Raw genomic sequence first — 226,830 nt, forward strand, 5'->3', positions numbered from 1 at the left:
GGCGATGGCGGCGGTGGAGGGCGGCACGCGCGGGCTGGCGTTCGCGTCGGGGCTGGCCGCCGAGGACACCCTGCTGCGCACGGTGTGCAAGCCGCAGGATCACGTCATCATCCCGAACGACGCGTACGGCGGGACGTACCGGCTGTTCGCCAAGGTCCAGCAGCGCTGGGACCTGCACTACGACCCGGTCCCGCTGCACGACCTCGACGCCGTCGCCGCGGCGATGACGCAGAAGACCAAGATCGTCTGGGTCGAGACGCCCACCAACCCGCTGCTCGGCATCGCCGACATCGCCGGGCTGGCGCAGCTGGCCCACGACAACGGCGCGCTGCTGGTGGTGGACAACACGTTCGCGTCACCGTACCTGCAGCAGCCGCTCCTGCTGGGGGCGGACGTCGTCGTGCACTCGACCACCAAGTACGTGGGCGGGCACTCCGACGTCGTCGGCGGGGCGCTGGTGACGGTCGACCGCGGGCTCGGGGAGGAGCTGACCTACCACCAGAACGCCATGGGCGCGGTGGCCGGGCCGTTCGACGCGTGGCTGACGCTGCGCGGGCTCAAGACCCTGGGCGTACGCATGGACCGCCACTGCGACAACGCCGAACGCGTCGTCGACCTGCTGCTCGCGCACCCGAAGGTGACCCAGGTCCTCTACCCGGGGCTGCCCGATCACACGGGGCACGAGGTGGCGGCCAAGCAGATGCGGCGGTTCGGGGGCATGGTGTCGTTCCGCGTCGCCGGGGGCGAGGCGGAGGCCGTCGAGGTGTGCAACCGGGCGAAGCTCTTCACGCTGGGGGAGTCCCTGGGCGGGGTGGAGTCCCTGATCGAGCACCCGGGCAGGATGACGCACGCCTCGGTGGCCGGGTCGCCGCTGGAGGTGCCCGGCGACCTGGTGCGGCTGTCGGTCGGCATCGAGACCGTCGACGACCTGCTCGCGGACCTCACGCAGGCGCTCGCGTAGGCGGGACCCTGGCTGTTCTCAGCCAGGGACCACCATCAGGAAGAGGATCACCAGCCAGATCACGGACACGAGCCCGCTGATCGCGGCGATCCTCCCGATCTGCGCCTTCGCGTCGTCCTCGGCGCTCTCGCTGGAGAGCACCTTGAGGGCGGTGCGCAGGTCGCGGTCGATGATGACGAGCAGCACGGCGGCCACGATGAACAGCGTCATCGAGGCCGTCATGTACCACTTGCCGAGCAGCCCGCCGCCGATCACCGCGCCGAGCGCCAGCCCGAACACGAACACGCCCAAGGTGGCGAGGCTGTAGATCCTCGTCATGCGCTGGATGATCTGCAGCGCGGGCACGTTCTTGTTGCGGATGACGCGCGGCGCGGCCATCGTTGCGGCGGTGACCGGGCCGATGGTGAAGATCGCGAAGGCGATGTGCAGCCAGAGAAGCAGGGACGACATGCCGGAGAGACTAGTCCCCGGTGATCTCGCTGGGGGACTCGACACTCTCTTTGCTCTTCGCGGAGCACCGCATGATCATTTCCGTGGTCGCGATGGCGACGACCATCAGAACGATGAGCAGGACCGTGGCTATCATGGGGCACCCCTCCTTCCCCGTGCCGGACTCCAATATCGTCCGTAATGACTAGACGGCTGCGCAACGGAATAAGTTCGCCCCGGGTATGGTTGGTCACTGTCATTTTTTCTAACTGTTAGGGCACAAGGGGGTGCCGTCCGTGGCCATCAGGCACGTCAAGCCGTACTCCGACGAGTGGCTGCAGCAGCCGGCCAGCTATCTGCGGCAGGTCATCGGCGTACTCGGACCTGAGGTGGCTGACTGGTGGGAAGGCCCCTGCGATCCGCGTGACGCGACGCTGAAGCTCGCGGACGGGGCGGCCCTGGTCTGGGACGAGGAGAGCGGCTGGCGGCTGGGCACGTTCGTCTCAGGCGCGCGCGGGGCCCATACCGAGCTGACCGGCGTCCGCTACCTGGGCCACGGCCTCCTCCCCAAGCCGGAACGCGTCCCTTCGGCCCTCAACGACGCGAGGGCGGGAGTCGGCGCCAGCTCGGCCTGGCGGCCCTGCTACCGCTCCCACCGCAACTGCCACGACGGCTTCGACGTGGCACTCAACTTCTACGTCAACGCCTGACCCAACCGCATGGCCCTCCGCGCCGCACGTGGATCGGGCGCGGACTGGTGGTCTCCCGACCCCGGGCTCCCGGTGGTCGGCCGGCGAATCGCCGCTGAAACCTCAGCCTTGGACTGCCGCCGACGCGAAACTCCTGGAGGACATCCAGCGACTGCTCGACCGATGACAGCGAGCCGTGGCCCACGTCATCTCCGCCGCTGCGATCGCGGTCACGGCGGAGATCGACTTCGGGCAAGGCTGAGCTCATCCCCGTGCCATGGGGACCCACACCCTTGTCTGTCGTAGGATCAGGCGACTTCGTGAGAGTGGTAGGGCTGTGGACATCCGGGTGCTGGGCCCGCTGGAGGTCGTCGGTGACGACGGGCGGCCGTGTCAGATCGGCTCGCTGAAGCAGCGGGCGCTGGTGAGCGCGCTGGTGCTGGCGGAGGGCCGGCCGGTGGCCCCGGCCGCGTTGATCGACCGGTTGTGGGGCGAGGAGCCGCCGGCCGAGGCGATGGCGTCGCTGCACTCGTACGTGTCCAACCTGCGCCGCCTGCTGGAGCCCGGACGCCGGGCCAGGGCGCAGAGCAGGTTGCTGACGTTCGGGCCGGTGGGCTACACGCTGGCGATCGATCCGGAGCTGGTGGACTCGACGCGGTTTCTGCGCCTGGTCGGGCAGGCCGAGCAGGCGGCCGAGCCCGCCGAGGCTGAGCGGCTGGCGGGCGAGGCGCTGGCGCTGTGGCGCGGCGAGCCGTACCAGGAGCTGGACGATCAGGCGTATGTGACCGCCGTCAGGGTGCGGCTCACCGAGGCCAGGGAACGGGCCCGCGAGCTGCGGGTGGGCGCGGTCATCCAACAGGACCGCCACGGCGAGTTGCTGGGCGAGCTGGAGGCCCTGACCTACGAGCACCCGCTGCGCGAACGGCTGTGGGCGCTGCGGGCGCTGGCGCTCTACCGGAGCGGCCGCCAGGGCGAGGCCCTGGAGACGCTGCGCACGGCCCGCCGGATCCTGGCCGAGGAGCTCGGCATCGACCCGGGCGAGGAGTTGCGCGCGCTGGAACGCGACATTCTCCAGCAATCCCCCGCGCTGTTCCCCCAACGGCCGCCGCAGCCGCCCGAGCCGCAGGTGGCCGAGCGGGGGATCACGGGCCGGCAGGAGGAGTTGGCCGCGCTGGACGGGCTGCTGGACGCGGCGGAGGCGGGCCGGACGGGGTTCTCGCTGATCACCGGGGAGCCGGGGATCGGCAAGACGCGGCTGGCCGAGGAGCTGGTGAGCCGGGCCCGGGCCAGGGGTTTCACGGTCGCGGTGGGGCGGTGCGCGGCCACGGAGGGCGCGCCGGCGTTCTGGCCGTGGGTCACGGTGCTGGAGCGGCTGGCCGACACGCTGCCGCGACTGCCCGCCGACGTGCGCGCGAACCTGCCCGGAGTCGGCTCCGCGACCGGCGCCGACCCCGAGGGCGCGAGGTTCCGCACCTACGAGGCGGCGGCACGGGCGCTGACCGCGGGCCGGCTGCCGGTGCTGGTGGTGCTGGACGACCTGCACTGGGCCGACCGGTCCTCGCTGCGGCTGCTGAACTACCTGGCCGACTATGTGCTGGACGGCAGGCTGGCCGTGGTGGGCACGGCACGCGACTGGCCGCCGCGGGAGGACGCGCTGGCCGAGGCGTTCGAGGCGCTGTCGCGACGGCAGGCGGTGCGGCTGCCGCTGTCCGGCCTTTCGGCATCCGACCTGGCCGAGCTGACCCCGGCGGGCACGGACGTGCGGGCGCTCAGGGACCGCACCGACGGCAATCCGTTCTTCGTCACGGAGCTGATGCGTTACCCGGAAGCCGGATCGCCGGGCGGTGGCACGCTGCCGCTGGGCGTGCGGGACGTCGTGCTCGGCCGGGTGAACCGGCTGCCGGAGCCCTCCGCCGAGCTGTTGCGGGTGGCGGCGGTGGCCGGGCGGGAGTTCGACCTGACGATCGTGGCCGAGGCCGCCGGGCTCGACCTCGACGCGGCGCTGGACCGGCTGGAGCCGGCCATGGCCGGTGCCCTGGTCGCGGAGGGGCGGCCCGGCCGGTTCCGGTTCGTGCACGCGCTGGTGCAGGAGGCGCTCACCGAGGTGGTGCCGGTGCTGCGGCGGGCCCGGTTGCACGCCGCCGTGGCCGCCGCGATCGAGTCACGGACCGGCGGCTCGGCCTCCGACCGGCTGGCCGCCGCCGCCCACCACTGGTTCCAGGCGATTCCCGCGGGCCACACCGCGCGTGCCTGGCGGGCGGCGTGGCGGGCGGCCGAGGAGGCCAAGCGGCTGCGCGCGTACGACGTGGCCGTCGAGCTGCTGGAACGGGCCGGCCGGGTGGCCGAGGACGACCTTGAGCTTGGCCCGGCCGAGCGGATGGACCTGCTGTTCGCGCTGGCCGAGGCCAGGTTCGGGGCGGGGGACTCGGTGGGGCAGGAGGCCGAGCTGACGCGGATCCGCCGGCTGGCCAAGCAGGAGGGCGACCGGCGGCGCTGGATCGAGGCCGCGACCGGGTACGGCGGCCGCATCCTGCAACCCTGGAAGGTCTACGGCGACTACGACGCCGATCTGCTGGCGGACCTGATGGAGCTGGCGGCCGACGAAGGGCTGGAGCCGTCGGCCAGGGCCCGGGTGCTGGCCTGCCTGGCGCTCCAGGCGTATTACCAGCCGGGGTGCGGCCCCGAGCGGCGGGACCGGTGGAGCGCCGAGGCGGCGCGGCTGGCCCGCCAGGAGAACGACGCGACGCTGCTCGGCCGGGTGCTGTTCGCCCGCTACTACGCGCTGCTCGACCCGGACTCGGTGCGCGGGCGGCTGGAGGCGGGGGAGGAGATGGCCAGCGCCGGGCTGGAGGCGGGCGACGACGAGCTGCGCACGATCGGGCTCACCTGCCAGGGCGGCACGCTGCTGGAGCTGTGCCGGGTGCGGGAGGCCCTGGACGTGCTGGCCGAGGCGGAGCGGCTGATCGGCCGTACGCACATGCCGTACCTGCGCATCATCCTGGCCTGGCTGCGGCTCGGCGTCCTCGTCCACCGCGGCGACCTGGAGGCGGCCGAGTCGCTGCTCGCGGCCACCGCCGCCGAGCAGCGCGCCACCTCGATGTGGGGTGAGGAGACCACCACGGCCGGCGCCACGTACCAGGTGGCGCTCATGCGCCTGCGCCGCGGGGCGGCGGATGCGGCGCAGCCGCCGCAGAACGTCTCACACGACCAGCTCGACCAGTTCAACCTGGACGGGTACGCCCACTACCTGATGGTCAGCGGCCGCCTGGAGGAGGCGCGGCAGGTGCTCGGGCCGTGGGAGCGGCAACCGCCGATCCCGCGCACGTTCGTCTACCTGTTCTGGCTGGTCGTCCGCTGCGAGATCTGGGCGGGGCTGGGCGACCGGCAGGCCTGTGCCGACCTGTACGAGGAGGCGTCCCCGTACGCGGACCGCATGGGGATCGCCGGACTGAGCATGCTGATGTGGCCGGTCAGCCGGTCGCTGGCGCAGCTGGCCGAGGCCCTGGGGGACGCCGGGGCGGCGCGGCGGCACGCCGAGCACGCCGAGGGCGTGGAGCGGGAGCTGGCTCACCCCCACAGGTAGGCCATGCGCCGCCGGTAGCGACCGCCGGCCAGGGTGCTGAGCAGCAGCAGCGGCCTGGGCGAGGTCCTGCGCAGGTGGGCCTCGACGTCGGGCGGCAGCTCGGAGGTGATCCAGCCGAGCAGCGTGATCAGCTCGCGGAGAGCGTACTGCTTCATGATCGCCTTGTGCCCCTCCGCGTCCTCCTCCGGCGTGATGTGGGCCATCATCAGCGGGATCCCGTCGGTCTCCTCGTGCGCCAGGTGCGCGCCGAGGGTGTCGGCCAGCGCGCGCAGGGCGGCCATGAGCCGCTCGCGCCGCTGCTCGGACGGGCCGGCGTCGAACGCCCGGAAGGCGTCGGTGCTCTCGCGGATCCAGTGGTCGCAGCCCTCGTGCTCGGCCTCCAGCGCGTCGATGGTGCCGATCGCCTGCGGCGCCCGCTCCCGCAGCCGCGGCCAGACCGTCTCGTCCTCGGCGGTGTGGTGGTGGTGCAGCACGAACAGCACCCACGCGTGGTGCTCGCGCAGGGCGGTGATGCGCCGGCGGTCGCCGAGGCGGACCCGGCCGATCGCGGTGAGCAGGTGGCCGAGGTCGCGGCGGAAGCCGTAGTGCGCCAGGTACATGTTGGTCATGTCGAGCGGCCCCGGCGCGGCGGCGGCCTGGCCGGGCAGCGTGATCTGCGGGACGTTCGGGTGGGCGGCGGTGCGCATGGTGGTACTCCTTCTGGTTTGTCAGGGTGCGGCCATCGTGGCCTCCGGGTCTTGGAGGGTTCTGGAAGATCGGCTCCAAGTACGGCCCAAGACACCGTCATTAGCGTGCGCGGTCATGACACTCACGCTCCCCACCACGACGTTCCGGAGCTCCGTGGTGTGCGCCTACACCTCGCTCACCCGCGACGAGCGGCCCATCACCTGGCCCGTCACCCCGTACACCGGGCTCGGCGGCACCATCGACGTCAGCACCGGCCTGACCTATCCCGGCAAGGCCGAGCGGGCGCGCCGCGATCCGCGCGTCGCCCTGCTGTTCGACGGCGATCCGGTGGTGCTGGTGCAGGGCCGCGCCACCGTCCGCGACGCCGACCTGCAGGCCAACACGGACCGGTACGTCCGCGACTCCCAGGCCAAGATCCCGGACGCCTTCGCGGGGCTGCCGTGGTTCCTGGTCAAGCGCTTGACCTGGTACTTCGCGCGGATCTACATCGAGGTGACCCCCGAGCGGATCACCTGGTGGCCCGGCGGCGACCTGACCCGCGACGCGCTGACCTGGACCTGCCCGCCCGGCACCACGGCCCCCGCCTCCGACCCGGCCCCGTCGGGTCCCCGCCTGCCCGATCGCTCCGCGCCGCCCGCCGACTGGCGCCCGTACGCCCTCAGGGCCCGCGACCTGGGCCGGCCGATCGTGTCGACGGTGGTGGACGGCCGGCCCGTGACCGTGCCCACGCGTGCCTTCTCCTCCACCACGACCGGGTACGAGCTGGACCTGCCCGCCGGTGTGGCCGCCGGGCCCGGGCCGGTCTGCCTGACCTTCCACCGGCACGATCCCGGCATGCGGTGGCAGGAGAACGTCGTGCTGCTCGGCACCGCCACCGCCCACGGCGACGACCGGCTCACCGTCGTGATCGACCGCGCGCTGCCCGACTGGAGCCTGCCCGAGGACCGCCGCCTGCGGACCCGTTCCTTTCTCGGCCACGGCAGGCAGCTGAGGCGCCGGCTTCAGGCCGAGGCGGCCCGCCGCGCTCAGCCGGTGCCGAAGGTCCGCCTCGCGGCTCGCTGACGCGGGAGCGTCATCCGGGCGAGCTCAAGCCGGGTGCTCCGACGGCGGCTGAGTGAGGATCAGCATGATGTGCTGGTCCTCGCCGTGCCGGACCGTGCCGGAGCGCTGGAATCCGACCTTCTCCAGGAGCCGGACCGAGCCGGTGTTGCCTTCGTACGGGTCGGCGTGGAGGGGGCGGGCCTTCTCCTGCTGGAGGAAGAGCGTCAGGGCCCGGGTGCCGATGCCGCGACCCCAGAACTCGCGGCCGAACCAGTAGCCGATGAAGCGCCGCTCCTCCTCCCACCAGGCCACGATGTTCCCGGCCAGCTCATCGTTGACGATGACCGCCTGCACGAAGACGGTGGGGTCGGCCAGGATCCGGGTGGTCCAGTGGTGGAGGAAGCGCTCCCGGGGCCGAGGGGGGAACCTGGACCGCCGGGACGCCTCCGGGTCGTGCTCCTGCGCCAGGAAGACCTCCAGATCGGCCTCCACGACGTCTCGCAACCGCACCTCATCGCTGTGTTCGAGTGGTCGCTCGCTCATGCCGGGCGAGTCTGGCAGACGCCACCGACAAAAGCCGTCCGGCTCAGCGGGCGCGGCGGAGGCGGAGGAAGTCGCTGACCACGTACTCGCCCAGGCGCTCGGCGCTCGGTGAGAAGACGCGGCCGCCGTTCCTGCGGGCCACCTCGTCCACGAACTCCTTCAGCCGCTCGTCCGCCGCCAGCATGAAGACGTTGATCGTCGCCCGCCGCCGGGTCATCTTGTCGACCTCGGCCAGCGTGAGCTCCAGCGTCTCGTGCGACGGCGGCCACTCGAACGCCGACCTGCCGTTGCGCATGAGGTGGGCCGTGGGCTCGCCGTCCGTGACCACCAGCACCACCGGCTCGAAGTCGGGGTGGCGGTCGAGGTGGCGGCCGGCGATCAGGAGGGCGTGGTGCAGGTTGGTGCCCTGGACCATGTCCCAGTCGAGGCCCGCCAGCTCGTCGGGCTGCAGCACCCTGGCGTAGTTGGAGAAGCCGATGATCTGGACGGCGTCCTGCGGGAACTTGGAGGCCACCAGGGCCTGGAGCGCCAGCGCCGTCTGCTTGGCGGCGGCCCAGGTGCCGCGCAGGGCCATCGAGTACGACAGGTCCACCAGAAGGCAGACGGCCGCGGCGGTGCGGCGCTCGGTCTCGGCCACCTCGAAGTCGTCCACCGAGAGGCGGAGCCTGACGCGCCCGCCGGAACGGGCCGGCCCCGCGTCGCGAACGGCGACGCCGCCGCTGCGTACGCCGTTCACCAGGGTGCGGACCACGTCGATGGGCTGCTCGTCGCCGAAGCGCCAGGGCCGGGACGACCCCGTCAGCTCCCCGGCCGAGCCGGCGTCGTGCTGGTCGTGGTCGCCGCGGCGGCCGGAGTCGAGGGAGGAGAACACGCGGCGCAGCGCCGTCTCGCCCAGGCGGCGGACCGCCTTGGGGGTGAGCTCCAGCTTGCCGCGGCGGCGCAGGAGGTAGCCCTGCTCCTCCAGCTCGCGCTCGATGCGCTTGAGCGCCTCCAGGTCGTCGACGGCCGAGCGGCCGAGCGCGCGGCGTACGGCGGACTCGTCGATGTCGTCCAGCCTGGCGCCCGGGTAGTCCTGCCGCAGGGCGGTCTCCAGCTGGGTCAGGTCGGCCAGCTCCTCCAGGGCCGTGACGGCGTCGCCCATGCCCAGGGGCTCCTCGCCGGTGAGGCGTTCCGGGGCGTTCCAGGCCAGGTCGGGCCGGCGGGCGTAGAGGGCCTCGCCGAGGCGGCGCATCTCGTCGGAGAGCCCGGCCTGGTCGAGGGTCTGGTTGATCAGGCCGGCGAGCTCCTCGCGCTGGCGGGGGGTCATCGAGGCCAGCATGCGCTGCGTGGCGGCGGCGCGGCGGGCCAGGATGTCGACGAGCTCCTCCAGGTTGCGCGGCTTTTCGGGGAACAAATCGCCATATTTCCCCATAAAGGCGTCAAAATCGGCCTGGGTGTGCTGGCCTCGGGAGTCCTTGTCCAGCATGTCGTTCAGGTCCGCCATCATCTGGCGGACGCGTTCCATCGCCTCGGGGTCGGGGTTAGCCAGGGCGTCCCGCAGGCCCCTGAACTGGCTGTCCAGGACCTCGCGCCGCAGCAGGTCGCGCAGCTCCTCGAACGTCTGCCGCGCCGCCGACGAGCGCCACTCGTACGTGTTCAGCTCCTGGATCGCGCTGGCCGTGTCCTCGGGCAGCGCGTCGAGCTCGGACTCCCGCAGCCGCGCGTCGTCGGACGGGTCGGGGAACAGCTCGGCCCGCTCCTGCCCGATGGCCTTGTCGAGCAGCGCCCGCGCCTTCTCCAGCGTGCCGTCGAGCCGCCCGCGCTCACGCAGGTCGCGCCGGCGCCGGCGCACCTCCCTGAGCATGTCGTCCAGCCCGCGGCGGTCCTGCGCGCCGGGCAGCCCGCGCTTGAGCAGGTCGCGCAGGGCGTGGACCGGGGTCGAACCGGACAGGATCGCGTCGCCCATCTCGTCGAGGGCCGCCCGCACGTCGTAGGGCGGGGCGAGGGGGTCGGGGCCGTCGTGGTACTCACCATAGCGAAAGGCCATCACGCACCCACGCTAACCCGATCCGCCCGATTACGCGTCCCCGAAGAGCTCCCACACCTCGTTGACGCCCCCGGCCTCGGGCGTGTAGTCGATCTTCACGAGCACGGGGTGCCTGGCCGCCTTGAGCGCCTTGGTGAGGTCCGCGGCGGTGCACGACTTCTTGCCCAGCCCCTGCTTGTCGGCGTTGACCGGCTTGCCCGCCAGCCACCCGTCCCGGCAGCGCGCGGTGGTGCGGTAGAAGCTCGTGGCGTGCGTGTAGCCGAGCTTGACGGTCTTTCCGCCGGTGGTGAACAGGGCCGTGGTGTCGTTGACGCGCTTGAGGGTGCCGCGGGCGGTACGTGAGCCGGGCCATTCGGTGACCAGGAACTCGTTGATCTTCACGGCGGCCGTGCCCTGGTACTCGACGCGGAGCGGCACGGGGCCGCGGGCCAGCGCGTCGGCCAGGTCCTCCGGCTCGCAGGCCGTCCGGCCCAGCCCCCTGGCGTCGACGGCCACCTGGCCCTCGGTCTCCTTCAGATCGCACGCCACCGTGACCCGGCCGAAGGACGCGTCGGTGTAGTCGAGCCGCACCTCCTTGGCCCCCGCCGCCGGCTTGAGCCGGTAGCTCAGGAACTTGCCCTTGCGCACGAACGTGGCCGACTTGGGGACGATCCGCAGGTGCCCCTTCCCGTCGGCCCAGGCGTACCCGTGCACGACCTTGGCGGCAGTGGCCTCAGCAGAGGCGGGCACGGCGATGAATCCCATGGCAAGAGCAGTGGCACAGGCAAGCAGGCGCATGGGCGGTCCCCCAGTCGGCGTGATCAGTTATCCACTATGACGCGGGAGACCGCCGATATGTTCATGTGCGGTAGACGGTCACCCCGTCAAGGTCTTCCTTGGACAGGCGCCGCATGAGGTAAAGACCCTCCAGCGCGAACTCCAGGGCGGCCGCCGCGTGCCCCGGCGACTCCTCGCCCGCGCCCATGCCCAGCCTGGACATGACCTTCGCCAGGCCCGTGACCGGGCCGATCCGGTGGAGCAGCTCGCCGGCGGGGACCAGCTCGCCCGACTCCACCTGGTTGCCCTCGGAGAACTTGTCGGTGATCGCGGACAGGTCCATGCCGCCCAGCCGGGTCCTGAACGTCTCCGCCGTGGCCCGGCGCAGCAGGTGGGCGAGGATCTCGGTCTCCCTGCCCTCCTCGCTCACCTCGAACTCCACCTTGCCGCGCAGGCTGTGGACCACCGAGGCCAGGTCGATCACGCGTGCGACGGCCTGCTCCTCGCCCGTCAGCGCCGCCCTGCGCACGGCCGAGGCCGAGGCGGTCTCGGCGGCGGCGATCGAGAAGCGCGCCGACACGCCGGAGCGGGCGTCCACGGCCGTGGACTCGCGTACGAGCCGGGTGAACCGGGCGATGACCTCGATCAGGTGTTCGGGGATGTCGGCCCCGATGTCCGGCACGGACTCCTGGCGGATGAGCGTCAGCTCGTCCTCGACGGTCAGCGGGTAGTGAGTGCGGATCTCGGCGCCGAAGCGGTCCTTCAGCGGGGTGATGATCCGGCCCCGGTTGGTGTAGTCCTCGGGGTTGGCGCTGGCGATGAGCAGGATGTCGAGCGGGAGCCGCAGGTTGTAGCCGCGCACCTGGATGTCGCGCTCCTCCAGCACGTTGAGCAGCGACACCTGGATGCGTTCGGCCAGGTCGGGCAGCTCGTTGACGGAGAAGACGCCGCGGTTGGTGCGGGGGACGAGGCCGTAGTGGACGGTCTCGGGGTCGCCGAGGGTGCGCCCTTCGGCGATCTTGATCGGGTCGACGTCGCCGATCAGGTCGCCCACGGAGGTGTCGGGCGTGGCGAGCTTCTCGCCGTAACGCTCGTCGCGGTGCTTCCACGCGACCGGCAGATCGTCCCCCAGCTCCCGCGCGAGGGCCTGGCAGCGCGTGCAGGCCGGCGCGTACGGGTGGTCGTTGATCTCGCAACCTTCGACGACTGGGGTCCATTCGTCCAGCAGACCCGTGACGGTGCGGATGAGCCGGGTCTTGCCCTGGCCGCGCTCACCGAGGAGGACCAGGTCGTGCCCGGCGAGCAGGGCCCGCTCCAGGTGCGGCAGGACGGAGTCGTCGAAGCCCACGATGCCGGGGAATCGTGGCTCGCCTGCCCGCAGCTTGGCCAGCAGGTTTTCCCGGACTTCGGCTTTGACGGTGCGATGAACGTGGCCGCTCTCTCGCAACTCGCGGAGAATACGTGGCTGATGCACGGGATCGAGACTACGTCCCCTGCGGGCATTGCGGCAGAGAGTTTCGCGTCTGGCGCAGATTTCGGATCTCGACCATTGCGTGACGTTTCGTGCGCGTGCTTGTCCTTTTAGTGGGGAGAATCGGGCCTAGGGAACTTTGACATGTCGAGGGAGGCGAGACTCGTGGCCGTTATGACTAGCCGCTTCGCCGACGGCCTCGCCGTGGGTTCCGACCTGGTGGGGGCCGCGGAGACCGCTGTCGGCCAGGCCCTGTCGAGGCTCAGTGGCCGGGCCGACCTGGTCTGTTTCTTCATCTGCGGCGATGATCCAGAGGACGTCGCGCGGGCCGGTCAGGCCGCTATGAGGCTCGCACCCGACGCGCACGTGGTCGGATGCAGTGCCACGGGGGTGATCGGCGACGGACAGGGGGTCGAGCTGATACCCGCGGTGAGCGCGTGGGCGGCGACCTTGGACGGTGCCAGGTTGACGACCTTCGCGCTGGAGACCCTGGCGGCCGAGGACAGGTTCGTGGTGGTCGGGCTGCCCGAGCGGGGCGCCGATGACCATGTGGCGATCCTGCTGGCCGATCCGTACACGTTTCCGACCGACGCCTTCGTCGAGCGCTCCGTCGATGTGCTCGGCGACCTGCCGTTGATCGGCGGGCTGGCCAACGGATTGCAGGGACGGGGCTCGGTACGGCTGTTCGCCGACGGCGAGGTCTACATCGAGGGCGCGATCGGCGTGCTGATCAGCGGCCCGGTCAGGATCAGCACGGTCGTCAGCCAGGGCTGCCGCCCGATCGGCCCCAGCATGGTCGTCACCGCGTCGGAGGACAACCTGCTGCTGGAGCTGGCCGGACAGCCCGCGCTGGCCCGACTGGAGGACATCGTCAGCGAGCTGGACGAGGACGACCGCGAGCTGGTCGCCTCCGGCCTGCAGATCGGCGTGGCAATGGACGAGTACGCCGAGCGCCACGAACGCGGCGACTTCCTCATCAGGGGGGTCATCGGCATCGACCCCGAACGCGAGGCCGTGGCCATCGGCGACATCGTGGAGATCGGCAGGACCGTGCGCTTCCAGGTGCGCGACGCGGCCACCGCCGACGAGGACCTGTACGACCTGCTGGACGCCCACCGGGAGCAGCTCGGCAAGGTCGACGGGGCGCTGCTGTTCTCGTGCAACGGACGGGGCTCGGCGATGTTCGGCACGGCCGACCACGATCCGGTCGCCCTGCGCGACACGCTGGGGCCCATCGGCATGGCCGGGTTCTTCGCCGCCGGCGAGGTCGGGCCGGTGGGCGGCCACAACCATGTGCACGGGTTCACGGCGTCCGTCCTGGTGTTCTCCAGCCCCGGCCCGTGAATCGTCGCCCGTAGGACCGGCTGAAGGGCCGCAGGACCGGCTGAAGGCCCGGCGGCCCCGTCTGCTCGGGAGGGCCGCCGGGCCTTGTCCTGGTCCAGGCCGCCTGGCCTGCCGGTCCAGGGCGCCGGTCTGGTTCAGGGCCGCCGGGCCTGGTCCGGCCTGGTTACCCGGGCGTCGAGTCGTGGCTGGGGCCCTGGCCCTCGCCCTCGGTCTCGGTGTGGAAGCCGGCCCCGCCGTCGTCCGTGAAGCCGGATCCGGCTTTGCCGTCCTGGCCGCCGGGCCCGGGCATCGCGGTCGGCTCACAGGGCGCGACCGCGCCCTTCACCAGGGTGAGCGACATCCCGAACGGCGGCTTGTCGGCGCCGTCCCTGCTCTTCGAGACCGCCAGCACCAGCGTCGAACCCGCGGGCACCTCCCCTTCCTCGATCTTGAACACGATCCCCTGGCCCGAGTTGCCGATGCTCCCCCCGAACTTCCCGGAGCCCGCCCCGCGCTCCCCACGCGGCTCCTTGCAGGTCTGCCCTTCGGGCAGGTAGTCGACGACCGCCTTGACCCCCGCCCTGCCCAGCTCCGCCTCCAGGCCCTTGGGGTCGTCGAACTCGTTGATCTGCACGCTGACCGCCCCGTCGGCCCCCTTGGTCACCGCGTACGCCGGGCTGCCGGTGAGCCCGGTCAGCACCACCACCGCGGTGGCGGCCGCCGCGACCCCCGCCACCGCGGCGGACAGCCCCACGTAGCGCCGCCGGGAACCGCCGCGCCGATCCGGTGTCACAGTCGTCGTCACGTCATGCTCCGCCGTTCTCGTCGTGATCTCTTCCTTGAGTGCACTGAGAAGGCGATCTTCGAAATTGCTCATGCCTGTCCCTCCACGTACACAGTTACCGGCGAAGCGACGTGTTCAAGGGCCCGTCTTGCCCGGTGCAATCTGACTCGTACGGTCACCTGCCTGATGCCCAGGGCCGCGGCGACCTCGGCGACGGTGAGCTGGTCGATCGCGACGAGCTCCAGCACCTCGCGCTCGCCCTCCGGCAGGCCGCGCATGGCCTCCAGGGCGCCGCGCATCCGGCGCTCGGCGTCGATCCGCTCCTCCATCCGCACGAGATCGTCGTCGTCCATCAGCCGGCGGCCGGCGAGGCGGCCGGTCGCCCGCGCCTCCCGGGCGGCCTGCCGATGCCGGGCCGACACGACGTTGCGCGCGACGCCGTACAGCCAGCCGACCTCGCTGCCCCGGCCGGGCACGTAGGTGTGCGCCGAGTCAAGGACCGCCAGGAAGATGTCCGCCGTCAGGTCGGCGGCGAGGTGAGGGTCGCTCACCCGCCGGACCACGAAACGCATGACGGCATCGACGTGGCGGCGATAGAAGGCCTCAAAGGCCGCAGGGTCTTCGTTGAGGCGCACTGGCCTCGCTCCCTTCGTCGTTCGCCTTACATCCGTACTTGGGCCGAGCGACGAGAAGCGTTTCCCCGCAGGTCAGGCGGGGCGGTGCGGCTGGAAGAGCCAGGCGTCGAAGAGCGTGCGGAGGTTTTTGCCCGACAACTGCTCGGCGAGGTCGATGAACTCCTCCGTCGTGACGTGACCGTAGCGATGCTCGGCCGTCCACGTCTTGAGCAGCCTGAAGAAGGTCTCGTCGCCGATCTCCTTGCGCAGGGCGTGCAGCGTCATGCCGCCGCGCGTGTAGACCGACGCGTTGAACAGGTCGGTGGGCTTGGCCCGCCCCGGAGGATAGGCCCAGATCGGGTCACTGGCCGGGCGGGCGTGGAACTCGTTGAAGATGGCGTCGGCGGTCTTGGTGCCCTTGTGCTCCTGCCACAGCCACTCCGCGTACGTGGCGAAGCCCTCGTTGAGCCAGAGGTCCTTCCAGCGCTTGATGGTCAGGCTGTCGCCGAACCACTGGTGGGCCAGCTCGTGGGCCATGATGACCTCGTCGGGCTCGAAGCCCCCGTAGAGCGGCTTGGTCTGGTTTTCCAGCGCGTAGCCGGCGGCATAGTCGTCGACGATGCCGCCGGTCGAGGAGAACGGGTAGGGGCCGAAGACCGTCGACCAGTAGTCGGTGACCTCGCCGGAGACCTTGTAGAGCTTGTCGAGCCCGTTCTTGAACTTGGGATCGACGGCGGCGACCTCTGGGATGCCGCCGGGGGTCTGACCCTGGCGCAGGTCGAACTTGCCCAGCGTGGCGGTCGCCAGATAGGTCGCCATCGGGTGGAGCTCGCGCCACCGGTAGGTGGTCTTGCCCTCGGCGGTCGTCGGCTGCCCCTGGAGCTCCCCGTTGGCCAGGGCGGTCAGCCCGGCGGGCACGGTGATCGCGAAGTCGAACGTGGCCTTGTCGGCCGGGTGGTCGTTGTTGGGGAACCAGGTCTTGGAGCCGTTGGGCTCGGAGGCCACGAACGCGCCGTCCGGGGTCGGGATGAACCCGTACGTGCCCAGGTTCTCGTTGTCCTGGGCCGCCTCGGGCTGCCCCGCGTAGTCGACCTTGACGGTGAAGCGGGAGCGGTCGCCGAGCGGCTTGGCGGGGGTCACGGTGAGCTCGTCGCCGGCGCGCTTGAACGTCGCCTCCGCGTTGTTCACGGTGACCTGGCGCACGGTGTAGCCGGCCAGGTCGAGGTTGAAGCTCGACAGATCCTGGGTGGCGGCGGCCTCGATGGTGGTCTGCCCCGCCAGTTGCTTGGTCTTCGGCGTGTAGTCGACGGCGAGGTCGTAATGGGAGACGTCGTAGCCCCCGTTGCCATCCTTGGGGAAGTCGGGGTCGCCGATGCCGGCCGCCCCCGGCCGGTAGTCGGCGACGCCGGGCGGGTTGTCGGCGTGCGCCGGCCGGTCGTCGGCGGGCGCGCAGGCCAGCAAGCTCAGCGTCGCCAGCAGTGCGACCCCGCGTCTGTCGAAACGCATAGGCAACGCGCCCCCTTCGAATCGTGACCAAAATCTTACGCTGAGTCAGGCATTCACCACGACCGTCCTGGCTGCCTTGTCGTGAACTGCCTGTTTGCGAGGGTCGAAGAGAATCCAGCCGAGGTCCACGAGCGAGCCTATGCAACAGACCCACGCGAGCCCGGTCTCCACGATCTGCCTCACCGCGGCCTGCGCCACGGTGATCCGCGCGCCGTTCTCCTGTACGACCCGCATGCCGAACAGCTTCTTGCCCAGGGTCTGGCCGTTCCAGAAGGCGTGCAGCAACCAGAAGTATAGGAAAGCCACGAGACCGGCCAGGAAGGCGTGCTCCACCGGGTAGCGTTCCCAGGCGCCCCTGCTGGGGTCCCAGACGTAGTCCCAGCTCGACCAGGTGAAGGGAGTGGTGGCGATGCTGACGATGAGCCAGTCGAGGACGCCGGCGAACAACCGTCGCCAGCGTCCCGCCAGCCCCGGTGGTGATCCCATGATGTCCTGATGACCACCACTAAGTCGGGACAAACTAAAGGTTGCCCCTGCGTTCCTGCTCGCGCTCGATCGCCTCGAAGAGCGCCTTGAAGTTGCCCTTGCCGAACCCGAGCGAGCCGTGCCGCTCGATCAGCTCGAAGAAGACCGTGGGCCGGTCCTGCACCGGCTTGGTGAAGATCTGCAGCAGGTAGCCGTCCTCGTCGCGGTCCACGAGGATCTTGCGCTTCTTCAGCTCCTCGATCGGCGCGCGCACGTTCCCGATGCGCGACCGCAGCTCGGGATCGTCGTAGTACGAGTCGGGCGTGTCCAGGAACTGCACGCCGGCTGCCCGCATGTGGTCGACCGTGGTCAGGATGTCGTTGGTGGCCAGGGCGATGTGCTGCACCCCCGGGCCGCCGTAGAACTCCAGGAACTCGTCGATCTGCGACTTCCTGCGGCTGACGGCCGGCTCGTTCAGCGGGAACTTGACCTTGCGCGTGCCGTCGGCGACCACCTTGGACATGAGCGCCGAGTATTCGGTGGCGATGTCGTCGCCGACGAACTCCGCCATGTTCGTGAAGCCCATCACCTTGCGGTAGAACTCCACCCACTCGTCCATCTTGCCCAGCTCGACGTTGCCGACGCAGTGGTCGATCGCCTGGAAGAACCGCCCGCCCTTCGTCGCCGGCGGCGCCACCAGCGGCTCGGCGGCCACGTAACCGGGCAGGTAGGGGCCGCCGTAGTTGGACCTGTCGACCAGCGTGTGCCGCGTCTCGCCGTAGGTGGCGATGGCCGCGACCTGCACCTTGCCGTGCTCGTCCTCCATCGTGTACGGCTCCGCCAGCCCCTTGGCCCCGTGGGCGACCGCGTACGCGTACGCCGCCTCCACGTCGGGCACCTGGATCGCCAGGTCGATCACGCCGTCGCCGTGCTCCGCGACGTGCCTGGCCAGGTCCGTGCCCGGGCGCGCCGCGGCCCGGAACTCGAACGTGGCGCCGCCCGAGACCAGCACGTACGCGACCTCGTCCCGGCTGCCGTTCTCGGGCCCGCGGTAGGCCGTCAACCTCATGCCGAACGCGGTCGAGTAGTAGTGGGCGGCCTGCTTGGCGTTGCCGACGGCGAACACGACGGCGTCCATGCCGTTTACCGGAAAGACATCATTCATACTGGCAACTCTCGATATTCCTGGTCTTAATGCGCAAGAGTTACTTCAATCAGTGGACAACCTGCCTAGCGTATCTCCGCGAGGTCGGGTAAATCTGTACAGTATGACGATCGATGAGCTGGACGCGCGGTTGATCACTCTCATGAAGGAGGAGCCCCGGCTGGGGGTGCTCGAGTGCTCACGACGGCTCGGCGTGGCCCGCGGCACCGTGCAGGCCAGGCTCGACCGGCTGGTCGCCAGAGGCGTGATCACGGGGTTCGGGCCCGACGTGTCGCCGGAGGCGCTCGGCTATGGCGTCACCGCGTTTGTCAGCATGGAGATTAGGCAGGTCGCCGGGCACGACCCGGTGGCCGACCGGCTGGCCGCCATTCCGGAGGTGCTGGAGGTGCACACGATCACCGGCGGCAGTGATCTGCTCTGCCGCGTGGTGGCGCGTACGAATGCCGATTTGCAGCGGGTTATCGACGGAATCGTCGATGTACAGGGCGTGCTGCGGACTAATTCGATCATCGCCCTGGACACCCCGGTTCCATACCGGGTGCTGCCTTTGGTCGCCGATGTTCCGCGCCGCGGCGGCCGCTAGCCCGTACTATCGCTAGGGGACGAGGCACCGTTATCGATCGTCTAGCCTTGACATTCGCCCAGCGCATAGGGGCTGATGAGGGGGGTCGAGGGTGCGGAGCGGTGGTGGCAACGGGATGCGAAAGCGACGAGTTCTCCGACTTCTACTGATTTCATTTGGCGCGGGAATCCTCGTACTTGTCGGGCTTTTCGCGGTCGCATGGGCGCTGACTCCGATCCCCGATTCCACGCAGAAGCAGGCCACCGCGCAGGGTTCGGTGATCTATTACCGCGACGGGAAGAGCGTGCTCGCCCGCCGGGGGATCGACCGCAAGATCGTCGAGCTGGCCAAGGTGCCCAAGCACGTGCGCGACGCGGTCATCGCGGCCGAGAACCGCTCTTTCTACGAGGACGGCGGCGTCTCGGTCAAGGGCACCGGGCGGGCCGTCTGGTCCACCGTCACCGGGCAGCAGCTCCAGGGCGGCTCGACGATCACCCAGCAGCTCGTCCGCAACTACTACAGCGGCCTCAGCCAGGAACGTTCCGTCACCCGGAAGTTCAAAGAGATCCTCATCGCGATGAAGGTCGACCAGTCCAAGTCGAAAGACTGGGTGCTGGAGCAGTACCTCAACACGATCTACTTCGGCCGCGGCGCCAACGGCGTCCAGTCGGCCGCCCGCGCCTACTTCAACAAGGACGTCGGCCAGCTCAGCGTGGCCGAGGGCGCCTACCTCGCGGCGGTGATCCAGCAGCCCAGCCGCTTCGCCGACCCCAAGGGCCCCGACCTGGCCGCGGCGCAGGAGCGCTGGAAGTCGGTGATCGACGCGATGGGCCAGACCGGCACGCTGACGCCCGCCCAGGTCGCCACCCAGACCTTCCCCAAGCTCGCGACGCCGAAGAAGCCGTTCGAGCTCAAGGGCCAGGCCCAGTACATGCTGGAGCAGGTGACGGCCGAGCTCAACCGGCGCGGCTACTCCGACGAGGACATCAACGGCGGCGGGCTGAAGGTCGTCACGACGTTCGACAAGAAGCTCATGCAGGCCGCCCAGCGGGCCGTCCAGGACGTCCTGCCCGACTCCACGCCCAAGAAGGTCCGCACGGGGCTCGCGGCCGTCGACCCCGCCACCGGCGAGGTCCTCGCGTTCTACGGGGGGCGCCCCGCGCAGTCGCAGTACGACAGCGCGTTCTCGGCCAAGGTCATGGCCGGCTCGACGTTCAAGCCGTACACGCTGGCGGCGGCGCTCGACAACGGCTTCGACCTGTCCACCAGGGTCAACGGCAACTCGCCGATGCGCGTGGCGTCGGACCCGAAGCCGATCCCCAACGACAGCGACCGCTCCTACGGCGAGATCAACCTGGTGCGGGCCACCCAGAACTCGGTCAACACCGCGTTCGTGGACCTCGGCCAGAAGGTCGGCCTGGACAAGGTCGCCACCGTCGCCGAGAAGGCGGGCATCCCCAAGGCGCAGATCGAGAAGCAGCAGAGCTACGCCTCCTTCCCGCTCGGCGTCTCCTCCGTCAGCGCCGTCCAGAACGCCTCGGGCTTCTCCACGTTCGCCAACAAGGGCGTCCACATGGAGTCCCACGTGGTGATGTCGGTCACCGGCACCGACGGCAAGAAGCAGACCGTCGAGCCGGTCTCGACGCGGGTGGTCGGCGAGCAGGCCGCCGCGGACACCACGTACGCGATGCAGCAGGTCGTCAAGTACGGCACCGGCACCGCCGCCCGGCTCTACGACCGCCCGGTGGCCGGCAAGACGGGCACCACGGACAAGTCGAAGAGCGTCTGGTTCAACGGGTTCACGCCGCAGCTCGCCGTCGCCGTCGACATGTTCAGGGACGACAACGCCACCGTCACGATCCCCGGGTACGGCACGCAGTTCGGCGGCCAGCTCCCGGCGCAGATCTGGCGGGCGTTCATGACCGAGGCCATGGCGGGCAAGCCGGTCGAGGAGTTCCCCGAGCCGTCCGACTACGGCTGGGGCCCCGACTACTCGTCGCCCGACCAGAACCAGGACGTCCCCCAGCAGGGCAACACCCCGCCGCCGAACCCGAACGACTGGTTCGACAACACGCCCGAGCCCGACATCACCGCGCCCCCGTCCACGGATCCGCCGGCGACGGATCAGCCGAACAACGACGGGCAGGAGCAGGACCAGCAGCAGCAGCCGACGGAGCAGACCGGCCCGACGTCCACGGAGCAGGCGCCGGACCAGCCCACGACGGGCGGCGACACGGTGAACGACGGCAACACGGGCCGCCCGCAGTCGGGCTAGCCCGCCGCGCCCAGCTCCGCCCGTAGGTCATCGACCGTCGTCACGGGCATGCGGCAGGTGAACCCCTTGCACACGTACGCGGCAGGCGCCCCGCCGACCAGCCCGCGCCCCTCCAGCAGCTCGGGGAAGTCGCCGGGGCCGCGGGCGACCACCAGCCCCGGCACGTCGGCCAGCAGCGCCTCCCTGTGCAGCTCCGCCGTACGGGGGTCGTCGGCCGGGCCGACCACGGCCACCTCCACGGGCCCCTCCAGCGCCGCCCGCGCCACGGCCAGCCCCCAGCCGGCGAACCTGGCGTGCGCCGTGGCCAGCACGGACACGGTGCCGAGCGCGGCGTAGGCGGCCTCCCGGTGCCGCGCCGAGCCGGTCAGGGCGCCGTAGGAGAGCAGCGCGCCCGCGGCCGCGTACTGGCCGGACGGGGTGGCGTTGTCGGTGGGGTCCTGCGGGCGCTGGAAGAGCCGTTCGGCGTCGTCGGCCGTGTCGTAGAAGCCGCCCGTGCCGTCGGCGAACCTGTCGAGCACGGCGTCCAGCAGCGATCCCGCCAGCCGGAGCCACCTGGCCTCGCCGGTCACGCCGTACAGGGAGATCAGGCCCTCGGCCAGGTCGGCGTAGTCCTCCAGCACCCCGGCGTTGGTGCCCGCCCTGCCGTCCTTGGACGTACGCAGCAGCCTGCCGTCCACCACGTGCGTGCTCGCGAGCAGCTCGGCCGCGGCCGTGGCCGCCGCGACGAGGTCGGGCCGCCCGAACACCACGCCGGTCTCCGCCAGGGCGGCGATGGCCAGGCCGTTCCACGAGGCCACGACCTTGTCGTCGCGCCCCGGGCGGACGCGCTGCTCCCTGGCGGCGAGCAGCCGCTCGCGGACGCCCGCGTAGCGCACCGCGTCGTCGGGATCGCGCGGGAGCTGCAGCACGGACGTGCCGTGCTCGAATGTGCCGGTCACGTCGAACAGCTCCTGCGCCCAGCGCCCGTCGACCTCGCCGAGCACGGCGCGGAGCTCCTCGGGAGTCCAGACGTAGAACTTGCCCTCCACGCCCTCGCTGTCGGCGTCGAGCGCGGAGGCGAACCCGCCCTGCTCGGTGCGCAGCTCCCGCAGCAGCCAGTCGGCCGTCTCCAGCGCCACCCGCCGCGCCAGCTCGCCGCCGCCCGCCTTCCACCAGTGGGTGAGGACGCGCAGCAGCAGCGCGTTGTCGTAGAGCATCTTCTCGAAGTGCGGCACGACCCATTCCGCGTCGACGCTGTAGCGGGCGAACCCGCCGCCGAGCTGGTCGTACATGCCGCCGCGGGCCATCGACTCGAGCGTCTTGCCGCTCATCTCGCGCTCGCCGGAACGCAGCAGGAACTCCAGCACCATGGACGGCGGGAACTTCGGCGCCCCGCCGAACCCGCCGTTCACGGGGTCGAACTCCTGGCGCAGATTCCGCACGGCCAGCGCCAGCGTCTCCTCCTTGGGCATGGCCCCGCTGGGCAGCGCGGTGTTCGAGTTGAGCGCCTCCACCACCTTGGCGCCCTGCTGCAGCACGGCCACCCTGTCGCCGACCCACACGTTGTGCACCTCGGTGAGCAGGCGCTGGAAGTGGGGGCGGGGGAAGTAGGTGCCGCAGTAGAACGGGTGGCCCTCGGGGGTCGCGAACACCGTCATCGGCCACCCGCCCTGGCGCGTCATGGCCTGGGTGGCGCCCATGTAGACGGCGTCCACGTCGGGCCGCTCCTCGCGGTCGACCTTGATGTTGACGAAGTGCTCGTTCATGAGACGCGCGGTGCCGGGGTCCTCGAAGCTCTCGTGCGCCATAACGTGACACCAGTGACACGCCGAGTAACCGACGCTGATCAGCAGCGGCACGTCGCGCCGCCTGGCCTCCGCGAACGCCTCCTCACCCCACGGGTGCCAGTCCACGGGGTTGTCCGCGTGCTGCAGCAGGTAGGGGCTCGTGGCGTCTTTCAAGCGGTTCATCAGGACCTCCCCCGCTCAGCCTAGTCCGCCCCCATCCCGCCCCTCACCTCCACGCCGGAGGGGCGTCAGGGGGTACGGCGGCTGACTTGGGTGGCTGGGACAGCGTAGGTTACGGGGCGTGGATATGGACTTCGTCTGCGCGCACGCCGACCGCCCCGTCGGCGCCATCACCCGCAGGGACGTGGCACGCGCACTGCTCGCCGTGCCGTCAGGGGTGGCGCTGGTGGCGCTGCCCGACCTGCGGCGCGCGATGATGGCGGCGGGCAACCCCCTCTCCCGCCAGTTCTGGGAGTCCGCCAAGGCCACGCTCAGCTCGATCGAGTCGGGTGTCGCCACGGTCGGCGACGTGCAGCGCTGGGTCGAGTCCACCGGCACCGAGCCGATCCTCATGACGCCCAGCTACTTCGTCTGGCCGGAGGAGGACGAGCGCGGGCCCGTGGCGACGGAGATGTTCGCGCGGATGGTGGCGTACCTGGAGGAACGGGTCGAGTCCGGCGAGATCGACCCCGACGCGCTGGCTGCGGGCGACCATGAGGCCCGCCGCGCGTACGAGGAGCTGCAGGAGCACTGGCTCAGCACGCCGCTGCCCGACGGCAGGGTGCCCGGGTTCGCGGTGAACGACGAGCAGGACGAGGAGTCGTTCGCGGCCTGGGACGAGGAGGAGGCGTTCGCGCTGTCGGAGCTGCGGCGGATCGTCGGCGGCCTGCCCAAGCAGCCCGAGCTGCCCGCCGGCGAGCTGGAGACGGCGGCCGCGCGACTGCGCGCGCTGCTCGCACTGCCCGGCTACCCCGCCAACGTGCTGCGGGCCTGCGCCGGGTTCGACGACGGCCCGATGCCGGACGACGACGGCGAGCTGTGGCTGGCGGTGGTGGCGGGCATCGCGGGGCCGATCTCGGACCTGTCGGAGAGCGGGGACGTGCTGGAGGAGTTCGTCGATCTGGACGGGGAGCTCAGCCTGGAGGACGCGACGCTGGCCAACCTCTGCGCGATCCAGCACGCCGACTGGCTGGCCGGGGTGGCGGCGCTGGCCAGGCTGGGCCCGGGGGTGCTGGCCTCGCCCGAGCGGATGGCCCGGCTGATCGCCGAGTCGGAGGACATCGACGTCGACGAGCACGCCGTCGACGACCTCAACGCGACCGAGGCGCTGTTCGGGTCGGTGGTGAGCCTGTGGGGCCATCTCGGCATCGTGGACCGGGACGAGGTGCTCACGCCGCTGGGCTGGTGGGGCCTGCCGAAGGCGCTGGAACGCGCCTGGTCACCCGCTGCCGAATGAGCCGTCGACCAGGCCCTGGAACTCGGGGTGGCGCTCGATGTACTTCGCCACGTAGGGGCAGAGCGGCACGACGCGCAGGCCGGTGTCGGCGCTCGCCTGGAGCGCGAACGCGACCAGCTTGCCCGCCAGCCCCTGCCCCTCGTACGCGGGCAGCACCTCGGTGTGCGTGAAGACGATCTTGGTGGGCAGCAGCCGGTAGTCGGCGAACCCGGCCACCTTGCCGTCCACCAGCACCTCGAACCGGTTTTCCGTCGAGTTGTCGACAACTTCGATCGGCATCTACTCGGCCTTCTTGTCGTCCACGTCGCCCTCATGGGGAACCTGGATCTTCGACATCTGCTTGTTCATCGACTTGACCAGAAAATACAGAGCGAAGCCGAGGAAAGCCACGACGAGGAAGCCGAGCAGGCCCGGACTCACATCACCTGCTGCTAGAACGTTCACAGTTCCAGTCTGCCACTGGGGGAGCGTGGTCCCGTCAGTGGCAGGCGGGGGAGACGTCGTCGGCGTGGATGCCCGCGAACAGGTCGTCCTCCGGCAGCTCCGTGTCCACCAGCGAGCGCGCCAGGTGGTAGTCCTCGGTCGGCCAGATCTCCTGCTGCAGCTCGCGCGGGCAGACGAACCACCAGCTGTCGGGGTCGATCTGGGTGGCGTGGGCGATCAGGGCCTGGTCGCGGATCTCGAAGTAGTCGCCGCACGGCACCCGGGTGGTCACCGGCCACTTGGCCGGGCGGTCCTCCCAGCGGGAGATCCAGTCGGCGTACGGCGAGCCGAGGCCGCGCTCGGTCATCGCCTCGTGCAGCGCCTCGAAGCGCTCCTTGGTGAAGCCCATCTGGTAGTAGAGCTTCAGCGGCTGCCACGGGTCGCCCGTGCCCGGGTAGCGGTCGGGGTCGCCGGCCGCCTCGAAGGCCTCCACCGAGACCTTGTTGGTCATGATGTGGTCGGGGTGCGGGTAGCCGCCGTCGTCGTCGTACGTGATGATCACGTGCGGCCTGAACTCGCGCACGGCCGCCACCAGCGGCTCCGAGGCGTCCTCCAGCTTCTGCAAGGCGAAGCAACCGTCGGGCAGCGCCTCGTCCTCGTTCTCCGGCAGCCCGGAGTCGACGAAGCCCATGAAACGCTGCTGGACGCCAAGGATCTCGCGGGCCCGGTCCATCTCGGCCTTGCGCACCGCGGCGATGTTCGCCACGATCTCGGGCCGGTCCATCTTGGGGTTGAGCACGGAGCCCCGCTCACCGCCGGTGAGCGTACAGACCAGCACTTCCACGCCTTCGCGCACGTAACGCGCCATCGTGGCGGCGCCCTTGCTCGACTCGTCATCGGGGTGGGCGTGGACGGCCATCAGCCTCAGCGGTGCACTCACGGGCTCGATGTCTCCTCAGTAGGGACCGGTCACTCGCCCAGAGAGGCTAGTTTCTGCTGGGCGGTCGCGAGGGCACACCCCCCGCGGGCGACAATTGTCTCGGATAACGCTCAGGGAGTGCAGGGAGATTCCGCCATGGCGACCAGAGATGTCGAGAACCAACCAGTTCTCGGCACACCCGATGACTTTCCCGATCGCCCCAGACGAGGCGGCCGGTTGGTCGTCCACGTCGTGATCGGCGTGCTGGTGGCCATCATCGCGGGTGGCTGGGGCTACGTGATGTGGTCGATGACGCCGGGCGGCTCGGAGGCGCCGTCGCAGGTGGTGACGTTCAACGTCGTGAGCGCGAATCGCGCGGAGATCACCTTTGAGGTGTACAAGCCAGACGATAGGGTGGCCGTCTGCCGGATCAGGGCGCTGGACGTCTATCACGCGGAAGTGGGCAGCAAGGAAGTAAGAATCTCGGCTGGCGGGGGTAGTAAGCAGATCAAGGAAAGCCTCGACACCAGTGGTCAGGCCACTTCCGTCCACATCCAGTACTGCAATCTCGTATAGTGAGACATTTGGGGAAGCGTTGGAGCTGTTGACTTGTTAGCCTTTCGCAATTCAACCACACGTAACCTCAAGTGACCTCAGGGCCCCCTAGGCAAGCAAGGAGAACCCGTGGCCGACTCTCGCGATGAGAACGTCACATGGCTGACGCAGGAGGCGTACGACCGCCTGAAGGCGGAGTACGAATATCTCTCTGGCCCCGGGCGCGTCGACATCGCCAAGAAGATCGAAGCCGCCCGCGAAGAGGGCGACCTGCGTGAGAACGGTGGCTACCACGCCGCCAAGGACGAGCAGGGCAAGATGGAGGCCCGGATCTTCCACCTCCGGCAGATCCTCGACAACGCCCAGGTGGGAGAGGCCCCCAAGGCCGAGGGCGTGGTGGGCCCCGGCATGACCGTGACCATCAGGTTCGTCGGCGACGACGACGAGGTCACTTTCCTGCTCGCCTCCCGCGAAGAGAGTGGAGCCCCGATCGACGTCTACTCGCCGAAGTCCCCGCTGGGCGCGGCGATCAACGGCAAGAAGATCGGGGAGAAGGCGACATATTCCATGCCCAACGGCCGCCAGAACACGGTCGAGATCCTTGAGGCAGTGCCGTACATCGGCAACTGACACCCCCGCACGACGACCGCCGGGCCCACGTCGGCCCGGCGGATTTTTCGCATGGCTCCGGGATCCGGCAGGATCTCAGCTTCCTGGTCAACTCTCGTAAGCGGCGTAACACCTACAAGCTGGTGCCGTTCATCGTGGTGGCGCTGGTCGCGGTGCTGACCGCCGACGTGCTGCTGCTCGCTCGATCGGGGCAGGAGGTCGGGCTCGTACGCGCCCAGGACACGCCCGAGCAGACGCCGCTGGCGCAGCGCCGGCCGCAACAGCAGCAGGGACAGCAGCAGGGACAGCAGCAGGGGCAGCAGCAGGGGCAGCCGCAACAGCCGCCCGCCACCACGATCCAGCCCGTGGAGCCGCTGAAGAAGCTGCACAAGCCCAACCTGTTCGTGCTGACCCGCAAGCCGTTCACCAACGAGTTGTTACAGAAGGTGGCCAAGCTGCGCGGGGTGCGGGGGCTGGAGCTGGCCGACGCGGCGTCGGTCATGCTCGACGGCAAGCGGGTGCAGACGCTGGCGGTCAACCCATCCACATTCCGCTCGTACACCCCCAAAGTGACCGCTTCGTCCGACGCGCTGTGGCAGAACGTCGCGGCGGGTGACGTGGCGGTGTCGTTCGTGCTCGGCAACGACGGTGGGCTCGCGCTGCACCGGCGGGTGGCCAGCCCGGCCGGGACGCTGCGGATCGGCGCGTACGCCACCACCGGGTTCGGCGCGGTGGACGCCGTCGTGTCCAAGAACGTGGGGCGGGTCCTGGGGCTGCCGCACGACAACGCGCTCATCGTGAGCGCCCCCGACATCAACTCCGACACGCTGCGCAAGGCCATCCTCAGGCGGCTGCCCAAGGGCACGCAGGTGGCCATGGTCAACCCGGTGCTGCCCCAACCGCAGACCCCGACCCGCACCTGGACCACGGGGTCGTTCATGACGGGCGAGCAGGTCACCGTGGCGCTCAAGGCCGCCGCCTCCAAGCTCGGCCGGCCGTACGTGTGGGGGGCCGAGGGACCGGACACCTTCGACTGCTCGGGCCTGGTCCAGTGGGCCTTCGCCCAGGCGGGGGTGCGGATGCCCAGGGTGACGCACCAGCAGTGGGTGACCGGGCAGCAGGTTCCCTTCTCGCAGGCGCAGCCGGGGGATCTGATCTTCTGGCGCCTCGACCCGACCAACCCCGACTACATCTCCCATGTGGCGATCTATTGGGGTGACGGGAAGATGATCCAGGCGCCGCGCACGGGTGACGTGGTCAAGATCTCGCCGGTGCACACCCGCAATCTGGCGGGCGTCATCCGCGTGAGCCCAACCGTAGCCTCCAAGGTCCGCTAACCCACCCACCCCGGCCTTCCCACCCCACGTAGCGCGCCCCTGTGCCGATCGCCCTTGCGCCGTCGGCTCGCCACCGGGCGCGCGTCCCCCGTCGCTCGGTATCGCGCGTCACCGACGCCGCACCCGGCTGGGCACCGGCGTCGTATCGCAGGGCCCCGTGTCGCGATGCGCGCCGTGCTGCAAGCGGATGGCGGCGATGGTGGCACGCCGGGCAGCGGCCGGCGCGCACCCGGAAGGTCCCGGGGCACGACCCGCCGCGCCCATGCGCCGTGCGCTGCGCCCATGCGCCAGACCCTCGTCGCCAGTGCGCCGCCACCGCGCCGTCGCACCTTCGAGGCACGCTGCTGTGCCTCCGCAACGCACCACGGGGCCGTCGCAGGGTGGCGACGCGCTCTGCGGCGGTCCCTCCGCCACCGCGAGGCACCGCCCACGGAAGGGGTGACGGGACGGGGTGCGCAACGAACGATCGCGGAGCCGGGGCGGCGATACGCGGCGGGATAAGGCACAAGCACGCCGCCCGCACGGCACGGGCGCGCCGACCCGGCACGAGGGCACAGAGGCGCGTGTGGCGGAAGGAAGGGCGTGAGGTCAGAGGGGGTGGAGGGGAGCATAAACGCGACCTCCAACACGTGCATTAAGCCTGCAACTATGTAATGGTGATTACATGACAACAGAAGACGACACCGCGCAGATCCACGGCTGGTTCACCGGGCGGCTGCCCGAAGGCTGGTTCACCGGCGCGCCCGAGATCGTCAGGGACCGCGAGGAGATCGCGGTGCTGGGCACGCTCCCCGACCTCCCGGACGACGTGCCCGAGGCCGAGCGGGCCGCCTTGATCGAGGGGCTGGCCAGAAGGTTCAGGGAGGAGACGCGCGAGCGGCGGATCGAGATCGCCCGGGAGGCCGAGCGGAAGTTCCGGCAGAAGGTGTCCTGGGGCGTGGTCTGCGGCGGCGAGACTGTGATGTTCACCACACTGTCCGTGCCCGTGATGACCCGGCTGCGCCAGACGGAGCGGCAGGTTCTGGACACGCTCGTGGCCGCCGGGGTGGCCAGGAGCCGCAGTGACGCGCTCGCCTGGTGCGTGCGTCTGGTCGGGAAGCACACCGACACGTGGCTGGCCGACCTGCGCGACGCGCTCCAGCATGTCGACCGCGTTCGCTCCGCTGGGCCGGATGTCAATTCCTGAGACCACGCAGCGGAAACGGGCGCGGAAATGGACTAAACCACTTGGGAAATTGGTTTAGACCAGCTGAATTGGACTGGACCACTGCATGTTAATTCTCTTTTAAATCTGCTCGGGCTGGGTAGGCTCCACCAATCGTCAGGGCCCCTGCCTGCGACGACGGGCAAGGCCAACAGGTCTATGCCAATTGGCTTTCATGCCGCTTCGTCGTTAATGATGACTGGGCCCTGAGAGAGTGGAGGAGTCGCAGTCGTGTCCGTTTCCGTGGAAGTGCCCGCACCGACCAGCAATAGCGAATTGGCCGCGTGGGTCAACGAGATCGCCGCCCTGACCCAGCCAGACCGGATCGAGTGGTGCGACGGGTCCGAGGAGGAGTGGACGCGCCTGACCAACCTTCTCGTGGATCAGGGGACGTTCACGCGACTCGCCGCCCGGCCCAACAGCTTCTACGCCAAGTCCGACCCCAGCGACGTGGCCCGGGTGGAGGACCGCACCTTCATCTGCTCCGAGCGCGAGGAGGACGCGGGGCCGACCAACAACTGGATCGCCCCCGACGAGATGCGCCGGACGTTCGGGCAGCTCTTCAAGGGCTGCATGCGCGGCCGCACGATGTACGTCGTGCCGTTCTGCATGGGCCCGCTCGGCGGCGAGATCTCGCAGCTCGGCGTCGAGATCACCGACTCCCCGTACGTCGCCGTCTCCATGCGGATCATGACCAGGATGGGGGAGAGGGCTCTTCGCCTGATCGAGAAGCGCGGAGCGGCGCGAAAGGCCGGAGAGAGCGAGGGACGAGCCAACGGAGGCCGCAGCAAGCGCGACCATCAACACAGCGAGTTCGTCAAGGCGGTTCACTCCGTCGGGGCGCCGCTGGCCCACGGTCAGCAGGACGTGCCGTGGCCGTGCAGCTCGACCAAGTACATCAGCCACTTCCCGGAGACCCGCGAGATCTGGTCGTACGGCTCCGGCTACGGCGGCAACGCCCTGCTCGGCAAGAAGTGCTACGCGCTGCGCATCGCCAGCGCCATGGCCCGTGACGAGGGCTGGATGGCCGAGCACATGCTGATCCTCAAGCTCACGCCGCCGTCCGGCGAGACCCGCTACATCGCGGCCGCCTTCCCGAGCGCCTGCGGCAAGACCAACCTCGCCATGCTCCAGCCCACGATCCCAGGCTGGAAGGTCGAGACGATCGGCGACGACATCGCCTGGATGCGCTTCGGCGACGACGGCCGCCTGTACGCGATCAACCCGGAGGCCGGCTTCTTCGGCGTCGCGCCCGGCACCGGCCAGGTGACCAACGCCAACGCGATCAGGACGCTCTGGGGCAACAGCATCTTCACCAACGTCGCGCTCACCGACGACGGCGACGTGTGGTGGGAGGGGCTGACGGAGGAGCCGCCGGCGCACCTGACCGACTGGAAGGGGCGTTCCTGGACGCCCGAGAGCGGCGAGCCCGCCGCCCACCCGAACGCCCGCTTCACCACTCCCGCCGCGCAGTGCCCGACCATCGCACCCGAGTGGCAGGATCCCAAGGGCGTGCCCATCTCGGCGATCCTGTTCGGCGGTCGCCGCGCCACCGCGGTGCCGCTGGTCACCGAGTCGCTGAGCTGGGAGCACGGCGTCTTTCTCGGAGCCAACGTCGCCTCCGAGAAGACCGCCGCGGCCGAGGGCAAGGTGGGCGAGCTGCGCCACGACCCGTTCGCCATGCTGCCGTTCTGCGGCTACAACATGGGCGACTACTTCGACCACTGGCTGGAGATCGGCCGCCGCAAGGGCGCCGAGCTCCCGCGGATCTACTACGTCAACTGGTTCCGCAAGAACGCCGAGGGCAAGTTCGTCTGGCCGGGCTTCGGCGAGAACAGCCGCGTGCTCAAGTGGATCGTCGACCGGCTCAACGGCGAGGCCAAGGCCGTGCCGACGGCGATCGGCCTGCTGCCGGCCGACCTCGACACCGAGGGCCTGGACCTGTCCGAGGAGGACCTGCGCACGCTCCTGTCCGTCGACAAGGAAGTGTGGCGCGAGGAGGCGTCGCTGATCCCGGCCCACTTCGACAAGTTCGGCTCGCATCTGCCGAAGGAACTGTGGGACGAGTACAACGCCCTGCTGGATCGGCTCGGCTGACCCCCTTGTGCGGTACGGCGGCTGCGTCTAACTTGACGGACTGCCGTACCGCTAGGAGGGGCCGCCGTGGACTACTTCCTGCTCTTCGCCGCGCTGGGCGTGGTCTTCCTGGTCAACGTGGCGGAACAGAGCGTCGAGCGCGAGCGCAGACGCGTCAGCGAGCCGGAGCCCACGGGCGCCGGGCATGATCTGTCCCACTACGAGCTGGCCTACCTGTCCGGCGGGCCTCGGCGGGCCATCAACACGGCGCTGGCCGTCCTCGCGAGGGCCGGCGCCGTTCGCGTGTCACGGGGGTCGCAGGTCACCGCCGTGTACGGCGCGCGGCCCTCGCCGGTGCCGATCGAGCAGGCCGTGCTGGACGCGCTGGCCGCCAGGCCGGGCGGCTACCGGGCCGGCGAGCTGCGGCGGGCGCTGGAGGCGCATCCGGCGCCGGCCGGGCTGGCCGGCGGCCTCCGGGCACGCGGCCTGATCGTGCCGGAGGAGGCGTTCGGGACGGCGTGGCGGCGCAGGAAGCTGCAGAAGGCGGCCGTGGCTGTGGCGGGCGGGTTCGCGCTGCTGGTGGTCGCGCTGGCCGCCGCCCGGCTGGCGGCCAAGGAGCCGGTCTTCCTTGGGGTGCTGTTCTTCACCGTGATCGCGGTCGTCTCGGGGCTCGCCGCGCTCGCCCGGCAGCGTCGCAGGCTGCGGAACGTCCTCACCAAGGAGGGGCGCGCGGTCCTGCTGTCGGCGCGCGGGCATCACCCGAGAGGCGTGCACGACCAGAGCTCCCTGGCCCTGGCGGTCGGGATACCCGTCGCGCTGTACGGGCTGCAGGACGCCGGGGACCAGAGCCTGTGCGACGAACTCTCGGCCGGCGACCCGGGAGGCGACTGCGCCGGCGCCTGCGGGACGTACGGCGGCGGCGACGGCACGACGTTCGGCAGCGACTCCTCGGGCGGCTTCGGCGGAATGGACTTCGGCGGCGGATCGTCGAGTTGCGGCGGGAGCTCGTCGAGTTGCGGCAGCGGTTCCAGTTGCGGAGGCGGCGGTTCGAGCTGCGGCGGCGGGAGCAGCTGACAGAATTCGAATAATCTAAATGAGCAGAACGAAACCTTTACCTTTGCCTTACGCGTCCTTCCGATAACAGCCTGATCCGGCTGCACGGAGGGAGGCCTAAATGGACCTGTTCCTGCTGATCCTTTCGGTGGCTCTGGCGGCGATAGCCCTCACCACCGCCTCCGCATTCAAACGCGAGAAAGCCGTCCCGACGACGTCCCGTACTCGCGCCATGGGCCAGAAACTGGGCCATTACGAGCTCGCCTATCTGGCGGGCGGCCCCGAGCAGGTGGCCGGCACGGCCATCGCGCTCCTTACCGGCTCGGGAGATCTGCGCGTGTCACGCGGGGGACACGTGCACACCGTCCACGCGCCGTCGGTGTCGCGGGACCCCATCGAGCAGGCGACGCTGGCCACCGTCGCCGACCGTTCCGGACTCCCGGCGTCCGCGCTCAAGATCGAGGTACGCAGGAGCCTGGCCATGGACGCGCTCAAGCGCCACCTCATGGACACCGGCCTGGTCCTGCCCGGCGACCGCGCCAGGCGGCTCCGACGGCTGGCCGCCGGGCTCCAGGTGGTGTCGGCGCTGGCCTTCGCGGGAGTCGTGGCGGCCGTGGTCACCGTGGTCACCGAGGGCACGAAGCCGCTGCTGATGATCTCGCTGATCGCCCTGGCGCTCACCGGCGCGGGCGCGGCCGGCGTGATCCGCAACCGCAGGAGGTCCCGCCGCGACGCGCTCACCGCCCACGGGGTGGAGCGGCTGGGCAACGCCAGGAAGAGGTACCCGCTGGGCTCGGGGGACGAGCGGGTGCGCACCGCGCTGTACGGCCCGAGCGCGCGGCTGAAGGCCGACCTGCGGGTGGCCAAGGCAGCCGGCCGGCCGAGGCGGCGGCCGACGTACGGTGGCGGATACAGCAGCGGAGGCGGCTGCGGCGGGGCGTCCCACCACGGCTGCGGCAGCGGCTCGTCGGGCTGTGGCGGCGGCAGCGGGTGCGGCGGCGGTGGCTGCGGAGGAGGAGGAAGCTGACATGGCCGAGCCGGGAGCCGGGCAGCGCACCGGGGGCGAGCTGGGGGTGGGGATCGGCTGGCGGGCCGAGCTGGACCTGTCCATCGAGCGGATGCCCGGCGTCGACTTCCTGGAGGTCGTCGCCGAGAACATCAAGCCCGCCGACCTCCCCGAGTCGTTACGCGTGCTGCGGGCCAGGGGCCTGCCGGTCATCCCGCACGGGGTGTCGCTCGGCGTCGGCGGCGCCGAGCCGCCCTCCCCGGCCCGGCTCGCCCACCTGGCCGCCTGCGCGGAGGTGCTGGACGCGCCGCTGGTCAGCGAGCACCTGGCGTTCGTAAGGGGCGGCGGCATCGAGGTCGGGCACCTGCTGCCCGTCCCGCGCACTCGCGAGTCTCTGCGGGTCATCGCCGAGAACGTGCGCAGGGCGCAGGACGCGCTGCCGGTGCCGCTCGCCCTGGAGAACGTCGCGGCCATCTTCGGCTGGCCGGACGACGAGCTGACCGAGGCCCAGTTCCTCGCCGAGCTGGTCGAGCGGACCGGGGTCGGGCTGCTGATAGACGTGGCCAACCTCTACACCAACCAGTACAACCTGGGGCTGTCGGCCACGGACGCGCTCGACGCGCTGCCGCTCGAACACCTCGCGTACGTCCACGTCGCCGGCGGGGAGGAGCACCACGGCATCTGGCACGACACGCACACCGCCTCCGCGCCTGGGCCGGTGCTCGACCTGCTCACGGAGCTGTGCGCCCGCGCCACCCCGCCGGGCGCGCTGCTGGAGTGGGACGACGACTACCCGAGCGACGCCGCCCTGGAGAGCGAGCTGGCCAGGATCCGCACGGCGATGTCCGTGGCCCGGGAGCCCGGATGACCGACCAGCGGGGGGAGGCGGACGCCGAGGGGCTGGAGGCGGTCCGGCGGCGGCTGGCCCAGGCGCAGGGGCACGTGGTGGCCGCGCTCGTCGCCGGGGCCGAGGTGCCCCAGGGGTTCGACCCGGAGCGGATGCGGGTGCAGGCGTCGAGCCTGGTCGCCAAGCGGCGCGGCATCGTGGCCAGGATCCGGCCCGACGCCGCCGCCGCGGCCGGCTCCGACCTGGCCGCGGAGTTCGCCGCCTACGCGCGCTCCCGCGGCGAGCCCCCGCCCAACTACCGCACCGACGCGAACGACTTCGCCGACTGGCTGCGCGAGCGCGGCCGCATGCCCGGCCCGCCGCGCAAACCCCGTTGGTGGTCGCGTTTTCTCCCGTGATTCCCTCTGGCCACATCTGGCCAGGGGCGGATCCGGCATAGCCGGTTTAACCGACATTCGGCCGGAAACCGTCAGAGAATGGGGGGATTGCGTTGCGTCGACGGGTCTTATCTGACCGTCACACCAGTGGCATGCAGGGACAGCGTCGGCACGCCGTACGAGGTCACCCTTGAGCTGCGCCGCGACGGCACGCCGTACGGGAGCGTCGGGGAGCGGTGCGGCTGGCTGCTCGCGCGCCTGGCGCGCGGCGTGGACGAGGCCCGCCGGGGACGGGGAGCGGCCAAGCGGTGGGCGGACCCCGACGACAGGTTCCCCGAGGAGGAGCCGGACAGCGAGCTGTTCTCCTTCCGCTACCGCACCAGGGCGGGCCTGGTGGGCGGCGGGGAGCTGCGCTGCCAGCTCAGGACCATCCCCGTGTGGCAGGCCGCCGAGGGCGAGTGGCGGCTGACCAGAAGGGCGTACGTGGAGGCGTGGGGCTCGACGGGCGTGGGCATGCGGGCGGTGCTGACGTCGTCGGAGCTGTCGGTGTTCGTCCGGAGTCTTGTGGATGAGGCGGAAGGATGTCTAGAAGGTAGAGATCTGGCGAGGAATCCCCTAGAGGGAGCAGGCACGGGCGATTCGCGGTGATAATTGCCTGTTGGGTCATGCGACCGAAGGCAACCGCTGGGGAGGCACTCCGTGGGCCTGCGCGATCTGGTCTACCGGCTGTATGAGCACCGGCTGGAGTCCAAGCTGTCGAAGGACATCATCCCCAGGCACGTCGGGGTGATCATCGACGGCAACCGCCGCTGGGCACGTGCGATGGGCATGCGTGATGTCGCCACCGGCCATCGCAAGGGCGCGGACAAGATCTCGGAGCTGCTCAGCTGGTGCCGCGAGACGGGCGTCGAGGTCGTCACCGTCTGGATGTTGTCCAACGACAACCTCAACCGGCCGAAGGAGGAGCTGGAGCCCCTGCTGCGCATCATCGAGGACGTGACGCAGGAGCTGGTGGACGAGGGCTGGCGGATCAGCCCGGTCGGCGCGCTGGATCTGCTGCCAGCCCGAACGGCGAATGTCCTAAAAAACGCAAAGGAAGCATCATCACACCGTCCAGGCCTGATTGTGAACGTTGCAGTTGGGTATGGAGGAAGGCGTGAGATTGCCGATGCGGTGCGCTCACTGCTCCAGGAGCAAGCGAGCAAAGGGGCGAGCATCGAGGACCTCGTCGAGGTGCTCGATGTGGAGCACATCGCGGAGCATCTCTACACTCGCGGCCAACCCGACCCGGATCTCCTCATCCGGACCTCGGGCGAGCAGCGCCTGTCCGGCTTCATGCTCTGGCAGAGCGCTCACTCAGAGTTCTACTTCCACGAGGCCTACTGGCCTGACTTCCGCAGGGTTGACTTCCTGCGGGCGCTGCGCGATTACGCTGCGAGACACCGACGTTACGGTTCATGACGCGACAACGGGGCATTCAGAACGTAACGTAGTAAATGTCCGACCGCAGGCCGGACATTTCGGAGAGGGCCCGCCTTTGCACCAAGATCTGCCGAGGGGGGCCGGTACCCGGCGCCGACGGCAGCTCGCGGTCGGGGATGAGGGACCGGTCCGAATCCCGCCTCGTCTGCAGGGCGCTCGCGCTTATGGGCGCCCGGGGGAGAACGTGTGGCAGTGTCCTCGAGCAACCCTACTCACCAGTCGGCCAAGCGCACGTACGTGCTGGACACGTCGGTCCTGCTAGCCGACCCGGCGGCCATGACCCGCTTCGCCGAGCACGACGTGGTTCTTCCGATCGTGGTCATCACCGAGCTGGAGGGGAAGCGGCACCATCCCGAGCTTGGCTACTTCGCCAGGAAGGCCCTGCGCTACCTCGACGACCTGCGGATCCAGTACGGCAGGCTCGACGAGGCGATGCCGACAGGTGACGGCACCATCAGGGTTGAGCTCAATCACAGCGATCCGTCGATCCTGCCAGTCGGGTTCCGCCTGGGTGACAACGACACCCGCATCCTCACCGTGGCCCGCTCGCTGGCCGCGGAGGGTTGCGACGTGGTCCTGGTGTCCAAGGACCTGCCGCTGCGGGTCAAGGCGGCCTCGATCGGCCTGGCGGCCGAGGAATACCGCGCCGAGCTCGTACACGAGTCGGGCTGGACGGGTATGGCCGAGGTCCAGGTGACCGCGGAGGACGTCGAGACACTCTTCGACCAGGGCAGCGCCGACCTGGAGGAGGTCAGGGACCTGCCGGCGCACACCGGCCTGCGGCTGCTGTCGGCCAAGGGCTCGGCGCTCGGCCGGGTGCAGCCGGACAAGTCGGTGAAGCTCGTCCGCGGCGACCGCGAGGTGTTCGGCCTGCACGGCCGCTCCGCCGAGCAGCGCATCGCGCTCGACCTGCTGATGGACCCGGAGATCGGCATCGTCTCGCTGGGCGGCCGGGCCGGCACCGGCAAGTCGGCGCTCGCGCTCTGCGCGGGCCTGGAGGCGGTCCTGGAGCGCCGCCAGCACCGCAAGGTGGTCGTCTTCCGCCCCCTGTACGCCGTGGGCGGCCAGGAGCTCGGCTACCTGCCGGGCACCGAGGGCGAGAAGATGGGCCCGTGGGCGCAGGCGGTCTACGACACGCTGGGCGCGATCACCTCGCCCGAGGTGATCGAGGAGGTGCTCGACAGGGGCATGCTGGAGGTGCTCCCGCTGACGCACATCCGGGGCCGGTCGCTGCACGACGCGTTCGTGATCGTGGACGAGGCCCAGTCGCTGGAGCGCGGGGTGCTGCTGACCGTGCTGAGCCGGATCGGCGCCAACTCGCGGGTCGTGCTCACCCACGACGTGGCCCAGCGCGACAACCTCCGCGTCGGCCGGCACGACGGCGTGGTGGCGGTGGTGGAGAAGCTCAAGGGCCACCCGCTCTTCGCGCACGTCACGCTGACCAGGTCGGAGCGTTCGCCGATCGCGGCGCTGGTGACGGAGATGCTCGAGGACATCACGATGTGATCGTGGGCCGCCGGAGGGCGGCCCACCATGATCACTTGAGTTCGCCGCAGGTGTGCTGCCCCTCCGACTCGGAGGGGCGGTTCACGTTGTCCCGGACGACCTTCACCATCTCGTACGCCGCGTCCTGCTGGGCCGTGCAGACGATCTGCGCCAGGCCGAGTTTGGTGAGCGTGCCGTCGCCCCTGATGTAGACGGTCAGCGTCGAGGTGCGCGGCAACTGGACCTCGTCCCGCTGCACGGGGTTCAGCGAGTCCTTGATCCCCAGGTACGTGAACCCGCGCAGCGCGGTGTCCCGCCCGCCGTCGAGGGGCTGCGAGGAGGCCGCGAACAGCGCGCTGAGCAGGCTGGCGACGGTGTCGTTCTCGACGTCGGCCGCTTCCAGGGCGAGCTTGCCGCTCCTGATCAGGAAGATCGTCTTGGAGGGCGGCGGGATCTTGATGGTGGGCGCGTTGCCCCGGTCCTGGACGTCCGTGGGCGAGATGCCGCAGGCCGTCAGGGCGAGCAGGAGGACGAGCGCGAGAGCGCGGACAGCGGTCATGAGTGTGGTAGCCAGACCGTGAAGAGCGTGCCGGGATTCTGCAGGCGTACGGAGATCGTGCCGCCGTGGAGGTGGACGTTGGCGCGGGCGATCGCGAGGCCGAGGCCGCTGCCCTGGCTGCGGGCCCGGCCCGCGCCGGCCTTGAAGAAACGGTCGAAGACGTGCGGCAGCGCCTCGCGCGGTATGCCCTTGCCGTGGTCGCGCACCTTCACCTCCAGGCCGTTCTCGGTGCCTCTGGCGCTCACCGTGATCGGGGGCTGCCCGTGCTTGAGCGCGTTGCCGACCAGGTTGGCCACGATGACGTCGAACCTCCTCGGGTCGAGGTTCACCGTCAAGCCCTGGGACGCCTTCACCTGCACCTGGTCGCTCCAGCCGCGCACCTCCAGGCAGTCCGCGATGGCGTCGGCCACGTTCACCGGCTCGACGTTGAGCGTGGCCGTGCCCGCGTCGAAGCGGCTGATCTCGATGAGGTGCTCGACCAGCTCGCGCAGGCGTTCGATCTCCCTGAGCACCAGCCGGACGGCCTCGGCCGGCGCCTCGGGCAGCCGGCCCGCCTCCTCGGAGAGCATGTCGGCCACGGCCGTCATGGCGGTCAGGGGCGTGCGCAGCTCGTGCGAGACGTCCGCCACGAACCTGCGTGACATGGCCTCCAGCGAGCGCAGCTCGGACACGCTCAGCTCCAGCGCCGCGGCCGCGTCGTTGAAGCGGGCGGTCAGCTCGGCCAGCTCGTCCTGCCCGTGGACGGGCAGGCGCGTGTCCAGCCGCCCCTGGCCGAGCGCCTGCGCGGCCGCGCTGAGCCGCCGGACCGGCAGCAGCACCTGCCTGGCCGACAGCAGCGCCACGACCAGCGCGATCAGCACGATGGCGGCGCCGGCCTGGGCGAGCGTGGCCCTGAGCGCGTTGAGCTGGTTCTCGTCGCCCCGCATCGGGAAGAACACGAACGCGCGCAGCCCCGTGGCCTGGGGCGTGCCGTTGAAGTCGCGATAGACCTCGGCGCCGACGATGAGCCAGAGCTCGTTGCGGATGACCTTGCGCTGGGTGACCACGCTCTGCTTGGCCCGGCCGTAGAGCTCGTTGGGCACGTCGCTCATGGTCATGGGGCCTTCGAGGGAGACCAGGCCGCCGTACTCGACGATCACGCTGCGGCCCGGCCCGCTGAGCCCGGCGGCGACGCGGTCCAGCTCCTTGATGGTCGGCGCGGCTTCGCCGGGCGCGAGCTTGCCGACGGGGAAGGTGATGCCGCCCAGCTCTCTGATCACGAGGTCGAGTGAGGTGTTCTCCTCGCGGGTCACGAGCGCGGTCTTGGCCAGCTCGAAGCCGATGGTGGCGACCAGCAGCGAGGCGGTGACCGCGACCAGCGTGAACGTGATGACGAGGCGGGCGCGCAGCCCCGTGGGAAGGGGGATCACGGAGGGCTGAAGCGGTAGCCGAACCCGCGCACCGTGTGGATGAACACGGGCTCGGCCGGCTTCGGCTCGATCTTGGCCCGGATCCGCTGCACGCAGGCGTCCACCAGCCGGGAGTCGGCGATGTGCGTGTGGTCCCACACCTCGCGCAGCAGGTAGCGGCGGTTGAGCACCTGGCCGGGGTGGCGTACGAGCTCCAGCAGCAGCCGCAGCTCGGTCGGCGTCAGATGGATCTCCTTGTTGGCCAGCATGACCTTGAGCGCGCCCCGGTCGATCACGAGGTCGCCGAAGGTGATGCGATCGGAGGCGGCGGACTCGGCCCTGCGCAGGATGGCGCGGATGCGAGCGTCCAGGACCCGGGGCTCGACCGGCTTGACCACGTAGTCGTCCGCGCCGGCCTCCAGCCCGACCACCACGTCCAGGTCGTCGCCGCGGGCCGTGAGCAGGATGACGGGGAGCTGGTCGAGCTTGCGTACGCGGCGGCACACCTCGATCCCGTCGATCCCCGGGAGCATCACGTCGAGGATCGCGATCTCCGGGCGGCGGGCCCTGATGTGGTCGAGCGCCTCCTCGCCCGTCGCGTACGACGTGACGGAGTGTCCCTGCCGGGTCAGCGCCAGCTCTAGAGCCATGCGGACCGAGGGGTCGTCTTCAACCAGAAGGATGCCAGCCACGCACAAATTATTATTCCATGTCCCGAATGCCCGAACTAAGTCACCAAACTGTGACGTGTCCCTGATGGGACATCAAAGTAGGCAAGGCAGCCTGGAAGCGGCTTCCCTTCGGTTCACGGGCGCCCGAGGGGGAGCCGTCCTTTGTGTGAGCAATATCACACTATTTCGGAAACGCCACGCTTACCAGCAAGTTAGCCAACGGGGTCCCAAGCGATTCTCGCGTTTCGGTTGCGGACCACCCCCCATGACAAGGCAAGCTCATGGTTCGTGAGCCCCGGTCCGCAGTTGAGTGAGCGCCCGTCGAAGGAAGACCTCCCCCCGACGCGCCGGCCCAAGAAGCGCGTGAGCGTGAAAGCGGTGGTCATCACCACCGTTTCGCTGGTGGTGGTGGTCGGTGGAGGCACTTTCGTGGCCCTCCGCGCCATCGAGAACGCCAACAGGCCAGCCGTCACGCCCTTCACGCCCGAGCAGTTGGGCGCCATCGCCGGCGGCAGCTTCTACACGCCCGACCCGCAGAACGACGCGCTCAAGAACGCGGCCGAGCAGGCGTACAAGGCGGACAAGCTGAAGGACGGCCGGTCCGCCGCGGGCAAGGACCCCGAGATCGACTGGGTGGTGCCGAAGAAGGCGCCGGGCGGCGACGGGTTCCCCACCGCGAACTTCCCGCCGGGCAGCAACCCCTCGCCGGGCAGCAACAAGGCCACCGCCAAGACCATGCTCTCCTCCATGGGCTGGGGCGACGACCAGTGGGGTTGCCTGGAGCGGCTCTGGATGAAGGAGAGCGGCTGGAACGAGCGGGCGATGAACCGCTACTCCGGCGCGTACGGCATCCCGCAGTCCCTTCCGGGCAGCAAGATGGCCAGCGCGGGCTCCGACTGGCAGACCAACGCCGCGACCCAGATCAAGTGGGGCCTCGGCTACATCAAGGGCCGCTACGGCACGCCCTGCGGCGCATGGGGACACTCACAGTCGGTCGGTTGGTATTAGAGGGTCAACTTTCCCTCTCTAATCGGCAAGCCGCCGCGCCCGAAGGTGCATACGGGCCCACTCTGGCCGCATGGGTGTGAAGGTCAGTGTGATCGTCAATGTCCACAACCCGGGGGCCACCGCCGACGCGTGCATCCGCTCCGCCCTGGAGCAGACGATGCCCCCGGACGAGTACGAAGTGATCTTCGTGGACGACGGCTCCACGGACGGAATCGGCGAGCGCCTGGACACCATCGCCGCGACCCGTGACAACGTGAGCGTGCTGCACCTGCCGCACACGGGCACGCCCATGCGCGGCCGCAACGTGGGCCTGGCCACCGCCACCGGCGACTACGTCTACTTCCTCGACCAGGGCGACCGCCTGGAGAAGGACGCCGCCGCCCGCATGCACGAGCGTGCCGTGGAGACCGACGCCGACGTGCTGATCGGCCGCCTGATCCGCGACTTCGGCCCGCCGATGGTCGCCTTCGAGCGCGGCACGGCCCGCGCCGACATCCTGCGCGACCGCCTGCTCCACCTGCTGCTGCCCCAGCAGCTCTACCGCCGCGGCTTCCTGGAGGAGAACGAGCTGGGCTTCACCGTGCCCGGCGGCAGGATGGCCGAGCAGGCGTTCGTGATGCGGGCCTACCTGCACGCCAAGGTCATCGCCGTGCTGGCCGAGCACGTCTGCTGCCACCTCGGCGACCGGCCGTGGGCCGAGGACGAGCCGCGGTCGATGGTGAAGGAGCTGAGCGAGCTGCTCACCGACATCGACGCCTGCGTGGGCGAGGGCCGCCAGCGCGACCGCATGTACGCCCACTGGTTCCGGTACGCCGTGCTGCGCCCGCTGCTGACCGCCAGGTTCGCCGACTCGTCGGTGGACCGGGGCCTGCACTTCCGGGTGGTGCAGGAGCTGGTCGAGGAGCGCTTCCCGGATCGGCTGGACCGCTACCTGCCCGTCCAACTGCGCGTGGTGGCCGCCTACGTGCGCGCGGGCCGCCTGGACCAGATCGTGCTCCTGTCGAACTCCTCCAAGCGCGCCGGGCTCCGCGCCGACCTGACCGAGATGCGCTGGGACGCCCACGTGCTCGTGCTCGCGCTGACCGTGGAGGTCCTGTCGGGCGACGGCACGCCCGACAGGTACCGGGAGGACGGCGAGCGCCTGCTCTGGACCCCGCCGCGCTCGCTGGACACCAAGTCCCTGGACGGGAGCGTCACCGACGTCACCGAAGCGGTCGAGCGGGCCCGCGTCGAGCTGTACGTGCGCCACACCGAGACGGGCGTGATCCACTTCCTGCCGATGACCCAGCACGTGGAGCGCATCCAGGACGGCCGCCGCCGGATCAGGGTGCAGATCAGGGGCGAGGCCAAGCTGGACGTGACCAGCGCCGCGGTCGGCGAGCCGCTCAAGCCGGGCCAGTGGGAGGTGCACGTCCGCATGTTCGGCGGCGCCAACCAGGCCAGGAGCCGGGTCGGCAGCTCGACGGGCCCGCTCAACTGCCTGGGCGTGCTGGCCCAGCGTCCCAGGATGCGGCTGGTGGTGCCGTGCTGGACCGACCACGGCGAGCTGGGCCTGGCCGTGGAGCCGCGCTCGTTCCCCGAGTCGATCGCCCTGGTGTCGCGCGGGGCGGAGGTCAAGCAGCTCGACGGGCACGTGTACGTCGTGCTGCCGGTGCCGTACGTGCCGCCGAGCGGCGGGCCGCCGCTGGAGCTGGTGCTGCGCAGCACCCGGCGGCGCGGCCGTGAGGTGTGCGCGCCCGCGCTGGCCGAGGCCGGGGTGCCCGGCCGGCTCGCGGGGCAGCTCGTGGCCAAGGTGCCGGTCAAGCGGCTGATGCCGCCGCCCGACCAGCTCGGCCCCGGCGGCTGGCTGACGTCGCTGCGCACGTCGGAGGAGGAGATCGGGCTCAGGTTCGCGCTGGAGATGCGCAGGGGCAAGATCAAGGTACGGCCCGCCGCCGCGGTCGACCCGGGGAGGCGCTCGCCCATGGGCCGGGACACCATCCTGTACCGGATCGGCAGGCGGCTGCCCGGCGCGCGCCACATGGTGCGCCTGGCGCGCGCGGGCAGGCACCGCTACCTCAAGGACTGACCCAGCCCTCTAGCTCCTCGAAGGCGCTCCTGAAGGCCGGGAGCATGGGCTTGAGCTTGTCGGGGTAGGCGTCCACGAGGCTGTCCAGGTGGTTGCCGCCCTCGACGCGGTGGTAGCGGAACGGCCGGTGCGGGCCGACCATCTTCGCGTAGACGTCGGAGTCGCGGGAGATCGGCAGCAGCGTGTCGAGCGTCCCGTGGATCGTGATCAGCGGCTTGGTGATCCGGCCGGTCAGCGCGATCTTCGCCACGGCCGCGTACGGCTTGCGCCGGTCGTAGTCGTAGTCGGCCGCCGCGCCCTGGTAGGACGGGTCCAGCTCCTTCTGGTAGAGCTGCTGGGTGAGCTCCCAGTAGTACTGCCGGTGGAACGGCCACAGGAACTCCGAGCCCGCCGCGAACCCGGCCGCCCGCACCCCCGCCTCGTCCGGGTACGCCTCCAGCGCGGGCGGCAGGAAGTTCAGCAGGTTGTCGCCCTTGACCCGCCAGAGCGTGCCCTCCCAGTCGACGCCGCCGTCGTAGAGCCCGCCGCGGTTCTCCAGCTGCCATCTGACCAGGTAGCCGCCGTTGGAGATGCCCGCCACGAACGTGCGCCGGGGCTTCTTGCCGTACCGCTGCCTGACGACGGCCTTGGCGGCCACCGTGAGCTGGGTGACCCGCTCGTTCCACTCGGCGATGGCGTCGCCGGGCTCGCGGCCGTCCTCGTGGAAGTTCACGCCGACGTTGCCCTTGTCGGTCGAGGCGAACGCGTAGCCCTTGGCCAGCACCCAGTCGGAGATCGTGTAGTCGTTGGCGTACTGCTCCCTGTTGCCGGGGGTGCCGCTGACGACCAGGCCGCCGTTCCAGCGTTCGGGGAGCCTGATCACGAACTGGGAGTCGTGGTTCCAGCCGTGCGTGGCGTTGGTGGTGGAGGTGTCGGGGAAGTAGCCGTCGATCTGGATGCCGGGCACGCCCGTCGGGTTGACCGTGGCGGCCGAGTGCAGCCCGGCCCAGTCGGCCGGGTCGGTGTGGCCGGTCTTCGTCGTGCCCGCCGTGGTCAGGTCGTCGAGGGTGGCCACCAGGGTCCGCTCCGCGCCCGGCACCGTGAGCTGCGGGACCGGGGTGAGCAGGCTCGCGACCAAGGTGAGCGTGACCAGCATCACGACCCCCCGAGATGGGCGGTCAGCAGGCGCTGGAACTCCGCGGGGTGCTCCAGGTGCGGGCTGTGCCCGCAGTCGTCGACGACGGCCTCGCGGTACGGGCCGTAGCGCTCCAGCACGGCCCTGGTCTGGGTCACCATGGGCTGGGCCGGGGTGCCGGGGGAGCCGGGCACGACGCCGAGCGCGCCCAGGTGGGCCAGGTCGAAGAGCGACGTGTCGGAGACGATCACGTCGTCGGCGCCCCTGATCCACAGGACGGGCGGCTTCGGGTCGATCTCGTGGAGGTCGTCCAGGCGGAAGTTGGTGGGGGCGAGGGCGTTGAGCACGCCGTGCTTGCCGGGGGCCAGGCCGGGCCAGGCGGCCGAGCCGGCGGCGTCGCCCGGGTAGTTGGCCTCGCCCACCTGGGTAGTGAGCATCGAGCGTACGTAGAAGTCCTCGTCGGGGAGGCCCGGGTGCTTGACGTACGAGGAGCGGAGGACGCTGCGCGGCGACGTGGGGGACTCGTCCGACATGTCGCCCGCCTTGAGCCGGGCCACGAAGTCGGGATTGGCCGCGCCGGCGCCCGCTCCCGCGCCGTCGGGGTGCGTGAGGCGCCCGTCGGGGCCCTCGGTGCCGCCGAAGCCGTACGGGGAGACCGGGTTGACCAGGGTGACGCTCCGGACGGCGGCCGGCCGGTCGCGCAGGACCTGCAGCACGATGCCGCCGCCCAGGCTCCAGCCGACCAGGTGCACGCCGTCCAGGTCCAGCGCCTCGACCAGCTCGATCACGTCGTCGGACCAGTCGCGCAGGCCCCTCGTGGCGTCCACGGGCGCGGGGTCGCTCTCGCCGAACCCGCGCAGGTCGACCGCGAGCGGGCGGTAGCGGCCGGGCAGCGCCGCCATGCTGTCGCGCCAGAAGGCGGCGGAGGAGACGTTGCCGTGCACGAACAGCACGGGCTCGCCGGTGTGCCTGCCCTCGACGGTCAGGACGTTCTGGGTGAGCCTGGGCGTGGTGACCTTCATCGCGCGTGGATCCTCTCGGCAAGGTCGCTGCCCTGGGTCTCGCGGGCCGCGTAGACCGCGCCCAGGGTGAGCAGGGCGGCCAGACCAAGGTAGACGGAGATGGGCAGGCTGCTCGAGTAGGACTTCAGCAGCGCGACCGCGATGATCGGGGCCAGCGCGCCGGCCACGATCGCCGAGAGCTGCGCGCCGATCGAGACGCCGGTGTAGCGCATCCTCGTGCCGAAGAGCTCGGAGAAGAAGGCCGCCTGCGGTCCGTACATCATGCCGTGGAAGAGCAGGCCGACGGTGATGGCGAGGGTGATCACCCAGAAGTTGCCGGTGTCCACGAGCGGGAAGAACGCGAAGATCCACACTCCGATGCCGGCGGCGCCCGCCAGGTAGATCGGGCGGCGGCCGATCCGGTCGGACAGCGCGCCCCACATCGGGATCGTGATGAAGTGGATGGCCGAGGCGATCAGCACCGCGTTCAGCACGGTGGAGTTTTCGATCTTGACTGACTTGGCGTACGTGATGACGAAGACGGTGAGCAGGTAGAAGGAGATGTTCTCCGCGAGGCGCGCGCCGATCGCGGTGAGCACGTCCTTCCAGTGGTGCCGCAGCACGCCCACGATGGGCGCCGCCTTCTCCGGCGGCGCCTCCTGGAACACCGGCGACTCGGTGATCGTCAGGCGGATCCACAGGCCGATCAGCACCAGCACGCCCGACAGCAGGAACGGCACCCGCCAGCCCCACGCCAGGAACGCCTCCTCCGACTGCCAGGCGGCCAGGGCCGCCAGCACGCCGGTGGCCAGCAGGTTCCCGCCGGGGGCGCCGGCCTGCGGCCAGGAGGCCCAGAAGCCGCGGCGGGCCGTGTCGCCGTGCTCGGAGACGATCAGCACCGCGCCGCCCCACTCGCCGCCGAGGGCGAAGCCCTGCACGAGCCGCAGCGCGGTCAGCAGCAGCGCCGCGGACGGGCCCAGGGTCTCGTACGTCGGCAGGCAGCCGATCAGGAACGTGGCCGCGCCCATCGTCAGCAAGCTGACGACCAGCAGCGTCTTGCGGCCGATCCGGTCGCCGAAGTGGCCGAAGACCAGGCCGCCGAGCGGGCGGGCGACGAATCCGACGGCATAGGTGAGGAACGCCAACAGCGTGCCGGTGAGCGGGTCGGACTCGGGGAAGAAGAGCTTGTTGAACACGAGGGCGGCTGCCGAGCCGTACAGGAAGAAGTCGTACCACTCGATGGTGGTGCCGATCAGGCTGGCGGCGACGATCTTCTTGATGGAAGTGGCCATGCCGGTCACGGTAAGGAGTGACCGGCGTCACTTATATGGGGGCGGGGCCCACAGTCTATGGGGTGGATGTGTGGCCGAGCCGGTGCAGGCGGAGCGCGAGCTGGATCTCCAGGGCGCGCTCGGGCTCCAGCCAGCCGTCGCCGAGCAGCTTGCCGATCCGGTCGAGCCGCTGCGTGACGGTGTTGACGTGGATGTGCATGACCTCGGCCGTACGGGAGGGCGAGCCGCCCGAGCCGAAGTAGGCGGCCATCGTGTCGGACAGCGCGGTGCCCCTGCGGGCGTCGTAGTCGATCACGGCGCCGAGCACCCGGCCGACGAAGCCGCGCACGTCGCGGCCGTCGCCGACGAGCAGCCCGACGAACCCCAGCTCGGCCGCGCTCGCGCCGTCACCCGCCCGCCCGAGCGCGATCAGCGCCTCGGCGCACCTGCGCGCCTCCTGGTAGGCCGCCGCCACGTCACCCGCCCCGGGGACGTCGCCCCCCGGCGGCCGGGCCGCCGCGCCAGGGAGACAGACCTTCGACGCGCCCGCCGTGGCCGGCACGTGCAGCGACGCGCTCAGCTCGGCGGCGACGCGCTGCGCGACGCCGCCCGCGTTGTGGCCCGGCAGCAGCAGCACCACCTCGCCCGCCCGCCCGGCCGCGAGCCCGTGCCGCAGCGTGGCCTGCGACGAGGCCCAGAACGCGGCCCGTTCCCGCTGGCCCTCGTGCCGCACCACGACCACGACGTGCGGCGCCGACAGATCGACGCCCAGCCGCCGGGCCCGGTCGGCCAGGCCGGGGGAGCCGGGCCGGGAGATCAGGTCGTCGAGCAGCTCGCCCCTGACCCGCCCCTCGGCCTCCGCCACGCTCCTGCGGAACAGCAGCAGCAGCGCGCACACCAGCGCCGCCCGCTCCAGGATGCGCTCGTCGGCGTCGTCGCTGCGCAGGATCAGCGTGCACAGCGGCTCCCCGCCGACGTCCACCGACGCGATCCGCAGGTCACCCCTGCGCACGGTACGCCCCAGCGCCCTGGACGCCTGCGCCGACTCGAACACCCCGGAGTCGAGCTCGCCCACGTCACCCGTGAGCGGCCGCCCCAGGTCGTCGAGCACGGCCAGCGAGCCGCCGAGCACGTCGGTCACCACGGCCGCCACGTCCTCGATCCCGCCGCCGCGCAGCACCAGCGAGGTCATCCTGTCGTGGGCCAGCGCGGCCCGCTCCACGGCCTCGCCGTGCGCCCTGGCGGTCCTGTGGGCCTGGGAGAGCTCCTCCAGCGCGTTCCTGGTCTCCTGCAGCAGCCTGGCGTTGTCGATCGCGACGGCGGCGTGCGCGGCCAGGCTGGCCAGCAGCGACACCTCTTCCTGGTGGAACGGCCGGGCGCTGCGGTTGGCCGCCATCAGCACGCCGATCACCCGCTGGCCCAGCCGCAGCGGCACGCCCAGGATCGCGACCAGGCCCTCCTCCTTGACGGCCTCGTCGATGTGGTTCTTGTGCCGGAACCTGGAGTCGGCGAAGTAGTCGGCCGTCGAGTACGGCGTGGCCGTCTGCGCGACCAGGCCGCCCAGCCCCGCCCCCATCGCCAGCCGCAACGCCCTGAACTTGGCCGAGATCGACCCGTCGGTGACCCGCATGTACGTGTCGCCCTGCTCGGGGTCGTGCAGCGTCATGTACGCGACGTCAGTGGCCAGCAGCTGCCTGGCCCGGTGCACGATGGCCTCCAGCACGGCGTCGAGGTCGCGCAGCGCGGCCAGGTCGCCGGCCGTGTCGTACAGGGCCGACAGCTCGGCCTCGCGCCTGGCCCGCCGCTTGAGCAGGTCACGCACCTTGAGCGCCTCGACCTTGGCCTGCTCCAGCTCCTCGATCGTGGCCGGGTCGGCACCCCGGGCCCTGGCCTCGATGATCGGCCTCTCGAACTCGACCGCCGACGCCTCCCTGGCCAGCAACTCGAGGAAGTGCGTGCTCATGGCCTCACTCCGTCCGGCGGGCTCGGTCGCCTTGAAGCCACTAGTGCGCCGTCCAGCCGCCGTCCATCGGGAGGGAGACGCCGGTGATGAACCCCCCGGCGGGGCCGCACAGATAGGAGACCAGCTCGGCCACCTCCTCGGGCTCGATCAGCCGCTTGATCGCGGCGGGCTGCAGCATGATGTTCTCGACGACCTCGTCCGGCTCTATGCCGTGCACTTTAGCCTGGTCTGCGATCTGCGCCTCGACCAGGCCCGTCCGCACGTAGGCGGGGCAGACGCAGGTGGAGGTGACCCCGTGCGGCGCCCCTTCGAGCGCGACCACCTTGGAGAAGCCCTCCAGCCCGTGCTTGGCCGTCGTGTACGCCGACTTGAACGGCGAGGCGCGCAGCCCGTGCACGGACGAGATGTTCACGAACCGCCCCCAGCCCCTGGCGTACATGCCGGGCAGCACCTTCCGCGCGATCAGGAACGGGGCCTCGACCATCACCCGCAGCATCGCCGAGAACACCTCGGGCGGGAACTCCTCGATCGGGGAGACGTGCTGGAACCCGGCGTTGTTCACCACGATGTCGACCGGCTCGTCGGGCAGCGCCGCCACGAACCCGGGATCGCTCAGATCGGCCACCACGGCCACGCCGCCGAGCTCGGCGGCCACCTTCTCGGCCGGCTCGGCCCGCAGGTCGACGACCAGCACCTTCGCCCCATCGGCGGCCAGGCGCCGGGCGCAGGCCGCCCCGATGCCGCCCCCCGCCCCCGTCACAAGCGCGGTCCGCCCCGTCAGCTCCTTCGCCATACCCCGAACCCTAGGCGGTCGCCGCGCTCCGACGCATGGGTGCCGACGACATAGATCCGTGCTGCCCTATGTAGATCACGCGTGTCTGCTATGTTGAGCCCATGACCGCGTATTCGTCCCAGTGGTGGCCCGCCTCCTAGGCGGACCTCCCAGCGCATACGCACCGGCCGCCTCGACGAGGCGGCCGCTCGCATGTCGTACGCGCCCCCGTCGAGCACTGACGAAAAGGGGCGCTCACCATGACCACCACCTGGCCAGTACTGCTCACCACGCTGCTCGGCGGCCGCTCGCTCACCTCCCTCCAGGCCAAGTGGGCCATGGAGCAGATCATTGGCGACGCGGCCACGGACGCGCAGATCGCCGCGTTCGCGATCGCGCTCCGGGCCAAGGGCGAGAGCGTGGCCGAGGTGTCCGGGCTCGCCGACGGCATGCTCATGAGATCGGCCGCGATCAGGGTCTCCGGCGACCCCGTGGACCTCGTCGGTACCGGCGGCGACCGCGCCAACACCGTGAACATCTCCACCATGGCCGCCGTCGTCGCCGCCGCGGCGGGCGTCAAGGTCGTCAAGCACGGCGGGCGGGCCGCCTCTTCGCTGGCGGGCGCGGCGGACGTGCTGGAAGAGCTCGGCGTGGTCATCGACCTGCCGCCGGCCAAGGTGGTCAGGGTCGCGGACGAGGTCGGGATCACGTTCTGCTTCGCGCCCGCGTTCAACTCCGGGCTGAGACGCACCGCGGGGCCGCGCCGCGAGCTGGGCGTGCCCACGGTCTTCAACTTCCTGGGCCCGCTCACCAACCCGGCCCTGCCGCCCGCCCAGGCGGTCGGCGTCTTCCATCAGGGCATGGCGCCGGTCATCGCGGGCGTGCTGGCCCAGCGCGGCTGCTCCTCGCTGGTCTTCAGGGGTGACGACGGGCTCGACGAGCTCAGCACCACGGGCCCCTCCACGATCTGGGTCGTACGCCGGGGCAAGGTGACGCCCACCGCCTTCGACCCGGCCGACCTGTCGATCCCGCGGGCGCGCCCGGACGACCTTCGCGGCGGCGACGCCCGGCACAACGCGGGCGTGGCGCGGGCCGTGCTCGCGGGCGAGCGGGGCCCGGTGCGGGACATCGTGCTGCTCAACGCGGCCGCCGCCGTGGTGGCCGCCGAAGGCGCCCCGCCCGCGCCCGAGCTCACGCCCGCCCTGAGCGTCGCCTACAAGCGGGCCGCCGAGGCGGTCGACTCCGGCGCCGCGCTGTCCCTGCTCACCCTGTGGGCGCATGCCACACAGGCCCAGGCGTCAGCGGATCATTAGGGCCGGGTCATCGACAGGACGTCGAGCGCGGCGTCGAGCTGGTCCTCGGTCAGGGTGCCGTTGGCCACGTGGCCGCGCTCGACGACCACCTCGCGGATGGTCTTGCGTTCGGCCAGGGCCTGCTTGGCGATCTTCGCGGCCTCCTCGTAGCCGACGTACCTGTTCAGCGGGGTGACGATCGACGGGGACGACTCGGCGTACTCGCGCAGGCGCTCCACGTTCGCCGTGATGCCGGAGACGCAGCGGTCGGCGAGCAGCCGTGACACGTTCGCCAGCAGCCTGATCGACTCCAGGATGTTGCGCGCGATGACCGGCAGCTGCACGTTCAGCTCGAAGCTGCCGGACGCGCCGGCGAACGTGATCGCCGCGTCGTTCCCGATGACCTGGGCCGCGACCATGGTCGTGGCCTCGGGGATCACCGGGTTGACCTTGCCGGGCATGATGGACGAGCCTGGCTGCAGGTCGGGCAGGTTGATCTCGCCCAGCCCTGCGCGCGGGCCCGAGCCCATCCAGCGGAGGTCGTTGGAGATCTTGGTGAGCGCGACGGCCACCACCTTGAGCTGGCCCGACAGCTCGACGATCGAGTCTTGTGCGCCCTGGGCCTCGAAGTGGTCCCTGGCCTCGACGAACGGGATGCCGGTGGCCTCGATGAGCTTGGCGATGGCGGCCTGCGCGAAGCCCGGCGGGGTGTTGATGCCGGTGCCCACGGCCGTGCCGCCCAGGGGCAGCTCCAGTACGCGCTCAAGGGCCGCCGCGACGCGCAGGGCGCCGTTCTCGACCTGGGTGGCGTACCCGCCGAACTCCTGGCCGAGCGTCACCGGGGTCGCGTCCATCAGGTGGGTGCGCCCCGACTTCACCACCCCGTCGAACTCGATCGCCTTCTCCCGCAGCGCCGCCGCCAGGTGCCTGAGCGAGGGCAGCAGGTGGAACGTCACCTCCGTCGCCGCCGCCACATGGATCGAGGTCGGGAAGACGTCGTTGGACGACTGGGAGGCGTTCACGTGGTCGTTCGGATGCACGGGGCGGCCGAGGCGCTCCTCGGCCAGCGTCGCGATCACCTCGTTGGCGTTCATGTTGGACGAGGTGCCCGAGCCGGTCTGGAAGACGTCGATCGGGAAATGGGCGTCGTGCTCGTTCTCGGCGACGTCGGCCGCCGCCTGGGCGATGGCCTCCGCCATGTCCTTGTCGATCACGCCCAGCTCGCCGTTCACCTCGGCGGCCACCGCCTTGACCAGGCCGAGCGCGGCGATGTGGGACGGCTCGAGAGGGCGTCCCGAAACCGGGAAATTCTCCACAGCCCGCTGGGTCTGCGCGCGCCACTTGGCGCCTGATGGCACGCGTACCTCGCCCATCGAGTCATGCTCGATTCTGAACTCGCTCATGACTTCCAGTCTGACCCACGACCGCCCGGCGGCCGCGGCGCGGGTCAGCTGGACAAGAGCGCCACGATGAGCACGGCGATCACCACGGCGGCCGCGGCGGCCACCGCCATGAGCACCAGCATGCCGTTGCGGTTGCCCGTGGGCTGCTCCGGCTGCCCGGCGATGGCGAACAGGTCGGTGCCCAGGCCCTTGCCCTGCTGCGGGACCTGCTGAGCCCCTGACGGGGGCTGCTGCTGCGCGGCCGGCGGCTGCTGGGGGCCGGGCTGCCGGCCCGCGGGCGGCGTGGTGGGCGGGTAGACCTGCTGGCCCGGCGCGGGCGGGAGCTGGATGCGCGTGGTGACCACCGCGCCCTCGTCGCCGGGGCCCTGCGGCGGCCTGCTCTGCTCGGGAGCCGGGGGGAACGGGCCCTTGGGGCGCTGGACGCTGACCGTCCGCTCGGGGTCGAACCCCTGGTCGGGGAAGGCCCCGGGCGCTTGGGGGCCGCTCTGCGGCTGGCGCTGGGGCCCGGCGTTCTGGGGTCCGGCGTTCTGGGGTGCGGCGTTGCGGGGCACGGTGGGCGAGCCCGGAGCCCTCATCGGGCCCTGCGGCCCCGACGCGGGACCCTGGCCCGGGCCGCCGGGTGCGCCGGGCGGCGGGCCCACGGGCCCTCTGGGCGCCTGGGCGCCCGGCCCCTGGCCCGGTCCGGCGGGGCCCCAGGGTGCCTGACCGCGGGGGGCGCCCGCGCCTCCGGCTCCGTACGGCGCGGGGCCGGCGGGCGCGGCCTGAGGCGCCGGGGTCTTCCGCGCAGGATTCGTCTGGGCCGGATTCGTCTGGGCCGGGTTCCGCTGAGCCGGGCCCTGCTGTGCTGGGCTCTGCTGTGCTGGGCTCTGCTGTGCTGGGTTCTGCTGGGCTGAGTTCTTCTGTGCTGAGTTCTTCTGGGCGGCGAACGGGTCGGACAATGCGGCCTCCTGCGCCATGAGAGCCTCAGCCGTGATCGCCGGCATGTCGCTCGTCGGGGTGTCGGCGACCATGCGCAGCAGGGTCTCCGCCTTGGCAGCGTTGAGCCGCTGCCGGTAGTCCTTGTTCAGCAGCCCGTTCAGCACGGGCCGCAGCTGCCCCGCCTGCGTCGGCGGGTCGGCGCTCTCGGTGAGCAGCGCCGCCAGCGTCTCCGCGATCGTAGCCCGTTCGTACGCCGGGCGCCCCTCGACGGCGAAGTAGAGGGTCGCGCCGAGCGACCAGACGTCCGACTCGGGGCCGGTGTACTCGCCCCTGGCACGTTCCGGGGCCGTGTAGCCGGGTGACCCGATCACCATGCCCGTTTTCGTCAGCCGCGAGTCGCCCTCGGCCTTGGCGATGCCGAAGTCCGTCAGCACCACCCGCCCGCTCTCCGTGATGAGCACGTTGCCCGGCTTGACGTCGCGGTGGGTGATCCCCTGGGCGTGCGCGGCGCGCAGCGCCCCGAGCAGGTCCACGCCGATCTCCGCCACGAGCCGTGGCGGCAGCGGGCCCTCCTCTTCGATCACCTGCTCCAGCGATCGGGCCTCGATGAGCTCCATGATGATCCACGGGCTGTCGTCGTGGATCAGCACGTCGTGGATGGACGCCACCGACGGGTGGTTGATCCGCGCGGCGATACGGCCCTCGCGCACCATCCGTTCGCGCAGCTCGGCCCGTTGTTCCTCGGTGAGCCCCGGGTCCTGGCGGATTTCCTTGACCGCCACCTCGCGCCCGAGCGCGCGGTCACGGGCGCGCCACACCGTGCCCATCGTGCCCCGGCCGAGCGGGGCTATGAGCTCGTAGCGCTCCGCGAGCAGGCGTGTCTGCTGTTCCGGCATGAGAAGAAGATATCGATTCTCGCTTGGGAAGTGCTTTACCCTCGCTTGCGAAGTTCTCTTGGCCAGAACCGCCGAGGAAGGCACAACTTTATCACCGTCGCTTTGAAACGGGCATAAGCGGACGGCGTCGGCCGCGACTCGACGCGCTTCCTGTGCACGCCCTCGCCGGGCTTGCGCTCTTGCCGTGGCACCGGGACAGACAGCGCTGTCGTGGAGACGTCCGCCCTGTGGAGCCCGCGATGCGCGGGCCTGCGTGTGAAAGACGGCGGGTTGATGGCCGGCGCGGTGCGTACGGGCTTGCGCGGGGCAAGCGGCTCCTCGGCCGAGCCTCCGGCGGCGACCCTGGCCAGCATGAGCGAGGCGCGGACGGAGTCGAGCCTGGTCGCGGGGTCGATCCTGAGCAGCGCGTCAAGCACGGGGGCCAGCGGCCCGGCCTTGGTCATCGGGATCGGCTCGCCACTGGTGAGCGCCGCGAGCGCGGCGGCGGCCGTACGGCGCCCGTGCAGGCCCCTGCCCTCGACGGCGGTGTAGAGGGTCGCGCCGAGCGACCACAGATCGCCCGCGGGGCTGGCCTTCGAGCCCAGCACCCGCTCTGGAGCGATGTATCCCGCGGACCCCAGGACGATGCCCGCCTGGGTGATGGAAACGTCACCTTCGAGTGCGGCCAGACCGAAGTCGGTGAGCACCGCGCGGTCCTCGGTCACCAGCACGTTGCTCGGCTTGACGTCGCGGTGGAGGATCCCCTTGGCGTGCACGGCGCGCAGCGCCCCGAGGATCTGCCGGCCGATCTCGGCGGCCCTGCGCGGGTGGAGCGGTCCCTGCTCCTGGATGAGCTGCTCCAGGGACTTGGCCCGCAGCAGCTCCATCACGATCCACGGCCGGTCGTCCTCGGTGACCACGTCGAAGACGGTGATGACCGACGGGTGCGCGACCATCGCGGTCGCCCGGCCCTCGCGCTCGGTGCGCGCGCACAACTCGGCGCGCAGCTCCTCGTCGAGCACGTTCGGCAGGCGCACTTCCTTGACCGCCACGTCGCGGTCGAGCAACTCGTCATGTGCCCGCCAAACGGTGCCCATGCCGCCGCGTCCGACTGGTTCCACAAGCCGGTAGCGCGCGGCGAGTAGGTAACCGGAGGGCGCACGCATGGCAGGCAGCTTACCTATTTGTGTAAACCGACCAGTAGAGGCGCGGCCGATAAATTGTTGCGAACTTAAGTCAACCCGCCTGACTCGTCACGTCAGCAAACGTCCTGGCCACATCGGTCCAGTTGATGAGGACTCTCGGTTTCTCGACGCGGTCGCGGGCGCGTGTTCCGCCACCGAGAGTAGCGGTCGCGCTGTCGGACCGGAACCCTCCACCGCCGAGGCGCCGGCCGCCCCGCGATGCCCGGCCGGCTAGGGCTTCTCTTGGCGGAGTCGCGGGAGTCAGATTGGTCCCGTCTCGCCGACGGCCTTACCCGCGGCCCGCACGGGCCTCCCGTACTGGCTTTCTTGAACGTGTTTGCGCAGCTAGACAGCCAAGTGTGTCGTGCGGCACACTCGCGTCCACGATAAATGTGCATGATGCAAGGCAGGGGACTTTCAGGTGTACGGCAGGCTGACGGACGGGAACTGAGCGGCCCCGTCAGTGAGTTGTAAGGGTGCCGTAAGGGGGCGGGGGCATGGTACAGGCATGAGAGACGGAGTTCCCCCGCAGGCCCGCAAAGTGTCGGTGCCGAGCGTCAGAATGAGGGCGAACACCGAGGTCCCCCACCACTAACGACAGGCAGTTGAAGGACGTGATGAAGTTGCGCCAGACCCAGGTTCGCACCAGGCCCAAGAAACCGAGCGAGTCCCCTCTGGACCTTCGCACGCCGTCGGGGCGCAAGCTGCCCTTTTGAAGCCATGAATCAGGAGCGCAATCTGAGAGGTGCGCGATGTGCAGTCACTACCCCGCTTGCCCGAGTGCCGATTCACCCGACCGTGAGGCGTCGCACGTGATCGCCGCCCACCCTGACCAGGGCTGGAGCCTGCTCTGCAACGGCGTCGTGCTGTTCGAGGACACCGGTCTGCTGCTGCCCGACGGCACCGTCGTGGCGCCGCACCGAGCCCCGGTGGCCGCCTGAGCCGGCATGCCCGAGGAGACGTCCGCGCCGTCCCTCCCGGCCTGCCGGCACCGGGTCCGCCGCGATCCATGGCAGCCGAGGCCATGATGACGCTCGCGCCGGACCCGCCCCGCCGGACCCCCGGCAACGCCGTCACCCACCCGTCCCCGGCGCCCTCCGGCACGAGGCCGCCCGCCTGATCATCCTTCCGCCCCTGGCGCACATCGTCCCTGCGCCCGGCCCGTGGAGTGGCCCGGCCCGCACCGCGCCGGCCCGTAGCCGTCCTGAGCCCCGCGCCGCGGCCGTTCCCGGCCCTGGATGGCGCCTCGCCCGATCTCGGCTCGCCGGCCGCCATGCTGAGCGGCGCAGCCCCGCCCCACCGGCGGTCGGCCGTGCCGGTGGGGTGCGCCTCAGCGGGGTCGGGCGGTCAGCGGCGGCCGATCGTCAGGACGGGGCCGGTGCGGTCGGTGAAGAAGTCGTCGCCCTTGTCGTCCACCACGATGAACGCCGGGAAGTCCACGACCTCGATCTTCCACACCGCCTCCATCCCCAGCTCCGAATACTCCAGCACCTCGACCTTCTTGATGCAGTCCAGCGCCAGCCGCGCCGCCGGCCCGCCGATGGAGCCGAGGTAGAAGCCACCGTGCTGCTGGCAGGCCTCCGTGACCTGCTTCGACCGGTTGCCCTTGGCCAGCATGACCATGGAGCCGCCCGCGGCCTGGAAGCGCTCCACGTAGGAGTCCATCCGCCCGGCGGTCGTCGGCCCGAAGGAGCCGGAGGCGTACCCGGACGGGGTCTTGGCCGGTCCGGCGTAGTAGACGGCGTGGTCCTTCAGGTATTGGGGCATCTCGCCGCCGTTGTCCAGCAGCTCGGCGATCTTGGCGTGGGCGATGTCGCGGGCGACCACGAGGGGGCCGGTGAGGGAGAGGCGGGTCTTGACGGGATATTTGGTGAGCTCGGCGAGGATCTCGGGCATGGGGCGGTTGAGGTTGATCTGGACGACGTCGTCGGAGAGGTGCTCGTCCGTCGTCTCCGGGAGGAACCGCGCCGGGTCCGTCTCCAGCTTCTCCAGGAAGACGCCCTCAGGGGTGATCTTGGCCAGCGCCTGGCGGTCGGCCGAGCAGGAGACCGCGATGGCCACCGGGCAGGAGGCCCCGTGCCGGGGCAGGCGGATGACGCGTACGTCGTGGCAGAAGTACTTGCCGCCGAACTGCGCCCCGATCCCCAGCTTCTGCGTCAGCTCGAAGACCTTGGCCTCCATCTCCAGGTCGCGGAAGCCGTGCCCGGACGCCGACCCCTCCGTGGGGATCGAGTCGAGGTAGCGCGCGCTGGCGTACTTGGCGGTCTTCAGTGCGTACTCGGCGGAGGTGCCGCCCACCACCACGGCCAGGTGGTACGGCGGGCAGGCCGCCGTGCCGAGCGAGCGGATCTTCTCCTCCAGGAAGGCCATCATGCGCTTCTCGTTGAGCACGGCCTTGGTCTCCTGGTACAGGAACGACTTGTTCGCCGAGCCGCCGCCCTTGGCCATGAAGAGCAGTTTGTACTCGTCCGGGTGGCCGTGCGGGTCCTCGGCGTACAGCTCGACCTGGGCGGGGAGGTTGTTGCCTGTGTTCTTCTCGTCCCACATGTTCAGGGGGGCCATCTGCGAGTAACGCAGGTTGAGCTTGGTGTACGCGTCGTACACGCCCCGGGAGACGTGCTCCGCGTCGAGCCCGTCGGTCAGCACGTGACGCCCGCGCTTGCCCATGACGATCGCGGTGCCGGTGTCCTGGCACATGGGCAGGACGCCGCCGGCGGAGATGGAGGCGTTCTTGAGCAGGTCGAGCGCGACGAAGCGGTCGTTGCCGCTCGACTCGGGGTCGTCGACGATCTTCCGGAGCTGGGCGAGGTGCGAGGCGCGCAGGAAGTGGGAGATGTCGTGGATGGCCGTCTCGGTCAGCAGCCGCAGCGCCTCCGGCTCGACCTCGAGGAACGTACGCCCGGCCGCTTCGACCTTCCGCACCCCCTCCGAGGTGATCAGCCGATATTCGGTCTCATCGGCTCCCAGCGGCAGCAGGTCGGTGTAGTCGAACTCGCCCATGTCCATCCTTTCGGTCCCCCAAGAGATTACGCGCCTCCGGGAGATCCCACTTCGGCGACCGCCCGCGACCGTCCGGCGGTCAGGCCGATCAGGATGCCGGCGATCACCAGCCCCGCGCCCAGCAGGTCGTACGTGGACGGCATCGCCACCCCGAGCACCGCCCCCGTCACGATCGCGCCCACCGGGATGATCCCCGCGAAGAGCCCGGCCCGGCCGGGGCCCAGCTTGGGCAGCGAGCTGTACCAGAGGAAGAACGCCACCACGGTGACCACGATCGCCAGGTAGGCGAACCCGAGCGCCTCCGGCCACGTCGGCGGCCGGAACATCCCGGTGCCCTCGTAGGCGAACCCGACCACGCCCAGCAGCGGCACGGCCAGCGCCGTCGAGTACGCCGACACCCGGATCGGCCCCAGCCGCGGCAGCAGCGGGATGGCCAGCATGGAGAAGCACACCTCGCCCACGAGCGCGCCCAGCGCCCACAGCAGGCCGGTCAGGTTGCCGCTGCCGAGCCCCGTGGCCAGCGTCGCCCCGGCCACCACCACGCAGGCCCCGGCCAGCAGCCGCGGCGCGGGCCGCCCGCCGGCCAGCGCGAGGGCCAGCGGCACGGTGCCGAGCACGGTCCCGACCAGGGCCGGTCCGGCGGCGCTGGTCGACTCGATCACGCAGACGTTGAAGATGACCAGGCCGAACAAGGTGAGCCCGGCGAGGCAGAGCAGCTCACGCGGCGTGAGACGGACGAACCGCAGGCCGAGCGCTCGCGTTATGACAAGCAGGATGACCGACGCCACGAGATACCGGACGGCCTGTCCGCCGTATATGGGATAACCGTCCACCAGTCCCGACACTCCGGCCAGCGTCCCGACGAGGAACATGGCCGCGGTCGCACCCACGATGCCGTTTCTCATGCGAAGGATGCTAGGGAGACAATGGTTCGCGTAAACAGTCCAATGTCCCGCCAGAAGACAGGACCAATATGGCTGACCTCCATATCCAGATAAATCGCGATAAGGGGGGAATCGCCGGGCAGATCGCCTCCGAGCTGCGCGACTCCATCAGGGGCGGCCGGCTGACCCCCGGCACCCGCCTTCCCGCCACCCGCGACCTCGCCACCGACCTCCAGGTCTCCAGGGGCGTGGTGGTGGAGGCGTACGAGCAGCTCGTCGCCGAGGGCTTCCTGGTGTCCCGGGTGGGCGTCGGCACCCAGGTCACCCCCAAGGCCCCGCCGCCGGCCGCCCCGCGGCAGAAGCCATCTCCCCGGCCCAGGCCGGTGCGCCGCGCGTCGAGCGCTCCCGTGTGCGCCCCGCCGTACTACGGTCATCGCCCCACCTCTCCTGACCTCAGCCACTTCCCCCGCGAGCGCTGGCTCGCCGCCGTCAGGCACGTCCTGACCACCGTACCCTCGGAAGCCTTCGATTACGGGGACCCTGGCGGGGTGCCTGAGCTGCGAGAAGAGCTGGCCGGCTATCTCCGGCGGGTCAGGGCGGCGGACGTCCGCCCCGAGAACCTCGTCATCGTCGGCGGCGTGGCACAGGGCCTCAGCCTGGTGCTGCACGTGCTGAGCCGGCAGCGCCCGCTCCGGCTCGCCGTGGAGGACCCGACGAGCCAGCGCCAGGTCCCGCTGCTGAGGCGCGCGGGCGCGCACCTGGTGCCGGTGCCCGTGGACGAGGAGGGCCTGGACGTGCGGAAGCTGAGCGGCGACGCCGTCCTGGTCACCCCGGCGCACCAGTACCCGACCGGCGTGGTGCTCTCGCCGCCGCGCCGGGCCGCCCTCATGGAGTGGGCGTACGCGGGCAACCGGGTGATCCTGGAGGACGACTACGACGCCGAGTTCCGCTTCGACCGCGACCCCGTCGGCTGCCTCCAGGGCCTGGCCCCCGGCCGCGTGGTCCTCTCGGGCAGCGTCAGCAAGGCCCTGGCGCCGGGGCTGCGGCTCGGCTGGGTGGCGGCGCCCCCCGATCTGGCGGAGGCCGTCCGGCGGGCGCGGGGCGAGCTGGACCTGGGCTCGCCGGTCATCGAGCAGTACGCGCTGGCGCACTTCCTGCGTACCGGCGGCTACGACAAGCACCTGCGCAGGATGCGCCGCGAATACCGCCGCCGCAGGGACGCCCTGGTCAGGGCGCTGGCCGAGGAGCTGCCGGCGGCGCGGGTCAGGGGCATCGAGGCGGGCCTGCACGTGTACCTGGAGCTGCCGGACGGCTGGGACGAGCTCAAGGCCGCACACGTCGCGCAGGAGGCCGGCCTGTCCGCCGAGTCCGTGGCGCCGATGCGCGAGTCGGCGGGGGCGGCGGCCGTGGTGCTGGGGTTCGCGCGGCTGCCGGCGCACAAGGCGCTGGACGCCATACGAAGCTTGAAGGTCAGAATGTCAGGACAAAATGTTGACTGAGGGAGAAGGGCTCGCTTAGAAAGAAAGCCTGATCCGGATCGGAGGATGTCATGCGCGTGGGACTGCTGGGTCTGGGCAGGATCGGTGCCTTTCACGCCGCGACCCTGGCCGCGCATCCGCTGGTGGACGAGCTGATCGTGGCCGATCCCGTGCGTACGTCGCCGTACGGCAGGCCGGGCGACCCGTTCGAGTCGGACGCCGTGGTCATCGCGACCCCGACCGGCACCCACGCCGAGCTCATCATCAGGGCCTGCGAGAAGGGCATCCCGGTCTTCTGCGAGAAGCCGGTGGCGGGCACCGTGGACGAGACCGTCAAGGTGCTGGAGGCGAGCGCGGGCAACCGGGTGCAGATCGGGTTCCAGCGCAGGTTCGACCCCGGCTACGCGGCGGCGGCGGTCGCGCTGCGCGCCGGCGAGCTGGGGGAGTTGCACCGCGTCCACCTGATCACCGCCGACCCCGCGCCGCCGCCCGCCGAGTACATCGCGACCTCCGGCGGCATCTTCCGCGACTGCCACATTCACGACTTCGACATCCTGCGCTGGGTGACCGGCCGCGAGGTGACCTCCGTGTACGCGACGGGCGCCAACCGCGGCGCCGCGTTCTTCGCCGAGGCCGGCGACGTGGACAACAGCGCCGCTCTGCTCACCCTGGACGACGGCACGCTGGCCACCCTGCAGGGCTCCCGCTACAACGGCGGCGGGTACGACGTCCGCATGGAGCTGGCCGGCACCAGGCGCACCCAGGCCGTCGGCCTGAGCCCGCGTGCCCCGCTGCACTCGGCCGAGGGCACGCCGGGCCCGGAGGACCCCTGGCCCGATTTCGTCACCCGCTTCGAGACCGCCTACCGCAACGAGATCGACGGCTTCCTGACCAGTGAGAAGAGCCTCTGCACGATCGAGGACGCCCTGGAGGCGCTGTACGTGGCCGAGGCCGCCGACCTGTCGCTCCGCGAGCGCCGTACCGTCGAGGTGGCGGAGGTACGGGGCCCGCGGTAGATCAGGCGGCGGAGGGGTTGGGGGCCTGCCGCCTGGGCTCGAAGCCCCTGGCGAGCGCGATGATGACGGCGGCCAGCACGAGCGGCGCGGCGAACGCCCACCGCATGTCCGCCGCGTCCGCGATGCCGCCCACCAGGGCCGCGCCCACGATGAAGCCGATGTAGTTGAAGAGGTTCACGCGGGCGATGGCGACCCCGGTCCCGGCCGGGTCGAGCTTGCCCGCCGCCGAGAACGACTGCGGCGCCACCACCGAGAGCCCCACCCCGGTCAGGCCGAACGCGACGATGGCCAGCGGCTGGTTCGGGGCCAGGACGACGCCGAGGAAGCCCAGGGTCGCGATCACGCCGCCGATCCTGACGATGGCGGCGGGCCCGTACCGCCTGACCGCGAGGTCGCCGCCGAGCCGGACGGCCAGCGTGGTCGCCTGGTAGGCGACGTAGGCCAGCGGGACCACCTGCGGGCCGGCCTGGAGCACGTTCTTCATGAACACGGTGTTGAAGTTCGACACCGCGGCGTCGCCGATGTACAGGAAGCCCATCGCCAGGCAGAGCGGGATGATCGGCCGCCACGGGAACTTGCCCCCGGCGGCGCTCGCCGGGGCGTCCTCGACCTTCTCCTCCTCGGGCGAGCACAGGTCGCGCCCGAACGTGAGCGAGCCCGCCAGCGCCAGGACCATCGGGGCCGACATGATCACCGGTAGCGGCAAGGCGGCGGCCACCGACGCCCACGCCGCCCCGAGCATGCTGAAGACGCTCCACACGCAGTGGAAACCGTTCAGGATCTGCAGGCCGTACCTGCGCTCGACCGCCACGCCCTGCATGTTCATGCCCGCGTCCACCGCGCCCACCGCCACGCCGAACAGCAGCAGCACCGGGACCAGCAGCGGCACGCTGGGCGCGAGGCCGACGAGCACCACGGCGGCCGCGACCACCGGCTGGGCGACGCGCAGGAGCACCCTGCTGCCGAATCGGGCGGCGAACGTGCCCGCCGCCACGCTGCCGACCCCCGCGAACACGGGCACGATCAGCAGCAGGAGCGTCAGCGTGCCCTCGTCGAGGCCGTGTTTGGCCTGCAGGTTCGCGACCTGGATGAGCAGCGAGGCGAAGGACAGACCCTGCACGGCATAGACGACGTACGTGGCGATGCGGGCCTGACGATCACGCGAGGACGGCACGACGGCCTCCTGATGGGGGGGAATCAAACGTGAGGCTGGGTCAGGTTAGCCGCCCGCCACTCCGTTCCGCCAGCCCACAGACCCTGGTGTCGACCAGCCGGTCGGATCGCTCGGCCGGGTCCAGCCGCTTGGCGGCGGCCCAGACGCCGAGCGCGAGCAGGGCGCCCACCTCCGTGACGGCCATACCGCGTTCGACCAGGCCGAGTGGCATGACGCGCCACCACGGCAGCCCGCTGCGCGCGCCGATGAACATGACCGCGGCGATGCCCGCCACCCACAGCACCGAGCAGATCCCGAGCCCGAAGGCCACCAGCGTGGCGCGCGACCGCTCGCGGTGCCGCCACGGCCGGGCGATGATCACCGCGGCCAGCGGCAGGCAGAGGAAGGCGATGAAGCTGCCCGCGCGGTGGATGCTGCCGCTCAGGCTCGGCCCGACCGACCAGTCGTGCTTCTCGAACCAGGCCGTCATGAACAGCCCCACGCTCCACCCCATGAGCGCGACGGTGCCGAAGACCCCGGCCAGCCTCTGTCGTGCCAGCGACACCCCGATGGCCGCCGACCCGGCCGCGAGCAGCCCCACCGCCAACCCGAAGATCCAGCCGTCGGGGCCGAGGCCGTGCTCGCTGATGGTCCGCCTGATCAGGTTCATCTCGTCGAGGCTGGTCAGCTCCAGGGCCACGATCACCGCTATGCCCGCGCCCGCCACACCGAGACCCCACCGCGCCGGTCGATGCACGTACACACCTCCCGTTCGCCGTCTACTGGGACCTTTTGCCGGACCTTTTGTCGGGATCAACGGCGTGGGAGGCGCCGGGATTCCTCAGGCCTTGAGCCGGGCTCCGCCGTCGACGGTCAGCACGATCCCGGTCGTGTACGAGTTGCGCACCACGTACTCGATCGTGTCCGCCACGTCCTCGGGCAGGCCGACGCGCCGGACCGGCAGGCTCGTGGCCGTGCCCTCCAGGAACGCGGCCCGCGCCTCGTCCCCGATCTCCGACCACCAGTCGGTGTCGATCACGCCGGGGGAGACCGCGTTCACCCTGATGGGGGCCAGCTCGACCGCCAGACCGGGCACCGCGGCCTCGATGGCGCCGTTCACCGCCGCCAGCGTGGCGATGCCGGGGAGCGCCGCGCCGGCCGAGGCCGCCGTCACGAAGGTGATCGAGCCCTCCGGGCTCAGCGCGCCCAGCGCGGCCTGCGCGGTCATGAGGTGCGGGACCAACTTGTTCTGCACCGCGCCGACCAGCGCCTCGCCGGTCAGCGAGCTCAGCGGGCCCGCGCCGCCGCGGCCCGTCACGGTGACGACCAGGTGGTCGATGGTGCCGAGCCGCTCGAACAGCGCCCGCATTGCTTCGGTGTCACGCGCGTCCACGGCCTGCCCACTCACTGGGCCCCGCGCCTGGTCGCCGAGTTGCTTCAAGGCCGAACGCAGGCGCTCCTCGGAACGGCCCGTGACGACCACTTCCGCGCCGCCCGCGGCCAGCCGGGCCGCCGCCGCCAGGCCGATGCCGGACGTGCCACCGACGATCACTACTCGCATCGTCGTGCTCCTCTCAATACGAGACATCTTGCCTCGAATATAAACGAGGCATGGTGTCTTGTAAAGTGAGCCCCATGGTTGGCAGACCACGCAGTGAAGTGGCCAGGAAGGCGATCCTCCGGGCGGCGCTCGACCTGTGCGCCCGCGACGGGTACCAGGGCGTGACCATGAAGGGCATCGCCCAGGTCGCGGGCAGCGGCAGGCAGACCGTCTACCGGTGGTGGCAGACGAAGGCACAGGTCCTGCTGGAAGCCCTGACCGACGTCCTGGCCGAGGAGGTCCAGGAGCTACCGGACACCGGGGACGCGCGGGCCGATCTGGTGACGTTCCTGGAGCAGACGTTCGCGCTGGCGCGAGGGGTCGCGGGGCAGATCGTCGTGGGGCTGATGGCCGACGCCCAGTCCGACGCCGGCCTGGCCGCCGAGCTGCGGGTCAAGCTCATCGATCCGCGCCGCGCCGCCCTGCGCTCGGTCCTGGAGCGCGGCGCCGTGCCGGAGGACGTGGACCTGGAGCTGGCCGTCGATCTCGTCTTCGGCGCGATGTGGTACCGATTGCTGAACCGCCACGCCGAAGTGAATCAGGAACTGGCCGAGGAAATCGCCGGACTTCTGGCGCGCATCCGCTGATTCCCGCGACTTACGGAGCGGATCTGCCGATTTGGCACGAGCGGTTTTCGCGGGCGCCGGTTATCGTCGGATGTGTGAACGAACGCGCGCAATCGTGGCTGCCGAAGCTGCAGGAAGTCGGAGAGCGGCTGGCCGAGGAGTGGGTGTCGGCCCGGAGGCCGCATCCGGCGGGCGACGTGCCGCCGCCCCACGAGCTCCGCGCGTCCGACGCCGATCGCGAACGCATCGCCCAGGTGCTGCAGGACGCGCACGCCGACGGCCGGCTCACCCTCGACGAGCTCGAGGAGCGGCTGGGCGTGCTCTACTCCGCGCGCACGCTCGGCGAGCTGGCCGCGCTCACCGAGGACCTGCTGCCCGCCGACCAGCAGCCGCTCAACCTGGACGGCCGCCCCGTGTCGGCCATCTTCAAGCAGGAGCAGCGCGGCGGGCGCTGGGTCGTGCCCGCCGAGCTGGACGTGACGGCCATGTTCGGCACCACCAAGCTGGACTTCCGGGACGCGATCCTGCAGAACCGGCAGATCATCATCAACGCCACCCTCGTCTTCGGCGGGCTGGAGATCCACGTGCCGGAGGGGCTCGAGGTGATCAGGGTCGCCAAGGGCAAGTCCGTACGGCTGACCAAGCAGCCGACCGAGCCCGGCGCGCCCGTCGTCGAGGTGCGCACCACGAACTTCGCGGGCGACGTGAAGGTCAAGGAGCCTCCCCGCCGCAAGCGCCGCCGCTGACCGACGCCCTCAGCCCGCGGCGCCTCCGGCTTGCCACGCCCTCGACCTGCCGCGCTCTCAGCCTGCGGCGCCTTCGGCCTGCTGTGCCCTCAGCCCGCGGTGTCGAAGTTGATCGCGCTGTAGGCCCGTAGCTTCCAGAGCTGGTGCTCGCTCTCGATCTTGCGGATGGTCCCCGACCGGCCGCGCATCACGAGCGACTCGGTCACCGCCGAGCCGGCGCGGAACCGTACGCCCTGCATGAGCTCCCCGTGCGTGATGCCGGTCGCGGCGAAGAACACGTCGTCCGACTTGACCAGGTCGTTCGTGGTGAGCACCTGGCTGAGGTCGTGCCCGGCGTCCACCGCCTTGGAGCGCTCGGCGTCGTCGCGCGGCCAGAGCCTGCCCTGGATCACGCCGCCCAGGCACTTGAGCGCGCACGCGGCCACGATGCCCTCGGGCGTGCCGCCGATGCCCAGCATCAGGTCGATGCCGGTGCCCATGCGGGCCGCCATGATCGCGCCGGCCACGTCGCCGTCCATGATGAACTTGATCCGCGCGCCCGCCTCCCTGATCTCCTTGACCAGCCGCTCGTGCCGGGGCCGGTCGAGCACGACCACGGTCACGTCGGAGGGGGAGCAGTGCTTGGCCCTGGCGACCGCGTTGATGTTCACGGACACGGGGGCTTCGATGTCGACCACGTCGGCCGCCTCGGGACCCGTGACCAGCTTCTCCATGTAGAACACGGCCGACGGGTCGTACATCGAACCGCGCTCGCTCACCGCGATCACCGACACCGCGTCGGGCATGCCCATCGCCGTCAGCCTGGTGCCGTCAATGGGGTCCACGGCCACGTCGCAGTCGGGGCCGCTGCCGTCGCCCACCTGCTCGCCGTTGAACAGCATCGGGGCATGGTCCTTCTCGCCCTCGCCGATGACCACCACGCCGTTCATCGAAACCGTGTTGATCAACTGGCGCATGGCGTTCACGGCCGCGCCGTCGGCGCCGTTCTTGTCGCCGCGGCCGACCCACCGGGCCGCCGCCATCGCGGCCGCCTCCGTGACGCGCACGAGCTCCAACGCCAGGTTGCGATCAGGGGCGTGCTCGCCTGTGGCGAGCGCGGGAGGTACGGATGTCTGATCGGACATGATGAGCAGCCTCCTATGGGGAATCTACGTCGATCGTAGTTGTCCCTCTTTTCCCGCCCATAGGCGGATAATCCGCCCATCCCCTGCCCGAGATGACCCCTTCCTCGCAGCAGGGGCGGGTCGGAGGCGACATCGGTAAGCTTCGACACGGTTGCCCTGCCATAACGGAGAACGGATTTTGCGCCATACGGTGTGCGCGTCGAAGATCTTGCCTCCACCATGGAGCCTGGAGGAGATCGAATGAGCGAAGTGGAAAACGTGGCCGCCCAGCCGCGGACGTCGGAGCGCGGCGCCGCCACGCGTAGCTCGCTTCTCGCCGCCGCGAGGGAGGTCTTCGTCTGCAACGGGTTCGCCGAGGCGGGCGTGACCGATGTGGTGGCCAGGGCCGACGCCAGTGTGGGCAGCCTCTACCACCACTTCTCCGGCAAGGCCGATCTCTACCTGACGCTGTTCGAGGAGTTCCAGGCCAGGCAGACGCAGCGGACCAAGCAGGCCGCCCGCGCGGCCCGCGCCGACGGCGAGACCGACCCGATGCGCGTGTTCATCAGCGCCGCCCGCGCCTACCTCGACGGGTGCCTGGAGGAGCGCGAGCTGGCCGACCTGTTCCTGCGCGGCGACGGGCCGCCCGGCTTCGACGTGGTCATGCGCGACCGGCTGCGCAAGTGGGCGCAGCTCAACGCGGCGCTGTTCGAGGACGAGGGCGCGCTGGTGGTGGTCGTCACGGGCGCGCTGGCCGCGGCCGTGTCCGAGGTCGTCCGTACGGGCGACCGCGGCCTGGCCGAGGAGGTGCTCGCCATCATCGGCCAGATCCGCCCGGCCACTTCGGCGACCGCCTCCTCCAGCGGGTAACCTCGCCAAGTGTGCGACGGTTCACCCAAGGTTTCTACGGCTACGCGGTAGCGCTGTTCGTCTGCCTCGCGGCGGCAGGGCTGTTCCTGCTGGTCACCCCGCAGAGCCGGGAGGAGCACATTCCGCAGCTCAACTACTCGATCACCGTCGCCAACTTCGGCCACTCGGTGCCGTACGGCGTGTGGGCGCCGCAGAAGGACCCGGCGGGCTGGATCCCCAACAGCAACAAGATCGCCAAGGGTGAGAGCGGCGCCCAGGTCCTCTTCCTCGGCTACGCGACGGCCAAGCGGCAGCACGCGATGTTCACGCAGAGCAACGAGCAGCCGGCGGCCGGGTTCGCCAGCCGCATGGCCAACACCGACAAGGCCGTCGGCACGCAGCAGGTGGGCGGGGTCCAGTGGGAGCAGCGCTTCCGCGAGGACAAGAACCAGCGCTCGCTGGTCCGCGTGCTGCCCGAGGTGACGCTCGTGATCACCGGCACCGCCGACTGGACGGAGCTCGCCGAACTGGCCTCCGTCCTGCAGCAGCGCCCCCAGGGCTGACGGGGCCGCCTGGTCTGCGGATGTCGGCCGCCCCGTCTAGGGTGGTGCTCGTGGCAGGAGACGAGAAGACACCCTCATACGAGCAGGCCCGCGAGGAGCTGACCGAGGTGGTGCGCCGCCTGGAGACCGGCGGGCTCACCTTGGAGCAGTCCATCGAGCTGTGGGAGCGCGGCGAGAAGCTGGCGGCGGTCTGCGAGGAGTGGCTCCAGGGGGCCAGGGTCAAACTCGCCGCCGCGATGGCCCGCCGCTCCGAGCCCTCAGCGGGCAACTCCAACGACGCACCCTTCTGACGCCTCACCACCCTCCCACGGGGCCGCCCCGGCCCCGGAGACACTCTTCCGGCGGTGAGGGCGGGCCCTCCGCGTAACGCCTGTCGGCGGCCGTCCCCGCGATGGCCGCCCCGCGAGGGCCGCCTCCTGATGGCGTCCCGACACTCCGGTTGCGCGCCCACGAGATGACCGGCCTCTCGGCGCGCCCTACCTGGCCGCCGTCATCGCCGGGACCGGCCGGCTAGGCGGTCTCGCGCGGGGCCAGCCAGCGGTAACCGTCGCCGGTCTCCCTCGCCAGCCAGGCGTTCGCGGTGCTCAGCCCGCGATCGTTGAGCTGGGCGTCGTGGATCCCGTACGCCCGCCGCGGCCGCACCGCCCGTACGAAGTCGATCGCCTCGACGGTCTTCAGCCACGACCCCTGCAGCGGCACCAGCAGCGTCTCCACCGGCTCGTCCGGCACGTGCACCGAGTCGCCCGGGTGGTAGAGGGAGCCATCGACCAGGTAGCCGAGGTTCGCGCAGTCGGGCTGGTCGCCGTAGATCAGCGCGTGCCGCCCGCCGTGCGCCCGCACCCGGAAGCCCGCCGCCGAGAAGTCGTCGCCTGCGCTCACCGGCGTGTACGGCAGCGCCCCCAGCTCCGCCCCGGCCGGCGCGAACACCGGAACCCCGGCCCCGAGCAGCCGCAGGATGTCCACGTGGTCGGCGTGTTCGTGGGTGACGAGCACCGCGTCGGCCCCGTCCAGCGCGGAGGGCTCGCTCCAGATCCCCGGGTCGATGACCAGCACACGCCCCTCGAATTCCACACGCATGCAGGCATGTGTGAACTTTGTTAGCTTCACACCCCCCACGCTAGGTCATCAGGCAGAGCAGGTTTCCCTCGGAGTCCTTGAACGCGGCCATGCGGATCTCTCTGCCCGGCGTGCCGAACGTGCCGTCGTCGGTGAAGATCAGATGCGGCTCCTCGATCATCGCGACGCCCTGCGAGCGCAGCCGGGCCACATCCGTCTCCAGGTCCTCGGAGGCCAGGTAGAGCACCGTGGAGGGCGCGCCCTGCTCGATCAGCAGGCGGACGCCGTCGAGGTCGAAGAAGGCCAGCCCGGGCGGCCGGTAGGTGGCGATGTGCCGCAGGCCCAGCACGTCACGGTAGAACGCGGTGGCCCTGTCGAGGTCGTCGGCGTGCTGGGCGACCTGCACGAGTCCTCTCATGCGCCGACGGTAGACCCCGGATCGCTCACGCGTCCCCGGTTTCGCCTGGCTCCTCCGCGCGTACGGTCAGGCGGTCGTCGCTCAGGCGGATCGTCAGCAACGAGCCGGGGGAGACGTCCTTGGCCAGGCGTACGACCTCGCCCGACGGGTGCTGGACGATGGCGTACCCGCGCTCCAGCGTGGCCGCGGGGGACAGCGTGACCAGGCGGGCCCGCAGGTGGGTGAGGTCGTCGGAGGCCCGGTCGAGCGAGCCGGACAGCGAGCGCCTGGCCCGGTCGCGCAGCGACTCGGCCTGCTCGGCCCGGCGCTCCAGCTCGCGCACCGGGTCGGCCAGCGAGGGGCGCGAGCGCACCGACGTCAGCCAGGACATCTCGCGGTCGAGCCAGCCGCTCAGCACCCTGCGGCCCCGGTCGCGCAGCTGGCGCACCAGCGAGAGCTGCTCGCCGACGTCGGGCACGACCTTCTTGGCCGCGTCGGTGGGGGTGGACGCGCGCACGTCGGCCACCAGGTCGAGCAGCGGGCTGTCCTGCTCGTGGCCGATCGCGCTCACCACGGGGGTGCGGCAGGCGGCGACCGAGCGTACGAGCGTCTCGTCGGAGAACGGCAGGAGGTCCTCCAGCGAGCCGCCGCCGCGGGCGATGACGATCACGTCGACCGAGGAGTCGGCGTCGAGCTTGCGCAGCGCCTCGGTCACCTCGCCCACCGCGTAAGGCCCCTGGACGGCCACCTCCTCGACCTTGAACCGCACGGCCGGCCAGCGCCTGCGGGAGTTTTCCAGCACGTCGCGCTCGGCCGCGGAGTCTCGGCCGCAGATGAGCCCGATCGTGCTGGGCAGGAACGGCAGCCGCCGCTTCCTGTCGGCGTTGAACAGCCCCTCGGTGGCCAGCAGCTGCCTGAGCCGCTCCAGCCGGGCCAGCAGCTCGCCCACGCCGACCGGGCGGATCTCCAACGCGGTGAAGGCGAACGAGCCCCTGTTGACCCAGAAGTCGGGCTTGACCTGCATCACGACCCTGGCGCCGTCAGCCGGCCTCGGCACGGCGGCCTCGTAGACCCCGCGCGGGGTGGTGACCTTGGCCGAAACATTGGCGACCGGGTCGCGCAGGGTCATGAACACCGTGCCGCCGCGAGCGCTCAGATCGGTGATCTGACCCTCGACCCAGACCGTGCCGAGTCTGCCGATCCAACCGCCCACCATCTGCAGGACCGTGCGGATCGGCAGGGGAGACTCGGGTGAGGTCTTGTCGGTCATGGCTGGAAGACTACGGGGTCGGTACGACTACTCTCCGGCCTGCAGCTTGGCCAGGCGGTTCTCGAACATCTTGATCACCTCGGGCCGCGACTTCGTGGCCTTCTCGAAGGTGAGGAAGTCGCTGATCTGCTCGGCGGTCTTGCCGCGCATCCTGGCGCGCAGGGACGCGACGGTCAGCTCGGAGTAGCCGGGCAGCGGCTCGGCCAGGTCCGCGGGGGCGGGCTCCGGGGCCACGGTCGCCTCGGGGGCCGCGGCGGGCTCCTCGGCGGCGGCGGGCTTCTTGGTGGTCCTGCGGGTGCGCTTCGGCTTGGCCTCGACGGCCTCCTCGGCGACGGGCTCCGCCTTGGCGGCCTCCACCTTGAGGGCTTCCTCGGCGACGGCCTCCTCCACGACGGCGGCCTTCGGCTCCACGGCGGGCGCCGCCGGCTCGGCGACGGCCTCGGCGGCCTTGGGGGCGGCCTCCTCCACCACAGCGGCCTCGGGGGCGGTCTCCTCCGCGACGGCGGCCTTCGGCTCGACCACGGCGGTCTCCTCCGCGACGGCGGCCTTCGGCTCGACCACGGCGGGCTTCTCCGCGACGGCGGTCTCGGCGGGCTTCTCCGCGACCGTGGTCTCGGCGGCGGCCTTGGGAGCCGGGGTGGGCTCCTCCGCGGCCACGGGCTTGGGCTCGGCGGCGGGGGCGGCGGTCTCGGGGTTGGCGGTGGCCGCCGACTCCGACTTGCCCGCCGGAGCGAAGATGACGGGGTCGGGCTTGGTCTTGGCGACGCCGTTGGGCTCGGCCGCGCTGGGACGCGGCGCGAAGATCACCGGCTCCTTGCGGGCGGGCTTCTCCTCGTCCGCCGCCGGAGCCGCGGCCACCTGCTCGGCGGCGGAGGGGCGCGAGTCGTGCGACTCCTCTTCCCGCTCCTGCTTGCTGCCAAGGCCCTTGATGGAGTTCTTCACCCGGTCGACGACCAGCAGTGCCTGCCCGGCCGCGCTGAGCGTGGTCTGGATCACGAGGAGCGGAAGGTCCTTCGCCTTCTCCTTCAGCTCATCTTTGTTGGTGACGGTCTTTGCGATGTTGCGTATCACGTCGCTGAGGGACATGACGTCTCCCTGGGAGGTCAGTAATGGACGGCTAGTCTGGCAAACCGCGGGCAACCACGCACGCGCGGGCCTGACGGCCGCTCCACGTAGCATAGAAAGTATGGAGCCCCAGACCCCCACTTCCCGCCGAGTACTCGTAGCCAAGCCACGCGGCTACTGTGCCGGAGTCGATCGAGCCGTGGTAGCGGTCGAGAAGGCTTTGGAGCAGTATGGTGCGCCGATCTACGTACGCAAGCAGATCGTCCACAACACCCACGTCGTCAAGACGCTGGAGGCCAGGGGCGCCATCTTCGTCGAGGAGACCGAAGAGGTGCCCGAGGGCGAGATCGTGGTGTTCTCCGCTCACGGGGTGTCCCCGGCGGTCCACGACGAGGCCCACCGGCGCAGCCTGCGCACCATCGACGCCACCTGCCCGCTGGTCACGAAGGTGCACAACGAGGCGCGGCGGTTCGCGAGCCAGGACTACGACATCCTGCTGATCGGGCACGAGGGCCACGAGGAGGTCGAGGGCACCTCCGGTGAGGCCCCCGACCACATCCAGCTCGTCGACGGGCTCGACGCGGTCGACAAAGTGCAGGTCAAGGACCCGAGCAAGCTGGTCTGGCTGTCGCAGACCACGCTGTCGGTCGACGAGACCAACGAGACGGTCACCCGGCTCAAGGAGCGCTTCCCCGCGCTGATCGACCCGCCGAGCGACGACATCTGCTACGCCACGCAGAACCGGCAGGTGGCGGTCAAGGAGATCGCCGCCGAGGCGCAGCTGGTCATCGTGGTCGGCTCGGACAACTCCTCCAACTCCAAGCGCCTGGTCGAGGTGGCCAAAGACTACGGGGCCGAGGCCTCATATCTCGTCGACAACGCCAACTTCATCCGCGACGAGTGGCTCGACGGCGTCACCACGGTCGGCGTGACCAGCGGTGCCTCCGTCCCGGAGGAGCTGGTCGACGAGGTGCTGGCGCGGCTGGCCCAGCACGGGTTCGACGACGTGACCCAGGTCGAGTCGGTGGAGGAGCGCATGCGTTTCGCGCTGCCCCACGAGCTGCGCAAGGACCTGCGGGTCTCCTAGTCGTCCCCGCGCGGCGTCCCGTACACCTTGGGCTCGAAGTAGCCCTCCGGCTCGGGCACGAACGGCTGGCGCGGGCGCGACACCTCCGCGCCCGCCTTCAGCTCCTCCCGCAGGTCGCGTACGTTGTCGCGGAGCCCGCGCCGCCACGCGACGCCCAGCACGACCGCCGAGCCCGCGAACAGCCACGGCGCGCCCTGCGTCAGCGACGTGTAGAGGCCCAGCGCCAGCGACTGCACGATCGACACCGAGCCGAACGCGCGCCCCAGCTCGACGAAGAGCGTGGCGCAGAAGAACACCAGCGGCGGCGTCACCACCAGCGACAGCAGCTCGCGCCGGTTGACCATGAGCACGCCCAGCAGGCTCGCCAGCACGAAGGCCGCGCCCACGATGTACTGGATGTCGAGCAGGGTCGCCAGCACGTAGCCCGCCAAGGTGGTGATCAGGGCGAGCGCGATGGCGCCGCGAGCGGTCAGCCTGACCGCGGAACGCCTCTTCTCACCCAATGCCCCACCCCCGATTTATTGCGACCCGTTGGCCAACTTACCGTTCGAGTGGGAAAGCAGAGGCGAGGTTTCCAGCAGTTCGGGGGATGCCAGGGGCCTGGGCAGGCCTTCGAGCATCTCAGGAGCGTCGAGATCGCCGTTCACGACGCCCAGATCGTGCAGTTTGCGAGCGGTGACCAGGACACGGCTTTCGAGCGATCCGACCGACTTGTTGTACGCCTCCACGGCCCGCGCCAGCGCCCTGCCGAGCGACTCGACGTTCCTGCCGAGGGACGACAGCCGCTCGTACAGCTCCTTGCCCAGCTCGAACACCGCCCGCGCGTTCTCGCTCAGCGCGGCCTGCTGCCAGGCGTAGTGCGCGGTGCGCAGCATCGTGATCAGCGTCGTCGGCGTGGCGATGTGGACCCGCCGCGTCATGGCGTATTCGAGCAGCCCGGGATCGCGCTCCAGCGCCGGGGCCAGGAACGCCTCGCCGGGGATGAACAGCACCACGAACTCGGGCGACGGGTTGAACCCCTGCCAGTAGGCCTTGGCCGCCAGCCTGTCGATGTGCTCGCGGACGTGCCGGGCGTGGGCGTCGAGCCTGACCGTGGCCAGGCTCTCGTCGGACGCCTCCGCGGCCTCCAGGTAGGCCGCCAGCGAGACTTTGGAGTCGACCACGATGTTCTTGCCGCCGGCGAGCCTGACGACCATGTCGGGGCGCATGGGGCCCTCGGTGACCTGCTCGTCGAAGTCGCAGTGGTGTTGCATGCCGGCGATCTCGGCGACCCTGCGCAGCTGGAGCTCGCCCCACCTGCCCCGCGCCTCGGGCCGCTGCAGGGCCCTGACCAGGGCCGTGGTCTGGGAGCGCAGCTGCTCGTTGCTCTGCCGTACGAACTCCATCTGCTTGGCCAGCTCGGCGCGGGCCGCGCGCTGGCCGGACTCGGTGTCGCGCAGCTGCGACTCGACCCGGGCGAGCGCGTCCTTCAGCGGCTCCACCAGGTGCTCGACGGCCTGCCTGCGCTGCTCCAGATCGCCCGTGGCCTCGGCGCGGGTGGCGGCCAGCCTGGTCTCGGCCAGCTCCAGGAAGCGGATGTTGTTGACGTCGAGGGCCCGCGTGGACAGGGCCTGGAAGCGCTCGGCGAGCTGCTCCTCGACGTAGACCAGCTTGTCGGCGGCCGACTTGGCCCGCGCGTCCGCCTCGGCCACCCGCACCGCGGCCCGCGTCCTGGCCACCAGGAATCCGATGACGAGCCCGGCGGCCAGACCTACGAGAAGCGAGACGACATCCACTTGATCGATGATTGCAGGACTTCGACGCGCCGCTCCGGCCCGACACGCTCGTTACGCTCAGCACGTAAACTTGGGCTCCGTGAGTCTCTCTATCGGTATCGTCGGTCTGCCCAACGTCGGCAAGTCCACGCTCTTCAACGCGCTGACGAAGTCCGGCAACGCGCTCGCCGCGAACTACCCGTTCGCCACCATCGAGCCCAACGTGGGCATCGTGGGCGTGCCCGACGACCGGCTGCCCAAGCTGGCCGAGATCTTCAGCTCGGCCCGCATCCTGCCCGCCAAGGTCGAGTTCGTCGACGTCGCGGGCCTGGTCAAGGGCGCCTCGGAGGGGCAGGGCAGGGGCAACCAGTTCCTCGCCAACATCCGCGACACCGACGCGATCTGCCAGGTGGTGCGCGTCTTCAGCGACCCCGACGTCACGCACGTGGACGGCGACATCTCTCCCAAGCGCGACATCGAGACCATCAACACCGAGTTGATCATGGCCGACCTGCAGACGGTCGAGAAGGCCATCCCGCGCCTGCAGAAGGAGGCGCGCACCAACAAGGACAAGAAGCCCGCGCTGGAGGCCGCCGAGGCCGCGCTGAGCGTGCTGGAGACTGGCAAGACCATCTTCGAGAGCGGTCTCGACCGCGACGGGCTGCGCGACCTTCACCTGCTGACGGCCAAGCCGTTCCTGTACGTGTTCAACCTCGACGCCGACGAGCTGGGCGACTCCGCGCTCCGGGAGCAGCTGGCGACGCTGGTCGCGCCCGCCGAGGCGGTCTTCATGGACGCCAAGATCGAGTCGGAGCTGGTCGAGCTCGACGAGGAGGAGGCGCTGGAGCTCCTGCAGTCCGTCGGCCAGGAGGAGTCGGGGCTGCGGCAGCTGGCCAGGGTCGGCTTCGACACGCTCGGCCTGCAGACGTACCTCACGGCCGGGCCCAAGGAGACCAGGGCCTGGACGATCCCCAAGGGCGCCACCGCGCCCGAGGCGGCCGGCGTGATCCACACCGACTTCCAGCGCGGCTTCATCAAGGCCGAGGTCGTCTCCTTCGACGACCTGGTCGAGGTGGGCTCCATCGCCAACGCCCGCTCGGCGGGCAAGGCCCGCGTCGAGGGCAAGGACTACGTCATGCGCGACGGCGACGTGGTGGAGTTCCGCTTCAACGTCTGAGCACGGGCCGGGGTGTCCGCGTGGTCAATCACGGAAAGCCGCCGTTCGCTACGGTAAGTTACCTTCGGTGACGGCGGCGATGCCCCCTCAGAAGACGTCTGATCCCGGGAATCGGTAGGACGTCTGATCCCGGGATAACTGATGCGTCAACCACTTTGGGCCCCCGCGCGTCGAATCGTCACGGCGTTCACGCTGACTCGGGAGGCCCTCAATGATCCGTCGCATCATCCGGAAACGACGTCCTGCACCCACGCTCGCGGGCATCAGCCTCGAGGAGGAGCTCGCCCTGATCAGGGTCGAGCTCATGTACGGCCTGCGCGTCAACCGCGAGGCGTACCTGCGCAGGAAGGTCGACGAGCGCAACGAGATGGTGACGCGCATCCGCGAGCGGGACGCCGCCGACATGCTGGCGGATCTGCGCGGCTCCCTGGAGCGGGCGGTGCAGCCGACGGTTGTGGACCTGCACAGCAGGCGTCAGCCGCGGCCCAGCCAGGACCCGGAGCCCGCCTGACGGCCCTGGCTCCGCTCCGCGAGCCATACCAACCAAATCCGCAGGTAGCGAGTGTCCATGCCCGGTTGGACAGGAATCCGTGGCCGTCGGGCTATGCCATTTTAGGTATCTGGCCTGGTCAAAAGCTGATTCCACCGGGAAGTCTCAGGAATCGGCAATGACGCCTGCCATCCGCCCCGGTTTGCCGTCAGGACGGTCATGCCGCAGCATGGGCGTGGCTTTCCTGGAACAATGGCGGAGACCGGATAGGGTGACTACTTCACCGCGGATGATGGGGATCGGCAACGGACGACACCGCGCCAGCCGGGGGGATCGGCGCGAGCGGAGGCGTGATGGCTCGTAGGTCTACCGTCCAGCACGATCCTCGGATCGCTGGCGACCCCGGGCTTTCCGCGCGCCTGGACACGGCTGACTTCGACGCGCCGCCGCCTCGGCGGCCGCGGCGTGGCTGGCCGGGTGGCGGCGGGCGATGGCTGGTATGGACCGGTCGTGTCATTCTTTGGGCACTTATCATCGTTGTCGTGGTTAATGGGGTTCGTGCCCCATTTGAGCGATTTACTCAACAAACGGCAGCGACGCCCAATGGTGTCGCGCCAGCTCATCACGGTTTTCCCGCCGATCGGGGCATGGCTTTCGCCGCCCAGTTCGCCGGGGTCTATCTCAATTTCAGCCCGGACGACGCGGCGAGCAGGTCGCGTAAGCTGGCCGCTTTCCTGGCCGAGGGCATGGATCCGCAAATGGGCTGGGACGGCTACGGCAAGTTCGCGGCCGTGGCCATCCAGCCGTACGACCTCGACGCGAGCGACGCCCACAACGCCCTGGTCAGCGTGGCCTTCCAGTCAGGCCCGCGCAGGTTGATGCTGTCGGTCCCGCTCTACTACTCGGGCGACGAGTCCGGCAGCAGGTTCGCCGTCGTCGGCCGGCCCGCGGTCCTGCCCGCCCCGGCCCCGGCCGACGTGCCGCAGGTGGCCGCGCCGGAGACCGACGAGGCCACCGCGAGCGAGCTCAAAGAGCAACTGAAGGGCTTCTTCACCGACTACGCCTCCGGCGACGCCGCCGGGCTGCAGCGTTACGTCGCCGCGGGCCGGACCCTGCCGAGCTTCGGCGGCACGTTCACGTTCAGGGAGCTGAAGAAGGTCGTGGTGCCTGTGGGGGGTGCCACCCGAGAGATCCAGGCGGTCGTGGTGTGGGTCGTGCCGAACAGCGAGACGCCCGCCACCCCCGACACCACCGATGCCGCGGCTGTGGGCGGCACGCTGGAGATGGCCTACCGGCTGACCGTCGAGAAGCAGGGCGACAAGTGGTTCGTCGCCGACATCCGCGGCGCCGGCCGGGTTGTTGGATAGAGGCACGGCCACGCCGCTCATCGGTACCCCCCGGGAGGACAAGAAGTGACCTTGAAGACCGTACTGCTCCACTTGATCGAGATGACGCCCACGCCCCCGGCCACCGGTCCCGACACCGGGGGCCTGGCCGACTTCCTGCGCGGGTTCTTCGCCCCGTTGTTCCTTGTCGTCGTCTCCGTGGTCGCGCTCTTCTTCCTCTTCACCCGCGAGATCACACGTTTCGTACAGTTCCTGATACTGGCTGTGGCCATTGGCGTGATCTTCTACGTTCCCAACATCATTGAGGTGACGGCGAAGGCAATCGCGGGCGCACTGGGCATCAAGTAAGGGTTGAGACCGCTCCGCGGCGGTCATGTACGAGCGGGTGGAGAGGAGGACCGGCGTGGACCTGCCCACATATACGAACATCTGGCGGATCGAGAAGCGGCTCTACAAGCTGTACGACCTACGGCTGCCGATGCCGCTCCCGATCGTCTGGATCGGCGTTTTCGTCGGGGTGTTCGTTCCGTGGTCGCTCCTGCTGGTCCTGGTGGGCGTGCCCGTGGAGATGCCGTGGCACGTGCTCTACCTCGTGCCGCCCGGGATCGTGACGTGGCTGTCCACCCGTCCCGTCATCGAGGGCAAGCGGCTCACCGAGCTCCTGGAGTCCCAGCTCCGCTACCTGGGCCAGCCCAAGGCGTGGTACCGCCTCGCGCCCACGTCGGAGTCCGAGACGATCACGTTCTCCGGGCGCGTCTGGCGCACCACCCCCGCGCGGGCCAAGTCGAAGGCGCCCCGCAAGGCCCGCCAGCCGCAGCGTCGGCGCGAGGGCCAGCGGATCTCCGGGCCCCGCCAGGTCCGCCCCGCCGTCGCGGCCGCTGCCGCCGCCGCTTCCCAGGCTCCCGTGGCGGAGCCGACCACCGGCCGCTGGGGCACCCGCCGCGGCACCGCGCCCGCCCTCAAGGCCCGGGCACGCGAGACGGCGCCGCCTTCGGCACCGAGGGCCGGGGCCGGTGCGCCGCGGCGCGAGAAGGCCCTTCCAGGCGGCCCTGGACGCCGTCAGGACGCTCTGCCGCCCGGCGTTCACGAGAGCGCCGAGCCTCCCGCCCTGGAGCACCCGGAGTGGGGAGAGGCCGCCGCCGCTCTGGCCGACGCCGGGGCTCAGGAGCCCGCCGCCGAGACGCGGGTCCGCGAAGCCGCCGCCGGGCGCCAGGAGGTTGCGGGCCGGGCCCAGGAGGTTGTGGGCCGGGCCGGAGACGTACAAGGGCTCGGTCACGGATCGCGCGAGGACGCGCGGGCCGAGCGTGAGACGGCCGGGCCGGCGCGCGAGACGGCCGGGCCGGTTCGTGAGGCGGAGGGCCACAAGCCCGCCGCGGGCAAGCCCATCGACACCGAGGCGCTGCGGCGGCTGCGCCGGCTCGCGGCGAGCGCCGACGCGCCCGCCGAATCCTCATCCTCGGGACGTCCTGAGGGGGAGCGGCAGGAACCCGAAGAGGAGCGGCGCGAGGACGAGGTCGCGCGGGACCAGCACAGGAAGGGGCAGCCGCCCCGGCTGGGCGCCGCGCCGGTGCTGTCCGGGCCGCAGCGCGTCTGGCCGCCGCTCAACCCCGACGCCAAGCCCCTGCCCCGCCCATCCACCGCCCGCCCCGGAACGCACTCCGCCGAGGTCGCGGGCGCGCATGGTGTGGACGCGGCGGGCGACGGGCGTAAGGGCGATGTACCGGAGACGGTTGGCGAAGTCGCCGAGATGCGCGACAACGCGGATGCGCCGAGTGCCCCGGGCATGGAGTCGAAGGGCGATGCGCCTGCCCAGGGGATGGGGCCGAAGGGCGATACGCCGCAGTCGGTCGGTGAGGCCGTGGATGCGCCGGGTGGCGTGGACGCGCCGGGTGCGGTGCACGGCGGGTCGAAGGGCCGCACGCTGCAGCTGGTCGGCGAGGTCGGCGAGGACGCCGAAGGACGTGACGGCGACGGCGTAGATGCGCCCGGCGACGTGGAAGCGCCAGTCGCGGCGCACGACGAATCGCATGACGAGCCGCACGGCGAGCCAGCGCACGGTGAGCCGGAGCGCGGCGTCTCGCAGCGAGCCGCCGACGCGTCCGGCAACACAGAAGCGCCCGGTGGCGCTGACGTGCCCGGCACCGCAGAAGCGCCCGGCACTGCCGACGTGCCCGGAAACGCAGAAGCTATCGGCACCGCAGAAGCGCCTGGCAGCGTTGATGTGCCCGGCGGCGTTGACGTGCCCGGCACCGCAGAAGCGCCTGACACTGCCGATGTGCTTGGCAGCGTTGACGTGTCCAGCGGCGCTGATGTGCCCGGTGGCGTCGATGCGCAGGAGCCTGGTGCGGTTGATGATCGGCCCGAGCGCTTCGTGGCACGGCGACCCGCCGCTAAGGGCGATGCGCCGGTTGCGCCTCTGCCCGGGAAGCGCGGCGACCGGGGCTCGTCCCTGCCCGGCACGCGTGGCGACCAGGTTGCGCAGTTCCCCGGCACGCGCGGTGATCGGGGTGCGCCCTTGCCCGGTGCGCGCGGCGGCCAGGGTGCGGCTGTGCCCGACGCACGTGGTCCGGCGGCCGGTGACCGGCGCATTGCGGCGGCGGGCGCCGGTGGCCCTCAGAGCACGGCGGCAGGCGCTGGTGATGGCCGGGGCGCGGCGGCGGGTGCCGGTGACGGTCGGACTGCGGCGGCGAGTGCGGGTGACGGTCGGACCGCGGCTGAGGGTGATGGCCGGGGTGCGGTTCAGGAGCGGGGTGGTGACTTTGTCGCTCCCGTGCCCGTCCCGCGTCCGGGTGAAGGACGGGTGCGGCGGGTCGAGTCGGTGGTGGGGCGTGACTCCGGGGGGTGGCGGAGGATCGCGCAGGTGGTCGTCGGCGGCGGCGGGGTCCGGACGGACGGGTCCGAGGTCGACGAGGCCAGGGCCAGGGGCGTGTTCGGCGGCAGCCGCAGGATCGTGGTCCTGGGCTGCACCGGCGGCGCCGGTCAGAGCACGACGGCGCTCATGCTGGGCCACACCTTCGCCAGATACCGCGACGACAGGGTCGTGGCCGTCGACGCCAACACCGGCGGCGGCACCCTGACGAGCAAGATCCAGCCGGAGACGCCAGAAACCCTCACCTCGCTGCTGTCCGGGCTCGACCGCGTCAGCGGGTATCTCACGATGCGTGGTTACACCACGAGGACCGCCTCCGGGCTGGAGGTGATCAGCGCGGACACCGACGCGGGCGCCGAGCAGCGGCTGGCGGACCGGTCGTTCTTCTCCGACCACCGGCTGGGCGAGTCCATGCGCCTGCTGGACCGCCACTACAAGCTCGCCGTCATCGACCCGGCCGCCGCGCTGGCGGCCAGGCTGCTGCCGTACGCGGACCAGCTCGTCCTGGTGGTCCCCGCGAGCGAGGAGGCGTCCGAGGCGGTGGCGATGACGTACGAGTGGCTCGACGGGCACGGCTGCGCGGAGCTGCGCAGGCGTGCGGTCATGGTGGTCAACGGCGTGAGCAGGCGTTCGATGGCCGACGTCGAGCAGGCGGAGTCGGTGGCCAGGGGCAGGTGCCGGGCCATCGTCAGGGTCCCCTGGGAGGACGGCCTGGCGCCCGAGGGCGTGGAGGTCGTCGACCCGGGGCAGTTGCGCGCGGCCGGCAAGCGGGCCTACCTCGCTCTGGCCGGCGTCGTGATCGCGGGCTTCGCGGCACAGGCACAGACCGTCCGACCGAGCGAGGAGGAGTGGGCGAGTGACCCCCCGGGCACGAGAATCGGTGAGCGATAAGTGAACAAGCGAGCAGGTCTGGCCCGTTCATGCGCCGAGGGGGCGGCATGAGCAGGGCGGCACGAGCGCACCAGCGCCTTGGGGTCCGTTATTTCGACGACCGCATCCTGCTCACGGACACCTGCGCATGGGCGTACTTCCGCCTTCCGACGGTCAGCTACGAGTTCGTCACACCAGACGAACGCGAGGCGCTGGCCACCAACATCACCATCGCGCTGGCCGCGATCAGGATGCCCGATGCCGAGGTCCACCTGAGGGTCGCGCACCGCACGTACCCCGCCGCGGAGTGGGCGATGGCGCTCAACGCCACGTCCGACGAGGGGTCCGGCTGGCGCGACTACCTGGAGGAGATGTACCGGCACGTCTGGGCGAAGGACTTCTGGTCCAAGGAGGTCTACCTCGGCGTACGGCTCGGCCCGCGCGGCAAGCAGCTCGGCGCCGGCGTGCTGTCCCAGCTGTTCGGCTTCTACCAGAAGACCGAGAAGGCGCTCGGCATGGAGGACGACCACGTCCCCGACAGCGAGATCGGGCGCTGGACCGAGCAGGCCGAACGCCTCGGCAGAGCGCTCGCGTCGAGCGCCCTCTACGCCAGGCACGCCACGTCCGTGGAGGTGGCCTGGCTGTTCCAGCACGCGGCCTCGGGCGCGCTCGGCGATCCGCCGCCGTCGGCCAGTCCGAAGCGGCGCTGGGGCAAGGGCGAGATCGAGTCGCTGGTCGAGGGGGAGATCCACAACGGCAGGTCGCTGCTGCGCATCGTGCAGCCGCAGGGCGACTCGTACGTGGCCTACCTGTCGTTCGCGAGGTTCCCCGACCTCATGCCGTTCCCGGACGGCGAGCCGTGGATGCACTTCGCGGACCAGTTGGCGTTCCCCGTGGAGATCTCGTCGCGGATGCGGCTGATCCCGCCGGTCAAGGCGTCCAAGGACGTCGCGCGCAAGCTCGCGCACGCCCGCGACATGGACCACCACATCCGCGAGGCCGGCGCGGAGGCGCCGCTGGCGCTGGCCGAGCAGATCGACGCGGCCCGCATGCTGGAGCACGGCATCACGAAGGAGCGCCTGCCCTTCGTGTACGGCTGGCACCGCCTGATCGTGTCGGCCCCCACCGAGGACATGTGCGTGCAGCGCGTCGAGGCGGTCGTCGAGCACTACCGCGACATGGGCATCGACGTGGTCAACTCGACGGGCGACCAGTTCTCGCTGTTCTGCGAGACGCTGCCGGGCGAGAAGGTACGCGTCAACGCCTACGCGCAGCGCCAGCCGCTGCGCACCATCGCGGGCGGCATGGCCACCGCCACCGTCGATCTCGGCGACCGGCTGGGCGACGGCACCGAGGGCTGGCGCGGCCCGTACATCGGCGAGACCGTCGGCAGGGCCCGCAGCATCGTGCACTTCGACCCGCTGGTGGCGGCCACCCGCAACCGGCCGACCGCGATCGCGATCACCGGCGAGCCCGGCGGCGGCAAGACCACGCTCGCGCTGCTGATGATCTACCAGATGGCGCTCAGGGGCGTGACGGTCGCGGTGATCGACCCGAAGGGCGACGCCGAGTCGCTCGTGCGCCTGCTGGAGAAGCGGGGCCGCAAGGCCCGCATCATCCCTCTGGGGTCGGCGGCGCCGGGGCTGCTCGACCCGTTCTCGTTCGGCGACGACATCGCGGCGAAGAAGACCATGGCCACCGAGACGCTGCGGCTGCTGCTGCCCCGCATGTCGGAGGAGCGCGAGTCGGCGATGATCCAGGCGGTGGCCGCGGTCTCCAACGCGCCCGACCCGTCGCTCGGCAAGGTCGTCGAGTTCCTGGAGCAGGCCGAGGACCCCGCGTCGAAGAACCTGGGCGCGGTGCTGCGCTCCATGTCGGAGATGCACCTGGCCAGGCTCTGCTTCGACGCCTCGGGCGGCGACCAGATCGACAGCGAGGGGTGGACGACCGTGTTCACGCTGGGCGGGCTGACGCTGCCCGACGTGGCCACGACCAGGGACGACTACTCCTACGAGCAGCGCCTGTCGGTGGCGCTGCTCTACCTGGTCTCCCAGTTCGCGCGCAGGCTGATGAACGGCCTCGACCGGCGCGCCCCCAAGGCGATCTTCCTGGACGAGGCGTGGGCGATCACCTCCACGCCCGAGGGCGCCAAGCTGGTGCCCGAGGTCAGCCGGATGGGCCGCTCCCGCAACACCGCTCTCGTGCTGGTCTCGCAGAACGCGGGCGACCTGCTCAACGAGCAGGTGACGAACTGCCTGTCGTCGGTCTTCGCGTTCAGGTCCACCGAACGGGTGGAGGTGGACCACGTCCTGTCCCTGCTCGGGGTGGAGCAGTCGGAAGAGCACAAGGCCGTGCTGCGCTCGCTCGGCAACGGCGAATGCATTTTCCGTGATCTGGATGGCAGGGCGGGGCGGATCGGAGTAGACCTCATCTCGGAGGAACTTCTCCGTTGGCTCGACACGAACCCGACGCACGACAAACCCGACGGCAGCGGGCATGATGATCTTCAGGGGGGCGTGGGCAGGGCGCAGGAGGTACGGTCATGAAGATCAGGCTGTCTCGACGGCTCGCACTGGCGTTCGCGCTCGTCACGAGCATTCTCGTGGTCCCGATCGTGGTGGGCGGGCTGTCGGCCCCGGCCGCCGCGGCACCCTGTGACCTGTCGGGCCCGCTCAACCCGGAGATGGTCGGCGGCGGCACCGACGGCCTGATCCAGGCCCCGGCTCCCCCGGGCGGGCCGCAGACGCCGACCACCAACTACAGCCAGTTCGGCATGAGCGGCCAGTTCTGGCACACCCATGACCTGGGCTGCTCCGAGTACGTGGCCGTGCTCGGCAACATGTGGGCCAACGGCATCTTCACCGCGGCCAAGGCCATCGACCGGCTGACGATCACCACGTACCAGGCGGCGGCGACGGAAGGGCCGCTCCAGGCGATCAAGGACGTCGTCGACGACATCGTCACGAACCTCTCCAAGGCCATGTACTGGCCCTTCCTGCAGCCGGTCGTCATCCTCGGCGCCATCTGGCTGGCCTGGTACGGGCTGATCCGCAAGCGCGCCACCACGACCGCCGAGGGCGTGATCTGGATGGTGCTGGCCGTCACCGTGGCGGTCTGGTTCCTCAGCCGTCCCGGCGACTTCACGGGCCTGGGCAAGGTCGTCACCGACAAGACCGGCGAGGTCGTCAACTCGGCCTTCTCCGGCCTGCCCGGCGCGGGCGGGGCGTCCTGCCTGCCGCCGCCCGGCGGGGGCGAGGCCAAGGTCCAGGCCGGCGGCTACGCCCAGAGCGGCACGCCGGGCGTCGACCAGAACGCCGACGCGCTGTGGTCCACGCTGGTCTGCAAGCCGTGGCTGGTGGGCCTGTTCGGCACCGCCGACCCGCAGCAGCCGATCGTGCGCGACTGGGGCCGCAAGGTGCTGGAGATGCAGTCGGTCCCGCGGGCCGTGGCCGGCCAGCCGGCGCCCGACGTGGGCGCCCGCCAGTCGGAGTACGCCTCGCTGGCCGACAAGCTCAAGAACGACCCCGTCTACACCGTCTTCTCCGGCCGTGACTGGTCCAACCGGCTCGGCGTGGCCGTCGGCGCGTTCATCGCGGCCATAGTGGCGGGGCTGCTCATCTTCCTGGTGGCGGTCTCGCTGCTGGTGCTGAAGGTGGGCTTCCTGCTGCTGCTGATCCTCGGGCCGGTGTTCCTGCTGATCGGCGTCCATCCGGGCAGCGGCCGGATCGTGGCCATGCGCTGGGTGGAGATGCTCATCGGCACGCTGCTCAGACAGGCCGTGCTCACGCTGGTGCTCAGCGTCCTCGTGTACGGCTATGCCCTGATCATCTCCACGGCCATGCCCTGGGGCCTGCAGGTGCTGTTCATGGCCCTGCTGACGATCGCGGTGTTCTTCTACCGCAGGCCGTTCCAGCACCTGTTCGCCTCGATGAACGGCCACACGGTCGCCACCCGCATGCTGGGCGAGGCGGCGAGCTCGTCGGTCCTCGAACGGTCCGCGGGCGCGCTGCCGCCGGTCGCCTCGGCCCGGATCGGCCGCTGGGGGCTGCGCAAGGCCGAGCCGCTCATCAGGGCGGCCGGCGTGGCCGGCGCGGCGGGCGCCGCGGCCTCGGCGGCGGCCACCGCGGGGCAGGCCCGGGTACGCGCCGAGGAGGGCGAAGGCGTTCCCTCGGGCACCAGGGTCCCGGCCACGGCGGCGCCGCTGGACACCGACGCGCAGGGCGGCAAGGCGGCCGCCAGGGTGCCGTTGGAGCCTCGCAGGGGCACCGCCCCACCGCTCAACCTGGGCACGCCCACCCGCTCCCGCGGTCCCGCGGCAGGCGGCCCCCGGACGGCCGGCGCGGCCGGCTCCGGTGGCACGGCCTCCGGCGGCTCCGGTGGTTCCTCCGGCGGCGGCTCGGCGGGCGGCTGGTTCGGCGGCCGGTCCGGCGGCGGCTGGGCCTCCCGTGGCGGTTCGTCGGGGTCGCGCGGTTCGCGGTTCGGCGGCTCGGGCGGGTCCCGGTCGGGCGGCACCCGTTCGCGCGGTGGCGGCGGCGGGCTGTTCGGCGGCGGCTCGGGCGGGAACTCGGGCGGCGGGTCGCGCAGTGGTTCGGGCGGCGGTTCTGGTGGCGGCTCGGGTGGCAGCCTGTTCGGCGGCGGTTCGAGGGCCAACGGCGGCGCCCGGTCGAGCGGCGGCTCGGGAGGCCCCAGGATCTTCGGCTCGGACGAGCCCTCGCCGCGCACCTCCGAGGCCCCGCCCCTCTGGCTGCGCGGCAGCCGCAACGGCGGCGGCTCCGGCGGCGACAGCCCGGATGTGCCGTTCTGGCTCAAGCCGAGCAGCCCGGACAAGGACTGAGCAAACATGGTGCAGCGAGGTGACAGGCGAGGGGTGGCCTTCGCCGCCGTCGTCGTGGTCATCGCCGCGGTCGGCATCTACCTGACCATGTGGCCCGACTCGCAGGACCGGGCCGAGCCCAGGCAGGAGCCGACCGGGGTCGTCAGCGCGCCGGCCCCGGCGAACACGCCGCTGGCGACCGCGAGCGCCGCGCCGTTCGACGTCTACTCGTACCTGCCGATGAGGAAGGAGCAGCTCGCCGCGACGGCGGACCTGGCCGAGCGGTTCACCGCCGCGTACGGCACCTTCAGGTACGACGAGGACCCGGCGGCGTACGCGGCCCGCGTGAAGGCGTACACGACGGCCGAGCTCGGCAACGAGCTGACCAGGACCATGACCTCGGCGGGCACCATCGAGCAGAACCGCAACGACCAGACCGTCTCCACGGCCACGGCCAGGCTGAAGGAGATCAGGCAGATCGAGAAGAGCTCCATCATCTTCGTGGTCGCCTCGGCGAGGCAGGTCACCGCCAAGAGCGGTAACCAGACGACTCAGGAGGAGTACGCGGTCACGGTGACCCAGTCGGGAGCCGACTGGCGGATCTTCGACATCCGGCCCGCCGCGGAAGGCCAGGAGGGGGACATCTCGGGGTGAAGCTCTCACGCACCCGGCTCGCCCTGCTGATCGGCGCCGCCGGCGTGCTGCTCCTGGTGGCGGTCATCGTGTCGCCGATGCTGCTGATCTCGATGCCGTCGTTCCTCAGCGACGGCGGCATCTCTCCCGACTGCAACGACAGCAAGCAGGTGGAGGAGGTGTCCGACTCGGCGACGTCGGACATCCCGGCCGAATACCTGGAGTTCTACAAGGAGTACGGCAAGAAGATCGGCGTCCAGTGGAACATCCTGGCCGCCGTGGGCAAGCGCGAGACCGACCACGGCCGCTCCAACCTTCCCGGGGTCAAGAGCGGCACGAACTACGCGGGCGCGGCCGGGCCGATGCAGTTCCTGATCTCCACGTGGGGCGGCAAGGCCAGGGTGGCGATGTCGTCGAAGTTCACCGGGTACGCCTCCGACGGCGACGGCGACGGCGTGGGCGACGTCTACAACCCGGCCGACGCGATCCTGGGCGCCGCGCGGATGCTCAAGCGCAACGGCGCCCCCGAGAACGTGCGCCAGGCGCTGTTCGTCTACAACCGGGCCTGGTGGTACGTGGACCAGGTCGAGGCGATCGCCAGGAAGTACGCCAAGTCCGGCGACGTCAAGGTGCCGCCGCAGGCTTCGGGGGAATGCGACGACTCGCTGGTGGAGGCCGCGCCGAGCGACATCGTGGCCAAGATTTTGGAATACGCGCTGGCGCAGCGCGGCAAGCCGTATCTGTGGGGTGGGACGGGGCCCGACGCGTTCGACTGCTCGGGTGTCATCTTCTCCGCATATCGGGAGGCGGGGCTGACGATCCCGCGTACGACGTTCGGGCAGTGGCCGTTCGGCGTGAAGGTTTTAGACGGCCAGGAACAGCCGGGTGACCTGGTGTTCTTCAACGCCGGTCCGGGCACGTCCGCCGACAATCCCGGGCACGTCGGGCTGGTTGTGTCGAAGGGCAAGATGCTGGAGGCCCGCTGCCGGCTGTGCGGGCCGATCAAGGTCACCAGCTACCAGGCGCGGGACAACCGCCTCGGCTTCACCCGCCCCCTGCAGAACCCCGACGTACTGGAGCAGCTGAAGAAGCTGCAGAATCCTTCCCTGTGAATGATTTCGACACGGTCGTGGTGGCCGCGGTGATCGTCGCCCCGGGCGCCCGGGTGCTGGCCGCCCAGCGCGCGGAGCCTCCGGCGCTCGCGGGCGGCTGGGAGTTCCCCGGCGGGAAGGTGGACCCCGGCGAGAGCGAGACCGCGGCGCTCGTCCGCGAGTGCCGCGAGGAGCTCGGCGTGGAGGTCACGGTGGGTGAGCAGGTGGGCGGTGACTGGGCGCTCTCCGAGGGGTACGTGCTGCGCGTGTGGCTGTGCTCGGTGGCCTCGGGCGTACCGGAGGCCCGCGAGCACCTGGAACTGCGGTGGCTGGGGCCCGGCGAGTACTACTCGGTTGAGTGGCTCGGGGGTGATCTGCCCGTTATGAAGACTGTGGAAAATCTGCTCCTTTCGCGGGATTAAGTGCTCCCCCTCTGTGACAGAATGATTACTGCGAGTGACATCTGTCGTATTGGGGGAGTTGGGCGTCATGCGGCGTGGCTGGATCATTGCGGGGGCACTGATCCTGGCGGCTGTGCCCTCCGTACCCTTGGCGGCCTCTCGGGTGTCGCTGGTGCTGGAGCGGGTGAGCACGCCAGGGACGTGGATCAGGACGGGTGACGTCCAGCGGTTCCGGGTGCGGCTGAACGGGATGGCCGACGGGGTCAAGGTGGCGGTGGCGGCCAGCCCGGCGTCGGCGCTGACGGAGGTGACCTGCGACTCGGCGGTTCTGGACGTGTCCTCTGATAGCGCGTCCTCCGGTACCTCGTCCTCTACTTCCACGACCTCCGTGACCGTGCCCGCGGTCGGGACGGGCCTGGGGGTCGCCAAGGGCGGGGTTCGGGCGACGCGGGCCCTGGCGGCGCAGGCGTTGAGCGTCACGGGCGGTTCGAGGCTGACGAGCACGGTCCCGCCCGGGGCGCGGGTGTGCGAGCTGGGGGACATCGACGGTGAGCTGGCCGTGGACGTGACGCTCACCACGCCGTCGGGGACGAAGCAGGTGGTGCTCGCGGCGGTGGCCGGGATGCGGGCCGGCCCGGGGGATCCGCTCACGACCAAGACCAAGGTCGCCGCCATGCGCGTCATGGACGAGGACGCGGGCTTCAGTGGCCCGGCGGTCCGCGTGAGCCCGGCGGAGCCGGGGCCCGCCGATCCCGGCTCTCCTTCCGGAGCCGCTCCCGCCGGGGCGGGGGAGCTCGCCCAGCCGCAGGAGCCCGCCGGGCAGTTGCCTTCCGGGGCCTGGACGAAGGGGCGGGCCGACGTCGAGGGGCTCACCGGGGCGCGTGCCAAGCGCCGGCTGCTCGCCGAGGCAGGCGCGATACCCGAGGCCCTGGGACAGCGGCCCGGGGGCGTGCAGCGGCGTGGGGTGGCCGGAGGGGCGGGGCGCCGGGTGAAGACCGGGATCGCCGAGATCGGTGGCCTCGCGGCGCCTCAGAGCGTCCCCCGGCCCCAAGCTGCGCCAGGGCTGTCTCAGCTGCCTCAGGGCGTGCCCGGGCAGCCTCAGGCCGTACCGCAGGTACCCCAGGTGCCCCAGGGTCTGCTGCTGCCTCCTCAGGGCGCGCCGCAGGTGCCCCAGGCCGTACCGCAGGCGCCTCAGGCCGCGCCGCAGCTGCCGGAAGTCGTTCCGCAGCAGGCGCCGGGCGCCCCGCCCGCGCTGGTCCTGCCCGGCGCGTCACCGCCGCTGCTCGGCGGCGGGTCCGGCATCGCAGGCGGGCCCGGTATCGCGGGTGGGCCTGGTATCGCGGGCGGGTCCGGTATCCCCGGTGGGCTTGGTATCCCGGGCGGGCCCGGCATCGCGGGAGGGTCCGGCATCGCCGGCGGGTTCGGCGTCCCGGGCGCGCCCGGCGTGGCGCCGCCGCAGGTCGCTCAGGAGGAGGCCGGGCAGTCCGCGCACGGTGCCGAGGGCGTGGTGCCGCTGCCGTGGAACGTCGCCGCGGCGCGCAAGCACACCCGCCCTGTCGCCTGGGTGAGCCCGCTGGACGGACCGAAGGGTCTGCCGCTGGCCGCAGGGGGCATCGGAGTCCTGCTGGGAGCCCTGTGGTTGATTGGCACGGTGCAAAGACGCCGAAAAAGCAAAACGTAGGTTAATTCGGGCTTTACTGTTACTTTGACCCGACTAGTATTCCCTTGACCAAGGTTCCGGGATACGCGGAGGGCACCGGTGGCACGCACGCGAGCGACGGCCACGGCTGCCGTCGTCCTGGCGCTGGGTCTGGCCGGCGCCGGAGCGACGCCGTTCATCGTACAGAGCGCGAGCGCGTCCGTGTCGGCGTACGACCCGATCGAACCCTGTGACGCCGCCGAGCTGTGCGACACCACGCCGCAGACCACCGTGACGGTCACCGAGACGGCGGGCACGCCGGAGCCCGAGGATCCGGAGACGACGGTCACCAGGACCGTCACCTCGTCTCCGACGAAGGCCAGCAAGACCCCGAAGCCGACGAAGAGCACGACGCCTCCGGCGACCACCAGCGCCCCGCCGCAGGAGGACAACCCCCAGCCGCTGCCCGTCCCGAGCTCGACCCCCACGCAGAGCAACACCCCCGAGACGTCCATCGACATCCCGGAGGTCGCCTCCTCCGATCCGGCCACGCCGCCGTCGGCGGCGGTGCAGCCGACCGACACGCAGCCCGCCTCCTCCGAGGAGGTGCCGCTGGAGCTGCGTAACGCGGCGCCGGAGTTCGACCAGAAGTCGCTGACGCAGAAGCTCAGCATCCCGGCGCTGGTGCTGGTCCTGCTCGCGCTCTTCGCCGTGCTGATCTTCGAGGGACGGCTGCGCAGGATGGCCCACGCGGCGGCCGTGCGGAAGGCCGGACCGCCGATGGGCCGGCCGGACATGCCCGCGCCGCCGGGTGGCGGTTACCCCGCGGGGCCCGGTTACTACGGCACGGCGGCCTTCCCCGCGCCGGGCTATCCGGGCGGCACGGCGTACGCGCCGATCATCAGCTTCGTCCCGGTGCAGACGTATCCGAGCGGCCCGGTGCCCGGCTACGAGGAGCCGCCCGCGTACCCGCCCCAGGGTTACGCGCAGGAGACCCCGCCGGCGCCGGAGCCCGTGGTGCTGCACCCGGACGAGTTCGACTCCTACAACCACGAGCCGCCAGAGCCCAAGGAGTTCCGCGACCCGTTCGAGCCGGTGGTCCCGGCGGCCCCGCCGTCGCAGGACATCCCGCCGGGCGGCGGCGACCCGTACGACGTCCCCGGCCAGGAGCGCCCGCTCGGCCCGGCCTCGGCGTCGGAGTCCGGCGACTCGGAGCCGTGGCAGGGCGGCACCTCGCTGTTCGACCCGCCGCCCAGGAACCAGGAGCAGCAGGACTACGACCCGCCGCCCTACCTGGCGCCGGACTCGGAGGCGACCCTCGTCCAGCCGCTGCCGCCGGAGCCCGAGCAGCCGGAGGCGACCAAGGAGATGCCGGACCCCAAGCGCAGGCGCTGGGGCCGCAAGAAGTAGCCGGGCAACGAAATGAGGGGGGCTGGAGATCCAGCCCCCCTCATTCGCGTGTGCCTACTTGGCGCGCCTGAAGATCTTGTTGCCGAGCCACACCAGCGGGTCGTACTTGCGGTCCGCCACGCGCTCCTTCATCGGGATGAGCGCGTTGTCGGTGATCTTGATGTGTTCGGGGCAGACCTCGGTGCAGCACTTGGTGATGTTGCAGTAGCCGAGCCCGTGCTGGTCCTGCGCCGCCTCCTGGCGGTCGGCCACGTCGTACGGGTGCATGTCCAGCTCCGCGATCCGCATGAGGAACCGGGGGCCGGAGAAGTTGGCCTTGTTCTCCTCGTGGTCACGGATGACGTGGCAGACGTTGTTGCACATGAAGCACTCGATGCACTTGCGGAACTCCTGGGACCGCTCGACATCGACCTGCTGCATCCGGTACTCGCCGGGCCGGACGCCGGCCGGAGGCGTGAAGGACGGGACCTCCCGCGCCTTCTGGTAGTTGAACGAGACGTCCGTGACCAGGTCCTTGATGACCGGGAAGGTCCGCATCGGCGTGACCGTGATGGTCTCGTCCTCCTCGAACGTGGACATCCGGGTCATGCAGCCCAGCCGCGGCTTGCCGTTGATCTCCATGCTGCACGAGCCGCACTTGCCTGCCTTGCAGTTCCAGCGCACCGCCAGGTCGGGCGCCTGCGTGGCCTGCAGCCGGTGGATGATGTCGAGGACGACCTCGCCCTCGTTCACCTCGACGGTGAAGTCCTCGAGCTTGCCCTCGCCGCCCTCACCGCGCCAGACCTTGAACTTCGCCTTGTAACTCATTTCGAAATCCCGTCGAACTCGGCAATCTCTTCCTCGGTGAGGTACTTCTTCAGCTCGTCCCGGTCGAACAGGGTGATCAGGTCGTCGCGCATGGACGGCTGGAGCTTCTCCTCGACCTTGACCGTGGAGCCGTCCTCGGTGGAGCAGACGAGCAGCTTGCGGCGCCAGTCCGGGTTCATCCCGGGGAAGTCGTCGCGGGTGTGCCCGCCGCGGCTCTCCTCGCGCAGCAGCGCGGCGCGCGCCACGCACTGCGAGACCAGCACCATGTTGCGCAGGTCGATCGAGAGGTGCCAGCCGGGGTTGTAGATGCGGGACCCCGCCGCGCCGACCAGCTGCGCGCGCTCCTTGAGCTTCTCCACGCCCTGGAGCGCCTCGGAGACCTCCTCGGCCTTGCGGATGATGCCGACCAGTTCGTTCATCGTCCGCTGGAGCTCGTGGTGGACCTCGTACGGGTTCTCGCCGTCGCGCCCCAGCGGCGCGATCGCCTCCTCGCGGGCCTCCTCCACGAGCTCGGGCAGGACCTGGGGACGCGCCTCCAGCGAGTCGATGTACGCCGCCGCGCCCGCGCCCGCCCGGCGCCCGAACACCAGCAGGTCGGACAGCGAGTTGCCGCCCAGCCGGTTGGAGCCGTGCATGCCGCCGGACACCTCGCCCGCGGCGAAGAGCCCGGGCACGGCCGCCGCGGCGGTGTCGGCGTCCACCTCGACGCCGCCCATGATGTAGTGGCAGGTCGGGCCCACCTGCATGGGCTCGGCGGTGATGTCGACGTCGGCCAGCTCCTTGAACTGGTGGTGCATCGACGGCAGCCGCTTCTTGATCTCCTCGGCAGGGAGCCGGGTGGAGACGTCGAGGAACACGCCGCCCTGGGGCGAGCCGCGACCGGCCTTCACCTCGGCGTTGATCGCGCGGGCCACCTCGTCACGCGGCAGCAGCTCCGGCGGGCGCCGGTTGTTGGCCTGGTCGGTGTACCAGCGGTCGCCCTCCTCCTCCGTGGTCGCGTACTTGTCCTTGAACACGTCAGGGATGTAGTCGAACATGAACCGCTTGCCCTCGGAGTTGCGCAGCACGCCGCCGTCACCGCGGACGGACTCGGTGACGAGGATGCCGCGCACGGAGGGCGGCCAGACCATCCCGGTGGGGTGGAACTGGATGAACTCCATGTTGATCAGGTTCGCGCCGGCGAGCAGGGCAAGGGCGTGGCCGTCGCCGGTGTACTCCCAGGAGTTGGACGTGACGACGTACGACTTGCCGATGCCGCCCGTGGCCAGGACCACGGTCGGGGCGTCGAAGAGCACGAAGTTCCCGGTCTCGCGCCAGTAGCCGAACGCGCCCGAGATCCGGTCGCCGTCCTTGAGCAGCCGCGTGATCGTGCACTCGGCGAAGACCTTGATGTAGGCCTCGTAGTCGCCGTGCGTCTCGTAGTCCTCCTGCTGGAGGGCGACGACGCGCTGCTGCAGGGTGCGGATCAGCTCCAGGCCGGTACGGTCGCCCACGTGTGCGAGCCGCGGGTACTCGTGCCCGCCGAAGTTCCGCTGACTGATCTTGCCGTCCTTGGTGCGGTCGAACAGCGCGCCCCAGGCCTCCAGCTCCCAGACGCGGTCGGGCGCCTCCTTGGCGTGCAGCTCGGCCATCCGCCAGTTGTTGAGGAACTTGCCGCCGCGCATGGTGTCACGGAAGTGCACCTGCCAGTTGTCGGCCGGGTTGACGTTGCCCATCGCGGCGGCGGCGCCGCCCTCGGCCATGACGGTGTGCGCCTTGCCGAACAGCGACTTGCACACGATCGCCGTCTTCTTGCCCTGCTGACGGGCCTCGATCGCGGCCCGCAGGCCGGCGCCGCCCGCGCCGATGACGACGACGTCGTATTCGTGACGCTCTGTGTTAGTCGAGTTATCCACTGAGGCTGGTCCTTACGCGTACGGGAAGGCGATGATGCCCTTGGCCACCAGGCGGACGTAGAGGTCGGCGCCCATGACGGAGAACATCGAGGCCCACGCGAGGGGTTGGTGCTTGGCGTTGAGCTTGGACACGAACGTCCAGGCCCGGTAGCGCAGCGGGTGACGAGAGAAGTGGTTGAGCCTGCCCGCCGTGATGTGCCTGCAGGAGTGGCACGACAGCGTGTAGGCGTTGATCAGGACGGCGTTGGCGACCAGGATCCAGGTGCCCAGGCCGATCGGCTTGTGGACGAGCGCCAGGACGGCGTCGTAGGCCAGGATGAGGCCGATCACGATGGCCGCGTAGAAGAAGTACCGGTGGATGTTCTGCAGGATCAGCGGGAAACGCCGCTCACCGGTGTACTTGCCGTGCGGCTCCTGAACGGCGCACGCCGGAGGCGAGAGCCAGAAGGAGCGATAGTAGGACTTGCGGTAGTAGTAGCAGGTAAGCCGGAAACCGCCCGGCAGGCCGAGGATCAGCAGCCCCGGCGGGAGTGCGTACCAGTCGCCGAACGGAGCCCAGCCGAACAGCCGGGCCCCCTCGGGACATGAGGTCGCCAGACATGGCGACGAGAACGGCGCAATGTAGGGATCGACGAAATAGCTGTTGTCGATGATCGCCCACACGCCGTAGACAAGAAACGAGCTGAGCCCGAGAAACGTCAGCAGCGGGACCAGCCACCATCTGTCGGTGCGCAGGGTGCGCACCTTGACTTGCGCTCGCTGCCTTCTGACCGGTGCTTCGGGCGTCGTCTGGGTCATCGCGGACCTCTCCACCTCCCGCGGACCCGTCGCGCAGGGGGTCCGTGGTTTTCGTATTCGCTGGGCGCGCGGCGGCGACCGACCGCTCAGGCGCGCGTTGGTGGGGGATACGTTACGACGACAGCATGGAATTTTGTGAGCAGGGTCACTCACAATTTCGATGACTAGCTGTGATTCCTGTCACGTCCGCCCGTCAGGGTCGATGCCCTTGGGCGGGCAACTTAACCACGGTCACGAAAAAATCATCTATCTGCCGGACAACTCGGATAAATTGTTCAAAATCCACCGGTTTGGACACATAGGCGTTGGCATGTAGCCGGTAACTGTGCAGGATGTCCTCCTCCGCCTCGGAGGTCGTCAGGATCACCACCGGGATCGTCCGCAACCCGGCGTCGGCCTTGACCTCGGCCAGCACCTCCATGCCGCTCATCCGGGGCAGGTTGAGGTCGAGCAGGATGAGGTCGGGGCGCGGCGCGTCGGAGTAGCCGTCCTCGTTGCGCAGGTACGCCATCGCCTGCTCGCCGTCGTTGACCACGTTGAGGCGGTTTCGCACCTTGTTGAAGTCGAAGGCCTCCCTGGTGAGCAGGATGTCACCCTGGTCGTCCTCCACCAGGAGCACCTCGATGGGGCGCCCGTCATTCATCGTCGTCTCCCGCGGCCGGCAGCGTCCAGCGGAACGTCGCGCCCTGGCCCTCGGCACCGCCGTCGAGCCAGAGCTGTCCGCCGTGATACTCGACGATCTTGCGGCATAGTGCCAGCCCGATGCCAGTACCCGGATACACGTCGCGGGCGTGGAGTCGCTGGAAGATCAGGAAGATGCGGTCGGCGTACTTGGCCTCGACCCCGATGCCGTTGTCGGAGCAGCTGAACTCCCACATGCCGCCGGACCTGGTGGCCCCGATGTGGACGCGCGGGGGCTCCTCGGAGCGGAACTTGACGGCGTTCTCGATCAGGTTCTGGAACAGCTGGGTGAGCTGCAGCCGGTTGGCCTTGACCTTGGGCAGCTCGTCCCTGGTGACCGTGGCCTCGGTGTCCTCGATCGTGGCCGACAGGTTCTCCAGCGCCGTGTCGAGCGCCTTGCCCGCGTCGACCGGGGTCCGCTCGCCGGTCACCCGGCCGACCCTGGAGAAGTCGAGCAGGTCGTTGATCAGCAGCTGCATGCGCTTGGCGCCGTCGACGGCGTAGTGGATGTACTGCTTGGCCCGGTCGTCGAGCTGGGGGCCGTAGCGCTGCTCCAGCATCTGCGTGAAGCTGGCGACCTTGCGCAGCGGCTCCTGCAGGTCGTGGCTGGCCACGTACGCGAACTGCTCCAGCTCCCCGTTCGACCTGCGCAGCTCCTCGGCCTGGTCGTCGGCCGTGCGCCAGGCCGCCACGATGCGGGCGCGCATGGAGTCGACGTGGCTGGACAGCTCGGCCAGCTCCGCCGGCCTGTCGACGTGCAGGGTGTGGTCGAAGTCGCCGGCGGCCACCGTTCGGACCTGCTGGGCGAGCTGGTCGATGGGCTTCAGCACGACGTAGCGGATGACGAAGGCCAGCGCCACGCCGAACGCGAGCATCACCGCGAAGAGCACGATCAGCGCCAGGTTGAGCCGGTCGAGCTGCTCCTCCACGGCGGGCGTCCGCGCCAGCGAGCGGGCCCGCGCGCCGATCATCATCGCGACCACGATCCCGGCCAGGAGCACGACGCCGGCCACCGCGCCCATGACCAGGAACCACCGGGCCACAGGCAGTTTGCCCAGCCCCGTCGGCTCCTTGGCGGGAGGCAGCGGGTTGATGCTCATCGTCTCCTCCTCCGGACCAGGACCGCGGCGAGGTCGTCGCTCAGCGTGCCGACGTGGGCGATGAGCCGGTCGAGGTCGATGGCGCCGTGCTCGCGTACGAGATCGAGCAGGCCGTCCACGCCGAGCAGCTCCTCGCCCTCGCTCACCGAGGCCTCGATCAGGCCGTCGGTGTAGAGCATCATGGACCACTCCTCGCCCAGGGGTACGTCGATCACCGACCACTCCGCGTCCGCGAAGATCCCGAGCGGCGGCCCGGAGGGCGTGCCGTCGACCACCTGGACGGCGCCGTCGCGCACCAGCACCGGCGGTGGGTGCCCGACCACGCGCATCCTGGCGTGCCGCAGGTCGGGGGCGATCGTGGCCGTGCAGAGGGTGGTGAAGATCTCGGGGGCCTTGCGCTCGGCCCGCAGCACGGCGTCGAGCGTACGCAGCAGCGTGTCGTCCGTCTGGCCGGCCAGCACCAGCGTGCGCCAGGCGATGCGCAGCGCCACGCCGAGCGCGGCCTCGTCGGGGCCGTGCCCGCACACGTCGCCGATCACGAGGTGGACCGCGCCGTCCGGCGTCTGCACGGTGTCGAAGAAGTCGCCGGCCAGCGTGCCGCCGCTGCCCGGCAGGTAGCGGGTGACGTGCTCGATCGCCTCGGTGCGCAGCAGGGGGCCGGGGAGCAGGGCGCTCTGGAGCCGGGAGTTCTCCTTGGCCGTCAGCTCCGCCTGCACGAGCCTGAGCTGGGCCAGGTCGGCCCGCTTGCGCTCCATCGCGTACCTGATCGCCCTGGCCAGCAGCCGCGCGTCGATGTCGCCCTTGATCAGGTAGTCCTGCGCGCCGGCCTGGACGGCGGCCACGCCCACGTGCCCGTCCCTGAGCCCGGTGAGCACCAGCACGGCGGCGTGCGGCGCGAGCGCCAGCACCTCCTCCAGGGCTTCCAGGCGGCTCGCGTCGGGCAGCGAGAGATCGACCAGCACGCACTGGATCTGGGGCGTCAGCTTGGCCTTGGCCTCCCGCAGGCTGCGCGCCCAGAAGATCTTCGGAGGCGCGTCGGCCTCCTTGAGCAGCTCTTCCACGAGGAAGGCGTCACCGTCGTCGTCCTCGATGAGGAGCAGCGTCAGCGTCTCCGAAAGATGTGCCGTCAAAAACGCCTCACCGGGGAGTCGGGCCGTCCAGATCATTCTGCGATGAGATCCACCCCTTGCGGAAGCGTGCCTTCATGACCGGCCTCCACGACGAACGACAGCAGGGTCTCCCTGAACGCCTGGGCGGCCCTGGTCGGCTCGACGTCCTTGCGCTGGGCCAGCGCGATCGTACGGCTGAGCCCCGGCGGCGCGAGCGGAATGCCGGACAGCCCCGGGCGCCCGTCGAGCACCATCGAGGGCACCACCGCCACACCCAGCCCCGCCTCCACGAACCGCAGCACGGCGTCCATCTCGCCGCCCTGCACCGCGAACCTGGGCTCGAACCCGGCCTGCCGGCACGCCGCCAGCGTGGCCTCCCGGAGGTCGTAGCCGCGCCGGAACATCACCATCTGACGCCGGCGCAGGGCCTCGATCTCCATGTACGGGCCCTTCGGCCGCTCGTGGGAGGGGGCGGCCACCACCAGGTTCTCCCGCAGGATCTCCTCGGTCACCAGCGAGGGGTCGTCGCTCTGCAGCGGCAGGATGATCAGCGACAGGTCGAGCTGCCCCCGCGCGAGCGCCCTGACGAGGTCGCGCGAGCCGCTCTCCTCCACCAGCAGCTCGATCCCGGGGTACGCGCGGTGGAACCGGGCCAGCGCGTCGGCCAGCAGCCCCGCGCACAGCGACGGCGTGGCGCCCAGCCGCACCCGGCCCCGGCGGAGCCCGGCGAGCTGGGCCACCTCCTGCCGCGCGGTGTCGGCGTCGGCGAGGATCCGGCGGGCGAGCGGCAGCAGCGCCTCACCGGCCGGCGTCAGCGTGACGTTGCCCCGGGCCCGGGAGAACAGCGGGGCGCCCAGATCGGCCTCCAGGGCCTTGATCTGCTTGCTGAGCGACGGCTGCGCGACCCTCATGCGTTCGGCCGCCTGGGTGAAGTGCCTGGTCTCCGCGACCTCCACGAAGTACGCGAGCTGTTGCAACTGCATGTGATTTTCCTCGCACCGACCGGCGTCATTCCTGAGGGGGCGACCGTACAAACCAAGCATCATAGCCGGTGGCTATCGAAACCAGATCCGTCATGACTTGGACGGATCATGGCTGGATACCTAGCTTTTGAAGATGTGACTGCCACGATAGAGCGCGGCGCAGCCACCGCGCCCGTACCCGCCCGCAAGAACGCCCCATCGAGCAGGGGCCCCGGCGGGTTCCTGCGCTCGTCGAACGGCAAGAAAGCCGTCATGGCCGTCACGGGGGCCGTGATGGTGCTCTTCCTCCTCCTCCACATGCTGGGCAACCTCAAGATCTTCCTGGGCAGGGACTCGTTCAACGAGTACGCCCACGCGCTGCGTACGCTCCTGGAGCCGATCGCGCCCTATCGGACGGTGCTGACCCTGCTCGAGGTCGTCCTCGTCGCGTCGGTCGTCCTGCACATGTGGGCCGCGATCTCGCTGGCCCGTCGCGCCCGCCACGCCAGGCCGGTCAAGTACGTCGCCAAGAAGTCACAGGCCAACGGCTACGCGACGCACATCATGCGGTTCGGCGGCCTCACGATCCTGCTCTTCCTCGTCTGGCACCTGCTGGACCTGACCTTCGGCGTCGTGAACCCCAAGGGCTTCGACTCCGCGCCCGCCGACCGGATGATCGCCGGCTTCGACGCGTCCCGGTGGTGGGTGACCCTGATCTACGTGGTCGCCGTCGTCATGGTCGGCCTGCACCTGCGGCACGGCATCTGGAGCGCCTTCCAGACCCTCGGCTGGGCCAACCGCACGCGGAACAAGGCTCTCCGGCCGGTCGCCGGGCTGGTGTCCGCCGTGCTGGTCATCGGGTTCCTGGCGCCGCCGCTCGCGATCACCTTCGGAGTTGTGAAGTAATGAAATATACGGAAGGCCCCGAGATTCGGGACACCAAGGCTCCGTCCGGGCCCGTCGAGGAGCGGTGGGAGAAGCGGAAGTTCAGCGCGAAGCTGGTCAACCCCGCCAACAAGCGCAAGCTCAACGTGATCGTGGTCGGCACCGGCCTGGCGGGCGGCTCGGCCGCGGCGACGCTGGGCGAGCTGGGCTACAACGTCAAGTCGTTCTGCTACCAGGACACGCCGCGCCGCGCCCACTCCATCGCCGCGCAGGGCGGGATCAACGCCGCCAAGAACTACCGCGGCGACGGCGACAGCATCTACCGGCTCTTCTACGACACGGTGAAGGGCGGCGACTTCCGCGCCCGCGAGTCGAACGTCTACCGCCTGGCCCAGGTCTCGGTGAACATCATCGACCAGGCCGTGGCCCAGGGCGTCCCCTTCGCCCGCGAGTACGGCGGCCTCCTCGACACCCGCTCCTTCGGCGGCGCCCAGGTCTCCCGTACGTTCTACGCCCGCGGCCAGACGGGCCAGCAGCTCCTGCTGGGCGCGTACCAGGCGCTGGAGCGGCAGATCGCGGCCGGGACCGTGACCATGCACACCCGGCACGAGATGCTCGACGTGATCGTCTCCGACGGGCGGGCGCGCGGCGTCATCGTGCGCGACATGGTGACCGGCGAGATCGAGCGCCACCTCGCCGACGCCGTGGTGCTGGCCACGGGCGGCTACGGGAACGTGTTCTTCCTGTCCACGAACGCCAAGGGCTGCAACACGACGGCGATCTGGCGGGCGCACGAGCGCGGCGCGTACTTCGCCAACCCCTGCTACACGCAGATCCACCCGACCTGCATCCCCGTCTCCGGCGAGTACCAGTCGAAGCTGACGCTGATGTCGGAGTCGCTGCGCAACGACGGCCGCGTCTGGGTGCCGCTGCGCAAGAACGACACCCGCGCCCCCGGGGACATCCCGGACGAGGAGCGCGACTACTACCTGGAGCGGATCTACCCCGCCTTCGGCAACCTGGTCCCGCGCGACATCGCCTCCCGCGCCGCCAAGAACGTCTGCGACGAGGGCCGCGGCGTCGGCCCCGGCGGTCTGGGCGTCTACCTGGACTTCCGCGACGCCATCGGGCGTCTCGGGCGCGACGCCGTGGAGAAGAAGTACGGCAACCTCTTCGAGATGTACGAGCGCATCACCGGCGAGAACCCGTACGACGTGCCGATGCGCATCTACCCGGCCGTCCACTACACGATGGGCGGGCTGTGGGTGGACTACGACCTGCAGTCCACGATCCCGGGCCTGTTCGTCGTCGGCGAGGCCAACTTCTCCGACCACGGCGCGAACCGCCTCGGCGCCTCGGCGCTCATGCAGGGCCTGGCCGACGGCTACTTCGTCCTCCCGACCACCCTCGGCGACTACCTGGCCGCCGGGCCGTTCGGCGACGTGGACGAGGAGGCCGTGGCGGAGGCCGAGATCAGGGTCCGGAGCAAGATCGACCGGCTCCTGGCCGTGAACGGCACCCGTACCCCCGACTCCTTCCACCGCGAGCTGGGCAAGCTCATGTGGGACTACTGCGGCATGGAGCGCACCGAGGAGTCGCTGCGCAAGGCGCTGGAGCGCATCCCCGAGCTCCGAGAGGAGTTCTGGCAGAACGTCAAGGTGAGCGGCACGGCGGAGGAGCTGAACCAGGTCCTGGAGAAGGCCGGCCGCGTCGCCGACTTCTTCGACCTGGCCGAGCTCATGTGCCTGGACGCCCTCGTCCGCACGGAGTCCTGCGGCGGCCACTTCCGCGCCGAGTCCCAGGACGCCGACGGCGAGGCGCTGCGCGACGACGAGCACTTCGCGCACGTCTCGGCCTGGGAGTCCACGCCCGACGGGCCGGTGCTGCACAAGGAAGCGCTCGAGTACGAGTACGTCAAGATGACCCAGCGGAGCTACAAGTGAGCGAGCGGAGCGAGCGAACCATCAGACACAGCAACTTGTTCATGCCCGGGTTTGGGCGACTGAGCGAAGCGAAGGAGCCCCGGGCATGAACTTGACCCTCAAGGTCTGGCGCCAGAACGGCCCCACCGATTCCGGCCGGATGGTGACGTACAAGGTCGAGGACGTCTCCCCGGACATGTCCTTCCTGGAGATGCTGGACGTCCTCAACGAACGCCTCATCCTGGAGGGCGACGACCCGGTCGCCTTCGACCACGACTGCCGCGAGGGCATCTGCGGCATGTGCGGCATGGTCATCAACGGCGTCGCGCACGGGGAGCAGCGCGCGACGACGACGTGCCAGCTGCACATGCGCCACTTCGAGGACGGCGCCACGGTCACCATCGAGCCGTGGCGCGCCGCCCCCTTCCCCGTCGTGAAGGACCTGGTCGTGGACCGCAGCGCCTTCGACCGGATCATCCAGGCGGGCGGCTTCGTCTCGGTCCCGGCCGGCTCGGCCCCGGACGCCCACAGCATCCCCGTACGCAAGGAGGACGCGGACGCGGCCTTCGACGCGGCGACCTGCATCGGCTGCGGCGCCTGCGTGGCCGCCTGCCCGAACGGCTCGGCCTCCCTCTTCACCGCCGCCAAGATCACCCACCTGAGCCTGCTGCCCCAGGGCCAGCCGGAACGCCTGTCCCGCGCCAGGGCCATGGTGGACCAGATGGACGCGGAGGGGTTCGGCGGCTGCACGAACACGGGAGAGTGCACGGCGGTCTGCCCGAAGGGGATCCCGCTGGACACCATCGCCCGCATGAACACCGACTACTTGAAGGCCAACGCCAAGTAGCAGGTTGCGCGGCCCTTGCCCATCTGGACAGTGGGCCGTCTGATGCCCGCCCCGGGCAGAAAGGGCTTCGCAAAGAAGCGCTTCGCGCTCGGGGCTCAGGCCGTTTCTCCCTCAGGCGCCTATCGGCGCACCTCACGCCTTCGGCGGCTGGTGGCCCACCCGTTGCCCGGTTACCGGCTGGGCCCGCTGAAGCCCACCCCGGACCAAAGTCTTCGCCCAACTGGGGTATACCTTGCGGCGATTCGACAATGCGTTGGCCTGGTCTTCGCCGGTATGAGGGGTAGCCGAGTCGCGGGATCTGGCTGAACACGCCCCTTCTTTGGGTAATGGGTGGGCCGCGCTCACCGATCGGGCTCGATCACGGCTGCGCCGCGAAGACGTGGGCGACGGCACCGCCGCTGAAGACGGTCGTGCTTTTCGGTTCGAGGGTCAGCGGCACCGGGAAGATCCGCTCGCCTGCGCCGAGGACGGCCGGGTGGACGAGAAGGCGGTATTCGTCGATCAAGCCGGTCTCGACCAGCGACCGGGCGAACCGTGCCCCGCCGTGGGCGAGCAGGTAGCCGTCGGAGTGCTCCTGCTTGAGCCGCTTGATGGATTCGGCCAGGTCTCCGGCGGCGATCGTCGTCTCGTCCCAGTCGGCGGAGGTGAGCGAGTGCGAGAACACGACCTTCGGGATGTCGTTCATCGGCTTGGCAAACGGCCCGGAGTCGTTGGGGTAGTAGGCGGCCATCACCGCGTACGTGGTGGCTCCCATGAGATGCGCGCCGGCGTCGCTCACGGTCTGGACAGTCCAATCGAGAGTGTCATCGGAATCTCCCGCGGCGATCCAGTCGCTGCTCCCGTCGAGTGTCGCGACGTAACCGTCGAGCGAGACCGACATCTTCAGAACCAGTGAGGCCATGTCCAGTTTCCTTCCTGGGAGGACGGCACGAGCGGCTCGTGTCGACGGCGATACCGGGGTTGTTTCGGGTGTCGCCGGTACAGACTGGCGACCACCGCGAAACTCATCGCCGTTCCCACATCGAACTCATCTCCCCGCACCGGCGCACGCGACGGGCGTCGTGATCCCGCTCGCCACCTGACTGGCACGGGGGTTCCGCCCCGGGCGGTGGCCCCGCACGCAAACCCCCTCATTCGGTCACTCAGGATTACTGTCACTAATTTTGACTATAATGATCGGTGACTATATCGTCGATGTCAGGGCCGACTGAGGAGATGACGATGACGATGACGACCTTCGTGGAGCTGACCCGCTTCAAGGTGGCGCCGGACCAGGTGGAGGCGTTGCTGGCCGCCCGGCCCGCCATGTTGACGGACTTCCGTGCCGACCGGGAGGGGTTCCTGAGTGCCCGCTTGGTGCGGCTGCCGGACGATGAGTGGCTGGACATCGTTGAGTGGCGTTCGGCGGACGACTTCACCGCCTCCCGCGCCAAGGGCGCCAACCTGCCTGGCATCGCCGCCTTCTTTGCGGCCATCGCCGAGGTGGTGGGTGACGAGCAGGGTGTGCTGGCCGACCCGGAAGGAGCCCGGTGAGGACAACGGCCGAGGCCGTCGAGTTTTCGAGGGCCCTTCTCGTCACCTGACGATCTTGCGGGTTGAGGCAGGAAGCGCACTTGGGTGTGGAGTGCTCGGCGGGTGTGGATCCCAATGAGCACTCACATCAGAACGTGTTCTGACATACCCTGATGGCGTGAACGCCAGCCATGCCGACGCAGTGACCTTTTCTGACCTGTCGAGAAACCCCCGGGCAGTCGCCGAGCGTGCGGCACGCCTGGGACGTGTGCGGATCACGCATCGGGATGCTCCTGACTTCTATTTGACCGCAGTGGACCGTGAAGAGGAGCGCGAGCGAACGTTTGCCACCGCATCTCGGCTGTTTCTCGCCTTGATCAAGCACGACCCCACCGCGCGTGCGCTGGTCATAGCCATGCCGGAGGTCTTCCCCTGGGTGCGTCACCTGTCCTCGGACGAACTGCGCGCCTTCACCCTGGAGCTGGTCGAAGCGCTCTCCGATGCTGCCGAGCTGGACGTAGATGTCACGACCCAAGAGGTCATCGCGGGCTGGCGAGCCACCGCCAGAATCAAGGCCGAACCTGTGCACTATGCCGAGGCCTGTAAGCCCACAAGCGGTGACTTCGGGCCCGTGCAGGTTACGGCATGAGCCCGAAGCGTGGAGATCGAGTTACGGTGCCGCCTCCGGATGGTGAGTGGGATATCCGGTTCGGGGCCGGCGACGCGGTCCGGGGCTGGGAGGAGTTGTGCCGTCACGCCCTGGCCAATACGCGCCGATGCTTCGAGGCCCTGCAGGTTGATCCCCGCTCACGCTCCAGCCCTGACCGTCAGCATCGTCTACGCGGCGATCTCGCGACTCATCGCCACAACGGCAAGGACTTGGAACAGTGGGAGTTCGAGGTCACAAGCGGTGGTCGTGTGCGGTATCTCATCGATGACGCGGCTCGTACTGTCTGGGTGATCTATGCGTCGCCTCGACATCCCAAAGACACGGAATAGTCGGCTGTCGGCTCGAGCTTGTGGTCGCCAGGGTGACGGGCAAGATGGTCAGGAGTCTCCGGGGCGAGGTGTCGTCTCGGTCTGTGACGCCCATACGGGGGTGGTCTCCACGCGGGAGAGGCGCCATCCCTGCCCGGTGCGGATTGCCTCGAAATGGTAGACCTCGCCGAGGATGAGCCGAGGTGCGGGCGCGAGCCGGACCTCCGACGCCCCCTCGGCCGCGAACGTGGCGATCAGGTTCGCCCGGACGCGGGCCCGGTTGCCGTCCACGTTGACCAGGACGTTGCCGATGACGTGCTGGATCCGCTCCTCCGGTGAGTGGTTCCGGCCGGCTTGTGCAATCAGGGCCGACCGTCCCTCCGCCAGTCCGCCGGGTGTCAGGGCGGTGGCGTCTTCGGAGAAGATGGCCGACAGCTCGTCGAAGCGCCCCTCGTCCAGGACGGCACCGAGCCGGTACACCAGGTCGGTGATCTCCTCGCGATCCGACAGCTCTCGCACTCGGCGTCGCAGTTGCTCCAGTTCGTCGAGGACCGCAGGCATCTGCTTCTCCCAATTTCGTTGGCTTGACCAATGTTGGTGAGGCCAACCATACGTCATGGATTGTGGGTTGCGCCAACGGATTTGTCGAAGCCTTCGTCCGTTATGATAGTTGCAACTATCATAGGCGTAGCTATCATTACGTGCAGAAGGTGGCGGCCATGCTGCGGAAGCCGGAGCGCCTGTTCGGGCGGGGCGCGGAGTGGGAGGAGCTGGCCGACTTCGTCGGGGCTCCCGCGAACGGTGCCACCTTGGGGCTGGTCTACGGGCGTCGGCGGCAGGGCAAGACGCTCATGCTCGAACTGCTCGCCCAGGAGACCAACGGCCTGCTCTTCGCCGCCACCCAGCAGACGGAAGCACAGAACCTGGCCGATCTCGGCGCCGCCTACGCCGCCTATCGCGGGTTGCGGCAGGCGGTCTCGTTCGGGAGCTGGCGGGAAGGGTTCGACGAGTTGCTCCGGCTCGGCGAGGAGCGGGCGACGCCGGTGATCGTCGACGAGTTTCCCTACCTCGTCTCCGCGACGCCGGCGCTGCCGTCGTACCTGCAGCAGGCGTTGAGCCCGACGGGATATGCGAAGGAGCACACCCGTACCCGCCTGATTCTGTGCGGCAGCGCGTTGACCACGATGGCGCAGTTGCTCGGCGGAGGCGCGCCGCTGCGCGGGCGAGCGACGCTTGAGCTGGTCGTGCGGCCCTTCGGTTTCCGCGATGCCGCTGCCTTCTGGGGCCTGACCGGCGACCCGGAGCTGGCTTTCCGGGTGCATGCCCTCGTCGGCGGCACCCCCGCCTACCTGGAGATGTGCGGCGGGTCGGGGCCGGCCGATCTGGACGGGTTCGATCGGTGGGTGCAGCGGCGGTTGCTGAATCCCGCCTCGGCGATGTTTCGCGAAGGCGGGCTGCTGCTCCGGGAAGAGCCCTCGATCTCCGACCCCACCTCGTACGCGGCCACGCTGAGCGCCATCAGCGCGGGCAACCAGCGTCGCTCCGAGATCGCCGCCGCCCTCGGCCGTCCCGTGAGCGCGCTGGCGCATCTGCTCAACGGCCTGCGCGGCATCGGCCTCGTCGAGCAGGTCGACGACGCGTTGCGCGACAAGCGAAGCGTTTTCCGGATCGCCGAGCCGATCGTCCGCCTGCACCAGCTGATCACGCAGCGCCGCGAGCCCGAGCTGGTCAGCGGTCAGGCCGCCCGCGTCTGGCGTTCCAACGCCGACACGGTGGCCTCGAAGATCTACGGGCCCCACTTCGAGGACCTCGCCCGGGAATGGTGCTTCCTGCACGCCTCCGGCGACACGCTCGGCGGAATCGCCGGTGCCGTACGGCCGAGCGAGATCCCCTGCCGAGCGCACCGCGAAGGACATGAGCTCGACATCGTGGTGACCGAGACCAACTCCTTCGCCACCGATCGGATCATCGCGATCGGCGAGGCCAAGGCCACGCTCACGCCCATGGACGTCTCCCAGCTCCAGCGGCTCGAACATCTGCGCGCGCTGCTTCCCGACACCCGGATCGACAGGCAGCCCAAACTGCTGCTGTTCGCCCGTTCCGGGTTCACCGGCGATCTGGCGGAGGCGGCGCGCGGGCGCGCGGACGTCGAACTCGTGGACCTGAACCGCATGTATTCGGGGGACTGACACGACCCGCGCCGCCCGGACAACCCTGCCGTCGCGAACCGCCCGTCAAACCCGTCTTCAATAAAATGGGTGGGAAAATCCTTCCTGGTCACGCCACACTGATCAAGAACCAGTGAGGAGATTCATCCCATGCCAAACCAGCCCGCACCGAACCTGCTGTCGTGGGCCAGCGAGATCGACGAAGGCGCGATCATGCAGGCCGCTCGCACCGCAAGCCTGCCATTCGTGTCCGGCCACGTCGCTCTCATGCCAGACGCGCACGTCGGCATCGGTGCGACGGTCGGCTCGGTGATCCCCACGGAGAACGCGATCATCCCGGCCGCCGTCGGCGTGGACATCGGCTGCGGCATGGTGGCCACCGAGACCACGCTCACGGCCGCCGACCTGCCCGAGACCCTCGCCGCGCTGATGCCGATGGTGGAGCACCGCATCCCCGCCGGCGTCGGCAAGGGCCACGAGGACCCGACGGTCGACCGCGCGCTCAGCGAGCTCGGGCTGCCGCACACCGACCTCACCCCCAAGCAGAGCAAGAAGGTGAGCGACCAGTTCGGGACGCTCGGCTCGGGCAACCACTTCGTCGAGGTCTGCCTGGACGAGCGCGACCACGTCTGGACGGTGCTGCACTCGGGGTCGCGCGGCATCGGCAACCAGCTCGCTCAGATGCACATCATCGGTGCGAAGAAGCTGATGAAGCAGCAGGAGGTCGGCCTGGAGGACCCGGACCTGGCGTATCTCGTGCAGAGCACGCCGGAGTTCACCGCGTACATCGAGGACATGCTGTGGGCCCAGCACTACGCCATGGCCTCGCGGGCGCGGATGGACAGGGTCCTGATCAACGCCCTGTTCAAGGTCGTCGGCAAGGGCGAGCGGGTCCGTACGATCAATTGTCACCATAACTTTACCCAGCAGGAGACCCACTACGGCAAGACGTTGTGGATCACCCGCAAGGGGGCCATCAAGGCCGACACCGGTGACGAGGGCGTGATCCCGGGCTCGATGGGCACGCGCTCGTACATCGTGCGCGGTCGCGGTAACCCCGAGTCGTACACCTCGTGCTCCCACGGCGCGGGCCGCCGCATGTCGCGTACCAAGGCGAAGCGGGAGCTGTCCGCGGCTTCGCTCAAGGCGGCGATGAGCGGCCGCACCTGGAACGCGGATCGGGCCGCCGCGCTGGTGGACGAGCACCCCGAGGCGTACAAGTCGATCGACCAGGTGATGGCGGACCAGCAGGATCTCGTGGAGGTCCAGCACACGCTCCGCCAGATCTTCAACTACAAGGGGTAGGCTCTGCCGCCGATCGGGCGGCAGAGCACTCACGACCCGGTCGAAGCGATCATCTTCAGCGTGAGCTCGTGGAGTCGTTCCGCGGCGGCCGGGTCGAAGAGCCGGGGGTTCAGGCCGATCCGGCGCTCTCGCATGAAGGCGCTGAGCGGCTCGGCGGGCGGGTCGTCGATGCGGGCGACGATCGGTTCGATGCCCTTCTCGACCGGCAGCCCGTGCTTCTTGAGCGCCTCCACGTGGGCGGCGGTCGTCGCGTCGTACTCGCCGGCGACGCTCGTCGAGACGCCTCCGGGATGCATGAGGACATAGCGGGTACGGCTGCCGTGCCGGGCGGCGAAGGCCACGCCCAGCAGGTCGTTCGCCTTGCCGGCCTGGAACTGGGCGGCCATGCCGTCGTACCCGCGTTCGAGCATGAGGTCGTGCCAGCGGATGAGGTCGGCCGGCCCTCCGGGGCCTGAGACGTTCATGACGAGGCGGGGCGCGGTGAGGCCGTGGCTGAGGAGGAAACGGCTCAGGTAGTCCAGCGCGAACGTCCCCTCCAGGCCCTCCGCGGTCACGAACCGGTGCGTGCGGAAGTAACGCGCGCACAGCACGAGCGCGTCCACGGCCGGGAACGCGGCGTTGATCTCGGCGATCACCCGCCGGTTCTCGCTGATCAGGCTCAGGTCCGCCGGGATGAACACCGCCCCGGGCAGCGCCTTGGAGCTGTCGCGCCCGATGACGGCCACGGTGTCGCCCCGTTCGAGGTAGGTGCGGGCGAGCGCCCGTCCCATGCCGTCCGTGCCGCCGCTGATCACCAGTGTCCTCATGACGCGCTCCTCGCGGGCTCCGCTGCCGGTACGGCCTCCGTACGGGGCCGGCCCGGCAGCAGCGGGACGGCGGCCAGGATGATCACGATCACGGCCACGGTGAGCCAGAAGATGCCGTGGAATCCGGCGATCACGTCCCCGGCGGTCTGGAGGACGAGCGTGACCACGGCGACGCCGAGCGCCGCGCCGAGCTGGTTGAGCATGTAGAGCACCGAGCTGCCCTGCGCCACCATGGACGGCGGCAGCGCCCGGTACAGGGAGCCCATCGTGGGCGCGCTGAAGCACCCGCTGCCCAGCCCGATCGTGAACGCCGCCAGCGCCGGCCAGACCTCGGGGGTGTCCGCGCCGATCCGGGTGAAGGCGAACGCGCTGAGCCCGGCCACGAGTGCGCCGCCGACGGCCAGCCCGCGGGCGCCGATGCGGTCCGAGAGCCGTCCGGCCAGCGGCATGGCCATCGCGCCGCCGAGCCCGAGCGGGGCCATCAGCAGTCCGGCGGCGAGCACGCCGTGCCCGTGGGCCTGCTGGTAGTACAGGGGGAGGGCGAACAGGGCGGCGAAGAGGGCCAGCCCGCCGAGCCCCATGATCGCGACGCTCGCGGTGAAGCCCCGGTTGGCGAACAGCCGCAGGTCGATCAGCGGCGGAGTTCGACGGTCGCGCAGGGCGTGCGTCGCGTAGGCGAGCAGCAGGAGTACTCCCACGCCCAGCGGGAGCAGCGCCTGCCAGGCGGTGGGCGCCCCATGTTCGGCCGTCTGCGACAGGGCCAGGACGACGGCCGCGAACCCGGGCCCGAGCAGCGCCAGCCCCACGACGTCGAGCCGCGGCGACGCCCCGGCGGACGGCTCGTCGGCGGGGATCACGCGCAGCGCGAGCAGCAGCGCCACCAGGCCGAAGGGCACGCTGAGCAGGAACATCCACCGCCACGACAGGCCGGCCAGCACGGCCCCGCCCGCGATCGGCCCGAGCACGGGCCCCAGGGACAGGACCACGCCCATCAGGCCCATCACCCGCCCGGCCCGGCGCGGCCCGGCGGCGCGGGCCAGCAGGATGAGCACGAGGGGGTCGAGCAGCCCGGCCCCGAAGCCCTGCAGCACGCGGAACACGATCAGCGCGCCCACGTTCCAGGCCAGCCCGGCGCCGAGCGATCCGGCGAGGAACAGCGCGAGCCCGGCCAGCCACAGCCGCCTGCCGCCGAACCGGTCGACGGCCCAGGTGGTGAACGGGATGGTGGCCGTCACGGCCAGCAGGAACCCGGTGGACGTCCAGCCGATCGTGCTGAGCGAGGTCTCGAAGGTCGCGGCCAGGGTGTCGATGGCGACGGCGGCCATCGTGCTGTTGAGGATGCCCAGCAGGCCGCCGAGCAGGATCACGCCGATCATGCCCAGCAGCCGCGCGTCCATCCGGTCGTCCGGCGAATTTGAACTCATGGGTTCAAAGTAGTTATCTCGTGCGTTCGACCGCAACCCGTACGTCCATGAAGTTGAACCGGTGGGTACAATCCGGAGGTATGGTCACCACCTCGCGCGGGCGCATCGACAAGCGGCAGGCGATCCTGGAGGGCGCGTTCGCCGTGTTCGCCCGGCTCGGCTACGCGCAGGCCTGCGTGCAGGACATCGCCGACGAGGCGGGCGTGGCCAAGCCGACGGTCTACAACCACATGACGGACAAGGCCACCCTGTTCAGGAACGCCATCGAGGCCGCCGCGCAGCTGACGCTGAACGCCCGGCTGGCCGCCCTGGAGCCGCTGGCCGACCCGGGCGAGGACCTGCGCGCCACGCTGGAGGGCGTCGCCGACGAGCTGCTCCGCCTGCACACCGACGGCCGCTCGTGCGCGCTGCGCCGGCTGCTCTACTCGGAGATCATCCGCTTTCCCGACATCCTCGACATCGTCAAGGAGAGCGGCCCGGACCGGCTCAACCACGCGCTCGCCGACCGGATGGCCCGGCTCGCGCTGGCGGGCCGCCTGCGCGCCGCCGACCCCGACACGGCGGCCGAGCAGTTCATGGCCCTGCTCGTCGGCCCGCTGGAGGCCCGTTCCCAGATGGGCACCCGTACGATCCCGGACGACGAGCTGCGAGAGGTGGCGCGCGCCGCGGTGCGGGCCTTCCTCGACGCCTGGGGCGCTGACTAATCTCGACGACAAGGCCTCTTGTCGGCGACAGGCAAGCTATATAGTCTGCCGCGTGTGGTGGAACGAGACGACTATGCGGCCATCCGCGATCGGATCATCGGGCTCTCCCACACCCATGGCTTGCGCTGCGACTGGGCGGAAACGACGAAACGCCAGCGATTCCTCCTGCTGTGGGACGCCGAGGGCCGGGTCGCGGCCCGCGCGATCGTCCCGCTCTACCCTGGGGAGACCTCGCACCTGGTGGACTCCCTCGAACGGGGGCTCGCGCACCTGTTCGGTGACGACTGGCTGGAGGATCCATGACCGCGGACCGCGTTGACGTTCACATCACCCTGGCGGGCAGCCTGTGGCTGGCCCAGGTGGACGGCGTGGCCGGCGGCATGTCCGCCCGCACGTTGAAGGAGCTGCACGGCGACGTCGCCGAGGGGCTGCCGTTCCTGTTCGCCGACCGTGCCCAGCCGCCCAAGCCCGTCTTCCACTACGCGCTGCCGGGCCTGTCGGAGCAGGATCTCGACGACTTCGCCGCCCTCCAGCGCCAGGCCGCCGCGATCGCCGAGGACTACACGCGCACGCTCAAGAAGCGCGTCAAGCACATGCACGAGCTCGGCCTGTCGGACGGGGACATCGGCGAGCTGCTCGGCCTGACCAAGCAGCGCATCCAGCAGATCCGCAGCAGCGCGAACGACGAGTCCCGCCAGGTGTCCTGAGGCCCCCGGGCACGCGAACGGCGCCCCCTTCTCACGAGGAGGCGCCGCCGGGAATGGGGACTACCTGACCCAGAGGTAGTACCAGCCGGTGCCGTTAAGCGTGCACTTGTACTCGTCCCAGCCCTCACGCTGATAGCTCTGACCCATGTCCACACACTTGCTGTAGCTGGTGTATTCGCCAATGTATGTCCAGGCGGCCGCTTGCGCCGGGGCGGCGATGCCGATGGCGGCCAGTGCTGCGATACCTGCGGCGACGATACCTGCACGAACGCGCATACGTGATCTTCCCTTTCTGCGGGGGGCTCTCGCATACAACGATCATGGACGGCCCTACAATTCGGCTATAGAGCGGCCACAAAACCGTCACGAGGACAACCCTCCGTAGGCGGCCAGCACGAAATTCATGCCGCGATCGTCGACCGCGGCGTGCATTTGGTTCATCACGTACGCCACCGTCATGCGGGCGTCGAGGTCGATCACGACCAGCGAGCCGCCCATCCCGCCCCAGAAGCACGTGCGCGGCTGCAACAGCCCGTAGCCCATGCCGTACCGCATGCGCGTGCCCAGGGCGCGGTCGAGGCCCAGATACTGCTCCTCGACGGCACGCGCGCAGCCCGCCTCCGACAGCAGCCGCACGCCGCGCAGCGTTCCGCCGCAGGCCAGGACCGACTGTACGAGGGCGACCGAGCGGGCGTTGCCGTGCCCGTTCGCGGCCGGGATCTCGGCGTGCCGCCAGCCGGTGGTGTTGACGTCCTCCGGCCGCACCACGGGATTGGCGCGCAGGTCGGACGGGGGCACGAAAGGCGTCAGGGGCGGGATGACGGGGGCGACCCGGGGGTCGTGTTCGGCGGGCAGGCCGATGTGGAAGTCGGCCCCCAGCGGCCCGGCCACCTCCTCGGCGAAGAAGGCGCCCAGGCTGCGCCCGGTCACGCGACGGACGACCTCCCCGACCAGGAAGCCCTGGGTGATCGCGTGGTATCCGGCCTCGGTGCCCGGCTCCCAGAGCGGCGCCTGCGCGGCCAGCCGCGTCGTGGCGAGGGGCCAGTCGTAGAGCTCCTCGACCGTCATCGGCTCGTCCCAGATGGGCAGGCCGGCGGTGTGGGCGAGCAGGTGGCGTACGAGCACGCCCTCCTTGCCCGCGGCGGCGAACTCCGGCCAGTAGGCGGCGACCGGCGCGCCCAGGTCGAGCTCGCCCCGGTCGGCGAGGATCAGCGCGCACAGCGCCGTCATCGGTTTGGTGGTGGACCAGACGTTGGTGATGGTGTCGCGCTCCCAGGGAGCGGTACGGGACGCGTCGGCGTGTCCGCCCCAGATGTCCACCACCGGCTCGCCGTCCAGGTAGACGGCCACCGAGGCGCCGACGTCGTCCTTGGCCAGGCAGGCGGCCAGCAGCTCGCGCACCTCGCCGAAGCGGTCTTCGCACATGCCGTGGATCTCGACCATGGACGGAAACTAACCCCGGCCCCCGTGGGCGGGCCACGGGTTTTTGACATACTCGCGACCATGGAGCTCGGAGAGCTGCTGGGGTCGGGGCGGACCGCGGACGTGTACGCGATCGACGACGAGCGGGTCCTGCGGCGCTACCGCATCCCGGTCGACGCCCGGCGGGAGGCGGCGGTCATCGCGCACGTGGGCAGGCACGGATATCCGGTGCCCGAGCTCTACCCCGGCGCTCGGGCGGACACCGAGCTGGTGATGGGGCGGCTGTCCGGGCCGACGATGCTGCGGGCGCTGCTCGACGGGGAGATCACGGCCGAGGAGACGGGCCGGATCCTCGCGCGGCTGCTGCTGCGGTTGCACGAGATCCCGGCACGGGTGTCCGCCGATCCCGGCGATCGGGTGCTGCATCTGGACCTGCATCCCGACAACGTCATGCTGACGCCCCGGGGGCCGGTCGTGATCGACTGGTGCAACAGCAGGGAGGGGCCGCCCGGGTTCGACTGCGCGATGTCCGCGGTGATCCTCGCGCAGGCGGCCGTGGACGAGGTCGAGCTGGCCGAGGCGGCGCGGCGGTGCCTCGTCGCGCTGCTGGCCGGGCTGGGCCCCGCCATGGACCACGGCGACGGGCTCGACCGGGCCAGGGCGAGGCGGGCCGCGGACAAGGCGCTCACCGAGCGGGAGGCCGGGCTGGTGGACGCGGCGGTGGCGCTGATCCGCAGGACGGGTTGAGGCCCGCTACTCGGTCCAGGCGGCCGTGGTGTCGAGGCGTTCGCGCCAGAGCTTCTCGCCCGGCCCGCCGGCCTCCCAGCGGGCGCAGAACTCCAGCAGGCCGCGGCAGCGCGCCACCATGGCCTCCTGGCGCTCCTCCCACGAGGGGACGGGCCCGTCGTACGCGGCGAAGAAGCGCGAGAGCAGCGGGACGTGCTCCGGATGGTGGGATCGGATGATCCACTCGCACCACGCGAGATCCTCGACCGGCCGCCCGGGGTGGGCCCACTCCCAGTCGAGGATCGCGGTCGTCCGGAACGTGGCCGGGTCGAACAGCATGTTCTGCGGGCCGAAGTCGCCGTGCACGATGCCCAGCCGGTGGACGCCGGACAGGATCCGGCCGCACTCGGTGAGCACCTCGGCGGCGTGGCCCTCGTCTATGAGGTCCTGGCCGTGGACGCCGGAGACGAAGCGGGTGGTCAGGCTGGTCGAGGTGACCTCGTGAACACGGGGGACCGGGAGCCGGCCGCGCAGCCGGCGCAGGTATCTGCTCTCCGTGCCCAGCCGGAACGCCGCCTCCGGGCCCTGGTAGCACTTCACGACCAGGGCGCCGTCGCCGAATGTGCTGTTGGTGTACCCGTGCTTCACAAGGGTCGATTCTGGCGTACTCTCGCCCCTCCCAGACGCCCGGCACGCTATCGAACGCGACTCCGATACACGATGTAAGGACGGAACAAATAGCCCAACGGGGCGGAAAGAGCGTGCACCAGGCGGCTGAACGGGAAAAGTACGAACAGCGCCATCCCGATGAGCGTGTGCACCTTGTAAAGGACGTTGGCCTGACGCATCGCCGCGGCGTCCGGCTGGAGCACGAAGATGCCGCGGAACCAGGGCGCGACCGTGGTCCGGTAGCTCACGTCGCTGGGCACGAACCCCGCGACCGTCGTCACCAGGCCCGCCACGATCGAGGCGGCCAGCACCGCGTACATCGTCTTGTCGTTGGCCGTGGTCGCCAGGAACACCGGGCCGGTGGCGCGGCGGCGGTAGATCAACAGGGCCAGCCCCACCAGCGTGGCCAGGCCCCCGAGCCCGCCCCAGACGAGGGCGTTGGTGTGGTAAGCGGCGTTGGACACGCCGATCGCGTCGGTCCAGCCCACCGGGATGAGCAGACCGGTCACGTGGCCGACGATCACGAAGATCAGGCCGTAGTGGAACATCGGGCTGGCCACGCGCAGCAGCGGGCTCTCGTAGAGCTGGGACGAGCGGGTCGTCCAGCCGAACTTGTCGTAGCGGTGGCGCCAGATCAGCCCGCCCACGAAGACCAGCAGGGTGAGGTACGGCAGGACCACCCAGAGCGTGCTCTCCGCCCAGCTCACAGGTAACCTCCCACGGTCTCGGCCGGCGGCCCGCCCTGGGCCAGGCGCGTGGTCTGCAGCCGCTCGGCGGCGGTGATCGGCGGCAGGGCCGCGCACACCGCGCCGATCACGTACGCGTACGGCGAGTCGCGGTCGGTCAGGGCCGTGAGCAGCAGCTCCAGCCCCGGTCTGTGCTCCTTGAGCAGCTGGGCGCCCGAAGGATCGAGCGCGGCGAACTCCAGCATCACCGGCAGGAAGTCGGGCAGTTCGTCGTCCATGAGCTCCCAGCCGGCCGCCCGGTAGCACTGCTTCAGCGCGGCCAGCGACCGGCCGCGGCGGCGGGTGTCGCCGTCGGCGTAGTAGGTGAGGTAGAGGCAGCAGCGCCGCTGCAGGTCGAACGTCTCCACGTAGTGCGCGGCCAGCTCGCCGGGCCCGAGGTCGGAGGCGCGCGACAGGAACGGCCCGAAGTGCGGCTCGGCGGCCTCCTCGATGAGCGGGAGCCGGTGCCAGAAGCGCTCGTCCGGATAGGCGAGGAGATGGGCGGCGGACTGCCAGATGAGAGCGCTGTTCATGACCTTTTCCTCTTCTTGGTCGGGAACAGGCCGGCGGGGATGCCGCGGCCGTCCCAGTTGAGCAGGTTCACCCGGTCGTGGGTGAGCCCCTCGCTGGTCTGTCGCTCCTTCAGGCCGTGGAAGGTCTCGACCGAGACCGGGACGGGCCGGCCCGACGCCTCGCCGAACGGGGCCTGCATGCCGGGCCCGCCGTCGTAGTCGAGGCTGCAGCCGCCCTCCTCCACGACTCCGGGCGGGATGTTCCCGTAGGCGGTCGGGATCACGTAGCGCTCGTCGTACTTGGCCAGCGCCAGCAGCCGGTACATGTCGTGTATCTCCTCCTCCGACAGGCCGGTGTCCGCCAGGACGGGCGGCTGGCCCAGGTTGACCGAGCGCATGTACGAGCGCATCGCGGCCAGGCGACGCAGCGCGGCGGTCACGGGCGCCCGGTCACCGGCGGTGAACAGCTCGGCCAGGTAGCCGATGGGGATGCGGAGCGACTCGATGGCGGCGAACAGGTTGACCGCGTCCTCGCCGTCGTGACCGCCCTCGGCGAGCGCGTCCACGACGGGGGAGAGCGGGGGGACGTACCAGACCATCGGGAGAGTGCGGTACTCCGGGTGCAGGGGCAGCGCTATCCGATATTTCTTGATCAAGTCGTACACCGGGGATCTCCGCGCCGCCTCCACCCAGTCGACGGGCAGGTCCGCCGCGTCGACCGCCGGGTCGTTCGGGTCGACGAACAGGTCCAGCTGGGCCTCGTACAGGTCGCGCTCATTGGCGACCGAGGCGGCAGCCGCCACGCGGTCGGCGTCGTACAGCAGGACCCCGAGGTAGCGCAGGCGTCCGACGCAGGTCTCCGAGCAGACCGTCGGCAGGCCGACCTCCACGCGCGGATAGCAGAACGTGCACTTCTCCGCCTTGCCGGTCTTGTGGTTGAAGTACACCTTCTTGTACGGGCAGCCCGTCACGCACATGCGCCAGCCCCGGCACCTGTCCTGGTCCACCAGCACGATGCCGTCCTCGGCCCGCTTGTACATGGCCCCGGACGGGCAGGAGGCCACGCACGACGGGTTGAGGCAGTGCTCGCAGATGCGCGGCAGGTAGAACATGAACGCCTGCTCGAAGGCCAGCTTGACCTGGTCGGACACCTTGGCGAGCATGGGGTCGGGCGACGGGTCGCCGCCGAGGTCGTCGTCCCAGTTGGCGCTCCACTCGATCTTCGTGGGCCGGTTGCTGATGAGCGATCTGGGCGGCGCGACAGGGACGTCCTCGGAGAGGGGCGCCCTGGTGAGGTTCTCGTAGTCGTACGTCCAGGGCTCGTAGTAGTCCCGGAGCGAGGGCATGAGGGGGTTGGCGAAGATGGTGAGCAGCTTGTGGAGACGGCCGCCCGCCCGGAGCTTGAGCCTGCCCCGCCTGTCGAGCGTCCAGCCGCCGCGCCAGCGCTCCTGGTCCTCGTAGCGCCTCGGGTAGCCCTGGCCGGGGCGGGTCTCGACGTTGTTGAACCAGACGTACTCGACGCCGGCCCGGTTGGTCCAGGTCTGCTTGCAGGTGACCGAGCAGGTGTGGCAGCCGATGCACTTGTCCAGGTTCATCACCATGGCGATCTGGGCCATGATCGTGGCCATCAGAAGCGCACCTCCTGTGATCTGCGGCGGATGGTGGTGATCTCGTCGCGCTGGTTGCCGGTGGGGCCGAAGTAGTTGAAGCCGTACGAGAGCTGGGCGTAGCCGCCGATCATGTGGGTGGGCTTGATGAGCACCCTGGTCAGCGCGTTGTGGATGCCGCCCCTGCGACCGGTCGCCTCGGACTTGGGCACGTCGATCAGGCGCTCCTGCGCGTGGTACATGTACACCGTGCCCTTCGGCATGCGGTGCGAGACGATCGCCCTGGCCACGACCACGCCGTTGCGGTTGACCGCCTCGATCCAGTCGTTGTCCGCGATCCCGAGCCCGGCCGCGTCCTCGACCGACATCCAGATCGTCGGGCCGCCCCTCGACAGCGACAGCATGAGCAGGTTGTCCTGGAACTCGGAGTGGATCGACCACTTGCTGTGCGGGGTGAGGTAGCGCAGCGTGCCGGGCTCGCCGAACAGCGCCGCCAGGTCCAGCGGCGGGCGGTAGACCGGCAGCGACTCCCCGTACTCGTGCATCCAGTCGTGGTCGAGGAAGAAGTGCATGCGGCCGGTGAGCGTGTGCCAGGGCTTGCCGTTCTCGACGTTGATCGTGAAGGGGGAGTAGCGGCGCTCGCGCGACTCCTTGCCCGACCACTCGGGGCTGGTGGCGACGTGGACGGGCCCGGCCTGGGTGTCGGAGAAGACGATCCGGTGCCGCACGTCGGCCAGGTCCCCGAAGTCGGCGCCGGTGCGCTCGGCGAGCTGACTGAAGCCCTGCGCGGCCAGCCTGCCGTTGCTGACGCCCGACAGCGCCAGGATCGTCTCGCACGCCTTGGCGTCGGTGTCGAGCTCCGGCCTGCCCTTGGCCACGCCGCGCGGCACCAGGCCGCACGCCTGGCCCAGCCAGGTCACCTCCTCGTCGGGCATGAACGTCACGCCCTTGACCGGGATGCCCAGCTTCTCCGTGAGGGGGCCGAGCGCGGCCAGCTTCTCGGCGATGGCGCCGTAGTCGCGCTCCACCACCTTGAGCTCCGGCCCGCCGCCCGTCGCCAGCTCGCCCGGGGTGTCGTGCTGGTACGCCGTCGCGACCACGTCCCTGCGTACGCCGAGGTGCTTCTCGCCGAGCTTGCTGAAGGCGCGGGCGATGGCATGAAACGCCGAAAAATCGGTCTTTGTCTGCCAGGGCGGGCTGATCGCCGGGTTGAACGCGTGCACGAACGGATGCATGTCCGTGGACGACAGATCGTGCTTCTCGTACCAGGTGGCGGCCGGCAGCACGATGTCGGAGAAGATCGTCGAGGACGTCATCCTGAAGTCGAGCGTGACCAGGAGGTCCAGCTTGCCGCTCGGGGCCCGTTCGTCGGGGCGCTCCAGGTTCGAGGTGGCGCCGAGGAGGTGGTGCTGGAAGTACTCGCTGCCCTTGGCGGAGGAGCCGAGGAGGTTCGAGCGCCAGAGCGTGAGCACGCGGGGCCAGTTGCGCGGGTCGTCCGGGCGTTCGGCGGCGAACCTGAGCCGGCCCGAGCGGAGCTCCTCGCGCGTGTAGGCGATGGGGTCGTCGGCCTCGCCGAGCTCCAGCGGGTTGCGGTCGAAAGCCGGGGCCATCGGCATCCAGCCGTTCCTGACGGCCTCGGCCACCAGCTCCGCGGTGTGCTTGCCGCGGAACTTGCCGGGACCGAGTGGGGAGACCAGGTCGCCCGCGTCGAAGTGGTCGTAGCGCCACTGGCCGGTGTGCAGGTACCAGTACGGCGTGCCCGGGACCTGCCGCGGCGGCCGCGCCCAGTCGAGTGCGCCCGCCAGCAGCGCCCAGCCGCCCAGGGGCTGGCATTTCTCCTGGCCCACGTAGTGCGCCCAGCCCCCGCCGTTGCGGCCCTGGCAGCCGGTCAGCAGGAGGAGCGACAGGAACGCCCGGTAGATCGTGTCGCCGTGGAACCACTGCGTGGTGCCCGCCCCGAGGATGATCATGCAGCGGCCCTTGGTGGACTCGGCCGTCCTCGCGAACTCTCTGGCGATCTTCACCGCCCTCCGGGCGGGCACGCCCGTGATCTCCTCCTGCCAGGCCGGCGTGTACGGCTCCCCGGCGTCGTCGTAGCCCGCCGGCCAGGCGCCCGGGAGCCCGTCGCGCGCCACCCCGTACTGGGCCAGCAGCAGGTCGAACACCGTGGTCACCACGTGGTCCCCGACCCGGGCCACCGGCACGCCCCTGCGTACCGAATCGCCGCCGTCGAAGCGGGGCAGCAGGATTTCGGCCGGTTCGCCCCCGTACAGGGTGAGCTTGGGGTCGGTGCCGAGATCGAGGTTCCAGCGGCCCTTGCCGGACTCGGTCCAGCGGAAGCCGACCGAGCCGTTCGGGACGACGGGCTCGCCGGTCTCCGACATGAGCACGGTCTTCCACTCGGCCGCCTCCTCCTGGGAGCCCAGGTCCTTGGCGGTGAGGAACCTGCCGGGCACGTACGCGCCCGCGCGCTCCTCCAGCCGGACGAGGAACGGCAGGTCGGTGAAGCGTTTGACGTAGTCGGTGAAGTAGGGCGTCCCGCGCTCGACGAAGAACTCCTTCAGCAGCACATGCCCCATGGCCATGGCCAGCGCGCCGTCCGTGCCGGGCCGCACGCTGACGAACTCGTCGGCGAACTTGGCGGCGTCGCTGTAGTCGGGGGAGACCACGACGACCTTCTGGCCCCGGTAGCGGGCCTCGGCCATCCAGTGCGCGTCGGGGGTGCGGGTGACGGGGACGTTCGCGCCCCACATGATCAGGTATGCCGCGTCCCACCAGTCGGCCGACTCCGGCACGTCGGTCTGGTCGCCGAACACCTGGGGGGAGGCCACGGGCAGGTCGGCGTACCAGTCGTAGAAGGAGAGCATGGCGCCGCCGATCAGCGACAGGAACCTGGAGCCGATGGCCTGGGAGACCATCGACATCGCGGGGATGGGGGAGAAGCCGGCGATCCGGTCGGGGCCGTACCTCTTGATGGTGTAGACGTGAGCGGCGGCGATCATCTCGGTGGCCAGGTCCCATGTGACGCGGACGAGGCCGCCGGTGCCTCGGGCGGACTGGTAGCGACGCCTTTTCAGCGGGTTCTTCATGACATATGCCCATGCGTCCACCGGGTCGCCGTTCAGGCGTTTCTTCGCTTCCAGGTACATCTCGACGAGGACGCCCCGGGCGTACGGGTAGCGGACCCGGGTGGGCGAGTAGGTGTACCAGGAGAAGGCGGCGCCGCGGGGGCAGCCGCGCGGCTCGTACTCGGGACGGTCGGGGCCCACGCTCGGGTAGTCGGTCTCCTGCGCCTCCCAGGTGATGATGCCGTCCTTGACGAACACCTTCCACGAGCAGGAGCCCGTGCAGTTCACGCCGTGCGTGGAGCGGACCACCTTGTCGTGGCTCCATCGGTCGCGGTAGAAGATGTCTCCCTCGACGCCGCCTTTCAGGTAGATGGTGTGCAGATCGGCGCTGGTGACCGACCTACGCAGATAGCGACCGGTCTTCAGCAGAAGCTCCTCCGCACTCATACCCCCACTTCATCACAGATGGTGACCCTCTGTTACACAGGGTGTATGTCTGAGCTTCGTAAAGGTCAGGTGTCGAACCTGGCCCTGGCCACTGCGGCGTTCGCGGTGACGTTCTGGGCGTGGAACCTCATCGGGCCCCTGGCCGGGAGCTACAGCAGGCAGTTGGGGCTCTCGCCGACCCAGACCTCGCTGCTGGTGGCGATCCCCGTGGTGGTCGGGTCGCTGGGGCGGATCCCGGTCGGGGTGCTGACCGACCGGCTCGGCGGGCGGCGGATGTTCGCGGCCGTCTGCTTCGTGTCGATCGTGCCCGTGCTGTTCGTCGGGTGGTCCGCTTCGTACGGGTGGCTGCTGTTCTGGGGGTTCCTGCTGGGGATCCCGGGGACGTCGTTCGCGGTCGGCGTACCGTTCGTGAACGCCTGGTACGAGCCCGCGCGCCGGGGGTTCGCCACCGGTGTCTTCGGGGCGGGCATGGGCGGGACGGCGCTGTCCTCGTTCTTCACGCCACGGCTGGTGGAGGACTTCGGGCGGCCTGCGGCTCATGTGCTGATGGCGGCGGTGCTGGCGCTGATGGGGGTGATCGTGCTGGGCGGGAGCCGGGACTCGCCCGCGTGGTCCGCCGCCACCGCGTCGGCCCTGCCCAGGATGCGGGAGGCGGTGCGCATCAAGGCGACCTGGCAGTGCGCCTTCCTCTATGCGGTGACTTTTGGTGGCTTCGTGGCTTTCTCCACCTATCTACCGACATTGCTGCAGAACGTGTACCGCTTCGCCCAGACCGACGCCGGGCTGCGTACGGCCGGGTTCTCGATCGCGGCGGTGGTGTCGAGGCCGCTGGGCGGGGCGCTCTCCGACAGGATCGGGCCGGCCAGGGTGCTGTTCGTCGCGCTCGGCGGGACGGTGGTGATGGCGCTGGTGCTGGCCCTGCGGCCGCCGCCGGAGGCGCCTGCCGGGGCGAGCTTCGTGCTCATGGCGTTCTTCCTTGGCCTCGGGACCGGTGGCGTGTTCGCCCTGGTGGCCAAGCTGGTGGAGGCGTCCAGGGTGGGGACGGTGACCGGGCTCGTCGGGGCCGCCGGAGGGCTGGGCGGGTACTTCCCGCCGCTCGTGATGGGGGCCGTGTACACGGTGTCGGGGGCGTACACGATCGGGTATTTGCTGCTGGCGGTGACCGCGCTGGTGGCCCTCGCGTACACGTACCGGGCGTTCCGGACGCTTCAGGAGCGGTTTTAGTACGTTCCAGCTGCTCGAAAATCGTTTGCCGAGCCGGGGTGCGCCTTGTCAACCTTGTCAGGCCATGCGCTCCCTTCCTGAAGCCGATCCCGGCGTGCCCGACATCCGCAGCCCGCTCCGCTACCTGTGGTGGAATGCGCGGCGGCAGTCGGCCACCCTGCTCATGGGCATCGGCTTCGCCACCCTGTGGTGGCTGGTGCAGGCCCTGATGCCGGCGGTGCTCGGGAAGGGCATCGACGCCGTCACCGCGAAGGACACCCGGGGGCTGCTGCTCTGGGCGTCGGTCCTGTTCGGCCTGGGGCTGATGCAGGCGTTCACCGGGATCATGCGGCACCGGATGGCCGTCTACAACTGGCTGGCCGCCGCCTACCGCACCGTGCAGGTGACCGCGAGGCAGTCCGCCAGGCTGGGCGCCACGCTGCCGAAACGGCTCTCGACCGGCGAGGTCGTCAGCGTCGGCAATTCCGACATCGCCCACATCGGCAACTCCATCGACATCCTGCTGCGCGGCACGGGCTCCGTCGTGGCCATCGTCACCGTCACCGTGATCCTCATCTCGACCTCGCTGCCGCTCGGGCTGCTGGTCCTGTTCGGCGTGCCGCTCATGGCCGTGGCCGTGGGGCCGCTGCTCAGGCCCCTGCACAGGCGCCAGGCCAGGCAGCGCGAGCTGGCCGGCGACCTGTCCACCAGGGCCGCCGACATCGTCGCGGGGCTGCGGGTGCTGCGCGGGATCGGCGGGGAGCAGGTGTTCACCGACCGCTACCGGGCCGAGTCGCAGCGGGTCCGGCAGGCGGGCGTGGGCGTGGCCAGGGTCGAGTCGGTGCTCGAAGGCGCCCAGATCGTGCTGCCCGGCCTGCTCATCGCGCTCGTCACCGGCATCGGCGCCTCGTTCGCCGCCGCCGGGGAGATCCCCATCGGGCAGCTCGTCGCGTTCTACCTCTACGCGGTCTTCCTGATCGGCCCGATGCGGACGCTCACCGAGGCCGCCGACAAGCTCACCAAGGGCCACGTGGCCGCCGGTCGCGTGATCCGGATCCTGTCCATCCAGCCCGAGGTCACCGGCGGCACCGGCGCCAGCGCGGGCGGCGTGCTGCGCGACTCCTACAGCGGCGTGACCCTCCAGCCCGGCTGCCTCACGGCGGTCGCGGCCGACACCCCCGAGGACGCCATCGCCATCGCCGACCGGCTCGGCCGCTACGCCGACGGCGACGTCACCTTCGGGGCGGCCGACCTGTCCACGCTCCCCATCGACGAGGTCCGCGCCCGCATCCTGGTCGCCGACAACGGCGCCCGGCTGTTCACCGGCCGCCTGCGCGACGAGCTCGACGTGCGCGGCGGCGCCACCGACGAGCGACTGCGCGACGCCCTGCGCGCGGCCTGCGCCGAGGACATCGTGGAGGCGCTGCCCGACGGGCTGTCGACCACCGTGGCCGAGGCCGGGCGGGAGTTCTCGGGCGGGCAGCAGCAGCGGCTGCGCCTGGTCAGGGCGCTGCTTTCCGACCCTGAGGTGCTCATCCTGGTCGAGCCCACCAGCGCCGTCGACGCCCACAGCGAGGCCCGCATCGCCGAACGCCTGGTCGAGGCCCGGGCCGGCCGGACCACGCTGATCTGCACGACCAGCCCGCTGGTGCTCGACCGTACCGACCACGTCATTTACGTGGAGGGCGGGCGGGTGCTCGCGGAGGGCACGCACCGGCAGCTTCTGGACAGCTCGCCGGAGTACGCGGCCACCGTGACCCGCGGAGAGGACTGACCCATGTCCCGGACCCGCGGAAACCACTGCCCCCTGCCCACCTCGGGCGCTGGGCTCCCAACTGACCCACCGCGCCCCGCCCGCCTTCGCACGGAGTTCCGGCGCACTGGAGCCCTCAGCGTCTGGGACGTCCGGAGACGGGACCTCAGCGTCCGGGACGTCTGGGACCTCTGGGGACGGCCCCAATCGACAAGGTGCACACTCAGGACACTCGGGATACCCGGGACACCCGGGAAGCTCGGGAAGCTCGGGGAGGGGTAAGCAGGATGGCTCGCGAAATCTTGCCGGTCGCCGACCGAAAACAGGTTCGCGCCTACGCCAGGCGCCTCACGCTCCGCTACCCACGCCGGCTCACGATCGCGCTGGCCCTGCACGGCCTGGCGGCGGTCGCGGGCCTGGTGGTGCCGTGGCAGCTCGGCGCCCTGGTCGAGGACGTCCAGTACGGCCACGAGGTCAACATCGCCGTCGTGGCCGCCGCCATCGGGGGCTTCCTGCTGCTGCAGGGAACGCTCATGCGGTACGCCGTGCTGGCCTCCGCCAAGCTCGGCGAGAAGGTGCTGGCGGAGCTGCGCGAGGAGTTCGTGGACCGGGTGCTCGGGCTGCCGCTGTCCACGATCGAGCGGGCCGGATCCGGCGACCTGATCACCCGTACCTCCCGTGACGTGGACGCGCTTTCCCGCACCGTGCGCAACGCCGTCCCGGAGACGCTGATCGCCCTGGTCACCTTCTTCATCACGGCCGGAGCGCTGCTGCTGGTCAGCCCGCTGCTCATGCTGCCGATGCTGATCGCCGGGCCGCTGATCTGGGTCTCCACCCGCTGGTACCTGAAGCGGGCCCGAGACGGCTACCTCCGCGAGAACGCCGCCTATGCCGACATGACGGAAGGGCTGGCCGAAACCGTCGAGGGCGCCCGTGCCGTGGAAGCGCTCGGCCTGCACGCGCGCCGCCGGGCGCGTACCGACGGCGACATCAGCCGCTCCTACGCGGCCGAGCGGTACACGCTCGGGCTCCGCACGGTGTGGTTCCCCGCAGTCGAGCTGGGCTACGTGATCCCGATGGTGACCACACTGCTGGTCGGGGGCCTGTTCTACACCAATGGCTGGGTCGCGCTCTCCCAGGTGGCCACCGCCACGCTCTACGCGCAGCAGCTGGTCGACCCGCTGGACAGGTTCCTGATGTGGATCGACGAGCTGCAGGTGGGTGGGGCGTCCATGGCCCGGCTGCTGGGCGTGGCCAACGTGCCCGACGACCGGGCGGCCGGCTCCTCGCGTCCCTCCGGCGAGCTCCTGGAGGCGTCCGACGTCCGGTACGCGTACCGCGAGGGCCGGGACGTGCTGCACGATGTGTCCCTGACCGTCCGGCCCGGCGAACGACTCGCCATGGTGGGCCCTTCGGGCGCCGGCAAGTCCACCCTGGGCCGGTTGCTGGCAGGCATCCACGGGCCACGTACCGGATCGGTGTCCGTGGGCGGGGTCCCGCTCGTGGACCTGCCGCTGAACGAGCTGCGGGGGCACGTGGCGCTGGTGACGCAGGAGCACCACGTCTTCAAGGGCTCGCTGCGCGACAACCTGCTGATCGCCCGCCCGGACGCCTCCGACTCGGCCGTACGCCAGGCACTCGAGGCGGTGGACGCCCTCGACTGGGTCCTCGCCCTGCCTGAGGGCCTGGAGGCGGAGGTGGGCTCCGGCGGCCTGTCGGTGTCGCCCGCCCAGGCGCAGCAACTCGCCCTGGCCCGCCTGGTGCTCGCCGACCCGCACACCCTCGTCCTGGACGAGGCCACCTCCCTCATCGACCCGCGCGCGGCCCGCCACCTCGAACGTTCGCTGGCCGCCGTCCTGGACGGCCGCACAGTGATCGCAATCGCCCACCGGCTCTACACGGCCCACGACGCCGATCGGGTGGCGGTCGTGGAGGACGGCCGGATCAGCGAGCTGGGCTCGCACGACGAGCTGGTGGCGGAAGGCGGTTCCTACGCCGCCCTTTGGACCAGCTGGCACGGCACCCCAACCACCACCACCCGCTCCTGACCCACCAAGCCACCCACCCCCGGCCCTGGACGCCCTCACCACCGAACCGGAACCTTGGGTGAGGTCGCGCTGAGGCGCATGCGCCCTGACCGGAGCTCTGGGTGGGGCCGCGCTGGGACGTCAGGCAGTGTGGCGGCTCAGGTGTTGTGCCCGGGGGTGAGGCAGTGGAGCGCGTGCGCCTTAACTGGAACGCTGGGTGGGGTCGCGCTGAGGCGTCAGGCGGCGGCCAGTGGCCCGTCCGCTGCACTGAGGTCTCCGTCGGTGAGGCGGATGCGCCCCGGCCGGAACCTTGGGTGGGGCAGCGCCGAGGCGTATGCGTGCCCTGCGTGGGACGCTGGGTGGGGTCGCGCTGGGATCTTAGGCGGTGAGGTGGTGGCCCCTGTGCTGCACCGGGCGTCAGGCGGTGCCGGACGGGCATTCGGGCGCATGGGGACTAATGGGGGCTCATGCTACGGGCACCCAGGTCAGGCCGTTGGCGGTGTTGCTGTCGACGCGGCCGAACACCACGTCGGCGAAGTGCACGCCGAAACCGATCGTGTCCGGGCGCTGCAGCTCGTTGACCAGCCGGTGCCGGTGCACCGTCGACTCCACCGAGTCCAGGTCCACACCGGCGAACCAGTCGGGGCGCCGGATCTGGGCTGAGGAGTGCAGGGCATCGCCGAACGCGATCAACCGCCGGCCGCCGGACGTGATCGTGTACGTCGTGTGCCCGAACGTATGCCCAGGCGCGAGCGCCACCCGAACGCCCGGGAAGATCTCCTCGTCGTCCCGCACGGTACGCACCCGGGTCGCCAGCGTGGCGAGCATCTCGTCGGTCGTCCCCTGCTCAAGACTCAGTTGCCGCTGCTCCCACTCGGGCTCGGAGATCAGGTAGTCGGCCTCGGTGAACGCGGGACGGCCGCTGCCGGGCGCGGGATGCCAGGCCCAACCGAGGTGGTCGAGGTGGAGGTGGGTGAACGCCACTGTTTCGATCTCGTTGGGTCGGCGGCCCAGCTTGGCGAGGTTGTCGAGCAGGTCGCCACCACGGATGGCGCCGATCTTCGGATTCTCCGGATCGTCGGGTACGGACACCGGCCCCACTCCGGCATCGATCAACAGGGCCCTCTCCCCGTACTCCACCAGCAGCCCACCAATGCTCCCAACGAGGTTCCCCGTGTGGTCGAGGAAGGCGGCGTTGTCCTGCCAATCCTGCTCCGTCGTCCTGAGCAACCACCCGTACGGCTTGAGCTGCACCGCGCCATCGGGCACATAGCTGATCTTGAGATCGCCGAGCTGCAGGGAACGGACAGAGGACGGCCGACGCAGACGCTCTTCGTAGTCGTTCATGGCAGAGAAACTTACAACTAGAACTATTAAAGCTGCAAATATGCATGCTTGAGCTATCCTGGCTGATGTGAAGTCGCCCGAGCCCACTACCATCGCCGCCGCCAACGCTCCCACCACCGGCCCTGCCACCACCGGCCCTGCCACCGGAGCTCCCGCCGCAGGGGCCTCCACTACCGGAGCTCCCGCCACCAGGGCTTCCACTACCGGTGTTGCCGCCACCGGGGCTGCCACTGCTGGCGTTGCCGCTGCCGGTGCTGCCGGCGGTGACAGTGCGGAGCGCGCGATCGCCGAGCGGAACCTGTGCGGCCTCGTCGGTGCCTTGGCCAAGCAGATTGAGGGCCACATCAGGGAGCGGGCGGGGTCGCTGGACCTGACGGCGGCTCAGGCGGTGGCGTTGCGTGAGCTCAGTGGCCCGATGACCATGCGCGACCTGGCCGATCGGATGAGTTGTGAGCCGTCGAACGCCACGTTCGTCGTCGATCGGTTGGAGGAGCAGGGCATCGTCGAACGACGCCCGCACCCCGGCGATCGCCGAGCCAAGCAGCTCGTGCTGACCGCCCGAGGCGCCGCGCTCCGCGAGCGGTTGATGGACCTGCTCACGGAGGCCTCGCCCTTGGCTCGGCTCACGTCGGAAGAGCAGACCACCCTGAGCGAACTGCTGACGCGGGTGGTGCGATAACCGGGTGCTCGTCGGGCGATTCGGACTCCGCCTTCGACACATCGAACGCCTGCCACCTAGGGGTTGGTTGTTGGCGCCTGGGGTGAGGGCTCGGTTCGCCCTTGGCGGTGTTGTTCGGGTGGGGAGGGTCGCTGCGGGCAACGGTGGTGGGTCGCTGGGTGGGTTTGGTCTGGTCGTGGTGGTCGTGGTGGTCAGGGCGGTGGGGTCAGCATTGGGTTTTGGTCGGGGGGAGGGTGCGGTCGGTGAAGTAGCGGTTGATGTGGTCGCGGGCGCAGGGGTTGGCGCCGTACAGGGTGTGGCCGGGGCCCTCGTGGCGGATGACGGCGCTGCCGGGGACCTGGGCGAGGACGCGGGTCACCGCGTCCGACTCGCCCCAGGCGCCTGCTCCCAGCATCGGTGGGAGGCCCTTGGGGAGAGGGGCGGGTGGGTTGCTGACCGGCTCGGGCCAGCCGATGCAGCCCAGGGTCGCTGAGGCGAGGGTGTTGGCGGTGCCGGTGTTGGGGGCCACGCGTTGCACGCGCTTGATGGTGGCGGTCATCTCCTTGCGGTTGGCGAAGCGGGGCCAGTCGGCGCATTCGGTGACACCCGTGGACTGGTCGGGGTAGCGGGCGCCGCGCTGCGGGACGAAGTCCGAGGCATCGCCGTCGACGGCCTTGCGGATCGCCTGGGCCAGCTTGGGCCAGGCGGTGGTGCCCTGGCGGGCCAGACCCAGGGCGAAGCTCTGCAGGTCGCGGGTCCGGTAGGCGACGTTGGCGGTCTTCGTGGGGACGGGGGTGCGGTCGGCGCGGGCGATCAGCGTGCGCCAGAGGGCGGGGACGTCCGCGCAGTCGTTAGTGGCGCACCAGGTGAAGAAGCGCTGCAGGGACTGCTCGTTGGACTTGGCCGCCGCTTCCAGCTCGCGCTCCCAACTGGCGGCGCTGTGGTTAAACGTGCCGTCGAGGACCATCGTGCGGATCTTGTCTGGGAAGAGGCGGGCATATGCCTGGCCGTAGAAGCCCGCGTAGGAAGCGCCGTAGTAGTTGAGCTTGTCGTCGCCGAGGGCCTTTCTGATCGCCTCCATGTCTCTGGCCTGGTCTGCCGAGCTCATGTTGGCGAACAGCTCCGGGTCCTTGAGCCGGCAGGCCTCGGCGTAGCCGCGGTTGGTGTCGGACAGGCGGCCGAAGTCGGCGTCGTCGCGGGGCGGGTCGGGGATGGGGACGCGGGTCCAGGCGCACTGCAGGCCCGTGCTGAGGCCCCCGAACTGCTCGCCGTAGCCGCGGGTGTCCCACGTGACGATGTCCATGCGGTCGCGGAGCTTGGTCCACCAGTCGGGGACGGACTGCGTGAGGCCGAGGCCGGGGCCGCCGGGACCGCCGTAGGCCACCAGGACCGAGCCTTCCGACTTGCCGGTGGCCTTCAGACGGCCCAGCTTGAGGGTGATCTTGCGGCCGTCCGGCTTCTGCCAGTCGGCCGGGACCTGGAGGTCGTCGCACTCCATGCCGATCTTGTCATTGGGGCAGGTCTGCCACTGCTGCGGCCCGCCGGCGGCGGACGCTGCGGACGCAGAGGTGGTCGGCAAGGTCCCCATGCCCAGCAAGGCCAGGGTGATGGTGAGGGGCTTGAGCATGGCGTTCACGATGCCGGAGTGGCGGGCGGGATCGCGTCGGACCACGGTTTGGTCTTTGGGGGTGGGAGTCGTACCAGGGGTTGTCAGACCGCTGCCGCCTCGACCGTTCTATGTTGATATTTCCGGATGGAGGTGGTTCGTGGGTGCGATGGGTCTTGCGGTGGTGGGGTGGCGTTGTCACGATCGACGGCGTGAGCAAATGGCAGTGGGTCTGGGAAGGCGCGCTCGGGGTCGTCGCGGTGCTGGGGCTGGGGATGGTCCTGTTCACCGCTCCCAGCGCGCACCTGCTGAACATCCTCGCGTCCTCCGCGCCGCTCGGCCTGGTCGCCGTGGCGCTCTCCCTGTCGCTGCGCACCGGCACGCCCAACCTGGCCGTGGGCGCCGTGTCCGCGCTGTCCGGAGTTCTCATCGCCTCCGTCGTGGTCTTCCTCGGCATGCCGCTGGTCGTGGGGCTGCTCCTCGTACTTCTTCTCGCCGCGCTTTCCGGGCTGGTCATGGGGGCGTTCACGGTGCTGCTGGAGGCGCCGTCCTGGGTGGTCACGCTCGCCGCCGCCGTGGTCTGCGACGCGCTGTCGCTCGCGTTCAGCCAGGCCAGAACGATCATTTTGCCGCAGCCGCCGGCGCTCTCGCCCGTGGTGGGGTTCGCGGTGTTCGCCGTCGTCTCGGTGGCCGGCGGGGTGTTGTGGGCGCGGCGGGGGTTCCGGGAGTGGCTGACCATGGGGTGGGTCGGCCCGCTCGTCGGGCTGACCGGATCCTGTGTGCTGGCCGCTTTGGGCGGGTTCATGCTGCTGTTGCGGCTGGGGGCGGCGCAGCCGGGCTCTCAGGGGTTGTTCACCGTCGTGTTCGCGCTGGCCGCCGTGCTGCTGGGCGGCACCAGTGCGTCGGGTACGGCCGGGCGGCTCATGGGTGTCGGCGCGTCGGGTACGGCCGGGCTCGCGGGTGGCGCCAGTGCGCCGGGCGCGGCCGTCCTTGGCGGGGCGTCGAGTGCGGGTGGGCTCGGTGGGGCGCCGGGCGCGGCCGTCCTCGGTGGGGCGTCGGGCACGGGCGGGCTCGGGGGTGGTGTCAAGGTGACGGGTACGGAGGCCGCCGGCGCAGTGGCCGGCGAAGGACGTGGAGCAGTCGTCGGCACGCTGCTCGCCGTCCTCATCCTGGCGATCGCGCAGGGCGAACTCGCCCTGATGAACGCCCCCACGTACCTCACCATGATCGTCCTGGGCGGCGTGGTGATCGCCGGTCTGACCGTGTCCAGAGCGCTCGACGCCCTGCGCCAGTAGGTCAGCCCAGCGACCTCTTCAAGAAGTCGACCTGGAGCAGCAGCAGGTTTTCCGCCACGACCTCCTGGGGCGTCATGTGCGTCACCCCGGAGAGCGGGAGCACGCTGTGCTGCCGACCGGCCGCGAGCAGGGCGGACGACAGGCGCAGCGTGTGGGCGGCCACCACGTTGTCGTCGGCCAGGCCGTGGATCAGCAGCAGCGGACGTTCGAGCTTGCCCGCGTCCCCGAACAGCGACGACTTCTCGTACACATCGGGCTGCTCGTCCGGATGGCCCAGGTATCGCTCGGTGTAGCACGTGTCGTACAGCCGCCAGTCGGTCACCGGCGCCCCCGCCACCGCCGCGTGGAACACGTCGGGCCGCCGCAGCACCGCCAGCGCGGCCAGGAAGCCGCCGAACGACCAGCCGCGAATGGCCACCCGCGTCAGGTCGAGATCGTCGGGATACTGCTCGGCAACCCCCTGCAGGGCGTCGATCTGGTCTTCGAGCGCGGGGGACGCCAGGTCGTTCAGCACGGCCCGCTCGAACTCGGGGCCCCTGCCGGGAGTGCCGCGCCCGTCCGCCACGATGACCGCGAACCCCTGCTCGGCGAACCACTGGCTCTCCAGGAACGCGCCGCGCCGGTTGAGCACGCGCTGCGCGTGCGGCCCGCCGTACGGATCCATGAGGACCGGCAGCTTCCCGGAGCCCTGCTCGTGCCACGAAGGCAGCACCACGGCGGTGGCCAGCTCGCGGCGGCCGGAACGGCCGAGCGAGACCCGCAGGTCGAGGCCGGGCCGCTCGGCGAACGACGGGATCGGCACCGCCATGCCGTCACGCCGCACGACCGTGGTCGACACGCCCTCGGCGTCGAGGCTCTGCTCGGTCAGCACGCCCACACCGCCCGACATCCGCCCCGAGAACACCCCGGACCGGGTCGAGACGGGCAGCAGCGAATGACCGTCCCACGTCCACAGGTGGACCTCGGTCGGATCGCCGCTCGCGCTGAACAGCACGCTGTCGTGATCGACGTCGAGCACCGCCCGCACCTGCAACGTGGGCGGCGTGACCGCGCGGTCGCCCACGAACAGCCGGTTGCCGCCGTCCGAGGCGGCCACCCACACCAGCGACCCGTCGTCGAGGTGCGCGGGCACGCCGGAGACGACGTCGACCCAGGCCGGATCGGTGTCCTCGCGCACCAGCTCGGACGCGCCCGTCGCCGGGTCGACCTTGAACAGCCGCATCGTCCGCTGGTCGCGCGTCATGGTCACGATCGACAGCGCGTGGGGGTCCCAGGCCGCCGTCGTGAGGTATTCCTCCTCGTACGGCACCGCGACCCGCGACCCGTCGAGCCCCAGCACGAACAGCTCGGTGACCGCGTTGGGCGTGCCGGCGGCCGGATAGCGCTGGGCCGACGCGGGGCGGTCGGGGTTGGCCGGGTCGGCGATGTGCCAGATCCGGACCGGGGCCTCGTCGACGCGTTCGACCAGCAGCGCGTCGCCCGACGGCGCCCACCAGTGGCCGCGCATCCTGTCCATCTCCTCGGCGGCGATGAACTCGGCCAGCCCGTACGTCACGGTCTCCGCCTCCGGCGTGGCCAGCGCGCGGTCCTCGCCGGACCCGAGGTCCTGGACGCGCAGCGCGCCGCCGGTGACGTACGCGACATGTGCCCCGTCCGGGGACAGACGGGGGTCGATGACCGCATCCGGCGTGTCCAGCCGGCGCACCTGGCCGGTCGCGAACTCGACGACGTAGAGAGCGCCGGACAGGGCGAAGCAGGCCCGCGTGACGTCGGCGTCGGCGGCGTAGGCGACCACGCCGCCCGCCGCCTCCCGGCTGCGCTCGCGCCTGGCCCGCTCCTCCGGCGGCAGGCTCTCCTCGTCGGCGTCGAGCGTGCGCGGGTCGACGACCAGGCGCTCGACATGGGTGTCGGTGTCGAGCTCCCACAGGCACGTCACCGGGTCGGTGCCCGACTTCGTGCGGAGGAAGACCACCCTGCCGCCGTCCGGAGTGATCGTGAAGCCCCTGGGCACTCCGAGGGTGAACCGGCGGGTCCTGGCAGACAGTCGCGGGTAGCTCTCGCTCATGCGCCCAATCCTGCCACCGCCGATGAGGAACCTGCGCAATGGCGTCCGGAGCCCGTCTGTACGCTCGTTCCTATGACTGATCGACGGCTCCTCCTCGTACACGCCCATCCGGACGACGAGTCGATCGGAACCGGGGCGACCATGGCCAAGTACGTCGCCGAGGGCGCCCACGTCACGCTCGTGACCTGCACTCTCGGCGAGGAAGGCGAGATCATCCCCGGCGACCTCGCCCACCTGGCGGCCGACCAGGACGACGCCCTCGGGCCGTACCGGATCGGCGAGCTCGCCGCCGCCTGCCAGGCGCTCGGGGTCGAGGACCACCGCTTCCTGGGCGGGCCGGGCCGCTGGCGGGACTCGGGGATGATGGGGGTGGCGTCCAATGACCACCCGAAGGCGTTCTGGCGCGCCGACCTCGACGAGGCGGCGGGGGAGCTGGTCAAGGTCATCCGGGAGGTACGGCCCCAGGTCCTCGTCACGTACGACGACAACGGCTTCTACGGGCATCCCGACCACATCCAGGCGCACCGGGTTTCGCGCAGAGCGTTCGAGCTGGCGGCGAAACCGGACTTCGGTGAGGGCGAACCGTGGCAGATCGCGAAGTTCTACCACACGGCCCTCGCCCGGTCCGTCATGCGGCGCACGACCGAGGCGCTGCGCGAGGCGGACGTCAGTTTCCTGGTGGAGGACGTGGAGGACATGCCGTTCGGCAACGTGGACGAGGACGTCACCACCGAGATCGACGCCCGACCGTGGATCGGCAACAAGATGGAGGCCATGCGGGCGCACGTCACGCAGATCATCGTGGACGACCCGTGGTTCGCGCTGTCCAACAACATCGGCCAGGAGGTCCTGGGCGTCGAGCACTACAGGCTGGCCATCGGCGTACGCGGCCCTGCCGTGCCCGGCCCGCCCATCGAGGCGGGCGGCCTGGGCGATCCGCACACCCGCGAGAACGATCTCTTCGCGGGCATCCACTAACCTCATGCGACATGGAACATCGCAGCCAGGCCGAGTCGGCTCTGGGCGGGGCGGCGTACGGCATGCTGTTCGTGCTCGGCGTCGTCATAGGGGTCGTGGGCGGCTTCACGCATCCGGATCCGAGGTGGCAGGTCGGGCCCGTCCCGGTCGCGGCGATCGTGTGGGTGCTGGTGCTCTTCGCGGTGTGCCTGGGGGCGGGGAAGCTGATGCGGGCCAAGCTCGGGGCCTTCATCACGGCGGTCGGCTGGTTGCTGGTGACGATGCCGTTCACGCTGAAGCTGAGCGCGGGGGATCTGGTGATCGCGGATGGTCTGCCCGGATACGTGTATCTGTACGGAGGGCTGGCGGGCATCGTGGCGGCCTATGTGCTTTCGCCCTCGTCAGAGAGGGGATCGTGGCTCTTGCATGGGTACCCTCCGAAGAACTCTATGTAGAGGCATAAAGTAGCGTTCGTGCATTCCATCGAGCGGCCCGTGGATCCTGGAACGTACCGCAAGGTCGTCGGCCGCTTCGCCACTGGAGTCGCGATCGTGACGACCAGGCTGGGCGATGTCGATCATGCGATGACGGTGAATTCGTTCACCTCTGTCTCCCTTGATCCACTCCTCGTGCTGTTCTGTGCGGAGAAGGTGGCCCGGTTCCATGACGCGGTGCTGGAGGCGGGGATATGGGGGGTCTCCGTGCTGCCGGCCTCGATGGAGGACGCCTCGCGCTTCTTCGCCCACCGGGGGCGGCCGTTGAACGGGCAGCTCGCGCGGTGGCCGCATCACCTGGGGGAGTCGGGGGTGGCGTTGTTCGACGGGGCCATCGCGACGGTGGAGTGCGTGACGACGGCGGTGCACGACGGCGGGGACCACTCGATCGTGGTGGGCGAGGTGACGGCCCTGGACACGCCTTCGGACGGGGCGCCGCTTCTGTACCACGAAGGGCAGTACAAGACCCTTTAGGCGCTCCTGTGAGCCTTTCCGCTGCGCATGCAGTGGTGAGGTCGTGCGGAGCGGCGGAGGCTTCTCTCCGGCATGAACGCGGGCACGGGCACGGGTGTCAGCGCGGGCATGAGTCGGGCCAGGCGCTTGGCCTGGCCCGCTCACTTGGTCGCCTCCCTTGTCGCTACTGAGTGGAAGCGCTGGCCGATTCCGACGGTGTGGTGGTCGGGGTCTCCGTCGGGGTGGCTGTCGGGACGCCGGTGCCGGTAGGCGTCGCCGTGCCCGGCGGGGTCTCGGAGGGGAGCTCTGTCGGCGTCTCCTCCGCCGGCGGCGGACAGATGGGGATCTCCGGCGCGCCCTCCGTCGGCGGCACGGAGCCCGTCGGGGCGTCCGTCGGGGTGCCGGTCGGGGTTTCGGTCGGAGTTGTGGTCGGGGTCGTGGTGGGTGTTTCGGTCGGGGTTTCGGTGGGAGTTTCGGTCGCGGTGTCAGTCAGAGTCGGAGTGGGCGTCGGCGTATCGGCGACCGGCGGGGACTCCGTGCCCGTGGCCGTGCTCGTGGCCGTGGGCGTACCCGTGTCCGTCGGAAGGGCCGACGGCGGAGGGGCCTCCGTCGGAAGGGTCGTCGGCGGAGGGGTCTCGGTGGGCTCGACGCTCGGCTGACAGGTGAACGTCACTGTCTGCGTGACCGTCGGGCCCGGTTCGGTGACCGTGACCCGCTCCTTCACCGTCACCGTCGGAAGGGGCGTCAGTCTGACCGCCACCTTGCCCTTTTTCTTGTACGTGCCCCGGCCGAGCCGCTTCGTGGACTCTCCCGAGCCCTCGGTCACCAGGAGGTCGACGCTGGTCGTCTTGCAGGACCTGCCCTTGCATACTCGCTGCTTGATCGAGAAGAGGGCAATCTGCGCGTCCGTGATCGATACATTCAGGTAGGAGACGCCTCGCCTCTTGACTACCTTCGTCGTGGCGGTGTACTCCCCGATCGTGGGAGTCTCCGTGGGTGACGGACTCGCCGTCGGGACGGTGGTTAACGCCACTTGCGCGCCTAGAGCGCCTAGTCGGTTGTCAGTGGATCGTACGGGATCGGTTGCTGACGTCTGGGTGATCGCAACTCCGCCGGCTCCTGCCAGTGCGACGGTGCCGAGCAGCGCGCCCAGGATGGAGAATCTCATAATCCTGCTCTTGTGGGAGATTTCAGGACGGGGATCATTATTCCGACTTGTCAAGATTGGTCAAGACTGAGACGCATGGATACGCGCTTCCGGTTCCGGCGCGTGGCGAACTACATCAACCTCGCCACGCCGCTCGGTCTGCTGATCTCGATCATCGGTGGCGCGACCCGGAGCCCTGGCCCCAACGGGCTCATCCTGGCCTTCGGCTACCGCTACGGCTTCCCCGTCGCAGGGGCGTTCACCGTGGGAAACGTCGTCCTGACCAAGTGGGACTCGCTCCCCGACCACCTCGTCCGCCACGAGGGCCGCCACGCCACCCAGTGGGCCTGGTGCGTCGGCCTCCCCATGCTGCCGCTCTACCTGCTGTCGATGCTCGTGTCGGTGCTGGTCTGTGGCAACCAGGCTTCATACAACGTTTTCGAGCGCTTGGCCGACTTGGAAGACGGTGGCTACCCCCGGGCCCCGCTGCGGTGGCGACGACCGAGCGACGGCGCATGAGATCCGGGCCCGCGCCCGATCCCGCCTACGGTGGGGGAGTGCGTTCTGGTGAGCCCTTCAGCCAGCTCAGCGTGAGCGCCGCGATGGCCAGGCCGGAGATGGCGCCGGCGCAGAGGACGGAGGCGGTGGAAGGGGACACCAGGGTGATGCCTGCCAAGGCGAGGGCCGAGACGGCGGTGGCGATGGCCACGTAGAGCCAGGTGGCCAGGCGAATCCAGCGGACGCGGGAGTCCTCGGAAGGCAGCGTGCGGGAGAGGAGCCAGGACAGGGCCGGTAAGAGGAGGACGCCGTGCATGAATATCGCGTGGGCGGGCTTCAGGGTGGTGGCCACCGTGTACGCGAGTTGCTGGTTTCCCGTCACCACCTCGATGACGCCTTGGGCGATCATGACGGCGCCGAACGCCATGGCGGCGAGGAGCGTGGCGAAGCCCGCGCGTACGGCCAGGCGCATGCTCGGGGCCAGGTCTGGATCGGGGCGGAATGCGGCGATCGTCATGATGATCGCGATGGCGATGAGGACGCCGCCGCCTGCCGCCAGGGTCCTCGCGACGGTCGTGTCGAAGGCGGTCTCCATGTTGAAGTGGGACGGCACGCCCCGCCACGCCTGGAGGGTGATCAGGGCCACCTCCAGCGTGGACGCCACCGCGAAGGCGCCGACCAGGAGCGGGCGGGCGCGGACCCGTACGAACTGGGAGACCCAGGTGAGGGTCAGGACGCTCAGCCCGAACGACACGCCGAACGTGAACGGTTTGCGCCACGACACCGCGCCCTCCCACGGCCCGCCGTCCACGACGAACACGCCCAGGTGAACGAGGCCCGCGAGCATGAGCAGGACTCCGACGAGGTACCAGAGGCGATTCATGGCGCCATCGTGGCAGGGAGGCGGAGGCTGGTGCGTCGGCCCAGGGTCTGGATCGTCTCTACAACGCTGGTCGTACGGCGAGGGGGTGTGGCGTCGGACCTCGGTCGTGTTTACCGGCGGCGTCCGGTGGGGCGTCGGTCCTCGGTCGTGTTTACCGGCGGCGTCCGCTGGGCCGCCGTCCTTGTCGCGGGGTGGTGCGGTTCGGGGGGTGGTGCGGTTCGGGGGCGCCAGACCTCGCGGGGCAGGGGGTCAGGGGGTGAGTTTGAGGGTGTGTACGGCCGCCTTCTTGATCGACTCGGGCTTCGCGTACATCGGCAGCAGGTCGCCCTTGGCCCAGATCTCCGCCTGATCCCAGTAGTTGTCGTGGAAGGCGTGTCCCGAGGCGCCCGTCAGGTTGATCCATTGGGACTTGTCCGTGTCGGACAGGTCGACGACCATGCGCATCGACGGGACGGCGCTGATCGCGTACCCCTTCTGGACGTTCCACCCCGTGGCGTTCACGGCGTCCTTGCTCCCCGCCACGGCCAGCGGCCCGCGGTTGAACAGGGCCTCCACCGGAGCTATCCCCGAGGTCCCCAGCGAGCCGTTGACCAGCTCCAACTGGTGCAGGTCACCCCAGCGCCAGGACTTGACCTCCGGCCCGAGCCGGTCCGACAGCTCCTGGTACGCCGAGGCGAGCGCCTGGCGGAGGATGTCGTCGCGGGTCTCCTTGATGTTCTTGGTGGTCACGTCGTCCCAGAAAGGGTCGTCCGGGGTGTCGAGCAGCCGCCGGACGACCTCGTACCAGCGGTCTCCTCCGGCCGGTCGCGCCGCCTCCGGCAGGTCGTCGTCGAACGTCAGCATGAGCACCTGCCGCCACACCGCGTTGAAGTAGGCGGCGGGGGTGGAGTCGAGGCCCTGCGTGCGGTCCCACGTCTTCAGCAGCTGCCTGGCCTCGCCGCTGGGCCCCGCGAGATCCACCCGCATCAGGGCCGGGATCAGCGTCTCGGCGAAGCCGTTGTAGGTGTCCTGCTGGATCGACGACATGGTCGCCGCGTCGATCGGGCCCTTCTTGATCGCCGCCTTGATGCGCTCGCGGATGCGTTCGGAGCGGTAGCCGTTCGCCCAGTCCATGGTCAGCAGGGGCTTGTAGCGCTTGGGGTCGATGACGGCGTTGTTCGCGGTGACGATGAAGCCGTCGGCCGGGTCCTCCACCGAAGGTAACTGGTCGTACGGGATGGGGGCCGTCATCCAGTCGTACTCGCCCGTCCATCCTGGGACGGGCCAGGTGCCGTCGCCCTTCTGCCGTACGGGGATGCGACCGGGAGCCTGGTAGCCGATCTTGCCGGTGGTGTCGGCGTAGACGAGGTTCTGGGACGGCACCTCGAACAGCGCCGCCGCGGCCTTGAACTCCTGCCAGTCACCGGCCTTGTTCAGCGCGAAGATGGCGTCGGCCGACCGGCCCGGCGTCAGCGCCGTCCATTGCAACGCCACCGCGTTGGCCTCGCCGCTGGGTTTGGCGGCGCTTATCACGTCGTTGATCAGCGGCCCGTGCCGGGTGCTCTTGACCGTGATCGTGACCGGGGCGCCGCCCGCGACCTTGATCTTTTCCTGCCTGGTCTCCAGCTTCAGCTGCTGGCCCTTGTACAGGTACGTGTCGCCCTGCACCTGCTCCAGGAAGAGGTCGGCCACGTCGGGGCCCAGGTTGGTGAAGCCCCACGCGATCTTGTCCGTCTGCCCGATGATCACACCGGGCACGCCCGAGAACGTGAACCCGGTCACGTCGTACGGGCACGCCTCCGTGACCTTCCTGCAGTGCAGCCCGGCCTGGTACCAGACGGAGGGCATCTGCGGCGACAGGTGCGGGTCGTTGGCCAGCAGCGGCTTGCCGCTGGCGGTGTACTCGCCGGAGATCACCCACGAGTTGGACCCGATGCCCTCGCGGTCCTCCGTGCCCATCGTGTTCGGTACGGCGTCCAGCGTCTTGGCGGCCTGGGCGATCGCGCGGCTGGCGCGTGTCTGGGGCTCCGCCTGCTGGTCGAAGCGGCCCCGGTCGATGGTGCCCTGGGTGACGATCGGGCTGTGGCGGTCGTACGGGTAGCCGGGGTAGAGCTGCTCGACGCGCTCCCTGGGCAGCTTGGTCAGCGCCAGCGCGCGGTCGATCTCGTCCTCCATGTTGGAACGCAGGTCCCAGGCCATGGCCTTCAGCCAGGCCACGGAGTCGGCCGCGGTCCACTTCTCCGGCGTGTACCCGCCGTTCTGGATCTTGAGGATGGAGTATTCGAGGCTGCGGTCGGAGGCGTTCGGGTTGGCGCTGAGCCAGGCGTTCACGCCTTTCGCGTACGCGTCCAGGTAGCTCCGGGTGTCCTGGGACAGCTCGGAGAGCTCCTCCTCGGCGACCTTGCGCCACCCCATGGTCCTGATGGCCTTGTCGTTCTCGACGGTGGCCTTGCCGAAGAGCTCCGAGAGGCGGCCCGCGGTCAGGTGGCGGCGGAAGTCCATCTCGTAGAAGCGATCCTGGGCGTGGACGAACCCCTGAGCCGTGAACAGGTCCTCGGCGGTGTCGGCGTAGATGTGCGGGATTCCATATTTATCCCGATAAATCTCCACATTCCCGGTCAGGCCCGGCAGTCGCAGCGATCCATCCACCTGCGGGAACGACTTCCGCACCGTGTAGACGACGACCCCTGCCAGCACCAGGGCCAGCGCGAGCACTACGGTCAACACCCGAGCGAACCACCGCAACGGCCGCGGCATCCACGCATAGGGCCTCACCGACACCTCCATCTCCGCCGAACTGGCATCAAGTCTGTCAGCCCGAGATCACTCCTCCGGCCGACTTTCCAACCCTGGGCGGAGGACTTCGGAACGCCTGATTACGGGCGAGAACCTCTCCCTCACTCGCCGCATCCGGCCGGCCGGGAAGGCGGTGCCGCCCGCGGGGCTCACGATCCCGGACGTGACGATGTACGACGAGTGCGGCAATCAGCCGGCCGTCTGCACCTCGGGCATGACGAGACTCGTGCTGCCGGGCGGGATCGTCGCCTACGCCAAGACCGGCGCCGCCGCCGGCGCGACCCGAGCCGGCGAGCCCCCGGAGTGGGGGTCAGGTCCAGGTCTGGCCGTCCTGGGTGTCCGCGACGCGTACCCCCATCTCCGCCAGCTCGTCCCGGAGCCGGTCCGCCTCCTCCCAGTCCCGGGCCTCCCGCGCCCGCTCCCGCGCCCGCAGAAGCTCCCCGGCTCCTGGGGGCAGCACCCGCGCCTTGCCGATCTCCGTCGAGAGGTCGAGCCCCAGCACCTGGTCCACGTGCAGGAACGTCTCGAACTTGGCCCCTGGCGCCACCGACTCGTCGCGCTCCAGGTCCCGCAGGACGCGCAGCGCGGACGGCGTGTCGAGGTCGTCGGAGAAGGCGGCCTCCACCCGGTCCGCATAGTCCGGGGACATCGGCGCGCTGGGCGACTCCGACCACTCGGCCACCCGGGCGCGCCAGCGCCGCACCGTGCGGTCGGCGGCTCGCAGGGTGTCCCAGGTCAGGTTCAGCTGCTGCCGGTAGCGGTGCTCCAGGAACGCCATGCGTACGGCGAGAGGGTCGAGTCCGGCCGTGACCACGTCCGAGAGCAGCACCACGTTCCCCGTGGACTTGGCCATCTTGCGGCCGTCGAACAGCAGGTGCTCCCCGTGCACCCAGTGCCGCACCACCTCGTGCCCCGTCGCAGAGTTGGACTGGGCGCGCTCGTCCTCATGGTGGGGGAAACGCAGGTCGATCCCGCCGACGTGGATCTCGAAGCGGGAGCCGAGGAAGCGGAGCGACATGGCCGAGCACTCCACGTGCCACCCCGGGAAGCCGGGCCCCCATGGCGAGTCCCAGGTCAGGTCTCCGGAGGAGGGTTTCCACAGCGCCCAGTCGGCGTGGAAGCGCTTGCGCGAATCGACGGCGTCGATGCGGTGGGCGGGCTTGAGCGAATCCAGGCGATTTCCCGAAATTTCGCCGTAAGTGGGGAAGGTTTGGACGTCGAAGAACACCGACCCGTCCGGCACCTCGTACGCGTGCCCCCGCTCGATCAGCTTGGCGATCAGCTCGATCATCAGGTCGACGGTCTCGCTCGCCCGGGGCGTGTGCTCCGGCGGGCGGAGGTTGAGCGCCGAGGTGTCGGCCCTGAATGCGTCCTCGTAGAAACGGGCGAGCTCGCGCACCGATCGCCCCTCCGCCCGAGCCTGCTCCAGGACCTTGTCGTCGCCGGAGTCGGTCAGGTGGCCCACGTCGGTGATGTTCTGGCAGGCCAGCACGCGTACCCGCCGCCGTTCGAGCACCCGCCTGATCAGGTCGGACAGCAGGTACGTACGGAGGTTGCCCACATGCGCGTGGCGGTAGACGGTCGGCCCGCACGTGTACATGCGCACCGCCCGCCCCGCGTCGATCTCCTCGACCTGCCTGGCACGCGTGTCGTAGATCCGGAGCATCCTCCGAGCCTAGCCGCGCCGGCCGCCCGGAAAGCCGAGGACGTCCCCGGGTCTACTGCCCAGGCAGCCAAGGGCGTCCCCGGGGCGACCGCCAGGGAGGCTGATGGCGTCCCGGGTCAGCCGCCCAGGAAGCCGAGGATGTCCCGGTCGCCGCGCTCGCGCAGCCTGCCCAGCACTTCCTCGCGCGCCGCCGTGTCGGGCATCCCCATCCTGGCCCCGATCAGCCGCAGCCCCTCCAGCTCCGAGCTGACGGGGGCGGTGTAGCCGATGAGGTACAGGGCGCGGTTGACGGGCGGCATCCCGACCGGCGCGGCAGGCAGGTAGCGGGTCAGCAGCTCGCCCCCGTCCGACACGGTCAGGAACACGTGGTCGCCCTCGCTCGCCTTGAAGTCGGCCAGCACGTTGCGGATGGACCCCATGGTCGGCTGGTTGTGCCAGCTGATCACCACGTCCCCGGACGGGGTCGAGGCGGTGAGCTGCCCGCCCGGAGCCATCCCCAGGTACGCCGCGAACCCGGTGGGCAGCGGCGAACCGGACCCGCGCAGGTGCTCGGCGTTGACGTCCACCCGGTGCCACCAGCGGCCGTCGCGGGAGCGGAAGCTGCGCCGCGTCTCCGACACGTCCTTGCGCGGCTGGTACGGCTCCGCCTCCCCGGTCGGCGAGGTGCCGGCCACCCGGATCCAGCCCCGCTGCGTCCGCTCGAAACCCGGCCCGCCCGAGTAGGCCCGCACCGAGCTCTCGCTGACGTCGTACTTGGCGGTCAGGTTGGTGACGATCGTGCTCACCGAGGCCTCGCCCCCGGCGCGCTCGATCTCCCTGGCGATCATCTCCCTGATCCCCAGGTACTCGTCGCCGCCCCATCGCGTCAGGCCGTACTTGTTCCGGTCGACCCGTCGGAAGCGTTCGTCGGCGGTGAGCTGGTTGCGGATGCCGACCAGGCTGTAGTCCTCGCCGATGCGCTCCTGGATCTCCTCGGGCGACAGGGGCGCGCCCGCCACCGCCAGCACCGCCTCGGCCTTCTCGTTGATGCTGCGCGGCCACGGCACGACGTGCTGGCCCAGCACGCGCAGCTGCGGCACCGCCAGGATCCACCGCTCGGCCACGTCCTCGCGCACGCCGAGCTGGGTGACCAGGGTCACCGCCTCGCCGAGCGGCCGCGGCCCGTCGGCGAACAGCTGCCGTGTCTTCTCCCGGAGCTCGTCGGCCCCGCCCGCCACGAGCCACCCGTCGGACTGCTCGTAGCCGGTCAGCAGCGTACGCACGAACCGCCACGCCGGGATCCCCAGCGAGCGCAGCTCGGCCCGGTGCCACGGCACGGCGGCCTGCAGGTCGTCGGCCGGGACCGCGGAGCCGAGCCGGCCGCGCAGCCAGGAGACGTGCGCGACGAGGGCGGAGGCGTCCGGCTTGCCGAGCCAGGCCTCCACGTGGTCGCGCAGGTCGCGCTCGATCTGCCGGATCCGCTCCCGCGTGACCGAGAAGCGCTGCGCCAGCTCGTCCAGCGTGGCCCGCTGCGCGGCGTAGAGCCGGTCGCGGGCGATGGCCCGCTGCCGGTCGTCCAGCGCCCCGAACAGGTCGTCGATCAGCTCGGGCAGCGGCTTGTCCGGCCTGGACGGCACGGAGGCCGCGGGGGACACGGGGGCCGCGGAGGGCACGGACGGCGCGGGCACCGCCTCGGGCGCAGGTTCGAGCAGCCGCTCGAACACGCCGGAGAACAGCTTCTGCACCATGTCCTTGCCCAGCGTCTCCGGGGTCCGCTCGGCCTCGGCGGGGTCGGAGAAGCGCAGCAACGGGAGGATGTCGCCGACCATCAGATGACCCCAGCAGGCCACGGCGAGGTCGGCCAGGCGGCCGGCCACGGTCTGCGTTCCGACTTTGGCGCACGCGCGATCGAGGGGGATCGCCTGCCACCAGGCCTCCGGCAGCTGTGGCTCCTCCACGATCGGCGCGATCTGACCAGGGGAGGTCCATCGCAGGGGTGGCGCGAGGTCGCTCAGGCTGAGGTTCATTGAGGTCCAACCGGCAAAGGGAAGATATATCCGCAGTTCAGACTATGAGATTAGAGTGACAAAAACGGGCTGCCTCTTCCGGAATGGGAGATATAGAGCATCGCACGAGCCCGAGTGCAGGCGACGAACAGTATGCTCCGTTCGCGCTGGAGGGCACGAGCCCTTGCGTCCGGCTCCTCCGGCGGCGGCTCGGGCACCACGCCCTCCGCCACGCCGATGAGCGCCACCCGCTCGAACTCCAGCCCCTTGAGATGCTGGAACGTCCACGCTCGCACGTCCAGCCCGTTCAGCGCCCGCCTGGCGTCCCGGACGAGCCGCGGATTGCGCGCGCCGACGGCGATCTCCTCCGCGGGTACGCCGTCGGCCAGCCACGACTCGACCGTGCCGCGCAGTCCGGCCAGCTCCGACTCGGGCGTGTCGTAGGCCCTGACGACGGGCCGGTCGCCGTTGCGCGTCGAGTGGAAGCCGTACATGTTGGTCGTGCCCTTGACGAGGCCGCTGGCCGGGCCGCCGCGCAGCCGTACGACGAAGGACAGCAGCTCCTGCGGCAGCCGGTAGGAGAGCTTGAGCGTGTGCTGGACGGTGGGGATGCCGACCGCGCCGAGCGCCACCCGCGTGTCGGTGATCCGCTGGTGCGGGTCGCCGACCACGAACAGGTCGTTGCGCGCCCGTGGCACCGCCGCGCGCAGCAGCCGCCACTGCGCCGGGCTGATGTCCTGCGCCTCGTCCACGACAATGTGACGGTACGGCTTGTGTTCCGGATCCACGTCGTCGAGCAGGCCGCCCGTCGCCAGGGAGAGCAGCCTGAGCGCCTCGTCCGTCAGCTGGGCCAGCGTGCGCGCCCCCGGGCCGACCAGCGCGGGGCGGCGGCCCTCCGCGTCGGCCACGATGCGCAGGGCCAGGCGTTCGGCGTTGCCGACCTCGACCCGCTTGCGGACCACCTCGTCCTCGATGAGGAGGTCCAGCTTCGCCGACAGCTCCTCGGCCAGCCCCTGGGAGAACGTCACGAGCAGCACCGGGCCCGACCCGCGCGCGGCCAGGTACGCGGCCCGCTGCAGGGCGACGACCGTCTTGCCGGTGCCCGCCCCGCCCACGACCAGCACCGGCTGCTCGAAACGGGCGGCTCTGGCCAGCCGGTGCTGCGGCGGGTCGAGGAACGTGCACCAGGCCGGCGCCCCGAGCACCCGGTCCAGCTCCACCTTGTCGGCGACAAACGCCGCCCGGTCGGGGCTGCGGCGCAGCGCCGCGTGCAGGTCCTCGGGGTCGATCGGCCCGGTGTCCTCGTCGGAGGCGCGCCAGGCGTCCAGCTCCCGCCACGCCTCGGTGAGCGTGCCGCCACGGGCCAGCACGGCGAGCGGGGCGTGCTGGGTGGGCGGGAGCAGCGGTTCGAGCGCGGCCACGTCGGCCTCGGTCGTGATCAGCCTGAACAGCGGCAGCATGTGCACGTCCAGGCCGATGCCCATCAGGTCGCCGTCGCAGATCGGGTCGAACAGCCCCGAGAACCTGGCCGATCTGCGTAATGCGGGCTCGACGCGTTCGAGTGCCTCGGCGTCCCACTCCTCGACCACGCCGATCGCCGGGTTGACCCCGAACCTGAAGCGCCGCGCGTAGGACCAGGCGTCGGGGTCGGGCAGCACCGTGCGCAGCCAGTACACGTCACGCTGCCGCACCACCACCCCGCGATGGCCCTCGGCCAGCCGCAACGTCGCGACCCGCGGATCCCGGCCGCCCCTGACCCGCTCGGGGTGCGGGGCGCCGGCCACGTTCAGCAGGAACCGGCGCAGCGCGACAACGGCGTCCCTGCGCACCGGCTGAGCCAGTGCGCTGAGCTCCCTGGGAAACTCAGGGCCGATCGCGAGCCGCGGCACCGGCTCAGTCCAAGAGAGCGAGCAGGTCGCGGTCCCCGCGCTCGCGGAGCCTGGTGAGCAGGTCAGGGAGCGCGACCGGCCCCGTCATGCCGATCCTGGTGGCGATCACTCTGGCCGCCTGATCTCGGGTGCCTCCCGGAGCCGTGTACCCGACCAGCCGGAGCGCCTTGGTGATCTTCTCGGCCCCCTGCGCGGCGACCGGGAGGTGCCTGGCCCTGAGCACGCCCTCGTCCGACAGCGTCAGGAACAGGTGCCCGCCCTCTCGCGCTCCCACGTCCACCAGGAGGCGTTCGATGGATTCGAGCACCGGCCTGCCGTGCCACGTCATGGTCAGCTCGCCCGCGGCGCTCCTGACCGTCCGGCTCTCGCCGGGGGACAGGCCCAGGTACGAGGCGAACCCCGTCGGCAGCGCGCACTCGCCACCGGCGAGCTGCTCGGCCGTCACGTCGATGCGCAGCCACCAGCGGCCGTCGGGCTGCCTGAAGCAGCGCCTGGTCTGGGAGACGTCCTTCAGGGGCTGGTACGGCTTGTGCTCGCCGGAGTCGCCGTTGGCCTCCTCCACCGGCGGGGCCGCCGGGGTGAACGCCTGGAACTGCGGCGGGCCGGGGGGCGGGGACTGCGGCACCGGGGGCGAGCCGAACGCCGACTGCAACTGGGGCTGCGGCTGGGGTGACAGCGTCGCCAGCACGAACTGCCAGGCGGGGACCTCCAGGGCGCGGATCTCCACGTTGTGCCAGTCGGCCGCGCCGATGAGCTGCTCCTTGTGGGCGGCCGGGCCCAGCGTCCTGCGCAGCTCCTCCAGATGGGCCCGGTACGGGGCCGCCTCCTCGCTCGCCAGCCAGTGGTCGAGGCGGGTACGGAGCTCGTCCTCGGTGGCGGAGATCTCGGCGGGGGGAACGGCGAAGAGCTTGGCCAGCTGGTCCACGGCGGAGGGCTCGTCGGTGAAGACGCGGTTCTGCGCCACGGCCCAGCTCTTGTCGTCGAGCCCGGCGAACGCGGCCTCGATGAGATTCGGCAGCGGCTGGTCCTGCGACGGGGCGGCCTCCTGCTGGGCGGCCACGGCGGGCTCCGGCTCGGGCGCCTCGGCCTCTTCCGGCTCGGGCGCGCTCCCGGCCTCCTGGGCCTCCGCCTCCTGAACCCCTGCCTCCTGAGCCACCGCTTCCAGGACAGCTTCGGGGGCGGGCTCCTCGGCGGCGTCGAGGACGGGCCGGCCCTCCGGCTCGCGTGCCTCCTCGTCGGCGTCCAGCACCGACTCGGCATCCTCAGCCGGGCCCTCCTGCGAAGCCGGGCCCTCCTGCGAGGCGACGGCTTCGTGCGAGGCGACGGCCTCGGAGGCGTCCTCGTGCGAGGCGGCGGCCTCGGCGGACGGGCCCTCCTCGGATGCGGCGGCCTCAGGGGCGTGCTCGTCGGCCACGGCCGCCTCGGGCACGTCGTCGTCCGACGCGGCGTCCTCGGGCGTGCCGTGCGGTGCGACGGCCTGGGGCTCGCCCTCCTGGGGAGCCTCGGGCGCGCCCTCGTGGGACGCCACGACCTCCTCGTCGGACTCCCGCTCGGCCTCGACAGGCTCGGGAACGGCCGGGCTCTCGTCGGGCTCGGGGTCGTCGATGACCGACCCGGCGGGGACGAAGTGGGCGTCGGGCTCGGGGCCGTCGATCACCGACCCGACGGCGGCGAACCGGAGCACGGGGTCGGGCTCCTCGACGGGCTCGGGGGCCGGCTCCTCGGCCACGGGCTCCGCCTCGGCCGCACCCCGCTCCTCGGCGAGCTGCGACGAGGGCTCCTCGGCGGCGCGCGAGGAAGGCTCCTCGGCGGCGTGCGAGGAGGGCTCGTCGGCCGCAGGTGACGAGGGCACGGCGATGACGAGCGCGGGCTCCTGGGCGGCGACCGGCTGATCGAGGACGTCGGGCGCGGGCGCGGCCACCACGGCGGGCGCCTGCTCGGCCGACGCCGACGTCGACGTCGACTGCTCGCTCCCGGCGGGGACCGGCGCGGGGTGCGCGGGCATCGCCACGTGCGGCTGCGCCAGCCGTACCAGGACCGCCGAGAACAGCGTGTTGAGCACCGGCCGCGCCTGGATGAAGGGCTGGTCCACCAGCTCCCGGCTGGTCAGCGTCAGCAGCCCGGCCCACGATCCGGCCCGGTCGAGGGCGATCGCGACGGCGGGCTCGTCCGCCTCCTCGGGGTCCAGGACGTACAGCGCCGGCAGGACGTCACCCACCGCCGCCGCGGGCCAGTGCTCCAGGGCGATCTCCGTCAGCAGCTCGCCCAACGACTCGGGGCCGATGGCCGCCAGGACGTGTGGCATGGGCAGGCTCCGCCACCACGCGTCCGGCAGCTCGGGCTGCCCGGTGAGTAGCGTGATCGTCGTGGCGTCGCTCCACCTCAACGGTGGTACGAGGTCGCTCAGGCAGAAGTTCATCCCGTTCCGTTCACCAGCCCCTCACGCCGCCGCAGCGGTGCAGCCATAATCTCGCCGCCCACGGAACAGACCATAGTCCGGCAAATCAGCCCTACGCATCATGTACAACGCATCAACGCCGAACAGCGGCAAAGCGTAGACGCACGTAGTCGGCCATCCAGCCAGTCTCCCTGCGGAGTGCGGGCGCGGCCAACTCGTTCACGCGACGAAGCAGGGGCTCCACGATGTCCGGCGGGAGCCCTTCGAGCACTGATGCGGCGAACATGCGCACCCAGTCGGCGGCCCCGCCAGGGCACTCTTCCAGGGGGGTCGGCCGGTCGAAGTATTCCAGCAGCCTGACCACGAACCCCTCCTGCTCGAGTCGGCGGGCGTACTCGGCGGGCGAGGGAAAGTACCACGGAAGCTCGGGCTCGCGCAGGCCGTACTCGCGCCAGGCGGTCAGCATCGCGGCGGTCAGCTCGGCGCAGTTGCCCGCGCCGCCCATCTCGGCGACGAAACGCCCGCCGGGGGTCAGCGCCTCGCGCACGCTGGCGATCACCAGGTCGGGGTCGCGGCGCATCCAGTGGAGCGCCGCGTTGGAGAACACCGCGTCGTACGGGTTCACGACGTTGAAGTCGTGCCCGTCGCCGACGATGAAGTTGATCCCCGGGTACTGCGCGATGGCTTTCTCGATCATCGCGGGGGAGCCGTCGATGCCCAGCACGTCCGCGCCCCTGAAGGCGATCTGCGCGGTGAGCACGCCCGTGCCGCAGCCCAGGTCGAGCACGCGCTCGCCGGGCCGCGGATCCAGCAGGTCGACCAGCGGCGCACCCTGAGTGGAGACGTAGCCGAAGCTGCTGTCGTAGGCGCGACTGTTCCACCGCTCCAAGCTCGGTGTGTCATATCGCAAGACGATCAGCTCACATTCGATCAGACATCGGGCCCCCCTGGCCGTGCTGTCTGCTCACTTTAGAGCCTGATCGTCCCTACGACATATCAAGTCACATGGGTCTCATCCGACACTCTTCGTCCATTCCCGCCTGAGGTACTCCTTCGCCGCGTCTGCCTGCGGGATCGTCATGAGGACCGGCGGGCCCGGCGCCTTGGGAAGTTTCGCGGCCTGCTCGGCGTCGAGCGTGCCCCTCATGATCATCGCCTCGCCGCGCGCCGGGCGGGCGAAACCCTTCTGGAACAGGTTCTGGCCCTCGTTCGAGAACAGGAACTCCTGCCACAGGCGGGCCGCGGCCGGGTGGGGGGCCGCCTTGCTGATGGCCTGCATGTGGTAGCCGCCGAGCGGCGCGTCCTTGGGGATCGTGACCTTCCACGCGTCGGAGTGGGCGGCGCTGCGGGCGGCGTTCAGGTGGTCCCAGGCGATGACCGTGTTGGCCTTGCCCAGGTCGGTGAGCCGTCCGGCCTGCTTGAGCTTGGCGAACAGCGCCACCCCCTGCGAGGGCTGCGGCACGCCCGACCGCATGGAGGCGGCCATCACGCCGTCGAACGCCCCGTCCGCGCGCAGCGGGTCGCCGTCGAGCGCGACCCGGTAGCCGGGATTGAGCAGGTCGGCGAAGGAAGCCGGGGGCTTGACCTCGCGTGGGTCGTACCCGATGGACATGAAGCCGCCGTAGGCGGCGTACCAGGCGCCGGACGGGTCCTTGACGTCGTCGGGTAGGTCCTGCCACCCCTGCACCTTGTACGGGGCGAACCGGTCGGCCCCGGAGACGGCCACGTCCAGGGTCAGGTCGAAGACGTCGGGCTTGAGCTGCGCGGCGGCGTCCAGTTCGCGCTTGCTGCCGGCGGTCGGCTCCAGTTCGTTGACCTTGAGCCCGTATTTGTCGGTGAAGGCGTCGATGATCTCGCCGTAGTTGACCCAGTCGCGGGGCAGGGCGATCACGTTGAGCTGGCCCTCGCGCTTGGCGGCCTCGACCAGCCGGTCCATGGTGGCGAAGCCGGCCTTCAACGAGCTCGCCTGGACGTTGACCGGCGGCAGGTTCTTGGGCTGAGCTGCGGTGGAGTGGGTGGAGGACGCGCCGCATCCGGCGCTGGCGAGGATGGCTGCTGCGGCGGCGCAGGTACGTACGGTCACAGTACGAATACTTACCGTTACATCCGTTCAGGTCGAGGAGGCGCGGCCGGAACGACCTTGGCGGCCACCAGTGTCTCTTCCTGGATCTCCACCACGGTGCCGTCTCTTTTGCGAACTTTGAGTAGTCCGTTCTCCCACGACACGAGGATGCCCACCGCATCACGAAATCCCCCAGGGACGCGCCTGCGGGTGGTGATGCGTGCGCCTATATCCTGACTTGTGATCGCGATGATGAGACGTGCGGCCACGAGTTTGCCACCCTCCGTTTCGGCCAGCTGGCAAGCACGGCAATACTAGGGCGTAGCAAACCGCGGTCAGAGTCATGCCATGGTGCGGAGAAGAAGGAGCTCGAGGTGACCTACGTCATCGCGCAGCCTTGCGTGGACGTCCTGGACAGGGCGTGCATCGAGGAGTGCCCCGTCGATTGCATCTACGAGGGCGCGCGCATGCTTTACATCCACCCCGACGAGTGTGTGGACTGCGGCGCGTGTGAGCCTGTATGCCCCGTCGAGGCGATTTTCTATGAGGACGACCTTCCCGAGCAGTGGAAGGACTTCTACAAGGCGAACGTGGACTTCTTCGAAGACCTCGGCTCGCCCGGTGGTGCCTCGAAGGTCGGGAAGATCGACAAGGACCACCCGGTGGTGGCTGCCCTGCCGCCGCAGGGTGAGGACCACTAACCGATCCTGATCACGTCGCGCACGGGGGCATCCGGACCGGATGCGCCCCGTCGCCATGCGCTTTTCTGGTACGGCGACACAACACCCTGGAGAACCGTGAACAAGCTACCCGACTTCCCCTGGGACCGTTTGGAGCCGTACAAGGAACGCGCGCTCGCACATCCCGACGGCATCGTCGATCTCTCGATCGGCACGCCCGTTGATCCGGTGCCGCGGATCGTCCAGGACGCTCTCGCGGGGGCGGCCGACAGCCCCGGCTACCCCCTCACCCACGGCACCAAGGCGCTGCGCGAGGCCGCGGCCGGATGGCTGCGGCGCAGGCACGGCGTCACCGTCGACCAGCAGGACGTGCTCCCGCTGATCGGCTCCAAGGAGTTCGTCGCCTGGCTGCCCACCTACCTGGGCGCCAGGAGGGTCGTCCTCCCCGAGCTGGCCTACCCCACCTATGACGTGGGCGCCCGGCTGGCGGGGGCGGTGACCACGGCCTCCGACAGCACGCTCGCGCTCGGCCCGGAGCAGGTGGACCTCCTCTGGGTCAACTCGCCGAGCAACCCCACGGGCCGGGTGCTGCCCGTCGAGCACCTGCGCAAGGTGGTGTCCTGGGCGCGCGAGCGCGGCACCGTCGTGGCCTCCGACGAGTGCTACATCGAGCTCGGCTGGGAGGACGAGCCGGTCTCGATCCTCCACCCCGACGTCTGCGGCGGCTCCCACGAGGGGCTGCTCGCCGTCCACTCGCTCTCCAAGCGCTCCAACCTGGCCGGCTACCGCGCCGGGTTCGTGACGGGCGATCCCGTCCTGGTCAAGCGCCTGCTGGAGACGCGCAAGCACGCCGGCATGATCATGCCCCAGCCCGTGCAGGCCGCCATGGCGGTCGCGCTCGGCGACGACGAGCACTCCGACCGGCAGCGCGAGCTGTACGCCGCCCGCCGCGCCCAGCTGCGGCCCGCGCTGGAGCGGGCGGGGTGGCGCATCGACCATTCGGCGGCCGGTCTGTACTTCTGGGCGTCGAATGGGCAGAGCGCCTGGGATCAGGTCGGGAAGCTTTCCGAAATCGGCATTTTGGTCGCGCCGGGAGAGTTCTACGGATCGGCAGGTGAACGGCACATCCGCATCGCGGTTACCGCGACTGATGAGCGGATCGGTGCGGCGGTGCGCCGCCTCCAGTAGGATCGCGCGTCATAGCCGGGCAATCCGGCTCGCATGCATAAATTGATAAGGGCTTTTGCCGAGGCAGACCGCGAGTGGAGCGAGCTGATCGATGAGCATGACCTCCATGGTCGTACTCGGGCTGAGCATCGCCACCGTCCTTCTGCTGCTTGGGGCCTTTCTGGCCACCATGCGGCAAGACAGGAAGGGCCGCACGAGCGCGCCGCCGGCCGAGGTCGCTCCCATCGAGACCCCGCTGCCGGCGCCGGTCAGCGTGCCCGGACATGCCGGCACCGACTACACCGACCCTCGCACGATCCGGGTCGGCGACCGGATCGAGGTGCACGGGTCGCCCCGTCGCGTGCTCGGTGCCATGTTCGTTTCCTGGCAGGGGCAGCAGTGGGTCGAATTCCTCCTCCGGGACAGCGCCCGCCGTTTCCAGTGGCTCTCGGTGGAGGCGCACGAGGGTGATCCGCCGCACCTGGAGGTCCAGCTCTGGACGGACGTGCCCACGCAGGGCATGGTCCCGGCCAAGAGCATGCTGATCATGGAGGGCGTGGAGTTCCACCCGATCGAGCGGGGCACCGCGGCCTTCCGGTGCGAGGGCGACACGGGCCACCCCGATCGGGGCCTGCTGGACTTCGCGGACTATCACGCCTCGGACGGGCGGCTGCTGTCGTTCGAACGCATCCAGGGGCAGTCGTGGACGGCCAGTTACGCGCAGCCCCTGCCGCCTGGCTCCATCACCATCGTCCGCCGCGCCTCTTAGGAGAGCCTCTCAGGAGAGCCTCTCAGGAGAGCCTCTTAGGAGAGGTCGACCTGGGTGGTGCCGGCCTTGCCGCCGGTCTGCCACTCTTCGAGCGTCATGTCGTTCTTCCACGTCGCCCCCGCGTAGCCGACCTGGCGCAGCGCGTACGTCTGGGCGTGGGCCACCGACCAGGCGGCGATCAGCCACCCGCGCCGCTCCGAGGTGACGGCCGTGCTGCCGAGCGCCCTGGCCAGCTGCTTGCGGGCCTCGGCGGTACGGGGCTGCGGCGCCGGGGTCTTCTTGCCCGGCGGGTACCAGCAGTGGACGGCCTTCGGGACACGCCCGGTGAAGGCGGCGGCGAGGATTTTGGCCTCCTCCTCGTGCTGCGCGTACGCGTAGCCGCCCGCCGAGCGCTGCACCGCCTGCGCGGCCTCGGCCAGCGGGAGCTTGCGGTAGTTCTTGACCTTGACCAGCGCGGCGAAGAACTTGTTCGTGGCGTAGACGGGATCCATGATCTGCTTCTTGGTGCCCCAGCCCTGTGACTCCCGCTGCTGGAACACCCCCACCGAGTCACGGTCGCCCCCGGGCAGGTTGTAGATCTTGGATTCCTGCAGCGCCGTGGCGTACGCGATCACCACGGCCCGCTCGGGCAGCCGGCGGCGGGCCGCGACGGCCGCGATGGTGGCGGAGATCTCCGCCTGCTCGGGGTCGAGATCGCGCGCGCCGAGCGGGGTGCGCACGGTGCAGTACGCCTCCGGCACCACCATCGGCTTGGCTCTTTTCAGCAGGTGGAACAGGCCCACGGAGATGCCCACGGCGAGCACGACGACGATGATCGCGATGGTGATGACTCCACGGGAGAAGCGCAGGCGCACCCTGAGAACCTACCCGTGGCGGATAAGCTCCGTGGCCATGAGTGACGTGAGCACCTCATCACCGATTTCCCCGGTGGTGGACGAGTTGTGGGAGCGCCGGGCGGAGCTGTCGCCGGCCGACGCCGAGGCGCGCCGGCTGATCGTCGGCGCCGTCGACCTGCTCGACAGCGGTGAGGCCAGGGCCGCGCGCCTGGAGGGCGGCGAGGTCGTCGTGGACGAGCGCGCCAAACGGGCCATCCTGCTCAGCTTCAAGGTGCTCGGCATGGCGCGCTCGCAGGTGGGTGACTTCCAGCACCACGACCGGGTCCCGCTCAAGAGCTCGCTCGACGGCGTGCGCGTGGTGCCCGGCGCGATCGCCCGCTGGGGCTCGTACCTGGCGCCCGGCGTGGTGCTGATGCCGTCGTTCACGAACATCGGCGCGTACGTGGACGAGGGGACCATGGTGGACACCTGGGCCACCGTCGGCTCGTGCGCGCAGATCGGGAAGAACGTCCACCTGTCGGGCGGGGCGGGCATCGGCGGCGTGCTGGAGCCGCCCAACGCCGTGCCGGTCGTCGTCGGGGACGGCGCGCTGATCGGCAGCCGCGCGATGATCGTCGAGGGCGCCCGGGTGGGCGAGGGCGCGGTGGTCGGGGCTGGAACGATCCTGTCCGGCTCGATCCCGGTGATCGACGTGCAGACCGGGGAGGAGCTGGCCCGCGGCCGGATCCCCGCGTGGTGCGTGGCCGTGGGCGGCACCCGGCAGAAGGAGTTCCCCGGCGGCACGTTCGGCCTGCCGTGCGTGCTGGTGCTCAAGCGCCTGGAGCCGGGGCAGCGACACGACAAGGCGGCGCTCAACGACGTGCTGCGCGAACACGGAGTGAACACCTGATGCTTGACCTGACGCAGGACGTACGCGCGCTGACCGCGGCGATCGTGGACATCGAGTCGGTGAGCGGCGACGAGCGCGCGCTGGCCGACGCGGTCGAGCGGGCGCTGTCCGCGCTGCCGCACCTGAAGGTCGACAGGTCGGGCGAGACGGTCGTGGCCCGCACCGAGCTCGGCAGGTCCGAGCGGGTGCTGATCGCCGGGCACCTCGACACCGTCCCCGTCGCAGGCAACCTGCCCAGCCGGGTGGAGGGCGACCTGCTGTACGGGTGCGGCACGTCCGACATGAAGGCCGGCGTGGCGGTCGCGCTCAAGCTGGCGGCCACCGTCCCCGCTCCCGGCAAGGACGTCACGTACGTCTTCTACGACTGCGAGGAGGTCGAGGCCGAGCGCAACGGCCTCAACCGCGTGGCCAGGGACCACCCCGACTGGCTGGCGGCCGACTTCGCGGTGCTCATGGAGCCGACCGACGGGGCGATCGAGGGCGGCTGCCAGGGCACGCTGCGCGCCGAGGTCACCGTACGGGGCAAGCGGGCCCACAGCGCCAGGTCGTGGTTCGGGGTCAACGCGGTTCACGGGATCGAGCCGGTCCTGGCCAGGCTGAACGCGTACGAGGCGCGGCAGCCGGTGGTCGACGGCCTCGAATACCACGAGGGCCTGAACGCGGTCGGCGTCCGGGGCGGGGTCGCCGGCAACGTCATCCCCGACCTGTGCGTGGTGACCGTCAACTACCGATTCGCCCCCGATCTGACGATCGAGCAGGCGCAGGAGCACGTACGCGAGGTGTTCGACGGGTTCGAGGTGAGCTTCGTCGACGCCGCGCCCGGGGCCAGGCCGGGGCTGACGCATCCGGTGGCGGCGGCCTTCGCCGCGGCCGTCGGCGGCACGCCGCGCGCCAAGCTGGGCTGGACGGACGTCGCCCGCTTCTCCGCGCTGGGGGTGCCCGCCGTGAACTACGGTCCCGGGGATCCGAACCTGGCGCACCAGCAGGGCGAGTACGTGTCGCTGCCGAAGATCGTCGAGAGCGAGCGGGCCATGCTCGACTGGCTCACAAAATGAAAGTGGCCTTCCTCGCCGGCCATTTGGCGGGGAAGACCACTTTCAGTCCCGAGCAGCACCCTCGACGATTAGACGCAGGTGGGTCGAAATCCGGTTCCGTGGTTTTTTCAAGATTTTTTAGGACCTAGGTTCATCGGTCTGACCTGCAGTGTTCGCGCGCAGGACGCCCACCTCGCTCGAAGAGGACTAGCGTGACCACATGGAACAGTCACGCCCTGAACGCCGTCAGGGCCAGGCGGTCGTACGCGGCCGCTTGGTCCCCAGCTCCACGCACGACCAGCGCCTGCTCGCCCGCCAGGGGTCGTCCGACTGGGTCCACATGGACCCGTGGCGGGTCCTGCGGATCCAGGCCGAGTTCGTGGAGGGCTTCGGCCAGCTGGCCGAGCTGCCGCCGGCGGTCACGGTCTTCGGCTCCGCCCGCACCGCTGAGCCGGCGAGCGACTACCGGATGGGCCGCGCGCTCGGCCAGGCGCTGGCCGAGGCGGGCTACGCGGTGATCACGGGTGGCGGCCCGGGCGTCATGGAGGCCGCCAACCGCGGCGCGAGCGACGTGGACGGGGCGATGTCCGTCGGGCTCGGCATCGAGCTCCCCTTCGAGCAGAGCATGAACGACTATGTCGACCTCGGCATCGAGTTCCGCTACTTCTTCGTGCGCAAGACGATGTTCGTCAAGTACTCGTGCGGCTTCATCGCCCTGCCGGGCGGCTTCGGCACGCTCGACGAGCTGTTCGAGGCGCTGACGCTGGTGCAGACCCACAAGGTCACCTCCTTCCCCGTGGTCCTGATGGGCTCGGAGTTCTGGGGCGGGCTGCTGGAGTGGGTCAAGGGCACCCTGCTCGGCACCGGCAAGATCGCCGCCCAGGACCTCGACCTGATCACCGTCACCGACGACGTGGACGAGGCCGTGCGCATCATCGTGGAGTCCGACCTGGCCCGCTCCAAGCAGCGCGAAGAGGAGCTGGCAGCCGCCGAGGCCCAGTACGCCGAGCCCCAATAGGCTTCCTCAATGTGAACGTATGCGTCTTTTGTGCCTCCAGCCTGAACATCGACAAGAAGTACATCGACCTGGCCGGCGACGTGGGCGCCGAGCTCGCCGAACGGGGCCACACCCTGGTGAGCGGCGGCGCCACGGTCTCCTGCATGGGCGCGATCACCGCCGCCGTCCGGGCGGGCGGCGGGCGCACGATCGGCGTGATCCCGCAGGTGCTGGTGGACGTCGAGGTGGCGGACGAGGAGTCCGACGAGCTGATCGTCACCCCCGGCATGCGCGAGCGCAAGGGGATCATGGACGCCCGCTCCGACGCCTTCCTCGTGCTGCCCGGCGGCCTCGGCACGCTGGAGGAGCTGTTCGAGATCTGGAGCGCGCGGGTGCTCGGCATCCACGACCGGCCCTTGGTGATCCTCGACCCATGGGGCCTGTACGACCCGCTCAAGCAGATGATGAACCACCTGTACGACGAGGGCTTCACCCGGCCCGCCGTCTTCGACGCGATCGCGTGGACCACCACGGTGGAGGAGGCGTTCGACCGGCTGGAGGCGCGTCCGCACCCGGTCAGGCCCAGCATCACCGAGCTCGGCGAGGCGGCCGGCTGACCGGCGCGCTCACCGCCCGGAAACCCGCAGACTGCGGCAAGTCCCCATAAGGTCCCCATAAGTGCAGAATGCGCTACTTGCGGTTGATCGCTGAACGTGGTCCACCGTATGAGTACGATGCCAATGTGCTGGTCATACTCGCCATCGCCGCCATTGCCATTCTGGCCTGTGTGGTCTTGGTCTCCGTCGGTAGGGGCGGTGAGCTGACCGAGTTCCCGCCGGACGTGCCGCCTCTCGACCTGCCCGAGCCCGGGCAGCTGACGGCGGTCGACTTCATGGCCCTCCAACTGCCGGTCAATCTGGTCGGCTATCACACGGCGAGCGTCGACGAGACCCTGCGCAGGGCCGCCAACGCGATCAGCGCGCGTGACACGCGGATCGCGGTGCTGGAGCAGCGGGTCTCCGAGCTGCTGTCGAGCCGGTTGCACGCGCGCCAGGAGATCTACGCCGCGCCGGGGGCCGGGCTGCGTACCGACCACGCGCCCGAGGCCCCGGCGGCGGCGCGCGAGCTGCCGGAGGCGGGCGACCCCGTCGAGGTGAGCGGCGCCACGGTGTCCTGGGACGTGGCGCCGGAGCTGCTGCGCGCGCCGGAGGACCCGGAGTGGCGGATCCCGCCGGGCAACGGCGAGACGGCCGCCAGGACCGAACCGGACGAGCAGCCGCCGGTGCCTTCGGCCGTGGAGGTCATGAAGGCCGTAGAGGTCGAGACCGCAGCAGCCGAGGAGAGCACGGCCGACGAGACCGCCGCTGTGGAGCCCCCCGCTGATGAGAAGCCCGACGAGAAGCCCGACGAGGAGCCGGAGGAGAAGCCCGACGAGACCGTCGAAGCCGCGGCCGGCGAGAGCGCCGAGGCCAAGGACGGCGCGGAGACCGCGCGGGCCGTGCGGGGCAAGGACGAGGGGGACGGGCGCCCGTGACCGACCTGATCCGCTGCTCCTGGACGGGCATGGCGGGCAATCCGGCCTACATCGCCTACCACGACGAGGAGTGGGGCCGCCCGCTCAGGGGCGACGACGCGGTCTTCGAGCGAGTGGCCCTGGAGGCGTTCCAGTCAGGCCTGTCCTGGCTGACGATCCTGCGCAAGCGGGAGAACTTCCGCGCCGCCTTCGACCGGTTCTCGATCGTCAAGGTGAGCGCGTACACCGAGCAGGACGTGGAGCGCCTGCTCGGCGACGAGGGCATCGTCCGCAACCGGGCCAAGATCGAGGCCGTCGTCGGCAACGCCAGGGCCGCCCTCGACCTCTCCGAGGGCCTGTCGGACCTGGTGTGGCGCTACGCCGACCCGGACGCGCCCGTGCCGAGGAGCATGGCCGACGTGCCCGCCACCACGCCCGGCTCCAAAGCGATGGCCAAGGAGCTGAAGAAGCACGGCTTCAGGTTCGTCGGCCCGACCACGGCCTACGCGTTGATGCAGGCCATCGGCCTGGTCAACGATCACATCGAGGGCTGCGTGGCGCGCTCTCGCTGAGCTCGAAGGTGTGGCTCGCGCCGAGCGACCCGCCGAGCTTGACGGACACGACGGGCGCCGTTCCGGTCCGCGCCGTGACGGTGCCGTCCGCCCTGACGAGCCCGCGCAGCGGGCGGTCGAACCCGATCGTCACGACGTCCACCGTCCTGCTCGGGTCGGCCACCGCCACGACCACCCGCCCGCGGGCGCGCCGCACGATCACCACACACGGCGCGTCGACCGTGATCCCCTCGACGGCCCCGGCCGCCCAGAACCCGGCCGCGAGCAGCCCCCGCGCCCGCACGGCCTGCAGCTCGGGGGTGTTGGCCGCCACCCGCACCGGAGGCCGCCCGCAGTACCTCCGCGTCCGCTCGCGCGCCGCGCCAGGCAGCACCGTGTACGCGTAGGAGGCGTTCACGGGGTCGACGCCGTGGTCGATCCAGAGGCTCGCGTAACGCCGCGTGACGGGCTCGAACGCGCCGCCGGTGTCGTCGCCCGCGTTGATGTCGCGCCACCTGCCCGTACGCGTCTCCACGGCGCACTGGGCGCCGTCCAGCACGTAGCCGGCGACCCCGGGCAGGTGTGCCCAGCCGTCGCCGACGTGCGGCCGCGCGTCCGTGGCCCGGTTCTCCACCACGGTCACGACCCGGCGCCCGTCCGAGCCGGTGATGCCGCTGCCGAGCGCCACCACGGCGGTGTCGAGGAAGAACCACGACTTGCGCGCCCGCAGGCTCGCGCCCTCGCTGTCCAGCTCCATGACGGCGGCCCCGTACCGGCCGTCGAGCACCGCGCCGCCAGCCCACGCGCCGGGCGGGCAGTGGGCGCGGAAGGAGAGGTTCTCGCGCTCGCGGTCGTCGACGGTGGTCCCGGGCAGCCGGTACGGGTCCACCGTGGGCCAGAAGTCCCGGCCGAACTGGCTCAGGTCGCTCGTGTAAAGGTAGGTCATGCCGTCGCCGGTGTACCAGCCGTGCAGGTTCTCGCCGTTGATCGCCTCGTACGCGGCGACCCGGTGCGAGGAGAGGCTGACCGCGAACGACCAGGTGGGCCGGCGGTGCACGACCCGGTCCATCGAGGGGAACACGAAGTGCCCGACGGGCCCCGGCGCGGCCTCGACACTCCCGTCACGCAGCACCGCGACCGCCCGCCGGGTCTCCGGCACGTCCGCGTGCTCCAGGTAGGGGCGGGCCCTGCCGCGCTCGATCCACCCCTTGGCCAGCTCCTCGAACCGCCCGGCATACGGCTCGGGCGCGCTGCGGGCCAGCAGCAGGACGGCGCCGATCAGGCCATGGCCGGCCACGGCGTCGGAGAACGTCTGGCGCGTCACCGCCCGCCCTCTGACCGTGTCCATCAGCAGCCCGTCGTGGACGAACGGCGCGTACGACCGCTCGACCGCGTCCAGGAGCACGGGCAGGTCCGGATCGGAGACCTGCCACGGCGAACCGTTCAGGAGCGCGAGCGCCTCGGCGACCGCGATGAGCAGCGACAGGCCGTAGGAGCCGGTGTAGGCGACGCACTCGTGCTGGATGAACGACCCGTCGCGGTAGAAGCCGTCGCCGGACTCGACATGGCGGAACACGCTCCTGAGCCCGCCGTCGCGCACGTCCGACAGGCCGTCGCGGGCCAGCGCCAGCTTGTCCGCGTCGCGCCCCGCGATGCCGCGGAAGGCGACGATGGAGGCCTTGTCGGCCCGGTTGGCGCCGCTCTCGCCCGCCCGCGGGTTGCCGGCGCGGCGGTCGGCGTCCGGGCAGAACCGGTCGACGGCCGCCAGGTAGGCGTCGAGCCTGGCGGGGCCGAGCCGGTCGCCGAGCAGCACGCACAACCTGGTCAGGTGGGCGGGGGTGCCGATCTCCCAGAACCACCAGTTGCCCGTCTCGGGGAGCCGCTCGTTGTAGTGGCGCTCGTGGAGCACGTCGAGGGCGTCCACCACCCGCGCCACGACGCTGTCGTCGCCGTGCTGCGCGGTGCCCGGCGTGGCCCAGGCCGTGGCGATCCGCCGGAGGCGGCCGTAGCTGCCCGTGACGTTGCCGGGACGGCCCTCCGGCGGCAGGTCCGGCCAGAGCGTCCCGGGCGACAGCGAGGCCAGCGCGCCGCCGGCGGCCTCGCTCAACCTGGTCAGCGGGCCGGCGTGGACCGGGTCGGAGCCGTCGATCCCGCCGCCGGTGAGCAGGTCGAGCGCGGTCGCGCGAAGGGCGTCGAACGCGGCGGCATCGCTGCCTGCGGCCGTCACTCGGCGCGGAACGCCGGGCGTTCCTTGGCGAGGAAGGCGCGGGTGGCGTTCAGGTGATCCTGGGTGGCGGCGCACTCGTCCTGAAGGTCGGCCTCCATGGCGAGCGAGTCGGGCAACGAGTGCGTCGCGGCGTAGGCCAGCGCCCGCTTGGTGGCGGCGTAGGCGAGCGTCGGGCCGTGCGCGAGGCGTACGGCCAGCTCGTGGGCGGTCTTCAGCACGTCGTCCGCGGGCACCACGCGCGTGACCAGGCCCAGCTCCAGCGCGCGGGCCGCGTCGAGCGGCTCGCCGAGCAGCAGCAGCTCGGCTGCGCGGCCCTGGCCGACCAGGCGCTGCAGCGTCCACGAGGCGCCCGAGTCGGGCGCCAGCCCGATGCCGGCGAACGCCAGCGCGAACTTCGCCTTCTCCGAGGCCACCCGCAGGTCGCAGGCGAAGGCCAGGCCGGCGCCCCCGCCCGCGGCGACGCCGTTGACCGCGGCCACCACCGGCTTGGCCATGGTGGTGATCAGCTCCACGATCGGGTTGTAGTGGACGCGGACCGTGTCGGCCAGCCCGCGCCCCGCCTCCAGGTTGCCGGCGTGCTCGCGCAGGTCCTGGCCCGCGCAGAAGGCCCGGCCCGAGCCGGTCAGCAGCACCGCTCTGATCGCCGGGTCGCCCGCCGCGCGGCGCAGCGCGTCGAGGAGGGCGACCTTGGTGTCGGAGGTCAGCGAGTTCATGGCGTCGGGGCGGTCGAGCGTGATGGTGGCGACCATGTCGGCCACGTCATAGCGGATCAAAGCAACTCCCTCTCGACGAACGAGGCTGCTGCGGGCAGCAGCCGGGTGGCCTCCTGCTCGAAGTAGGCCCTGGCCTTCTCGCCCGGCCAGCCGGCGGGCAGCAGCTCGGGCGGCAGGCCCGGGTCGCGGAACAGGAAGTTGCGCCAGCCGTGCACGAGCGCGCTCCTGGTGGCGAACACCCGGTCCGCCGGTGCTCCCTCGGGCAGCGTGCTGATCAGCGTGACAGCCTCGGCCAGCCAGTGCTCGTACGCCTCGCCGATGGCGGTCAGATCCCAGGCCCTGGCCACCAGTTCCCTCGGGTCGCCCTCCAGCGCCGAGTCGAACCTGTCGGCCCGCACCCCCTCGCTGTCGAGCAGGTTGTCCAGCTCGATGGACGAGCGGGGACCGATCCACGTGGTCTCCGACAACGACGCGTACCCGAGGAAGGACAGGTCGGCCCTGAGCCGCTCCCTGCGCGGCCGGTCCTTCACCGGCGCGAAGACGATCAGGTGCCACCGGCCGTGCCAGGTCAGCGTCCCGGCTCGGTAAATTCTGAGCGCGGCCTCGTCCAGGCGCCTGCCGCATTTCGGCGTGAGCCCGTAGCCGGGTCCCTGCGGGAGTCTCACCGGCCGCAGCCACCCCTGGCGCACCATTCGCGACACGGCGGTGCGGACGGCGGGAGCGGCTATTTCCAGGGGTTTCATGAGCCTTACGAGCGAGGCGACGGACGCCTGTCCACCGCGCGAGCGCAGGTGGTCTCCATAGAGATCGAACAGAGCGGCGCGAGCGTGCACGAAGTCCAGTTTGGACGTCATCGCACGCCTCGACAACGCATTCTGGGAGGAGATCGTTACCCATGAGCGCTCTCGATGCGGGAGAATAGGACATCACAGAAGACGTGAATGCGCCGACCACCCCCCACGGGCGGTCGGAAATCGCGGGCCGCGGGAGCCCAAGGCAGGAAGGGATGCACGCATGGCGGCGATGAAGCCGCGGACCGGCGATGGTCCGCTCGAGGTCACCAAGGAAGGGCGCGGCATTGTCATGCGGGTCCCCCTGGAGGGTGGCGGCCGGCTCGTCGTGGAGATTTCCGCCGACGAGGCGAAGGCGCTCGGCGAGGCGTTGAAGAACGTCGTCGGCTGAGAGCTCCCGAAAGACCACCTGTTCCACGACCCTGGCGTAATCCGGCGCCAGGGTCGCTGACGTTCGAGGAGAGAATCCGTGCCGATTGAGACCACTGCGTCGGTGGTCGCCCAGGTTCCCGACGGAGCCGAGCTGCTGGCCGTCCCCTTTGACTCCGCCCTCAGCCCCGAGGTCGAGCTGCACCTGCCGGTGTCCGACCTGCTGGCCCACTACGAGGCCAAGGGGGAGGCGGGGGAGATCGTCGAGGTTCCCGTGGCACGGGCCGGCGGCGTCGGCCGCGTCCTGCTCTACGGAGTGGGCGACGGCTCGCCGCGTGCCCTGCGCAAGGCCGGCGCCGCGCTCGCCCGCAGAGCCAAGGGCAGAGACACGCTGACCGTGGTCGCGCCCGAGGGCGACGTGGCGGCGTTCGCCGAGGCGGCGCTGCTCGCGGCGTACTCGTTCAAGATCGGCAACGAGGGCAAGAAGCCGGTGCGGGCGCTGGCCCTCGCGGGCGCGGACGAGGTGCAGGTGCGCCGCGCGCAGGTCGTGGCGCAGGCGGTGGCCCTGGCCCGTGACCTGGCCAACACGCCCTCCTCGGTCAAGAACCCCGCCTGGCTGGCCGAGCGGGCCGCCGAGGTCGGGGTGCCCGCGCGGATCTGGGACGAGGAGCAGCTGCAGGCCGACGGGTTCGGCGGCATCCTCGCCGTCGGCCGGGGCTCGGCCAGCCCGCCCCGGCTCATCCAGCTCTCCTACACCCCCGCCGAGCCCACCGACCGGCACGTGGTGCTGGTGGGCAAGGGGATCACGTTCGACTCGGGCGGGCTGTCCCTCAAGCCCAACGAGAACATGAAGACCCAGAAGACCGACATGGCGGGCGGCGCGGTCGTGATCGCCGTGCTCGGCGCGCTGGCCGAGCTGGGCGCCCCCGTACGCGTCACCGGGCTGGTCGCCTCCGCCGAGAACATGCCATCGGGCACGGCGCAGCGGCCCAGCGACGTGATCAGGCACTACGGCGGGCGCACGGTCGAGGTGCTCAACACCGACGCCGAGGGGCGGCTGGTGCTGGCCGACGCCCTCGCCTACGCCGACGCCGTCCTCGACCCCGACGAGATCGTGGACATCGCCACGCTCACCGGGGCGATCACGGTCGCACTCGGCCGCAACGTCGGCGCCGTCTACGCCTCCGACGACACGCTGGCCAAGCAGCTCCTGGACGCCGGGCAGGAGAGCGACGACCGGCTGTGGCGGATGCCGCTGATCGACGAATACGCGCCCGCGCTGGAGTCGTCGATCGCCGATCTGGCCAACGTCGAGGCCGGATCCAGGTTCGGCGCCGGGTCGATCACCGCGGCGCTGTTCCTGCGGGAGTTCGCGGGGCGGCGGCCGTGGGCGCACCTCGACATCGCCGGCGTCGGGCGCAGCACGGTGGACGAGGGCACCCTGACCAAGGGCGCCACCGGGTTCGGCGTCCGCCTCCTGCTGGAGTGGCTCACCCGCGCCTAGCCGGCTCGCCCGCGGCTATTCGGCGATCTTGATGGCGGCCAGCAGGCCGTCGCCCAGCGGGATGAGCACCGAGCGCAGGCGGTCGTCCGACTGCACCAGCTTGCCCACCTCGCGCAGCGTCACCGTGTCGGTGTCGCGCTGCGCGGGGTCGGCCACCCGGTTGTGCCACAGCATGTTCCCGATGGCCACGATGCCGCCCACGCGCAACAGGCGGACCGCCTCGGCGAAGTAGTCGGCGTACTCGTGCTTCGCGCCGTCGGCGAACACCATGTCGTAGCCGCCGTCCGACAGCCGCGGCAGCACGTCGAGCGCGCGGCCCGAGATGAGCCGCACCCGCCCGCCGGAGAAGCCCGCCTCCGCGAACGCCTGTCTGGCCAGCCGCTGGTGCTCGGGCTCGACGTCCACGCTCGTGAGCGTGCCGTCCGTACGCATGCCGCGCAGCAGCCACAGCCCCGAGACGCCGCAGCCCGTGCCGATCTCGACGACGGATTTGGCGTTGACGGCGGTGGCGAGGAAACATAGAGCCGCCCCGCCGCTGGGAAGGATGGGTGTTGCCCCCATCTCCAGCCCACGCTGCCGCGCCGTGTGCAGGAGCTCATCTTCCTGATGGAACTGCTCCGCATAGGCCAGAGTGGCCTCCACCGGGTTGGTCATCGGCCGCCTCCCCCCGCTTTCGTGCGATTGGTCCACGTGATTGGCACCGATCGCAGCCTAGGGGAGACACGCCACGACGGGAACTCAGGAGGCACCTCAGGCGTTGCAGGTTTAAACGGGCTTTGCCGGTCCGGAAGGCAGGCAGTGCGCACGAAGGGACGAAACCAGGCACTATGGCGGTAGCGGTGGTCCCAAAGAGAGGAGTTCTGGTGGACGAAAGCGACCACCAGGCGGATACTCCCGTGTCGTCCGACTGGACGCCTCCCACATGGGAGGAAGTGGTGCGGACTCACTCCGCACGTGTGTATCGGCTGGCATACCGGCTGACCGGCAATGTCCACGATGCGGAAGACCTCACCCAGGAGGTTTTCGTCCGCGTCTTCAGGTCGCTGTCGAGCTACACCCCGGGCACGTTCGAGGGGTGGCTGCACCGGATCACGACGAACCTGTTCCTCGACATGGCGCGGCGCAAGCAGCGCATCAGGTTCGAGGGGCTGGCCGACGACGCCGCCGAGCGGCTGCGCGGCCGTGAGCCGTCCCCGGCGCAGGCGTTCGACGACGCCCACCTGGAGCCCGACATCCAGGCCGCCCTCGAGGCGCTCGCACCCGAGTTCCGGGCCGCGATCGTGCTGTGTGACATCGAGGGCCTTTCTTACGAGGAGATCGCGGCCACACTCGGCGTCAAGCTGGGTACGGTCCGAAGCCGTATTCACCGTGGCCGGGCGCAGTTGCGGGAGGCGCTCGATCATCGAGCCCCCCGTAATTCTCAACTCCCCCCGACCGTGATCCGTGGGGAGGAATTCTGATGGCTCATCTTGGAGAACGCGTTTCCGCGCTCGTGGACGGGGAGCTCAACCACACCGAGCGCGAGCGCGCGCTGGCTCATCTGACTTTCTGTGCTGACTGCAGGCGAGAGGTCGAGTCGATGCGGGCGCTGAAGTCGCGCCTGCGGTCCCTGGACGGGCCGGCGATGCCGGCTGATCTGACGATGTCCCTGCTCCGGATGGCGGAGCCGGGCGGGCCGCTGCCCCCGAGGGAGCGCCCTTTCCCGTCCCGCACCTTCGGCGGGGTGCCCATCCCTGGACCGCACACCATCGCGCCGCTGGACAACCGCCCGCGGAGGGACGCCACTGGTGGGGCCTCGGGCCCTGGTCGCGGGGGTAGGCGGCGTTCGGCCTACGTGGCCGTCGGGGTGGTCTCGGCGGCCGTCGCGCTCGGCACCTTCTTCGTGACCACCGGTGTCGGACAGAACAACCCGGCGCCGCCGGTGGAGCTGTTCCAGCATCCGCGGACCTCGCCGGCGGGCGCGCCTTCGACGGCCACTCCTTGACCTCGGGTTGACCTCTGGTCATGCCTGGGAGACTTGGACTTGGCGTACTTGGCAGCGCGCTGGGCATACGATCTGGGTTCGGGATTTGTCACAAGCGATTCCTGACAAATGCTTTATGACCCTCGTATGCCGCAAGAGCGAGGATTGCGGTGGCCGAGCCAAGGAGTGGTGAGACTTAGATGACCGACGAGACGCGCCCCACCGAAGGACGCACGCCGTCGGACTACCCCGAACCACAGGGGCGGCCGGACTTCCTGCCCGCGGACGACTCACCCGACCAGGCCGGCCGCCTGCCGGAGCCGCCGGCTTCGTTCGGCTCCTCTTGGGGCGACCCCTCGGGCCGCCCCTCGCCGGGCGCTCCTCCGTATGGCGGCTCGTCTCCCGGCGCCCCCACGTTCACCAGCCCCTCCTTCAGCGCGCCGAGCTCCTACGAGAGCCCCTCGTACGGCCGGAGCCCCCACGAGGGCAGCGGCGCGTCGTACAGCGCCTCCCCCTATGACACCGGCTCCTACAGCCCCACCTCATACGAGAGCGGCTCGTCGTCCGGGAGCAGCCCTTCCTACGGCGGCGGCTCGTCGTCCGGGAGTCCTTCCTACGGTGGCGGCTCCTCGTCCGGGAGCCCCTCCTTCGACAGCGGCTCGTCGTTCGGGAACCCCTCCTTCGACAGCACCGGCCCCTCCTACGGGAGCGGTCCGTCGTTCAGCGGTGGGCAGTCGTTCGGCGGTGGGCCGGACAACGGGACGCGTGCCTACGAGGGCCCGATCTTCGGCGGCCCGCAGGCGTCAGGCCCCACCGGCGGCCCCACCGGTGGCCACACGCCGCCACCGCCGCCCCGTCAGGCGCTTCCCATGGGCTCGGGCTGGGCGCCGCCGCCTCCGCCGGGCGCCTCGGACCCGGGCTCCACGGGGGGCAGGCGCGGGCCGGGAACGGCCATGCTCGTCTCGACCGCCGTGGCCATCGCCCTGGTGGCCTCGCTGCTCGGCAGCGTCGGCACGTACCTGCTGACCAGGCCGAGCGACGGCAGCGACCCCGGCTACAGCCTCGGCCCCCTGCCGACCGGCGCCGCCACCAACCGGGAGCCCGGATCGGTCGCGGGCGTGGCCGCGCGGGTGCTGCCCAGCGTGGTCTCGATCGAGGCCGGCTCCACCACCGAGGGCGCGTCCGGGTCCGGCTTCCTGATCAAGAACGGCTACGTGGTGACCAACAACCACGTCGTCGCGCTGGCCGCCAAGGGCGGCGAGATCCGGATCATGTTCAACAACCGCAAGACCACCTCGGCCAAGATCGTGGGCCGCGACCCCGGCTCGGACCTGGCCGTGATCAAGCCCGAGGAAACGTTCGGGACGCCGGAGATCACTCTCGGCAACTCCGACCAGGTCGTGGTCGGTGACCCGGTCATCGCGATCGGCTCCCCGCTGGGCCTCACGGGCACGGTGACGACGGGCATCGTCAGCTCGCTCAACCGCCCGGTCATCGCCGGCGACGAGACGGGCTCGGGCACGGAGGAGCCCGCCTACATCAGCGCCATCCAGACGGACGCCGCCATCAACCCGGGCAACTCGGGCGGGCCGCTGGTGAACGGCAGGGGCGAGGTCGTCGGCGTGAACTCGGCCATCGCCACCCTCGGCCGTTCGGTGAACAGCCAGAGCGGCAGCATCGGCCTGGGCTTCGCGATCCCGGTCAACCAGACGCGGCGGGTGGCCGAGGAGCTGATCACCACCGGGAAGGCCAAGCGGCCCAGGATCGGCATCGTCCTGGACAAGGACTACAAGGGCCAGGGCGTCAAGATCGCATCGGCTCCCAGCGGCGGCCGCCAGCCGGTGGACGCCAACGGACCGGCGGACAAGGCCGGGCTGAAGGCGGGCGACGTCATCCTGGAGATCGACGGGCTGACCCTGCAGGACGGGAACGAGCTGATCGCCCTGATCCGCAGCAAGGCTCCGGGCGCCAAGATCACCATCAAGTACCAGCGCGGCGGCCAGGACCGCACCGCCACCCTGACCGTCGTCGCCGACGACGAGCCCACCCCGACGCCCTCCTGACCTCCACCCGTTCTCGGTGTCCGTCCTTGGGGCCTTTGCGGTCGTCCACGGCGGGCACCGGGCCGCCGTCCTAAGGTTGCGCCCGGCGGGCACCACCCGGGCCGTTCCTGGTGTCCGTCTTCAGGGTTTTTACGGCTGCGCCCGGCCGGCACCACCCGCCGTCCGGGGTGGCCGGCCCTCCAGGGAGACGCTCACCCGATTCCCCGCCGCACCGCCGTAACGGACGGTGCGACCGGCTGGGTGGCAAAAGCGTTGACGGGGGCGGCCACGCGCAGGCGGAGGGGTGTGCGAAAGGGACGTCGGTGATATGACCTAGGGGGGACGACCGACCTACCCCCGGGAGCCCTTAGTCTGTGGATAGGCCGGGGTTGTCCTCGGAGGGGTTGGACTGCGGTAGGAGCTCAAGGTGTTCGGACTCGGGTGGATGGAGGTCGGAGCGCTGATAGTCATCGCGCTCCTCGTCTTCGGTCCCGACAAGCTGCCTCAGGCCGCATCGCAGGCGGGCAAGACGCTACGCAACCTGCGCCGGATGGCCAACAACGCGCGTGACGACCTGCGCTCCGGGCTGGGCCCGGAGTTCTCCAACTTCGACCCCGCCGACCTCAACCCGAGGAACTTCGTCCGCAAGCACCTGCTCGACGACCTCGAGGACGACTGGAACGACAACGGCAAGCCTCGGGAGCTGGAGTCCGCCACCACGGCTCCGTACCAGCCTGAGCCGGTGGACGAGCTCGGCTTCGGGGAGATTCCCCCTTACGACTCAGAGGCCACCTGACGGGCTGGGCCCGTCGCCGCTCGTAGGGCTCGCCGCGCCCCGGACGGCGCACGAGGGCTCGAACGCCCCGTCGCCGGTATCCGGGCCCGCTGGCGCCCGTAATTGCCTATACGGCCCTCTGAGGGTCTTCCACGCCCTCTCGGGCGTGCTTCGGTCAACGCTTTTGCCACCCAGCCGGTCGCACCGTCCGTAACGGCGGTGCGGCGGGGAATCGGGTAAGCGTCTCCCTGGAGGGCCGGTCACCCGGGACGGCGGGTGGTGCCGGCCGGGCGCAGCCGTAAAAGCCCGAAGGACGGACACCAACAACGGGCCGGATCGTGCGCAGCCCAGAAGGGCGGACACCGAAGGGCCCGAGGTGGGGCGGGCACCGAGAGGGGTGCCCGCCCGGGGGTCAGCGGTTGGGGGAGAGGCCGAGTTGGAGGCCCTTGAGGCTGGAGGAGCGCTTGCTGAGGCCGGAGGCGATCTTGCTGAGCTCGGCCGCCGCAGGCGAGTCGGGCTCCGTCAGGACCAGCGGCTTGCCCTCGTCGCCGCCCTCGCGCAGCCGCAGGTCGATCGGGACCTGGCCCAGGAGCGGGACGCGGGCGCCCAGCGTGCGGGTGAGCGCGTCGGCGACCGTCTGGCCGCCGCCCTCGCCGAACACGGCGATGCGCTCGTCGCAGTGGGGGCACGGCAGCCAGGCCATGTTCTCGATGACGCCGGCGATCTGCTGGTGCGTCTGCGCGGCGATCGAGCCCGCCCGCTCGGCCACCTCGGCGGCGGCCATCTGGGGCGTCGTCACGACCAGGATCTCCGCCGTCGGCAGCCGCTGCGCCACCGAGATCGCGATGTCGCCCGTGCCCGGGGGCAGGTCGAGGAGGAGCACGTCGAGGTCGCCCCAGTAGACGTCGGCCAGGAACTGGTGGAGCGCCCGGTCGAGCATCGGCCCGCGCCAGACCACCGGCGTGTTGCCCTCCGGCTTGAACATCCCGACCGAGATGACCTTGATGTCGTGGGCCACCGGCGGCATGATCATGTCTTCGACCTTGGTGGGCCGCTCGGAGGCGCCCAGCATGCGCGGGATGCTGTGGCCGTAGATGTCGGCGTCGACGATGCCGACCTTCATGCCGCTGGAGGCCATCGCTGCGGCGAGGTTGACCGTCACGGACGACTTGCCGACCCCGCCCTTGCCGCTCGCGACCGCGAACACGCGGGTCAGCGAGCCCGGCTGGTTGAACGGGATCTCCTTCTCCGGCCCCCGGTCGCCCCGGAGCTTGGTCTGCAGCTTCTTGCGCTGCTCGGTGCTCATGACGTCGAGCTCGATCTGGACGCTCGTCACGCCGTCGAGCGCGGCGACGGCGTTGGTGACGTCGCGGCGGATGGTGTCCTTCAGCGGACAGCCCGCCACCGTGAGGAAGACGCCAACGCGCACCACGCCGTCGGGAGCGATATCGATGCTCTTGACCATGTCGAGGTCCGTGATCGGGCGACGGATCTCGGGGTCGATGACGGTGGCGAGGGCCGCCGTCACCTGTTCCTGGGTAGGTGCCATCGAAGTCTCGGCACGAGGGAGTGCCGGCCCTCCTTTGTCGGTATATGTGTGGCAGGCGCTGGACGCCAGCGAGGATGCCCCTCCATGGTATGAACCAGAGGCCCCGCTGAGTTAATCCGTGCTGTTAGATGTCTGTGCAACAACGTCCTAAGGTTACTCCGTGACTCTCCTGCGCGACGAGGGCCTGACCGCCGAGGAGCTGGCGGTCTGGCGGATGCTGCAGCGCGCCCAGGTGCGCATCACCCGGCATCTGGAGGCGGAGCTGCTCGTCGCGCACGACCTGCCCCTGGCCTCGTACGAAGTGCTCATGCAGCTGGTCGAGGCGCCGGAGCGGCGGCTGCGCATGAACGATCTCGCGGGTCGCGTCCTGCTCTCCCGCAGCGGCCTGACCAGGCTCATCGACCGGCTGCAGCGTGACGGCCTGGTGTCGCGGGAGGCCTGCGCGGACGACGCCCGCGGGCTGTTCGCCGTGCTGACGGACCTCGGCGCGCGGCGGCTGGCCGAGGCCACCCCGACCTATCTGCGCGGGGTCCGGACCCAGTTCCTCGACCTGCTGGGCGCGGAGGAGATCACCCGCATCCGGGCGATGGTCGCCAAGCTGGACGTCAGCGGCGCTCCTTGAGCTCCTCCGCGAGCTGCCTGAGCTCGGCGCGCAGGTAGTCGCGCGTGGCCAGTTCGCTCAGCGCCAGCCGCAGCCCCGCGATCTCGCGGGTCAGATACTCGATCTCGGCCTGGTTGCGATCGGCGGTCTCGCGGTCCTGCTCGTACTGGATGCGGTCCCGGTCGCCCTGCCGGTTCTGGGCCAGCAGGATCAGCGGCGCCGCGTAGCTGGCCTGCAGCGACAGCATCAGCGTCAGGAAGATGAACGGGTACGGGTCGAACTTGAGGTTGGGCGGCGCGGCCACATTCCAGATCCCCCAGATCGCGACGAACACCGTCATGTAGACGATGAAGCGCGCGGTGCCGAGGAACCGGGCGATCTGCTCCGACAGCCGGCCGAACGCCTCCGGGTCGTAGTGCGGCCTCAGCGAGCGGCGCAGGGCCCGGGGTTGGTCAAGCCGTTCGGTCGTCATGGTCGACGGCCCCCTCACGCCAGTCCTCGGGAAGGATGTGGTCGAGCACGTCGTCCACCGTCACCGCGCCGACCAGCCGGCCCAGCTCGTCGACCACCGGGGCGGCGACGAGGTTGTAGTTCGCCAGGTAGTAGGTGACCTCGCGCAGCGTGAAGTCCGGCCTGATCGGGTCGATCGACGGGTCGATCACGCCGCCGAGCAGCGTCGACGGCGGCTCGCGCAGCAGCCGCTGGAAGTGCGAGACGCCCAGGTACGTGCCCGTCGGCGTCTCCGTGGGCGGCCGGGTCACGTAGACCTGCGCGGCCACGGCCGGCGTGAGGTCCTGCTGCCTGATGTGGGCCAGCGCCTCGGCCACCGTGGCGGAGGGGGGCAGGATGACCGGTTCGCTGGTCATCACGCCGCCCGCGCTGTCCTCCGGGTAGGTCAGCAGGCGCCGCACGGGGGCGGCCTCCCCGGGCTCCATGAGGGCCAGCAGCCTGGCCGCCTGGTCCTCGGGAAGATCGTGCAGCAGGTCGGCCGCGTCGTCGGGGCCCATCTCCTCCAGCACGTCGGCCGCCCGCTCGGGCTCCAGCGTGCCGAGGATGCCGATCTGGTCGTCGGGCGGGAGCTCCTCCAGCACGTCGGCCAGCCGGACGTCGTTCAGGGCACGGGCGATCTCGATGCGCCGCTTGCTCGGCAGTTCGTGCAGCGCGCTGGCCATGTCGGCGGCCCGCAGCGACTCGAACGCGGAGATCAGCCCGGCGGCCCCCTGGTCCTTCTGCAGCCTGTCGAACCCCGTGACGTCTTCCCAGCCGACGATCCGCGGCTCGCGCCGCCTGCCCTTGTAGAGGGCGACCTGGGTGATCTCCCAGGTGGACGGCTTGATCTCCTCCATGGCCACGTCGTAGACGGTCATGGGCTCGTCTTGGTGCTCGACGGTCAGGTCGAGCATCTCGCCGATCACCAGCGTCTCGGTGTCGCGCTGCTCGAACCTGCGCATGTTGAGCCGCCCGGTGAAGACCACGGCCCCCGTCTCGATGCGGCGGACGCGGGTGATGGGCAGGAAGACCCTGCGGCGCGGCTGCACCTCCACGACCAGGCCGTGCACGTTGGGCCGGCGGCCGAGGCGCAGGCCGACCACGACGTCCCTGACCCGGCCGATCTGGTCGCCCGCGGGGTCGAAGACCGCGGTCCCCGGCAGCCGGGCCACGAAGATCTTCACCTGGCCAAGGCTAACAGTGCTGCCCCATTGCGCCCTGGACGCCTCACATGTCAGTATCAAACGTTCTTAACGGTGATTACTGGCCAGGTGGTGGGCAATGAGATACGCGGGGCTCGGGCTCGCTTTCGTGTCCTCGTGGTGTTTCGCGTTCTCGGGGCCGATGGCCAAATACCTGATCGCCGCCGGGCTGGCGCCGATCGAGGCCGTCTGGACGCGCATGGCGGGTGCGGGGCTGCTGCTGCTGGCCGTGCTCGCCGTGGTGAAGCCGAGGGCGCTGCGGATCCCCAGGTCCAGGCTGCCGTTCTTCGGGCTGTATGCGGTGATGGCGGTGGCCGGGGTGCAGTCGCTGTACTTCGTGGCGATCACGCGGCTGCCGGTGGGGGTCGCGCTGCTGCTGGAGTTCATGGCGCCGGTGATGGTGGTGGCCTGGGTGCGGTTCGTACGGAAGGTGCGGCTCGCGCCGGCGGCCTACATCGGGGCGGTCGCCGCGGTCGTGGGCCTCGGGATCGTGGTCGAGGCGTGGCAGGGGATGCGGCTGGACGCGCTCGGCCTGCTGCTCGGCCTGCTGGCCGGGGCGTGCTGCGCCGGATATTTCCTGATGAACGATAGCTTCGGCGACGACGTGGACCCGCTCGGGCTCATCGCCTGGGGGATGACGGGGGCGGCCGTGGTGCTGATCCCGTTCGCCCGGCCGTGGGACATCCCGTGGGCGGCCTTCACGGCCACCGTCGCGCCGGACGGCGGCCGGACGCTGCCGGTGCTGGGCGCGTACCTGTGGATGGTGCTGATCGCGACCGTGACGGCGTACATCCTGGGGGTGAACGCCGTGCGGCGGTTGTCGGCCGCGGTGGGGGCCACGGTCGCCTCGCTCGAGGTCATCGGCGGCGCGGTGGTGGCCTGGGCCCTGGTCGGCGAGACGCTGGGCTTCTTCCAGATCGTGGGCGGCCTGCTCGTGCTGTCCGGCGCGCTCCTGGCCCAGACGGCGACGTCGAGCCCCCAACCGGCACCCGTGCCGGAGCTCGACGCGGAGCCCGTCACCGCCAGGAGCTGATTCCTCCAGACGGTGCCGGAGCCCTCCGGGCGGTCGAGCGGCTCAGGCGGGGGTGAGGCGGACGACAGTGGAGTCGCGGGCCCAGCGCTCGGTGAGACGCTCGCTGTCGGGGGCGTTGAGGCGATCCTTGGCCAGCGCGGCCACGGCGTCGGCCGCCGCGGCCTGGTCGACCACCGCGACCGCGGCGTCGAACTCCACCAGCCGGGCGCCGTTGTCCTTGCTGCGCAGGGTGACGCGGACCCGGTCGAGCGCGTCGAGGCCGGGCAACGCCTGCTCCCCGCCGCCCGTCACCAGGTAGATCGCGCCGTCGTGCCAGGTGTGCCAGGCCAGGCGGGGGCGGTCGAGGGTGAGCCAGAGGATGCCGGACTTCTTGGCGCCCTCCTCGATGGCCGCGGTGTCGTCGCTCACAGCTTCGACTGTAGTCCGTCCAGGGGCGAACACCCGAGTAGCGTGTGCGCATGCGCTCACGCCGTTCCGTGCTCGCCGTGCCAGGCAGCAACCCCAGGTTCCTGGAGAAGGCCCAGACCCTGCCCGTCGACGAGGTCTTCCTCGACCTGGAGGACGCCGTCGCGCCGCTGGCCAAGGAGGAGGCGCGAAAGAACGTCGTGACCGCGCTGCGCGAGGGCGACTGGTCCGGCAAGACGCGCGTGGTCAGGGTCAACGACCTCACGACGCAGTGGACGTACCGGGACGTGATCGAGGTCGTCGAGGGGGCGGGGGAGTTCCTCGACTGCCTGATCCTGCCCAAGGTGCAGGACCCGACCGAGGTCGTCTGGCTCGACACGCTGCTCACCCAGATCGAGAAGACCATGGGCTACGAGGTGGGCCGCATCGGCATCGAGGCGCAGATCGAGAACGCCCGGGGCCTGGTCAACGCCGACGCCATCGCCGGCTCGTCCAAGCGCCTGGAGACGCTGGTCTTCGGGCCGGCGGACTTCATGGCGTCGATCAACATGCGTACGCTCGTCGTCGGCGAGCAGCCGCCCGGCTACGTCGAGGGCGACGCCTACCACTACATCCTCATGCGGCTGCTCATGGCGGCCAGGACGCACGATCTGCAGGTCATCGACGGGCCCTACCTGCAGATCAAGGACGTCGAGGGCTTCAGGCGGGCCGCCAGGAGGTCGGCGGCCCTCGGGTTCGACGGCAAGTGGGTGCTGCATCCCTCCCAGGTGGACGCGGCCAACGAGGTCTTCTCGCCGGCGCAGGAGGACTATGACCACGCCGAGCTCATCTTGGAGGCGTACGAGTACTACACCTCGGTCGAGAAGCGCGGCGCGGCCATGCTGGGTGACGAGATGATCGACGAGGCCTCGCGCAAGATGGCGCTCGTCGTGGCGGCCAAGGGGCGGGCCGCCGGGCTGAGCCGTACGAAGAGCTTCACACCTTGATCCCGATGGCGGTGAAGAACCAGAACGACGACGTCAGCCAGAGCCCGACCAGCGCGGTGAACGCCAGCCCGCCGAGCACCGGCAGCGTCCAGCCGGGCGCGTCGCGCTTGGGCAGGGCCAGCATCTTCGCCGTGAACACGCCGTAGAAGAAGCAGCCGAGCAGCGAGTGCGCGAGCACCCGCGGCACGTCGTACTGCAGGCCCAGGGCGTAGAGGCAGTGGAAGGCGACGGGGATCGTGAGCAGGAACGCGATCCGCCCCGACCAGCGGTGCACGGCGGGCGGGATGTCGATCCCGAGCCTGCCCCACATCGACATGGCGGAGACGACCTGCACGATCGCGAGCAGGAACGCCCCCGTCGTCAGCCACGCCTTCATCGGCAGCGCGCCGGAGAACCCGGCCACGCCCACGGCGAACCCGGTGGGGGTGTGCACGCGCCCGTAGACGCCGAGCGCGAGCGCCGCCAGGCCGCCGGCCAGCAGCGGCACGAGGAGAGGGGTCAGGCCGCGGGACTGCGGGTGTATGGCGGTCATTGCATCTCCTCGATGAAGCCGTCCACGTCCTTCGGGTAGACAGTGGTGTCGCCGACGGTCACGGGCGCCGTCGGCCGGTCACTCGGCAGTTGGGGGATCGGCACCTGCGTGTCGCCCTCGAACGCGGCGCCGACCTGCGTGTAGCCGCCCTGCGGGCTCTTCAGCACGATCCAGCCGGCCCGGATCTTGGCGCCCCTGACGAGCGCGGTGGCGCGGTAGAGGCCCGACGGCTTGACCACCGTGGCCGCGTCGAAGGTCCACTTCCTGCCGCCGACCGCGACCGAGCCCTTGGCCCGGCCGTCGCCCAGGTCGGCGGTGACCTTGGCGCTGCCGAGGCCGGTCAGCCGCAGCTCGCCGTCGGACTCGCTGCCCTTGAACCAGGCCTCCGCCTTGCCGTCGCAGAAGTAGGCGACGGCCTTGCCGTCTCTGATCGAGATCGCGATGAGGCCGCCGTTGCCCTTGACGTAGCCTCCGTAGTCCGCCTTCGCGATCTTCTTCGGCTCCGTCCGCTGCGGCGAGGGCGTGGCCTCGGCCTCAGCCTCGGCCTCGGACGAACGTGACGGGGCCGCGGTGGTCTTGTCCGCCGGCGGTGCCTCCGCGGCGGTGCTGGCGGCCTCGTCGGCCGCCGGTGTCGCGGTTACGCTGGCGACACCCAGCCCCACGGCGAGCACTGCTCCCGCCGCGAGGGTGATGACAGGTCCCAGCCTTGACATGGACTGCTCCCAGGGTCGAAATGCCGTACGCCTCCGAGCATCCGCCTAAATAGGTGGACCGTCTGTGAACTATTGCGCATCGCGCGGACAGAATAGATGGATGCAGGAAAATCCAGGGCACCAACCGCCCGTCCACGGCACGCAGCCGCCGGTCTACCCGTATCAGCCGCCGTCCTGGTTCCTGCCGACGCCGAGCGGGGCCCGCTACGACCACCTGGCCAGGAACGCCGTCGCCCGGCCGTGGCGGGCGATCGTGGGCACGCTGATCGTGGCTGTCGGGTTCGTCGTGATCAACGTGGTGGTCGTGTGGGCCGGCGTGGTCATGTCGATGGTCCTCGGGATCCCCGCGCCGCTGCAGTCCGAGGGGCAACTGTTCGGCGATCCGGTGTTCTCGCTGGTCGTGGTGTTGATGGCGCTCGCGCCCGCGCTGCTTCTCGTGTACGGCACCGCCGCGTTCGTCCAGCGCAGGCGCCCCGGCACGCTCTCGTCGGTGGCCGGGCGGCTGCGCTGGCGCTGGATGCTGAGCTGCGCGGGCGTGGCGGTGCTGGCCCTGGTGCTGGGGCAGGGCGTGCAGGCGCTCGCGCTGTCGGCCTCCGGCGAGAACGCCGACCTGTTCGGCTGGGCCGGGTGGTCGGTGTTCCTGCCGCCGCTCATCGTGATCGTGCTGCTGGTGCCGTTCCAGGCGGCCGCCGAGGAGTACATGTTCCGCGGCTGGTTCGTGCAGGCGGTCGGGGCGCACGTGCGGAACCCGGTCTGGTCCATCGTGATCGGGTCCGCGGTGTTCATGTCGTTGCACGGGTATTCGTGGGCGGGCCTGGTGGACGTGTTCGGCTTCGGGGTCGTCATGGGCTTCCTCGCGGTGCGTACCGGGGGGCTGGAGGCGGCGATCTCGCTGCACGTGCTGAACAACCTGCTGGCCTTCGGGCAGGCCGCCGCGGCCGGGCATCTGGAGGACGCGCTGAACCAGGGGAAGGTGCCGGTGCCGTGGCAGGCGTTGTCCGGGACGCTGGTGCAGCTCGGGGTGTATGCGTTTGGTGTGTTGTATCTAGCCAAAAAACGGTCAATTAGCACTATTTCTAAATAAATCGGTCCTAGGGTGCCGGGAATCTCGCTAGAGAGGTCTCGCTATTCCGGCTGAGTCATGCTGGTCTGGTCCTGTGGAACGGACCAGCGGTCCTGCTTCCACCCGTACGAAGTTCGACCCCATAGGAGGTACGGCGCGTGGCCTCCGGCCCCAGCGAACCGCCACGGCGACCGACGGGTGACGACGAACCGCGTCCCGAGGGCGCCTCAGAATCGCATTCCTCCGAAGAGCCGAGGATCAGCCATTCGCCGCCCGGCCCCACCGACGATCGGGCCAGGGGTTTACCGCTGACCTCGCCGTGGGGCATGCCGCCGTTCGCCGCCCCCGTCCCGGACGACGAACCGCAGGAGCTGCCCAAGGGGCGCCGGCCGTACAGCTCGCCGACGGCCGAGCCCGAGGTCGAGCTGCGCCGCCGCCCCCGCCGCGTCGTCAACCGCCCGGACCGGCTCGTCGCGGGCGCCCCGCTCCATCCGCCGCAGGAGGCGCCCGAGCGGTCCGAGCCGGACGCGGAGGCCGCGCCTGCCGAGGAGCGGCGCTCGTCCCGGCCCGCGCCGCCGTACCGGCTGGTGTATCCCGTCCCGGAACGCGCCGAGCCGCCCGCGCCCGTGGAGGAGGAGCCGGGCCCCGAGCAGGACGAGGAGCCGGTCGGGTACGACGAAACCCCCGGAGACGAGGACGGCGAGCCCGAGGTCCGGCGCGTCGGCCGCCCGCCGGCGGGCCGCCCCACGAGGCCGGACCTCCTCGTCGCCGCCGACACGGCGCGCCCGCAGGGGTCGAGCGGCCGGCACCACCGAGGCCCCGCCCCGGCTGCCGTGCGCAGGTCCAGCCCCGTACGCAGCCGCAACAGGTCCACCCCCGTGGCCCTGACCCTGGCCGTGGCGATCCTGGTGGCCGCGGGCGTGCTCGTATGGCAGTGGACCACGGACGAGCCCTCGGGGCTGCGGCTGGAGGCGGGCACGGGGCGCTCGGGCGACGAGCTGTTCACCGTGCCGGCCGCGGGCGAGGGCACGAACCAGAAGCTCAACGACATGACCTCCGTGGGCCGCGCGGTCGTGGCGGTCGGCAGCGACACGACGAACCCGACCCCGCGCCCCCTCTTCCTGTTCTCGCCGGACGGAGGCAAGACCTGGCAGCTCGGCCAGGTGAACGGCGCCTCCACCCCCACGGTTCAGCGGGTCGTCGGCGGCGGCGGGCGCTGGCTGGCCAGCAGCGGCGACGGCGTGTCCGGCGAGCGCGGCCTGTGGACCAGCACCGACGGGTTCAGCTGGACGGCGGTGGAGGCGGCGGGGCTGGCCGCGTTCAAGCCCGGTGACCAGATCAACGACATTGCCAGGACCGCGTCCGGCTTCGTGGCCGTGGGTCGCACGACGGGCGACGACGGCGGCATGGGCCCCGCGGCCTGGCGCTCCGCCGACGGCCGGACCTGGGAGCGGGCCGAGACCCGGGAGCTGGAGGTACGCGAGATCAAGGCGGTGGTCGCCAAGGGCGACACGGTCGTCGCCATCGGAGCCCCCGCGGTCGGCGAGGGATCGCGGGTGCTCCGATCGGCGGACGGCGGGCGCGACTGGCAGGCGACGGAGTTCCAGCTGCCCCAGGTCGCGCCGCACACCGGGATGGTGGCCGTGTCGCCCAAGAGGTTCGTGCTGGTGCCGACGCGCTTCCCCACGTTCACGGGCGACCTGCGCGTCTACTGCTCGCCGACCGGGGCGCAGTGGTCGCAGTGCGGCTCCATCGGCGGCCTGAGCGGCGAGAGCACGGGCGTGGAGACGCTGGTCTCCTCCCCCTCGGGCATCGCGGCGATCACGCAGGCCGGCCTGGGCCGCTACTCGGTGCTGACCAGCGCCGACGGGCGCTCGTGGACCAAGCGGGCCGACCTCGGCAACCTGCCGGGCGCGACGCTGCGCGGGTTCACGGTCGGCGACGGCGGCACCCTGTTCGCCGGCGGCGACCAGGCGGTGTCCGACGTCGACAACCAGCTCGTGCTCATGGCCGCGCCCCCGCGCGGCAGCGCCTCGCGCGTCCAGCTCGGCCAGGTCGAGGGCCTGACCAGGATCGCGCGCGAGACCAACGCGCTGGCCGGTTTCGCCGGCCGGTACGTCGCCGTCGGCTCGGCCTCGGGAGACGCCGGTCTGTGGACGATCAGGGACTGGGTGAGCTGGAAGTCCATGAGCCTCGGCGGCCCCGGCAAGCAGACGCTGGAGGACGTGGCGCACGGCGGCCGCGGCTGGCTGGCCGTCGGCGCCACCGAGACGAACGTGGCCGTCACCGACCCCCTCCTCGTCACCTCCGCCGACGGCGAGAGCTGGAAGAAGGTGAACGTCACCGGCGACCTGGCCCGCGACCCGAACACCCCCTACCTGGAGACCCACGTCGTGACGGCCGGCGAGAAGGGATACGTGCTGGCCGGCGAGGCCAAGGACCAGATGGGCACATCGAGCGCCGCCATGTGGTTCACCCCCGACCTGCGCAAGTTCACCAGGGCGAAGAAGCTGCCGCAGGGCGGCTCCGGGGTGCGGATCTACGACGCCGTCGCCACCGGCGACGGCTACGTGGCCGTGGGCGGCTCCGGCGCGGCCGACCAGGAGAACAGCGTGGTCTGGTACTCCTCGGACGGCGTGAACTGGAGCGCGCGCAAGCGGGTCGTCCCGCCGGACGCCACGTCGGCCGGGCTCCGACGGATCACGACTTATCAGGACAAGCTGGTGGCTGTCGGCACGGCCGTGTCGGGAGGTTCGCGGCGTGCCTTCGCGGCGGTCTCCGACGACGAGGGCACGACCTGGCAGACGGCCTGGCTGCCCACGGACCAGGCGGCGGCGGTGTACGACCTGGCCGCGGCGGACGAGGGGCTGGTGGCCGTCGGCTGGCACGGCGTACCGGGAGAGGGCGACAGCGCGGCCTGGACCTCGCAGGACGGGCTGTCCTGGAACCGCATGGCGCTGACGAAGGACCGGCTGGCCGGCCAGGGCGCGCAGTGGCTGTCGGCCGTGGCGGTGATGGGCTCGGAGGTCGTGGCGCTCGGGCGGTCCACGACGTACAACGCCGACCACCTGATCCTCTGGACCTCCAGCCTCACCTCGAACAGGTAGGACCTGGGGCTGCCCCGCTTTCAGCGGGGCAGCACGCCCCAGCCGGTGAGCGACTCCAGAAGTCCCTCGGCGAGCGGCAGCCGCGCCAGCTCGTCCAGGTCGCACCAGCGCACCTCGTCGGCGTCGTCCCCGGCCACGGGCACGCCTCCCGCCACGCCGGCCAGGTAGTCGCGGATCACGTACGTGTCCCCGCCGAGGCCGGGGCGGTCCACCGTGCCCGCCAGGCGGCCCACCTCCACGCGTAGCCCCGTCTCCTCCAGCACCTCGCGCCGCACGCCGTCGGCGTCGGTCTCGCCGGGCTCCAGGCGGCCACCGGGGATGGACCAGAGCCCCTTGCCAGGCGGACGTCCGCGCTTGATGAGGAGCAACCGGTCAGAGGAGTCGAAAATAATCGCGCCGACACAATTTACGCGCACATGACCAACATTACGACGGGACAACGGGAAGCGGCCTTGACGGGCCGGTGCCGGAGAAAGCACCGTGGGTAGTTGTGAGAGCGGCTCCAACCTGTCCACGGTGCTTTGGCCCGCTTCACGGGCCGAGTGTGTGGTCGAGCGCCTACCGGTGCGACACGCACGGTGATGTCCTGCCCTATCAACCTCCATGGCCGCCGACCGGGACGGCTCTGGAAGCCATCCGCAAGAGCTCCGTGGTGCCCGTGTGGCTGCCGTGGCCGCTGCCCGCCGGCTGGCTGGTGACCGGATTCGCGGAGGTCGGCGACGAGCGCACCGGCGCCCGGGCCAGCGTGGTCGCGCTCACGGGGCCGTCGTTCACGGAGGGCCCCGCCGATCTGCTCGTCATCGCGGAGGAGCCGGGCATCGGGCTCGGCGCGGCGTTCGCCGGGCTGGACGGCCCCGACCCGGGCGAGGGGTTCGACTCGGGGCCGCCGAACGCCAAGATCGGCGTGCTCGGGCATCCCACCGCGCTGTGGTGCGTGGACGGCGCCGACGACCGGGCCGTCTACGCGGGCGAGGCGCTCGGCAACTGGCTGTGGACCATCGCGTGGCCGGCCGACGCCGGCTGCATGATCGCGCTCGCCGAGCTGTCGCTGCTGGACGCGCGCGATCACGAGCTGGATGTGCCGTTCGGGGCGTTCTCTCCCCGGCTCGAGGACTGAGCGCTTCCACGCGCCCGATTCGCGCTCTCATGCAGACGGGCTAGAGTTCGGAGGCGTGACAGCGCGTATCGAGCGAGTGGTGACCGAGGGCGTCGTCGACATCGACGGCACCGAGCACAAGGTCGAGAACAACACCTGGATCATCGGTGACGACGAGGAAGCGATCGTCATCGACCCGGCGCGCGACGCCGAGAAGATCCTGGAACAGGTGGGCGAGGATCGGGAGATCCTGGCCGTCATCTGCACGGCGGGCCTGCCCGACCACGTCGCGGCCGCCATCGAGGTGGCCAGCAGAGACGAGGCCGTGGTCGCCCTGCACCCCAAGGACAAGCCGCTGTGGCGGGAGACCTGGCGCGAGACCTGGCCCGACATCGACATGGAGGACGACGGCATCTTCGAGGTGGCCGGCGTCCAGCTCGACGTCATGGAGACGCCCGGCGTCTCGCCCGGCGGCGTGTCGCTCTACTGCGAGGCGCTCGGGGCCGTCTTCACCGGCAAGGCCCTGCAGGCCGACGGGCCCGGCAAGCTGGGCGGCGAATATCCCGCCCTGCCCGACCAGCTGACCTCGATCGGCGGGCGGCTGTTCACGCTGCCGGCCGACACGCGGGTGCTGGCCATCCACGGCGACGAGGTCACGATCGGCGACCTCGAGCCGCACTTCGACGACTGGGTGTCGGGCTCGCTGACCCGTACGGAGAGCGCGGGCGACGGCCCCCTCACCGACGGCACCAAGCTCTCCGGGATCAAACTCGACGACGACGAGTGACGCTTGCCAGCGCAGGGAGCGCCGCCGCCTGGACTGAGGAGCGGAGGGAGCGCAGCGACCGGAGCGACGAGGGAAGGCGGCGGCTCCAAGGCGACCGAGCCGCCTCCACGGAGTGGAGGCCATGAACACAGCGCAGGGACAGCTTCCGCTGGACGGGATGCCGCGGCGGCTCTACTCATGCACGCCGTCGCGGTTGAACGCGTGGCTCGACTGCCGCCGCCGCTACCGGTTCAGCTACCTTGACCGGCCGCAGCCGTCCAAGGGCCCCGCGTGGGCGCACAACAGCGTCGGGGCGAGCGTGCACAACGCGCTGGCGGGGTGGTGGCGGGAGCCGTACGACCGCAGGACCCCGCTGACCGCCGCCATCCTGGTCACGAACGGGTGGATCGCCGAGGGGTTCAGGGACGTCGAGCAGTCGGCCCACTGGCTGGGCCGGGCCCGCGACCTCGTCTCCGGATACGTCGCGACCTTAGATCCCGGCGACGACCCGGTGGGCGTCGAGCGCACGGTCGCCACCCGTACCAAGGTCATCGCCGTCTCCGGCCGCATCGACCGGCTCGACCGGCGCGGTGACGAGCTGGTCGTGGTCGACTACAAGACCGGCCGCCGGCCGCTCACCCCGGACGACGCCCGCTCGTCCCTCGCCCTGGCCGTGTACGCGGTCGCGGCCTCCACGGTGATGCGCGCGCCCTGCCGCACGGTCGAGCTCCACCACCTGCCGACCGGCGAGATCCTGGAGTGGCGGCACACGGAGGAGTCGCTGGCCCGCCACATACGGCGAGCGGAGGACGTGGCGACGGAGGCGTCGGAGGCCGACGAGCGCTACCGCGCGCTCGTGGCTCCATCCGCCCGGAAGGCCGCCGCCGCGGGAGAGCGCCAGTCCGCCGGTCCGGCGGCGGTGCCGGATGAGGTCGACGAGCTGTTCGCGCCGAGCCCCGGCCCGATCTGCTCCTGGTGCGACTTCCGCCGCCACTGCCCGGAAGGCCGGTCGGCCGCCCCCGACCGCAACTCCTGGGACGGCCTCGCCGAGTAATCCCACCAGTCGTGGCGAGCGGTGGAGGGGACCGCTCGCCCCGGGCGCTGCCGTCCACCTGCCGTGTGGACGTGGACGGCAGCGCCGTTTCCATGCGCATTGCCAGGGGACCCGCAGTTTCTCCGGCGAAACACTGGTTATGACCGAAAAGTGGCACCTATCGGGCGGTTACCGGCGGCGGTGGCGCTGGGCACGCTGTTCAACCCCCTGAACTCGTCCATGATCGCCGTGGCCCTGGCCCACATCGAGGCCGAGTTCCACGTGGGCATTGCCGCCGTGACGTGGCTGGCCGCCGGGTTCTACCTGACCGGCATCGTCGTCCCGCCCGTGATGGGCACGCTGGCCGACAGGCTGGGCCCGAGGCTGGTGTTCTGCGCCGGCCTGGTGACGATGGCCGTCACGGGCGTGCTGGCCGCGCTGGCCCCCTCGTACCCGGCGCTGGTCGTGATCAGGCTGCTGCAGGCGTTCGGGAGCTGCGCGACGATGCCCGCCGGGATGGCGATCGTGCAGGCCGCGATGCCGGGCGAGGACGGGAGGCCGCCGCCGCGCGTGATCGCGACGATCTCCATGGTGCTCACCGCCAGCGCCGCCGCCGGTCCGGTGCTCGGCGGATTCCTCGTGTCGTTGTGGGGCTGGCGGGCGATCTTCCTGGTCAACGTCCCGCTCGCGGCGGTCGCGCTCACCGTGGCGCTGCGCTGGCTGCCCAAGGTCCGCGTGGACGGCGCGAAGCGGGCCCTGCTGCCCCGGCTCAGGCCCGGACTGCTGGCCACCTGCGGCCAGTTCGCTCTGGTCAACGTGGTGTTCTACTCGGCGTTCTTCGTGGTGCCGCTGTGGGCGCAGCGCTCGGCCGGGTTGCCCGCGCACATCGCCGGCCTGCTGGTGCTCCCCATGTCCGGCCTGGCGATCGTCATGACGCCGGTCGCGGTGGCCCTGACCAGGCGGGTGGGGATGCGGGTCGTGCTGGTGGCGAGCGCGGCGCTGCTGCTCACCGGCTCCTGCCTGATCCCCGCCGTCGGCCCCGTGTGGCTGGTGCCGGTGGCGGCGGCGCTGCTAGGGGTGGCCTCGGCGCTCGGCCAGTTCGGGCTCAACTCGCTGGTCTTCGTGCACGCAGGCAGGAGCGAGACCGGGATCGCCGTGGGGTTCTTCCAGTCGTCCAGGTATGTGGGAGCCGCGACCGCGTCCACTCTGCTCGGCGTGCTGTTCGACGGCGGGGGCATGGGCGGCAGCGGATGGATGATGGCCGGCGTGTCGGCGGTCGTGCTGGTGACCGGCACGCTCCTGCCGGTCAAGCGGCCAGCGCCGTCGGCCACCGGCGGGGATCGGTCAGGCCCTTGAGCCCCCTGCTCACGTCGTACCCCGCAGCTCCCAGACGCTCCCTGGAGGCCCGCAGCATCTCCCTCGTGGCCGGCATGAACGCGTGGTCGTGCACCGGCTCGGGCAGCGAGTTCATCCCCAGCCTGAACGCCCTCAGCGCGGCCGTGACCGTCGCGCGCGGCACCTCCGGCAGCGCCCCGTACATCCGCCTGGCCCAGTCCGGCAGCGTGTAGTAACACAGCGCGCCGAACGGGAAATAGGCGGGCTTGCCCGCGGACAGGAGCCTGAGCTCGTGCGGCAGCCTCGGCCACATGAGGAACCGCACGGTCGAGGCCGCCTCCTCCGTGACGCGCAGGCTGGGCCGCGCCTGCTTGAAGTAGGCGTCCATCTCCGCGCACGAGCCGGGCACGTCCTCGGCGTGCAGGCCGACGTACGTGGCGCTCCTGCGCTGCTCGAACAGGTAGCGGTCGGCCTGGCGCTCGGTGAGGCCCAGCCGGCCGCGCCTGGCCACCTCCAGGTACGACGACACCTCCGCGCAGTGCACCCACAGCAGCAGCTCGGGGTCGTCCACCCGGTGGGTCCGGCCGGTGTCGGGATCGTGGACGCGCAGCGCCTTGTGGATGCCGCGCACCCGCCGGCCGATCTCGTCCGCCTCCCGCGGGCTGCCGAACGTCACGCGCCCCACGAAGTCCGCCGTGCGGCGCAGCCGGCCGAACGGGTCCTCCTGGAAGTTGGAGTTCTGCCAGACGCCGCGCATGGCCAGCGGGTGCAGCGCCTGCAGCATGAGACCGCGTACGCCGCCCACCCACATCGACCGGTCGAGGTGCACCTGCCAGGTCGCGCTCTGCGGGGGCTGGACGACGATGTCTTCGATGTTCGCCATAGTAAGTAAAGAATTACATGGCATTGGACCTAGTGTCCAAAGAGGGTTTTCTCGGCCGCGTTCCAGAACCTCACCAGCGCCGCCGCCGTCGTCTCCGGCGCCTCGACGGCGGGCGAGTGGACGGCGCCGGGCACGACCACGCACTCGGCCCCGAGCCTGGCCGCCATCTCCGACTGCTCCTCGGGCGGCCACCCGTCGTCGTGCTCGCCGTACAGCACCAGGGTGGGCACCTCGATCTGGCGCAGCTCGTCGGTGCGGTCGTGCATGCTCAGCACCTGCTCGGCCATGCACGCCAGCCCGGTCGGAGAGTTGGTGAGCAGGCGCCTGCGCAGGAACGCCAGGATCTCGTCGGACACGTCGTTGGACAGCGCCTCGGGCTCCAGCCGGTGGTGCCAGACGTGCTCCAGCCCGAACGCCTGCACCTCTTCCATGATCTTCCGGCCGTTGACCGCCCGCTTGCCCTCGATGCCCGAGGGCCCGGACCCCATCAGCGTGAACGACGCGAACCTCGTGCGCCCGTCGATCACCGCCTCCCTGGCCACGAGGCCGCCGAACGAGTGGCCCACCAGGTGGACGGCTTCGCCGCCGCCGATGATCTGGGCGAGCGCGTCGACGTCGGCGCCGAGCGCGGGGCAGGTGTAGGCGGCGGGGTCGTCGGGGCCCGGTGTCTCGTACTGGCCGCGCAGGTCGACGGCGACCACCCGGCGCCCGGAGTGGGCCAGGGTCATCAGCACCGCGAGGAAGTCCTCTTTGCTGCCTGTCAGGCCGGGGATCAGGAGGGCGGGCCAGCGCTCAATCACACCACTGACCGGGAGGGCCTCCAGGACCGCGAACGTGCCCTGTGGCGTTTCGATCTTCTGTGGTGCGACGCCAGGAGGCAGATCGAGGAATCGCGGCGTACTCACGTGGGGCAACAATACCCAGAGGCCAGCGGCTCGACACCGTTATGGGCATTACGCTGGGCAGACTTGCGGTGAGTCGTCCGCAATCGGAAGACCCCCGGGCGCGCCCTCAGAGCGCCCCAGAAGGGCCGTGAGCCTCAAACGCGAAGAGGCGCGCACCCGATGCGGATGCGCGCCTCTCAGGCGGTGCTCAGCCCGTGCGGCGGCGGTTGCCGCCCCCGCCGCGGGCCTGGCGGCGCTGCTGCTTGCGCTCCGAGGCCGCCGACGGGGCGATGTCGTCGTCGTCCGAAGCCAGGTCGGGCGACTGGAAGATCACCGAGAACGGGCTCGGCGGGACGATCCGCTCCTGCTCCTTGCGCACCGGCGGAGGCGGCGTCGCGAGGAAGCTCGGCGCCGGATCGGCGACGGGCTCGGGAACGGGTGCGGCCTCGGCGACGGGCGCCGGGTCCGCGACGGCGGCGGTGCGGCGGGAGCGGGTGCTCTTCGCCGGCGCCTCCTCGACCGTGTCGACCGTGTCGACCGTGTCGGCCGCGGGAGCCGCGGCGGCGGCCCGCCGCGACCGGGTGGCCTTGACGGGTGCTTCGGGGGCCTCGGCGAGCGCCTGCTCGATGGCAGTCGAAGCCGCCCCCCTCCGCGTACGCGTCCGCTTCGGCTCGGCGGCCGCCTGGATCTCATCCGTTGAGAAGATCGCGGGAGTCTCCTCCGCCCTGGCATCCACGAGCTCGACCTCCGGAGTCTCGACGACTGCGGTCTCCGCCAGCTCCCTGCCGCCACGGGTGCGACGGCGCTGGCGCGGCGTACGGGCAGGGCGCTCCTCGCGGCGCTCCTCGCGCTCGTCGCGGCGACGGGCGCCACGACCGCGAACCCTGCCGGTCTCCCCGAGGTCCTCGATGCGCTCCGCGGACAGCCCCGCACGCGAACGGCTCGCGTGCGGCAGGACGCCCTTGGTGCCTTCGGGGATGTTCAGCTCGGAGTAGACGTGCGGCGAGGTGGAGTAGGTCTCCTCGGGCTCGGCGAACTCGAGCCCGAGCATCTGGTTGATCATCTTCCAGCGGGTCAGCTCCTCCCACTCCACGAACGTGACCGAGATGCCCGTGCGCCCGGCCCGGCCGGTGCGGCCGATGCGGTGCACGTACGTCTTGTCGTCCGTGGGGCAGTCGTAGTTGACCACGTGGGTGACGTCGTCGATGTCGATGCCGCGGGCCGCCACGTCGGTGGCCACCAGCACGTCGATCTTGCCGTTGCGGAAGGCGCGCAGCGCCTGCTCGCGCTGGCCCTGGCCGAGGTCGCCGTGCACGGCCGCCACGGCGAAGCCGCGCGTGTCGAGCTGTTCGGCGACCATGTCGCAGGCCCGCTTGGTCTCGCAGAAGACCATCGTGAGCCCGCGGCCATCGGCCTGCAGCAGCCGCCCGAGGATTTCGATCTTGTCCATCCGGTGCGCGCGCCACACGAGCTGGCGGACCTGCGGAGTGGTCTCGCCCTCGCCTGTCTCGTGCTCGGCGCGTACGTGGGTCGGACGGTTGAGGTATTTCCTGGACAGCGTGACGATCTCGCCCGGCATGGTCGCCGAGAACAGCATCGTCTGCCGCTGACCGGGGATCAGGTTGAAGATCCGCTCTACGTCGGGCAGGAAGCCCAGGTCGAGCATGCGGTCGGCCTCGTCGAGCACGAGGGTGGTGATCTGGCTCAGGTCGAGGTGCTTCTGCTTGACCAGGTCGAGCAGACGTCCGGGAGTGCCGACGATGACGTCGACACCGGCCTTGAGCGCCTCGATCTGCGGCTCGTACGCGCGCCCGCCGTAGACCGTCAGAACCCGGGATCCGAGCTTGCCGGCGGCGGTGACGAGGTCTTCGCTGACCTGCACGGCCAGCTCGCGGGTCGGCACGACGACCAGCCCGCGGGGCTTCTTGCGGTTTTTGCGCGGCTTGCCGATGCTCTGCAGCATGGCGATGCCGAACGCGTACGTCTTGCCCGTGCCCGTGCGCGCCTGACCGATGAGGTCCTGGCCGCTCAGGGCGAGCGGGAGAGCCATCTCTTGGATGGGGAACGGTGTGACGATGCCCTCGGTCTCGAGGGCATCGGCGATCTCAGGTGTGACTCCGAGGTCTCGGAAAGTCGTCAGCGTGGCCTGCCTCAGTTCTCAAATGAAGGCGGGCCTGCCGGGACCGACGGGCGTAAAATAGCCCCCGTTACGTGGGTCCTCGCGGTAGAGCCAGCCCTCTCGCGTCATCAGCGACCGCGCACCCGGAAGTGGGGGTAGTCGGGGGAAACCCCCGAATTTACACAGTGCGGTCGCACTTTCACAGAGCAGTGTACTCGATACCACAACGCTGGCCGAGCTTGCGTATGTTCCCGAAGATTCATCGAAGTACGCTGCCTTTCATGAAGGAGTCTCCAGGAGTGGTCGACCTGCTCGGTGTGCTCGCCTATGCGGAGCTCAGCGCGTACGCGCGGATGACGGAGGACGCCGCCACGCTGGCGCCCACGCTGGCCGACCGCGCGGCGCTGAGTGAGCTGGCCGTGACCGAATACGCCCATTTCCGCCTGCTGCGCGACCAGCTGGCCGAGCTCGTGGCCGATCCCGAGGAGGCGATGTCGCCGTTCGTCGACGCGCTGGACGCCTGGCACACGCAGACCAGGCCGGCCGACTGGCTGCAGGCGTTGGTCAAGACGTACGTCGGGGACGGCATCGCGCTCGACTTCTACCGCGAGGCGGCCAGGCACCTTGACCCCTCGATCGCCAAGCTGGTGGACGAGGTGCTGGTGGACGAGGGGCGCTCGCAGTTCGCGGTCGAGCGGGTCAGGGCCGGGATCGAAGCCTCACCCGCCGCCGCCGGTCGGCTGGCCCTGTGGGCCCGGCGGCTCGTCGGCGAGGCGCTGAGCCAGGGGCAGCAGGTGGCCTCGGCACGGCCCGAGCTGGCGCTGCTGCTGGTGTCGGGGGAGGGCGCCACCGACATTTCCCGACTTTTCTCGACGTTGACGGAAGCCCACAACAAACGCATGGCCGCCATGGGCCTCTAACCCCAGCTGACCCCGGAGGGGTGGGGCAGCGGGCATGAGCCCGGAGGGGTACGGCGGGTGGGCCGTACCCCTCAGGTCAGGGGCGTCTAGAGGGTGCCGCCGAAGCCGACAGGCCGGGACTCGTCCTCGCCGATCTCGATGAAACCGAGCGAGGCCACCGGCACCACCACCCGCCGGCCCTTCACGTCGGTCAGGGCGAACACGCCACGATCGACCGACAACGCGTTTCTGATCTCTTCTTCGACCTGCTCGGCGGAGAGGCTGGTCTCGACAACGAGTTCGCGGTGTACGGAGCGTACGCCGATCTTGATTTCCATCGTGGCTCCCTAGTCGACGGGCTGGCTCACTCCCATCGTGGCGGCTCGCAGCCGTGAAAGGCGCAAATGATCGCGCCTAGCGAACGGGTTATGCCGTACGCGGAAAACCACTGATGCCGCGCCAGGCCAGTCGGGCCATCAGTTGCTCGGCCGCGTCCTTCGGGATCGAGCCGTGCTGGGTGACCCAGTAGCGGGCGCTCACCTCGGCCATGCCGACCAGCCCCACGCCGAGCAGGTGCGCCTCGTCGCTGGTGCACCCGGTGTCCTCCTGGATGAGCACGCTGACCATCTCCGCGCACTCCTGCAGCGAGCGCTCCACGCGCTGCCGCACCGGCGCGACGTTGCGCAGGTCGGACTCGAACACCAGCCGGAACGCCTCGCCCTGCGTGGAGACGAAGTCGAAGAACGCGCTGAACGTGGCCTGCACCCGGAGTTTGTTCTCGTGGGTGGAGGCCAGCGCCTCGCGGCAGCGGTTGACCATGTCGTCGACGTGGAGGTCGAGCAGCGCCAGATAGAGCTCCAGCTTGCCGGGGAAGTGCTGGTAGAGCACCGGCTTGCTGACCCCCGCGCGATCGGCGATCTCGTCCATGGCGGCCGCGTGATAGCCGTTCTCCACGAACACTTCCTGCGCGGCGCTCAGGAGCTGCCGGCGGCGGGCGAGTCGGGGCAGCCGGGTGCCCCGGGGCTTAGCGTCCGGGGTTGCGGTCACGCGGGTCTCCATAGGTCTCTCAGCGGGCTGGGCTGTGCGGACATCCTACGTGCGGGTAGGCGACTTGTTCATGGCCTCACCGAGTGAGGCCTGTTCATGGCTTCACCGAGTGAGACTTGATCATGGCCTCACCGAGCGAGGCGATGCTCGGTCGCCCTGGAGCCGTCGCGGAGCCGTACTCAGCGATATTCGTCGTCGTCGAGATCCACCACGCGGTCCTGGTCGGCGGCGTCGGCGGGATCGACGTCGGGCGGCAGCTCGCCGCGCTGCCTTCCGGCACTCTGGCGGATCTCGAAATGCTGCTCCGCGGCGTCCGCCTCGGGCGTCTCGATCGACAGCTCCGCCTCATCCTGGCCATAGGAGAGCTCGTCCCCGCGTATGTCCATCTCCGACATCTTCTGGTCCCCCTCTTGGTGTGGACGCAACCAGCCTACGCCCGGCCGAAAAGGTCGCCACGCTTCTCCACTCTGGCGAGTACGTCGTGTGCCGTGAACACCAGCTCGTCGGGCCGTTCGCAGCCCTCGACCTCCGTCCACGTCAGCGGTGTGGAGACGGTCGGCAGCTCCCTGGCCCGCAGCGAGTAGGGCGCCACGGTGGTCTTGGCCGGGTTGTTCTGGCTCCAGTCGATGAACACCTTGCCAGGCCGGGCCTTCTTCGTCATCACACTCACGACCTGTTCGGGGTGCTCTTTCTCCAGGAGCCGGGCCAGCCTCCTGGCGTACGCGGAGGGCTCCTCGCGGCGGTCCCAGTCGGCGTACAGCTGCATGCCCTTGCTCCCGCTGGTCTTCGGGTGGGCGGTGAGCCCGTCGGCGGCCAGCACCTCGCGCAGCATGAGGGCCACCCGGCAGCACTCGACGACGGTCGCGGGCGGGCCGGGATCGAGGTCGAACACCAGCGTGTCGGGCGCCAGCGCCTCGCCGCCCGCGCTGACGCGCCACTGGGGAACGTGCAGCTCCAGTGCGGCCAGGTTGGCGTAATAGACGAGCGTGGGCAGGTCCTCGATGACGGCGAAGTCGATGCTCTCGCGGTTCTTGGTGCTGCCGGGGACGGGGAGCTTGACCCGCCTGACCCAGCTCGGGGTGTGGTCGGGGGCGTTCTTCTCGAAGAAGGACTGGCCGCCGACGCCGTTCGGGTAGCGCTTGACGGTCAGCGGCCTGCCCCTGAGGTGGGGGAGGAGCACGGGGGCCACGCGGCTGTAGTAGTCGATGACCTCGGCCTTGGTGAAGCCGTACTCGGGGTAGAGGACCTTGTCCAGGTTGCTCAGCGTCAGCGCTCGCCCGTCGACCTTGACCTGCACCTTCGCCGGGCTGTTCACAGCGTCACCTCCGAGGGGAGCTTGTCGGCGCGCAGTCCGCGCCACACGGGGTGGCGCAGCCGCTGTTCGTCGGTCCACATCGTGTAGGCCACCTCCCCGACCAGCTCCGGCCTAACCCACCGATTTCGCCACGGAACCTCGTTGCCGAACGGGCTGTGCGCGATCTCCAGCCGCCGCATCCGCCGGTGGAGCTCGTCGAGCACGGTCTCGGTGAACCCCGTCCCCACATGCCCCACGTACGTGAGCCCCCTGTCGGTGAACACCCCCACCACCAGCGAGCCGATCCCGCCCGCCCGGCGGCCCTTGCCGGGCTTCCAGCCGCCGACCACGACCTCCCTGGTACGCAGGTGCTTCACCTTGATCCACCACGGGGACCGGGTGCCCGCCCGGTAGGGCGAGTCCAGCCGCTTGGCGACCACACCCTCCAGGCCCTGCTCGGACGTGGCCGTGAGCAGGTCGGAGTCACCGGGGAAGTACGGGGGCGCGCCGACGTCCAGCTCGTCGAGCAGCGCCCGCCGGTCGCGGTAGGGCAGGTCGAACAGCGGCATGCCGTCGAGATAGAGCAGGTCGAACGGCATGTACGTGACGGGGTACAGCTCCAGCATGACCGGCTCGGGGTCGGTCAGGTGCATCCTGTGCTGCAGCCGCTCGAAGCTGGGCCTGCCGCGCTTGTCGAGCGCGACGACCTCGCCGTCGATGATCGCGTTCTTGATCCCGAAACCCGATATTTCCGGATACCTCCGCGTGTATTCGGCCCCGTGCCGCCCGGTCACCCTCAGCCCGCCGTCAAGATGGACGACGGCGCGGATGCCGTCCCACTTGACCTCCAGCCCGTACCGCTCGCGATCGGAGGGCAGTTCCCCAGGTACGGCCAGCATCGGTTCGACCGGGTATGGCATTGGTTGCCCCATGACGGGTATGTGCCCATTGGCGAAGCTATTGAGAGCTGAGGAGTGACCATGCGCAGCATCTGGAAAGGTGCGATCTCCTTTGGCCTGGTCACGATTCCCGTCAAGCTCTACTCCGCCACTGAGCAGAAGGACGTAACGTTCCACCAGGTCCATCGCGAGGACGGCGGGCGGATCCGCTACAAGCGCGTGTGCACGCAGGACGGCCAGGAGGTGGCGTACTCCGACATCGCGAAGGGGTACGAGTTGCCGACGGGCGAGATCGTCGTGCTCACCGACGAGGACTTCGAGGACCTGCCGCTGAGCACGTCCCGCAGGATCGACGTCCTCCAGTTCGCCCCGGCCGAGCAGATCGACCCGATCTACTTCGCCAAGTCGTACTACCTGGAGCCCGACGCGCAGGGGGCGAAGCCGTACGTGCTGCTGCGCAACGCCCTGGAGAGCTCGGGCCAGGTGGCGGTGGTCAAGGTGGCGCTGCGCCAGCGCGAGTCCCTGGCCACGCTGCGGGTACGGGACGGCGTCTTCGTCCTGGAGACCATGCTCTGGCCGGACGAGATCCGCACGCCGGACTTCGGCTTCCTGGAGGAGGACATCGAGGTACGGCCCCAGGAACTCCAGATGGCCGAGTCCCTGATCAGCACCATGGAGTCGGACTTCGACCCGGGCGAGTACCACGACACCTACCGCGAGGCGCTGCAGCAGGTGATCGAGGCGAAGGTGGCGGGCAAGGAAGTCATCCCGGCCAGGGAGGAAGAGGAAGCCGGCCCGGCGGTGGACCTCATGGCCGCGCTGCGCGCCAGCGTGGAGGCCGCGAAGCGGGAGCGGGAGGGCGAGGGCGCCAAGCCCAGGAAGCCGGCCGCCAAACCCAAGGACGAGGAGAAGGCCCCCGCGAAGCGCAGGCCCCGCAAGACGGCCTGACCCGTACGGAAGACGCACATCTCCCAGCGCTCCCGCACGCCTCCGTAAGCGGCCACAGGCCCATGTCGCATACCGCCGCAAGGGTCGCAGGCCCGCATCGCATGCCTCCGGTGGTGGCCACACACCCGCCTCGGGCGACGCCGTAATGGCGACCTGCCCGCGTCGTATGGCGCGGTAATGGCCGCATGGCTGCTTCGTGCGACGCCGTAAGAGCCGTTGGCCCGCTTCGTACGACGACGCCTCGGGTTTAGTCCTTCGGGTGTCGGCCCCTTTCATGGGCCCTTCCGGGAATGGGCGCTCGGCGCGATGGGGCTTTGTACGGCGCTCCTGTCGTTGTCAGCTCTCGCGGAATCCCGCGCTACCCGCCGACCGGGACGATCACCGAATAGGACATATCGGGATAAGTCATCCTATTTCGCTCTATAAATCTTTAATGCAAGCAATAAGATTGTTAATGCATAGCAAAACCGGCTAGTTGCCGTTTGCTGCGCCGCTGTCCGGAAATGACTTTTGGTGGATGACCCTTCGGCAGGCGTCCAGGACCTCTTTCCGGGATAACCGGAAACGTCGAGAACGGGGCAATCGATCCTTTAGGGGGAAAACGCAATGCCCAAGCTCAAGAGTGTTATCGCAGGCCTCGCCGTCAGCACGGCGCTGACCGGTGGCGTGGTAGCCGCGGGCGCGGCCACGACTTCGGCCAGCGCGGCTGCCCAGGTCAAGTCTGCCGCCTCCGTCTTCGCCAATGGCTGCGGCAGCTGGGGCTGGCGCCGCTGTGGCGGCTGGGGCGGTCGTGGCTGGGGCGGCTGGGGCTGGCGCCGGCAGCAGAACAACCGAGTGCGGGTGAACGTCCACAACCGGAACATCAACATCAACCGCTTCGAGCGGGAGCGGGAGCGTCACCACGACCACCACAACGACGGTCAGACCTGGTGACGTAACCGTGTGCTGATGGCGTGGAGATGACCGCGCTTTCGCGGAAGGGGGTTTTCTCCACGCCTCCACGGCAGGTCTTCGTCGAGGGCTCCCCAGACCCAGGTCCGGGGAGCCCTTCACTGTGCCCGGAGCGCTATATGTGGTGCGGTGTTTGTCCCGAATCATGAGGGCGTCTGTGGTCAGCCAAATGACGGCAATTCCAGTTTGTTGGCTGTTTCGGCCGGAAATATGCATGATGCGGATGATTCGTTAAGGATCATCCGGAGCGTTTCCAAGTCGGTCGGGTTTTCATGGATTGGCCGGGAACGCGAGGAACGGGGCAATCGAACCTGTAGGGGGAAACACAATGCCCAAGCTCAAAAGTGTTATCGCCGGCCTCGCCATGAGTACGGCCGTCTCCGGCGGCGTGGTCGGCGTGGGCGCGGCCATGTCCGCGGCCGACGCGGCGACCCAGGTCAGCTCCGCCGCCTCCGTCCTCGCCAATGGCTGCGGCAGCTCGGGCTGGCGCCGCTGCGGAGGGGGCTGGGGAGGTGGCCGCTGGGCCAACTGGCGCCGCCACCGCATGCCTCGCATCAAGATCATCATCATCAATGCGAACCGCAACCGCAACGAACAGCAGCGCGTGGAAGAGCGCCGCGAGATGGAGCACCACGACGACAACAACCAGTCCACGTGGCAGTAGAGCCCATCTCGCAGGTGAACCCGGGGCGCGGGCCGCGCCCCCACAGGTGCCCCTGAGTGAGGAAACTCCGGCCACGCCGATCGAGTGCCCGTATTCACCGGGACCGACGCCCACCCCGAAAGCGGCGACGTCGACCCACCGAATACGGGCATTCGACATGTCTCCCACCGCCGGCACGCGGTACCTGGGCCGGTGGCGACTCCACCGGTGAGAAAGATCCATCCAAGACCGGGATCGGGACGGTCCGCGGGGCTTCCGCCCGAGGCGGGGCCATGGCCGGAAGAACACAAGGAAGAACACAAGGAAGAACAGAAGTGAGTGCCCGCATTCGGTGGGCCGCGCCGACCGGGGGGTGGCGCGGGTCCCGGTGAACACGGGCACTCGATTGTCGTGGGCCGGAGTTTCATCGCTCCTCGGGGGACTCCGCCCGATGCGGCGGCCTCATGCGCCCGCCGATGCTCAGCTCAACAGCTGAGTCTTACCACTCGTCACGGTTGTCACCGTTGATGTTGTGATTGTGGTTCTCGTTGACGATGACGATCCGGATCCTGGCGGCCCTGTTGCGGCCTCCCCAGCCCCAGCCGCGGCCTCCCCAGCCCCAGTTGCGACCGCCCCAGCCCCAGTTACGTCCGCCCCAGCCCCCGCCGCACCGGCGCCGGCCCCAGGCGCGGCAGTTGCCTGTGAGCACGGAGGCGGCGGACTTGACCTGGACGGCCGCGCCGGCCGGTGTCGTGGCCGCGCCCGCGGCTACCACGCCACCGCTCAGCGCCGTGCTGACGGCGAGGCCTGCGATCACACTTTTGAGTTTGGGCATTGTTTTCCCCCTGAAGGTTCCGATTGCCCTGTTTCACGCCCCCGGCCCAGCTGATACAGACCTGGCCGGATCGGAAACGCTACGCATGATTCTGGCGAATCACCCGCAGGATGCATATTTCCGGGTGAATACCCAACAAACCGGAACCATCTGGATTTGGCAGACCACAGACTCCCTCATGGCCGAAACAAAAGATCCCACTCTGTATAGCCGCGTCATCCCGGCCCGGCGGCTCGGCGTACGGGTGAGGCTCCCCCCGCCGATATCGGCCGCCGCACAAAAGCAGTCAGGGCTCCCCCGGCCAAAGGCCGGGAGAGCCCTCACCAAACCCCCCGCGGAAGACGGGAGGACAATGACCTACCCGAAGGTGCGGACGCTCATCCTCCCGCCATTAACACGCGGTTTTGTCAGAAGGTACGCCGGCGGCGCTCGGGCCGGTTGTCGTTGACGTTGTCGTTGCGGATGACGACGCAGATCTCGCCGCCGCGACGGTGGCGACCCCAGCCGCCCCAGCCGCCGCCGCCCCAGCCGCCGCCGCCGCCCCAGCCGTGGCGACGGCACTGCCGGTCGCGACGGTTGTGGCGACGGTCGATGATGAAGCCGTTGTTGAGGCCGTCATCGAAGCCGTCCTCCAGGCCGTCGTCGATGCCGTCGTCGATGCCGGTGAGGACGGACGTACCGGTGAGCTTGATGGCGTCGGCGCTGACCGCAGTGGTGGCCGCGCCCGCGCTGACCAGGCCGCCGGTCATCGCCGTGCTGACGGCGAGGCCTGCGATAACACTCTTGAGCTTGGGCATTGCGTTTTCCCCCTAAAGGATCGATTGCCCCGTTCTCGACGTTTCCGGGTACCTGAAAACAGGTCTTGGACGGCTGCTGAAGAGTCATCCATTGAATGTCATTTCCGGGGCGACGGGCGGGCAAACTGGAGAGACCCTATTTTGCTATGCATTAAGAATCTTATTGCTTGCATTAAAGATCTATCCAGTGAAATGGCATGATATGTCCGATTGTGTGGCAATTAATAGGGCGGCCACGCATGGCAACGCTCGCGCCCCGGCCTGGCTGGTCGTCATTGGCCATGCCGGTTGTGTGAGTGGTGATTTCGCCTGCCTGCGGTGCCGCCCTCGGACCGGTGAAAGTCCGCGAACATACGAATAGCCATTACGTCGAGCGCTTCGCCGGCGCCCGGCGTCATTGTTCGGGGGGCGCCATTATGCGTCCCCCGAACAATGTCTCCCGATTTTTGTGCGGCACCCGGCGGCGACGCGTTCGAGGCTGGTCTGTCCCGCCATTAACGGTGTGTGCCTCTTGCGTCACGCTAAGTGCTGCTGGTTGTCATGCTTTCCGACCTTGGTGCGCCATAAACGGTGAACGGTGGCTTTTGCCACACTCTTGGCGTGCGATGAGATCGATTAGACATCTAAGCAGCGATATATGGCGATATGTCCGAACCGAACGGCGTGCGCTGACGGCCCCGCATCCGGGCCCCAGGCCGCGCCGCCCCGGCCGCCGACGATCACACTGGCGGGACCAATGGGGCATGTGTGGCGGTATGTGCCTGATGTCGGAAAGAAGGAAGTAAGCGGGCTTCTGTACGGAATACAAACCCCACCCAGACGCGATGGTTATCGTTGAAGGAACGAGAAGGAACGGCAGGGAGGACGCATTATGGCGGAGCCGGTCCCGCACTGGCCTGGCCGCATGATCGGCTCGGTGTACGTCCGATCGACGGGTGACCGTCAGGAGCGACGCGAGCAGGCCGTCTTCGTGCATGGCCTGGCCGGGTCGGCCACGAACTGGACCGACCTCATGGACGAGCTCAAGGACACCGTCACCGGCCACGCGCTCGACCTCCCCGGCGCCGGCTACTCGCCCGCCCCGGCCGACGGCGACTACACCGTCGCCGGCCACGCCAGAGCCGTGGCCGAGCTGATGGAGCACACGGGCCCGGCCCACCTGTTCGGCAACTCGCTCGGGGGCGCGGTCGCCGTCCGGGTGGCCGCCACCCACCCCCACCTGGTCCGCTCGCTCACCCTCGTCTCCCCGGCGCTGCCCGACCTGCTCCCCAGGTACGGCCCCGTCCGGGTGGCCGCCGCCGCGGTGCCCGTACTGGGTGAATGGGTGGCGAGCAGGCTCCGCCTGGTGCCCGCCGAGCACCGCGTCAACGCCTCCATGGCCATGGTCTGGGCCAACTCCACCACCGTCCATCCCATCCGCCTGCGCGACGCGATCGACGAGCTGCGCAGGCGCGACGACCTCCCGTACTCGGGCGAGGCCATGATCGGGTCGGCCAGGGGCATCGTGGCCGAATACTTCCGCCGCGGCGAGGACAACCTGTGGCGCCAGGCGGCCAAGGTCAAGGCCCCGACCCTGATCGTGCACGGCAGGCACGACCGTCTGGTCCGGCCGGCCATGGCCGCGAAGGCGTACCGTACGTTCCCGCAGGTCCGGCTCGTGTTGCTGCCGACGGCGGGTCACGTGGCGATGATGGAGATACCGCAGGTCGTGGCGGCCGAGGCACGCCGTCTGATCCGTGAGACTCGATTGGGGAATGCCCCACTCGCCAGCTAGGTTTCAAGGTGAGATAGGACCCCCTGGAACGGGAGCGTAGAAAGTGTCGTTGCCACCGCTGGTCGAGCCGGCCGCAGAGCTGACCGTCGACGAAGTGCGCCGCTACTCGCGCCACCTGATCATCCCCGATGTGGGCATGGCGGGGCAGAAGCGGCTGAAGAACGCCAAGGTGCTGTGTGTAGGCGCCGGGGGCCTGGGCTCGCCCGCGCTGATGTACCTCGCGGCGGCGGGCGTCGGCACCCTCGGCATCATCGACTTCGACATCGTCGATGAGTCCAACCTGCAGCGCCAGATCATCCACGGCCAGTCCGACGTGGGCAGGCTGAAGGCCGAGAGCGCCGCGGCGTCAGTCCGCGAGATCAACCCCCTGGTCGACGTCGTCATCCACAACACGGCGCTGACCACCGAGAACGTCATGGAGATCTTCTCCGGCTACGACCTCATCGTCGACGGCACCGACAACTTCGCCACGCGCTACATGGTGAACGACGCCGCGGTGCTGCTCGGCAAGCCGTACGTCTGGGGCTCGATCTACCGGTTCGACGGCCAGGCCAGCGTGTTCTGGGCCGAGCACGGGCCCTGCTACCGCTGCCTCTACCCGGAGCCCCCGCCTCCCGGCATGGTGCCGTCGTGCGCCGAGGGCGGCGTGCTCGGCGTGCTGTGCGCGTCGATCGGCTCCATCCAGGTCAACGAGGCCATCAAGCTGCTGACGGGCATCGGCGACCCGCTCGTCGGTCGGCTGATGATCTACGACGCCCTGGAGATGAAGTACCGCGACGTCAAGGTCCGCAAGGACCCCGAGTGCGTCCTGTGCGGCAAGAACCCGACGGTCACGCAGCTCCTCGAGGACTACGAGGCGTTCTGCGGCGCGATCTCGGACGAGGCCGCCGAGGCCGCCAGCGGCTCCACGATCACCGCGCAGGAGCTCAAGGGCATGCAGGACCGCGGCGAGAGCATCTTCCTCGTCGACGTCCGCGAGCCCAACGAGTACGAGATCGTCTCGATTCCCGGCGCCACGCTGATCCCCAAGGGCGAGTTCCTCAACGGCTCGGCCCTGGAGAAGCTGCCGCAGGACAAGCGCATCGTGCTCCACTGCAAGTCCGGCGCACGCTCGGCCGAGGCGCTGGCCATCGTCAAGAACGCCGGGTTCTCCGACGCCGTCCACGTCGGTGGTGGCGTTCTGAGCTGGGTCAAGACCGTCGACCCGAGCCTGCCCTCCTACTGAGGGTTTCTGGGGGTGTTCCCCGGAAGCCCCCGTTAAGGTCGATGGGGTGAACTCTGCCCGTCCTTGGCCGACGCTCGTGGTGGCCTCCGCGCTGACCCTGGTCTGCGCGGTGGCCGCCGGAGTGTCGGGCAGCGCGGCGGGCACCGAGCTCACCCGGGGTCCCAGCGCGGCCGAGTTGCAGGCCGCGGCCAAGCGCGAGGTCGCCGAGCGCTGGCGCACCTGGCCCAGCGGACGTATCTTCCCCGCCACATTGCCGTACTCCGCCGAGCAGGGCGGCCGGGAACGTGCCAGCAGGATCGGCATCTCGCCCGAGACCGCCTGCGACCCGGTCGATCCCAAGGCTGCCAGGGCCCTGCGCAAGGCGGGCTGCAAGGCCCTGTTGCGGGCCACCTACATCGACGCGCTGCGCGGCGTGCTCGTCACGATCGGCGTGGTCGCGCTGCGTGACGAGCCGGACGCCGTACGCGCGAAAGCCGCCTTCTCCGACAGCGGCAAACCCGTGCCGGGCCTGTATCCGCTGGCCTTCAGCGGCACGGTCGCCGACCGGTTCACCCCCGGGGTGCGCCAGGCCGGCTCGGTGCGGCAGGCGGGGCCGTACCTGGTGCTGACCACGGCGGGCCAGGTGGACGGCCGGCCCGCGGACGCCGCGGACGAGCAGCGGCCCTCCATCTTCGCCTTCGCCACCGAGATCTCCGAGCGGGTGCTGACCGACCTGAGCACGCCGCTGATGCCCGACTGCGCGGCCGAGGAGTGGCGGTGCTGATCCAGGGCAGTACGGGGACCATGCTCAGGCGGGGAGCGGCGGCCGCGGCGGTGGGGATGCTGCTGTGCGCGGTCGCGCCCGCGTGGGCGGACGACGTACGCGGCGGGCAGCGGCCGGTCATCAAGACGCTGGAGCTGAACCAGGCGTGGCGCATCAGCAAGGGCGGCGGCGTGACGGTGGCCGTGCTCGACTCCGGCGTCGACCCGGACCATCGTGACCTGGTCGGCTCGGTGCGGGTGGGCAGGGACTTCACCGAGGGCGCGAACCCGCCGGGGGTCCCTCCGAGCCGCCTGCACGGCACGTACATGGCCTCTCTCATCGCCGGGCACGGTCATGGCAAAGGGGGAAATCTGGGGATCATCGGCGTCGCGCCCGAAGCGGACGTACTGTCAGTAAGGGTCATCCTTGAGGACGAGGAGCCGGGTTTCCGGGAGTTCAACTCGGCGGAGCGTTTCGAGGACGTGGTGGCCCAAGGCATTCGCTACGCGGTGGACGAGGGTGCGGACGTGATCAACATGTCGATCTCCAAGGAGCTGGCGACCAGGGAGGAGCGGGCGGCCATCCGCTACGCCATCTCCAAGGGCGTCGTGCTCGTGGCCGCCGCCGGCAACGACGGCGACCGGAAGATCGACAGCGACTTCGCCCCCTATTCCTATCCGGCCGCGTTCCCCGGCGTGGTCTCGGTGGGCGCGACGGACCGGACGCTGAGCCGGGCCACGTTCTCCAACTGGAACTCCTCCGTGCTGGTGGCCGCGCCGGGTGTGGACATCATGGGCGCGGGGCCGGGCGACGAGTACTGGGTCGGCAGGGGCACCTCGCAGGCGACCGCGCTGGTCTCGGGTGTGGCCGCCCTCATCAAGGCCAAATATCCGGGCATGTCGCCGCCGCTGGTGGCCCGCGCCCTGACGATCAGCGCCACCGACAGACCCCCGGGCGGATACGACACCGGCACCGGCTTCGGCGTCGTGAACGCGGCCAGGGCCCTGTCCGAGGCCGGCAAGCTGGCCGGATACACCGAGACCGCCACGGGCGACCAGGCCCAGGACCCGGCCGAGCCGCTGGCCGGCGGGCAGGTGGGCCCCATCAAGGTCATCGTCAGGGACGAGCGGCGCATCACGGTCTACGCGGCCATCGCCGCCGCCGCGGCCGTCGGCGCGTTCGCGTCCCTGGGCGTCATATTCATCCTGGTCCGGCGCGTCCGCCGGGCATACGGCTCACAAGACGCATGATCCGCCCACCAAGGGGGACGAAATAGACACGCGAGGGAGCGCCGTTGCGTGGACTGAGGAACGTAGGGAGCGTAGCGACCGGAGTGACGAGGGAAGGCGACGGCTCCCGGGCGACCGAGCCCGCCTCACTGCGTGAGGTCGGCACAGAGGACGCGAGGATGAGGCGGTGGTGAGGGCTCGTAGGTCGACTTCAGGGCTACCGCGCGCCGAGGGCGAGGCCACGCCGGAACGGAGGAATCCGCTCGGCGCCACCACCGGCCGGCGGTCGCGCGTGCGTACCTGGCCGGGGGCGGGCTCGCGAGTCCGTACGGCCGCCAAGGACCGCGCCGAACGGGAGGCGCTTGAGCAGGGCGTGCGGTATCGGCGCGTGTTCGTGACACTGCTGAGCGTCATCATAGTCGTCTCCTCCGTGGTCGTGCTGCTCGGCACGATCGGGCTGTTCGCGGAGACCCGCTCGCGCCCGCTGACCCCCTCCGAGCAGAACCAGTACAAGCAGGAGGAGATCGCCAGGCGCTGGCAGGCGTGGCCGGCGACGGGCGTCTTCCCTGAAGAGGTGAAGTACCTCGGGCTCGACCGGGCCCAGCAGTACGCCAGGCGCGTCGGCATCGCCCCCGAGACCGAGTGCGGCAAGGGCGTGGACGCCTCCGTGGCCGGGGTGCTGGAGAACCACGGCTGCGTCACGATGCTGCGGGCCACGTACGTCGACCAGACGGCCTCGTTCGTGATCACGGTCGGTGTGGCCGTGCTGAAGGACGAGGCGTCCAGGGTCTCGGCGAGCGAGGAGCTCACCCAGGACGACCGCGTGGGCGTGCTGCCCGTCGCGTTCCCCGGCACGGTGACCGAACGCTTCGGCCCCGACCAGCGCCAGCGCACCGGCTGGGTGGGCGCCGGGCCGTACATCGTGTTCTCCACGGCCGGCTACGCCGACGGCCGGACCAGGGCCGCGATCCCGCCGGAGGAGATCCTGCACTCCGAGCTGTGGCCGGCCGCCAAGTCCGTCGGCAACCAGATCGCCTACTTCCTCGCGGACCCGCCCAAGGTGCCGCCCTGCACTCAGGGGAACGTGTGCTAGCGACCGTGCGCGCGCTCACCGCGGCGCTCCTCGTACTGGCGGGACCCGCCGCCGACCCCGTACGGGAGCAGCAGCAGTGGGTGCTCGACGCCCTCAACGTCGAACAGGCGTGGAGCATCACCAAGGGCGAGGGCGTCACCGTCGCCGTCGTGGACAGCGGCGTGGACGACCAGGTCAAGGAGCTGAAGGGGCGTGTGAACGCGGGCCCGGACATGACCGCGGGCGCGGTGACCCGGGAGACGCCGCCGGGCAGGCACGGCACCGCGATGGCCGGGCTGATCGCGGCCTCGGGCGAGGACGACGGGCTGATCGGCATCGCCCCCGAGTCCCGCATCCTGTCGCTGCCCATGGTCACCGACGACGAGCCCGCGCTGGGCGTGCCGCCCGTGGAGGGCGAGGAGCAGACCTCGGACAGCCCGCTCGCGCGCGCCCTGCGGTACGCGGCCAACCATGGCGCCCAGGTCATCAGCATGTCCATCGGCTCCTACGGCCCGCTCAGGTCCGAGCGCGAGGCCGTCTCGTACGCGCTCGGCAAGGGTGTCGTCCTGGTCGCCGCCGTCGGGAACGACGGCCTGACCGGCTACGCCAAGGAGAACGGCACCTCCTACTGGAGCTTCCCGGCCGGCTATCCGGGGGTCATCGGCGTCGCGGCCACCGACAAGCAGGGCAGGCGGGCCGCGTTCAGCAGCGACAACCTCTCCGTGCTGGTCGGCGCGCCCGGCGTGGGCGTGCCCGTGGTCAAGCGCAAGAGCGGCTACGAGCTGTCCGAGGGCACCAGCTCGGCCGCCGCGCTCGTGGCGGGCGTGGCCGCGCTCGTCAAGGCGCGTTACCCGAACCTGCCGCCCGAGCAGGTCGCCCAGGCGCTGGCGTCCAGCGCGCGGGGCCGGCCCGCCCCGGGATACGACGACCAGACCGGGTTTGGGGTGGTCGACGCGGCCGCCGCGCTCAACGCCGCCGACCGGCTGACGGGGGAGCAGCGCAGCGTTTTGCCAGGTCAGGAGCACTTCGGGCAAGGTGAGGACTCGCCCGTGCCGACCAGGCCGGGGCCCGACCCGCTGCGGCTGTGGTTGTACGGGGGCGGAGTGCTGGTCGCGCTGGTCATGTTCTGCGGCGCGATCATCGTGCTCAATCAGCGCAAGGAACAGTAAAGATCCGCTATGGTCGCGCGTCATGGGATACGAGCTGCGGGTGGTGCGCGAGTCGCCACTCGCCTTCGCGGAGCTCGCGAAGGCCATCGCGCCGGCCGGTTTCGGGCTGCGCGGGGATGACGAGATCGTGGCCGCACACCGGGGTGGCACGTACGCGGTGGCGCGCTGGCAGGACCAGCTGGTCGGCGAGCCCGGCTCCGACTGGCAGGTCGCGCAACTCGTCCGGCTCTCGGCCGCGCTCGGCGCCCGGCTCGTGGGCGAGGACGGCGAGGTCTACATGCTGCGCGACGGCGTCATCGAGGTCGTGACGGGCGGCAGCGCGATGGAGATCGGCAAGTTCGAAGAGATCATCGACGCGGGCCCCGCGGCATGGACCCCCTGAACCCCTTCGCCGAACGGGTGCTCGAGCTCGTCGAGCGCATCCCGCCCGGCAAGGTCATGGCGTATGGCGACATCGCCGAATACCTCGGCGAGGGCGGCCCCCGCCAGGTCGGCAAGGTGATGTCGACATGGGGCGGCGGCGTGCCGTGGTGGCGCGTCGTCCACGCCGACGGCTCCGGCGCGGCCCCTGACCACCTGCGACGCTGTCTGGCCCACTGGCGCGAGGAAGGCACACCGTTGCGGGGCGAACGGGTGGATATGCGACAGGCGCGTTGGGATGGGCGTTCAGCGGATTTTCAGTAAATGTCATGACCTGCTCTTTCACTGAACGGGCGAATCTCTGACATGTGACTCCCATTACCATTGGGAGAACACTGAATGGCGGCCCGAAAGGCGGTGCCACCCCTATGGCCACCGGCGTCACAGCCCAGAGCCAGGGAGGCGAGTCGTTCGCCGACCGCCTGAAGGCTGTCCAGGATCTTTGTGATCGTGGCGAGCCTCTCGAAGCGGTCATGCGAGCGGTCGGTTCCGGCGGTCGCGACGCGGCGTACGACACCGAGGTGCTGAGCGGCCCACTCGGGGCACGCATGGACCTCGCGGTCAAGCGCGGCGCGGTGCGGCGGCGTGAGATGCTCGACCTCGTCCGGCCCTATCTCGCGGCCGTGGACGCGCGCGTCAAGCACGACCTGCCGGTCGCGCGGCGTGTCATATGTCACCTGATCGAGCACCGGCCCGACGAGGAGCTCGTCGAGGGCGAGACGCTCACCAAGGTCGTGGCGGCGGCGGCCGAGCCGTCCAAGCGCATCCGCAAGGGCCTGCGCTGGTACGCGGACCTGCCCTTCCGTGAGGAGCTCGCGCCCGACCTCTACCGGCTGCGGCGCGCCGACCTGGTGCCGGTGACCCACATCGACGACATCGTCTGGGTCGACGGCAAGCTGCGCGTCACCGGGTTCGCGTACCTGGCGGGGCTCTCCGTCCGCAGCCGCAGGTTCAACTGGGCGACCGTGGTGCTGCGCGGGCCGCGCTGGCTGCCGCCCATCCGCATGCGCACGCGGCGCGTGCTCGCGCCCGAGGCCACCCACGGCGCGCGCGAGCCCGGCTGCAACTACGACTGGTCCGGGTTCGCCGCCGAGCTGAGCCCCTGGCCGCTGCGCTGGCGCGGCGCCGTGCGCGGGGTGGTCTCCGCCGTACGGCGGCGGATGCGTCACCGCCCGTCCGTGCCCGACACGACCACCTGGCGCGCCGAGATCGTGTTCTGGAGCCGGGGCGCGCGGGCCACGGGCCTGCTGCGCGGCTCCTCGGTCGGCCGGCCCGAGCGTCCCGCCGGGCTCAAGCTGCGGCCGGGCTGGTGGATCCGGCCGGTGTGGACGTCCGACCGGGCGCTGCAGGTCGTGCTCCAGCCCAACCGGGCCGAGCTGACGGACGTGTCCGTCGAGGGCGAACGCCTGGAGCTGAAGATCTCCCTGCCCGGTCGAACGGTGACCAAGGGCCACGCCCGCCTCGGCGGCCACCGCATCGCGGCCGACTTCACGCCCGCGGGTGACGGCACGGAGGTCGTGGTGGGCCTGGCCGTGCCCACCCTGCTGCAGGAGAAGGACGGGCGGCGGCTCTGGGTCGAGCCCAAGGGCGACCCGGCGGCGTCCGTCATGCTCGCCGACCTGGTGGACACCCGTACGGTGGTCGGCGACCGCGAGATCACCGTGCTCGGCGACCGCCGCGACCGCGTGGTCGTCTCCGCCCACCGCATCCGGCCGGTGATCACCTCGGCCGTGTGGGAGGGCTCCGCGCTCGTCCTGCGCGGCCACTACCCCGACGCCCCCGGTTCCCGCATGCTGACGCTGCGGCACCGGTCCGGGCTGTCCTATCTGCTTCCCATGGAGCGCTCCGGCGAGGAGTTCTCCGTACGCGTCGAGCCCTCGGCCATGGACCGCTTCGGCGAGTCCGTGCCGCTCGCGTCCGGCACCTGGAACATGTCCATCCGCCACCCGTCTGGCGAGATCGTGCCGTTGCGCATGGACCACGGGGCCCTGCCGGGGCTCGACGAGGACCCGCGCACGCTCGACGGGCGCACGTACCGGATGATCTCCACCCGCTTCGACGTGCCGGTCGTGACGGTCGAGGAGGCCCGGCCCGCCGACGAGCGGGGCGTGGCCGGCACCCACGTGCTGCGCCGCGTGTTCTACCCGGCCCAGCGCACCGAGCCGCTGAACGACGCGACCGTCTACGTCGTCAACGACGGCCGCCTCTACGCCGACAGCGTCCGCGCCATCTACGAGGAGCGGCTGCGGCGGGGCGACGACCGCGAGCACATCTGGATCGTCAAGGACGGCGCCTTCGTGCCGCCGAGCGGGGCGACCGTCGTCCGCGCGGGCAGCCGCGAGCACCATGCCGCGCTGGCCAGGTCCCGCCACATCGTGACGAACTCGTTCCTGCCGGTCTGGTTCCGCGCCCGCGAGGACCAGGTCGTGCTGCAGACCTGGCACGGCACCCCGGCAAAGCGCATCGGCAACGACCAGCCCCACATGGCACGCGACCCGAAGCCGCCGATCTGGCACCGCCAGGCGGCGGAGGTGCGCGGCTGGGACCTGCTGCTGTCGCAGTCGCCGTGGGCCACGCCGGTGCTGCGCAAGGCGTTCGGCTACAAGGGCGAGATCCTGGAGAGCGGGCTGCCGCGCAACGACGTCCTCAACTCGCCCGACCGCGAGGAGCTGGCCGCCGCCGTGCGCCGGCGGCTGGGGCTCGTGGAGGGCAAGCGGGTGATCCTGTACGCGCCCACGTGGCGCGATTACGACCGCAAGAACGCCATGGTCAAGCTGGACCTCGCCAAGACGCGCGAGGCCCTCGGGGCCGACCACGAGATCCTGGTGCGGGCACACCCGATGCAGGCAGTGCCCGCCGTTCCTGACATCGCCCACGACGTCACCACTTATCCCGACATTGCCGACTTGCTGCTCGTGACGGATGTGCTGGTGACGGACTACTCGTCGGTCATGTTCGACTTCGTGTGCACGGGGCGGCCGATCGTGTTCTACGGGTACGACATGGCCAAATACTCGTCCAAGCGAGGGCTCTACCTCGACCTGGCCGAACAGGCGCCGGGGCCGGTGCTGTCGACGTCGGCCGAGGTGATCGAGGCCCTGCGGTCCATCGACTCGGTTGCGGCGGCCCACGCCGACCGCTACGAAGCCTTCCGCGCCACCTTCGCCCCCCGCGACGACGGCAAGGCCACCGCCCGCGTCGTCGACCACCTCTTCTCGTAAACCTCTCGTGGTGGGCCTCGTGCCCACCACTTGCGGGGCCGCACTCCCGTCAAAACCCCCATCTTTTACGGCTGCGCACGGTGGGCCGCGCGCCCGTCAAGGCCCCCATCTTTTACGGCTGCGCACGGTGGGCCGCACGCGCCGACGTCAGCGGCCGTCCGTCATGGCCGGTCGTGAAGGCTCACGGGCCGGTCGCCGTGACGACGCGCACTCTTGACCGGCTCCGTGGCCAAAGGCGCGCCCCTCCCCGCACCACCCGGCCCGCCGCCCCTCCCCGCACCCCCGCCCCGACCGCTCGCCCGGGGCGCCCCTTCGGCGCGAGCTCTCCGTGCGGCGCCTCACCCTCGCCTTGGGCGCCGGGCGCAATGCGTGCGGCGGGCCTGCGATCGCGCCGGGGCCCGGTCGGCGGAGGTTAGAAGAGGTCCGGGAGGTCGGGGAGGAGGAAGCGGCGGTCGGGGTCGTAGTCGAAGGCGAGGTCTGCGGTGCGGTGGAAGCCGCCGTTCGGGAGGTTCTCCACCAGGAGGTAGAGAAGCGACGACATGGTGGTCCCGCAGACGATCTCGCCGTTCTCGATGAGCTTGCGGATGCCCGAGGCGTGCACCCACTCCACCCGCTCCGCCTCGCAAGGGTCCGAGGGCGGGCCGATGTGGGTGGCCGAGTCGGCGTGGTAGACGTGGTGCAGGCTGTCGGTGAAGCCGTTGGTCGGCTGGATGGACAGCAGCGGGCGCAGCGGGCCGGGACGCCAGCCGGTCTCCTCCTCGACCTCGCGCGCCGCCGCCACCCGGGGCATCTCGCCTTCGTCCACCTGGCCCAGCGGGATCTCCCAGCCCCAGCTGTCGGTGATGAAGCGATGCCGCCAGATCAGCAGTACCCGGTCCTGGTCGTCGGTGACGACCGCCCCCGCGCCGGGTGCGGAGCGTACGAGCCGGTGGTCGATGCGGCGCCCGTCGGGCAGCTCCACATCCGCCACCCGGACGTCCAGCCACGGGTCGGCGTACAGCGACCTCTCGGAGTGGACCTGCCACCGCATGCGATCAACCCCCACACCGAGGTGCAATGATGACCCTACGTTACAAGGCGGGACGCTCCGTAGGCGAGATCATCGATCACTTCCGCAGGTCGACGTCTAGCGACAGAGGCGACAGGCGGGTGTCGTACGTGCGGAAGGACGTCCGCGCGATCGGATATGGGGGAATCGGCTGCGGTGGCGCATCCAGCGCGGATATGGTGGGCCGCGGTCGAACACGTGAGTGATAACCAAGCTCGCGGGGGAGGCCGAGGCAGGATCTACTCACCGCCGGGAGGGCGGAGCACGCACAGCTCAGACCGGGTGTGCGGGCTGGGGCGTGGAAACTCGCGAAAGCGGGGCCGGAAGGTGAATCGCCAAGCAACAGCGTCGCGACCATGCGCGTAGCCGCACGGTGGGGACGGCTGGAATCCTCCGGATTCATCCGTGGGAAGCGCTTCAAGAAGTCCTCGAACTCGGACTTGGTGTACGCGCGCCGACGCAACGTCTGGCGGATGTCGAGCCCCGGTGACCCGTGTAGTCGCCGGTGCCGGCCAGGGCGATCGACAGGTGGCCGGGCCCGGGGGCCACTTCCAGGACCTCGCTGCCCGGCCCGGCCAGCTCGCGCACCCGTTCGACCTGCTCGGAGTACCTGTCAGGCGACCGGTCGTTGCCGGCGGCGTACCAGCGGGCGATCGCGCCCTCCATGCCGACGCCCTTGTATCCCTTGTCAGCCATGACAAACACGATATGTCGCGTCTAGCCGAAGTCAAGATATATCGCGGGAAGCTGTCGGCGAACATGAGGGCGGCGTGTCGCGCGAGAAAGTAGAGATTCGCCCCGGTACGGTAGGCGGATCGCGTGGGGAGACCGGGCAAGTCGGCACGATCTGTCCCTGTGGTCTGGTGGAATCTAGTGCTGTGAGTGGTCAGACCTGGCGGTTGGTGCGACGCGGCAACAGTGGCCCTGTTGCGCCCCCTGTGCTCGATGAGCACCAGCGTGCCGTGGTCGCCCACCAGAGCGGCCCGCTGCTCGTTCTCGCGGGTCCGGGCACCGGCAAGACCACCACGATCGTCGAGAGCGTCGTCGACAGGATCGAGCGGCGCGGTCTCGACCCCGAGCGCGTGCTCATCCTCACCTTCAGCCGCAAGGCCGCCGAGGAGCTGCGTCAGCGCGTCACCGCCCGCCTGCGCCGCACCACCCGCACCCCGCTGGCCCTCACCTTCCACTCCTACGCGTACGCGCTCCTGCGCCGCGAGTCGGTGCTGGAGGGCAAGGCCCCGCCGCGCCTGCTGACCGGCCCCGAGCAGCTCCTGGAGATCCGGCGGCTGCTCCACGGCGAGCTGGAGAAGGGCGCGCTCGACTGGCCGGTGTCGCTGCGCGAGCCGCTCAAGACGCGGGGCTTCGCCGAGGAGCTGCGCGACTTCCTGTCCAGGGCCAACGAGCGCGGGCTCGACGCCGAGCGGCTGATCGCCCTCGGCAGGCTGCACGGCAGGAGCGACTGGGCGGCGGCGGGCAGGTTCGCCGAGCGCTACCAGGACAGGTTCGACCTCGACCCGGAGGAGACCTACGACTACGCCGAGCTGATCGGGGCCGCCTCGGCGTTACTGGCCCGGCCGGAGGTGCGCGAGCGGGAGCGGGCGGCGCACGACGTGGTGTTCGTGGACGAATACCAGGACACCGACCCGGCACAGGAGTTCCTGCTGGCCCAGCTCGCCGGCGACGGCGCCGACCTGGTCGCGGTCGGCGACCCCGACCAGTCGATCTACGGCTTCAGGGGCGCCGACGTGCAGGGCATCATGAAGTTCCCCGAGCGGTTCAAGACCCTCGACGGCCGCGACGCGCCGGTGCTGGCGCTGCGGGTGTGCCGCAGGAGCGGGGCCGACCTGCTGGAGGCCTCCCGCCGGGTGGCGGCCCGGCTGCCGGTGGCGCCCATGCCCGACCACGCGTACGGGCACGAGCACGACCACCGCGACCTGGCGGCGCTCCCGGACGCCGACGCCGGTGACGCGCGGGTGCTGCTGGCCGACAGCACCAGCCAGGAGGCGGCGATCGTGGCCGACACGCTGCGGCGCGCGCACCTGATCGACGGGGTGCCGTGGCGCCGGATGGCGGTGCTGGTCCGCTCGGCCAAGCGCCAGGTGCCGCTGCTGCGCCGGGCGCTGGTCAACGCGGGCGTGCCGACGATGATCGCGGGCGACGAGGTGCCGATCGCGCAGGAGCCCGGCGTGCGGCCGCTGCTCACCATGCTCCGCGTGGCCATGGATCCCGCCCAGCTCGACGAGGGCGTGGCCGAGGAGCTGCTGACGGGCCCGCTCGGCGGCACGGACATGATCGGCGTGCGCCGCCTCCGCCGCGCCCTCAAGATCGCCGAGAACGAGGCCGAGGGCACGCGCTCGTCCGGCGAGCTGCTGGTCGCCGCCGTGCAGGACGTCAGGGAGCTCATCCGCGTCGAAGACCACGTCGCCGTCCCCGCCGAGCGCGTGGCCAAGCTCCTGGCCGCCGCCCGCGAGGCCGCGCAGCAGGAGGGGACGGCCGAAGACCTCCTGTGGGCCGTCTGGCACGCCAGCGGCCTGGCCGGGCGCTGGACCGAGCAGAGCCTGCAGGGCGGCCCCAGGGCCGCGCAGGCCGACCGCGACCTCGACGCCGTGGTGGCGCTGTTCGACCACGCTGCCCGGTTCGTGGACCGGATGCCCAAGGCGGGTCCCGAGGTGTTCATCGACGACCTGGCCGCCCAGGAGATCCCCGGCGACACGCTGGCCGACCGGGCTCCCGACGGCGACGCCGTACGCGTGCTGACCGCCCACCGCTCCAAGGGCCTCGAATGGGACGTCGTGGTCGTCGCGGGCGTCCAGGAGGGCGTCTGGCCCGACCTGCGCCTGCGCGGGTCGCTGCTCGGCGTGGAGGACCTCGTCGAGGTGGTCGAGGGCACCAAGCCCAACGCCGCCTCGCTGGTCTCCAAGCTGCTGGCCGAGGAGCGCAGGCTGTTCTACGTGGCCGCCACCAGGGCCAGGCGCAGGCTGGTGGTGACCGCGGTGGGCGGCGAGGACACCGACGAGCGCCCGTCCAGGTTCCTGTCGGAGCTGATGCCGGGAGCGGTGGAGTCGGCCACGGTGGACGACCGGGCCCGCTGGCTGAACATGTCCGCGCTGGTGGCCGACCTCCGCAGCGCGGTGACCGACCCCACCAAGCCCAGGAAGCTGCGGCAGACAGCGGCCAGGCAGCTCGCCCGGCTGGCCGCCGCGGGCGTCCAGGGGGCCCACCCCAACGACTGGTACGCCCTCACGCCCATCTCCGACGACCGCCCGCTGAGCTGGCCCGACGACGTCGTCAGCATCTCGCCCTCGGCGGTCGAGAGCTTCACCAAGTGCGGCCTGCGCTGGCTGCTGGAGACGGCCGTCGGCGCCGCGGGCACCAGCACCGCCCAGGGCCTGGGCAACATCATCCACGCCCTGGCCGTCCTGGCGGCCACCGACCTGCCCAGCGAGGACCTCCTGGGCGAGCGCCTCAACCAGGTCTGGGGCGACCTCGACTTCGGCGGCGTCTGGTACAACCGCAAGCAGCGCCAGGTCGCCGAGCAGATGATCGGCAAGTTCCTGCGCTGGCACAAGGAAAACCCGCGCGAGCTGGTGGCCCTGGAGGAGGCGTTCACGGCGATGGTCACCGAGGGCGTCCAGATCAAGGGCCGCGTCGACCGGGTCGAGCGCGACTCCGACAACCGCGCCGTGATCATCGACCTCAAGACCGGCGGCTCCAAGCCCAAGGCCGGCGACCTCGACCGCCATCCGCAGCTCGGCGTCTACCAGCTCGCCGCGCTGCTCGGGGCCTTCGCGCGCCACGGCATGACCGAGCCGGGCGGCGCCGCGCTGGTCCAGGTCGGCAAGGCGGCGGGCAAGAACGACGCACTGGAGCAGGCGCAGCCGCCGCTGGCCGACGACAGGGACCCAGGCTGGGCCGCGGACCTGGTCGACACAGTGGCGACCGGCATGTCGGGCCCGTTCTTCCAGGCCAAGGTCAACGACGGCTGCCGCACGTGCGCGGCCAGGGCGAGCTGCCCGGTCAACGACAACGGGGGCCAGGTGTGCTGACCCCCGCCGAACTCGCCGGCAAGCTCGGCATCCTGCCCCCCACCCGCGAGCAGGCCACGGTCATCGAGTCCCCGCTGGAGCCCATGGTCGTCATGGCCGGCGCGGGCTCGGGCAAGAGCGAGACCATGGCCGGGCGCGTGGTCTGGCTGGTCGCCAACGGCCTGGTCAAACCGGAAAACGTGCTGGGCCTGACCTTCACCCGCAAGGCCGCCGCCGAGCTGGCCAACCGGGTCAGGGAGCGCCTGAACGGCCTGGCCGAGGCGGGCCTGGTGGAGCCGGGCGCGCTCGACAACGAGCCGACCGTGTCCACCTACCACGCCTACGCCGCCCGCCTGGTCACCGACCACGCCCTGCGCGAAGGGCTGGAGCCCACCATGCGCCTGGTCACGCCGGCCGTGTCGTGGCAGCTCGCGTCGCGGGTGGTGGCGATGTACGACGGGCCGATGGACCGGATCGAGCTGGGCCCGCCGTCGGTCACCGCCGCGGTGCTGGAGCTGGCCGGCGAGCTGTCGGAGCACCTGCGATCGGCCGGCGACGTGCGGCGGGTGGGGGAGTGGCTGCGGGGCAGGCAGGACGCGCTGCCCGGCAGGACGACCGTGGCCCAGCGCAAGCCGCTCGGCGTCCAGGCCGCCCGGGAGCAGCTGCTGCCGATGGTGGAGGCGTACGAACGGCTCAAGCGCGGCCGCGAGGTCATCGACTACGGCGACCAGATGTCGCTGGCCGCCAGGATCGCCGCCAACCACACCGAGGTCGGCGAGATCGAGCGCGGCCGCTATTCCGTGGTCCTGCTCGACGAATACCAGGACACCAGCCACGCCCAGCTCGTCCTGCTGCGCTCGCTCTACGGCGGCGGCCACCCGGTCACCGCCGTGGGCGACCCCTGCCAGTCCATCTACGGCTGGCGCGGCGCCTCCGCGGGCAATCTCCGCCGCTTCCCCCAGGACTTCCGCACCAGCACCGGCGACCCCGCCGAGATCCGCCAGCTCAGCGTCAGCTTCCGCAACGGCGACCGGGTGCTCGACGTCGCCGCCCGCGTCCAGCTCCAGCTCCGCATGGAGGCCCGCGAGGTGCCGGTCCTGGTCCCCGGCCCCAACCGGGTCGACCGCGGCCGGGTCACCTGCGCCTTCCACGAGACGGCCGAGGACGAGGCCAGGTGGGTCGCCGACGGCATCGCCAGGATCCTGGGCACGGAGACGGCGCCCGACGGCCTGCCCTGGGGCGAGAAGGAGCGCAAGAAGACGCTCGCCGTGCAGCCCCAGGACGTCGCGATCCTGGCGCGCAAGCGCTCCCAGTTCCCCGCGCTGCGCAGGGCGCTGGAGGAGCGCGACATCCCGGTCGAGGTGGTCGGCCTCGGCGGCCTGCTGACCGTGCCCGAGGTGACCGACATCGTGGCCACCCTGCGCGTCCTGTACGACGCGACGGCCGGCGACGCGCTGGCCAGGCTGCTGGCCGGGCCCCGCTGGCGGATCGGCCCCGCCGACCTGCGGGTGCTGGGGGAGCACGCCAGGCAGCTGGCCCGCGAGCTGAGTGAGAGCGGCCGGGAGGAGGACCCGCTCGACCAGGTGGTGGCCGACCTGGCCGAGGAGCGCGGCAGCCTGGTCGACGCGCTGGACGAGCTGCCCGACAGGGAAGACTGGCTGGAGACGTTCTCGCCGCTGGCGAGCACCAGGCTCGTCGCGCTGGCCCACGAGCTGCGCCGGCTCAGGGCGCACACCGCGCAGCCGCTGCCCGACCTGATCAGCGAGGTCGAGCGGACGATCGGCCTCGACGTCGAGGTGGCCGCGCGCAGCGGCACGGCGAGCACGTTCGCGGCGCGGGCCGACCTCGACGCGTTCCTCGACGCCGCGTCCAGGTTCGCGGGCGACGCGGAGGACCCGACGCTGGGCGCGTTCCTGGCCTACCTGCAGGCGGCGGAGAGCGAGGAGTTCGGGCTGGAGGCGGGCCGGGTCGGCGACAGCAACAGCGTCAAGCTCATGACCGTCCACGCCTCCAAGGGGCTGGAGTGGCCGATCGTGGTCGTGCCCGGCCTGTCGCAGCTCGTGAGCTCGAAGGGGACGATCGCGACGGGCAGCATCTTCCCCGCCACCCCGGTCATGAACAGCCGCTGGACAGAAAACCCGCGCAAGCTCCCCTACCCGCTGCGCGGCGACGCCGCCGACCTGCCCAGGCTGGGCGGGCTGAGCAAGGAGGAGCTGGGCGCGTTCGACGAGCACTGCCGCGAGCGCGACCTGATGGAGGAGCGCAGGCTGGCGTACGTGGCCGTGACCCGCGCCCACTACCACCTGATCGCCTCCGGCTATCGCTGGGGCAGCGCCACCAAGCCCCTGGAGCCGTCCGACTTCCTGCTGGAGATCCGCGACACCGCCGACCGCGTCTCGTTCTGGGCCGGCGACCTGGCCGACGGCGCCACCAACCCGCTGCTCGCCGAGCCCGCCGAGGCCATCTGGCCGGTCACGCCCGAGGGCCTGCGCTACGAGTCGGTGCTCGACGGCGCCCGCCTGGTCGAGGACGCCCTGGCCGGGGCGCTCGCCGACGAGGAGGACGAGCCGCTGCGCGCGTTCGAGGAGGAGCGGCTGCGGGCCTGGGAGCGCGACACCGAGCTGCTGCTGCGCGAGCGGGAGCTGCACCGGCGCAGGCCGGCCACGATCGTCGAGCTGCCGGCCAAGCTGACCGTGTCGTCGCTGGTCACGCTGGCCGGCGATCCGCGCGAGCTGGCCCGCAGGATCCGCCGCCCCGTCCCGGTCAAGCCCGCGCCGCTGGCGCGCCGGGGCACGTCGTTCCACAAGTGGCTGGAGACGCGGTGGGACCAGCAGCGGCTGATCGACGACCTGGAGTTGTACGACGAGGAGCTCGAAGAGGCGGACGTGCGCCTGGCCGAGCTGCAGGAGCGGTTCGAGCAGAGCGAGTGGGCCGATCGGCGGCCGGTCGATCTGGAGGTGCCGTTCGAGACCATGATCGCCGACCGGCTCGTGCGCGGGCGGATGGACGCGGTCTTCGAGCTGCCCGACGGCGGCTACGAGGTCGTCGACTGGAAGACCGGCGTGCCGCCCAGGGGGAAGAAGGCCACCAGGGTGGCGTCGGTGCAGCTCGCCGCGTACCGGCTGGCCTGGTCGCACCTGGCGGGGGTGCCGCTGGAGAAGGTGCGGGCGGCCTTCCACTACGTACGCGCCAACCGCACCGTCCGCCCGGTCGACCTGCTCGACGCCGACGGCCTGGTCGCGATCGTCGAGGGTGTCAAGCTCGTAGATAGTGAAACGACGGCTTCGGGTGCATGAGGAAGTCGTGGTGCGAGATGTTCCAGGCGTAGGCCCCGGCCATCTCGAAGACCACGGTGTCCCCGACGCGGGCCGAGGTCACGATTTTTCGGGAGAAGACGTCTTTCGGGGTGCACAGCTGGCCGACGAAGGTGATCGGCTCGTCCGCCACGCCCGGCCCTTCGCCCGTGGGCAGGATCGTGAACGGCTGGTCGTGGCCCTTGGTCGCCGGGGTCCGCAGGTGGTGGGTGCCGCCCAGCAGGATCGCGTACGCCTCGCCGCGCACCCGCTTCACGTCCACGACCCTGGTCACGTAGTAGCCGCAGTACGCCGTCAGCGCCCTGCCGGGCTCGATCCGCAGGAGTCGCCCGCCCCGGAGGGCCGCGAGGCCCGCCCCGTACGCCGCCCAGTCGAACCTGGACTCCGGCGCCGCGTACGACACCGCCATGCCGCCGCCCAGGTTGACCTCCTCGTGCTCGTTGTCCAGCAGAGCCTTGGCGAGGGTCAGCAGCTGCGGGGCGTCCAGGCCGCTGGCCAGGTGGGTGTGCAGGCCGCGCAGGCGTACCCGGTCGGTGAACAGCGGCAGGCACTCCTCCACGCCCCGCTCGTCCATGCCGAACGGCCCGCTCATCGTGAGCGCGGCGCCCTCGACCGGCAGGTCGGGGTTGAGCCTGAGCAGCACGTCGGCCTCCAGCCCGGTGGCGAGGAGGCGGCGCAGCTCGTTCGGGGACTCGACGTGGATGCGGTGGTGCGGCAGGCGCAGCTCGGCGTCGGTCTTGCCGGGCCCGCCGAGCGCGACCGGTTTGCCGGGGAACAGGGTCGTGACGTGCGCGTGCTCGCCCGCCGACGACGCCTCGAACCCGTCCACTTGCCCGGCCAGCACGCGCAGCAACTCGGCGTCCGGGTTGGCCTTGACGGCGTAGTACAGCTCGACCGCGCCGAGCGCCCGCCGTACGGCGGCGGCGTGCTCGTCCAGCGCGGGCAGGTCGTACAGGTAGGCGGGGGCCTCAGCGAGGCGCAGGGCGGCGTCCTGGACGCAGTCGGTGATCATGCGAGCGGGTTCGCGATCGGGACGTAACCGGCGGTCCGGTCGGCCGCCCGCGCCCAGCGGACGCCCAGGTTCGCCTTGGCGGGCAGTGGCGCGCCGGCCAGCAGGTCCGACAGCGGCAGCGGCCGGCCGAGGTCGCCCGCCTGGCCGGCGAGCAGGTCGCGGGCGATCCGCCACAGCTCGCGCAGCAGCCCGTCGTCCGCTCCCGCGACCGTGGCGGCGATCTCGGTCAGGTGGTTGACCAGCAGGCAGTACACCACGCGGGCCCAGCCGCGCTCGGCGTCGTAGGTCAGGGCCGCGGCCACCTCGGGGCGCAGGCCGTCGAGGTCGTGGCGGCCGGCGACGAGCTTGGTGCCCTCCAGGTCGCGGAAGACGGACTCAGCGGGGAGACCGTCCGCGTCCAGGCCGACCAGGACGTTCTGAAGGTGGGGCTCCAGAACCACGCCGTACGCGAAATACAGCTCCATGACGGGCAGCGCCACCGCCGCCACGTACGCCCGCCACCAGGCGAGCGGGTCCGCGACCGGCGCGTCGAGGGCGAGCGCGGCGGCCAGCACCGGGGTCACGCCGGGGGAGCAGGCGGTCCAGGGGCTCTGCCGGACGATCACGCCCAGGCCCTCGTGGAGGCGGGTGCCGAGGGCCGCCGAGCGGTAGCCGGGCTCGGGGAGCCAGCGGGTGGCCGGGTGCCTGTTGGCGACCTCCTTGAAGATCGGGCCCAGGCGGGAGGTGAGCTCGACGGCGCCGGCCAGCTCGTACCAGGCGTTCTTGCGCACGCAGTTCGTGATCCGCACGTCCAGGGAGAACTTCAGGCACGCCTCCGCCCCGGGCGCGTACACGGTCCGCACGGACGAGGTCGGCAGCACCTCCGGCCCCGGCCCCAGGTCGATCAGCTCGGCCCCGAACGCGGGCCGCAGCAGCTCCAGCTGCCACGGGTGCGCGGGAAGCAGCCGGTAGCCGCGCGGCGCCTCGCCCATCGAGTCGAGCACCGACGCATCGCCGCCCTCGGCGAGCACGTCCTCGCGCACGCCGAGCAGCCGGACGGGGAACCGGGCGTGCGCCTCGGGCGCGTAGCGCAACCAGCCGTCCCCGCCGCGCGCCTTGGGGCTGGGGTGGAAGGGATGGCCGTACACCAGCGACTGCTCCGAGGCCAGCCACGGATCGGCGGGCGGGACGGCGTCCTCCCGGGCGCGCAGGATCGCGGCCACGGCCTCGCGGCTGGCCACCACCTGCTCGGCGAACTCGCCGTTCTCCCCGTGGAGGTCGGACCCGGCCAGGAGAACCAGCTCGTCGGTCGTCAGGGGCTGCCAGGCGCCCTCCTCCAGGCGCTCAGGCCGGCCGTCGAAGCGCAGCGCCGCGCCGCCGTGCGTGCGGACCCGCAGCAGCGTGCCCGCCACCCGCAGCAGCAGGTACGGCGGCGCGGGCCAGACCAGGCCGCGCGGCCCGGCCACCTCCCGCACGCAGCAGCGCAGCAGGGCCGCCAGCGTCGCCTCCTCGGCCAGGGCGGAGGTCGCGTCGATGGCCGGAGCGTGCATTCATGGTCTCCTCAGGTAGTTGGGCCCGCTGGTGCCGTAGAACTTGTTGACGTCGCGGGCGCCGGAACGTTCCTTGGCCACGAGCGTCCCAGCGGTGATCATGGACTTGCCGGTGAGCCTGGCCGCGTCCAGGGTTCTGGCGCGCAGGATCCTGGCCATGGGGTCCTCGCCGTACTCGTCGAGCGCCTCGGCCAGCGTGCCGCGCAGCAGGGCCGCGGCCTCGGCGTGCGGCATCGCCCCGAACGCCACGGCGGCGGCGGCCAGATGCAGCGTGATGGTCACGAACACGTCGGCCAGCGCGTGCGGATCGTCGCTCAGCATCCGCTCGTCGGCGAACTCCGGCACCCGGATCCCGGCCGCCCGCAGCCGCGCGGGCGAGGCCAGCAGGCCGTCGTTGTCCTTGACGAGCAGCCGCATCCGGTCTCCTTCGAAGACCAGGGCGAGGTTCTGCTGGTGGGCTTCGAGCGCCACGCCGTACCGCACGAAGAGCCGTACGTTCCAGCGCAGCAGCAGCCGCAGGTAGGCAGGGACGACGTCGCCGAGCCCGTCCAGCACCCCGGGCGCGGCCAGCGCGGCCACCGGCACGATCTTCCCCGCGGGCAGCCGCCGGACCATCCAGGCGAGGTACTCGTGCCCGGCGTGCGCGTGGACCTGCTCGTCGGCCAGCGCCACCTCCGGGCCGGCCAGCTCGCGGAGCAGCAGCTCGGCCTTCGCGCCGTCGCTCAGCGTGCCCGGCTTGATCGACCGCCTGTTCCGGACGCCCAGGGTGCTGATGGGGAGGGGAAGCTTGAGGTGGGTGCGCGGGTCGATCTCGACGGTCCGCATGGACAGCGTGGGCCGAACGGTCAACCGCGCCTCGTCGAGCACCCGTACCCCGTCGATCTTCCGCACCTCGCCGACCGTCAGCGGGTGCACGGGGAACAGCGCCTCGTCCGGACCGAGCTCCCACGGGCCAGCGTCGGCGGGGAAGCGCGCGGCGGAGCCCGGCGCGAGCGAGCGGCGCGGCACCGCCGCCCACCGCAGCTCGAACGAGGGCGCGAACTCCGGCGCGTAGGCCAGCAGCTCCTGCTCCGACAGCCCCACCCGGGCCCGGGACGTCGGATAGACGGGATGATCCACGAAGGCGGCCAGCGACTCGTAGGAGGGGCCGCGCCCGAGCACCTCGCCGGCCCGCGAGTCGTGCAGCTCCAGAGCGGCCAGGGCCGCCAGGCACTCCTCGAAGAAGGCCGCGACCCCCTCCGCGTCCGCCGGGTCCGCGACCTCCACCAGCGTCTCCAGCACCTGCTCCAGCCCGAGCCGCTCCTCCGGGGCGACCACGAAGTCCTGGAACAGCGCGCCGGGCGCCAGCCACACCCATCGGCCGTCCGCCAGCAGCAGCCCCACGCCGTCCTTCGTCCGGCTGATCCGGGAGGACAGCCCGCCGTAGTCCTCGCGCAGCAACGCGTTCAGGACCCGGGCGGCCAGGTAGGCCTCCCGATCGCTCATTCGACCACCCACGGCCGCGCGGCGCGGTAGGCCTCGACGGCCGCGTCCACGGCCTCCCGCGAGGGGCCGACGGCGCGTACGACGCCCAGGTAGTCGCGGTTCGTGTGGGTGAGCGACACGACGTCCCCGACGGCGCGCAGCGGCCGGTGCCACAGCCGGACGTCCCCTTCGACGACGGTCTCGGCCCCGGGGGCGTCCTTGACGGTCCCCGACCGGTCGGCGACCAGGCTGACCGCAGTCCCGTACGAGGAAATTTCCGGAATGTCGGGCACGGGCTCCCCGAGATGCGCCCGCAGGATCCACTCGAACAGCGGCACCCCGAGCACATCGCCGAGCAGGAAGTCGCAATGGTCGCCGATCACCCGATAGTTCACCTCGACGATCCGAGGCCCTCGCGGGGTGACCACGTACTCGGTGTGGCAGGCCCCGAACCCGGCCCCCAGCGCCCGCAGCGCCGCCAGCACGTGCTCGTGAGACCCGTCCCGCGGAGCCCAGTCGAGCCGTTCCTCGACGAAGTACGGCAGCGCCCCCAGCGTCGTCTCGAACCCGCCGAGCACCCGCGTCCCGGACGCGTCCCCGAGCGTCTCCAGCGTCCGCAGCGGCCCTTCGAGGTACTCCTCGGCGACCAGCGTCTCGCCCGGCCGCCGCTTCCTGACCTGGGCCACGGCGGCGGCCAGGTCGCGTTCGACGAGCATGACGTCCTCGCTGGCCACGCCCTCGCGCGGCTTCAGCACGACCGGGTAGGGCAGGCGCTCGGGCACCGGATCGCCGGGCGCGAGCCGGATCGACCACACCTGCTCGACCCCGGCCTCGTGGAGCCTGCGACGCATCAGAAACTTGTTCTTGGCGGCCAGGCAGGCGCGCCAGTCCTTCCCCGGCAGGCCGAAGTAGTCCGCCGCGAGCGCGGTCTCCGCCTGCAGGTGGTCGGAGTTGGTGAAGATCGCGTCCGGCCTGCCGAGGCTCTCGACGGCGTCGATGAGGGCGCGCGGGTCCCGTACGTCGCACGCCACCGCGTACGGATGCCGCTCCGGCCGATCCGTCAGGACCGTGACCTCCAGGCCCAGCGCCTCGGCCGCGGGCAGGAAGCCGTACGTCACGGAATCGGTTGTCTTGAGCGCGGTCAGATAGAGCCGCAACGCGAAGGCACCCCCGGGGTATCAGGTAAGGCTAACCTAACTCGTTGATCTTAGCCTTAGAGAGATCGCCCCGGGGCCCGGATACCGTAATCGCCGGCTAACTGCGAGGTCATAGGATGACAGGGGATTTCGGGAGGGGGCGGCCTGTGGAGATGACCGCGGAAGAGCAACTCATCGGGCCTCTGCTTCTGGCGCGCGGCACGATCGACAGATCCTCGGCGCTGCGGGCCAACGAGCAGTGGCTGGAGCGGGCGTGGTCCGATCCGTCGACGAAGGTGCTGGTGATCGACGACGGTCACACACTGGTGCGGCGGTCGGGCGACGAGGTGCAGGCGGTGCTGTACTCACCGGGCGACGCGCCGCAGGGCGAGCGTTACCTGCTCGGGGTCGAGGAGGGCGTCGCCTACTTCGCGGTGGCCGCGCCGCTGCCCGGCGTGCCCAGAGGCGACGTCAACGGCCGGGTGACCGTCCCCATGAGCCTGCGCGACACGCCGGAGGGCCAGCCGGTGGCGGCCGGGCTGCGCCAGGTGGGGGGCCTGCTCGGCGACCGCGACGCGGGCCTGCTGGTCTACGCCGTGGCGCTGGAGGCGTGGCACACGACCCACGAATACTGCCCGCGCTGCGGCACCCGCACCGACGTGCAGGCCGGGGGGCACATCAGGGTCTGCCCGCAGGACGGCAGCCAGCACTTCCCCCGGGTCGACCCCGCGGTGATCATGCTGGTCCGCGACGAGAGCGACCGCTGCCTGCTCGCCCGCGGCCCGCAGTGGCCGGAGGGCCGGCTGTCGATCCTGGCGGGGTTCGTGGAGCCGGGGGAGTCGCTGGAGCACGCCGTCGCCCGTGAGGTGGCGGAGGAGGTGGGCGTCACCGTCGTCCGCCCGCGCTACCTCGGCAGCCAGCCCTGGCCCTTTCCGCGCAGCCTCATGCTCGGCTTCTTCGCCGAGGCCACGTCGACCGAGCTCACGCCGGACGCCGAGGAGATCGCCGAGGCCCGCTGGTTCTCGCGCGAGGAACTGGCGCGAGCGCTGGAGACCGGCGAGCTGCGCCTGCCCCCGCCGGTGTCGATCGCCCGCCGCCTGATCGAGACCTGGTACGGCGGCGAGCTGACCGGCGACTGGTGATCAGGCGGCCCCGAGCAGGGCCTTGACCTCGCGGGCCGAGGGGTTCGTGCGCACGACGCGGCCGTCGGGGGTCTCGATCACCACGGTCGGCACCACCTGGTTGCCGTTGTTGACGCTCATGACGAACTCGGCCGCCGCCGGGTCGCGCTCGATGTCGACGTCCTTGAAGCTGATGCCCTCGCGGGTGAGCTGAGACTTGAGCCGCTTGCAGGGGCCACACCAGGTGGTGCTGTAGACCGTGAGCGCCATGTCGGGAGATCCCTCCGGAGGTCAGCAAAATAGGCGTTCCATGCAACAACCGGACTGTGCAAGTTCATTCCTGAGGCGGGGCGTCCCGCCTCAGGGTGCTCTGCCTCAGCTCTGCCTCAGCTCTGCCTCAGCTCTGCCTCAGCTCTGCCTCAGCTCAGCCGATGCGGTCGGCGATCCAGGCCTGCACCTGCTCGGCCACCCCGGGCTCGCGGTAGAGCGGGTTGCTGTGGTTGACGCCCGGCTGGGTGATCACCGTCACGGGCACGCCCACCTGCCCCAGCATCGTCTTGAGCAGCTGGCTCTGCACCGGCGGCACGAACTCGTCCTTGGAATGCACGGTCAGCATCGGCGCGTCCTTGCGGCTGGCGTGCCAGGCCACCTCCATGCTGGCCCAGATCCGCGAGCACTTGCCCTTGGGCGCGCAGCCTCCGGCCAGGCGGATGGCGGCCGTACGCAGCTTGCGCTTGTTGGGGTCCTGCGACTTCTCGCCGTCGGAGTAGGCGCGCAGGGGCGAGATGATCGGCGAGAGGCCGACGACGCCCTTGAGGCCGCTGATGCCGTCGCCGTACGTGCCCACGGCCGCCGCGATGTGGCCGCCGGCGGAGAAACCCACCACCACGTAGTTGCTCGCGTCGAACGCCCACCGCTCGGCGTGCTTGCGGGCCATTGAGATGGCGGCCAGCGCGTCAGAGCGCTGCGCGGGCCACGCCGCGTCGCCGGAGAGGCGGTAGTTGAGGTTGAAGACCGTGTAGCCCTGCTCGGCGTACTGGCGGACGATCTCCTTCATGTAACGCTTGTCGCCGCCGGACCACCAGCCACCGTGGATCAGGAAGACGCCCGGGCGCTCCTGGCCGTCGGGGGTCCACCAGACATCCATGGCCTGACGTGCCTGGGGGCCGTACGAGACGGTCTCGGTGGAGAAGCCGCCGAGCCCGTACTGGTCGACGGCGTCCGTGGGGCCGGGCGTCGGCTCCTTGTTGGCGCTGGCGGCCACGGGCGTGAGCACGACAGCAGCAAGGGCGAGCACGCCCGCGAAAACCGCAGTTCGCACGGCCTTCCTTTCCCCCATGCAGATGGTCGGACCCATTGTGAGGGAAGAGACCGGTTCTTTGCATCTGGTGGCTATGAACATACGTCGGCCCGCATGTTGCCAGAATAAAGAGGGTCTCCGCTACACCTGCGAGTATGTACGGGTGAACAACATGGATGACGTCCTGGCCGGTCTCGACCCCGAGCAGCGCGCGGTGGCCGAGGCGGTGCGCGGGCCGGTGTGTGTGCTGGCCGGCGCGGGCACCGGCAAGACCAGGGCGATCACCCATCGCATCGCGCACGCGGTCCGCAGCGGGGTGGTCGACGCGCAGAGCGTGCTCGCTGTGACGTTCACCACTCGCGCGGCGGGGGAGTTGCGCCAGCGGCTGCGCGCGCTCGGGGCGCCCGGCGTGCAGGCCCGCACGTTCCACGCGGCGGCGCTGCGGCAGCTCACCTACTTCTGGCCGAGGGTCATCGGCGGCTCGGCGCCCTCGGTGATCGAGTCCAAGCTCCCGGTGCTGGTGGAGGCCTGCCGCCAGATCCGGAAAAATCCGGATCGGTCCGAGTTGCGGGACATCGCGGCCGAGCTCGAATGGGCCAAGGTCACCCAGATCGGCCCGGAGGACTACGTGGGGGCCGCGGCCAAATACCACCGCACGCCCCCGGTCCCGCCGGAGGAGGTGGCCCGCCTTTACGAGGCGTACGAGCAGATCAGGCGCGAACGCCACCTGGTCGACTTCGAGACCATCCTGGAGCTGACCGCGGCCGTGATGACCGAGCACCAGGAGGTCGCGGCGCAGATCCGCCAGCAATACCGCTATTTCGTCGTCGACGAGTACCAGGACGTCAACCCGCTGCAGAAGCTCCTGCTCGACACCTGGCTCGGGGGCCGCGACGACCTCTGCGTGGTCGGCGACCCCAACCAGACCATTTACTCCTTCACCGGCGCCACCCCGCGCTACCTGACGGGCTTCGCGGTGGAGCATCCCGGCGCCGCCGTCATCAAGCTGGTGCGCGACTACCGCTCGACCCCGCAGGTGGTCGACCTGGCCAACCGGCTGGTCGTCAGGTCTCCGCACCGGCTCGACCTGGTGGCCCAGCGTCCCGACGGCCCCAAGCCGTCGTTCTCCGACTACGACGACGAGCCCGCCGAGGCCGCCGGGGCGGCCCGCGCGATCAGGAAGCTCCTGGACAAGGGCGTGCCCTCGCGGGAGATCGCGATCCTGTTCCGCGTCAACTCACAGTCGGAGGCGTACGAGGAGGCCCTGTCCAAGGCCGAGATCCCGTACATGCTGCGCGGCGCCGAGCGCTTCTTCGACCGCCCGGAGGTCCGCCAGGCGGTCGTCCTGCTGCGCGGCGCCGCCCGCTCCGACACCGGGGAGCCCCTGGCCTCGGAGGTCCACCACATCCTCGCCGGCGTCGGCCTGACCCCTTCCCCTCCTGGGGGCGGCAAGGCGAGGGAGAAGTGGGAGTCCTTGAAGGCGCTGGCCGACCTGGCCGAAGACCTGGCGGCCGAGGGCGCCGACCTGTCCGCGTACGTGGCCGAGCTGGAGCGCCGGGCCTCCGAGCAGCACGCCCCGCCCGTGGAGGGCGTCACGCTGGCCTCCCTCCACGCCGCCAAGGGCCTGGAGTGGGACGCCGTCTTCCTGGTCGGCCTGACGGACGGCATGCTCCCCATCATCTACGCCGAGACCCCGGAGCAGATCGAGGAAGAACGCCGCCTCCTCTACGTGGGCGTCACCCGCGCCCGCGAACACCTCTCCCTCTCCTGGGCCGGAGCCCGCGCCCCCGGCGCCCGCAGGACCCGCCGCCCCTCCCGCTTCCTCGACGGCCTCGCCCCCCGCACCTCCTCGTCGCCGCCCCGCATCTCCACCTCCTCGCCCCGGGAGCGGCGTCCGGTGGCGGCGCCGGTGAGCTGCCGGGTGTGCGCCAAGACGCTGGTCGCGGCGGCCGAGCAGAAGCTGGGCCGCTGCTCCACGTGCCCGGCGGACTACGACGAGGCCCTCCTCGAACGGCTGAAGGCCTGGCGCACCACCGTCGCCAAGGAGTCCAAGGTCCCGCCGTACGTCGTCTTCACCGACGTGACCCTCCAGGCCATCGCCGAGCGCGCGCCTGCCACGGAGCAGGAGCTGCTGTCGATAGCGGGCATCGGCAGGATCAAGGTCGACCGCTACGGCGAGGCCGTCCTGTCCCTCTGCCGCGCCGACTGACAGCCCCGCTTTAGTCCCGTACAAGGGGCACGTCAGACTTGTCCCCAACACCCGAGAGCACAAGGGGGGGCGAACCCGTGAACGAGGCGCTGAAGGAGCTGCTGGACCTGCTCGACCTGGAGCAGATCGAGCTGGACATCTTCCGGGGAAGGAGTCCGGAGGAGCGCATCCAGCGGGTCTTCGGCGGTCAGGTGGCGGCCCAGGCCCTCGTGGCGGCCGGCCGTACGGTCCCGAAGGACCGGAACGTCCACTCTCTGCACGCCTACTTCATCCGGCCGGGCGATCCCGCCGTCCCGATCGTCTACAACGTCGAACGCCTCCGGGACGGCCGTTCGTTCACCACCCGCAGGATCGTCGCCATCCAGCACGGCAAGGCGATCTTCACGATGTCGGCGTCGTTCCACATCGCGGAGGAGGGCGTGGCGCATCAGGCGTCCGAGATGCCGCAGGTGCCCGACCCCGAGTCGCTCCCCACATTCCAGGACAGGATGCACGAGGCGGTCGGCGACCACCCGGACCTGCGCGAGTGGTTCTCGCGTCCCCGCCCGGTGGACGCCCGATACGTCTCGCCGCTCACCTGGGAGGCGTTCAAGAACCCCGAGCTGCGCAGCGCCCAGACCAACGTGTGGTTCCGCTACCACGCCGACCTGCCCGAC

206 protein-coding genes (2 of these 206 cut by a window edge) are annotated in these 226,830 nt (G+C 70.7%); 106 read left to right on the plus strand and 100 right to left on the minus strand.

Annotation, left to right across the window (positions count from 1 at the left end):
- On the plus strand, positions 1 to 961 hold the 3' portion of the coding sequence (locus tag ABZS69_RS10565) for a cystathionine gamma-synthase (RefSeq protein WP_355369431.1). Its footprint begins 179 nt before the window's first position; the window shows 961 of its 1,140 coding nt (coding positions 180-1,140); the start codon falls outside the window, past its left edge; the stop codon is at positions 959 to 961.
- A gap of 18 nt (positions 962 to 979) precedes the next feature.
- On the opposite strand, the gene ABZS69_RS10570 is transcribed toward ABZS69_RS10565, so the two are convergent.
- Together ABZS69_RS10570 and ABZS69_RS10575 are read right to left on the minus strand one after the other, a co-directional pair.
- Positions 980 to 1,411, minus strand: coding sequence for a hypothetical protein (locus ABZS69_RS10570; protein WP_355369433.1), 432 nt, complete (start codon positions 1,409 to 1,411; stop codon positions 980 to 982).
- Between the two features lie 10 nt (positions 1,412 to 1,421).
- Positions 1,422 to 1,547, minus strand: a complete 126-nt coding sequence (locus ABZS69_RS10575; protein ID WP_355369435.1) for a hypothetical protein — start codon at positions 1,545 to 1,547, stop codon at positions 1,422 to 1,424.
- Positions 1,548 to 1,686: 139 nt separating this feature from the next.
- Between ABZS69_RS10575 and ABZS69_RS10580 the strand changes: the two genes are divergently transcribed.
- Both ABZS69_RS10580 and ABZS69_RS10585 read left to right on the plus strand, forming a co-directional pair.
- Positions 1,687 to 2,100: a DUF6292 family protein gene (locus tag ABZS69_RS10580; protein WP_355369437.1), complete on the plus strand. Its 414-nt coding sequence runs from the start codon at positions 1,687 to 1,689 to the stop codon at positions 2,098 to 2,100.
- Between the two features lie 316 nt (positions 2,101 to 2,416).
- Positions 2,417 to 5,662: a BTAD domain-containing putative transcriptional regulator gene (locus ABZS69_RS10585; RefSeq protein WP_355369439.1), complete on the plus strand. Its 3,246-nt coding sequence runs from the start codon at positions 2,417 to 2,419 to the stop codon at positions 5,660 to 5,662.
- On the opposite strand, the gene ABZS69_RS10590 is transcribed toward ABZS69_RS10585, so the two are convergent.
- Positions 5,647 to 6,348, minus strand: coding sequence for a hemerythrin domain-containing protein (locus tag ABZS69_RS10590; RefSeq protein WP_355369441.1), 702 nt, complete (start codon positions 6,346 to 6,348; stop codon positions 5,647 to 5,649). The genes ABZS69_RS10585 and ABZS69_RS10590 overlap by 16 nt on opposite strands.
- Before the next feature lie 115 nt (positions 6,349 to 6,463).
- Here ABZS69_RS10590 and ABZS69_RS10595 point away from each other — a divergent pair, with 115 nt between their 5' ends.
- Entirely contained in the window at positions 6,464 to 7,411 is a 948-nt protein-coding gene (locus ABZS69_RS10595; RefSeq protein ID WP_355369443.1) for a hypothetical protein, read from the plus strand.
- 24 nt (positions 7,412 to 7,435) lie between these two features.
- Here the strand turns inward: ABZS69_RS10595 and ABZS69_RS10600 are convergent, their stop codons facing one another.
- The 4 genes from ABZS69_RS10600 to ABZS69_RS10615 all read right to left on the minus strand — a co-directional run bounded on the left by ABZS69_RS10600 (position 7,436) and on the right by ABZS69_RS10615 (position 12,189).
- A complete protein-coding gene (locus ABZS69_RS10600) occupies positions 7,436 to 7,933 on the minus strand; it encodes a GNAT family protein (RefSeq protein WP_355369445.1) in 498 nt (165 codons plus the stop codon).
- Positions 7,934 to 7,976: 43 nt separating this feature from the next.
- On the minus strand, positions 7,977 to 9,959 hold the full coding sequence (locus tag ABZS69_RS10605) for a hypothetical protein (RefSeq protein ID WP_355369853.1): 1,983 nt from the start codon (positions 9,957 to 9,959) through the stop codon (positions 7,977 to 7,979).
- Between the two features lie 30 nt (positions 9,960 to 9,989).
- Complete coding sequence (locus ABZS69_RS10610) at positions 9,990 to 10,703, minus strand: hypothetical protein (RefSeq protein ID WP_355369447.1); 714 nt, start codon at positions 10,701 to 10,703, stop codon at positions 9,990 to 9,992.
- A 94-nt stretch (positions 10,704 to 10,797) separates the two neighbouring features.
- Positions 10,798 to 12,189 (minus strand): sigma 54-interacting transcriptional regulator, encoded by a 1,392-nt coding sequence (locus ABZS69_RS10615; RefSeq protein WP_355369449.1) that lies wholly within the window; start codon positions 12,187 to 12,189, stop codon positions 10,798 to 10,800.
- 171 nt (positions 12,190 to 12,360) lie between these two features.
- Here ABZS69_RS10615 and ABZS69_RS10620 point away from each other — a divergent pair, with 171 nt between their 5' ends.
- Positions 12,361 to 13,530: an FIST N-terminal domain-containing protein gene (locus ABZS69_RS10620; RefSeq protein WP_355369855.1), complete on the plus strand. Its 1,170-nt coding sequence runs from the start codon at positions 12,361 to 12,363 to the stop codon at positions 13,528 to 13,530.
- Between the two features lie 163 nt (positions 13,531 to 13,693).
- Here the strand turns inward: ABZS69_RS10620 and ABZS69_RS10625 are convergent, their stop codons facing one another.
- From ABZS69_RS10625 to hppD, 5 genes are all read right to left on the minus strand, one after another.
- Complete coding sequence (locus tag ABZS69_RS10625; protein ID WP_355369451.1) at positions 13,694 to 14,314, minus strand: hypothetical protein; 621 nt, start codon at positions 14,312 to 14,314, stop codon at positions 13,694 to 13,696.
- Positions 14,315 to 14,382: 68 nt separating this feature from the next.
- Positions 14,383 to 14,928, minus strand: coding sequence for an RNA polymerase sigma factor (locus ABZS69_RS10630; RefSeq protein WP_355369453.1), 546 nt, complete (start codon positions 14,926 to 14,928; stop codon positions 14,383 to 14,385).
- Positions 14,929 to 15,000: 72 nt separating this feature from the next.
- Complete coding sequence (locus ABZS69_RS10635; protein ID WP_355369455.1) at positions 15,001 to 16,413, minus strand: M1 family metallopeptidase; 1,413 nt, start codon at positions 16,411 to 16,413, stop codon at positions 15,001 to 15,003.
- Between the two features lie 45 nt (positions 16,414 to 16,458).
- Positions 16,459 to 16,899, minus strand: a complete 441-nt coding sequence (locus ABZS69_RS10640; RefSeq protein WP_355369457.1) for an RDD family protein — start codon at positions 16,897 to 16,899, stop codon at positions 16,459 to 16,461.
- Between the two features lie 34 nt (positions 16,900 to 16,933).
- The gene (gene hppD / locus ABZS69_RS10645; RefSeq protein ID WP_355369459.1) at positions 16,934 to 18,016 is read right to left on the minus strand and encodes a 4-hydroxyphenylpyruvate dioxygenase; all 1,083 of its coding nucleotides are present in this window, start codon (positions 18,014 to 18,016) and stop codon (positions 16,934 to 16,936) included.
- A gap of 130 nt (positions 18,017 to 18,146) precedes the next feature.
- Here hppD and ABZS69_RS10650 point away from each other — a divergent pair, with 130 nt between their 5' ends.
- Both ABZS69_RS10650 and ABZS69_RS10655 read left to right on the plus strand, forming a co-directional pair.
- The gene (locus tag ABZS69_RS10650) at positions 18,147 to 18,626 is read left to right on the plus strand and encodes an Lrp/AsnC family transcriptional regulator (protein WP_355369461.1); all 480 of its coding nucleotides are present in this window, start codon (positions 18,147 to 18,149) and stop codon (positions 18,624 to 18,626) included.
- Between the two features lie 256 nt (positions 18,627 to 18,882).
- Positions 18,883 to 20,880, plus strand: coding sequence for a transglycosylase domain-containing protein (locus tag ABZS69_RS10655; RefSeq protein WP_355369463.1), 1,998 nt, complete (start codon positions 18,883 to 18,885; stop codon positions 20,878 to 20,880).
- Here ABZS69_RS10655 and ABZS69_RS10660 read toward each other — a convergent pair.
- The gene (locus ABZS69_RS10660; RefSeq protein ID WP_355369465.1) at positions 20,877 to 22,829 is read right to left on the minus strand and encodes a thioredoxin domain-containing protein; all 1,953 of its coding nucleotides are present in this window, start codon (positions 22,827 to 22,829) and stop codon (positions 20,877 to 20,879) included. The genes ABZS69_RS10655 and ABZS69_RS10660 overlap by 4 nt on opposite strands.
- A 124-nt stretch (positions 22,830 to 22,953) precedes the next feature.
- On the opposite strand from ABZS69_RS10660, the gene ABZS69_RS10665 reads away from it, so the two are divergent.
- Positions 22,954 to 24,102, plus strand: coding sequence for a hypothetical protein (locus ABZS69_RS10665; RefSeq protein WP_355369857.1), 1,149 nt, complete (start codon positions 22,954 to 22,956; stop codon positions 24,100 to 24,102).
- Here ABZS69_RS10665 and ABZS69_RS10670 read toward each other — a convergent pair.
- The 3 genes from ABZS69_RS10670 to mca are packed head-to-tail and all read right to left on the minus strand — an operon-like array spanning position 24,085 to position 25,465.
- Positions 24,085 to 24,381 carry a GNAT family N-acetyltransferase gene (locus ABZS69_RS10670; protein WP_355369467.1) on the minus strand — a complete coding sequence of 99 codons (297 nt, stop codon included), beginning with the start codon at positions 24,379 to 24,381 and terminating at the stop codon, positions 24,085 to 24,087. The two genes, ABZS69_RS10665 and ABZS69_RS10670, sit on opposite strands and share 18 nt — an antisense overlap.
- Complete coding sequence (locus tag ABZS69_RS10675) at positions 24,382 to 24,546, minus strand: hypothetical protein (RefSeq protein WP_192788033.1); 165 nt, start codon at positions 24,544 to 24,546, stop codon at positions 24,382 to 24,384.
- 34 nt (positions 24,547 to 24,580) lie between these two features.
- The gene (mca, locus tag ABZS69_RS10680) at positions 24,581 to 25,465 is read right to left on the minus strand and encodes a mycothiol conjugate amidase Mca (RefSeq protein WP_355369470.1); all 885 of its coding nucleotides are present in this window, start codon (positions 25,463 to 25,465) and stop codon (positions 24,581 to 24,583) included.
- 135 nt (positions 25,466 to 25,600) lie between these two features.
- Here mca and ABZS69_RS10685 point away from each other — a divergent pair, with 135 nt between their 5' ends.
- The 12 genes from ABZS69_RS10685 to ABZS69_RS10740 all read left to right on the plus strand — a co-directional run bounded on the left by ABZS69_RS10685 (position 25,601) and on the right by ABZS69_RS10740 (position 37,496).
- On the plus strand, positions 25,601 to 26,020 hold the full coding sequence (locus ABZS69_RS10685) for a DUF4307 domain-containing protein (protein ID WP_355369472.1): 420 nt from the start codon (positions 25,601 to 25,603) through the stop codon (positions 26,018 to 26,020).
- Positions 26,021 to 26,128: 108 nt separating this feature from the next.
- Positions 26,129 to 26,629, plus strand: a complete 501-nt coding sequence (gene greA / locus ABZS69_RS10690; RefSeq protein ID WP_148437100.1) for a transcription elongation factor GreA — start codon at positions 26,129 to 26,131, stop codon at positions 26,627 to 26,629.
- A gap of 122 nt (positions 26,630 to 26,751) precedes the next feature.
- A complete protein-coding gene (locus ABZS69_RS10695; RefSeq protein WP_355369474.1) occupies positions 26,752 to 27,945 on the plus strand; it encodes a C40 family peptidase in 1,194 nt (397 codons plus the stop codon).
- A gap of 664 nt (positions 27,946 to 28,609) precedes the next feature.
- On the plus strand, positions 28,610 to 29,131 hold the full coding sequence (locus ABZS69_RS10700; protein ID WP_355369476.1) for a hypothetical protein: 522 nt from the start codon (positions 28,610 to 28,612) through the stop codon (positions 29,129 to 29,131).
- Positions 29,132 to 29,380: 249 nt separating this feature from the next.
- A complete protein-coding gene (locus ABZS69_RS10705) occupies positions 29,381 to 31,246 on the plus strand; it encodes a phosphoenolpyruvate carboxykinase (GTP) (protein ID WP_355369478.1) in 1,866 nt (621 codons plus the stop codon).
- 66 nt (positions 31,247 to 31,312) lie between these two features.
- Positions 31,313 to 32,299 (plus strand): TIGR04222 domain-containing membrane protein, encoded by a 987-nt coding sequence (locus ABZS69_RS10710; protein WP_355369480.1) that lies wholly within the window; start codon positions 31,313 to 31,315, stop codon positions 32,297 to 32,299.
- A gap of 100 nt (positions 32,300 to 32,399) precedes the next feature.
- Positions 32,400 to 33,305 (plus strand): TIGR04222 domain-containing membrane protein, encoded by a 906-nt coding sequence (locus tag ABZS69_RS10715; protein WP_355369482.1) that lies wholly within the window; start codon positions 32,400 to 32,402, stop codon positions 33,303 to 33,305.
- A gap of 1 nt (position 33,306) precedes the next feature.
- Positions 33,307 to 34,152 carry a DUF692 domain-containing protein gene (locus tag ABZS69_RS10720; RefSeq protein ID WP_355369484.1) on the plus strand — a complete coding sequence of 282 codons (846 nt, stop codon included), beginning with the start codon at positions 33,307 to 33,309 and terminating at the stop codon, positions 34,150 to 34,152.
- On the plus strand, positions 34,149 to 34,529 hold the full coding sequence (locus ABZS69_RS10725) for a hypothetical protein (RefSeq protein WP_355369486.1): 381 nt from the start codon (positions 34,149 to 34,151) through the stop codon (positions 34,527 to 34,529). The genes ABZS69_RS10720 and ABZS69_RS10725 overlap by 4 nt, the downstream gene beginning before the upstream one ends.
- 126 nt (positions 34,530 to 34,655) lie before the next feature.
- On the plus strand, positions 34,656 to 35,156 hold the full coding sequence (locus tag ABZS69_RS10730; RefSeq protein WP_355369488.1) for a hypothetical protein: 501 nt from the start codon (positions 34,656 to 34,658) through the stop codon (positions 35,154 to 35,156).
- 51 nt (positions 35,157 to 35,207) lie between these two features.
- Complete coding sequence (locus ABZS69_RS10735) at positions 35,208 to 35,969, plus strand: isoprenyl transferase (RefSeq protein ID WP_355369490.1); 762 nt, start codon at positions 35,208 to 35,210, stop codon at positions 35,967 to 35,969.
- Between the two features lie 207 nt (positions 35,970 to 36,176).
- Positions 36,177 to 37,496 (plus strand): PhoH family protein, encoded by a 1,320-nt coding sequence (locus ABZS69_RS10740; RefSeq protein WP_355369492.1) that lies wholly within the window; start codon positions 36,177 to 36,179, stop codon positions 37,494 to 37,496.
- Between the two features lie 31 nt (positions 37,497 to 37,527).
- Here ABZS69_RS10740 and ABZS69_RS10745 read toward each other — a convergent pair whose 3' ends face one another.
- Genes ABZS69_RS10745 through ABZS69_RS10755 form a run of 3 tightly spaced genes read right to left on the minus strand, consistent with a single transcriptional unit; the run spans position 37,528 to position 40,114 of the window.
- The gene (locus ABZS69_RS10745) at positions 37,528 to 38,034 is read right to left on the minus strand and encodes a hypothetical protein (RefSeq protein WP_355369494.1); all 507 of its coding nucleotides are present in this window, start codon (positions 38,032 to 38,034) and stop codon (positions 37,528 to 37,530) included.
- Positions 38,031 to 39,443 carry a HAMP domain-containing sensor histidine kinase gene (locus ABZS69_RS10750; protein WP_355369496.1) on the minus strand — a complete coding sequence of 471 codons (1,413 nt, stop codon included), beginning with the start codon at positions 39,441 to 39,443 and terminating at the stop codon, positions 38,031 to 38,033. Before ABZS69_RS10750 ends, ABZS69_RS10745 begins: the two co-directional genes overlap by 4 nt.
- On the minus strand, positions 39,440 to 40,114 hold the full coding sequence (locus ABZS69_RS10755) for a response regulator transcription factor (protein WP_192788022.1): 675 nt from the start codon (positions 40,112 to 40,114) through the stop codon (positions 39,440 to 39,442). Before ABZS69_RS10755 ends, ABZS69_RS10750 begins: the two co-directional genes overlap by 4 nt.
- 342 nt (positions 40,115 to 40,456) lie before the next feature.
- On the opposite strand from ABZS69_RS10755, the gene ABZS69_RS10760 reads away from it, so the two are divergent.
- Both ABZS69_RS10760 and ABZS69_RS10765 read left to right on the plus strand, forming a co-directional pair.
- Entirely contained in the window at positions 40,457 to 41,101 is a 645-nt protein-coding gene (locus ABZS69_RS10760) for a lytic transglycosylase domain-containing protein (RefSeq protein ID WP_355369498.1), read from the plus strand.
- Positions 41,102 to 41,171: 70 nt separating this feature from the next.
- Positions 41,172 to 43,169, plus strand: coding sequence for a glycosyltransferase family 2 protein (locus tag ABZS69_RS10765; protein ID WP_355369500.1), 1,998 nt, complete (start codon positions 41,172 to 41,174; stop codon positions 43,167 to 43,169).
- Here ABZS69_RS10765 and ABZS69_RS10770 read toward each other — a convergent pair.
- The 5 genes from ABZS69_RS10770 to ABZS69_RS10790 are packed head-to-tail and all read right to left on the minus strand — an operon-like array spanning position 43,159 to position 49,311.
- Positions 43,159 to 44,304, minus strand: a complete 1,146-nt coding sequence (locus ABZS69_RS10770; protein ID WP_355369502.1) for a tannase/feruloyl esterase family alpha/beta hydrolase — start codon at positions 44,302 to 44,304, stop codon at positions 43,159 to 43,161. The genes ABZS69_RS10765 and ABZS69_RS10770 overlap by 11 nt on opposite strands.
- Entirely contained in the window at positions 44,304 to 45,305 is a 1,002-nt protein-coding gene (locus ABZS69_RS10775) for an alpha/beta hydrolase (RefSeq protein ID WP_355369504.1), read from the minus strand. The genes ABZS69_RS10770 and ABZS69_RS10775 overlap by 1 nt, the downstream gene beginning before the upstream one ends.
- A complete protein-coding gene (locus tag ABZS69_RS10780; RefSeq protein ID WP_355369506.1) occupies positions 45,302 to 46,576 on the minus strand; it encodes an MFS transporter in 1,275 nt (424 codons plus the stop codon). The genes ABZS69_RS10775 and ABZS69_RS10780 overlap by 4 nt, the downstream gene beginning before the upstream one ends.
- Positions 46,577 to 46,631: 55 nt before the next feature.
- Positions 46,632 to 48,518, minus strand: a complete 1,887-nt coding sequence (locus ABZS69_RS10785; RefSeq protein ID WP_355369508.1) for a GAF domain-containing protein — start codon at positions 48,516 to 48,518, stop codon at positions 46,632 to 46,634.
- A 40-nt stretch (positions 48,519 to 48,558) separates the two neighbouring features.
- Positions 48,559 to 49,311, minus strand: a complete 753-nt coding sequence (locus ABZS69_RS10790) for a 3-hydroxybutyrate dehydrogenase (RefSeq protein ID WP_355369510.1) — start codon at positions 49,309 to 49,311, stop codon at positions 48,559 to 48,561.
- 239 nt (positions 49,312 to 49,550) lie between these two features.
- On the opposite strand from ABZS69_RS10790, the gene trpD reads away from it, so the two are divergent.
- Positions 49,551 to 50,603 (plus strand): anthranilate phosphoribosyltransferase, encoded by a 1,053-nt coding sequence (trpD, locus tag ABZS69_RS10795; protein WP_355369512.1) that lies wholly within the window; start codon positions 49,551 to 49,553, stop codon positions 50,601 to 50,603.
- Here the strand turns inward: trpD and ABZS69_RS10800 are convergent.
- Genes ABZS69_RS10800 through ABZS69_RS10810 form a run of 3 tightly spaced genes read right to left on the minus strand, consistent with a single transcriptional unit; the run spans position 50,600 to position 54,944 of the window.
- Entirely contained in the window at positions 50,600 to 51,985 is a 1,386-nt protein-coding gene (locus ABZS69_RS10800) for a class II fumarate hydratase (RefSeq protein ID WP_355369514.1), read from the minus strand. The genes trpD and ABZS69_RS10800 overlap by 4 nt on opposite strands.
- Before the next feature lie 44 nt (positions 51,986 to 52,029).
- Positions 52,030 to 53,799, minus strand: a complete 1,770-nt coding sequence (locus ABZS69_RS10805; protein ID WP_355369516.1) for a serine/threonine-protein kinase — start codon at positions 53,797 to 53,799, stop codon at positions 52,030 to 52,032.
- Between the two features lie 35 nt (positions 53,800 to 53,834).
- On the minus strand, positions 53,835 to 54,944 hold the full coding sequence (locus ABZS69_RS10810; protein WP_355369518.1) for a serine/threonine-protein kinase: 1,110 nt from the start codon (positions 54,942 to 54,944) through the stop codon (positions 53,835 to 53,837).
- 770 nt (positions 54,945 to 55,714) lie between these two features.
- Here ABZS69_RS10810 and ABZS69_RS10815 point away from each other — a divergent pair.
- Positions 55,715 to 55,903, plus strand: a complete 189-nt coding sequence (locus ABZS69_RS10815; RefSeq protein WP_185068558.1) for a DUF5999 family protein — start codon at positions 55,715 to 55,717, stop codon at positions 55,901 to 55,903.
- Between the two features lie 406 nt (positions 55,904 to 56,309).
- On the opposite strand, the gene ABZS69_RS10820 is transcribed toward ABZS69_RS10815, so the two are convergent.
- Both ABZS69_RS10820 and ABZS69_RS10825 read right to left on the minus strand, forming a co-directional pair.
- Positions 56,310 to 57,962 carry a fumarate hydratase gene (locus tag ABZS69_RS10820; protein ID WP_355369520.1) on the minus strand — a complete coding sequence of 551 codons (1,653 nt, stop codon included), beginning with the start codon at positions 57,960 to 57,962 and terminating at the stop codon, positions 56,310 to 56,312.
- Between the two features lie 26 nt (positions 57,963 to 57,988).
- Complete coding sequence (locus ABZS69_RS10825) at positions 57,989 to 58,867, minus strand: DMT family transporter (RefSeq protein WP_355369522.1); 879 nt, start codon at positions 58,865 to 58,867, stop codon at positions 57,989 to 57,991.
- A gap of 68 nt (positions 58,868 to 58,935) precedes the next feature.
- Between ABZS69_RS10825 and ABZS69_RS10830 the strand changes: the two genes are divergently transcribed.
- Both ABZS69_RS10830 and ABZS69_RS10835 read left to right on the plus strand, forming a co-directional pair.
- Positions 58,936 to 60,345, plus strand: coding sequence for a PLP-dependent aminotransferase family protein (locus ABZS69_RS10830; RefSeq protein ID WP_355369524.1), 1,410 nt, complete (start codon positions 58,936 to 58,938; stop codon positions 60,343 to 60,345).
- 50 nt (positions 60,346 to 60,395) lie between these two features.
- Positions 60,396 to 61,340, plus strand: a complete 945-nt coding sequence (locus ABZS69_RS10835; protein WP_355369526.1) for a Gfo/Idh/MocA family oxidoreductase — start codon at positions 60,396 to 60,398, stop codon at positions 61,338 to 61,340.
- 1 nt (position 61,341) lies between these two features.
- On the opposite strand, the gene ABZS69_RS10840 is transcribed toward ABZS69_RS10835, so the two are convergent.
- The 3 genes from ABZS69_RS10840 to ABZS69_RS10850 all read right to left on the minus strand — a co-directional run bounded on the left by ABZS69_RS10840 (position 61,342) and on the right by ABZS69_RS10850 (position 64,054).
- Entirely contained in the window at positions 61,342 to 62,514 is a 1,173-nt protein-coding gene (locus tag ABZS69_RS10840; protein ID WP_355369528.1) for an MFS transporter, read from the minus strand.
- Between the two features lie 40 nt (positions 62,515 to 62,554).
- A complete protein-coding gene (locus ABZS69_RS10845) occupies positions 62,555 to 63,250 on the minus strand; it encodes a DUF998 domain-containing protein (protein WP_355369530.1) in 696 nt (231 codons plus the stop codon).
- An 84-nt stretch (positions 63,251 to 63,334) separates the two neighbouring features.
- The gene (locus ABZS69_RS10850; protein ID WP_355369532.1) at positions 63,335 to 64,054 is read right to left on the minus strand and encodes an SDR family oxidoreductase; all 720 of its coding nucleotides are present in this window, start codon (positions 64,052 to 64,054) and stop codon (positions 63,335 to 63,337) included.
- 74 nt (positions 64,055 to 64,128) lie between these two features.
- Between ABZS69_RS10850 and ABZS69_RS10855 the strand changes: the two genes are divergently transcribed.
- Both ABZS69_RS10855 and ABZS69_RS10860 read left to right on the plus strand, forming a co-directional pair.
- Positions 64,129 to 64,680 (plus strand): TetR/AcrR family transcriptional regulator, encoded by a 552-nt coding sequence (locus tag ABZS69_RS10855; protein WP_355369534.1) that lies wholly within the window; start codon positions 64,129 to 64,131, stop codon positions 64,678 to 64,680.
- Positions 64,681 to 64,754: 74 nt separating this feature from the next.
- A complete protein-coding gene (locus ABZS69_RS10860; protein WP_355369536.1) occupies positions 64,755 to 65,405 on the plus strand; it encodes a DUF1707 domain-containing protein in 651 nt (216 codons plus the stop codon).
- An 89-nt stretch (positions 65,406 to 65,494) separates the two neighbouring features.
- Here the strand turns inward: ABZS69_RS10860 and glpX are convergent, their stop codons facing one another.
- On the minus strand, positions 65,495 to 66,529 hold the full coding sequence (glpX, locus tag ABZS69_RS10865) for a class II fructose-bisphosphatase (protein WP_355369538.1): 1,035 nt from the start codon (positions 66,527 to 66,529) through the stop codon (positions 65,495 to 65,497).
- Positions 66,530 to 66,769: 240 nt separating this feature from the next.
- On the opposite strand from glpX, the gene ABZS69_RS10870 reads away from it, so the two are divergent.
- The 3 genes from ABZS69_RS10870 to ABZS69_RS10880 are packed head-to-tail and all read left to right on the plus strand — an operon-like array spanning position 66,770 to position 68,210.
- Entirely contained in the window at positions 66,770 to 67,378 is a 609-nt protein-coding gene (locus ABZS69_RS10870; RefSeq protein ID WP_355369540.1) for a TetR/AcrR family transcriptional regulator, read from the plus strand.
- Between the two features lie 11 nt (positions 67,379 to 67,389).
- The gene (locus ABZS69_RS10875; protein WP_355369542.1) at positions 67,390 to 67,920 is read left to right on the plus strand and encodes a DUF4245 domain-containing protein; all 531 of its coding nucleotides are present in this window, start codon (positions 67,390 to 67,392) and stop codon (positions 67,918 to 67,920) included.
- Positions 67,921 to 67,940: 20 nt separating this feature from the next.
- Positions 67,941 to 68,210, plus strand: a complete 270-nt coding sequence (locus ABZS69_RS10880; RefSeq protein WP_355369544.1) for an exodeoxyribonuclease VII small subunit — start codon at positions 67,941 to 67,943, stop codon at positions 68,208 to 68,210.
- Between the two features lie 220 nt (positions 68,211 to 68,430).
- Here the strand turns inward: ABZS69_RS10880 and ABZS69_RS10885 are convergent, their stop codons facing one another.
- The 4 genes from ABZS69_RS10885 to ABZS69_RS10900 are packed head-to-tail and all read right to left on the minus strand — an operon-like array spanning position 68,431 to position 71,729.
- Positions 68,431 to 69,036, minus strand: coding sequence for an MBL fold metallo-hydrolase (locus tag ABZS69_RS10885; protein ID WP_355369546.1), 606 nt, complete (start codon positions 69,034 to 69,036; stop codon positions 68,431 to 68,433).
- Between the two features lies 1 nt (position 69,037).
- The gene (locus ABZS69_RS10890) at positions 69,038 to 69,394 is read right to left on the minus strand and encodes a VOC family protein (RefSeq protein ID WP_355369548.1); all 357 of its coding nucleotides are present in this window, start codon (positions 69,392 to 69,394) and stop codon (positions 69,038 to 69,040) included.
- Between the two features lie 25 nt (positions 69,395 to 69,419).
- Positions 69,420 to 70,643 carry an exodeoxyribonuclease VII large subunit gene (gene xseA / locus ABZS69_RS10895; protein WP_355369550.1) on the minus strand — a complete coding sequence of 408 codons (1,224 nt, stop codon included), beginning with the start codon at positions 70,641 to 70,643 and terminating at the stop codon, positions 69,420 to 69,422.
- A gap of 27 nt (positions 70,644 to 70,670) precedes the next feature.
- Positions 70,671 to 71,729 (minus strand): hypothetical protein, encoded by a 1,059-nt coding sequence (locus tag ABZS69_RS10900; protein WP_355369552.1) that lies wholly within the window; start codon positions 71,727 to 71,729, stop codon positions 70,671 to 70,673.
- Between the two features lie 100 nt (positions 71,730 to 71,829).
- Between ABZS69_RS10900 and ABZS69_RS10905 the strand changes: the two genes are divergently transcribed.
- Positions 71,830 to 72,795, plus strand: coding sequence for a 4-hydroxy-3-methylbut-2-enyl diphosphate reductase (locus tag ABZS69_RS10905; protein WP_355369554.1), 966 nt, complete (start codon positions 71,830 to 71,832; stop codon positions 72,793 to 72,795).
- Here the strand turns inward: ABZS69_RS10905 and ABZS69_RS10910 are convergent.
- Together ABZS69_RS10910 and rmuC are read right to left on the minus strand one after the other, a co-directional pair.
- A complete protein-coding gene (locus ABZS69_RS10910) occupies positions 72,792 to 73,298 on the minus strand; it encodes a DUF6542 domain-containing protein (RefSeq protein ID WP_355369556.1) in 507 nt (168 codons plus the stop codon). The two genes, ABZS69_RS10905 and ABZS69_RS10910, sit on opposite strands and share 4 nt — an antisense overlap.
- Before the next feature lie 15 nt (positions 73,299 to 73,313).
- Complete coding sequence (gene rmuC, locus ABZS69_RS10915) at positions 73,314 to 74,579, minus strand: DNA recombination protein RmuC (RefSeq protein WP_355369859.1); 1,266 nt, start codon at positions 74,577 to 74,579, stop codon at positions 73,314 to 73,316.
- 70 nt (positions 74,580 to 74,649) lie between these two features.
- On the opposite strand from rmuC, the gene ychF reads away from it, so the two are divergent.
- The 12 genes from ychF to ABZS69_RS10975 all read left to right on the plus strand — a co-directional run bounded on the left by ychF (position 74,650) and on the right by ABZS69_RS10975 (position 91,288).
- Positions 74,650 to 75,726, plus strand: a complete 1,077-nt coding sequence (gene ychF / locus ABZS69_RS10920; protein ID WP_355369558.1) for a redox-regulated ATPase YchF — start codon at positions 74,650 to 74,652, stop codon at positions 75,724 to 75,726.
- Positions 75,727 to 75,937: 211 nt separating this feature from the next.
- Positions 75,938 to 76,237 (plus strand): hypothetical protein, encoded by a 300-nt coding sequence (locus tag ABZS69_RS10925; RefSeq protein ID WP_355369560.1) that lies wholly within the window; start codon positions 75,938 to 75,940, stop codon positions 76,235 to 76,237.
- A gap of 626 nt (positions 76,238 to 76,863) precedes the next feature.
- Positions 76,864 to 77,583 carry a conjugal transfer protein gene (locus tag ABZS69_RS10930; RefSeq protein WP_355369562.1) on the plus strand — a complete coding sequence of 240 codons (720 nt, stop codon included), beginning with the start codon at positions 76,864 to 76,866 and terminating at the stop codon, positions 77,581 to 77,583.
- An 81-nt stretch (positions 77,584 to 77,664) separates the two neighbouring features.
- Positions 77,665 to 77,910 carry a hypothetical protein gene (locus ABZS69_RS10935; RefSeq protein WP_355369861.1) on the plus strand — a complete coding sequence of 82 codons (246 nt, stop codon included), beginning with the start codon at positions 77,665 to 77,667 and terminating at the stop codon, positions 77,908 to 77,910.
- Positions 77,911 to 77,965: 55 nt separating this feature from the next.
- Positions 77,966 to 81,322 carry a TcpE family conjugal transfer membrane protein gene (locus ABZS69_RS10940; RefSeq protein ID WP_355369564.1) on the plus strand — a complete coding sequence of 1,119 codons (3,357 nt, stop codon included), beginning with the start codon at positions 77,966 to 77,968 and terminating at the stop codon, positions 81,320 to 81,322.
- A gap of 47 nt (positions 81,323 to 81,369) precedes the next feature.
- Positions 81,370 to 83,847, plus strand: a complete 2,478-nt coding sequence (locus ABZS69_RS10945) for an ATP-binding protein (protein ID WP_355369566.1) — start codon at positions 81,370 to 81,372, stop codon at positions 83,845 to 83,847.
- Positions 83,844 to 86,135, plus strand: coding sequence for a type IV secretion system protein (locus tag ABZS69_RS10950; RefSeq protein WP_355369568.1), 2,292 nt, complete (start codon positions 83,844 to 83,846; stop codon positions 86,133 to 86,135). The genes ABZS69_RS10945 and ABZS69_RS10950 overlap by 4 nt, the downstream gene beginning before the upstream one ends.
- 6 nt (positions 86,136 to 86,141) lie before the next feature.
- Positions 86,142 to 86,768, plus strand: a complete 627-nt coding sequence (locus ABZS69_RS10955; RefSeq protein WP_355369569.1) for a hypothetical protein — start codon at positions 86,142 to 86,144, stop codon at positions 86,766 to 86,768.
- Positions 86,769 to 87,250: 482 nt separating this feature from the next.
- Positions 87,251 to 87,859: a C40 family peptidase gene (locus tag ABZS69_RS10960; protein ID WP_355369863.1), complete on the plus strand. Its 609-nt coding sequence runs from the start codon at positions 87,251 to 87,253 to the stop codon at positions 87,857 to 87,859.
- Positions 87,856 to 88,260 carry a (deoxy)nucleoside triphosphate pyrophosphohydrolase gene (locus ABZS69_RS10965; RefSeq protein WP_355369571.1) on the plus strand — a complete coding sequence of 135 codons (405 nt, stop codon included), beginning with the start codon at positions 87,856 to 87,858 and terminating at the stop codon, positions 88,258 to 88,260. The genes ABZS69_RS10960 and ABZS69_RS10965 overlap by 4 nt, the downstream gene beginning before the upstream one ends.
- 112 nt (positions 88,261 to 88,372) lie before the next feature.
- Positions 88,373 to 89,920, plus strand: a complete 1,548-nt coding sequence (locus ABZS69_RS10970; RefSeq protein WP_355369573.1) for a hypothetical protein — start codon at positions 88,373 to 88,375, stop codon at positions 89,918 to 89,920.
- 78 nt (positions 89,921 to 89,998) lie between these two features.
- Positions 89,999 to 91,288 (plus strand): hypothetical protein, encoded by a 1,290-nt coding sequence (locus ABZS69_RS10975; RefSeq protein ID WP_355369575.1) that lies wholly within the window; start codon positions 89,999 to 90,001, stop codon positions 91,286 to 91,288.
- Positions 91,289 to 91,342: 54 nt separating this feature from the next.
- Here ABZS69_RS10975 and ABZS69_RS10980 read toward each other — a convergent pair whose 3' ends face one another.
- The 7 genes from ABZS69_RS10980 to ABZS69_RS11010 form a co-directional block, all read right to left on the minus strand.
- Positions 91,343 to 92,095, minus strand: coding sequence for a succinate dehydrogenase/fumarate reductase iron-sulfur subunit (locus ABZS69_RS10980; protein ID WP_355369577.1), 753 nt, complete (start codon positions 92,093 to 92,095; stop codon positions 91,343 to 91,345).
- Positions 92,092 to 93,990 (minus strand): fumarate reductase/succinate dehydrogenase flavoprotein subunit, encoded by a 1,899-nt coding sequence (locus tag ABZS69_RS10985; protein ID WP_355369579.1) that lies wholly within the window; start codon positions 93,988 to 93,990, stop codon positions 92,092 to 92,094. The genes ABZS69_RS10980 and ABZS69_RS10985 overlap by 4 nt, the downstream gene beginning before the upstream one ends.
- A 12-nt stretch (positions 93,991 to 94,002) precedes the next feature.
- Positions 94,003 to 94,788, minus strand: coding sequence for a hypothetical protein (locus ABZS69_RS10990; protein ID WP_355369581.1), 786 nt, complete (start codon positions 94,786 to 94,788; stop codon positions 94,003 to 94,005).
- Between the two features lie 193 nt (positions 94,789 to 94,981).
- Positions 94,982 to 95,431 carry a response regulator gene (locus ABZS69_RS10995; protein WP_355369582.1) on the minus strand — a complete coding sequence of 150 codons (450 nt, stop codon included), beginning with the start codon at positions 95,429 to 95,431 and terminating at the stop codon, positions 94,982 to 94,984.
- The gene (locus ABZS69_RS11000) at positions 95,424 to 96,569 is read right to left on the minus strand and encodes an ATP-binding protein (protein WP_355369584.1); all 1,146 of its coding nucleotides are present in this window, start codon (positions 96,567 to 96,569) and stop codon (positions 95,424 to 95,426) included. Before ABZS69_RS11000 ends, ABZS69_RS10995 begins: the two co-directional genes overlap by 8 nt.
- Complete coding sequence (locus tag ABZS69_RS11005; RefSeq protein ID WP_355369586.1) at positions 96,566 to 97,699, minus strand: fused response regulator/phosphatase; 1,134 nt, start codon at positions 97,697 to 97,699, stop codon at positions 96,566 to 96,568. The genes ABZS69_RS11000 and ABZS69_RS11005 overlap by 4 nt, the downstream gene beginning before the upstream one ends.
- Positions 97,700 to 97,731: 32 nt before the next feature.
- Positions 97,732 to 98,661: a LysR substrate-binding domain-containing protein gene (locus ABZS69_RS11010; RefSeq protein ID WP_355369588.1), complete on the minus strand. Its 930-nt coding sequence runs from the start codon at positions 98,659 to 98,661 to the stop codon at positions 97,732 to 97,734.
- Positions 98,662 to 98,796: 135 nt separating this feature from the next.
- On the opposite strand from ABZS69_RS11010, the gene ABZS69_RS11015 reads away from it, so the two are divergent.
- The 3 genes from ABZS69_RS11015 (at position 98,797) to ABZS69_RS11025 (ending at position 102,294) form a co-directional block, all read left to right on the plus strand.
- Positions 98,797 to 99,546, plus strand: a complete 750-nt coding sequence (locus ABZS69_RS11015; protein ID WP_355369590.1) for a succinate dehydrogenase cytochrome b subunit — start codon at positions 98,797 to 98,799, stop codon at positions 99,544 to 99,546.
- Positions 99,546 to 101,468: a fumarate reductase/succinate dehydrogenase flavoprotein subunit gene (locus ABZS69_RS11020; RefSeq protein ID WP_355369592.1), complete on the plus strand. Its 1,923-nt coding sequence runs from the start codon at positions 99,546 to 99,548 to the stop codon at positions 101,466 to 101,468. The genes ABZS69_RS11015 and ABZS69_RS11020 overlap by 1 nt, the downstream gene beginning before the upstream one ends.
- An 85-nt stretch (positions 101,469 to 101,553) precedes the next feature.
- Positions 101,554 to 102,294, plus strand: coding sequence for a succinate dehydrogenase/fumarate reductase iron-sulfur subunit (locus tag ABZS69_RS11025; protein ID WP_355369594.1), 741 nt, complete (start codon positions 101,554 to 101,556; stop codon positions 102,292 to 102,294).
- Positions 102,295 to 102,652: 358 nt separating this feature from the next.
- Here the strand turns inward: ABZS69_RS11025 and ABZS69_RS11030 are convergent, their stop codons facing one another.
- Positions 102,653 to 103,195 (minus strand): dihydrofolate reductase family protein, encoded by a 543-nt coding sequence (locus ABZS69_RS11030; protein ID WP_355369596.1) that lies wholly within the window; start codon positions 103,193 to 103,195, stop codon positions 102,653 to 102,655.
- Between the two features lie 320 nt (positions 103,196 to 103,515).
- On the opposite strand from ABZS69_RS11030, the gene ABZS69_RS11035 reads away from it, so the two are divergent.
- Complete coding sequence (locus ABZS69_RS11035; protein WP_355369598.1) at positions 103,516 to 103,827, plus strand: antibiotic biosynthesis monooxygenase; 312 nt, start codon at positions 103,516 to 103,518, stop codon at positions 103,825 to 103,827.
- A 157-nt stretch (positions 103,828 to 103,984) separates the two neighbouring features.
- On the plus strand, positions 103,985 to 104,455 hold the full coding sequence (locus ABZS69_RS11040; RefSeq protein ID WP_355369600.1) for a hypothetical protein: 471 nt from the start codon (positions 103,985 to 103,987) through the stop codon (positions 104,453 to 104,455).
- Between the two features lie 398 nt (positions 104,456 to 104,853).
- Here the strand turns inward: ABZS69_RS11040 and ABZS69_RS11045 are convergent, their stop codons facing one another.
- Positions 104,854 to 105,345: a nuclear transport factor 2 family protein gene (locus tag ABZS69_RS11045; RefSeq protein ID WP_355369602.1), complete on the minus strand. Its 492-nt coding sequence runs from the start codon at positions 105,343 to 105,345 to the stop codon at positions 104,854 to 104,856.
- A gap of 158 nt (positions 105,346 to 105,503) precedes the next feature.
- On the opposite strand from ABZS69_RS11045, the gene ABZS69_RS11050 reads away from it, so the two are divergent.
- Both ABZS69_RS11050 and ABZS69_RS11055 read left to right on the plus strand, forming a co-directional pair.
- Entirely contained in the window at positions 105,504 to 106,973 is a 1,470-nt protein-coding gene (locus tag ABZS69_RS11050) for an ATP-binding protein (protein ID WP_355369604.1), read from the plus strand.
- Positions 106,974 to 107,102: 129 nt separating this feature from the next.
- Positions 107,103 to 108,257, plus strand: a complete 1,155-nt coding sequence (locus ABZS69_RS11055; protein ID WP_355369606.1) for an RtcB family protein — start codon at positions 107,103 to 107,105, stop codon at positions 108,255 to 108,257.
- A 29-nt stretch (positions 108,258 to 108,286) separates the two neighbouring features.
- Here the strand turns inward: ABZS69_RS11055 and ABZS69_RS11060 are convergent, their stop codons facing one another.
- Together ABZS69_RS11060 and ABZS69_RS11065 are read right to left on the minus strand one after the other, a co-directional pair.
- On the minus strand, positions 108,287 to 109,063 hold the full coding sequence (locus tag ABZS69_RS11060; protein ID WP_355369608.1) for an SDR family NAD(P)-dependent oxidoreductase: 777 nt from the start codon (positions 109,061 to 109,063) through the stop codon (positions 108,287 to 108,289).
- Positions 109,060 to 110,487: a DHA2 family efflux MFS transporter permease subunit gene (locus tag ABZS69_RS11065; protein ID WP_355369610.1), complete on the minus strand. Its 1,428-nt coding sequence runs from the start codon at positions 110,485 to 110,487 to the stop codon at positions 109,060 to 109,062. Before ABZS69_RS11065 ends, ABZS69_RS11060 begins: the two co-directional genes overlap by 4 nt.
- 80 nt (positions 110,488 to 110,567) lie before the next feature.
- Between ABZS69_RS11065 and ABZS69_RS11070 the strand changes: the two genes are divergently transcribed.
- The 3 genes from ABZS69_RS11070 to ABZS69_RS11080 are packed head-to-tail and all read left to right on the plus strand — an operon-like array spanning position 110,568 to position 111,898.
- The gene (locus tag ABZS69_RS11070) at positions 110,568 to 111,191 is read left to right on the plus strand and encodes a TetR/AcrR family transcriptional regulator C-terminal domain-containing protein (protein WP_355369612.1); all 624 of its coding nucleotides are present in this window, start codon (positions 110,568 to 110,570) and stop codon (positions 111,189 to 111,191) included.
- A gap of 54 nt (positions 111,192 to 111,245) precedes the next feature.
- Positions 111,246 to 111,494 carry a hypothetical protein gene (locus ABZS69_RS11075; protein ID WP_355369614.1) on the plus strand — a complete coding sequence of 83 codons (249 nt, stop codon included), beginning with the start codon at positions 111,246 to 111,248 and terminating at the stop codon, positions 111,492 to 111,494.
- Entirely contained in the window at positions 111,491 to 111,898 is a 408-nt protein-coding gene (locus ABZS69_RS11080) for a hypothetical protein (protein WP_355369616.1), read from the plus strand. Before ABZS69_RS11075 ends, ABZS69_RS11080 begins: the two co-directional genes overlap by 4 nt.
- Positions 111,899 to 111,958: 60 nt before the next feature.
- Here the strand turns inward: ABZS69_RS11080 and ABZS69_RS11085 are convergent, their stop codons facing one another.
- Positions 111,959 to 112,174 carry a hypothetical protein gene (locus ABZS69_RS11085; protein ID WP_355369618.1) on the minus strand — a complete coding sequence of 72 codons (216 nt, stop codon included), beginning with the start codon at positions 112,172 to 112,174 and terminating at the stop codon, positions 111,959 to 111,961.
- A gap of 87 nt (positions 112,175 to 112,261) precedes the next feature.
- Positions 112,262 to 113,341, minus strand: a complete 1,080-nt coding sequence (locus tag ABZS69_RS11090; protein WP_355369620.1) for a serine hydrolase domain-containing protein — start codon at positions 113,339 to 113,341, stop codon at positions 112,262 to 112,264.
- Between the two features lie 60 nt (positions 113,342 to 113,401).
- On the opposite strand from ABZS69_RS11090, the gene ABZS69_RS11095 reads away from it, so the two are divergent.
- Complete coding sequence (locus ABZS69_RS11095; protein ID WP_355369622.1) at positions 113,402 to 114,067, plus strand: phosphotransferase; 666 nt, start codon at positions 113,402 to 113,404, stop codon at positions 114,065 to 114,067.
- Between the two features lie 6 nt (positions 114,068 to 114,073).
- Here ABZS69_RS11095 and ABZS69_RS11100 read toward each other — a convergent pair whose 3' ends face one another.
- Genes ABZS69_RS11100 through ABZS69_RS11120 form a run of 5 tightly spaced genes read right to left on the minus strand, consistent with a single transcriptional unit; the run spans position 114,074 to position 121,074 of the window.
- Positions 114,074 to 114,694 carry a phosphotransferase gene (locus ABZS69_RS11100; protein ID WP_355369624.1) on the minus strand — a complete coding sequence of 207 codons (621 nt, stop codon included), beginning with the start codon at positions 114,692 to 114,694 and terminating at the stop codon, positions 114,074 to 114,076.
- Positions 114,695 to 114,741: 47 nt separating this feature from the next.
- Entirely contained in the window at positions 114,742 to 115,422 is a 681-nt protein-coding gene (gene narI / locus ABZS69_RS11105) for a respiratory nitrate reductase subunit gamma (protein ID WP_355369626.1), read from the minus strand.
- The gene (narJ, locus tag ABZS69_RS11110; protein ID WP_355369628.1) at positions 115,419 to 115,973 is read right to left on the minus strand and encodes a nitrate reductase molybdenum cofactor assembly chaperone; all 555 of its coding nucleotides are present in this window, start codon (positions 115,971 to 115,973) and stop codon (positions 115,419 to 115,421) included. Before narJ ends, narI begins: the two co-directional genes overlap by 4 nt.
- Complete coding sequence (gene narH, locus ABZS69_RS11115) at positions 115,970 to 117,580, minus strand: nitrate reductase subunit beta (protein WP_355369630.1); 1,611 nt, start codon at positions 117,578 to 117,580, stop codon at positions 115,970 to 115,972. Before narH ends, narJ begins: the two co-directional genes overlap by 4 nt.
- A complete protein-coding gene (locus tag ABZS69_RS11120) occupies positions 117,580 to 121,074 on the minus strand; it encodes a nitrate reductase subunit alpha (RefSeq protein WP_355369632.1) in 3,495 nt (1,164 codons plus the stop codon). The genes narH and ABZS69_RS11120 overlap by 1 nt, the downstream gene beginning before the upstream one ends.
- Positions 121,075 to 121,119: 45 nt before the next feature.
- Here ABZS69_RS11120 and ABZS69_RS11125 point away from each other — a divergent pair, with 45 nt between their 5' ends.
- The 3 genes from ABZS69_RS11125 to ABZS69_RS11135 all read left to right on the plus strand — a co-directional run bounded on the left by ABZS69_RS11125 (position 121,120) and on the right by ABZS69_RS11135 (position 126,078).
- Complete coding sequence (locus tag ABZS69_RS11125) at positions 121,120 to 122,298, plus strand: MFS transporter (RefSeq protein ID WP_355369634.1); 1,179 nt, start codon at positions 121,120 to 121,122, stop codon at positions 122,296 to 122,298.
- Positions 122,299 to 122,362: 64 nt separating this feature from the next.
- Positions 122,363 to 124,051: an ABC transporter ATP-binding protein gene (locus tag ABZS69_RS11130; protein ID WP_355369636.1), complete on the plus strand. Its 1,689-nt coding sequence runs from the start codon at positions 122,363 to 122,365 to the stop codon at positions 124,049 to 124,051.
- A gap of 266 nt (positions 124,052 to 124,317) precedes the next feature.
- A complete protein-coding gene (locus ABZS69_RS11135; protein WP_355369638.1) occupies positions 124,318 to 126,078 on the plus strand; it encodes an ABC transporter ATP-binding protein in 1,761 nt (586 codons plus the stop codon).
- Positions 126,079 to 126,522: 444 nt separating this feature from the next.
- Here the strand turns inward: ABZS69_RS11135 and ABZS69_RS11140 are convergent, their stop codons facing one another.
- Entirely contained in the window at positions 126,523 to 127,404 is an 882-nt protein-coding gene (locus tag ABZS69_RS11140) for an MBL fold metallo-hydrolase (RefSeq protein ID WP_355369640.1), read from the minus strand.
- A 67-nt stretch (positions 127,405 to 127,471) separates the two neighbouring features.
- Here ABZS69_RS11140 and ABZS69_RS11145 point away from each other — a divergent pair, with 67 nt between their 5' ends.
- Complete coding sequence (locus ABZS69_RS11145; protein ID WP_355369642.1) at positions 127,472 to 128,083, plus strand: MarR family transcriptional regulator; 612 nt, start codon at positions 127,472 to 127,474, stop codon at positions 128,081 to 128,083.
- 205 nt (positions 128,084 to 128,288) lie between these two features.
- Here the strand turns inward: ABZS69_RS11145 and ABZS69_RS11150 are convergent, their stop codons facing one another.
- Entirely contained in the window at positions 128,289 to 129,734 is a 1,446-nt protein-coding gene (locus ABZS69_RS11150) for an alpha/beta fold hydrolase (protein WP_355369644.1), read from the minus strand.
- 146 nt (positions 129,735 to 129,880) lie between these two features.
- Between ABZS69_RS11150 and ABZS69_RS11155 the strand changes: the two genes are divergently transcribed.
- A complete protein-coding gene (locus ABZS69_RS11155) occupies positions 129,881 to 130,963 on the plus strand; it encodes a hypothetical protein (protein ID WP_355369646.1) in 1,083 nt (360 codons plus the stop codon).
- A 1-nt stretch (position 130,964) separates the two neighbouring features.
- Here ABZS69_RS11155 and ABZS69_RS11160 read toward each other — a convergent pair whose 3' ends face one another.
- Complete coding sequence (locus tag ABZS69_RS11160) at positions 130,965 to 133,028, minus strand: prolyl oligopeptidase family serine peptidase (protein WP_355369648.1); 2,064 nt, start codon at positions 133,026 to 133,028, stop codon at positions 130,965 to 130,967.
- Positions 133,029 to 133,100: 72 nt separating this feature from the next.
- Between ABZS69_RS11160 and mshB the strand changes: the two genes are divergently transcribed.
- The 3 genes from mshB to ABZS69_RS11175 are packed head-to-tail and all read left to right on the plus strand — an operon-like array spanning position 133,101 to position 134,953.
- Complete coding sequence (mshB, locus tag ABZS69_RS11165) at positions 133,101 to 134,006, plus strand: N-acetyl-1-D-myo-inositol-2-amino-2-deoxy-alpha-D-glucopyranoside deacetylase (RefSeq protein WP_355369650.1); 906 nt, start codon at positions 133,101 to 133,103, stop codon at positions 134,004 to 134,006.
- An 11-nt stretch (positions 134,007 to 134,017) separates the two neighbouring features.
- Complete coding sequence (locus ABZS69_RS11170) at positions 134,018 to 134,440, plus strand: DUF6113 family protein (protein WP_355369652.1); 423 nt, start codon at positions 134,018 to 134,020, stop codon at positions 134,438 to 134,440.
- An 18-nt stretch (positions 134,441 to 134,458) separates the two neighbouring features.
- Positions 134,459 to 134,953, plus strand: a complete 495-nt coding sequence (locus ABZS69_RS11175) for a flavin reductase family protein (protein ID WP_355369654.1) — start codon at positions 134,459 to 134,461, stop codon at positions 134,951 to 134,953.
- 163 nt (positions 134,954 to 135,116) lie between these two features.
- Here ABZS69_RS11175 and ABZS69_RS11180 read toward each other — a convergent pair whose 3' ends face one another.
- Complete coding sequence (locus tag ABZS69_RS11180; RefSeq protein WP_355369656.1) at positions 135,117 to 136,100, minus strand: hypothetical protein; 984 nt, start codon at positions 136,098 to 136,100, stop codon at positions 135,117 to 135,119.
- A 75-nt stretch (positions 136,101 to 136,175) separates the two neighbouring features.
- Here ABZS69_RS11180 and ABZS69_RS11185 point away from each other — a divergent pair, with 75 nt between their 5' ends.
- Complete coding sequence (locus ABZS69_RS11185; protein ID WP_355369658.1) at positions 136,176 to 136,598, plus strand: hypothetical protein; 423 nt, start codon at positions 136,176 to 136,178, stop codon at positions 136,596 to 136,598.
- Positions 136,599 to 136,623: 25 nt separating this feature from the next.
- Here ABZS69_RS11185 and ABZS69_RS11190 read toward each other — a convergent pair whose 3' ends face one another.
- From ABZS69_RS11190 to ABZS69_RS11230, 9 genes are all read right to left on the minus strand, one after another.
- Positions 136,624 to 137,460 (minus strand): hypothetical protein, encoded by an 837-nt coding sequence (locus tag ABZS69_RS11190; protein ID WP_355369660.1) that lies wholly within the window; start codon positions 137,458 to 137,460, stop codon positions 136,624 to 136,626.
- Positions 137,461 to 137,709: 249 nt separating this feature from the next.
- Positions 137,710 to 140,196 carry a penicillin acylase family protein gene (locus tag ABZS69_RS11195; protein ID WP_355369865.1) on the minus strand — a complete coding sequence of 829 codons (2,487 nt, stop codon included), beginning with the start codon at positions 140,194 to 140,196 and terminating at the stop codon, positions 137,710 to 137,712.
- Positions 140,197 to 140,545: 349 nt separating this feature from the next.
- Positions 140,546 to 141,901, minus strand: a complete 1,356-nt coding sequence (gene cysS, locus ABZS69_RS11200; RefSeq protein ID WP_355369662.1) for a cysteine--tRNA ligase — start codon at positions 141,899 to 141,901, stop codon at positions 140,546 to 140,548.
- A 116-nt stretch (positions 141,902 to 142,017) separates the two neighbouring features.
- A complete protein-coding gene (locus tag ABZS69_RS11205) occupies positions 142,018 to 143,907 on the minus strand; it encodes a sigma factor-like helix-turn-helix DNA-binding protein (RefSeq protein ID WP_355369664.1) in 1,890 nt (629 codons plus the stop codon).
- Between the two features lie 50 nt (positions 143,908 to 143,957).
- Complete coding sequence (locus ABZS69_RS11210) at positions 143,958 to 145,775, minus strand: UvrD-helicase domain-containing protein (protein WP_355369666.1); 1,818 nt, start codon at positions 145,773 to 145,775, stop codon at positions 143,958 to 143,960.
- Positions 145,776 to 145,779: 4 nt separating this feature from the next.
- A complete protein-coding gene (locus tag ABZS69_RS11215) occupies positions 145,780 to 148,194 on the minus strand; it encodes a hypothetical protein (RefSeq protein ID WP_355369668.1) in 2,415 nt (804 codons plus the stop codon).
- Between the two features lie 112 nt (positions 148,195 to 148,306).
- On the minus strand, positions 148,307 to 149,083 hold the full coding sequence (locus tag ABZS69_RS11220) for a methyltransferase domain-containing protein (RefSeq protein ID WP_355369670.1): 777 nt from the start codon (positions 149,081 to 149,083) through the stop codon (positions 148,307 to 148,309).
- A gap of 102 nt (positions 149,084 to 149,185) precedes the next feature.
- Positions 149,186 to 150,256 carry an ABC transporter substrate-binding protein gene (locus ABZS69_RS11225; protein ID WP_355369672.1) on the minus strand — a complete coding sequence of 357 codons (1,071 nt, stop codon included), beginning with the start codon at positions 150,254 to 150,256 and terminating at the stop codon, positions 149,186 to 149,188.
- A gap of 17 nt (positions 150,257 to 150,273) precedes the next feature.
- Entirely contained in the window at positions 150,274 to 150,504 is a 231-nt protein-coding gene (locus ABZS69_RS11230) for a hypothetical protein (protein ID WP_355369674.1), read from the minus strand.
- Between the two features lie 105 nt (positions 150,505 to 150,609).
- On the opposite strand from ABZS69_RS11230, the gene fdxA reads away from it, so the two are divergent.
- The 3 genes from fdxA to ABZS69_RS11245 all read left to right on the plus strand — a co-directional run bounded on the left by fdxA (position 150,610) and on the right by ABZS69_RS11245 (position 152,851).
- Positions 150,610 to 150,936 carry a ferredoxin gene (gene fdxA, locus ABZS69_RS11235; protein WP_355369676.1) on the plus strand — a complete coding sequence of 109 codons (327 nt, stop codon included), beginning with the start codon at positions 150,610 to 150,612 and terminating at the stop codon, positions 150,934 to 150,936.
- A gap of 96 nt (positions 150,937 to 151,032) precedes the next feature.
- Positions 151,033 to 152,103, plus strand: a complete 1,071-nt coding sequence (dapC, locus tag ABZS69_RS11240; protein WP_355369678.1) for a succinyldiaminopimelate transaminase — start codon at positions 151,033 to 151,035, stop codon at positions 152,101 to 152,103.
- A gap of 91 nt (positions 152,104 to 152,194) precedes the next feature.
- The gene (locus tag ABZS69_RS11245) at positions 152,195 to 152,851 is read left to right on the plus strand and encodes a DUF4178 domain-containing protein (protein WP_355369680.1); all 657 of its coding nucleotides are present in this window, start codon (positions 152,195 to 152,197) and stop codon (positions 152,849 to 152,851) included.
- Between the two features lie 35 nt (positions 152,852 to 152,886).
- Here the strand turns inward: ABZS69_RS11245 and ABZS69_RS11250 are convergent, their stop codons facing one another.
- Positions 152,887 to 153,705 (minus strand): hypothetical protein, encoded by an 819-nt coding sequence (locus tag ABZS69_RS11250; RefSeq protein WP_355369682.1) that lies wholly within the window; start codon positions 153,703 to 153,705, stop codon positions 152,887 to 152,889.
- A gap of 37 nt (positions 153,706 to 153,742) precedes the next feature.
- Here ABZS69_RS11250 and ABZS69_RS11255 point away from each other — a divergent pair, with 37 nt between their 5' ends.
- The 6 genes from ABZS69_RS11255 to ABZS69_RS11280 all read left to right on the plus strand — a co-directional run bounded on the left by ABZS69_RS11255 (position 153,743) and on the right by ABZS69_RS11280 (position 158,692).
- The gene (locus tag ABZS69_RS11255; RefSeq protein WP_355369684.1) at positions 153,743 to 154,576 is read left to right on the plus strand and encodes a 2,3,4,5-tetrahydropyridine-2,6-dicarboxylate N-succinyltransferase; all 834 of its coding nucleotides are present in this window, start codon (positions 153,743 to 153,745) and stop codon (positions 154,574 to 154,576) included.
- Positions 154,576 to 155,631 carry a succinyl-diaminopimelate desuccinylase gene (gene dapE / locus ABZS69_RS11260; protein WP_355369686.1) on the plus strand — a complete coding sequence of 352 codons (1,056 nt, stop codon included), beginning with the start codon at positions 154,576 to 154,578 and terminating at the stop codon, positions 155,629 to 155,631. Before ABZS69_RS11255 ends, dapE begins: the two co-directional genes overlap by 1 nt.
- A 199-nt stretch (positions 155,632 to 155,830) precedes the next feature.
- Positions 155,831 to 156,628: a TIGR00730 family Rossman fold protein gene (locus tag ABZS69_RS11265; RefSeq protein ID WP_355369688.1), complete on the plus strand. Its 798-nt coding sequence runs from the start codon at positions 155,831 to 155,833 to the stop codon at positions 156,626 to 156,628.
- An 11-nt stretch (positions 156,629 to 156,639) separates the two neighbouring features.
- The gene (locus tag ABZS69_RS11270; RefSeq protein ID WP_355369690.1) at positions 156,640 to 157,224 is read left to right on the plus strand and encodes a TIGR00730 family Rossman fold protein; all 585 of its coding nucleotides are present in this window, start codon (positions 156,640 to 156,642) and stop codon (positions 157,222 to 157,224) included.
- 125 nt (positions 157,225 to 157,349) lie between these two features.
- Complete coding sequence (locus ABZS69_RS11275) at positions 157,350 to 158,141, plus strand: hypothetical protein (RefSeq protein ID WP_355369692.1); 792 nt, start codon at positions 157,350 to 157,352, stop codon at positions 158,139 to 158,141.
- 29 nt (positions 158,142 to 158,170) lie between these two features.
- The gene (locus ABZS69_RS11280) at positions 158,171 to 158,692 is read left to right on the plus strand and encodes a DNA-3-methyladenine glycosylase I (protein ID WP_355369867.1); all 522 of its coding nucleotides are present in this window, start codon (positions 158,171 to 158,173) and stop codon (positions 158,690 to 158,692) included.
- On the opposite strand, the gene ABZS69_RS11285 is transcribed toward ABZS69_RS11280, so the two are convergent.
- Genes ABZS69_RS11285 through ABZS69_RS11295 form a run of 3 tightly spaced genes read right to left on the minus strand, consistent with a single transcriptional unit; the run spans position 158,652 to position 162,465 of the window.
- Complete coding sequence (locus ABZS69_RS11285; protein WP_355369694.1) at positions 158,652 to 160,898, minus strand: polysaccharide lyase 8 family protein; 2,247 nt, start codon at positions 160,896 to 160,898, stop codon at positions 158,652 to 158,654. The genes ABZS69_RS11280 and ABZS69_RS11285 overlap by 41 nt on opposite strands.
- On the minus strand, positions 160,895 to 161,647 hold the full coding sequence (locus ABZS69_RS11290) for an enoyl-CoA hydratase-related protein (protein ID WP_355369869.1): 753 nt from the start codon (positions 161,645 to 161,647) through the stop codon (positions 160,895 to 160,897). The genes ABZS69_RS11285 and ABZS69_RS11290 overlap by 4 nt, the downstream gene beginning before the upstream one ends.
- Before the next feature lie 20 nt (positions 161,648 to 161,667).
- Complete coding sequence (locus tag ABZS69_RS11295; RefSeq protein ID WP_355369696.1) at positions 161,668 to 162,465, minus strand: PaaX family transcriptional regulator C-terminal domain-containing protein; 798 nt, start codon at positions 162,463 to 162,465, stop codon at positions 161,668 to 161,670.
- Between the two features lie 160 nt (positions 162,466 to 162,625).
- On the opposite strand from ABZS69_RS11295, the gene ABZS69_RS11300 reads away from it, so the two are divergent.
- Positions 162,626 to 162,793 carry a DUF3117 domain-containing protein gene (locus ABZS69_RS11300; protein WP_020545024.1) on the plus strand — a complete coding sequence of 56 codons (168 nt, stop codon included), beginning with the start codon at positions 162,626 to 162,628 and terminating at the stop codon, positions 162,791 to 162,793.
- A gap of 78 nt (positions 162,794 to 162,871) precedes the next feature.
- Complete coding sequence (locus ABZS69_RS11305) at positions 162,872 to 164,275, plus strand: leucyl aminopeptidase (protein WP_355369698.1); 1,404 nt, start codon at positions 162,872 to 162,874, stop codon at positions 164,273 to 164,275.
- A 15-nt stretch (positions 164,276 to 164,290) separates the two neighbouring features.
- On the opposite strand, the gene ABZS69_RS11310 is transcribed toward ABZS69_RS11305, so the two are convergent.
- Positions 164,291 to 164,929: an O-methyltransferase gene (locus ABZS69_RS11310; RefSeq protein WP_355369700.1), complete on the minus strand. Its 639-nt coding sequence runs from the start codon at positions 164,927 to 164,929 to the stop codon at positions 164,291 to 164,293.
- Between the two features lie 173 nt (positions 164,930 to 165,102).
- Here ABZS69_RS11310 and sigE point away from each other — a divergent pair, with 173 nt between their 5' ends.
- The 4 genes from sigE (at position 165,103) to ABZS69_RS11330 (ending at position 169,076) form a co-directional block, all read left to right on the plus strand.
- Positions 165,103 to 165,735, plus strand: coding sequence for an RNA polymerase sigma factor SigE (sigE, locus tag ABZS69_RS11315; RefSeq protein ID WP_355369701.1), 633 nt, complete (start codon positions 165,103 to 165,105; stop codon positions 165,733 to 165,735).
- A complete protein-coding gene (locus tag ABZS69_RS11320; protein ID WP_355369703.1) occupies positions 165,735 to 166,259 on the plus strand; it encodes an anti-sigma factor in 525 nt (174 codons plus the stop codon). Before sigE ends, ABZS69_RS11320 begins: the two co-directional genes overlap by 1 nt.
- Before the next feature lie 179 nt (positions 166,260 to 166,438).
- The gene (locus tag ABZS69_RS11325; protein WP_355369705.1) at positions 166,439 to 168,301 is read left to right on the plus strand and encodes a trypsin-like peptidase domain-containing protein; all 1,863 of its coding nucleotides are present in this window, start codon (positions 166,439 to 166,441) and stop codon (positions 168,299 to 168,301) included.
- Between the two features lie 406 nt (positions 168,302 to 168,707).
- Positions 168,708 to 169,076 carry a sec-independent translocase gene (locus tag ABZS69_RS11330; protein WP_355369707.1) on the plus strand — a complete coding sequence of 123 codons (369 nt, stop codon included), beginning with the start codon at positions 168,708 to 168,710 and terminating at the stop codon, positions 169,074 to 169,076.
- Positions 169,077 to 169,467: 391 nt separating this feature from the next.
- Here the strand turns inward: ABZS69_RS11330 and ABZS69_RS11335 are convergent, their stop codons facing one another.
- A complete protein-coding gene (locus ABZS69_RS11335) occupies positions 169,468 to 170,604 on the minus strand; it encodes an Mrp/NBP35 family ATP-binding protein (RefSeq protein ID WP_355369709.1) in 1,137 nt (378 codons plus the stop codon).
- Positions 170,605 to 170,764: 160 nt separating this feature from the next.
- Between ABZS69_RS11335 and ABZS69_RS11340 the strand changes: the two genes are divergently transcribed.
- The gene (locus ABZS69_RS11340) at positions 170,765 to 171,226 is read left to right on the plus strand and encodes a MarR family transcriptional regulator (RefSeq protein WP_355369712.1); all 462 of its coding nucleotides are present in this window, start codon (positions 170,765 to 170,767) and stop codon (positions 171,224 to 171,226) included.
- On the opposite strand, the gene ABZS69_RS11345 is transcribed toward ABZS69_RS11340, so the two are convergent.
- Both ABZS69_RS11345 and ABZS69_RS11350 read right to left on the minus strand, forming a co-directional pair.
- A complete protein-coding gene (locus tag ABZS69_RS11345) occupies positions 171,210 to 171,677 on the minus strand; it encodes a DUF1003 domain-containing protein (RefSeq protein WP_355369714.1) in 468 nt (155 codons plus the stop codon). The genes ABZS69_RS11340 and ABZS69_RS11345 overlap by 17 nt on opposite strands.
- Entirely contained in the window at positions 171,658 to 172,878 is a 1,221-nt protein-coding gene (locus tag ABZS69_RS11350; protein WP_355369716.1) for a CBS domain-containing protein, read from the minus strand. Before ABZS69_RS11350 ends, ABZS69_RS11345 begins: the two co-directional genes overlap by 20 nt.
- Before the next feature lie 97 nt (positions 172,879 to 172,975).
- On the opposite strand from ABZS69_RS11350, the gene ABZS69_RS11355 reads away from it, so the two are divergent.
- Positions 172,976 to 173,929 (plus strand): EamA family transporter, encoded by a 954-nt coding sequence (locus ABZS69_RS11355; RefSeq protein WP_355369718.1) that lies wholly within the window; start codon positions 172,976 to 172,978, stop codon positions 173,927 to 173,929.
- A gap of 42 nt (positions 173,930 to 173,971) precedes the next feature.
- Here ABZS69_RS11355 and ABZS69_RS11360 read toward each other — a convergent pair whose 3' ends face one another.
- Positions 173,972 to 174,337 carry a hypothetical protein gene (locus tag ABZS69_RS11360; protein ID WP_355369720.1) on the minus strand — a complete coding sequence of 122 codons (366 nt, stop codon included), beginning with the start codon at positions 174,335 to 174,337 and terminating at the stop codon, positions 173,972 to 173,974.
- 50 nt (positions 174,338 to 174,387) lie between these two features.
- Here ABZS69_RS11360 and ABZS69_RS11365 point away from each other — a divergent pair, with 50 nt between their 5' ends.
- Positions 174,388 to 175,320 (plus strand): CoA ester lyase, encoded by a 933-nt coding sequence (locus tag ABZS69_RS11365; protein WP_355369722.1) that lies wholly within the window; start codon positions 174,388 to 174,390, stop codon positions 175,318 to 175,320.
- Here the strand turns inward: ABZS69_RS11365 and ABZS69_RS11370 are convergent.
- Entirely contained in the window at positions 175,310 to 175,852 is a 543-nt protein-coding gene (locus ABZS69_RS11370; protein ID WP_355369724.1) for a DUF6529 family protein, read from the minus strand. The two genes, ABZS69_RS11365 and ABZS69_RS11370, sit on opposite strands and share 11 nt — an antisense overlap.
- On the minus strand, positions 175,849 to 176,565 hold the full coding sequence (locus ABZS69_RS11375) for a hypothetical protein (RefSeq protein WP_355369726.1): 717 nt from the start codon (positions 176,563 to 176,565) through the stop codon (positions 175,849 to 175,851). Before ABZS69_RS11375 ends, ABZS69_RS11370 begins: the two co-directional genes overlap by 4 nt.
- Positions 176,566 to 176,665: 100 nt before the next feature.
- Between ABZS69_RS11375 and ABZS69_RS11380 the strand changes: the two genes are divergently transcribed.
- Together ABZS69_RS11380 and ABZS69_RS11385 are read left to right on the plus strand one after the other, a co-directional pair.
- Positions 176,666 to 177,649 carry a CPBP family intramembrane glutamic endopeptidase gene (locus ABZS69_RS11380; protein WP_355369728.1) on the plus strand — a complete coding sequence of 328 codons (984 nt, stop codon included), beginning with the start codon at positions 176,666 to 176,668 and terminating at the stop codon, positions 177,647 to 177,649.
- A gap of 305 nt (positions 177,650 to 177,954) precedes the next feature.
- On the plus strand, positions 177,955 to 180,735 hold the full coding sequence (locus ABZS69_RS11385; RefSeq protein WP_355369730.1) for a hypothetical protein: 2,781 nt from the start codon (positions 177,955 to 177,957) through the stop codon (positions 180,733 to 180,735).
- A gap of 20 nt (positions 180,736 to 180,755) precedes the next feature.
- Here the strand turns inward: ABZS69_RS11385 and ABZS69_RS11390 are convergent, their stop codons facing one another.
- A complete protein-coding gene (locus ABZS69_RS11390) occupies positions 180,756 to 181,151 on the minus strand; it encodes an NUDIX hydrolase (protein WP_355369732.1) in 396 nt (131 codons plus the stop codon).
- A 74-nt stretch (positions 181,152 to 181,225) separates the two neighbouring features.
- On the opposite strand from ABZS69_RS11390, the gene ABZS69_RS11395 reads away from it, so the two are divergent.
- The 4 genes from ABZS69_RS11395 (at position 181,226) to ABZS69_RS11410 (ending at position 184,986) form a co-directional block, all read left to right on the plus strand.
- Positions 181,226 to 181,852 (plus strand): DUF6758 family protein, encoded by a 627-nt coding sequence (locus ABZS69_RS11395; RefSeq protein ID WP_355369734.1) that lies wholly within the window; start codon positions 181,226 to 181,228, stop codon positions 181,850 to 181,852.
- A gap of 55 nt (positions 181,853 to 181,907) precedes the next feature.
- On the plus strand, positions 181,908 to 182,618 hold the full coding sequence (locus ABZS69_RS11400; RefSeq protein WP_355369736.1) for an MBL fold metallo-hydrolase: 711 nt from the start codon (positions 181,908 to 181,910) through the stop codon (positions 182,616 to 182,618).
- Positions 182,619 to 182,739: 121 nt separating this feature from the next.
- Complete coding sequence (locus ABZS69_RS11405) at positions 182,740 to 183,651, plus strand: PD-(D/E)XK nuclease family protein (RefSeq protein WP_355369738.1); 912 nt, start codon at positions 182,740 to 182,742, stop codon at positions 183,649 to 183,651.
- Between the two features lie 150 nt (positions 183,652 to 183,801).
- Positions 183,802 to 184,986, plus strand: a complete 1,185-nt coding sequence (locus tag ABZS69_RS11410) for an MFS transporter (protein ID WP_355369740.1) — start codon at positions 183,802 to 183,804, stop codon at positions 184,984 to 184,986.
- On the opposite strand, the gene ABZS69_RS11415 is transcribed toward ABZS69_RS11410, so the two are convergent.
- The 3 genes from ABZS69_RS11415 to ABZS69_RS11425 all read right to left on the minus strand — a co-directional run bounded on the left by ABZS69_RS11415 (position 184,937) and on the right by ABZS69_RS11425 (position 188,782).
- Positions 184,937 to 185,848 (minus strand): oxygenase MpaB family protein, encoded by a 912-nt coding sequence (locus ABZS69_RS11415; RefSeq protein WP_355369742.1) that lies wholly within the window; start codon positions 185,846 to 185,848, stop codon positions 184,937 to 184,939. The genes ABZS69_RS11410 and ABZS69_RS11415 overlap by 50 nt on opposite strands.
- Positions 185,849 to 185,877: 29 nt before the next feature.
- On the minus strand, positions 185,878 to 186,753 hold the full coding sequence (locus tag ABZS69_RS11420; protein WP_355369744.1) for an alpha/beta hydrolase: 876 nt from the start codon (positions 186,751 to 186,753) through the stop codon (positions 185,878 to 185,880).
- Between the two features lie 187 nt (positions 186,754 to 186,940).
- Positions 186,941 to 188,782, minus strand: a complete 1,842-nt coding sequence (locus ABZS69_RS11425; RefSeq protein ID WP_355369746.1) for a DEAD/DEAH box helicase — start codon at positions 188,780 to 188,782, stop codon at positions 186,941 to 186,943.
- Between the two features lie 350 nt (positions 188,783 to 189,132).
- Between ABZS69_RS11425 and ABZS69_RS11430 the strand changes: the two genes are divergently transcribed.
- Positions 189,133 to 189,771, plus strand: coding sequence for a ferritin-like fold-containing protein (locus ABZS69_RS11430; protein WP_355369748.1), 639 nt, complete (start codon positions 189,133 to 189,135; stop codon positions 189,769 to 189,771).
- Between the two features lie 86 nt (positions 189,772 to 189,857).
- Here the strand turns inward: ABZS69_RS11430 and ABZS69_RS11435 are convergent, their stop codons facing one another.
- From ABZS69_RS11435 to ligD (ABZS69_RS11455), 5 genes are all read right to left on the minus strand, one after another.
- The gene (locus ABZS69_RS11435; protein ID WP_355369750.1) at positions 189,858 to 190,088 is read right to left on the minus strand and encodes a DUF3107 domain-containing protein; all 231 of its coding nucleotides are present in this window, start codon (positions 190,086 to 190,088) and stop codon (positions 189,858 to 189,860) included.
- 88 nt (positions 190,089 to 190,176) lie between these two features.
- Complete coding sequence (locus ABZS69_RS11440) at positions 190,177 to 190,797, minus strand: TetR/AcrR family transcriptional regulator (RefSeq protein ID WP_313043020.1); 621 nt, start codon at positions 190,795 to 190,797, stop codon at positions 190,177 to 190,179.
- A 179-nt stretch (positions 190,798 to 190,976) separates the two neighbouring features.
- A complete protein-coding gene (locus ABZS69_RS11445) occupies positions 190,977 to 191,192 on the minus strand; it encodes a hypothetical protein (RefSeq protein WP_355369752.1) in 216 nt (71 codons plus the stop codon).
- A gap of 35 nt (positions 191,193 to 191,227) precedes the next feature.
- Entirely contained in the window at positions 191,228 to 192,112 is an 885-nt protein-coding gene (ligD, locus tag ABZS69_RS11450; RefSeq protein WP_355369754.1) for a non-homologous end-joining DNA ligase, read from the minus strand.
- Entirely contained in the window at positions 192,109 to 193,011 is a 903-nt protein-coding gene (gene ligD / locus ABZS69_RS11455; RefSeq protein ID WP_355369756.1) for a non-homologous end-joining DNA ligase, read from the minus strand. Before ligD (ABZS69_RS11455) ends, ligD (ABZS69_RS11450) begins: the two co-directional genes overlap by 4 nt.
- A 60-nt stretch (positions 193,012 to 193,071) precedes the next feature.
- Between ligD (ABZS69_RS11455) and ABZS69_RS11460 the strand changes: the two genes are divergently transcribed.
- The 3 genes from ABZS69_RS11460 to ABZS69_RS11470 all read left to right on the plus strand — a co-directional run bounded on the left by ABZS69_RS11460 (position 193,072) and on the right by ABZS69_RS11470 (position 195,553).
- Positions 193,072 to 193,938: a Ku protein gene (locus tag ABZS69_RS11460; RefSeq protein WP_355369758.1), complete on the plus strand. Its 867-nt coding sequence runs from the start codon at positions 193,072 to 193,074 to the stop codon at positions 193,936 to 193,938.
- Positions 193,939 to 194,544: 606 nt separating this feature from the next.
- Complete coding sequence (locus ABZS69_RS11465; protein ID WP_355369760.1) at positions 194,545 to 194,871, plus strand: hypothetical protein; 327 nt, start codon at positions 194,545 to 194,547, stop codon at positions 194,869 to 194,871.
- Between the two features lie 346 nt (positions 194,872 to 195,217).
- A complete protein-coding gene (locus tag ABZS69_RS11470; protein ID WP_355369762.1) occupies positions 195,218 to 195,553 on the plus strand; it encodes a hypothetical protein in 336 nt (111 codons plus the stop codon).
- Between the two features lie 478 nt (positions 195,554 to 196,031).
- Here the strand turns inward: ABZS69_RS11470 and ABZS69_RS11475 are convergent, their stop codons facing one another.
- Together ABZS69_RS11475 and ABZS69_RS11480 are read right to left on the minus strand one after the other, a co-directional pair.
- Positions 196,032 to 196,349 carry a hypothetical protein gene (locus tag ABZS69_RS11475; RefSeq protein ID WP_355369764.1) on the minus strand — a complete coding sequence of 106 codons (318 nt, stop codon included), beginning with the start codon at positions 196,347 to 196,349 and terminating at the stop codon, positions 196,032 to 196,034.
- Positions 196,350 to 196,774: 425 nt separating this feature from the next.
- Positions 196,775 to 197,164 (minus strand): hypothetical protein, encoded by a 390-nt coding sequence (locus ABZS69_RS11480; protein WP_355369765.1) that lies wholly within the window; start codon positions 197,162 to 197,164, stop codon positions 196,775 to 196,777.
- Between the two features lie 871 nt (positions 197,165 to 198,035).
- Between ABZS69_RS11480 and ABZS69_RS11485 the strand changes: the two genes are divergently transcribed.
- From ABZS69_RS11485 to ABZS69_RS11525, 9 genes are all read left to right on the plus strand, one after another.
- Positions 198,036 to 198,938 (plus strand): alpha/beta hydrolase, encoded by a 903-nt coding sequence (locus ABZS69_RS11485; protein ID WP_355369767.1) that lies wholly within the window; start codon positions 198,036 to 198,038, stop codon positions 198,936 to 198,938.
- Positions 198,939 to 198,981: 43 nt separating this feature from the next.
- Positions 198,982 to 200,163 carry an adenylyltransferase/sulfurtransferase MoeZ gene (gene moeZ / locus ABZS69_RS11490; RefSeq protein WP_355369769.1) on the plus strand — a complete coding sequence of 394 codons (1,182 nt, stop codon included), beginning with the start codon at positions 198,982 to 198,984 and terminating at the stop codon, positions 200,161 to 200,163.
- A 46-nt stretch (positions 200,164 to 200,209) separates the two neighbouring features.
- Positions 200,210 to 200,926, plus strand: coding sequence for a hypothetical protein (locus tag ABZS69_RS11495; RefSeq protein ID WP_355369771.1), 717 nt, complete (start codon positions 200,210 to 200,212; stop codon positions 200,924 to 200,926).
- The gene (locus ABZS69_RS11500; protein WP_355369773.1) at positions 200,920 to 202,155 is read left to right on the plus strand and encodes a S8 family serine peptidase; all 1,236 of its coding nucleotides are present in this window, start codon (positions 200,920 to 200,922) and stop codon (positions 202,153 to 202,155) included. Before ABZS69_RS11495 ends, ABZS69_RS11500 begins: the two co-directional genes overlap by 7 nt.
- Before the next feature lie 169 nt (positions 202,156 to 202,324).
- Positions 202,325 to 203,227, plus strand: a complete 903-nt coding sequence (locus ABZS69_RS11505; protein ID WP_355369775.1) for a hypothetical protein — start codon at positions 202,325 to 202,327, stop codon at positions 203,225 to 203,227.
- 5 nt (positions 203,228 to 203,232) lie between these two features.
- Positions 203,233 to 204,375, plus strand: a complete 1,143-nt coding sequence (locus ABZS69_RS11510) for a S8 family serine peptidase (protein ID WP_355369777.1) — start codon at positions 203,233 to 203,235, stop codon at positions 204,373 to 204,375.
- A 22-nt stretch (positions 204,376 to 204,397) separates the two neighbouring features.
- Positions 204,398 to 204,757, plus strand: coding sequence for a hypothetical protein (locus ABZS69_RS11515; protein ID WP_355369779.1), 360 nt, complete (start codon positions 204,398 to 204,400; stop codon positions 204,755 to 204,757).
- Positions 204,745 to 205,059, plus strand: a complete 315-nt coding sequence (locus ABZS69_RS11520) for an MGMT family protein (protein ID WP_355369781.1) — start codon at positions 204,745 to 204,747, stop codon at positions 205,057 to 205,059. Before ABZS69_RS11515 ends, ABZS69_RS11520 begins: the two co-directional genes overlap by 13 nt.
- Before the next feature lie 209 nt (positions 205,060 to 205,268).
- Positions 205,269 to 208,016 carry a CDP-glycerol glycerophosphotransferase family protein gene (locus ABZS69_RS11525; RefSeq protein WP_355369783.1) on the plus strand — a complete coding sequence of 916 codons (2,748 nt, stop codon included), beginning with the start codon at positions 205,269 to 205,271 and terminating at the stop codon, positions 208,014 to 208,016.
- Between the two features lie 412 nt (positions 208,017 to 208,428).
- Here ABZS69_RS11525 and ABZS69_RS11530 read toward each other — a convergent pair whose 3' ends face one another.
- On the minus strand, positions 208,429 to 209,046 hold the full coding sequence (locus tag ABZS69_RS11530; RefSeq protein WP_355369785.1) for an NUDIX hydrolase: 618 nt from the start codon (positions 209,044 to 209,046) through the stop codon (positions 208,429 to 208,431).
- A gap of 435 nt (positions 209,047 to 209,481) precedes the next feature.
- Entirely contained in the window at positions 209,482 to 209,760 is a 279-nt protein-coding gene (locus ABZS69_RS11535) for a hypothetical protein (RefSeq protein ID WP_355369787.1), read from the minus strand.
- Between the two features lie 242 nt (positions 209,761 to 210,002).
- Between ABZS69_RS11535 and ABZS69_RS11540 the strand changes: the two genes are divergently transcribed.
- Both ABZS69_RS11540 and ABZS69_RS11545 read left to right on the plus strand, forming a co-directional pair.
- A complete protein-coding gene (locus ABZS69_RS11540) occupies positions 210,003 to 213,110 on the plus strand; it encodes an ATP-dependent DNA helicase (protein ID WP_355369789.1) in 3,108 nt (1,035 codons plus the stop codon).
- The gene (locus ABZS69_RS11545; RefSeq protein ID WP_355369791.1) at positions 213,104 to 216,385 is read left to right on the plus strand and encodes an ATP-dependent DNA helicase; all 3,282 of its coding nucleotides are present in this window, start codon (positions 213,104 to 213,106) and stop codon (positions 216,383 to 216,385) included. The genes ABZS69_RS11540 and ABZS69_RS11545 overlap by 7 nt, the downstream gene beginning before the upstream one ends.
- Here ABZS69_RS11545 and ABZS69_RS11550 read toward each other — a convergent pair.
- The 4 genes from ABZS69_RS11550 to ABZS69_RS11565 are packed head-to-tail and all read right to left on the minus strand — an operon-like array spanning position 216,345 to position 221,565.
- A complete protein-coding gene (locus ABZS69_RS11550; RefSeq protein ID WP_355369793.1) occupies positions 216,345 to 217,415 on the minus strand; it encodes a type III PLP-dependent enzyme in 1,071 nt (356 codons plus the stop codon). The genes ABZS69_RS11545 and ABZS69_RS11550 overlap by 41 nt on opposite strands.
- Positions 217,412 to 218,944, minus strand: a complete 1,533-nt coding sequence (locus ABZS69_RS11555; protein WP_355369795.1) for an IucA/IucC family protein — start codon at positions 218,942 to 218,944, stop codon at positions 217,412 to 217,414. Before ABZS69_RS11555 ends, ABZS69_RS11550 begins: the two co-directional genes overlap by 4 nt.
- Positions 218,945 to 220,429, minus strand: coding sequence for an IucA/IucC family protein (locus ABZS69_RS11560; RefSeq protein WP_355369797.1), 1,485 nt, complete (start codon positions 220,427 to 220,429; stop codon positions 218,945 to 218,947).
- Entirely contained in the window at positions 220,426 to 221,565 is a 1,140-nt protein-coding gene (locus ABZS69_RS11565; RefSeq protein ID WP_355369799.1) for a siderophore biosynthesis protein, read from the minus strand. Before ABZS69_RS11565 ends, ABZS69_RS11560 begins: the two co-directional genes overlap by 4 nt.
- Positions 221,566 to 221,717: 152 nt before the next feature.
- Here ABZS69_RS11565 and nudC point away from each other — a divergent pair, with 152 nt between their 5' ends.
- Complete coding sequence (gene nudC / locus ABZS69_RS11570) at positions 221,718 to 222,686, plus strand: NAD(+) diphosphatase (RefSeq protein ID WP_355369871.1); 969 nt, start codon at positions 221,718 to 221,720, stop codon at positions 222,684 to 222,686.
- Here nudC and ABZS69_RS11575 read toward each other — a convergent pair whose 3' ends face one another.
- The gene (locus tag ABZS69_RS11575) at positions 222,687 to 222,935 is read right to left on the minus strand and encodes a mycoredoxin (RefSeq protein WP_355369801.1); all 249 of its coding nucleotides are present in this window, start codon (positions 222,933 to 222,935) and stop codon (positions 222,687 to 222,689) included. It abuts the gene before it with no gap.
- A gap of 154 nt (positions 222,936 to 223,089) precedes the next feature.
- Positions 223,090 to 223,986 (minus strand): alpha/beta hydrolase, encoded by an 897-nt coding sequence (locus ABZS69_RS11580; RefSeq protein WP_355369803.1) that lies wholly within the window; start codon positions 223,984 to 223,986, stop codon positions 223,090 to 223,092.
- Positions 223,987 to 224,137: 151 nt separating this feature from the next.
- On the opposite strand from ABZS69_RS11580, the gene ABZS69_RS11585 reads away from it, so the two are divergent.
- Both ABZS69_RS11585 and tesB read left to right on the plus strand, forming a co-directional pair.
- Complete coding sequence (locus ABZS69_RS11585) at positions 224,138 to 226,174, plus strand: ATP-dependent DNA helicase UvrD2 (protein ID WP_355369873.1); 2,037 nt, start codon at positions 224,138 to 224,140, stop codon at positions 226,172 to 226,174.
- A gap of 77 nt (positions 226,175 to 226,251) precedes the next feature.
- Positions 226,252 to 226,830, plus strand: partial view of an acyl-CoA thioesterase II gene (gene tesB, locus ABZS69_RS11590; RefSeq protein ID WP_355369805.1) — the 5' portion only. Its footprint extends 291 nt past the window's final position; the window shows 579 of its 870 coding nt (coding positions 1-579); it begins with the start codon at positions 226,252 to 226,254; the stop codon falls past the right edge of the window.

The sequence above is a fragment of the Nonomuraea sp. NPDC005650 genome (assembly GCF_040605375.1).
Classification (GTDB): domain Bacteria; phylum Actinomycetota; class Actinomycetes; order Streptosporangiales; family Streptosporangiaceae; genus Nonomuraea.

Excerpts from the sequence above, each read along its gene's own strand:
- ABZS69_RS10570 (WP_355369433.1), bottom strand. The coding sequence starts at position 1,411 with ATGTCGTCCCTGCTTCTCTGGCTGCACATCGCCTTCGCGATCTTCACC.
- ABZS69_RS10575 (WP_355369435.1), bottom strand. The coding sequence starts at position 1,547 with ATGATAGCCACGGTCCTGCTCATCGTTCTGATGGTCGTCGCCATCGCG.
- ABZS69_RS10590 (WP_355369441.1), bottom strand. The coding sequence starts at position 6,348 with ATGCGCACCGCCGCCCACCCGAACGTCCCGCAGATCACGCTGCCCGGC.
- ABZS69_RS10595 (WP_355369443.1), top strand. The coding sequence starts at position 6,464 with ATGACACTCACGCTCCCCACCACGACGTTCCGGAGCTCCGTGGTGTGC.
- ABZS69_RS10600 (WP_355369445.1), bottom strand. The coding sequence starts at position 7,933 with ATGAGCGAGCGACCACTCGAACACAGCGATGAGGTGCGGTTGCGAGAC.
- ABZS69_RS10605 (WP_355369853.1), bottom strand. The coding sequence starts at position 9,959 with ATGGCCTTTCGCTATGGTGAGTACCACGACGGCCCCGACCCCCTCGCC.
- ABZS69_RS10610 (WP_355369447.1), bottom strand. The coding sequence starts at position 10,703 with ATGGGATTCATCGCCGTGCCCGCCTCTGCTGAGGCCACTGCCGCCAAG.
- ABZS69_RS10620 (WP_355369855.1), top strand. The coding sequence starts at position 12,361 with ATGACTAGCCGCTTCGCCGACGGCCTCGCCGTGGGTTCCGACCTGGTG.
- ABZS69_RS10635 (WP_355369455.1), bottom strand. The coding sequence starts at position 16,413 with ATGCGTTTCGACAGACGCGGGGTCGCACTGCTGGCGACGCTGAGCTTG.
- ABZS69_RS10640 (WP_355369457.1), bottom strand. The coding sequence starts at position 16,899 with ATGGGATCACCACCGGGGCTGGCGGGACGCTGGCGACGGTTGTTCGCC.
- hppD (WP_355369459.1), bottom strand. The coding sequence starts at position 18,016 with ATGGACGCCGTCGTGTTCGCCGTCGGCAACGCCAAGCAGGCCGCCCAC.
- ABZS69_RS10650 (WP_355369461.1), top strand. The coding sequence starts at position 18,147 with ATGACGATCGATGAGCTGGACGCGCGGTTGATCACTCTCATGAAGGAG.
- ABZS69_RS10660 (WP_355369465.1), bottom strand. The coding sequence starts at position 22,829 with ATGAACCGCTTGAAAGACGCCACGAGCCCCTACCTGCTGCAGCACGCG.
- ABZS69_RS10665 (WP_355369857.1), top strand. The coding sequence starts at position 22,954 with ATGGACTTCGTCTGCGCGCACGCCGACCGCCCCGTCGGCGCCATCACC.
- ABZS69_RS10670 (WP_355369467.1), bottom strand. The coding sequence starts at position 24,381 with ATGCCGATCGAAGTTGTCGACAACTCGACGGAAAACCGGTTCGAGGTG.
- ABZS69_RS10685 (WP_355369472.1), top strand. The coding sequence starts at position 25,601 with ATGGCGACCAGAGATGTCGAGAACCAACCAGTTCTCGGCACACCCGAT.
- ABZS69_RS10700 (WP_355369476.1), top strand. The coding sequence starts at position 28,610 with ATGACAACAGAAGACGACACCGCGCAGATCCACGGCTGGTTCACCGGG.
- ABZS69_RS10715 (WP_355369482.1), top strand. The coding sequence starts at position 32,400 with ATGGACCTGTTCCTGCTGATCCTTTCGGTGGCTCTGGCGGCGATAGCC.
- ABZS69_RS10720 (WP_355369484.1), top strand. The coding sequence starts at position 33,307 with ATGGCCGAGCCGGGAGCCGGGCAGCGCACCGGGGGCGAGCTGGGGGTG.
- ABZS69_RS10725 (WP_355369486.1), top strand. The coding sequence starts at position 34,149 with ATGACCGACCAGCGGGGGGAGGCGGACGCCGAGGGGCTGGAGGCGGTC.
- ABZS69_RS10745 (WP_355369494.1), bottom strand. The coding sequence starts at position 38,034 with ATGACCGCTGTCCGCGCTCTCGCGCTCGTCCTCCTGCTCGCCCTGACG.
- ABZS69_RS10765 (WP_355369500.1), top strand. The coding sequence starts at position 41,172 with ATGGGTGTGAAGGTCAGTGTGATCGTCAATGTCCACAACCCGGGGGCC.
- ABZS69_RS10770 (WP_355369502.1), bottom strand. The coding sequence starts at position 44,304 with ATGCTGGTCACGCTCACCTTGGTCGCGAGCCTGCTCACCCCGGTCCCG.
- ABZS69_RS10775 (WP_355369504.1), bottom strand. The coding sequence starts at position 45,305 with ATGAAGGTCACCACGCCCAGGCTCACCCAGAACGTCCTGACCGTCGAG.
- ABZS69_RS10780 (WP_355369506.1), bottom strand. The coding sequence starts at position 46,576 with ATGGCCACTTCCATCAAGAAGATCGTCGCCGCCAGCCTGATCGGCACC.
- ABZS69_RS10785 (WP_355369508.1), bottom strand. The coding sequence starts at position 48,518 with ATGAGCACGCACTTCCTCGAGTTGCTGGCCAGGGAGGCGTCGGCGGTC.
- ABZS69_RS10790 (WP_355369510.1), bottom strand. The coding sequence starts at position 49,311 with ATGGCGAAGGAGCTGACGGGGCGGACCGCGCTTGTGACGGGGGCGGGG.
- trpD (WP_355369512.1), top strand. The coding sequence starts at position 49,551 with ATGACCACCACCTGGCCAGTACTGCTCACCACGCTGCTCGGCGGCCGC.
- ABZS69_RS10800 (WP_355369514.1), bottom strand. The coding sequence starts at position 51,985 with ATGAGCGAGTTCAGAATCGAGCATGACTCGATGGGCGAGGTACGCGTG.
- ABZS69_RS10805 (WP_355369516.1), bottom strand. The coding sequence starts at position 53,799 with ATGCCGGAACAGCAGACACGCCTGCTCGCGGAGCGCTACGAGCTCATA.
- ABZS69_RS10810 (WP_355369518.1), bottom strand. The coding sequence starts at position 54,944 with ATGCGTGCGCCCTCCGGTTACCTACTCGCCGCGCGCTACCGGCTTGTG.
- ABZS69_RS10815 (WP_185068558.1), top strand. The coding sequence starts at position 55,715 with ATGTGCAGTCACTACCCCGCTTGCCCGAGTGCCGATTCACCCGACCGT.
- ABZS69_RS10820 (WP_355369520.1), bottom strand. The coding sequence starts at position 57,962 with ATGGGCGAGTTCGACTACACCGACCTGCTGCCGCTGGGAGCCGATGAG.
- ABZS69_RS10825 (WP_355369522.1), bottom strand. The coding sequence starts at position 58,867 with ATGAGAAACGGCATCGTGGGTGCGACCGCGGCCATGTTCCTCGTCGGG.
- ABZS69_RS10830 (WP_355369524.1), top strand. The coding sequence starts at position 58,936 with ATGGCTGACCTCCATATCCAGATAAATCGCGATAAGGGGGGAATCGCC.
- ABZS69_RS10835 (WP_355369526.1), top strand. The coding sequence starts at position 60,396 with ATGCGCGTGGGACTGCTGGGTCTGGGCAGGATCGGTGCCTTTCACGCC.
- ABZS69_RS10850 (WP_355369532.1), bottom strand. The coding sequence starts at position 64,054 with ATGCGAGTAGTGATCGTCGGTGGCACGTCCGGCATCGGCCTGGCGGCG.
- ABZS69_RS10855 (WP_355369534.1), top strand. The coding sequence starts at position 64,129 with ATGGTTGGCAGACCACGCAGTGAAGTGGCCAGGAAGGCGATCCTCCGG.
- glpX (WP_355369538.1), bottom strand. The coding sequence starts at position 66,529 with ATGTCCGATCAGACATCCGTACCTCCCGCGCTCGCCACAGGCGAGCAC.
- ABZS69_RS10870 (WP_355369540.1), top strand. The coding sequence starts at position 66,770 with ATGAGCGAAGTGGAAAACGTGGCCGCCCAGCCGCGGACGTCGGAGCGC.
- ABZS69_RS10880 (WP_355369544.1), top strand. The coding sequence starts at position 67,941 with ATGTCGGCCGCCCCGTCTAGGGTGGTGCTCGTGGCAGGAGACGAGAAG.
- ABZS69_RS10890 (WP_355369548.1), bottom strand. The coding sequence starts at position 69,394 with ATGAGAGGACTCGTGCAGGTCGCCCAGCACGCCGACGACCTCGACAGG.
- xseA (WP_355369550.1), bottom strand. The coding sequence starts at position 70,643 with ATGACCGACAAGACCTCACCCGAGTCTCCCCTGCCGATCCGCACGGTC.
- ABZS69_RS10900 (WP_355369552.1), bottom strand. The coding sequence starts at position 71,729 with ATGTCCCTCAGCGACGTGATACGCAACATCGCAAAGACCGTCACCAAC.
- ABZS69_RS10905 (WP_355369554.1), top strand. The coding sequence starts at position 71,830 with ATGGAGCCCCAGACCCCCACTTCCCGCCGAGTACTCGTAGCCAAGCCA.
- ABZS69_RS10925 (WP_355369560.1), top strand. The coding sequence starts at position 75,938 with ATGATCCGTCGCATCATCCGGAAACGACGTCCTGCACCCACGCTCGCG.
- ABZS69_RS10930 (WP_355369562.1), top strand. The coding sequence starts at position 76,864 with ATGGCTTTCGCCGCCCAGTTCGCCGGGGTCTATCTCAATTTCAGCCCG.
- ABZS69_RS10935 (WP_355369861.1), top strand. The coding sequence starts at position 77,665 with ATGACGCCCACGCCCCCGGCCACCGGTCCCGACACCGGGGGCCTGGCC.
- ABZS69_RS10945 (WP_355369566.1), top strand. The coding sequence starts at position 81,370 with ATGAGCAGGGCGGCACGAGCGCACCAGCGCCTTGGGGTCCGTTATTTC.
- ABZS69_RS10950 (WP_355369568.1), top strand. The coding sequence starts at position 83,844 with ATGAAGATCAGGCTGTCTCGACGGCTCGCACTGGCGTTCGCGCTCGTC.
- ABZS69_RS10955 (WP_355369569.1), top strand. The coding sequence starts at position 86,142 with ATGGTGCAGCGAGGTGACAGGCGAGGGGTGGCCTTCGCCGCCGTCGTC.
- ABZS69_RS10960 (WP_355369863.1), top strand. The coding sequence starts at position 87,251 with ATGCTCAAGCGCAACGGCGCCCCCGAGAACGTGCGCCAGGCGCTGTTC.
- ABZS69_RS10980 (WP_355369577.1), bottom strand. The coding sequence starts at position 92,095 with ATGAGTTACAAGGCGAAGTTCAAGGTCTGGCGCGGTGAGGGCGGCGAG.
- ABZS69_RS10990 (WP_355369581.1), bottom strand. The coding sequence starts at position 94,788 with ATGACCCAGACGACGCCCGAAGCACCGGTCAGAAGGCAGCGAGCGCAA.
- ABZS69_RS10995 (WP_355369582.1), bottom strand. The coding sequence starts at position 95,431 with ATGAATGACGGGCGCCCCATCGAGGTGCTCCTGGTGGAGGACGACCAG.
- ABZS69_RS11000 (WP_355369584.1), bottom strand. The coding sequence starts at position 96,569 with ATGAGCATCAACCCGCTGCCTCCCGCCAAGGAGCCGACGGGGCTGGGC.
- ABZS69_RS11010 (WP_355369588.1), bottom strand. The coding sequence starts at position 98,661 with ATGCAGTTGCAACAGCTCGCGTACTTCGTGGAGGTCGCGGAGACCAGG.
- ABZS69_RS11020 (WP_355369592.1), top strand. The coding sequence starts at position 99,546 with ATGAAATATACGGAAGGCCCCGAGATTCGGGACACCAAGGCTCCGTCC.
- ABZS69_RS11025 (WP_355369594.1), top strand. The coding sequence starts at position 101,554 with ATGAACTTGACCCTCAAGGTCTGGCGCCAGAACGGCCCCACCGATTCC.
- ABZS69_RS11030 (WP_355369596.1), bottom strand. The coding sequence starts at position 103,195 with ATGGCCTCACTGGTTCTGAAGATGTCGGTCTCGCTCGACGGTTACGTC.
- ABZS69_RS11035 (WP_355369598.1), top strand. The coding sequence starts at position 103,516 with ATGACGATGACGACCTTCGTGGAGCTGACCCGCTTCAAGGTGGCGCCG.
- ABZS69_RS11045 (WP_355369602.1), bottom strand. The coding sequence starts at position 105,345 with ATGCCTGCGGTCCTCGACGAACTGGAGCAACTGCGACGCCGAGTGCGA.
- ABZS69_RS11050 (WP_355369604.1), top strand. The coding sequence starts at position 105,504 with ATGCTGCGGAAGCCGGAGCGCCTGTTCGGGCGGGGCGCGGAGTGGGAG.
- ABZS69_RS11055 (WP_355369606.1), top strand. The coding sequence starts at position 107,103 with ATGCCAAACCAGCCCGCACCGAACCTGCTGTCGTGGGCCAGCGAGATC.
- ABZS69_RS11060 (WP_355369608.1), bottom strand. The coding sequence starts at position 109,063 with ATGAGGACACTGGTGATCAGCGGCGGCACGGACGGCATGGGACGGGCG.
- ABZS69_RS11065 (WP_355369610.1), bottom strand. The coding sequence starts at position 110,487 with ATGAGTTCAAATTCGCCGGACGACCGGATGGACGCGCGGCTGCTGGGC.
- ABZS69_RS11070 (WP_355369612.1), top strand. The coding sequence starts at position 110,568 with ATGGTCACCACCTCGCGCGGGCGCATCGACAAGCGGCAGGCGATCCTG.
- ABZS69_RS11080 (WP_355369616.1), top strand. The coding sequence starts at position 111,491 with ATGACCGCGGACCGCGTTGACGTTCACATCACCCTGGCGGGCAGCCTG.
- ABZS69_RS11085 (WP_355369618.1), bottom strand. The coding sequence starts at position 112,174 with ATGCGCGTTCGTGCAGGTATCGTCGCCGCAGGTATCGCAGCACTGGCC.
- ABZS69_RS11090 (WP_355369620.1), bottom strand. The coding sequence starts at position 113,341 with ATGGTCGAGATCCACGGCATGTGCGAAGACCGCTTCGGCGAGGTGCGC.
- ABZS69_RS11095 (WP_355369622.1), top strand. The coding sequence starts at position 113,402 with ATGGAGCTCGGAGAGCTGCTGGGGTCGGGGCGGACCGCGGACGTGTAC.
- narJ (WP_355369628.1), bottom strand. The coding sequence starts at position 115,973 with ATGAACAGCGCTCTCATCTGGCAGTCCGCCGCCCATCTCCTCGCCTAT.
- narH (WP_355369630.1), bottom strand. The coding sequence starts at position 117,580 with ATGGCCACGATCATGGCCCAGATCGCCATGGTGATGAACCTGGACAAG.
- ABZS69_RS11120 (WP_355369632.1), bottom strand. The coding sequence starts at position 121,074 with ATGAGTGCGGAGGAGCTTCTGCTGAAGACCGGTCGCTATCTGCGTAGG.
- ABZS69_RS11125 (WP_355369634.1), top strand. The coding sequence starts at position 121,120 with ATGTCTGAGCTTCGTAAAGGTCAGGTGTCGAACCTGGCCCTGGCCACT.
- ABZS69_RS11130 (WP_355369636.1), top strand. The coding sequence starts at position 122,363 with ATGCGCTCCCTTCCTGAAGCCGATCCCGGCGTGCCCGACATCCGCAGC.
- ABZS69_RS11135 (WP_355369638.1), top strand. The coding sequence starts at position 124,318 with ATGGCTCGCGAAATCTTGCCGGTCGCCGACCGAAAACAGGTTCGCGCC.
- ABZS69_RS11140 (WP_355369640.1), bottom strand. The coding sequence starts at position 127,404 with ATGAACGACTACGAAGAGCGTCTGCGTCGGCCGTCCTCTGTCCGTTCC.
- ABZS69_RS11160 (WP_355369648.1), bottom strand. The coding sequence starts at position 133,028 with ATGAGCGAGAGCTACCCGCGACTGTCTGCCAGGACCCGCCGGTTCACC.
- mshB (WP_355369650.1), top strand. The coding sequence starts at position 133,101 with ATGACTGATCGACGGCTCCTCCTCGTACACGCCCATCCGGACGACGAG.
- ABZS69_RS11170 (WP_355369652.1), top strand. The coding sequence starts at position 134,018 with ATGGAACATCGCAGCCAGGCCGAGTCGGCTCTGGGCGGGGCGGCGTAC.
- ABZS69_RS11180 (WP_355369656.1), bottom strand. The coding sequence starts at position 136,100 with ATGAGATTCTCCATCCTGGGCGCGCTGCTCGGCACCGTCGCACTGGCA.
- ABZS69_RS11185 (WP_355369658.1), top strand. The coding sequence starts at position 136,176 with ATGGATACGCGCTTCCGGTTCCGGCGCGTGGCGAACTACATCAACCTC.
- ABZS69_RS11190 (WP_355369660.1), bottom strand. The coding sequence starts at position 137,460 with ATGAATCGCCTCTGGTACCTCGTCGGAGTCCTGCTCATGCTCGCGGGC.
- ABZS69_RS11195 (WP_355369865.1), bottom strand. The coding sequence starts at position 140,196 with ATGCCGCGGCCGTTGCGGTGGTTCGCTCGGGTGTTGACCGTAGTGCTC.
- cysS (WP_355369662.1), bottom strand. The coding sequence starts at position 141,901 with ATGCTCCGGATCTACGACACGCGTGCCAGGCAGGTCGAGGAGATCGAC.
- ABZS69_RS11205 (WP_355369664.1), bottom strand. The coding sequence starts at position 143,907 with ATGAACCTCAGCCTGAGCGACCTCGCGCCACCCCTGCGATGGACCTCC.
- ABZS69_RS11215 (WP_355369668.1), bottom strand. The coding sequence starts at position 148,194 with ATGAACTTCTGCCTGAGCGACCTCGTACCACCGTTGAGGTGGAGCGAC.
- ABZS69_RS11245 (WP_355369680.1), top strand. The coding sequence starts at position 152,195 with ATGAGCATGACCTCCATGGTCGTACTCGGGCTGAGCATCGCCACCGTC.
- ABZS69_RS11255 (WP_355369684.1), top strand. The coding sequence starts at position 153,743 with ATGAGTGACGTGAGCACCTCATCACCGATTTCCCCGGTGGTGGACGAG.
- dapE (WP_355369686.1), top strand. The coding sequence starts at position 154,576 with ATGCTTGACCTGACGCAGGACGTACGCGCGCTGACCGCGGCGATCGTG.
- ABZS69_RS11265 (WP_355369688.1), top strand. The coding sequence starts at position 155,831 with ATGGAACAGTCACGCCCTGAACGCCGTCAGGGCCAGGCGGTCGTACGC.
- ABZS69_RS11280 (WP_355369867.1), top strand. The coding sequence starts at position 158,171 with ATGGCGGGCAATCCGGCCTACATCGCCTACCACGACGAGGAGTGGGGC.
- ABZS69_RS11290 (WP_355369869.1), bottom strand. The coding sequence starts at position 161,647 with ATGGTCGCCACCATCACGCTCGACCGCCCCGACGCCATGAACTCGCTG.
- ABZS69_RS11295 (WP_355369696.1), bottom strand. The coding sequence starts at position 162,465 with ATGACGTCCAAACTGGACTTCGTGCACGCTCGCGCCGCTCTGTTCGAT.
- ABZS69_RS11300 (WP_020545024.1), top strand. The coding sequence starts at position 162,626 with ATGGCGGCGATGAAGCCGCGGACCGGCGATGGTCCGCTCGAGGTCACC.
- ABZS69_RS11310 (WP_355369700.1), bottom strand. The coding sequence starts at position 164,929 with ATGACCAACCCGGTGGAGGCCACTCTGGCCTATGCGGAGCAGTTCCAT.
- sigE (WP_355369701.1), top strand. The coding sequence starts at position 165,103 with ATGGCGGTAGCGGTGGTCCCAAAGAGAGGAGTTCTGGTGGACGAAAGC.
- ABZS69_RS11320 (WP_355369703.1), top strand. The coding sequence starts at position 165,735 with ATGGCTCATCTTGGAGAACGCGTTTCCGCGCTCGTGGACGGGGAGCTC.
- ABZS69_RS11325 (WP_355369705.1), top strand. The coding sequence starts at position 166,439 with ATGACCGACGAGACGCGCCCCACCGAAGGACGCACGCCGTCGGACTAC.
- ABZS69_RS11335 (WP_355369709.1), bottom strand. The coding sequence starts at position 170,604 with ATGGCACCTACCCAGGAACAGGTGACGGCGGCCCTCGCCACCGTCATC.
- ABZS69_RS11345 (WP_355369714.1), bottom strand. The coding sequence starts at position 171,677 with ATGACGACCGAACGGCTTGACCAACCCCGGGCCCTGCGCCGCTCGCTG.
- ABZS69_RS11355 (WP_355369718.1), top strand. The coding sequence starts at position 172,976 with ATGAGATACGCGGGGCTCGGGCTCGCTTTCGTGTCCTCGTGGTGTTTC.
- ABZS69_RS11365 (WP_355369722.1), top strand. The coding sequence starts at position 174,388 with ATGCGCTCACGCCGTTCCGTGCTCGCCGTGCCAGGCAGCAACCCCAGG.
- ABZS69_RS11370 (WP_355369724.1), bottom strand. The coding sequence starts at position 175,852 with ATGACCGCCATACACCCGCAGTCCCGCGGCCTGACCCCTCTCCTCGTG.
- ABZS69_RS11375 (WP_355369726.1), bottom strand. The coding sequence starts at position 176,565 with ATGTCAAGGCTGGGACCTGTCATCACCCTCGCGGCGGGAGCAGTGCTC.
- ABZS69_RS11380 (WP_355369728.1), top strand. The coding sequence starts at position 176,666 with ATGCAGGAAAATCCAGGGCACCAACCGCCCGTCCACGGCACGCAGCCG.
- ABZS69_RS11385 (WP_355369730.1), top strand. The coding sequence starts at position 177,955 with ATGCCGCCGTTCGCCGCCCCCGTCCCGGACGACGAACCGCAGGAGCTG.
- ABZS69_RS11405 (WP_355369738.1), top strand. The coding sequence starts at position 182,740 with ATGAACACAGCGCAGGGACAGCTTCCGCTGGACGGGATGCCGCGGCGG.
- ABZS69_RS11415 (WP_355369742.1), bottom strand. The coding sequence starts at position 185,848 with ATGGCGAACATCGAAGACATCGTCGTCCAGCCCCCGCAGAGCGCGACC.
- ABZS69_RS11425 (WP_355369746.1), bottom strand. The coding sequence starts at position 188,782 with ATGGCTCTCCCGCTCGCCCTGAGCGGCCAGGACCTCATCGGTCAGGCG.
- ABZS69_RS11430 (WP_355369748.1), top strand. The coding sequence starts at position 189,133 with ATGAAGGAGTCTCCAGGAGTGGTCGACCTGCTCGGTGTGCTCGCCTAT.
- ABZS69_RS11435 (WP_355369750.1), bottom strand. The coding sequence starts at position 190,088 with ATGGAAATCAAGATCGGCGTACGCTCCGTACACCGCGAACTCGTTGTC.
- ABZS69_RS11445 (WP_355369752.1), bottom strand. The coding sequence starts at position 191,192 with ATGTCGGAGATGGACATACGCGGGGACGAGCTCTCCTATGGCCAGGAT.
- ligD (WP_355369756.1), bottom strand. The coding sequence starts at position 193,011 with ATGCCATACCCGGTCGAACCGATGCTGGCCGTACCTGGGGAACTGCCC.
- ABZS69_RS11460 (WP_355369758.1), top strand. The coding sequence starts at position 193,072 with ATGCGCAGCATCTGGAAAGGTGCGATCTCCTTTGGCCTGGTCACGATT.
- ABZS69_RS11465 (WP_355369760.1), top strand. The coding sequence starts at position 194,545 with ATGCCCAAGCTCAAGAGTGTTATCGCAGGCCTCGCCGTCAGCACGGCG.
- ABZS69_RS11470 (WP_355369762.1), top strand. The coding sequence starts at position 195,218 with ATGCCCAAGCTCAAAAGTGTTATCGCCGGCCTCGCCATGAGTACGGCC.
- ABZS69_RS11480 (WP_355369765.1), bottom strand. The coding sequence starts at position 197,164 with ATGCCCAAGCTCAAGAGTGTTATCGCAGGCCTCGCCGTCAGCACGGCG.
- ABZS69_RS11485 (WP_355369767.1), top strand. The coding sequence starts at position 198,036 with ATGGCGGAGCCGGTCCCGCACTGGCCTGGCCGCATGATCGGCTCGGTG.
- ABZS69_RS11515 (WP_355369779.1), top strand. The coding sequence starts at position 204,398 with ATGGGATACGAGCTGCGGGTGGTGCGCGAGTCGCCACTCGCCTTCGCG.
- ABZS69_RS11520 (WP_355369781.1), top strand. The coding sequence starts at position 204,745 with ATGGACCCCCTGAACCCCTTCGCCGAACGGGTGCTCGAGCTCGTCGAG.
- ABZS69_RS11525 (WP_355369783.1), top strand. The coding sequence starts at position 205,269 with ATGCGAGCGGTCGGTTCCGGCGGTCGCGACGCGGCGTACGACACCGAG.
- ABZS69_RS11530 (WP_355369785.1), bottom strand. The coding sequence starts at position 209,046 with ATGCGGTGGCAGGTCCACTCCGAGAGGTCGCTGTACGCCGACCCGTGG.
- ABZS69_RS11535 (WP_355369787.1), bottom strand. The coding sequence starts at position 209,760 with ATGGCTGACAAGGGATACAAGGGCGTCGGCATGGAGGGCGCGATCGCC.
- ABZS69_RS11550 (WP_355369793.1), bottom strand. The coding sequence starts at position 217,415 with ATGATCACCGACTGCGTCCAGGACGCCGCCCTGCGCCTCGCTGAGGCC.
- ABZS69_RS11555 (WP_355369795.1), bottom strand. The coding sequence starts at position 218,944 with ATGCACGCTCCGGCCATCGACGCGACCTCCGCCCTGGCCGAGGAGGCG.
- ABZS69_RS11560 (WP_355369797.1), bottom strand. The coding sequence starts at position 220,429 with ATGAGCGATCGGGAGGCCTACCTGGCCGCCCGGGTCCTGAACGCGTTG.
- nudC (WP_355369871.1), top strand. The coding sequence starts at position 221,718 with ATGACCGCGGAAGAGCAACTCATCGGGCCTCTGCTTCTGGCGCGCGGC.
- ABZS69_RS11575 (WP_355369801.1), bottom strand. The coding sequence starts at position 222,935 with ATGGCGCTCACGGTCTACAGCACCACCTGGTGTGGCCCCTGCAAGCGG.
- ABZS69_RS11585 (WP_355369873.1), top strand. The coding sequence starts at position 224,138 with ATGGATGACGTCCTGGCCGGTCTCGACCCCGAGCAGCGCGCGGTGGCC.